Raw genomic sequence first — 223,252 nt, forward strand, 5'->3', positions numbered from 1 at the left:
GGGTCGCGAAGGACCTGACGCGTCGCGCCGTGAAGGCCATCGAGGCGTTCGGCGACCTGAAGGGCGAGGAGGGCGGGTGCATGGTGCCCGCCGACTACCTGCTGTCGGTCGGGTTCAAGACCGTCCGGCCGCATCACCGGTATCCGCGGCTGCGGCTGGAGTTGAAGTCGGCGCTGTCGTGGCGTGAGGACGTCGAGGTGGCACTGGAGCGGCTCCTGGGCTCCATGACCCCGGAAGGGGCGCTGCGGCCCGTCTGAGGCGCTCTGAACGGCGCGTGGCCCGTACTCCGGGTCGAAGTACGGGCCACGCTTTCGCGCTCGCCGCGGGAGACGGGAGGCGGTCCGTGAAGGCTCAGATGAACTCGGCGAGATCCCTCAGCAGGGCGGCCTTCGGCTTGGCGCCCATGATCTGCTTGACGACCTCTCCGCCCTTGTAGACGTTCATCGTCGGGATCTGCATGACGCCGTACCGCTGCGGGACCTGCGGGTTCTCGTCGATGTTCAGCTTGACGATCTGGAGCTTGCCGCCGTGCTCCTTGGAGATCTCCTCCAGGATCGGCGCCACCATCCGGCAGGGGCCGCACCATTCCGCCCAGAAGTCGACGAGAACGGGCTTGTCGCTCTCCAGGACCTCGGACGCGAAGTCGGCGTCGGTCACGGCTTTCATCGGTCTCCTTCGGTTCTCGCGTGGGGCGGGACGCTCCCCCGCCCGGTGCGGCCATCGCGATGCCACCGGCCCGGCGTCCGCGCCGGGCCGGCGTCGCGTGGCCGGTCAGGCCTGCGGGACGGTCTCGGCGGCGTCGCGGTCCTGCAGCCAGCGCTCGGCGTCGATGGCGGCCGAGCAGCCGCTGCCCGCGGCGGTGATGGCCTGCCGGTAGATGTGGTCGACCACGTCGCCGCAGGCGAACACGCCGGGGATCTTCGTCCGCGTGGTGGGGGCGTCGACCAGCAGGTAGCCGTCGGTGTCGGTCTCCAGCTGGCCGGCGAACAGGTCGCTGCGCGGGTCGTGGCCGATCGCGATGAACAGTCCGGTGATCTCCAGGGCGGACTCCTCGCCGGTCCTGGTGTTGCGGACGGTCACGCCGGTCACCCGGTCGTCGCCGTGGATCGCGGCGACCTCGCTGTCCCACAGGAACTTGATCTTCTCGTTGGCGAACGCCCGGTCCTGCATGATCTTGGACGCGCGCAGCTCGTCGCGCCGGTGGACCACGGTCACCGAGCGGGCGAACTTGGTCAGGAAGATCGCTTCCTCCATCGCGGTGTCGCCGCCGCCGACGACCGCGATGTCCTGCTCGCGGAAGAAGAAGCCGTCGCAGGTGGCGCACCAGGAGACGCCGCGGCCGGACAGCCGCTTCTCGTCCGGCAGGCCCAGCTCGCGGTACCCGGAGCCGGTCGCGACGATCACGGTCTTGGCGAGGTAGGTCTCGTCGCCGACCTTGACGACCTTCGGGTCGGCGGTCAGGTCGACCTCGGTGACGTCGTCGGTGATGAGCTCGGCGCCGAAGCGCTCGGCCTGCTTGCGCAGGTTGTCCATCAGGTCGGGGCCCATGATCCCGTCGGGGAAGCCGGGGAAGTTCTCCACGTCGGTGGTGTTCATCAGCGCACCGCCGGCCGTCACCGAACCCTCGAACACCAGGGGCTTCAGGTCGCCGCGGGCCGCGTAGACGGCGGCCGTGTAACCCGCGGGGCCGGAGCCGATGATGATGACGTTACGGACGTCGCTCACAGTTCTTGCCTCTCCTCGTTGGCCGTCGGGGCCGCACGACCCGGCCCGACAGTCGCGTCAACCGATCCTAGGGCCCGATGATTCCCCGGCATGCGGCGCCGGGCCGTCCACCAGCGGCCCGGCGCCGCTCTAGGCTGTGGCCCATGGCACGCATTCTCCTCCTCCACTCGATGTACGGGCTGCGGCCCGCGGTGCACCAGGCGGCCGACCGGCTCCGCGCCGCCGGGCACGAGGTGCACACCCCCGACCTCTACGACGGGCGCGTCGTCGACGAGGCCGAGGCCGGACTCGAGATCAAGGACGAGATCGGGCGGGACGAGCTGCTGCGCCGCGCCGTCGTGGCGGCCGCGCCGCTGACCGGGGAGGGCGGGCTCGTCTACGCGGGTTTCTCGCTCGGCGGCTCCATCGCCCAGAACCTCGCGTTCGCCGACGACAAGGCGGGCGGGCTGCTGCTGATGCACGGCACGTCCGACATCGCGGAGGACGCGTCCACCGACATCCCGGTGCAGCTGCACGTCGCCGACCCCGACACCTGGGAGCCCGTCGACTGGCTCAACGCCTGGTATCTGCAGATGCGCAAGGCGGGCGCCGACGTGGAGGTGTTCCGCTACCGCGGCGCGGGCCACCTGTTCACCGACCCCGACCTCCCCGACTACGACGCCGAAGCCGCCGAGCGCGCCTGGGCGACGGCCCTCGACTTCCTCGCCTCCCTGTAACACCGCCCCAACGGACACGACCTGTCGGACGCGGCACGGCGGGCGGGATACGGCGGACGCGGCTAACGAACTCGCCCAACGGACACCCTGACGCCGCGACACGGCTGCCGCGACCTGGCATGGCGGACGTTGGATGAGGGTCGGGCACAGCGGTCGTGCCCAACGAACGCGACATGGCGTCGCGACATGGCGGACGTGGTGTGGCGGCTTGGGGTTCGGTGTGGATCCTGCCGTGCTGGTGTGGAGGCCGGGACTGCCGCTGCCGCGCCGCGAACTTCGTCGAAGAAGTGGGCGTCACATAGAGGACAGGGCGTCTCGGGGAGGTCATGGCGTCATGTGAGAGGCCATGGACGGGGTCGGCCGCCCATGGCCTTCAGATGTGCGGGTGCCCAGGTCAGGGCGTGGCGGGTCAGGCGTTCTTCAGCTGCTTCAGCAGGTGGTGGGCCTGAGGGGAGCAGTCAGGTCCGACGACCCAGATGTTGCGCTTGCCGGGCTGGTCGCCGTTCACCGCGATGATGATCGCGGGCTGTCCCTCGTATTTCGCCTGGTCGACGAGCAGGAGCGACTGCTCGCCCGCGACGCCGGCGACGCAGCCGCGGAGCCGGGCGTCGGGTGCGGCGCCCTCGGCGCGCATCTCCTGCCCGCCCGTCACGACGCCGCCGACCTGGTCGCCCAGCGTGCCCGACCGGTAGTCGGTGCCGCTCCGGGCGACCTTGAACGCGGGGGCCGGTTCTCCGGGGGCCGCCTTCGGCACCCCCGAGCCCGAACCGGGATCGGTCAGTGAGCGGTGCGGGGCCGGATGCCGCGCCGCGCTGTCGCTGCTGCTCGCGCCGTCCATCGCGATCTTGCTGACCGTCGCTCCGCCGCCGAGCACGACCACCGTCGCCGCGGCCGCCGACAGTATCCGCCAATGCCGCCTTCCGCGCCGTTGCTCCAGGCTCGCCACGGTGGCGGTGTGCATCGATTCCGCCGCGATGGCGGTGTCGATGCGCTCGGCCAGTTCGGCGGGCATGGACGGCACCGGGGCCTCCGCCAGGATCCGGGAGACGTCCGCGAGGTCGGCGGACAGGTCACGGCAATCGGCGCAGGTTTCGAGGTGTGCGTTGACGGAGGCGGCTTCGTCGTCTTCGAGAAGTCCCTCGGCCAGGTCGGCCAAGACGTCGTAGTCAAGGTGCGCGGGGTTCACTTGGGCATGCCACCTCCTTCCACACCTCCGACGTTCCTGGACTCCCGTCGGTTCCGGTGGTGGATGAGAAGGGGCGCGAGCCGGGCGCGGCCACGCGCGCACCGGCTCTTGATCGTTCCAGGCGGGACTTCCATGACCTGCGCGGCGTCGTCGACGGAGTAGCCCATCATGTCGACGAGGACGAGGGCCGCCCGCTGCTCGTACGGCAGCTGCTCCAGGGCGGTGCGGACGTCGAGGGAGACGCCGTGCGCGTCGGTCGGGTCGGGCATCTTGGGCGCGACGGCGTCGAACGTCGCGTCGTCGCCCATCGGTGTGGCGGGGCGGACGGACTTGCGCCGGACGCGGTCGAGGCAGGCGTTCACCACGATGCGGTGCAGCCACGTGGTGACGGCGGCGTCGCCGCGGAACCGTCCGGCGGCGCGGAACGCCGAGAGGCACGCGTCCTGCAGCGCGTCCGCCGCCTCCTCCGGGTCGCCGAGCGTGCGCAGCGCGACCGCCCACATGCGGTCGCGGTGGCGGTGCACGAGTTCGGCGAAGGCGTGGGGATCCCCCTGGGCGTGCCGGGCGAGGAGCTCCTTGTCGGGCACTTCGCCTACGCGACTCATGCTCACCGACGTCATGAGCGACCGCTTTCTCGTTCGGGACGCCCGGTTGGCGCCGGGCATCCGCGACCGGCTGCTGAGGTAGGCACCACGTGATCCTGGGGGCGAGGGGACAAACTGCTCACAGGCACGATACAGACATGCGCCGCTCCACGTCACAGCTCACATCGGCCCCCTGCCGGAACGTGATCAGCCGGCCGCCCCGTAGACGGCGACCTCGCCGAGCCGCCCCTTGAAGGGCCCACCGGGCAGTTTGGTGAACCAGACGAGCACGTACCGGCCGCTGACCTGCGGATTCGCGGCGACGGTGACCTCGCCGCCGTTCGGGGTCTGCTCCCCGACGCGCTTCAGGTCGGTCGGGGACTTCGAGTCGCCGACGCGGACCTGCAGCACCCCGCCGCTCACCGGGGCGTAGATCTTCACGTTGGCGACCTTGACGGGCTTGCCCATGTCGAGCAGGACGCCGAGGCCCTTCGACAACCGGCCGAAGTCGGCGTCGTAGTAGCTCTGGGTCTCCCAGTCGCCGCTGGGCCTGCCGTCGATGACGGACGGCAGGTTCTTGCCGATCGTGCCGTCGCCGTGGCCCGGGCCGGCGGGGCGTTCGGCCTGGAAGATGCCCTGCGGGGTGAGCTTGGCGACCGTCGGTTTGGGCGGCGCGCTCGTCTGCGCGTTGTCGGTGGCGCCGCCGCCCTTGGGCTTGTCGTCGCCGCCGGGGCCGGACAGCGCCCAGGCGCCGAGCCCCACGATGACGGTCAGCGCGGCCGCGGCGACGCCGATCAGGGCGCGGTTGGCCGGACGCTTGGGGCCGCCGTGGCTGTGCGCGGGTGTCGTCCGGGTGGAGGTGGACGGCGGCGGGGGCGGGGCGGCGTGCTGCTGGGCCCGGGTACGCGGCGGCGGGACGTGCGAGGCCGCGGCGGGTTCGGGCGCGGGCCGGCGGTGCTGCTGCTGCGTCGCCGCTTGCGGCGGCGGCGCGGGGCGCCTCGGCGGCGTCTGGCGCGGGTTCGCCGGCGGGGCGTTGCCGAGCCCGGCGAACAGCGGCAGCGGGGTGCGCGGGACGCCGCGCAACGCCTTGGCCAGGTCGGCCGGGGACGCGAGCGGTTCGCCCGAGCCGATGCCGAGGCAGCGGCAGACGATCGCGTCGATCGCATGCGAGATGCCGGCCTGGACCTGGCGGGGCGCGTGCGGGACGCCGTCGGACGCCGGTGCGGCGGGCAGGGCGGAGCCCTCCTCGTCGCCGGGCCAGTGGGCGGTGAGCGCCGCGTACAGCATCCGGCCGAGGCCGCGGACGTCCTCGGCGGCGGCGTCGTCGGACTCGCGGTCGCACAGGACGGCGTCGGTGGCGACACCGAGGATCTTGACGGTGCCGCCGGTCGTCCAGACCAGGTCGCGGGGGGTGAGGCAGAGATGCGAGAGCCCGGCGGCGTGCGCGGCGGAGATCGCCTCGGACGCCTCGTACAGCAGCGTCGCGGCGCGGCCCGGCTCCAGCGGGGCCTTGGCGAGCATGCCCTCCAGGGGCTCGCCGGCGACCCATTCGCTGACGATGTAGGCGCTCTCCCCCGAGTCGTCGGCGTCGAACACCTGGGTCAGCCGGGGGTCGTTCAGCCGGCTGGCGGACCGCGCCGACGTGACCGCCTCGGCGATCCGGGGGAACTCGGGGTCGAAGGTGCGGACGGCGACCGCCCGCGCGAGGATCTCGTCGATGGCCTTCCAGAGCGACGAGCCGCCCGAGTCGCTGATGCGCTCCTCGAGCCGGTAGCGGCCGGCGAGACGGGTGCCGGGCTCGATGACTGACGTGCTCACGGCAACGTCCTGCACAGGTGGTCAGATCCCATGTTCGTGGCGTGGCAGCTTACGCCTCCGACCCTCCTCTTTGCGTTCCCCAGGGTGTCGCCCCGCAAGCCGTAGTCCCCCACATGGTAGTGGTTACTCGCGCGAGTGGCCGCCTTATCGCCGCGCGTCCTTTTTTACTTTGCGCGCCCCGGCAGCCGGCGGGCGAACGTGGCGATGGTCGTCTGGATCTCCTCCACGCGCATCAGCTTGGCGAACAGCACGTACAGCAGACCGCCGCCGACGGACCCGGCCACCAGGGTCGCCAGCGCGGGCAGCATCGTGTCGGTGCCGCCCAGCGCGTCCGCGACGGTGTGCGCGGCGTAGGCGAACCCGATCAGGGGCCAGATCGCGACGAGGAGCTTGAGGTGGCCGCCGACGATGCGGCGGCCGTCGATGCCGCCGAGCTTGCGGCGCAGCACCAGCCAGCAAGTGATCGTCCCGACCAGGTTGGTGATCGCGAACCCGCCCGCGATGCCGACCACGATCCACTTGACGTCGAGGACGTTGTAGGCGGTGAACGCCATCATGATGTTGCAGGTGGTGACGACCAGGCCGACCAGGGCGGGCGTCCGGGTGTCGCCGTGGGCGTAGAAGACCCGCAGCATCAGCTGGTAGACCGAGAACGGGACGAGCGCGATGGCGAACATCTGCATGACCCGCGCGATCACCAGGGCGTCGTCGGCCGTGGCGTTGCCATGCGCGAACAGCACGGTGGTGATCTCCGGTCCGAGCACCAGCATCAGCGCCGCCGCCGGCATGATGATCACCGAGGAGAGCCGCAGCCCGCTGGAGAAGGCGGCGCGCACGTCGGCGGTCTTGCCCTCGGCGGCGAACCGGCTCATCCGCGGCAGCAGCGCGGTGATCACCGACACCCCGACGATCGCGTAGGGGAGCTGGAAGAGCTGGTAGGCGTTGAAGTACGGGGTGTACCCGTAGCCCTCGCCGAGCCCCTGGTCGAAGGCGGTCTTCCCCGCCCGGTTCGTCAGCGCGGTGACGACGGCGAGGGCGACCTGGGTGGCGACGACGTACAGCAGCGTCCAGCCGGCCATCCGCCCGACCTCGCCGAGCTCGCCGCGGCGGAAGTCGAGCCGGGGCCGCCACCGGAACCCGACGCGCCGCAGCGACGGCCACAGCGCCACCGTCTGCAGGACGATGCCGCCGGTCGTGCCGACGGACAGCAGCATGAGCTGCTGGTCGGAGATGGTGGACGGGTCGACCTTCCCGGTGGTGATCGCGAGGAACGCGCCGCCGACCGCGATCACGACGATGTTGTTCAGGACGGGCGCCCACATCGGCGCGCCGAAGCTGCCGCGCGAGTTGAGGACGGCCCCGGCGAACGCGCCGACGCCGTAGAAGAACAGCTGCGGCAGGAAGAACCGCGCGAACAGGACGGCGACGGCACGCTGGTCGCCTGTGTAGCTGCCCGCGAGGACGTCGATGAACAGCGGCGCGAGCAGCACCGCCACGACGGTGAGGACGCCGAGCCCGATCACCGCGAGGGTGAACACGCGCTGCTCGTACTGCTCCCCCGCGACCCGGTCGCGCTGCTTGGCCCGCACCAGCAGCGGGACGATGACGCTGGTGAGGATGCCGCCGAGCAGCAGGTCGTAGATCTGGTTGGGGATGGTGTTGGCGGTGTTGTAGGCGTTGGCGACCAGCCCGGTGCCGAGCGCGGCGACGATGACCGCGGTGCGCAGGAACCCGGTGACGCGGGACGCGAGGGTGCCGATCGCCATGATCGCGCCGGACTTCAGGATCCCGGACGAGCCCTTGCCCTCCTGGGGCGGGGGCGTGTCCACGACCGTGCTGTCGGCGTCAGGCGCGCTTCCGCCGGGGAGGGGGATGTCAACCACCGTCTCGGCGGCGAGGTTCGCCGCGCCCGGCGGCCGGCCCGTCGGCGCCGGGGCCGGGTACTGCGGCGGGGTCCTCGGGCCGGGTGCCTGCGGGCGCGGGCCCTGGGGCGGGGGCCACTGAGGCGGGGGAGCCTGGGGCGGCGGGCCCGGCGGGTATCCCTGTGCCGGGTAGCCCTGTCCCGGGCGCCCCGGAGTATTCGGCGGAGGGTATGCCGGGCCCTGGGAACCCGGGCCCGGGGAGCCCGCCCCCTGGTTCCCCTGTCCCTGCCGATCCCATTCCGGTCGACCCGTCACCGGCTGCCTCCGCTTTCCGGCGGCGCCTCGCTCTGATGGCCCGCACTCCGACGCCCACGAAGAGTACGGCAAGTCCGCCGCCCGTGATGAGCAGGGCGAGACGCCCGTACCCGGTCGTGGTGACCGTGATGGTCTCGCCGTCACCGTACGTCCGGCCGCTCGTACCGGGAATCTGCAGATCGAGGCGGACGCCGAAGTTGCCGTTACCGGCCGCCTGCGCCGGGATCCACCGCTGGGCCCGCTCCCCGGGGCCGAGCTCGATCACCGCGTCGTCGGGCTCCAGCCCTCCGAGCTTGAGCTTGGCGGAGTTCTCCGAGGTCACCACGAGCCGGACCTTCACCGACTGGCCGCTCAGCCTGTTCTCGACCAGGACGGGAAGCTTGCCGGAGCTGCCCCCCATCAGCACGCGCCTGTTCTTCGGGAGAACGACGCGGACCCGGTTCATGTCGTCCTTGAGCTCGTCATCGAGCTCCTCGCGGGCCCGCTTGGCGCGGCTCGGCGACGTCCGCCAGCCGACCGACTCCAGCCGCAGCACGGCGCGCTCGTAGGAGATCTTCGCCGGGCCCGTCATCACGGCCTGGAACGTCGCCGCGCGCTTCGCGATGGCCCGGGTCTGGTCCAGGTGGACGTCGCCCAGCTCGTACTTCTCGTAGTCGTCGGAGTAGCCGTGGAAGGCGCGGTCCTGCGGCTGGGCCGACTCGATCGAGCGCAGCGGCGTCTCGCGCATCCAGGACGCGGCCTTGGTGTAGGTGAGCAGGTTCTTGGCGAGCCCCCCGGAGGGGCTCCACAGCCGGTCGGGCGCGACGACGACGGTGCGCTGGACGCTCGGCGCCTCCGCCGCGATCATCGCGGTCTCGGCGAGGAAGCGCTGCTCGCTCATCAGCGCCCGGGAGGCGGACCGCGACCCCTCGTCGAGTATCTGGGTGACCGTCTGGTCGTAGAGGAGGGCCTTCTTGGCGCCCAGGTGCGTCTGGAGCGCGGTGGTCGCGTTCGGCTGCGCGCCCGTCGCGGGGTTCTCGAACTGCGAGCTGCTCATCAGGAACGAACCGCCGCCCTTCAGGGCGTACCTGGCGAGCTGTTCGAGCGTGCCGGGCCCGCCGACGCCGGACGCCGGCCAGGCGACGTGCGCGTCGGGCTGGCGGCCGAAGATCTGCGACACGAAGCCGGTGTTGCGCGCGTCGAAGGCGACGCCGATGTCGCGGGTCGTCTTGCGCCGGACCAGGGCCGTGACGTCGGGGTCGCCATAGGGGAGGACGAAGTAGGGGTCGCCCTTCGTGGCGGTCTTGAGCGACGCCAGCCACGTCGCAGCGACCTTGCTCTTCTCCTTCCGGACGCCCTTGCGGGCTCCGGGCGGCTTGACGTAGTAGTCGCCCGAGGCCATCTGCTGCACGTCGTCCAGCAGCGCCGGGTCGACCGCCCACGTGACGGGCGTGCTCGTGGTGGCGGCGGCCTCCACGAGCCGGTGGAGGCGCCCGCCGGGCGACAGCTCCTTGGTGAGGTCGTCGTCGATGAACGTGCGGTCGTTGGCCCGGTGCATCCGGTCGATCAGCGGCAGGACCCAGCCGACCGCCACCGGCTTGAAGCTCCGCTGCTTCGGCATCAGGGTCAGGAAGGTCGTCATGCCGCCGACGACCTGCTGCGCGGAGTTCAGCACCTCGACGCGCATCGGGTACACGCCGGGGGTGGCGGCGGGGGCGCGCAGGCCCAGTTGCTGGGCGGTGGTCCGGAAGCTCCAGCCCTGGGTCACGCCCGGCCTGGTCGCCTGCGCGAGCGACTGCTGCTGCGGGGCGACGTTGGGCAGCGCGGTCTGCTGCCCGGACGCGAGCTGGTCGACCTGGCTCCGGCTGGTCAAGGGCTGGGCGCTGTAGCGCAGCCGCAGGGTGAGGCCGGGGAGCGCGTGGCCGGTGCGGTTCCGCGCCGCCCCGGAGATCTCGATCCTGGACTTCGCGGTGAGGGTCTTCGGCGTGACCTTGGTGAGCGCGAGCGCCACCTGTGCCCGCGCCTGGGCCGCCGCAGGGGCGCCGGCAGGAGCCTGCGCGGGGGTCCGCGCCCGGGCCCCGGCGGGGGACGCCAAGGCCGGGGAGGCCGCCATCGCGAGACAGGGCAGCAGCGCGGCCAGCGCCAACGCGCGTCCGACCGCTTTCACGCCGCGTCCGCCCTCACGCCGTGCCCGTCCAGAACCCGTCCGGCGGCGCGAGGACAGGCCGAGGACGGCGGGCGTCGTTTTCCCGCACCACGGCCCCGATGGTAGTCCGTCGGTGTTCATGGCGTTGCCTGGTGCCACCCTCCTGCCGGGCCGCGCCGGGCCGCGCAGGGCGGGCGGCTCAGGTCGTCACGTGGTCCCGTCCGGGGGTGGACGCGGCGCTGAGCGGGGCCAGCAGATCGACGGGTTTCGGACGGCAGAGGGAGTACAGGGCGCTGGCCTTGATCCCGAGCGCCGTGGACGCCTCGCCGGTCGCGGTGTAGACGACGCCGTGGGCGTGGAGCCCGTCCACGAGGCCGCGGTCGATCAGCAGGGGCATCGACTCCGGCAGGAGCAGCGGGCAGACCAGGCCCGCGGCGTACTCGGTGACGGCGTTGACCACGTCCGCGTGGGCGGGCCGGACGCCGCGGGCGCCCACGCCGAGCCGCACCGCCTCGGTGGACGGCCGCCGCCCCGCGGGGACGATCGCCCCGGCCAGGAAGGGGCGGCCGCGGTGGGCGCCCTCGCAGGAGTAGACGCGCGTCACCAGGCACCGCTCGGGCGGAAGGCCGAGCGCCCTGGGCAGTTCGTCCGCCCGGGTCATCGCCAGGGGCAGCCGCACGATCTCGTGTGGCGTCTCCCAGCCGAGGAGCGCGCGGTGGATGGTGAGAGCGTCCTTCATGTTCGGCTCCATCCCGCGGGGGGCGGCCCCCGCTCACCCCCGGATCTGGTTTCCCTACGGCCCCGTGCGTCGCACGCCGCGGGGGGAAGACCCCCACATACCCGGAACGGCAGGTCTCATCCCTGCCGCGCGGCACGCGAACCCTCGAACGCGCCTCAACCGCACGTGCGGCGGACCGTGGCCCTTTTGGATCCCGCTACCGTTGTCGTACGGGAGGCTCACCGGGTCGCGCAGGTCGTCGTCGGGGTGCCCGAAACGTAACCCGGGGATCGCGGCATGTGAAGGGCCCCGTCCTTCTTCGGCCCCGAAAAGACTCCCGTGCAGACCCCGGCGCTCGCCAGAAAGTCCTTTGTCAGCCCGTCAACCAAGGAAATACGCTCGATGGCCGTGCCTGACCAGAACGTGACCCCAGAGTCCTCGCGGCGTACCGCGATCGCCGAGCTGCTGCGCGGGATCGCGCCCGTCGCCGACGACCTCGGCGCCCGGTTCGCGGCGGCCGGTCACGAGCTGGCGCTGGTGGGCGGGCCCGTCCGGGACGCGCTGCTGCGCCGTCCCACCAAGGACGTGGACCTGACCACCGACGCCCCGCCCCAGCGCACCCTGGAGATCATCCGCGGCTGGGCGGACGCGCACTGGACGATCGGCATCGAGTTCGGCACGGTCGGCCTGCGCAAGGACGGCGTCGAGCTGGAGATCACCACCTACCGCAGCGAGTCCTACGACCCGAAGTCCCGCAAGCCGGAGGTGTCCTACGGGACGTCCCTGGTGGAGGACCTGCGCCGCCGCGACTTCGCCGTCAACGCGATGGCGGCGCGGCTGCCCGGGCACGACTTCGTCGACCCGTTCGGCGGCCTCACCGACCTGCAGCGCAAGGTGCTGCGGACGCCCGGCCGGCCGGAGGACTCCTTCAGCGACGACCCGCTGCGGATGATGCGCGCCGCCCGGTTCGCCTCCCAGCTCGGCTTCACCGTCGCGCCCGACGTCGTCCGCGCGATGAAGGACATGGCGGACCGCATCGAGATCGTGTCGGCCGAACGGGTCCGGGACGAGCTGTCCAAGCTGATCTGCGGCCGGTACCCGCGCGAGGGCCTGGCGCTGCTGGTCGAGACCGGCCTCGCCGCGCACGTCCTGCCCGAACTGCCGAAGCTGCGGCTGGAGATCGACGAGCACCACCGGCACAAGGACGTCTACGAGCACTCGCTGATCGTCCTGGAGCAGGCGATCGCGCAGGAGGAGGACGGCCCCGACCTCGTCCTGCGGCTCGCGGCGCTGCTGCACGACATCGGCAAGCCCAAGACCAGGCGGTTCGAGACGGGCGGCCGGGTCTCCTTCCACCACCACGAGGTCGTCGGCGCGAAGATGACCCGCAAGCGGCTGACCGCGCTGCGCTACCCGAAGGACGTCATCTCCGACGTGTCCCGCCTCGTGGAGCTGCACCTGCGCTTCCACGGCTACGGCACCGGCGAGTGGACCGACTCGGCCGTCCGCCGGTACGTCCGCGACGCCGGGCCGCTCCTCACCCGCCTGCACAAGCTGACCCGAGCCGACTGCACCACCCGCAACAAGCGCAAGGCCGACCGGCTGCGCCGCACCTACGACGACCTGGAGGTGCGGATCGAGCGGCTGGCGGAGGAGGAGGAGCTCGCCTCCATCCGCCCGGAGATCGACGGCAACGAGATCCAGGAGATCCTCGGCATCGCCCCCGGCCCCCTCGTCGGGCGCGCCTACAAGTTCCTCCTCGAACTCCGCCTGGACCGCGGCATGATCGGCAAGGAGGCCGCGGCCGGGGAACTGCGCCGCTGGGCCGCCGCCGAGGGCGTCGGCGCCCCCTCCGACGAGGGGAAGGGCGAATGATCCCCCTGCAGCTGGGGCGGATGAGCCCCCGCGAGACCGAGCGGATGCTGGAGTTCGACCGGGAGCACATCTGGCACCCCTACGCGCCGATGCCCGCGACGGCGCCCGCACTGCCGGTCGTGTCGGCGGACGGGGTGCGGCTGACCCTCGCTGACGGCACCGAACTGATCGACGGCATGTCCTCCTGGTGGGCGGCCGTGCACGGCTACAACCACCCGAAGCTGAACGCGGCCGTCACCGGGCAGCTCGGCAAGATGGCGCACGTCATGTTCGGGGGGCTCACGCATCCGCCCGCCGTCCGGCTCGCCGAGCGGCTCGTCGAGATCACCCCGGAACCGCTGACCAAGGTGTTCTTCGCCGACTCCGGGTCCGTCGGGGTCGAGGTCGCGATCAAGATGGCGCTGCAGTTCTGGCGCTCGCAGGGGCGCCCGGAACGGCGCCGGCTCCTCGCCGTCCGCGGCGGCTACCACGGCGACACGTTCGGCGACATGGCGGTCTGCGACCCGGTGAACGGGATGCACCACATGTTCTCCGACGTCCTCGCCCAGCACGTCTTCGCGTCCCCGCCCCCGCTCGGCTACGGCGCCGAACCCGACGAAACGTACCTGGACGAACTCGCCGGCCTGGCCGCGAAGCACGCGGGCGAGCTCGCCGGGATCATCGCGGAACCGATCGTCCAGGGCGCCGGCGGCATGCGCTTCTACGCCCCCGAGTACCTGCGCGCCCTCCGTGACATCGCCGACGAGCACGGCCTCCTGCTGATCCTGGACGAGATCGCCACCGGGTTCGGCCGGACGGGCGAGCTGTGGGGCTGCGACCACGCCGAGGTCGTCCCCGACATCATGTGCCTCGGCAAGGCGCTGACCGGCGGCTACATGACGATGGCCGCGACGCTGTGCACCGACCGCGTCGCCCACGGCATCACCTCCGGCGAGGCGGGCGTCCTCATGCACGGACCCACCTACATGGCGAACCCGCTGGCCGCCGCGGTCGCGTCCGCGTCCATCGACCTGCTGCTCTCCCGCGAATGGCGGGACGAGGTCGACACCATCGAGGCCGTCCTGACCAGCGAACTCGACGGCGCCGCGGAGTTCCCCGGGGTCGCCGACGTCCGCGTCCTCGGCGCGATCGGCGTGGTGGAGGCGCGCGAGCCGGTGGACGTCCCGTCCGTCCAGGAGATCGCCATGGCGCACGGCGTCTGGCTGCGCCCCTTCGGCAAGCTCGTCTATACGATGCCGCCCTACGTGTGCACGGAAGACGAGGTGCACCACATCGCCGCCGCCCTGCACGCCATAGCGGAGTCGCTCTAACGCAGGGCGGGCGCGGGCCGCCGCATGCGGGAGGCGGCCGTCCGGTAGGCGACGGCGCCCGCCGCGTAGGCCACGACCACCGCGAGGAGCGTGAGATCGGCGCGCCCGTCCGCGGGCAGCCACGTCGCGGCAGCGGCGGCGGCAGCGGCGAACGTCGCGTTGAACAGCATGTCGTAGACGGCGAAGACCCGCCCCCGGTAGGCGTCGTCGATCGTCTCCTGCAACGTCGTGTCGACGCACAGCTTCACGCCCTGCGACACCACGCCGAGCAGGAAGGCGCCGACCGCCCAGGGACGCTCCGCGAACGGCATGCCGAGGACCAGCAGCCCCAGCGCCGCCCCGCCGAGCTGCCACGCCACCCACGCCTGCTTGCTGATCCGCCGCACCACCGCCGGCGTGATCAGCGCCGCCGCGAAGTACCCGGCGCCGGACACCCCCAGCATCAGCGCGAACGTCTCCAGCCCCCGGTCGGGATCGCCGGCGAAGTGGTTCCGGCACAGCAGCAGCGTCATGATCAGGACGACGCCGTACAGGAACCGGTGAAACGAGATCGCACCGAGCGCCAGCGCCGCCTGCGGCCGCCGCGCGATATGCCGCCCCCCGTCCACGAGCCCGCCCAGAACCCCCCGGATCACCTCGACGACCCGAGGCGCCGCCCCCGCCTCAGGCGCGACGTCCTCCGCCGCCCGGTGAGGACCCAGCAGCCCCTTCGGCAGCGTCGTCGCGATCAGCCCCGCCAGCAGGAACAGCGCCGCCGCGGCCGTGAGGATCAGCGCCGTCCCGTCCTGCCCGGCCCCGAACACCCGCCGGAGCCCGTAGCCGGCGCCCGCGCCGGCGAACGCGATGACCGTCCCGGACGTGACGCTGAACGCGTTCGCCGTGACCAGCTGATCGCGCCGCACCACATGCGGAAGCGCCGCCGACAGCGCCGCCAGGAAGAACCGGTTCACGCCCAGCACGACGAGCACGCCGAGGAAGAAACCGAGCCCGTCCTGCCCGGCCACCACGAGCCCGGCGACGAGCAGCACGAGCAGCGCGCGCAGCACCGGCGTCCACACGAGGATCTGCCGCCGCCGCCACCGGTCGATGAACACCCCGGCGAACGGCCCGAGCGCCGAATACGGCAACAACGTCACCGCGAACGCCGCCGCCGCCTTGGCCGCCGTCGCCTGCCGCTCAGGCGAGAAGAACACGTACCCGGCCAGCGCCACCTGGAACACGCCGTCCGTCAACTGCGAAGCAAGCCGAGTCCCATAAAGCCGCCGAAAATCCCGCCCCCCCAAGATCCCCCGCAACTCACCCGCTCGCATCAGATCAGCGTATGTCGTGCTTACTGCATTTCTCTCCTCCTTCGGCCCGGGGGCCTCCATCGTCGAGAAACGCGGGCGATCGCTGGCATCGCTCCGACTCGCCTTGCGGCTCGCTGCGCGATCAGGTTCTCGCAGGCTCGAACCTGCCTTCGGACGCGATCGCACCAGTGAGCTTGTCGCGGGGTTGCGGAGGTGGCTGAGGTGGTCGCACACAAAGGATCATGATGCGGTCCCGGAACAAGGCGGGTGTGGAGCGCCAGGTGGGCGGCACGGTACAGCTCACCCACCGACCGTCACCCGCTACTGCGGAGACCTCAGCCGGTACCGCAACCACCCAACGACCTGAAGGGCCGGCGATCGCGTCCGAAGGCAGATTCGAGCGAAGCGAGAATCTGATCGCGCAGCGAGCCGCCAGGCGAGTCGAAGCGATGCCAGCGATCGCCGCGGTGCTCGACGATGGAGGGCCGCTAGGCCCGAAGGAGGAGGGCACTGCAATAAACACAGCAGCGATCGCCCGCGTGGTTGTGGGGGTGGGTCGCTCTAGCGCCCCACCCCCCACAACTACGCAATAAAAACTCTACTTAGGTCGTAGGCGGCGGTGGTGGGGAGGAAGAAGGTGCCGTGGAGGCGGGAGGAGTGGTAGGTGGTCTGGGCGCGGTTCAGGAGGGGGACGATGGCGGCGTCCTCCATGATCTTCTGGTCGGCCTGCTGCCAGTAGCCGGCGGCGCGCTGGGCGTCGGGGGCGGTGAGGGCGGCGTCGATGAGGGCGTTGACCTGGGGGTTGTCGTAGCCGCCGTAGTTGGTGGAGTTGGGGCCGTAGGCGCGGCCGTCGAAGAGCGGCTGGATGATCGAGCGGCCGTTGTTGCCGTACCAGTCGGGGACCCAGCCGGGGGCGGCGATGTCCCATGTGCCTTCGCGGGCGCGTGCGGGGGTGGAGAGGGTGCTGGAGTAGAAGGAGCCTCCGGGGTCGGGGGTCAGTTCCGTCTTGACTCCGCAGGCGTCGAGATTCTGGGCGATGGACTGGGCGATCAGCTTGTGGACGCTGTTCGTCCGGAACGGGAACTTCAGGGTGATGCCGGTGCGGCCCGTCCTGGCGAGCAGGTCGCGGCATTTGGCGGGGTCGCCGGACTCGCCGGGCGTGGGGTAGTGGTTGACGGCCGCGTAGCCGGAGTTGCCGGGCGGGATCACGGTGTGCAGGGGGCCGGCGACCGACGGGCCGCCGACGATCTTGATGAGGGCGCTGCGGTCGACGGCGTACTCCAGCGCCTGGCGGACCGCCCGGTCGCCGAGCGCGCCGCGGTTGCGGGGGCTGCGGGTGTTGAAGACCAGGTACGGGCTGTTGTTCGGGGTCTCCCTGATCGCGAAGCGCGGGTCGTCGCGCAGCCGCGGGATCGCGGACGTCGGGACGGGCTGGTCCCAGGCGAGGTCGGCGGTGCCCTGCTCGATCTGCTGCTGGACGGTCTCCGGCGAGTCCTGCCCCAGCGTGATCTGGATCTTCGCGACGTGCCGCTCGCGGAGCGGGTCCGAGCCCGCCTGCCATGCCGGGTTGTGGGTGAGCAGGTAGGAGATGCCCGGCTTGTAGTCGGTGATCTGGTACGGGCCGTCGGAGACGGTGTGCTGCCGGAACTCGGCACTGTCCGGGACGTACCGGTCGTACTCCTGCGGCGCGGCCGCGGTGACCGGCAGCGCCAGCAGGTTGAGGAAGTCGCTGGCGGGGCGCTTCAGCTTGAACACCAGCGTCCGAGCGTCCTTGGCGCGGACGCCCTCGAAGCCGTGGTCGCGCTGGTAGGCGGCGATCGCCCGGGCGTCCTTGGCGTTCACGGAGCCGTAGCCGCGGCAGAACGCGTCCATGCCCTTGAGGGTGGAGAGGAAGTAGCCCTTGGCGGCGGAGGGCGAGGCCGGGTTGCACAGCCGTTCGAAGCCGCGGACGAAGTCCTGGGCGGTGACCGGGCGCGGCGGGTTGGTGTTCCACCGGACGCCGTCGCGCAGCCGGACCGTGTAGGTGCGGCGGTCCTTGCCGATGTCGCCGTTCTCGCGCGTCGGGATCCGCTCGGCGACGTCGGGCCGGACGGGGACCGTCTCCTGGAAGTCGTTGGACGCCCGGTTCCCGAACAGGGTCCGGGCGAACGTGCGGGCGAGCCCGTACGCGCCGACGCTGGCCACGGACGCGGGGTCGAGGTGCTCGACGTCGGACGAGCCGACGACCCGCAGGGTGCCGCCCTGGCGGGACGCGCCCTCCGCGGAGGCCCCGTCACCCCCTCCGGCGCATCCGGCGAGCCCCACCACGAGGCCCGCCAGCCCCGCCGCCACCTTGATCATTTCGCGTGCCGCCACGGTGTCACCTCACTGACTCAGAGCCTGGCGCGCTAGTCACCGGCGGTGTCACAGTAGGGCCAGAGCGTGACAAAGGGCCGGTACATCACCGTTTCTCTACAGAAGTAAGGACGCCCTGACAGTGGGATGTCCACTGACAGGGCGTCCTTTGGGAACTTTGTGATCAGGCTCTCAGCGCTCGATGTCGCCGCGGATGAACTGCTCCACCGCGTCGTGCGCCTGGTCGTCGTTGTACTGCTCCGGGGGCGACTTCATGAAGTAGGAGCTGGCCGACAGGATCGGGCCGCCGATGCCGCGGTCCTTGGCGATCTTGGCGGCGCGGACGGCGTCGATGATGACGCCGGCGGAGTTCGGGGAGTCCCAGACCTCCAGCTTGTACTCCAGGTTGAGGGGGGTGTCGCCGAAGGAGCGGCCCTCGAGCCGGACGTAGGCCCACTTGCGGTCGTCCAGCCACGGCACGTGGTCGGACGGGCCGATGTGCACGTCCGCCTTCGCCATCTCGTGCGGGATCTGCGAGGTGACCGACTGCGTCTTGGAGATCTTCTTGGACTGGAGCCGCTTGCGCTCCAGCATGTTCATGAAGTCCATGTTGCCGCCGAAGTTGAGCTGGTACGTGCGCAGCAGCTCGACGCCGCGGTCCTCGAAGAGGCGGGCCATGACGCGGTGCGTGATGGTCGCGCCGACCTGCGACTTGATGTCGTCGCCGACGATCGGCACGCCCGCGTCGGTGAACTTCTGCGCCCACTCGGGGTCGCTGGCGATGAACACCGGCAGCGCGTTCACGAAGGCGACCTTGGCGTCGATCGCGCACTGGGCGTAGAAGCGGTCGGCCTCTTCGGAGCCCACCGGCAGGTACGACACCAGGACGTCGACCTCGGCGTCCTTCAGGGCCTGCACGACGTCGACCGGCTCGGCGTCGGACTCCTCGACCATGTCCAGGTAGTACTCGCCAAGGCCGTCGAAGGTGTGCCCGCGCTGGACGGTCACGCCCGTGGGGGGCACGTCGGCGAACTTGATGGTGTTGTTCTCGCTGGCGTGGATGGCCTCGGACAGGTCCATCCCGACCTTCTTGGCGTCCACGTCGAACGCCGCCACGAACTCGACGTCGCCCACGTGGTACTCGCCGAACTGGACGTGCATCAGGCCGGGGACTCGCGTGTCGGGGGTCGCGTCCTTGTAGAACTCGACGCCCTGGACGAGTGAAGAGGCGCAGTTGCCCACACCGACGATGGCTACGCGCACCGAACCCATCCGGTAGCTCCTTCTCTGTTGCGGAACATGTGGTGGAGTCTCACCCGCCCCCGAAGGCGCCGGGCCACCGCTCAGCGGCCCTCGTCCCGAGGCATGTCCTGGTCAATTCGCTTAGCTGACTGTGCTTGCTGTTCCTGCTCGGCCCGCTCGCGTCCGATGAGCTCGTTGAGCCACCGGACTTCGCGCTCGACGGACTCCAGCCCGTGGTTCTGCAGTTCCAGGGTGTAGGAGTCGACTCGCTCGCGGGTTCGCGCCAAGGCGGCGCGAACGCTCTCCAGGCGCTCCTCCAGCCGGCTGCGCCGGCCTTCGAGGATCCGCAGCCGGACGTCGGCGCGGGTGTGCGAGAAGAAGGCGAAGTGCACGCCGAACCCCTCGTCCTCCCACGAAGCCGGGCCGGCCTCGGTGAGGAGCAGTTGCAGGCGCTCCTTGCCGTCGGCGGTGAGCTTGTAAACGATCTTCGATCGGCGGCTCTGCAGCGCCAGCGGCGCGTTCGGCTCCTCCGGCCGGTCCTCCATGATCAGCCCGTTGGCCAGGAGCTGCTTGAGGCACGGGTAGAGCGAGCCGTACGAGAACGCGCGGAACATGCCCAGCAGGGTGTTGAGCCGCTTGCGCAGCTCGTACCCGTGCATCGGGGACTCGTGCAGCAGCCCGAGCACGGCGAGCTCCAGCACGCCCGCGCCCTTCTTGGCCGCCATCCCGGTCCCTCTTCCGCAGAAGCCGATGTCTCGATCCGATGTATCGAGTGAATGTATCGACTCGATACATCGACAAGATACGTAGCCCGGCTCGTCCTGGCAAGTGGGGATCTAGCTGGGACGCCCCGGACGCCCCATCGGGCCGTATCGCGAATGTGGCGATTTAAGGGTGTATGTGGTGGATCTGTGTCAAAGTTGCGTCCTGGAACCACCTGGCCGCGTCGCACGACCCCGATCCCGGAACAGCCCGGAACGGAAGCCGAGTGAGGAGGAGCCACCGACCCCTCGGGGCGCGGACCGGCCGGGGCGTCCTTCGCCGAGCACACGCTCCCCCCGCTCACCAGCCCGCACAGTACTCTTCGGACGGCGCACGAGCCGCAACAAGGGCCGGGAGCCACCCGGCCCTCGGCAACAACCGTTGTCCCCTGTTGATGAGGTCGCGTGAGTAATCCAAGCCAGCCCCGACCGGAACCCGGGTCGCAGAGGCCGGGCGGGCACCAGAACCCCCGTCCCGGTGACTCCGGCGACCCCGGTGAGCCCGCCGGAACGCATCCCGCGGGCTCTCCTGGCGCGCCCCAGAACCCCGCCCCGCCGGGCACGGCGGAAGGCCCCGGTTTCATGGGCGCCTCCGGCGCGAGCCCCGGTCCCTTCGGAGGTCCCGCGCCGGCCGCGCCCGCCCCTGCGGGCCCGCCGAGCCCCGTCCCGCCGCCCACCGGTCGCCACGCCGCTCCTAGCGCGCCGGGCGGACCGGGTAACGCACTCGTACCGAGCGGCCAGGGCGGACCAGGCGGAGCACCCGGCCAGGGCGGCTTCAACGGCAACGGTGGGTTCGGCCCTAACGGCGGCCCTGGCGGGACGTCCGGTCCAGGCGGATTCGGTGGGCCTGGAGGCAACGGTGGTCCCGGTGGATTCCAGCCGCCGGGTGGGCCTGGCATGGGCAACGCGCACGGCAACGTGCCCCCGGTCGGCCACGGCATGCAAGGCGGGCCCGGAGTGGGTCGTCCAGGGATGGGCGGTCCCCCCGGTGGTCCCGGGGCGCCAGGAATGGGAGCGCCGGGACGTCCCGGCTTCCCCAACGCGCCCGGCATGGGTCCCGCGCAGGGAATCCCCGGTGCGCCCGGTGCGGGGGGCATGGGCCCGCCCGTGGGGTTCGGGACGCCGGGGATGCCCGGCGCGGCCCCGAAGCCGGGCGTGCGCGAGAAGCTCGGTGAGCTCGGAAAGGCCGGGCAGGGCCTCGGCGCGAAGGTGACCGCGAAGTTCCGCGGCGGCGGCGTGCGCGCGGCCAACCGCACGGGCGGCCCGGGAGGCCCCGCCGGCCCCGGCGGCCCTGGGGGCCCCGGCGGGCCCGGCGGTCCGGGAGGTCCCGGCGGGCCTGGACGGCACGTTCCGCCCGGCAAGAAGGGGTTCCTCGGCCACCTGCGGTCCCGCGAGACCGGATGGCGGCGCTTCATCCCGTCCTGGAAGGTGGTGGGCGGTGTCTGCGGGCTCGGACTCGCGGCGTTCGTCACGCTGATCTGGGTCGCCTACGCCAACACCCCGACGCCGAAGGAGCCCACGGTCGCGGGCGTCGAGGACCAGGCGTCGATCTTCTACTACACCGACGGCACCGAGATCGGCCGGATCGGCAAGAAGCGGCAGAGCGTCGAGCTGGCCAAGATCCCGCCGAACGTCCAGAACGCGGTGCTGGCGGCGGAGAACCGCAGCTTCCGCACCGACCCGGGGTTCTCGGTCAAGGGGACGACGCGGGCGGTGTGGGACAACCTGACCGGCGGGTCGGGCGGCGGCTCCACGATCACCCAGCAGCTCGCGAAGAACTACTACTCCGACCCGAACAACCGGACGGTCAGCCGGAAGTTCCAGGAGCTGTTCATCTCGCTGAAGCTGGAGGACGAGCACTCCAAGGACGAGATCCTCAAGCTCTACCTGAACACGATCTACTTCGGCCGCGACACCTACGGCATCCAGGCGGCGTCCCGCGAGTACTTCGGGACGGACGTGTGGAAGCTGCGGCCCGACCAGGCGGCCCTCCTCGGCGGCATCATCCAGAACCCGAACCGGGACCCGGGCGACAAGGCCAGCCAGGCGTGGGCGACCGGCAGGTACCAGTACACGCTCAACGGCATGGTCTCGATGGGCAAGCTCAGCCGGGCCGAGGCCGACAAGTACATCAAGCAGGGCCCGCCCAAGATCCGGAAGGCGGGCACCAGCGACCAGCTCTACGGCGGCCAGCGCGGGTACATGCTGATGCGCGCCAAGCTGGAGCTGAGCCGCCTGGGCGTCGACACCAAGGAGCTGACGACCCAGGGCCTGCGGGTGTACACGACGTTCGACCGCAAGAAGATGGCGATGGCCAAGCGGGCGGCCGAGCAGACCGTCCCGCAGGTGAACCCGAAGAAGCTCGCGAAGAAGAAGATCCGGGTCGGCCTGGTGTCGGTGAACTCCGCGAACGGCGAGGTCGTCGCCTTCTACGGCGGTCCCGACTACCTGGACCAGTCGTTCGACAACGTGTGGCAGGGCTCGGCGCAGGCGGGGTCGGCGATGAAGCCGTACGTCCTCGCGACGGCGCTGAAGCAGAACTACAGCCTGAAGAGCCTCGTCGAGGGCCGGTCGAAGACGCCGATCGGCCCGGACGGCAGCGTGGTGTCCAAGGACGACCCGAACGCCGTGATCGTCCCGAACAGCCATGACGTGGGCCCGGCGATCAACCTGATCACCGCGACGAAGGACTCGGTCAACACCGCGTTCCTCCAGCTGATGGGCAAGGTCGGGATCGAGGAGGCGATCAAGACCGAGACCGACGCCGGCATCGCGTCCGACCTCCTGGAACCGCACAAGTGCTGCCTGAACCTCGCGCTGGGCGTCAACAACATCCGGCCGATCGAGCAGGCGGCGGGGTACGCCGTGTTCGCCAACGGCGGGATGTACCACCAGCCGCACGTGATCCGCGTGGTCAAGAAGTCGGACGCCAAGACGGTGCGGCTGCGGCCGAACTACGAGAAGCGCCGCGTCTTCAGCCCGAAGGTCGCCGCGGACGCGACGTACGCGATGCAGCAGGTCATCAGGGGCGGTACCGCGACGGCGGCGGCGCTGCCGGACGGACGCCAGGCCGCGGGCAAGACCGGTACGACGGACCGCAACGTCTCGTCGTGGTTCGTCGGGTATGTCCCACAGGTCTCGACGGCGGTGACGATCTACAACGACGCGGTGGGTCCGGACGGCAAGAAGAAGTCGGTGATCCTGCCCCAGATCGGTGAGGTGGAGGGCGGTACGATCCCGGCCCGCATCTGGCGCTCCTACATGGCGAACGCGGTGCAGGGCATGGACCCGCAGGCGTTCCCGCCGCCCGCGTGGGGCGGGATCGTGCAGAAGTGGGCGAAGCCGCCGGAGAAAAAGAAGAAGGACGACGAGGGCAAGCCGCCGTGGTGCAACACCCCGGTCGGCAAGTTCGACCCGCGCTGCCAGGACGGCGGCGACGGGGGCGACGGCCAGCAGCCGTGCCAGTCCCCGTTCCAGAACGGCAACTGCGACCCGAACAAGCCGCCGAGCAACCCGCCGCCGCGCTGGTGGTGCCAGATGCACCAGGGCGACCCCGCCTGCCGGAAGCGCAGGGGCGGCCGCGGCGCCCAGATCGAGACCGAGAGCCTGCGACCGCTGCTGCCGTTTGCGAGGCCGCCCGAATGAACCGGCCGGCTTTCGCGAACCGAACCGTTCACTGGAGATGGGGGTGTGACATGGAGCATCCTTGCGAATTGCCGCACGCCGGCGCCTTTGACCGCATGCGCCCGTCCGTTCCGATGAAGGTGAGCCTTGCCTCAGCGGCCCCCTGCGCGCCGGGGGCACAGTACGCTCGGACGACGCAAAGCCGTACCCCAGTTGATGAGGCCGCGTGAGTAACCCAAGCCGATTTGGACCGGATTTCGGAGAGGGCTCTGGCCGGAGGGGCTCCCCCCGTCCCGGCTCTTCCGGCATGCCCTCGGGCGGGCAGCGCGGCGCGCCGGGCGGCTCGCCGGGCGGTTCGCCGACGCCGGGCAGGGCCCCGCGCCCCGGAGGCAGGCCGGGCGGACGGACGGGCGGGCCGTCGCGGTCCGGCTCGTCCGGCGGCACGCGGCGCCGTGGCGCGCCCGCGCCCATGCGTTCGGGCGGCGCCGGCCGTCCCATGCGAGGCGGCCCCGGAGGCCCTCCGAGCGGACCGGGTGGCCCCGGTGGACCTGGCGGACCGGGCGGCCGTGGTGGCGGCTCCGGAGGCGGCGGCGACGACGGCTTCTGGGGTGACGAGGGGCGCAGCGGCGGCCGCGGCCGCGGCCGCGGCGGTGGCCGCCGCCGCGAGCGCAAGCCCGCGGACGAGACGAACAAGAAGACGGGCTGGCGGCGCTACGTCCCGAACTGGAAGATCACCGTCGCGGTCGTCAGCGTGGCGATCCTCGGCCTGGCGACGCTCGTCATCGTCGCCTACGCCAACACCCCGATCCCGACGGAGAAGCAGCAGGACGCGCTCCGCCAGGAATCGGTGATCACCTACGCGGACGGATCGACACTGGCCCGCATCGGCACGCACCGCGAGGACGTCGCGCTGAGCAAGGTGCCCAAGCACGTCCAGAACGCCGTCCTCGCCGCGGAGGACCGCAACTTCTGGCACGAGCCCGGCATCTCGCCGACCGGCATCGTGGGCGCGCTGTACCGGGCGGGGACGGGCGGCGGCGCCGCCGGCGCCTCGACGATCACCCAGCAGCTGGCCCGCAACTACTTCGCGAACCTCAGCCGGGACCGCACGGCCAGCCGCAAGCTCAAGGAAATCCTCATCTCCATCCGGATGGGCAAGGAGATGGACAAGTCGCGGGTCCTGGAGCTGTACCTGAACACCGTCCCGTTCGGGCGGCACGCCTACGGCATCCAGGCGGCGTCCCGCGCCTACTTCCACAAGCCCGTCACCGAGATCAACGAGTCGCAGGCCGCGATGCTCGCGGCCCTGATCCAGCGGCCGGGGTACTTCGCCACCTACGGCCCGGCGTCCAACCCGGCCAAGCAGGCGCTGATCAGCCGCTGGAACTACGTCCTCGACGGCATGGTCGAGGAGAAGTGGCTCGACTCGGGCAAGCGCGCCCAGGCGAAGTTCCCCCAGACGCAGAAGAACTGGAGCGACGTCCCGGACGACCCGAACTCCGGCTACCTCCAGGACCGCGTCATCAACGAGCTGAAGAACACGCTCGGCATCGACGAGCAGATGCTGGAGACCGGCGGACTGAAGATCACCACCACGTTCCGCAAGGACCTGCAGGACTACACCAACAAGGCCGTCTCGCAGATCCGCAAGCAGAACGGGCTGAAGAACGACATCCAGTTCGGTCTCGCGGCGATCGACCCGAAGACGGGCGGCGTCGTGGCCGCGTACGGCGGTCCCGACTACCGCAAGCAGCAGTTCGACAACTCCTTCCAGGGCAAGGTGCAGCCCGGTTCGTCGTTCAAGCCGATCGTGCTCGCCACGGCGCTCGACCAGGGCATCAGCCTGCGGACGACGATGGACGGCACCTACAAGCGCACGATCAACGGCGCGTCCTTCACCAACGACAGCCGCTCGGAGAACGGCGTCTACAACCTCAAGCAGATGACGGCGATGTCGATCAACACGGCGTACGTCGACCTGGGGCAGAAGGTCCAGCTGGCCAACGTCGTCGACATGGCCAAGAAGATGGGCATCCCGAAGGACACCCCGAACCTCTCGAACACCATCACCTCGCTCCCGCTGGGCGTCATCGACGCGAGCCCGGTGACGATGGCGTCGGTGTACTCGACGTTCGCGGCCGGCGGCAAGCACCGGGACGCCCACGTGATCGCCAAGGTCACCGACAACCGGGGCCGGGCGATCATGAACAACGACCACAAGCTGCTGGAGAAGCTGCCCTGGCAGAAGCCCACGACGGCCTTCGACGAGGGCGTCGCGGCGGACGCCACGAACGCGATGCAGGCGGTCGTCACCAGCGGTACCGGTAAGCGCGCGAGCCTCGGAGCCCGTCCGGTCGCCGGCAAGACCGGTACCACCGACGAGAACAAGTCGGCCTGGTTCGTCGGCTACACGCCGGAGCTGGTGACGTCGGCGGCGATGTGGCGGCAGGACAAGAACGGCAACCGCAAGTCGCTGATCGGCGTGGGCAGCTACAGCCAGGTCTACGGTGGTACGGTCCCGGCCGACCTGTTCAAGACCTTCATGCTGAAGGCACTGGAAGGCAAGGACATCACGCAGTTCCCGCCGCCGGTCAACGGCGGTCAGGTCGCTCCGTGGGCGAAGGCCAAGCCGACTCCCACTCCGACCTCGACGCCGACGCCGACCAACACGCCGACCTGCCAGCCGGGCCAGGGGCAGCCGGGTCAGGGGCAGCCGGGGCAGAGGCCGCAGAACGGCTGCAAGTCGGAGACGCCGAAGCCGACGGAGACGCCGACCATCACGCCGCCGTCGGGCGACGTGCCGTGCAACCAGTACAACATGCCGCTCGGCTGCAACCCTGACATTCCACCCACCGGCGACAAGACCTGGTGGTGTGCGAAACCCGAGCACAAGAACGACCCGGCCTGCCGGAAGGACGGCGACCCGACCGCGAACAACTAGCGGCACGTCCGCGACGGAACGGCCCGGAGCCCCACGGCTCCGGGCCGTTCCCGTTCTTGATCGCCCGCCCCCCGGGGCGAATAGGCTGCTGTCCATGTCGTCGTCCACGGAGAGGCTCACGATGTCCGCCGACAGCGACCGGGCGGACGCCCCCGGACGGCTGAAGCGGCTCGCGCCGGTGCTGGCCGGGCTCACCGCCCTGACGTGCCTTCTCGGCTGGCTGCAGAAGCAGCCCTGCGCGTCGGTGCGGTTCGACTTCCTCAAGACGACGGCGAACGCCTGCTACACCGACGTCTACCCCCTCTACTACGTGCGCGGGCTCAGCGACGGCAAGCTCCCGTACTTCGACACGTTCACCGGTTCCGACATCCGCTACGTCGAGTACCCGGTGCTGAGCGGCGGCTTCATGCAACTGGTCGCGTGGCTGGTGAAGCCGTTCGGGGTGGACGGGCGCGGCCTCGCGTTCTACAACGTCACCGTCCTGCTCCTCGCCGTCCTCGCGGTCGTCGCCGTCCTCGCCACCGCCTACGTCGCCGGGCGCCGCTCGCTGCGCACCGGCCTGATGGTGGCGCTGTCCCCCGCGCTGCTCCTCACCGCCTACATCAACTGGGACCTGCTGGCGGTGGCGCTGTCGGCGCTGGCGCTGGCGGCCTGGTCGGCGCGCCGCCCGGCCCTGGCGGGCGCCCTCCTCGGCCTCGCGATCGCGGCGAAGTTCTATCCGCTGCTGTTCCTCGGACCGCTCGTCCTGCTGTGCGTCCGGGCGGGGCAGTGGCGGCCGATGGGCCGGATGCTCGCCGGGACCGCCGCCGGGTGGCTGGTGGTGAACCTGCCCGTGATGCTCTTCGCGTGGGACGGGTGGAAGGAGTTCTACACCTTCAGCCAGAAGCGCGGCATCGACTGGGGCTCGATCTTCTTCGTGCTGCAGGACCACGGGCTGGACAAGCCCGCGTCCGACACCGAGCTTCTCAACCTGATCGGCACGGGAACGTTCCTCGTCCTCGCCGCCGGGATCGCCGTCCTCGCTCTGGCGGCCCCGCGCCGCCCGCGCCTGCCGCAGCTGATGTTCCTCGTGCTGGTGGCGTTCATGCTGCCGAACAAGGTCTGGTCGCCGCAGTACGTCCTGTGGCTGCTGCCGCTGGCGGTGCTGGCGCGGCCGAAGCTGCCGGCGTTCGTGGCCTGGCAGCTCGGCGAGATCGCCTACTTCCTCGGCATCTGGTGGTTCCTGCTGTCGGTGTCCGCCCAGACGCAGGGCGCCGACCTGTCCGGGACGCTGTCGGCGGTGCTGAGCCTGGACGCCCCGGACGGCGGGATCAGCAAGGACGTCTACACCCTGGCGCTGCTCGCCCGGTTCGTGACCGTTCTCGTCCTGGCGGCGCTGGTGGTGCGGGACGTCCTGGTTCCGTCCGGCGACATCGTCCGGTCGGACGGGGACGACGACCCGGCGGGCGGCGTCCTCGACGGCGCACCCGACGTGGTGGCGCTGGCACGCCGGCGCGGCGACCACCACGCCGGCGTGCCCCTGCCTACCTGAGCAAGCCGCCTTCCCGGATCAGGCGCGGGCGCGCAGTGCGTCGATGAACCACTGGAAGAGCGGCGTCAGCGTCGGCGGGACGGGCCAGCCGTTGATGAGGGCGAGCAACTGCCAGTACCGCTCGGTGCGCGGGTCGGTGCCGATCTCCAGCCGGCGCAGGAGGTCGCGCCGGAAAGCGGCGTCGTCGGTGGCGTCCCACGCGTCGGCGTAGGCGCGGACCAGTTCGTCGACGACGGGACGGGCCGCGTCCGATGCGGGCTCGATCCCGTCCGCGACGGCCTGCTCCGCCTTCTCCCGGGTCAGCTCGGCGAGGGCGGCGAAGTCGTCGGGGACGGTTCCCTGCGCGACCTCGGCCGCCTGGAACTCGGCCATGCGGCGTACCGAGGCCCGGAAGCCGGGGTCGCCGACCAGTTCGGCCAGCTCGACCCAGGCGTCGACCTGCTCGGGTTCGGGGTCGTCGGGCAGGTCGGGCAGCGCGGCGCGCATCTTCTCCGCGAAGCCGGGGTGCAGGTCGAGTCCGGCGAAGGACTCGTCGATGAAGTCGGTGATGATCCGGCGCCGCTCTTCGTCGGACAGCCGGGCGAGCCTGTGCATGAGTTCGATCTCCTCTGGGGTGGATCCGCGTTTGGCGACCGCCCGCAGTACGGCCCGGCGCAGCCTGAGCGTGCGTATCTGCACGTCCAGAGCGTCCGCGTGCGCCGCCGCGACCTGCCCGGCGTCGACCTCCCGGTCCAGCAGGCGCCGGACGGTGGCGAGGTCGACGCCGAGGTCCCGCAGCGTCCGCACCAGGTCGAGGCGCGCGGCGGCGTCCGCGTCGTACAGCCGGTAACCGGCCTCGGTACGGCGGGTGGGCGGGACGACACCTGCGTCGGAGTAGAACCGGATCGTTCGCACCGGCAGCCCGGTGCGGCGCGCCAGCTCGCCGATCGTGTACGTGGTGTCGCCGTCCATGCCCCTCACCCTGCGGCCTCCACCCGCTGGAGACTCAACCCGGAATCGCACGCTCTCACATCGGGCATGGAAGGGCCCGTCCGGGCGGGTTCGCCAGGACGGGCCCTTGGAGGTCCTCGGAACCGGTTCAGCCCTCGTAGGCCGGGTCGGCGACGGTGGGGGTGGCGCCCTCGCGGCGGGCGCGACGGACGTCCTGGACGAACTCGCGGGAGAGCATCGCCGACAGGGTGGCGACGCCGCCGCGGTGGACGCGGATCTCCCCGTGCCGGACCTCGCCGGTGACGCGGATCGCGCGGCCGTCGCCGTTCTCGCCGGTCCAGTCCTTGACGCGGCCGCGGCCCGTGTAGCGCAGGTCCCAGTGGTCGATCCGGGCGTCCTGCGGGACGAGCAGCTTCACCATCGAGTGGTCGAGGTCGACCTCGATCTCGATGTCGCCGTCCGGGATCCGCGGCGAGCGCAGGTCCAGCACGGCCATGCCGCGTCGGGCGCGGACCTCGAAGCGGCGGCCGGTCGTCCAGTGGCCGAGCTTCTTGACGTTCTCGTAGTGGGCCTGGACGCGGGTCGGCGTGCCGTCGGTGGTGGGCGTGCCGGCGGTGGGCGTGCTGGTGGTGGGCGTGGTGTCCATCTCTGTGTTCCTCTCGGAATCGGGCAACTACCTCGCTCCAAGAGTTGCTCGCACAATGAGCATCTCTCTAATCGAGAGAATAGGAATCAGCGAGACGCATGTCAAGGGACGTGGGGGCGCGACGGCCTCGCTCGCCGCCAGGGAAGGGAACCTCGGGCGGAGGTGGGCGCGAGGTGGCCGGAATCTACCGATATAGGGGGTTTTGTGGCGAGTGCGGGGGAACGGAACGCGGCGTGCGGGCCCCGAGGCCCCGGACCCCGCGGACCCGCGGGGGAGCGGCGACTGCCGGGAGATGACGTGAACGCGGACCGAGCACTGACCGAGCTGCTCGCCGGGCGGCTGAGGCCGGGCGTCTACCAGTGGCGGGCGGCCCCCGTGCGGGGAGCCGTCGGCGACACCAGCTGGATGGAGCGCGCCGACGAGGCCGGCTGGCGCGGCTTCTACCTCGACGGCCGCCGCGCCAGGGACCGGGAGTCGTTCCTGCGGCTGTGCGGCGGCGTGTTCGAGCTGCCCGAAGGCGCGGGCGCCGACTGGGACGATCTCGGCGAGTGCCTGAAGGACCTGTCATGGACGCCCGCGAAGCACGGCTACCTGGTGCTCTACGAGTCGTGGGCGGAACTGGCCGACGCCGACCCGGCGTCGCTGCGCGCCGTCCTCGACGTGTTCGGGCGCGCGGTGAGGACCTGGCGGGACACCCCCACCCCCATGACGGTGCTGATGTCGAGCGTCGGCGTGGAAGTGGCGGGCGTCCCCCGGCTCGCCTGAGGCGGGCCGGGATCAGTAGGTGCTGGTGGAACCGCTGCTCGCCGCGAACATCGCGATGCCGAGGATGTAGAAGAGCAGGATGAGGAGCCAGCCCGCGGAGATCAGGTAGCCGAGGATCAGGCCGGTGACGGCCATGCCGTGCCCGCCCTCGCCCGTCCGCTTGATCTGGCCGAGCGAGACATGTCCGAAGATCACCGCGAGGATGGACGTCACGCCGCAGGCGAAGAAGCCGATCAGACCGCACACCAGCGATGCGGTCGCCATCCCGTTGGTCGGCCGCATGGCCGGCATCGGCTGCCCGTAGTAGTGGTGCTGTTGCACGGCCGGGGGCTGCGAGTAGGACTGGGCGTAGGGGTCCTGGGCTCCGTAGCCGTAGGGGTCGTAGGGGGGCTGTGCCATGTGCTTCCCGTCGGTCTGCGCGCCCGCCGCCGGAGAGCACGCGTGCGCTGAGGGCTGGTTCCGGATTATGCCAGTGTGACGTGACCTTCGAGTTTTGTCGTCAGGCTGGGTCTACGCGCATTTAGATGCCGCATTCGCCACCGCGGTTCCCGGACACCGGCGACGATCCCGACTCTGCTTCCTCAGAGCTTCGAACGCAACCACGAGATGTCGTCGGCCTGGCCGTCCGCGGGCGTCTCCACCACGACCGGTGCGCCCGCCGCCCGGACCACGCCGAGGATGAGCTCCGGGTCGATGCTCCCGTTGCCCAGGTTGGCGTGCCGGTCGGCCCCCGAGCCGAACGAGTCCCGGCTGTCGTTGCAGTGCACCAGGTCGATGCGGCCGGTTATGGCCTTGATCCGGTCGACGGCGTCGACGAGCTCCTCCCCCGCCGCGTGCGCGTGGCAGGTGTCGAGGCAGAAACCGAGCTTGGACTCCAGGCCCGGCACCCCGGAGAGCACCTCCCACAGCCGCGAGATCCGGTCGAACCTGCGCGCCATCGCGTTGCCGCCGCCCGCGGTGTTCTCGATGTACACCGGGATCGGGCATTCGACCCGCTCGAACACCTTGCGCCAGTTCTCGAAGCCGGTCTCCGGGTCGTCGTCCTTCAGCACGTGCCCACCGTGCACGATCAGCGCCTTCGCGCCGATCGACGCGGCCGCCTCCAGCTGCTGGGTGAGGTTCTTGCGGCTCGGGATCCGGATCCGGTTGTTGGACGTCGCCACGTTGATCGTGTACGGGGCGTGCACGTACACGTCCACGCCGGAGCCCTCCAGCGCCTCCACGCCCTCGGGCAGGACCGGCTTCTTCCACCCCTGCGGATCGCCGAGGAAGAACTGGACGACGTCGGCGCCGACCGCGCGGGCGTTGTCGAGCGGGTTGTTCTGGTCGACGTGGGCTCCGATGCGCATGCCCACGAGACTAGCCGCGCCCTGTGACAGGCTGCGAGGTCACGCCGGCCTCACCGTCAGATCGAGAAGCCTCCGTGGCTCAGCGCGAAGCCGGCGCCGACGAACGAGGCGATCATTCCGACCACGTTCAGCCACCGCTCGTTCGTCGTCGCGGAGACCATCTGGGAGTACAGGGCGACCGGCAGGCCGATCACGCCGAGCAGCGCCCCGGGGAAGTGGGTCGCGGGGATCCAGCCGAGGATCAGCGCCGCGATCCCGATCGTCACCGCGGTCACCGCCAGGACGTCCTTGCGCCGATGGGGCTCGGCTTCGCTCTGGGCGCGGACGGCGCTCTCACGTGCGCCGGCGCCGGTCGCCTGCTGGGACATCGGGACCCTCCTCCAGCTCGGACTCCCGCGCCTGGGCCACAGGGCGGGCGCGGGACCGCACGGACCATGCGGGTAAAGCAATTCCCAGCGAAGACGAAGATCAACCGGTGGGCGGCGCGGAATGTCGGCGGCACCCGGTACGGTCGAACACGGATTCGAGAACACCGGGTCGGGTCCGCCCCCGAGGGGAAGCGGGGGAAGAGCAGGAGGTGCACACCGTGACGAAAGCTGAGCTGGGGCTCATCGGTGACGCGGAGCTCGTCGAGGAGCTGTCGATGCTGACCACGCAGGCCGCCCGCATGCGCGCCCGCATGGCGGACATCATGGCCGAACTGGACCGCCGCCGTTGTCCCCGCCCCACCCAACCCCACGCAAGGCGCTAGGCAGTGCCTCGAAGTCCCGGCCCACTTCGCTCGCCTGGCGGCTCGCTGTGCTTTCACAGTCCCGGCCCACTTCGCTCGCCTGGCGGCTCGCTACGTGACCGGTACTGGGCGAACGCGGCATCGCTTCGCGATCTGCCCGGTTCCGCTCGCCTCCGGCCTCGCTCCACCGGGCAGGTCACGCGTTCGCGTGCGTGGCCGAGGCGGCTTCGAGACGGGCGCTGGGCCCCGCCCATGGCCCATGCCCGGACCGTCCCCTCCGCTCCGCTGCGAGAACGGGCGCCCGACTCTCGCGGGAGGCGACCGCCGCACCCCCGAGTGTTGGTAGCCTGTATCGGTCTCGCGGCAGGTCCGCCCGGCGATCCGGGTCCGGCGCCGCCGCGACGGACGCAAGAGCCCTCCTGTCACGGAGAGACCGTGACCGCATCAGTCCAGAGGAGGTAGGGACACAGCATGCGTCGTTACGAACTCATGACCATTCTCGACCCCGCCATCGACGAGCGCACCGCGGGTGCGGCGCTCGACCCGTTCCTGAAGGTCGTCAAGGACGGCGGCGGCAGCGTGGAGAAGGTCGACGTCTGGGGCCGCCGGCGCCTGGCGTACGACATCCAGAAGAAGTCCGAAGGCATCTACGCGGTGGTCGACCTGTCGGCTGAGCCTGCCACGGTCAAGGAGCTCGACCGGCAGCTCAACCTGAGCGAGTCGATCCTTCGTACCAAGGTCATCCGCCCCGAGGTCCACTGAGCCGGGCTCAGCCCTCTAAGCAGCCGGAGCGAGCCCCATGGCAGGCGACACCGTAATCACGATCGTCGGGAACCTCGTCGAGGACCCGAATCTGCGCTTCACCCCGAGCGGCCAGGCGGTCGCCTCCTTCCGCATGGCCTCGACCCCGCGGTTCTTCGACCGCCAGGCGGGCGACTGGAAGGACGGCGAGGCGCTCTTCCTGACCTGCAACGTCTGGCGGCAGGCCGCCGAGAACGTGGCCGAGACCCTGCAGCGCGGCATGCGGGTGATCGTGCAGGGACGCCTCAAGCAGCGCTCCTACGAGACCCGCGAGGGTGAGAAGCGCACCGTCTTCGAGGTCGAGGTCGACGAGGTCGGCCCGTCGCTGCGCAACGCCACTGCCAAGGTCAACAAGACCCAGCGGCAGGGTGGCGGCGGTGGCGGCGGCTTCGGCGGCGGTGGCGGCCAGGGCGGCGGCTTCGGCGGCGGCGGTCAGGGCGGTCAGGGCGGCGGCGGTTTCGGCGGCGGTGGCCAGCAGGGCGGCGGCTTCGGCGGCGGCCAGCAGGGCGGCGCCCCGGCCGACGACCCCTGGGCCACCGGCGGCGGTGGCGGCGGCGGATTCTCCGACGACCCGCCCTTCTAGGTCCGCCGCTCCGGCACGACCACGAGACAACGAGTACACGTCCATTCCCGCGTGAGCGGGGCTCTCCCAAAGGAGCACCACGATGGCGAAGCCACCTCCCCGCAAGCCGAAGAAGAAGGTTTGCGTTTTCTGTCAGGAGAAGATCTCCTACGTCGACTACAAGGACACGGGCCTGCTGCGGAAGTTCATCTCCGACCGCGGCAAGATCCGTGCCCGGCGGGTGACCGGCAACTGCACCCAGCACCAGCGGGACGTCGCCACGGCGATCAAGAACGCCCGCGAGATGGCGCTGCTGCCGTACACCAGCACCGCGCGCTGAGGCAGGGGGTAAAGAACATGAAGCTCATCCTGACCCAGCAGGTCTCCGGGCTCGGCGAGCCCGGTGACGTCATCGACGTCCGCGACGGCTACGGCCGCAACTACCTCGTCCCCCGCGGGTTCGCGATCAAGTGGACCCGGGGCGCCGAGAAGCAGGTCGACTCGATCAAGAAGGCGCGTTCGGCCCGCGAGATCGCGACCGTCGAGCACGCCCGCGAGGTCGCCGACCGGCTCGGCGGGCTGCGCGTGACGCTGCGCACCCGCACCGGCAGCAACGGCCGCCTGTTCGGCGCCGTCACGGCCGCCGACATCGCCGAGGCGGTCCGCGCCGCCAACGGCCCCGACCTGGACCGCCGCCGCATCGAGATCGGGAACCCGATCAAGACCGTCGGCACCCACCGGGTCAGCGTGCGTCTGCACAGCGACGTCAACGCCACGATCGACGTCAACGTCGTCGAGGCCTGACGCCCGACCACCCGACGACCCCCGGACCCGCAAAGGGCCGGGGGTCGTCGGCGTCTTCCCCGAAAACCGAAACCCGGCTTCGTACCTGGCCGCAGAGGTCACGGATGCGGGGTCTGCCGGCGTTTGCCGGGGTCGCGGATATTCGGGTTTCCCGTGATACGCCCGTGAATCGCCGAGTGTTTGAGTGATCAGCTTTGCGGTGATTACGTTCCGTGATCACAGTGTCGCGGGACGAAGGGGGGCGGTGGTGATCGCGCATTCGGGGGAGGGCGCGGACGACCGGCAGCGCACGGGCAGGGCGGTGACACGCAGGGCCGTCATCGGCGGCGTCATGGGCGCCGGCCTGCTGGAGATGCTGCCGCTGGGCACGTACCGCCAGAATGAGGCCATGGCGGAAGATCTCGCGGCAGGGCCGTACCGGGGGGACGACGGCCGCGTGCTGTTCACGGCGGACGCCCCGCAGGTCTACACGCGGGCGCAGTGGAACGCGAGGGCGCCCAGGCGCGCGGCCGAGGTGGTCGACCGGCCGCCGGACCACATCATCGTGCACCACACGGCGACGGCGAACGCGCGGGACCGCTCGCTCGCCCACGCGTTCGCGCTGTCACGTTCCATCCAGAACATCCACATGAACAAGAACGGCTGGGACGACGCGGGCCAGCAGCTCACGATCAGCCGCGGCGGCATCGTGATGGAGGGCCGCAACCGGAGCCTCAAGGCCATCCGGTCGGGCGACCTCGCCATCGGCGCGCAGGTCCTGCACCACAACCAGCACACGATCGGTATCGAGAACGAGGGCACCTACATGTCCGCGGCGGTGCCGGGTGCCCTGTGGAAATCTCTGATGGAGGTGTGCGTCTGGCTCTGCCAGAAATACGACCTCGACCCGTCCGAGGCCATCGTCGGGCACCGCGACTACAACAACACCTCGTGCCCCGGGGACGTCCTCTACGCGAGGCTGCCGCAGCTCCGGCGATCGGTGGCCGAGCGCCTGGAGGGCACGTCGGGTCAGAGTTCCACGAGCCAGGGCGGCTCGGACGGCGGGTCGATCCTGTCGCCGCTCCTACCGTCCCTCGACGATCTGGGATGAGCGGCTAGGGCCTGTCTCGAAGTCGCCTCGCCACGCCCGCGAACGCGTGACCTGCCCGGTGGAGCGAAGCCGGAGGCGAGCGGAGCCGGGCAGATCGCGAAGCGATGCCGCGTTCGCCCAGGCACGGTCACGTAGCGAGCCGCCAGGCGAGCGCAGTGGGCCGGGACTGTGAAAACACAGCCGCCAGGCGAGCGAAGTGGGCCGGGACTGAGAGAACACCGCCTAGGTGTCGGGCGTTGTGTAGCGGGTGCGGCGGCGGGCGATCTCGGGGTCGATGCCCTCGACGAGCGACCAGATGCCCGCCACCCGTTCGACCAGGGCCTCGGGGGGCAGGCCGGCGAGGCCCTCCGCCGCCAGGTCGTCGATCGCCTGAGTCAGCCGGGCCATCCGCTCGCCGTGTGTGGAACACATGTTCGAATAGTAGCGGGAGTGACTGGCGGTGCGGTGGCGATCCGGGAATCGGGTGCCGCCGGTCGCGCGGGTCCCGATCACGTTCACGCCGGGCAGGCGGGACACGGTGTGCGGGAGGGAGCGCCGCCGGACCGGCCCGTGATGAGCGAGCCCTGACTTCCGGTCGGGTTCACAAGCGAACTGTTACTTGGCCACATCTTGATGTGGAGGCTTACACTGTGGAGTATGACGCAAGATACATCCTTCTGGGGGAGGCTCGGAAAGCCCGAGCAGACCGCCCTGCTGGAGTACACGACCCGCGACGTCCTCCCCCCCGGTGACAGGCTGATCCGCCAGCGGGGGAGGTCCCGCTCGGTGATGATCATCCTGCGCGGGTGGGCGGCCGTCGTCTCCGAGCCCGACCCCAGGCCGGGCGATCCCACCGGCCCCGGGGCCAACGGCCGGCTGCTGGCCTTCCGCGGAGAGGGCGACATCGTCGGGGACATGGCGGGCCTGCTCAACAAGCCGCGGTCGGCCTCCCTGCGGGCGCTGGACGAGGTCGAGGTGCTGGAGCTGGAGGACACCCAGTTCAAGGACTTCCTCTGGAACCACAAGGAGGCGTGGTGGACCTACACGGAGATCCTCGCCGAGCGGGTCGACGAGCAGACCGCCAACATCCACTTCCAGAAGCACAAGACCTCCATGCAGATCCCGGAGATCCTGGTAAGCCTGGTCGACAAGGTGGGCCGGAGCAACCGGGACGGCATCTGGCTTCCCTATCCGCGCACCCAGACCGAGCTTGGCAGCCTGATCGGCATCTCGCGCGAGTCCGTGTCCAGCACCTGGTCCAGGCTCCGTGACGACGGCCTGGTCGCGACCCGCAACGGCCGGATGCTCATCCTCGATCTCGAAGGCCTCCGCAAGATCTACTCCACAGATGAGTAAGTGCTTCCACACCCATAAGTGTGGAAGCCTTCACAAATGAATGCTTATGCTTTACCTTCAGGGTGTGGCGACCCTGAAGGAAGGTAGGCACCATGTCGCTGGACGTCGTTGGAGCGGTATGCATCGCCGTCGGTCTCGTCGGGGGAGGTCTGCAGATCGGGGGACTTCTCAACGTCCCCACACTGTCGAAGGTCAAGGTCATCGCCCTGGTGATCATCGGAGTCGTGTTCATCGCGACGAGTGTGGCCCAGCACCTGATCGCTCCTGCCGAGAGCAAGAGAGCCTCCCAGGTGCGGGCGGAGTAGGAGGAGATGTGAGCACCAGGCCCGGAGAGGCTGATCTCGAGGCGCCGGAGTTCGAAGCGGCCTTCCTGTTGGTGGACATCCGGGGCTTCAGCCGGATCGTGTACGAACTGGGTCCTCACAACCCCAGGCGCGCCGGAGTCCTGGCCCGCAGCTTCTGGTCGAAGGTGGAGCCGATCGCCAAGTCCCTCGGTGGTGACATCTACGCCTGGCAGGGCGACTGCCTCCTGGTCGCCTACCGGGGGACTCCCCGCGAACGGGCTCTCCGTGCCCTCAAGACAGCGCAGGAGGCGCACGCGGTGGCGTGGCAGGACCTCGTGCCCCAGTGCTGGGAACTGCTCACGGAAGCCGCGCACGAAGTGCAGTACGCCGGCACGGGGCAGCCTCCCAGCCGGGCCACCCAGTTCGCCGTGTCCAGCGCGATCTCCGACGGTTCCGTCGCCGTCGTCCCCCGCTCGGACGGGAGGCGGTACACCGAGGAGCTGACCGGCGACACCGTCAATCTGGTCTTCTCCATCACCAAGGCGGTCCCTCCCTGGCATATCGGCGTGACGAAGCCGGTGTACGAGCAACTGAAGGGCGACGAGTCCACCAAGGCCCTGGTGGACCAGTGGACGGAGCGCTCTCTCCTCCTGTGCGGCGCCCTCAGGGAGATCGCTTCGGTCAAGCTGCCGATGCTCGACAGTCCCGTACCGGACATCAAGGGATCGACGCCCTCCACCTCCCGGCCGAACATCTCCTCGGTGCCCGCCTGACCCCGCCGTCCGGTATCAGCGGACGGCGCCGGTGACCAACCAGCGGTCGCCGCGGGCGCGCAGGCTCAGCGTGATCATCCGGGTGAGCATCCACAGGCCGATCGCGCCCCAGAGCCCGGCGAGGCCCGCGCCCGTCCGGGGGACGAGAAGGGCGGCGGGCAGGAAGACGGCCGTGGCGACCAGCGTCGTCACGGCGAGGTAGGCGCCGTCGCCCGCCCCGATCAGGATGCCGTCCAGGACGAACACCACCCCGGCGATCGGTTGCAGCACCGCCACGAGGAGCAGCGAGCCGAGCAGGAGGTTCCGGACGTCGCCGTCGGAGGTGAACAGGGCGGGCAGCCACGGCCGGACCACGAGGACGGCCAGGCCGAACACGACTCCGCAGCCGACGCCCCACCAGACCATCCGGCGGGTGACGGCCCGCGTCGCGGTGATGTCGGACGCGCCCAGATAGCGGCCGGTGATGGCCTGGCCGGCGATCGCGATGGCGTCGAGCGCGAACGCCAGCAGCGTCCACACCTGGAACCCGACCTGGTACGCGGCGATCTCCGGGTCCCCCATGCGCGCCGCGATCGACGTCCCGACGATGAGGACGACGCGCAGCGCCGCCGTCCGTACCAGCAGCCCGAAACCAGCGGTGGCGGACGTCCGCAACCCGTCCCAGTCGGGACGGACCAAGGCGCCGTGCCGCCGGGCCGCGCGCAGGACCACGGCGACGTACACGGCGGCGCTGCCGGTCTGCGCGAGGACGGTCCCCCACGCGGATCCGGCGATCCCCCACCCCATCCCGATGACGAACACCACGTTGAGTAGAAGGTTCAGCGAGAAGCCGCCGATCGACACGAGCAGGGGCGTGCGCGTGTCCTGGAGGCCGCGCAGAACGCCCGTCCCTGCAAGGACGACCAGCATCGACGGGATTCCGAACAGGCTCACCCGCAGGTACGTCTCGGCATAGGGCGCCACACCTGGGGACGCTCCGAACGCGTCCACGATCCAGGGGATCAGCGGCCAGCCCGCCGCGATCAGCACGGCGCCGATGGCGATCGCGAGCCACATGCCGTCGATGCCCTGCCTGATCGCCCCTCGCAGGTCCCCCGCGCCGACTTGGCGGGCCACCCCCGCGGTCGTCCCGTAGGCGAGGAAGACGCAGAGGTAGACGAGCGTGTTCAGGGCCTGCCCGGCGACCCCGAGCCCGCCCAGCTGCGCGGTGCCGAGATGCCCGACGATGGCCGAGTCCGACAGCAGGAAGAGGGGTTCGGCGACGAGCGCGCCGAAGGCCGGCACGGCGAGGCGCAGGATCTCGCGGTCGTGCGCGGTCGCGAGCCGCCGGGGGGTCGTCATCGCGCCGAGGCTACCAGCGTGTAACTCACTAATGAAATAGAAGCCTTACATGGCACCGGAGGGCGCACTTTCTTTCCCGCACACCCGGTGGACGAGGTTATCGCAGCTCAGTGCGCTGCCTTCGGTGCCGTCCACGAGAAATCCACAGAGTTGTCCACAGGTCGTGCACAACCTGGACCGCGTGTCTGCACAGGTCGTCCACAGGTTTGTCCACAGCTCGCTTTGCCCGCGGCAGCGTGCCCTCGCGAGAATGTCGGACGCGACAGATAGACGTGGGGTGAACGGTCGGCGATGGGCGGACGGGGCCGCCGGCCGGCCGCGATGAAGGGGGTGTGGCAATGAGCGTTGCGGATATCGGGCCGCAGGAGCACGAGTTCGAGCGCACCCCTCCGCACGACATCTCGGCGGAGCAGGGCGTCCTCGGCGGCATGCTGCTCTCCCCGGACGCCATCGCCGAGGTCGTGGAGATGCTGCGCACCCCCGACTTCTACCGTCCCGCCCACCAGATCATCTACGACGTCATCCTCGATCTCTACGGTCGCGGCGACCCCGCCGACGCGGTCACCGTAGCCGGCGAGCTCACCAAGAACGGCGAGATCGGCCGCATCGGCGGCGCCCCCTACCTGCACACGCTGATCTCCCTGGTGCCCACCGCGGCCAACGCCGGGTACTACGCCAAGATCGTCCACGAGCGCTCGATCCTCCGCCGCCTGGTCGAGACCGGCACCCGCATCGTCCAGATGGGCTATGCCGCCGACGGCGCCGACGCCGACGACATCCTCGACCGCGCCCAGGCCGAGGTCTTCGCCATCGCCGAGAAGCGCGCCGGCGAGGACTATGTCGCGCTGAGCGAGATCATGCCCGGCGCCCTCGACGAGATCGAGGCGATCGGCAGCCGCGGCGGCCAGATGGTCGGCTGCCCCACCGGCTTCGCCGACCTGGACGCCCTCACCAACGGCCTGCACCCCGGCCAGATGGTAGTGGTCGCTGCCCGCCCCGCGATGGGCAAGGCGACTAGTCTGGCTACGCCTCTTCCGACCCCATTTGGCTGGACCACGATGGGGGAAGTGTCCGTTGGTGATTATCTGATCGGAGCCGATGGAAGGCCTACTCGTGTCGTGGCCGCAACCGACGTCATGCACGGCCGCCCGTGCTACGAGATCGAGTTCTCCGACGGCGAAGTGATCGTCGCGGACGCCCAGCATCAGTGGCGGACGACGACCCGTGCTGCCCGCCGCCAGAAGAGCGAGAACAGCACGGCCTACTACTGGCCGCGAGAGGCCGTCAACCGCGTCCGCTGGGCGACGGCGGACGCTAACGAGGGGCCTCGTCAACTCGTCACCCATGGTGAAGCGGTGGCCAAGGTCGGCGCCGAGTTCAAGCATGCGCTCTACGCGGTCACGCGTGAGCTGGGGCATCGCGGCGAGGCCGACGTGAGCCTCTCCAAGCGCCAGCCCCGCTACGAGTGCACGAGCCTCTACCGAGGGCTGCTCGGCCGCGCGGTGCGCCCGAAGAATGCCACGACAACGGCGCAGCACCGTCCCATCAAGACCACCGAAGAGATCGCCGCGACGCTGCGCTGCGACGGTGACAGCCGCCCCAACCACGCGGTCGAGGTCGCCGCACCGTTCCAACTCCCGAATGTGGACCTACCCGTAGCCCCGTATGTCCTGGGCGCGTGGCTCGGTGACGGAGACAGCCGGAGTGGCTCTCTCACCTGTTTCGACGAGGAGATCCTCACGGAGATCGAAGCGGCAGGGCAGCCGGTCGTGCGACGCAAGACGTCTGGGCGGTTCGGTCTGCCCGGCGTCACCACAAAGATCAAGGCCCTCGGTCTCTGGCGGAACAAGCACATTCCTGCGCCTTACCTGCGGGCTTCGGAGGCGCAACGGCGGGCGCTGCTCGCGGGGATGCTCGACACGGACGGCTATGTCTCGGAGATCGGGCAGGTTCAACTCGGCTTCGTGAACAAGCGGCTCGCCGATGACGCGCACGAGCTGATCCTCAGCCTCGGCTACCGCGCGACGATGCGGACCAAACGTGTGAAGGGGCGGTCCGAGGAGACATCGACGTTCTACCGGATCAACTTCACACCTGCGGAGACGGTGTTCCGGTTGCCGCGCAAGGCGGCTCGGCAGCGGGAGTCCGTCCATCCGAAGGCGCAGGTGCGGTACATCGTCGACGTGCGGCCCGTCGAGAGCGTGCCGGTGCGGTGCGTCCAGGTCGACAACGACGACCACATGTACCTGGCGGGGCGTTCCTGCGTTCCGACGCACAACTCGACGCTCGCCCTCGACTTCGCCCGCGCCGCGTCCATCAAGCACGGGCTGACCTCGGCGTTCTTCAGCCTGGAGATGGGCCGCAACGAGATCACGATGCGCCTGCTGTCCGCGGAGGCGCGGGTGGCGCTGCACGCGATGCGGTCCGGCACCATGCAGGACGAGGACTGGACGCGCCTCGCCCGGCGCATGAGCGAGGTCGCCGAGGCGCCGCTGTTCATCGACGACTCACCGAACATGTCGATGATGGAGATCCGCGCGAAGTGCCGCCGCCTCAAGCAGCAGCACGACCTGCGCCTGGTGATCATCGACTACCTGCAACTGATGACGTCGGGCAAGCGCGTCGAGAGCCGCCAGGTCGAGGTCTCGGAGTTCTCCCGCTCGCTGAAGCTCCTCGCCAAGGAACTGGGCGTCCCGGTCATCGCGCTCTCCCAGCTCAACCGAGGCCCCGAACAGCGAACCGACAAGAAGCCCATGGTCTCCGACCTACGCGAATCGGGCTGCGTCACGGCCTCGACGCGAATCATGCGTGCGGACACCAACGAAGAGGTCACGATGGGGGAACTCGTGGCGAGCGGCGCGCGCGACGTCCCCGTGTGGGCGCTGGACGAGCGCTTGAAGTACGTCCCGCGGACCATGACGCATGCCTTCTCCAGCGGACGCAAGGAGGTGTTCCGCGTCAGGTTGGCGTCCGGCAAGGAGGTCGAGGCGACCGCCAACCATCCGTTCCTCACGTACGGTGGCTGGAAGCCGCTCGGCGAACTGTCCCCCGGCTCACGGGTGGCCGCCGCCAGGCATGTGCCGCCGCCGATGGAGCCTGTCGCCTGGCCTGAGGCGCGCGTGATCCTTCTTGCGCACCTCATCGGTGACGGGTCCTTCGTCAAGCGCCAGCCGATCCGATACGCCAGCAAGGACGAGACATGCCTCGAAGCGGTCGCCCTCGCGGCCGAGCATTTCGGTGTCAAGGCTGTGTGGGACGAATACGAGACCTCCCGAGTCACCACGCTGCGTCTGCCGGCCCCTTATCGCCTAACGCACGGCCGCCGCAATCCGATCGCCGAGTGGCTTGACGATTTGGGGCTGTTCGGGAGGCGTTCGCACGAGAAGTTCGTGCCTTCACCGGTGTTCGGCTTGCGTAAAGAGCAGGTGGCGCTTTTTCTCAGGCATCTGTGGGCAACCGACGGCTGTGTGCACTGGGACGCCGAGCGCCGGCGGTCCACCGTCTACTACGCATCGACGAGTAGGCGACTGGTGGACGACGTGTCCAGGCTGCTGCTGCGGTTCGGCATCATCTCGCGCGTGAAGCGCGTCACCAAGGGCGCCTACCGGCCTGGATACCAGCTCCATTTGTACGGCGCGGAGAACCAACTCGCATTCTTCGGAGCCATACGTGTGCACGGCGCCCGTGGCACAATCGCCTCGCAAGCGGCCGAGCAACTTCGGAACATCCGGTCGAACACCAACCGCGACACCATTCCGCGTGAGGTTTGGGACGATGTTCGTAAGCTCATCGCGGAGCAGCGGATGACCCACCGAGAGTTCTCCGCGGCGATCGGCACGCAGTTCTCCGGCAGTGCCCTCTGGAAGCGTGCCCCCAGCCGTGAGCGCCTCAGCCGTGTGGCGACCGTGCTCGACAGCGCCGAGCTGGATTTGCTCTGCACCAACGACGTGTTCTGGGACGAGATCGTCGAGATCGAGAGCATCGGGGAGCAAGAGGTCTATGACGCCACCGTCATGGGTCTCCACAACTTCATCGCGAACGGCATGGCCCTCCACAACAGCATTGAGCAGGATGCGGACATGGTGATCCTGCTGCACCGGGAGGACGCCTACGAGAAGGAGTCGCCGCGCGCCGGTGAGGCCGACCTGATCGTCGCCAAGCACCGCAACGGCCCCACCGCCACCGTCACGGTCGCCTTCCAGGGCCACTACAGCCGCTTCGTCGACATGGCCCAGTAACGCCACGGGCCTGGCTCGCCGGAGAACCGGACGTCCGAGGTGCTCGCTACGGTCTCGGCATGATCACCAGTCCCACTGACAGCTGGCGGCAGCTCGGCACCTTCCCCGACGTGTTCCTGGAGCGAGTCGAGCAGGCGCTGCGCGCTTTCGAAGCCGAGGTGACCGCTCTGGGCGCACCCACCGACCAGGCCGTCATGGCCGCTGTCGAACACGTGGTCGTCGCGCTGAACCAGATCGACGGCACCGGCGGCCACGACTTCGACACCGTCGACCGCGAAGAACTCTGCGAATACATCGAGGACGCCCTCACCCGGACCGGAATCGACATCGAGGCGCTGGCGCGCCGACAGGGCATCGACCCGGCCGCGCTCACAGACGAGTGGCGAGACTGGTGAAACCAGCGTTCAGGCCGATCCGACTGGTCGGCTCCACCGGCCCGAACGCCTGGGCCCTGGTGTCGGCGCCCCCGCGAAAAGCCCAGGCTGAGCCGGATAAGCCCGGCCGGGGCACCCCTTCTCTCATGTCTGCGCCCCGGCGTCGGCTCTTCGCGGGTATACCCCTGAGGACAAGAGACTCGTGAGCGCGGTGTGTTCTGGCACCGCCAGATCTCCGTTTCGTGGATGGGGTGCCGAATGATCAGCGGTGTGGCGCGGCCCGAACCGTTCGGAGTGGCGGCGATCATCACCGACCGTCTCGGGCGGGTGTTGATGCATCTGCGAGACGACCACCCCGGAATCGCATGGCCGGGGTACTGGTCGTTGCCGAGCGGTCTCGCCGAGCCGGGAGAGACCGCCGCCGAGGCGATGTCCAGGGAGCTTCACGAGGAGACGGGGCTCAGCATCGCCTTGACACAGCGACTGGAGCATCCCAAGGACGCCGAAGGGGACCGTGTTGTGTTCTTCACCGGGTCCTGGGATGGGGATCCCGCGACGATCCCGCTGACCGAGGGCGTGAAGCTGGAGTTCTATCCGCTGCCCGGCCTGGCCGATCTGCGGGTTCCGCCGTTTGTCGCTCTGGCGCTGCGGCAACTCCAAGGCAGGGGGCTGCTTGGAGGTGGGGTGGGGGTGGTTGGTTCCTGAGGGGCCGGGTGGGTCTGGCAGCCCGGGGCCGGGTGCCCGGGCTGCACTGTGGGTGGTGGGCGGTTCGCGCTTTGCCGGGCGGTCAGGGCTCAGGGGTGTCGCGGTCGTTGATCTTCTTGTGCGTGGGGGTGCGGAACTCGTCAATGAGGACGGGGTACTGCTCCGCTCCGTGTCCGGCGGCGATCGAGCGGTCGGCCATCGCCTTGATCAGCTTCGGCAGCCCGGTGTCGACGCCGGCCGCCTCGCTCTCCTCGACCAGGTGCGCCATCGCCCGCGCGTCGGTCTCCAGGGCCGACACCTCCGCCGGGTAGGCGCCGCGGTCGATCTGCTCGGCGTAGCCCGGGAGCCATCCGGCCACCACGGTGGCGATCTGCTGCGCGAACGGCGCATATGTCGCGGCGTCGACGCCGGCCGTCCCGAGGAGGGCGGTGCCGTGGAGCCAGGCGTTCAGCACGTTCCACATCATGGCCAGGCCGGCCACGTCGTACAGGGACGCGAGCCCGGGGTCCCCGCCGAGGTGGACGACGGTACCGAGCGCGCCGAGCGCCGGCTCGTGCGCGTCGAAGACCGGTCGCGGCCCGCTGTGCAGGATCACCGCTTCGGCGGTCCCGATCGCCGGTGGGACGGCCATGATGGCGCCGTCCAGGTAGCGGGCGCCGCGCCGCTCGGCCCATCGGGCGGCTTCGCGGGCCTGGGCCGAACTGCCCGAGGTGAGGTTGACCAGCGTCGTGCCGTCCACCTCGGTGGCGTCGAGTACCTCCTGCACGGCCTGGTGGTCGGTGAGGCAGATGATCGTCAGGGAGCCGGCCTGGAGCGCGTCGCCGGCCGTCGGCGCCAGTCGTGCGCCTTCGGCCACCAGCCGCTCGGCCTTGGAGGTCGTGCGATTCCATACGGTCGTGGGATGTCCGGCCTTGAGGAACGCGCCGGCCAGTGCCTGACCCATCAGGCCGAGGCCGATGACCGTCACGGGGATGTCGGTGTCGTTGTCCATGGCAGCATCGTTAACGTTGATACCGGTCTGAAGGTCAAGTGAGGATGCGATGCGGATCGGAGAGCTGAGCCGCCGGACGGGCGTCAGGGCCCATCAGTTGCGGTACTACGAGGCGCAGGGCCTGCTGGAGGCGGATCGCGGCACGAACGGGTACCGCGAGTACGACGACGCGGCCGTGGTGCGGGTGAAGCAGATCCGGCACCTGCTCGGTGCCGGACTGTCCTCCGAGGACATCGCGTATCTGCTGCCCTGCGCGGTCGGCGAGGCGCCGGAGCTGCTCGGGTGCCCCGAACTGCTGGACGCGATGCGGACGCGGATGCGGCGACTCGACGATCAGATGGAGAGGCTCGCTCGATCCCGCGACGCTCTCGCCGGCTACATCGACGCCGCCGAGCGAACGGACGGCGAGGCGCCTCCCCTCTTCGCGTGCGTCGAGCCCCTTTCCGCCTGAGACGCCGTGCGGCTAGCGGTAGCCGCGTCTGAGCAGGTGGTCGGCCCCCGCCTCGAAGCCTTCGGGGGTGAGCAGTGCGAAGCCGAAGGCGTCGGCGAGGCGGTCGGTGACGTTGAAGGCGGCGCAGACCGCGAGCGCGTCCTCGATCTGCCTGGGTGAGGCGCCTGCGGCCAGCACTTCCCGCATGTCCTCCGCGCCGATCGTTCCTTCACGCGTCAGTTTGCCGAGCATCCGCAGGGTGGCCCGGAGCGGCTCCTCGATGGGGGCGGATTCCAGGTCGGCCAGCACGGCCGCCACGCGTGGTCCGTCCTGGTACGCGCGGCTTGCGGTCGCGGTGTGGGCGCGGACGCAGAACGCGGTCTCGTTCACCTGGGAGACGAAGGCCGCCATCAGCTCCCGGTCGCCCACCGACCAGTCGGAGGGCCCGCGCATCGCCTCATGGGTGAACGCCTTGGCCCGGGCGCCGTAGAAGTCGGGACGGTAGAAGACCAGCTTGGCGGCGTCGGGCACCGGGTGCCTGGAGATCAGTCGGATGAGCGCGAACAGCAGCTTGGTCTTGGGGCTGTAGCCGTGGTCGAGGATGTCAAGCCGCATGCTCGGGCCTCCCCTTGCCGGTCGCTTCGGCCAGGGCCGCCAGGCCGGCCTCGTACAGCCGGGCCGAGTGGCCGACCGCGGCGCAGACCACCAGCTCGAACACCTGGTCCTCGGTGAGGCCCGATGCCTTCGCCGCCGCCAGGTCCGCCTCGGTGACCTGCGCGGGGCTGCCGACGACCTTGCCGATCAGTGCGTCCAGCGCCGGGGGGAGGCCCTCATTGCCGAAGGCACGCGCCCGCTGCTGCGTGGATGCCCTCCCCTTGCCGCTCAGTAGGCGATCCACCAGGGCTCGGTGCGCTGCGCGCTTCCGGTCCTCGTTCGCCATGGCCCCTCCCTCGCATTCGTCCGTCCTCATGAACAAGACGATCGGCAGCCTGCCGAACAAGACATCCGGCCGGACACAGTCGAGTCATTTCCGGGCACCGGCACGCCACACAGACACTCCGGTGGCCGGTGCTGCCGGTACCGGTCAGCTCTTGAGGGTGCTGGTGCGGCGGTCGAGGATGGTCAGGGTCTCCTCGCACCAGCGGAGGTTCTCGCGCTCGAACGCCAGGCCGCGCATGAGGGTGAGGTAGGGGCCGATGCGGTCGGCGGTGGCCAGGTAGTCCTCTTCGGTGCGGCCGTTCAGGAAGCGGGCCTGGAGCCGCTCGAAGCGGGCGATCTTGGATTCTGCCCAGGACCGGCGCTCCCGCAGAGCGGCCATGACGGCCTCGGCGTCCCCCGCGTCCACCGCCTGGACCTGCACCATCAGCTCCTCGCGCATCGCGCCGGGGCGCGGGGGCCTGGCGGTGAACTCGTGCAGGGCGCGGCGGCCGGCCTCGGTGAGGGAGAACAGGCGCTTGTTGGGACGGCGTTCCTGCTGGACGACCCGCGCCTGGATCAGTCCGTCGGCGGCCATCTTGTCGAGCTCCCGGTAGAGCTGCTGGGGGGTGGCCATCCAGAAGTTGGCCACGCCGGCGTCGAAGCTCTTGGACAGGTCGTACCCGGACGCCTCACCTTCCAGAAGCGTGGCGAGGACCGCGTTCCGCAACGACATGGTTCCGAGCGTATCGGCCCGTGATCGCCGCCACGCCGCCGCCCGGTGGACGGCCTCCCGCGACGCGGCTAGTGTAATTTGCACCTATTCAACAAGTTGGATACCTCGGGGGTGTCGCATGCATCCGTTCAGGCGAGCGGTGGAGGCCGGGGACACGGCGGCGATCGCGGGCCTGCTGGCCGACGACGCCGTGTTCACCAGCCCCGTCGTGTTCCGGCCGTACCACGGCAAGGCCATCACGGCGGCGATCGTGCGAGCCGCGGCGCGGGTGTTCGAGGACATCCGCTACGTGCGGGAGATCGTCGGCGCGGACGGCCGCGACCACGCGCTCCTGTTCCAGGCGACCGTGAACGGCCGCGAGGTGCACGGGTGCGACTTCCTCCACCTGGACGAGGACGGCCTGATCGACGAGCTGACGGTGATGGTGCGCCCGCTGTCGGGGGCCACCGCGCTGGCCGAGGCGATGGGCGCGCAGTTCGAGCAGATCGAGCGCGAGGTCCTCAGCTCCTGAACCGCCCCCGCGCGCCGGCGCCGGGGTACGCTGCGCGGCATGCGGGGAGACGACCGTCCTGCTCGGGTCGAGGACGTGCACGAGCTGGCACAGGGAATGCCGCACGTCACGGTGGAGTACGGCAAGAGCGGGAACGCCGTCTACCAAGTGGGACGCAAGTCGTTCGTGTTCTTCCGCACCCCTCGTCCCGACGCGGGCGACCCCGCCACGGGCGAGCGCTACCCGGACGTGATCGTCTTCTGGGTGCCTTCCGAGTCCGACAAGGAAGCCCTGGTGCAGGACCGGGCGTCGCCGTTCTTCACGACCCCGCATTTCAACGGCCACCGCTCGGTGCTCGTGCGGGCGTGCCGCCTCGGCGAGCTCACGCTGCGGGAACTCACCGAGGTCGTCCAGGACGCGTGGCTCTCGCAGGCGTCGCGCAGGCGCGGGGAGGCCTGGCTCCGCGACCATCCGGCCGCTGATCCTCAGGTGCCGCCCCACCGGTCCTGAAAAGATCTGAGAATTCTCCGCCGCGGACGTCGAGAACGCGGGACCGGCTCCGTCCCAGGGTACGAGCAGCCGAGAACGGCCCGCTCGACGACACCGGCACAGGAGCGACGACCATGGAGCAGAACGAGATCGACGAGATCCTCGACCGCCCGTACAGCAGGGAGCTGCTGGCCCGCGACCTGACCCGGCTGGCCTACGTCGCCAAGGACGGCACGCCCCGCAACGTGCCGATCGGGTTCACCTGGAACGGCTCGGAGATCGTCATGTGCACCGCGACGAACGCCCCGAAGCTGCGCGCCCTGCGGCATCGCCCCGAGGTCGCGCTGACCATCGACACCGAGGTCCACCCGCCGAAGATCCTGCTCATCCGGGGGCGCGCCGAACTCGACGTCGTCGACGGCATCCCGGAGGAGTACCTCCAGATGAACGGCAGCTACGAGATGACGGCCGAGCAGCGTGTCGAGTGGGAGGCCGGGGTCCGCTCGCTCTACGACGGCATGGTCCGGATCGTCGTCACCCCGACCTGGGTGAAGCTCATCGACTTCGAGACGACCCTGCCCACCGCGGTGGAGGAACTGGTCCGGCGACAGGCCGAACGCCAGAACGCCTGAACGCCTGAAGGAGAAGACGATGGCCAAATACCTGCTGCTCAAGCACTACCGGGGTGCGCCCGCGGCGGTCAACGACGTGCAGATGGACCAGTGGACCACGGAGGAGCTCACGGCCCACGTCCAGTACATGGAGGATTTCGTCGCGCGGCTGGAGGCCACCGGCGAGTACGTCGAGAACCAGGCGCTCTCCCCGCAGGGCACGTTCGTCCGCTCGGACGGCGAGGGCCGCCCGCCCGTCACCGACGGCCCGTTCGCGGAGACCAAGGACCTGATCGCCGGCTGGATGGTGATCGACGTCGAGAGCTACGAGCGCGCGCTCGAGGTGGCCGCCGAACTGTCCGCGGCGCCCGGCGCGGGCGGGAGGCCGGTCCAGGAGTGGCTCGAGCTGCGGCCGTTCTACACCGCGATGTGCACCGTGACCGAGTGAACCCGTCGCTCGTGCGCGAGCTCGTGCCCGCGGTGATCGGAGTGCTGGTCCGCCGCGGCGCCGACTTCGCGTCCGCCGAGGACGCCGTGCAGGAAGCCCTGATCCGCGCGCTGGAGACCTGGCCGGACGATCCGCCGCGCGATGCGAAGGCCTGGCTCGTCGCCGCCGCGTGGCGCAAGTTCCTCGACGCCGCCCGCGCCGAGAAGTCGCGGCGGGGAAGGGAACAGACCGTGAAGGTCGAGCCGCCGGCAGGACCGGTGCCGGGCACGGACGACTCGCTGTGGCTCTACTTCCTGTGCGCGCACCCGTCCCTGTCCCCAGGTTCGGCCGCCGCGCTGACGCTGCGCGCGGTCGGCGGCCTGACGACGCGGCAGATCGCGGCGGCCTACCTCGTCCCCGAGGCGACCATGGCGCAGCGGATCAGCCGGGCCAAGCGGAGCATCGCGGGGCTGCCGCTCGACCGGCCCGGCGACCTGGCGACGGTGCTGCGGGTCCTGTACCTCGTCTTCAACGAGGGATACGGCGGGGACGTCGATCTGGTGGCCGAGGCGATCCGCCTGACCCGCCAGCTCGCCGCCTCCACCGACGAGCCCGAGGTCGCGGGCCTGCTGGCGCTGATGCTGCTGCACCATGCGCGGCGCGCGTCCCGCCTCGGCCCGGGCGGACGCCTGGTGCCGCTCGGTGAGCAGGACCGGTCCCGTTGGGACACCGGCCTCATCGCCGAGGGCGTGACGATCCTCCAGGCGGCGCTCGCCCGCGACCGGCTGGGCGAATACCAGGCGCAGGCCGCGATCGCCGCCCTGCACGCGGATGCCCCGGCCGCCGCCGAGACGGACTGGGTGCAGATCGTGGAGTGGTACGACGAACTGCTGCACCTCACCGGCAGCCCGGTGGTGCGCCTCAACCGCGCGGTCGCGGTCGGCGAGGCCGACGGCCCGCAGGCGGGCCTGGCGGAGCTGAGCAAGGTGGATCCGGGCCTGCCCCGCTTCACCGCCGTACGCGCCTACCTCCTCGAACGCGCGGGCGATCTTGCGCGGGCCGCCGAGCTGTACGCCGAGGCTTCCCGCGCGGCCACCAGCTTGCCGGAGCGAGACCACCTGACCCGCGAGGCGGCGCGGGTGCGGCAGGCACTGCGCTCCTAGCCGGTCACCAGTTCTCAGCCGTCAGCCCGCTTCGTGTAGATGATGTCGAAGTCGTGCTCCCAGGTCTCGTTGTCCAGGGACTTCTCCCAGGCCGCCTGGATGCCGCGGCCGTCGGCACTGAGCGTTCCGGTGAAGCGCTGATCGAACCCGGGGGCTTCCCGCCACATCTTCCAGACGCCGCCGTCGAAGGACATCCGGTAGACGCGGGACACGCCCCGCGAGTCGTAGTACAGGACGGTGTAGAGGCCGGACGAGTCGTCGAGGCCGACGAGCTGGGTGGCGGTGGGTGCGGGCGGCGGGGGCTGCGACCTGATGCGCAGGAAGGCGCCGCCCTCCAGCCGGTCGATGGTCACCCGGCCCCGCGCGTCGCCGAACTGCGGGACCTCGGCCGTCCACTCGCCGAGCAGGACGTCCAGCGCTTCCAACGCCGGATTCGGTGGCATCGTCGCCATCGCCTCTCCTCCGGTTGCCGTGATCGGCCGGAACGCATCGGACAGGACCGGCCGCCTCGGGTCTCGCTCGTATTCTTTCCCGCCACCGGACGACCGGGAAGGACCCGCGCGTGAGGCGACGGACCCGACCGTGGCCGAGACCGCCGCCCTGGTCGGCCCCCTCAGGAACGGAGAGAGCCTTGGTCGGAGTGCTCGAACGGCCTGCGCGCCGAGGCCGTTCCCTGGCGCGGTGCCCCGGTCCACCGGCCGATCAAGGCGGCCAGCCGTGGCATGACCAGGTTCACCATGACCGTGACGAGCACCCCGCTGATGACCGCCGCGCGGGCCGCCATCGGCAGCGCGGCGAGCAGGTCGCCGAAGAGCGCGAGCAGCACCATCACCACGGCGAACGCCACCAGCCACGCCGCGAGGGTCATCGCGAGCCGGGCCCGCACCGCGGCGTTCACCGCCGGCCGCCCTTCCGCACGGCCGCGGTCACGCCCTCGAAGGTCATGAACTCCGGCACCGTCAGCACGTCCATTGGTCGTCCTCCCTGCGTTCCGATTGCCTCGGTTCGACGCTAGGACGGCGACGGGTGATAAGTCCAAGACAGGCTTGCGCTGGCTGTAATAGCGTCTGCTTATGGAACTTCGGCAGCTCGGGTACTTCGTCGCCGTCGCCGAGGAACGCCACTTCACCCGCGCGGCCGAGCGCGTCCAGGTGGCCCAGCCGGCGGTCAGCCAGCAGATCCGCCGCCTGGAGGCCGAGGTGGGCGAGCCGCTGTTCCGGCGCGACCGGCGCTCCGTCGCGCTGACCGCCGCCGGGGAGGCGCTGCTCCCGCACGCCCGCGCCATGCTCGCCGAGGCCGCCAACGCCAAGGAGTCGATCGCCGCGCTGTCCGGGCTGCTCACCGGCAGCCTCGCGGTCGGGCTGGTCCAGCCGCTGCCCGACCAGCGGGTGCTCGCCCTGCTGGGCGCCTTCCACCGCCGCCATCCGCGGATCCGCCTCACCCTCCGCGAGGACGAGACCGACGGCCTGATCGCCGCCTTGACCACCGGCGAGCTCGACGCGGCCATCGTCGGCCAGGGCCCCGCCGACCCCCCGCTCGCCGCCGAGATGACCCCGCACGTGATCGCCCGGGAGGACGTCGTGGTCGCCCTGCACCCCGACCACCCCCTCGCGGCCCGGGACTCCCTCACCCTCCACGATTTGCGGGAGGAGCCGCTGGTGACGGCGCCCCGCACCAGCAAGCTCCGCACCAACATCGAGGCCGCCTGCGGCCGGTTCGGCTTCGTCCCGAACGTGGTCGCCGAGACCCGTGACCTGACCCTCGTGCGCCAGCTCGTCCTGCAGCGGATCGGCCTTGCCGTCCTCCCCGAATCCGCGCTCCAAGGCCCACCCGTGCTCGCCCGTGTCCCGCTCGCCCGTCCGTCGCTGGAGCGCCGGATCGTCCTCGCCGCCCGTCCCCACCACGCCAGCCCCGCCGGCCGAGCCTTCCTCGCCATGGCGCACCGCCGCCTCCTGCCCGACCAGCCCGGCACGGTGACGTGACGAAACGCTGAGTGGGCGTTCCGCGCCGGAACCGTTCCTCAACCAGCGGCGGCCTGCGCACCCGGGTACGGCGCCAGACCCGCCTCACCCCGTCCGCCTGCCGCGCACGCTTCGCCGCGTCGAGACCCGGGTTCTGAGCGGCAACGTCCTGCCGCATTGATCGGCCGTTCCTGCCAACCATCCATGCTCCCTGCGGCGTTCAATGGGCGTGAGTGAACCGACGCAGGAAGCCGCGTACATCTCGTTCGCGGCCGCAGCGTGGAAACGCCACTACGGCTTGGCCACGTTGCTGACCGGCGACGCCCACCGCGCCGAAGAGCTCCTCCAGGACTGCCTGGTGAAGCTGTACGTGCGCTGGCGCCGGGTGGCCGACGGCGATCCGGACGCCTACCTGAAACGGATGCTGGTCAACGGCAACGTCAGCTGGTGGCGGCGCAGACGGCGCGAGGTGCTGACCGAGGCCCCCGAACGCCTCGACGTGCGCTCGAACTCCCCGCGGGAACCGGACGACGAGCTGCGCCGGGCGCTGCTCGCCCTGCCCCGCCAGCAGCGCGCCGTCGTCGTGCTGCGCCATTACGCCGACATGACGGAGGCGGCGGCCGCCGAACTTCTCGGGTGCTCCGTCGGCACCGTCAAGAGCCAGCACTCCCGGGCGATGAAACGGCTCCGTTCGACGCTCGCCCTTCCGCAGACCGAGGAGATCACACGATGAGCGAGGAACAGCTGAGCCGGATGCTGCGGTCGGCGACCGACGGGCACCCGGTCCCCGACGCGCCGATCGAGACCGTGACGCACCGCGGCCGGCGCGCCAGGCGCAGGCGCCGCGCGGCCGCCGGCGCGCTCGGCGCCGGTGCGGCCGCGCTGGTCGTGGCCGCCGCCACCGTCGGCGCGAACCTCGCCTCCGGCGACGACGGCCAAGTGATCACACCCGGACGCGGCGGCGATGTCACCCTGGCCGGGGCGACCGAGGCCACAGCGGGCACGACGTTCCACGTGAAACTCACCTGGACGCTGAGCGCGCGCGGACGGCGCGAAACGGTGGAGACCTATCAGGGCGCGTTCGACGCCCCCAAACGGCGCGGCTACCTGCGCGGTCCCGGATCGGCGCCGATAGAGCAGCGCTTCATCGGCGACGACCGCTACGTGCGGCGCGGCAGCGCCTGGCGCAAGATCGACCATGGGCTGAACGGCTTGACGCGCGGCACCACCGGCCCGCTGGAGCTGACCGCCGATCCCGGCCGGATGCTGCGGATGCTGACCACGTTCGGAACGGTGACGCCCCAGGGCCGGTCGGGGAGCGGGGCGGCGGCGGTGCAGACCTACGCCTTCTCCCACGCGGCGCGTCCCTCAGAGGGTTCGCCGGCCGGGACGCGGATCACGGGGACGGTGACGATCGGGAACGCGACGCACAAGATCCAGAAGATCGTGCAGACGACCGTCATCGCCGGTGCGGATCCCGAGATCGCCGACCGGGACCCCGTCCGCTTCACCTCCGTCACCGAGTTCTCCGACTACGGGACGCCGGTGCGGGTCACGCGTCCGCCCCTGTAGGCCGACCGCGAGCCGGGCCGGGGCCGCCGGGACGCGGTCAACCGGCGCGGGAGGTCACCGTGAGCTCGGGGGAGGACGCCAGGGTCTGCAGGACGACGCAGTACCGCTCGGTCAGCCGCAGCAGGGTGGCCATGTCCTCCTCCGAGGCGTCGGTGTCGAGCTCGAACCGCAGCCGGATGGAACGGAAGCCGACGGGGGTCTCCCTGTCCACGGCGAGCGTCCCCCGGAAGTCCAGGTCGCCTTCGGCGCTCACCGTCCCGCCGCGAACGTCCAGCTCAAGGGCCGTCGCGACCGAGCGCAACGTCACACCGGCGCAGGCGACGAGCGCCTCCAGCAGCATGTCGCCGGAGCACAGCAGGGTGCCGTCGCCTCCGGCCGCCGGGTGCAGCCCGGCCAACGCCAGCGCGCGCCCCGTCTGCACCGAGCAGGTGACGCCGTCCTCCAGCGTCCCGGAGGCGTTCAAGGTCACCACGGCGGATCCGGGGTCCTCCCGGTAGCGCTCCTTGAGCGGCCTCTGCAACTCCCGCAGCTCTCGGCTCTCCATCAGGCCCCCATCCGATCGCGGAACGTCTCCCCCGGTGCCCGTCCCAGCGAGCCTAACTCCGCGAGGCGCGGCCTTCACCACCCGTCTTGAGGCCGTGGCGCGTCGACCGCCGCCACCGTTCGCCGACTGTTCACGCCGCCGCCTTGATCGACGGACGCCGGCCTCACCTCGACCTGGTGCTCTGTGCCTGCTCGTCACTTATATGGCCAGGAGGTCAGCTTGAAGGTTCCGGCTGGGAAGATGCGGCGGACGGCCGCGGTCGTGCTCACCACCGGTGCGGTGGCCGCCGCGCTCTCGGGGTTGGCCGACGCGTCCGGCGGCGATCGGACCCGCGAGGTCCGGGGGGCGCTGCAGGGCGGCAAGGCGCGCAACGTCATCCTGCTGATCGGCGACGGCATGGGCGACTCGGAGATCACGATCGCCCGCAACTACACCAGGGGCGCCGCCGGGCGGCTCGCCCTGGACACGCTGCCGCTGACCGGTGCGTACACCACGTACTCGGTCAACAAGGACGACCCGCGCCAGATCGATTACGTGACCGACTCGGCGGCCAGCGGGACCGGCTGGGCGACGGGGCACAAGACCTACAACGGCGCCATCTCGGTCACGCCGGACGGCAAGCCCGTTCCGACCATCCTGGAACTGGCCAGGCGCGCCGGTCTGCGCACCGGGGACGTGACCACGGCCGAACTCGGCGACGCCACCCCCGCGGTGCTGGCCGCGCACGTGGCGGACCGCGGCTGCCAGGGACCGGCCGACATGGCCAAGTGCCCGGTGCAGGACAAGGCCAACGGCGGGCCCGGCTCGATCTCCGAGCAGCAGGTGCAGACGGGCGCCGACCTCTACCTGGGCGGCGGGAGGGCCCGCTTCGCGCAGACGGTGAAGGGAGGCCCCTTCGCCGGCAAGACCGTGATCGACCAGGCGAAGGCCGCCGGATACACCGTCGTCACCGACGAGGGCGGGCTGAACGCGGCGAGGCCCGGGGGCAAGCTGCTGGGGCTGTTCGCCGACGGCAACATGCCGCAGGAGTGGACCGGTCCGGCGGCCAAGGTCGGGGGCACCGCCCCGGCCAGGTGCACGCCGAACGCCTCCTTCGGCGGCCCGCACCTGTCGTCGATGGCGTCCAAGGCCATCGGCCTGCTGGACGCGCAGACCCGGCACAGCCGCAAGGGCTTCTTCCTGCAGATCGAAGGCGCCTCCATCGACAAGCGCGACCACTCCGCCGACCCCTGCGGCCAGATCGGTGAGACGGCCGAGTTCGACAGGGCGGTGCGGGCCTCGCTCGACTACGCGCGCCGGAACCCCGACACCCTGGTGGTCGTGACCGCCGACCACGGCCACACCAGCCAGATCATCCCGCTGGAGGCCCAGAGCCCCGGCCAGACCGCCACACTGGTCACCGCCGACGGCGCCTCCATGAAGATCAACTACGCGACCAACGCGCCGGGCCAGTCCCAGGAGCACACCGGCACCCAGGTCCGCATCGCCGCCAAGGGCCCGCAGGCGGCCGGCGTCCTCGGCGTGACCGACCAGACCGACCTGTTCCGCACCGTCACCCGCGCCCTCGACGTCCGCTGACCCCCTCTCGGACGCGCCGCGTCCGGGCCGGTCGCGCGTGCGCCCGCCGTCTCCGATGAGACGGCCGGCGCCGCCGACCGGCCCGCCGCCATCAGCCCGCGCCTCCCAGGTAGGCCTCGACCACGCGCGGATCACCCGCGAGTTCGGACGCGGGTCGCTCCAGGGCGCAGCGGCCGATCTCCCCTTCCCGGACGGCGAGCGACAGGCCGTCCCGCGCGATCGCCACGATCAACGAACGGCCACACCGGCGTCGGAAGGTCTAGCCCCGTGCTCCGGTGCGCGGCTTGCTCGGTCGTGCGTGCCGCGTGGTGAACAGGGCGAGAGTGAGGCATGCAGCGGCCAGCAGGATGACGCACGCGACCGTCAGCGCGGTGGTGTAGCCGTGCACCACGGCCGCGTCCGGACGCGAGTGCGGGCGAGAGGCCAGGTATGTCGCGGTCGCACTGGCGGCGAGGGTGTTCAGCAGCGCGGTGCCCAGAGCCGCACCGAGTTGCTGGGCGGCGTTGTAGGCGGCTGACGCGGCCCCGATGTCGTGGCCGCGCATGCCCTCGGTGGCCAGGCCGGCGGTCGGGGGCATCACGCAGCCCAGGCCGAGCCCGGTGAGCACGAGCGCGGGAAGCAGGGCGACGGCGAACACGTCCGTGCCCGCCGCGGACAGGCGGGTCAGGACCAGCATCCCGGCGGCCGCGGTGAGCAGGCCCGGCACGATCACCGCCGCGGGCCGGACGCGGCCGTGGAGCCTCCCGGCGATGAGCATGGACCCCGCCAGCGTGGCCAGCGCGTTGATGATCAGGGTCAGGCCCGCCCGGACCGGCGAGTAGCCCAGCACCGTCTGTGTGTAGTAGCTCATGAACAGGTAGAAGCCGAACATCGCCACGAACATCAGGGTGATGGCGCAGAACGCGGCGGCGCGGGCGCGGTGCAGCAGGACCCGCATCGGCAGCAGCGGCTGGGCGGCGCGGATCTCCACGACGACGAAAGCGGCCAGCAGTGCCGTCCCGCCGACAAGGAGCGCCTGTACCTGGGCCGAGCCCCACCCCAGCGGTTCGGCCCGGGTGAACCCGTACACGACCGCGGCGAATCCGGCGAGGCTCAGCAGCGCACCGGCGACGTCCAGCCGCCCCCGGCCGGCGATCGGCCGGTCCGCTGGTACCAGCGTGATGCCGAGCGCGGCGAGCAGCGCGACCGGCACGTTGATGTACAGGCACCAGCGCCAGCCGGCGTACTCGGTCAGCAGGCCTCCGGCGATCAGGCCGATCGCCGAGCCTCCCGCACCGACCGCGGCGAAGACCCCGAACGCGCGGCCGCGTTCGTGTGCCTGGGTGAAGGTGGTCGTCAGCAGCGACAGCCCCGCGGGCGCGAGCGCGGCGGCGAAGCCACCCTGAAGTGCCCGCGCCCCGAACAGCATGAGGGGGTTCACCGCCGCGCCGCCCAGAGCGGACGACGCGGCGAAGCCGGCCAGCCCGATCAGGAACGTGCGCCGGTGGCCGACCGCGCCGCTGACCCTGCCGCCGATGAGCAGCAGTCCGCCGAACGCCAGCGCGTAGGCGGTGATCGCCCAGTGCCGGTCACCGTCCGACATCCCGAGCGCGTGCTGCGCCGACGGCAGCGCGATGTTCACGATCGTCCCGTCCAGGACCACCAGCAGCTGCGCGGCACTCACCACCGCCAGCGTCCACCACCGCCGCCTTGGCGCGCCCCCTTGCCTGTCACCGGGCGCCTCACCGGCACTCGCCGTCACCTGCGTCGTGTTGTCTCCGACATCCATGACTTCCAGCGTTCCGTTGAAGTCGTCCCGGAGACTTCTCACCGCTGCCGGCTGCTTCATCAGGCCTGAGCACCAACAACCCTCAACCCGCCGTTCAACCCACCCGACCAGGCACCGACGCCGCCCAACAGGCACAGCGCGACCGCCCCACGCGCGGACGCGCGGGTGTCGATCAGTGCGGGGTGTTCGTGGGGGGCAATGCGCGTCTACATACGATCTGTCTGCGAACCTCAAATGATGTGGGTACTGTCAACGCGTAGCCGAGTGCCCAGCACGCCGTCGTAGTTGCGGAACATGTGCTCGGTGAGGTGGGGCTCGTCGAGTACCTGATCTGGGACGGACTGCTCGTCGTGATCGCGGTCGACATTGTCTGGGGCGGCTGACCCGGCTTCAGCGGGCGGGGCGGTCGTAGATGAGTTCTTGGCCGTCTTCTTCGTCCCATTGTTCGCCTACGTGGGTGAAGCCCTGGCCCGCGATGGTGGCCAGGGAAGCTTTGTTGTCGGGGCTGATCGTGGCGCGGACCGTGGTGACGGACGGGTCGGCGGCGGCGCGTTCGAGGAGGGCGGCGAGCATCGCGCGGGCGTAGCCCTTGCGGCGGTGGGCCGGGTCGACGGAGTAGGCGATTACCACGGTCCCGTTCTCGTCCGGGGCGCCGTGGAAGCCGGCGTGGCCGACGACCACGCCTTCGGGTTCGGCGACGGCGGCCCGCACGATCCAGGGGGCGTGGGACGGGTCGCGGTCGAGCTGGGCGAGGCGGAAGCGCCACAGGAACTTCGCGTCGTCGGTGGTGAAGTAGTCGGTGAGGGGGACCCCGGCGACCGCGCCGGCGCCCTCCAGGTCGTCCTCCAGCAGGGCTTTCATCGCGGCGGGCGGCAGTTCGGCGAAGCGGATGGCAGGCGGCACGGGCGGCTCCTCGGGGCGGGGGCGATCACTCTATGTTGGGATCACCAACGATCGCCAATGGTTATCCGGGCCGGCGGTTCTCCGCGTGGTGGTCGACGACGCGGACCAGCAGTTCGGTGAGCCGCGTGCGCTCGCCCGGTGACAGGGGGGCGAGCAGGTCGTCCTGGATACGGGTGAGGACCTTGTCCAGCTCCGCCAGGTGGAGGGAGCCCTCGGGGGTGATCGTGATGACGTTGCGGCGCCGGTCGGACGGGTCGGGGGAGCGGTCGACCAGGTTCTTGGCGGCCAGTTCGTTCAGGGCGGCGACCACGTCGCTGCGGTCGATGCCCGAGCGGCGGCCGAGGTCGGCCTGGCTGGCCGGGCCGTACTCCTCCAGGGCGGCGAGCAGCCGGTAGTGGTAGCCGCGGGCGCCGGCCGCGGTGAAGCCCTCGGCGAGCAGGCGGTGGCTGTGCGCCGAGGCCAGGTTGATCAGCCAGCTCGGGGTGTGCCGGAGCCGCGTGGGCGTCCGGTCGTCGGACGTCGTCATGCGGACCAGTGTAGGGGCTTGTTGGTAGAGCCAACGATCGTTTACTGTTGGCATCACCAATGTTGGCACATCCAATGAAATGAGGATGTCGTGGACGACCGTGCTGAACTCTCCGCACTCGTGAGCCGGCTGGGGCTGTGGCTGGACGACAAGAGCCCCGGTGACGGGCGGGCCGTCTTCACCGAGGACGCCGAGGCGCGCACCGTGGGCGGGGTCGCGAAGGGGCGTGACGCCCTCGTCGCGCAGGCGCGCCGGAACCACACGGTGCCGACGCAGCACTTCATCACCAACCCGCTCATCGACGTGGACGGCGACCAGGCCGCGATCGGCGCGAACCTCCTGGTGGTCTTCGCCCAGGAGGACGGCTTGCGGCTGCTCGGCGAGCGCTACGAGCTGCGCGCCGTCCGGACGGATGAAGGATGGCGCATCAGGAGGGTCGAGGTCCGTCCGATCTGGGAGGCCGCGAAAGTCTGAGACCGTGCCGGTTCAGGGGGATGTGAGTTCCTCCGAGAGGGACTTCAACCGGGCGCGGGCGTCGGGGTCGTAGGCCTGAGCGTCCGCCCGCGCCTCCTTGAGCCCGTCGAAGAAGCGGCCGGACACGTCGTCCAGGGCGGGGTCGGTGACGAGGCGGTGCGTCGCGCGCACTCCCTCTTCCAGGGTGCTGATCGGCGAGGACACCATCTTGGTGGGCATGTAGGTGGCCGGGTGCAGGGCGTTCGCGGTGACGCCCGTCCCGGACAGCTCGGCGGCGAGGTCGATCGTGAACAGGATCTGGGCGAGCTTGCTCTGGCAGTACGCCCGCGTCCCGGTGTACCCGCGGGTGATCATCACGTCGTCGAAGTCGATGGCCTGCTGGCCGAGGCTGCTGACGTTGACGATCCGCGCGGGCGCGGAGGCGATCAGGGTGGGGAGCAGGAGCCGGGTGAGCAGGTAGCCGGACAGGTAGTTCACCTGGAACGTCAGCTCGTGGCCGTCCGCGCTCTCCTGCCGCGGGCCGCCGGTGCCGATGCCCGCGTTGTTGACGAGGACGTCCAGGCGCGGGTGGTCGGCGCGGACGGCCTCGGCGAGCGCGCGGGTCTCGGCGAGCGAGGACAGGTCGGCGCGGTACCAGGAGGCCTTGCCGCCGATCTCCTGGAGGGTCGCCTCGCCGCGCCGGTCGTCCCGTCCGTGGACGAGAACCGTGGCGCCTTCGGCGGCCAGCTCGGCGGCCAGGGCGCGACCGAGCCCGTCGGTCGCGCCCGTGATGAGGATGGTCTGCTGATCGATGGGACGCATGCCTCCATGGTGCCCGGTGCGGCGTCAGGGGCGGTCGAGGAAGTCCCGGACGAGCTTGACGAACTCGTCGGGGCGCTCTGCCATCGCCACGTGGCCGGTGTCGAGTTCGGCGTACTCGCTGCCGCGGATTCCCGCGAACAGCTCACGGTGGTTCTCGACGGGGATCGTCTGGTCGCGGGTCGCGCCGATGACCAGGGCGGGCGCCGCGATCCGGGGCAGCAGCGGGCGGATGTCGAGCCGCTTGACGAGGTCGATCTGCCGCAGCCTGTCGTCGGGCCGGCCCATGAACGCGTGCTGTTGTTCGACCGCGTCATGCCCGATCCGGTTGAGGAACGCGCGGCTGAACGCGGTGAGCGTCGCGAACCGTCCGAAGCTCTCGGGGCTGCCCGCGAGGCTTGACCAGGCGGTCATGTACTGCTGGACGTACTCGTCGCCCGCGTGGGACAGTCCCGCGACGGGCACCAGCCGCCGGACGAGGTCCGGGCGCAGCGCCGCGGCGGCCGCGGCGGTCGGGGCGCCGAGCGAGAACCCGACCACGTCCGCGGGGCCCGCGCCGAAGTTCTCGATCACGGCGTTGACCTGCCCGGCGAGCGTCTCGATGGTGAGCGGGGATCCGTCGTCCTCGGCGGGGTCGCCGCCGGAGAGGTCGGGCAGGAGGACGGTGCGGTGGTCGGTGAACGCGTCGAGCATCAGGTCCCACATCGAGGAGCCGGGGCCGACCCCGTGCACGAGGACGAGCGCGGGCCCCGATCCCACGACGCGGTAGGGGACGGTGGCGTTTCCAACGGTGAGCTTCGGCATGATGGGCCGTCCTTGGTGGTGTCGTTCCTGGACGCCGCCGACGCTGCCAGCGCCGTGCCGCGATGAGGAGCGGACGGCTTTGGCTAGGACAACCGGTCCCAGGCTCGGCCCTACGGACATCCAGGACGGAGCGGAATCATGGGGGCATGGAGATGGACCGCAAGGAGCTCGCCGACTTCCTCCGCCGCTCCCGCGAGCGGCTCCGCCCGCAGGAGGTCGGGCTGACGGCGGGCCCCCGGCGCCGCACGCCGGGGCTGCGCCGGGAGGAGGTGTCGCAGCTCGCCGGCATGTCGGCGGACTACTACATGCGCCTTGAGCAGGCCCGCAGCCCGCAGCCGTCCGCCCAGCTACTCGGTGCGCTGGCCCGGGCGCTGCGGCTGACGATCGACGAGCGCGACCACCTGTACGTCCTCGCCGGGCACCGGCCGCCCGCCGGGCCGTTCGCGGGCGAGTACGTCCGGCCGAGCATGCTGTACCTGCTGGACCGGCTGCACGAGACGCCGGCGCAGATCATCGGCGACCTCGGTGACCTGCTGGCGCAGAACGCGCTGGCCGAGGCCCTTTTCGGATGCGTCTGCACGGTGGAGGAGCCCGATCGGAACATCGTGTGGCGGTGGTTCACCGATCCGTTCGTCCGGGAGGCGTATCCGGAGGAGGAGCACGAACCGCACGGACGCCGGCACGTCGCCCAGCTGCGGGCCGCCGTCGCGCGCCGGGGCAGCGACGCGGCCGCGTCCGCCCTGGTCGAACGGCTGCACGCCGCCAGCGGCGAGTTCACCCGGATCTGGGACCGGCACGAGGTGGCCGTCGAGCGCACCGGCCGGATGAAGGTGGTGCATCCGGAGGTCGGCCCGATCGAGTTCGACACCGAGGCGCTGCTGACCCCGGCCGAGGACCAGCGGCTCGTCGTCTTCACGCCGCCGCCCGGCACGGGCAGCATCGAGTCCCTCGACCTGCTGCGCGTCATCGGCCCCGAGACGGCGCACCGCAGCCACCGCTGACCGGCGTCACCCGGCGGTGAGCCGCCACAGGGACGTGGTCTCGGCGGCGCGGGCCGCGTGGAGGGGGTCGTCGGGGTCGGCTGCGCGCGGGTGGCGCGGCGCGGTGTCGAGCCTGCCCGCGACCCGCAGGCCGGACGAGGCGATCATCTCCAGGAGTTCGTCCCGCGTGCGCAGGCCCAGGTGTTCGGCCAGGTCGGAGAGGATCAGCCAGCCCTCCCCGCCCGGTTCGAGGTGGTCGGCGAGACCGGACAGGAAACCGCGCAGCATACGGCTGCCCGGATCGTAAACGGCGTGCTCCAAGGGCGTGCTCGGCTTGGCCGGAACCCAGGGCGGGTTGCAGACGGCCAGACCGGCGCGTCCATCGGGGAAAAGGTCGGCTGGGACGACCTCGACGTGCACGCCCAGCCGGTCGACGTTCTCTTGGGCGCAGGCCAGCGCACGCGGGTCCTGGTCAGTGGCGACGACGTGCTCGATGCCCCGGCGAGCCAGTACCGCTGCCAAGACGCCCGTACCGGTTCCTACGTCGAACGCCGTTTTCGTGGGTGGCAACGGCGCCTCGCCCACCAGGTCGACATACTCGCCCCTGATGGGCGAGAAGACGCCGTAGTGCGGGTGGACGCGGTCGCCCCCCAGCGCGGGGATCGGAACGCCCTTCTCGCGCCATTCGTGTGCGCCGATCAGGCCGAGCAGTTCGCGCAGTGAGGTGATGTAAGGCTGGTCGTCCGTCCCGTAGGCCTCCGTACAGGCGTCCTGGACGTCCGGTGCTCGCCGTAGCGGAATCACGTGGCCGGGGTCGAACGGTATGAGCAGCATGCCGAGCGTCCGTGCGCGCTGGGCGCGTGCCTGCCGGTACAGGTGGAACGCCTGTGCGCGGTCTGGTTCGGGCTTGTTCCTGCGCCGCCGTGGGGGACGGTCGATCCGGCGCGCCATGGCCTTGAGGAGTTGCCGCGCGTTCTGGAAGTCGCCGCGCCACAGCAGCGCGGTGCCCTCGCATGCCAGGCGGTAGGCGTCGTCCGCGCGCGTCTCGTCGTCGGCGACCACGACGCGGCGGGGCGGGGGCGCGCCGCTCTCCGACCGCCAGCGGACGCGATGGTCCCGGCCGTCCTCCTGCCAGGAGATCTCGTCCACAGGGGTACCGTATCGGCGTGCGTCTACCTGGGCCATTGCATGCCCTTAACGAAGGCCTCGCCTTCCTGCTGGAACTCGTCGCCATCGCCGCGCTCGCCTGGTGGGGCTTCACCGCGAGCGGGAACGTGCTGGTCAACATCGTCCTCGGGCTCGGTGCCCCCGCCGCCGCGATCGTCCTGTGGGGGATGTTCGCCGCCCCACGGGCTCGCTTCACCGTCGCGCTGCCGCTCGTCCTGCTGGTGAAGGCCGTGGTGTTCGGCGCGGGCGCGCTCGCCTTCTACGGCGTCGGCCACGCCACGGCGGCCATCGCCTTCGCGGTGATCGCCTTGCTCAACACCGCTCTGGCGACCGCCGACCGCGACGCCCACTTCCGCACGGCCGCCAAGTGAGCCAGTACTTCCAGAATGGCGAGGAGGTGCTCTGGAATCCCGCGACCAGGGTCGCCGGGCTCTTCCTGGACATGGCGGAAGCCCATTCCCGCCTGCTCGGCGTCCCGTCCGGTCTCGGGCCGATGGAGGAGGACGAGTGCCAGGTGGACGTTCAGGCGTTCGCCCTGTTCACCGACGCGCTCGTCCGATACCACGCGAACTCCTCCCACATGATCCTCAGGTCGCTGATGGAGGGCTTCACCGCGATGGCGCTCGCGATCGCGGACAGCGCCGGAAGGCCCGTCGCGGCCGCCCGGGAAATGGCGGACGATCCCGCCGTCCGCCGCCTTGTCGACCTCGCTCACGAGAACGCGACCACCATGGCGCGCTAGGAGTCACTGGGCGAGATCGTCACTGGAAAGGTGTCCGGAAGTCTCGGCGAGTTCGTGCAGGGCCGCTTCTGAGGGGGACCCCGGTTCGGCCGCGTAGAGCATGAGGCGGCTGAGGTCGGGGTCGCCGGGCAGGTGCAGCGTCTCGAACGGCAGGACGAGCCGTCCCACCTCGGGATGGTCGATGCGGGCCTCGCCGTGCGTCAGGTCCGTGACGTGGTGCGCCGACCAGAGGCGGCCGAACTCCGGGCTCCGCTCCCGCAGGCAGTCGATGACCGCGTGCAGGTGCGGGTCGTCCGGGTCCTGGCCGGAACGGAACCGCAGGTAGGCGGCGTTCCGGCGGGCCACCGTCGGCCAGTTGCCGCCGAGCCGGGCCTTGTAGTCGGCGTTCAGGTGGATCTGGTGGGACCAGGTCCGCTCGTCCGGCGGGACGTTCGCGAGGTCCACGAACACGGCGGCGGTGAGCCGGTTCCACGCGACCACGTTCGTGTAGTGCCCGACGACGTACGCGGGGGCGTGCGTGAACGAGTCGAGCAGGTGCTGGAGCGGGGCCCGCAGGCGCGGAGGCGCGGTGACGGGCGCGCGGCGCGGCGGGTGGGCGAGCCGGTGGAGGTGGGCGTGCTCGTCGCCGTCCAGCCGCAGGGCCCGCGAGATCGCGTCCAGGACCTCGGTGGACACGCCGTCGGCCGTCCCCTGCTCCAGCCTGATGTAGTACGCGACGCTGACCCCGGCGAGCTGCGCCAGCTCCTCGCGGCGCAGCCCGGGGACGCGCCGCCGCGTCCCGTAGGAGGGCAGGCCGGCGTCGTCGGGACGCAGCCGCGCCCGCCGCGACTTGAGGAACTCGCCGAGTTGGCCGTTACGCGCCATGCTGCCGAGGCTATCCGGGGCCTCCGCGCGCATTACCGTTGTCCCCACTTGTCCTGGCATGTGGCGGGGGGCCGGATGTACCCACGACGGTTCGGGCCGTACGAGTTGCTGTGCGAACTGGGTGAGGGCGGCATGGGGGCCGTCCACCTGGGACGGGCGCCGGACGGGCGGATCGTCGCGGTGAAGACGATGAAGGGGCTCGTCGACCAGAGCGAGGAGGGGCGCCGCAGGTTCGAGCGGGAGATCACCGCGCTGCGCAAGGTCGACGCCCCCAACGTCGCCGCGTTCGTTGACGCCGACATCACGGCCCCGACCCCCTACCTGGTCACCGAGTACGTCCAGGGGCGTTCCCTGGACGCGGTCATGGCGGACGGACCGCTCGGGACGGAGGACCTCGGCCGGCTGGGGCTCGGGCTGGCCCGCGCTCTCGACGCCGTCCACGGGGCCGGGCTGGTCCACCGGGACGTCAAACCGGCCAACATCGTCATCGCGGGCGGTGAGCCGGTGCTCATCGACCTCGGCGTCGCCCACCACGTCGACATCACCCGCATCACCACCAGGCCGGTCGGCACGCCGCGCTACATCGCGCCCGAGGTCCTGAAGAACGTGAAGCCGACCTGGGAGGCGGACGTCTTCGGCTGGGGCGCCGTCATGGCCTACGCGGCGACCGGCCGGCCCTGCTTCCCGGGCGACTCGACGCCGGCGATCTTCTACCAGATCTTCCATGAGGAGCCCGACCTGGCGGGCGTCCCCGGCTGGCTGCGCGACATCGTCCACCGGGCGCTCGCCAAGGACCCGGCGGACCGGCCCTCCGTCCGGTCGCTCCGCGAGGCCGTGACCCGCCGGCCGCAGGTGGAGCAGCTCCAGGCCGCCTACGCGGAGGCCCGCGCCGCGCACGAGCACGCCCGTGCGGAGGGCATCGCGTTCGGCCTGCACGCGATCGCCGCCGCGGCGGGGGACCGCGTGCTGGCGGCGAGCAGCCTGCTGGACCAGGCGCACGCCGCCCGGGGCTCGGGCAGGCTCGACCGCGCGGAGCCTCTGTTCGAGGAGGCGCGGGACGCGTCCGCTGCCGTCGGGGCCCGGCAGGACGAGGGCTGGGCGCTGGACGGCATCGGTGTCTGCCTGCGTCACCGTGACGAGGACGGTCCTGCCGGCGAGGCCTTCGCCGCGGCGCTCGCCGTCGCCGAGGAGGTCGGCGACACCGTGCTGCGGGCATGGAACCTGTGCAACCTCGGCGACCTCGCTCTGCGGCGCGGTGACCGCAGGGCCGCCGCCGCCCGTTACGACGAGGCCCTGACCGCGTCCCTCGACCACCCTGAGATCCAGGTCGAAGCCTTGGTGGGACGGGCGCGCACCGCGTTGAAGCTGAAGGAGCACGAGACGGCGGAGTCACTGTTCGAACGCGCCGCTCGTGCCGCGGAGGGGATCGACCACCTTCGCCAGGCAGGTTGGGCCTGGTACGACCGCGGCGAGTCCGCCCGTGGGCGCGGTAAGCACGACCGGGCCAAGGATGCCCTGGAGGCCGCGCTTGCTATCGCCACCCGGATCGAGGACCGGCTGATGGAGGGCTGGACACTGTGCAAGCTCGCCGGGTGCCTCCGCGACACCGGCGCTAGGAGCGAGGCCATCGCCAGGTACGAGCAGGCTCGTGACGTCGCCGATTCCTTGGGCGACGCGAAGATGCGGCAGTACGCCGTCACCCGCCTGAACGCGCTGGCCTGAGGGCGGCGGGTCAGGCGGCCTTGGTCGTGATGTCGCCGTTGCTGGTGCTGACGTCGAGCCGGAACTGGGCGGACGGGTCGTTCGGGATGCCGAGCCGCCGGTCGCCGTCGCCGGTGTGCGTGCTCACGCGGTAGCGTCCCGCGGGCATGGTGACCGTGACCTCGCCGTTTTCGGTCTTCGCGCGGACGTTCTGCGGCGAACCGGGGGTCAGGGTGACGTCGCCGTTGTCCGTCTCGGCGTCGACGCCGCCCTTGAGGCCCCTCCCCCGGATCTCGCCGTTGTCCGTCCTGACCTTGATCGGCCCTGTGGCCCCGTCCAGGCGGATGGAGCCCGAATCCGTGGACACGTCCACCTTGCCCACCTTGGACAGGGTGATGGAGCCGTTCGATGTGCCGCCGGACACGGGGAGGCCGGCCGGGAGGTCGACCGTGTAGCTCACCGAGCAGCGGGAGCCGCAGCCGCTCAGTGTCAGGACACCGTTCTCGATCCGGTACGTGGGGCCCTCCGGCTTGTCACCACGGTGCTTGACCTTGCGGTGCAGGGACGCCTTGGACGAACCACCGTGCAGTGTCACACTGCCGGATCCGATGTGGTCCAGTCGCACAGCGGTGATTTTGCCCTTCAGCGCGGCGTCGTCCTCGTAGGTGGAAGCGAATGCCACGTCGCATGCGCTGAGTGCGGTCACGCTGACCGCGGCTAGGGCGAGGGCAGAAAGCATGCCACGCACAGCGATCCTCCTGGTCGATATGGATGAACGCTGCTGAGCCTAAGGAGACGGGCACCGGAAGGCCGTCACGCCAAGGAGCCAGGTTCGTCCTACCTCCCAGGTCGCTGAGCCTGCTACCGGGAGTGGTACGAACGGGCGGGGACTGGGTAGGCGCGTCCCGCGCAGCGAGGGTCTCTGTCATGACCGCACTCACCACCGCCGTGGCCGCTCCCCCAGAGCGGATGTCGTCACGGCACAAGCTGGTTCTTACTCTCTTGCTCGGCGCGCAGTTCATGCTCGCCATCGACTTCTCCATCCTGAACGTGGCGCTGCCCGTCGTCGGCAGAGGACTGGGCTTCGGACTGGACGAACTCCAGTGGATCGCTACGGCGTTCGCCCTCCCCGCCGCCGGATTCACGTTGCTGTTCGGTCGCGTGGCCGATCTGGCCGGACGGCGCCGGATGCTGCTCGCGGGCATGGCGCTGCTGGCCGGAGGTTCGCTGGTCGGCGGACTGGCCACGTCACCGGCGATGCTGCTCGTCGGGCGCGTCCTGCAGGGCCTGGCCACGGCGATCGCCACACCGGCCGCCCTGTCGCTGCTCACCACGTCCTTCCCGGAGGGGCCGCTGCGGACGCGGGCGCTCGGGCTCAGCGGCGCGCTGATGTCGGCCGGGTTCACCGTCGGCGCGATCCTCGGCGGGGTGCTGACCGACCTGCTGAGCTGGCGCTGGGCGTTCCTGGTCAACGTTCCGGTGGCGGTGCTGATCTTCGCGGTGACGCCCGCCGTGGTCGCGGAGAGCCGGTCCCGGGACGGGGCGAGGCTGGACGTTCCCGGCGCGGTGACCGTGACCGGCGGGCTCCTCGCCCTAGTCTACGGGATCACGTCCGCCGGGTCGGCCGGGTGGGGCTCCCCGGCCGCGCTCGGCGCACTGGTCGCCGCGGCGGTCCTGCTCACCGCGTTCATCCTGGTCGAGCGGCGGTCGCCGGCCCCGCTCGCGCCGCTGAACGTCCTCACCCGGCGCACCGTCACCTGGGGCAACGTGGGCGGGTTCGTCGCGTTCGCCACGGAGACGTCGCTGGTGTTCCTGATGACGCTCTACCTCCAGAAGGTCCTGGGCTTCTCGCCGCTGGCGACCGGGCTGGCGCTCGGCGTCCTCGGCGCCGGGACGTTCGCCGGAGGCGTCGCCGCGCCCCGCATCATGGGACGGTTCGGCGGCCGCGCGACGCTCGTGTCCGGGCTCGTGCTGCAGGCCGCCGCCACCGCCGCGCTTCTGGGCCTCGGGGACTCGCGCGGCGCCCTCGGCCTGCTGCTCGCCGCCACCGCGATCGGGGGATTCGGGAACCTCGTCGCGATCGTCGCCTTCATGGGGATCGCGACGTCCGGGCTGCCGGACGGCGAGCAGGGCCTCGCGACCGGGCTCGCCACGATGACGCAGCAGGTCGCGATCACCCTCGGCATCCCGGTGATGAGCGCGGTGGCCACGGCGAACGCGTCCGTCCTCGGCGGCGTCCACACGGCGACCGCCGTGAACGTCGCGATCGTCCTCGCCGGCGCGGCCCTCGCCGGGTCGTTCCTGCGCCGCTCGTAGGAGACGGCCATGAACCTCGAACTCGAAGGCAGGGTCTACATCGTGACCGGCGCGTCCGCCGGGATCGGCGAGGCGACCGCCGCCCTCCTGGCCCGCGAGGGCGCCCGGGTCGTCCGGGTGGCGCGCTCCCCCGTCGACGTGCCCGCCGACCTCACCCGGCCCGACGCCGCGCAGCACGTCGTGGACGTCGCGCTGGAACGGCACGGCCGCCTGGACGGCCTCGTCAACAACGCGGGGGCCCTCGAATCCCGGATCGGGTTCCTCGACGTCACCGACGCCCAATGGCACGCGACGTTCGAGCTGAACCTGCACGCGGCAGTGCGCATGGCCCGCGCCGCACTGCCCGCACTCATCGATCAGGGGGCCGGAAGCATCGTGCACGTCTCCAGCGAGGCCGCACGTTTCCCCGATACGCCGCTGGTCGACTATGCAGCGTCCAAGACGGCGCTGCTGTCGGTGTCCAAGACGCTGGCGGGGGAGTTCGGCCGCTGCGGAATCCGCTCCAACGTCGTCGCGCCTGGCCCGACCCGTACGCGCCTGTGGGACGAGCCCGGAGGGTTCGCCGACCAGTTGGCCGACCAGTACGGACTGCCTGTGGAGGAGGCGATCCGACGATTCGTCCAGGACGAACGGCGGCTCCCCACCGGACGCCTTGGCACGCCCCAGGACGTCGCACGGGTCATCACTTTCCTGCTGTCACCGCTGGCCGCCCAAGTCACGGGCGCCGAATGGGCCGTGGACGGGGGAGCGCTGCGGCAACTGTGAACGGTGCGTGCCGGACGTCACGGGCGTCCGGCACGCCGCCCCCTGGCGATACAGACCGGCGCGGGCCGGGTCAGGCCGGCACCTTGTCGAGGAACCCGGTCACCCGGTCGAACCTGCCGTCGTCGTCGAAGGTCGCCACGTCGAACCCGACCACGATCGCCTCGCCGCCCTCCGGGCCGAGTTCCCAGGTGAAGCGGGCCACGTTGTGGTGGGCGTCCACCGTCCCCGCGGCGCGGAACACCAGGCCGGGGAACTGCTGCTGCGCGGCGCCGACGAACGCGTCGATCGCCTCGCGCCCCTCGGCCACACCGAGCGGGTCGACGTAGACCGGGCTCTCCGTCCACAGTGCGTCGATCGCGGCGCGGCGCGCGGCCGGGTCGGTCTCGTTCCACACGGCCAGGTAGCGCTCGACCCGCTGCTGCACATCGCTCATGTCATGACTCCTGTCTGATCGTTCGGGTTCGTCGCCCCGATGACCTCTACGGTGCCGGGCCGGCGACGGAAGATCGATTACCTGGGAGGTCATGCCCGCGCGTCCGGTGGCCCGGCCGCGACGATGATGTCGGATTCCTGCCAGTGAAAACCCCTGACCATCGGTGATGCTGGAGGCATGCACGAGGACGTGGAAAGGTGCGTGCGGGCCGTCCAGTCGAAGGACGCCCGCTTCGACGGATGGTTCTTCACCGGGGTCGTGACCACCGGGATCTACTGCCGTCCGAGCTGCCCCGTGGTTCCGCCCAAGCCGGAGAACATGCGCTTCTACCCGAGCGCTGCCGCCGCCCAGCAGGCCGGGTTCCGGGCCTGTAAACGGTGCCGTCCCGACACTTCCCCAGGCTCACCCGAATGGAATCACCGCGCGGACGTCGTGGCCAGGGCCATGCGCCTCATCGCCGACGGCGTCGTCGACCGTGGGGGCGTTCCCGGCCTCGCAGCAAGGCTCGGCTACAGCACGCGGCAGATCGAGCGCCAGCTCAACGCCGAACTGGGCGCGGGCCCGCTCGCCTTGGCACGGGCCCAGCGCGCGCAGACGGCGCGGCTCCTCATCGAGACGACGCCCCTCCCCATGGGCGACGTGGCGTTCGCGGCGGGATTCGCCAGCATCCGCGCCTTCAACGACACCGTCCGCGAAGTGTTCGCGCTCACCCCGTCCGCCCTGCGCGACCGCGTCGCCAAGGGACATCCGCCCGCCGGGCCCGGTTCGCTGTCGCTGCGGCTGCCGTTCCGTGCACCGCTGTGTCCGGACAACCTGTTCGGGCATCTCGCCGCCACCGCCGTGCCCGGCGTCGAGGAGTGGCGGGACGGCGCTTTCCGCCGTGCCCTGCGGCTGCCCCACGGGCACGGCATCGCCACGTTGCGGCCCCAGCCGGACCACGTCGCCTGCACGCTCAGCCTCAGCGACCTGCGCGACCTCCCCATCGCGATCAGCCGCTGCCGCTGGATGCTCGACCTGGACGCCGATCCCGTCGCCGTGGACGACCTCCTCCGCACCGACCCCGTCCTCGCGCCGCTCGTGGACAAGGCCCCTGGGCGCCGAGTGCCCCGCACCGTGGACGCCCCCGAATTCGCCGTCCGCGCCGTGCTGGGCCAGCAGGTGTCGACGGCTGCGGCCCGGACCCACGCGGCGCGTCTGGTCACGGCCTACGGCGACCCCATAGACGACCCAGGCGGCGGGCTGACGCACCTCTTCCCGACCCCCGCCGCCCTTGCCGAACTCGACCCGGAGTCGCTCGCTTTCCCCAAGACCCGCCGCACCACCCTGATGACCCTTGTCGAAGCCCTCGCCAAGGAGGAGATCGACCTCGGCGTAGGGAGCGACTGGGACGAGGCCCGCGCGCGCTTGTCCGCCCTACCCGGCTTCGGCCCCTGGACAGTCGAGACCATCGCGATGCGGGCCCTTGGCGACCCGGATGCGTTCATCCCCGGCGACCTGGGCATCAGGGCGGCCGCCGCAACGCTCGATCTTCCCGTCACCCCTGCGGCCCTCACCCGACGCGCCGCACAATGGCGGCCATGGCGCGCCTACTCCGTCCAGTACTTGTGGGCCACCCTCGACCACGCCATCAACCTGCTTCCCGCGAACTGAAGGAACCGCTGTGGAAACAACGCACGTCGTCATAGAGAGCGTCGTAGGACCGCTCACCTTGGTCGCCACGGACGGCGGACTGTCCGGGCTCTACATGGAGATGCAGCGGCACCGCCCGTCCCAGGAGACGTTCGGCGCCCCAGGCGACCCTGAAGACGAGCCCTTCGCGACCGTCGCTGAACAGCTCAACGCGTACTTCGCAGGCGACCTGACCGAGTTCGACCTGCCGCTCCGCCTCCACGGGACGCCCTTCCAGGAGCGCGTCTGGGCCGCCCTGCAGGAGATCCCCTATGGCCAGACCATCACGTACGGCGAACTCGCCGTCGAGATCGGCAGCCCCACCGCGTCCCGCGCGGTCGGCCTCGCCAACGGGCGCAACCCGGTCGGCGTCATCGTCCCCTGCCACCGCGTCGTCGGCTCCACCGGCTCCCTCACCGGCTACGGGGGCGGCCTCGACCGCAAGCGGTACCTCCTCGACTTCGAGCGCAAGGTCCGGGCCACCGAGAACGCGCTGTTCTGACCCTCGCGAAGGAATGTCGGAGCCCCGGGTTACCGTGCTCGTGATGGCCGTCCAACCTGAGAAGGGCTGATCGAGGTGGAGTTCCGAGTCGAGCGCCAGACGTTCGCCGACGCAGTTGCGTGGGCCGCGCGGACGCTGCCGTCGCGTCCCGCGCTCCCCGTCCTCGCGGGCATGCTCATCGAGGTCACCGAGCAGGGCGAGCTCACCCTCGGCGCGTTCGACTACGAGGTGTCCGCCCACGCCACCGACGAGGCCGCCGTGGCGGAGCCGGGCCGCGCCCTCGTCCCCGGGCGGCTGCTGTCCGACATCGTGCGCAACCTCCCGAACCAGCCCGTGGACGTCCTCACCAAGGGCTCCGAGGTCGTCGTCCGCTGCGGCCCCCGCCGAGTTCGGCCTCCTGACGCTGCCCGTCGAGGACTACCCCACCCTCCCCGAGCCGCCCGCCCGCGCCGGCACCGTCCCCGGCGACCTGTTCGCCGCCGCCGTCGCGCAGGTCACCCCCGCCGCCGGACGCGACGACACCCTGCCCATGCTCACCGGCGTCCGGATCGACATCGAGGGCGACACGATGTGGCTCGCCTGCACCGACCGGTACCGCATCGCCGCCCGCGAGCTGACCTGGTCCCCGGAGGAGCCCGGCTTCACCGCCGGGGTCGTCGTCCCCGCCCGCACCCTCGCCGACACCGCCAAGGCGATCAGGCGCGGCGCGGAGGTCTCCATCGGCCTCGGCGGCACCGCCGACACCCTCATCGGCATCTCCGGCGGCGGACGCAGCATGACCAGCCGCCTCCTCGACGACCAGTACATCAACTACCGGTCCCGGCTCACCGGCACCTGGACGTCGGTCGCCGAGATCCGGGTGGCCCCCTTCGTCGAGGCGATCAAGCGCGCCGCCCTCGTCACCGAGCGCGGCACCCCGATCCGGCTGGCCTTCACCGCCGACGAGGTCCGCATCCGCGCCGCCACCGGCGACTCGGCCCGCGCCAACGAGAGCGTCGGCGCCCAGCTCGACGGCGACGACATCGACATCGCGTTCGCCCCCCAGTACCTGCTCGACGGCCTCGCGGGCATCGACACCGAGTACGCCCGCCTCGAATGCACCGGCCCCACCAAGGCCGCCCTCCTCACCGCCATCCCCGACAAGAAGGACGACGAGCCCGACCCCGAGAACACCGACACCGGCTACCGCTACCTGGCCATGCCCGTCCGCCTGACCGGCTAGCTGTGTTTCCGAGTCCCGGCCCACTTCGCTCGCCTGGCGGCTCGCTACGTGACCGGTCCCCGGCGAAGGGGGATCGCTTCGCGATCAGCCTGGCTCCTCGGCGTTCTGCCCATGCGTGTGACGGCCGACCGTGTCCTCGTGCAGGGAGGCGTGGCGGTCAGAGGTCGAGGACGGCCAGGACGAAGCGGACTTCCACGTCCTCCGCGTTGCCGTAGGAGTGGGGGCGGTCACCTACGAAGACGGCGGCCGTGCCGGCCTCGACGAGGTCCGTCCGGCCGTCCACGACCAGGGTGAGCGTGCCCTCCTGGACGTACACGATCTCCTTGGTGCCCGGTACGTGCGCGTCGCTCTCGCGCGTCTCGCCGGGTTGGAGCACCCAGTTCCACAGCTCCAGCGACGGCCGCGGGTCGCTGCCGGCCAGCAGCGTTCCCGTCCCGCCGTGTTCGCCCTGCCACAGCACGACGTGCCGCTCCGGCCGGAACATCCGCACCGGGGGCTCCTCCTCGACCTGCACGAGCCGGGTCAGCGGCACCCCGAGCGCGTCGGAGATCCGGATGAGCGTCCCCAGGTTCGGGTTGCCGCGCCCCTGCTCCAGCCCGACCAGCACGCCCTTGCTCACCCCGGCGCGCCCGGCGAGCTCGTCCAGGCTCCACCCGTGCCCGGCCCGCAGCGCCCGCACCGTTCGCGCGACGGCCTCGCCGATCGCCTCCGGCCCGCCCGACCCGGTCTCCTGCCCGCTCAACCCCGGCCTCCCGCCCGCACGGCCGCGCACGGGCCGTGATCCGACGTCCCCCACGATCCCACCATCGCCGGTTGAGGCGTGCGCCGTCTCCGAGCTCACGACTGAATGCTCACCACGGACCGGTACCGGTTCGCGTGGTCACGCGAGGTGGGGGACCGTGCCGGCGGCCAGGCCGTGGACCCAGTCGAAGATCACCTCGTGGGCCTGCTGGAGGGCGCCGTTCTGGCAGTGCAGGTGCCCGCCGCCGGCCTCGGCGAAGGTGTGCACCCGTGCCGAGCGGGCGCCGGTGAGCCGGGCGGCGAAGTCGTGGCCGAGCGCGGGGTCGTAGAAGTGCTCGCGCTCGGCCAGCAGGACGAGGCAGTCCGCGGTGATCTCGCCGGCCCAGTGACGGTCGTCGAAGGGGCGCATCGCGTCGATCAGGCCGGGCAGCGTCGCGGCGCCGAACGTCCATAGCGCGTTGCCGATCCCCCAGCGAACCTGGGCGTCGAACCTGCCGTACAGGGGGACGGCGCGCCGCATCCACCACGGCATGCGCTGGAACGCGCCGCGCACCGGCCGGGGCACGTTGTGCAGGAACGCGCGGTGAGCATGCCGGGGAAGTAGTCGTACAGGACGACACCGTCGTAGCGCGGTTCGAACGCGGCGGCCCGGGCGAGGAGGTGGCCGCCGAAGCTGATGCCGACGCCGACCAGGAGCCGGGGCTCGACGAGGCCGCCCAGCCAGTCGAGCACGGCCCGGGTGGGGCGCTCCCATTCGGCGGTGAACGGCATGCCGTGCTCGCGCAGCGCCGACCCCTGTCCCGGGCCGGTGAACATCAGGACGCGGTGGCCGCGCCGCACCGCCGCGGCGCCGATCATGAAGTACAGCTCCTCAAGGGTGGAGTCGAAACCCCCCTGCACGACCAGCACCGTGCGGGTGTCCGGGCCGGCGGGGCGCATGAACAGGGCCTCCAGGTCGGCGCCGTCGTAGGGGATGCGGGCGCGGGTGACGTCCATGCCTAGGGCGTCCATCCCGGCGTCGAACAGGTCGGCGCCGGCCGTGGCGGCCGCGGCGCGGCGCGGGTCCGCCGCATCCAGGAAGAACTCGGCCTGCCTCAGGTAGTTGGCGGCCCGGAGCAGCGCGGTGCCCCGGGAGACGGGCTCGCCGTATGTCCGTCCTCGCGCCGCGACGCGGTCCGCCATCGCCGACCATTCGCGGTACCACGACTCGAAGTCGCCTCGGCGGACCCGTGCCATGACGGCGGCGACCTCGCCGAACTCGCCGCCGTCGTAGGCCGCGGCCCACAGCCCGCGCAGCGCCTCGAAGTCGAACGCGGGCGTCCGGGAGAACCTGATCCTGCGCATCCCGACCCATTTCCATGTCATGACACATATTCGGCGGGCGACCAGCCTATGCATGTCATGACACATAAAGCAATAGACTCCCCCCGTGGAGCCCGTACTCGAACTGCTCATGGCCCTGAAGACCGCGCAGCGGGAGGTCGAGCGGCGGTTCAACCACCTGCTGCGCCCCTTCGGCGTCACCGCCGTCCAGGCCGAGGCGCTGCTGATCATCGCCGACGGGCAGCCGGTCTCCATCGCCGACCTCGGCGCCCGGATGGCCGCCGACCCCGGCCACCCCAGCCGGCTCACCGACCGGCTCGCCGCCGCCGGGTGGATCGAGCGCCGCCCCTCGCCGGCCGACGGGCGCCGGACCGACCTCACCCTCACCCCGGACGGCCGCGACCTCGTCCAGCGCGTCGTCGCCGCCCGGAAGCCCTACTTCGACCGGGCGGCCGCCGCGCTCGTCGAGGCCGGCCTCGTCGACGTCCTGCCGGACGTCCGGCGCCTGCTCGACCTGGTCCGCGCGCTCCCCGAACCCGAGTGAGCGCCCAGGAGAACAACCGGCCGCGTCCGCGTGTTGGAGAGGAGGCCTCCCAGGAACGCCCGTTCGGTCGGTATGATGAACTATTGAGTTCACTCAAATGACCGTCCGGAGGGGAGTAACGGGATGCTGGAGCGGATCGTGGTCGACGAGGCCGTGCGGGAACTGCGTCCCGACTTCGCCGTGCTCGTCATGACCGCCGAAGGGCTGGAGAACGGCCCGAGCGACGAGGCCGGCGAGGGATGGCTGGCCGAGGCGGCGCGGGCGGCGGACGCCGACGACCCGCACGTCGAGGCGTGGCGCGCGGCCTACCGGGCGTTCGGGGCCAAGCCGCAGCGGACCCGGCCCTCGGTGGACGCGCTGCTGCGCCGCGCCGACGCGCTCCCGTCCATCAACAGGGTCGTGGACGCCTACAACGCGGTGAGCGTCGAGTACGCGCTCCCCATCGGCGGCGAGGACCTGGACGCCTACCGGGGCCCTGCGCTGCTGGTCAGGGCCACCGGCGACGAGCCGTTCGACGTGATCGCGGGCGGCGAGCCCGCGGTCGAGCACCCGAACCCCGGCGAGGTCGTCTGGCGGGACGACCAGGGCGTCACCTGCCGGCGCTGGAACTGGCGCCAGTGCGTCCGGACGCGGTTGACGGAGACCACGAAGAACGGCCTGTTCCTCCTCGAACGCCTTGAGCCGTACCCCCTCGACCGGCTGGCCGAGGCGGGCGACCGGCTCGCGGAGCGGCTGCGGACGATCTCGCCCGGGGCACGGATCGAGACCAGGCTGATCGGCGGGCGGTGATGGTCACGGTTCTCGCCCTGGCCGCCGCCCTCGCCTACGGGGTCGCCGACTTCCTCGGCGGCACCGTGACCCGCGGATCGACCGCGATCAGAGCCCTGACCTGGTGCGTTCCGATCGGGCTGGCGGTCGTGCTGGTGGCGGCGCTGCTCACCGGCGGGGACGTGAGCCCCGGGCCGATGGCCTGGGGCTTCGTGGCCGGCCTCTGCGGCGGCGGCGGACTGATCGCGTTCTACCGTGCCCTCGCGCGGGGCCCGATGAGCGTGGTGGCGCCGGTGTCGGCGCTGGCCGCGGCCGTGATCCCGGTCGCCGTGGGCGTCGCCCAGGGCGAGCGGCTGGACGCGTCCGTCCTGCTCGGCGTCCTGCTCTGCCTCGTCGCGATCGGCCTGGTCAGCATGGAGGCCGGCGGCGTGGGGGAGCCCGCGGCGGGCGCGGCGAAACGGCGGCGGCTCCTCGACTCGGGCCCGGTGATGGCCGGCCTGTCCGGTAGCTGCTTCGGCGTCTTCTTCGTCCTGCTGAAGGAGGCGGGGGACGGCACCGGGCTCTGGCCGATCGTCGGCGCCCGCCTCGGCAACCTCGCGATCGTGGCGGTCGCGCTGCTGTTCCTGGCGGCCCGCGGCGGCAACGCGGGCCCGAAGCTGTCCGGCCGGACGCTGATCGTCCTGGCGCTCCTGTCCGGCAGCCTGGACGCGGGGGCGAACGTGCTGTACTTCCTCGCGGTCCACAACGGCATGCTCAGTCTCGCGGCCGTCCTGACGTCCCTCTACCCGGCGATCACCGTCCTGCTGGCGAGAGTCGCCTACAGCGAGCGCCTGCGAGCCGTCCAACGCGTCGGCATGGCCGTCGCCGTAGCCGGCGTGGCCCTCGTCACGGTCGGGTGACGGCTGCTCAGGATCGCCGAGCCGCTCCCAGGAGCTGCGACATCGCAGTTCCTGCCGAACCGGCATCAGCCTGCGGCCGGAGACCAAAGAGTGGAGGCCCGGCAGATCTGCCGGGCCCCGGGCTGGGCGACAGCCGGCGCCTTCGCGCCGACTACCGCTGCTCCTCGACGACGGTCGTGTCCGTCGTGCGCCGGGCGGCATCCGAGCCGGTGCGCCCGTCGCGGTCACCGGTCGAGACGCGGCTGCGGCCGCTGGCTTCGGTCTCGATCCCGTAGACGGTGGGGTTGGCGGGGTCGTCGAAGCGCTCGACGTTCGAGATCCCGAAAACGAGTCCGCTCATGGCAGTTTCACCTTTGTCTCTGGTCTGGTCGCCTCGTCCGGTCGATGTCCGGACGAGCCAGCCGTGGGGTTCGGCTGTAGATGACTGTGCGGCCACGGCGGAAGAACGCACGCACGGACGGCCGCCGGCGGCCGGGAAAGTGCGAAGGCCGCCGTCCTGGGATCGGGCGGCGGCGGGTCTCGAAGCGCGCCAGGCGCGAAAGCGAGGCGTGTCCATCCCCGGCTCATGCGCAGGCAGAGCACGGCGCGGGCCATTGCCGACCGGCCTCGCTCCCTGAGGAGTGGCGTGTTCCGGGACGCTATTCATGAACTCGTTAGCGTGCATCTCGTCACCGGCCGCAACGGCTGGAAGCCGGGTATCGATGTCGGTGCGGACGACTGGTCGGCAGAGGAATCCGCGGCCGCGGTCTTCCCACCTGCATAGGCCGTCGCGCAGCCCGGTGCCGCCGTTATGAGGACGCCGGAGTCCGTCGAATCCTTGAGGGACGCGGCGGTCCGGATGATCTCTGGAAAAGGGGGCGTCCGGCGGTGTATGCATGATCTGACATTCGCGGACCGTCAGGGGAGGTGCAGTGCGTGCCGGGCTGAGACTGGCGGACAGGTACCGGCTCGACTCCCTGCTGGGGCGCGGCGGGATGGGCGAGGTGTGGCGCGGCCTGGACGAGCGGCTCGGCCGCCCGGTCGCGGTCAAGATCCTCACGGCGCCGGCGGGGGCGGACGCCCGGCTGATCAGCCGGTTCCGCCGGGAGGCGGAGATCATGGCCCGGCTCCGCCATCCGGGCATCGTCGTCGTCCATGACGCCGGCGAGGACGAGCAGCTGCTGTTCCTGGTGATGGAGCTCCTCGACGGCGAGGATCTGTCCGCGGTGCTGAAGCGCCACCCGCAGGGGCTGCCGGTCGACCGGGCGAGGCGGCTGACGGCGGGGATCGCCGACGCGCTGCACGCGGCTCACCAGCAGGGGGTGGTGCACCGCGACGTCAAGCCCGCCAACGTGATGGTCCGCCCCGGTGACCGGGTGACCGTCATGGACTTCGGAATCGCCCGATACGCCGACCAGGTCACGGAGCTGACCGGCAGCGCGATCCTCGGGACGCCCGCGTACATGGCGCCCGAGCAGTTCGAGAAGGCGCACGAGCCGACGCGGCAGACGGATCTGTACGCGCTGGGCGGGTTGCTGTTCGCGCTGCTCACCGGCCGGACGCCGTTCGACGGGGACAGCCTGCGCGCACTGATCCGTGAGATCGTTCTCAGCGATCCGCCGCGGCCGCGTGAGGTGCGTCCGGACGTTCCGGGAGATCTCGACGAACTCGCGCACGCACTGCTGGCCAAGGATCCGCGGGACCGGCCGCCGGACGCCCGCGCCGTCGCCGAGCGGCTCCGTGCCGTTCCCGCACCCCCGTCAGTGCCGGGGCAGGCCGCGCCTCCGGGGCAGGCGTCGGTCCCGGAGCAGGTGCTGCCCCCGCCTTCGCCTCCGCCCCCCGGCCTGAGGACGAAGCCGATCGTGGAGGCTCCCACAGCGTCGGCGTCCGCGACGGTTGCCGGGAATCGGGATTCGCCGATCTCCCGGTGGGTCGGGCTCCTTGCGGCGGCCGGGATTCTCGCCGTGATCACGGGTGGCGGGTTCCTGCTGCGGAACCCCATGGGGCTCTGGGTGGACGACGGGAAGTTCTCCACCGTCCCCGCGTGCGGCCGTCTCCCGACGCCGAGCATCCCCGACGCGAAGGTCTCGCTGACGAAGAGTCCGCAGGGCACCAAGGATTCGGCGGAGTGCACGTGGTCGGTCTTGCCCAAGGACTTCGCCGACAGGGGGAGCATTTCCCTCAAGTTCAAGCGGTACGGCAAGAAGAAATGGGAGTCGGGAGCCGACAACGCGCACGCGGCGTTCATCAGCGCGAGTCGGTGGGGCGCAACCCTCTCGGGGATAGGGGACGAGGGGAACTACATATCTCCACCGTCCAGCTTCGATGAGCCGCAGGTGATGTTCCGCGTTGACAATCTCACGGCCGATATCAGCATCGTCGACCACGAACAGCAGAACGTCACTGAGAAGAACGAAACCGCCTATGCTGAACAGCTCGCAGCGGCGCTTCTCAACGAACCCGCGCGCTGACCAGGGCGAGAGGCCCGAGCGCGACAGACGCCGTTACTCCCTCGGAGCTCGGCGACCGTGTCGCGGGGCTCCTCCGGGGACTCGCCGGGGATCACGACGACCCCGAAGGCGGTCTAGAAAGCGTTGAGGGCGGGACCGTGGGTCCCGCCCTCTGTGCGTCTGGCCAGATGGACGGCCATCTGGGTGGCGGTGGTGGTGGGATTCGAACCCACGGAAGCTTGCACTTCACACGCTTTCGAGGCGTGCGCCCTCGTCCACTAGGCGACACCACCGCGGGAGAGCCTACCCGACTCTGCGGTGCGCGAAGAACTCGATAAGCGGGGCGGCGCACTCGTCGGCCATCACTTCGGCGATCACCTCGGGGCGGTGGTTGAGGCGCCGGTCGCGGACGACGTCCCACAGCGACCCGACCGCGCCCGCCTTCGGGTCGACCGCGCCGTAGACCACGCGGTCCAGCCGGGCCTGGACGCACGCCCCCGCGCACATCGTGCAGGGCTCCAGCGTCACGACGAGCGTGCAGCCGGTCAGCCGCCACCCGCCGAGGACCGCCGCCGCCCGCCGCATCGCGACGATCTCCGCGTGTCCGGTCGGGTCGGTGGTCCGCTCGCGCTCGTTGCGGCCCGCTCCGATGATCTCGCCGGACGCGTCCAGGACGACGGCGCCGACCGGGATCTCGCCGTCCGCGGCCGCCTCGCGGGCCTCGTCGAGGGCCCTGAGCATCGCCGGCCGGAACGTCCCGGCGACCGGATCGCGCGCGTCAGTCACGGAGGCGGTCGAACTCCTCGCCGAATCCGGCCTGCTCGGCGACGGCGAGGAGCGCGTCGCCGGGCAGGGCGCGCTCGCCGAGCTCGCCGAGCCGCCTGGCGCCGACCCCGAGGTCTTCCAGCAGGGCCGCGTCGCCCGCGGCGTCGCCTTCGGGCACCTCGCCGACGAGCTGCTGGAACAGCGAGCCGAGCCCGTCCTCGCGGACGGCGGAGATGTAGGGGCGCGGCTCGTCGTCGCGGTCGAGCCGGACGACCGCGAACCAGTCGTCGTCCTGCTCGACCAGCAGCACGACGGGGTCGCCGTAGGACTCGACGGCGGCCTCCCGCATCAGGTCGGTGACGTCGTCGACGCTCTCCGCCTCGTCGAGCACGGCCTCGGTCCCGACCCAGCCCTGGGGGGTCTGCGCGAACACGGCGGCGAAGTAGGACACGTGCTCATTGTGACCCAAGCGGTCTGCCCGCTCACACCCCCGGTGCGCGGGAATCGGCGGCCGGGTGCCCGGAACCGGTTGTGAATAAACTTCGCGTTCTGTCCGGTGACGGACGCCCGGCGTCCTTCCCCCGCTTCACGCGAGTCCGCATACTGCTCAGCGATCGCCATCCCGGGAGGAGTGCCATGGGTGCGGACGAACTGACCAGGCGCGGGTTTCTGGCGGGGACGGCGGGCACCGCGGCGATCATCGCGGCGGGCGCCGCCGGCGGGTCGTCCGCCCAGGCCCACGCGGCGGAGACGGCCGCCGCCAGGCGCGCCCCGGTCGCCGAGCTGCCCGATCCGGAGGAGTCCGGCATCGACCACATCGTCGTGGTGATGATGGAGAACCGGTCCTTCGACCACTACATGGGATGGCTGCCCGGTGCCGACGGCCGCCAGGCCGGGCTCACCTTCACCGACGCCGACGGCAACGCGCACGACACCCATCACCTGAAGGTGCCGTGGGGGTGCGGCTTCAACGACCCCGACCACTCCTACCAAGGCGGGCGGACGGAGTACAACGGCGGCAAGTGCGACGGATGGCTGCGCGCCGGCGACAACGACGTGTTCTCCATCGGCTACTACGAGGGCCCCGACCTCGGCTTCCACGGCCGCGCCGCCCTCGACTGGACGGTCTGCGACCGCTACTTCCCGGCGATCATGTCGTCCACGTTCCCCAACCGGATCTTCCAGCACGCCGGGCAGACCGACCGGACCTCCAACTCGCTGACGATCTCCGAGACCACCACGATCTGGGACCGGCTCAAGGCCAGGGGCATCTCCTGCCGGTACTACTTCAGCGACGTGCCCTTCACCGCGCTGTGGGGGCTGCGGCACCTCGACATCAGCCGGAGCATCACCGAGTTCCGCGCCGACGCCCGCGCCGGCCGGCTGCCCGCGGTCAGCTTCGTCGAGCCCGGCTTCCTCGGCGAGCTGTTCCTGCCCGGCATGTCCGAGGACGAGCATCCGCTCGCCGACATCCGCTTCGGCCAGGCGTTCCTGAACGAGGTCTACACCGCGCTCGTCACCTCGCCGAACTGGCCCGGCACCCTGTTCGTCATCAACTACGACGAGTGGGGCGGGTTCTTCGACCACGTCCCGCCGCCGGAGGGCCCCGACCCGCGGCCCGACCTCGGCACCGGGCTGCGCGGCTTCCGCGTCCCCTGCCTGCTGATCTCCCCGCGGGCGCGGCGCGGCGCCGTCGCCCACGAGGTGTACGACCACACGTCCGTCCTGAAGGCGATCGAGTGGCGCTGGGGCCTGGAGCCGCTGACCGTGCGGGACGCCGCGGCCCGCAACATCGCCGAGGTCCTGAACTTCGACGACCCGCCCGACCCGCACGCGCCCCGCTACGACGCGAAGCGCCCGATCAGCCTCGGCTGCCTCGACCCGCAGCACAGCCACACCGGCGACGACTGGGCGGGCCTGAGCGACTACGCCCGGCGCAACGGCTTCCCCCGCTGACCGCCGGGCACGGCGGTGGGCAGGACGGCGAGCCGGGTGGCGGGCGGGTCAGGGGACGGTGTCGAGGGCGCGCTCGAAGGCGGGGGCGAAACCGATGCGGCCCGCGATGCTGAGGAGCATCTCGTCCGGGTAGAGCTCCAGGTCGCCGGAGATCGCGCCGAGCTCCATCTCGTCCAGCCCGAGGTCGGCGAAGATCGACATGTCGCCGACCGGGAGGACCTGGTCGAGCTCCTCCTCGTCCGGGATCGGGATGTCCAGGTAGTCCAGCACCTGGCCGGCGAGCGGCCAGTCGACCGAGGCGGTGACGTCCGACAGGAACACCATGACCTCGTCGCCGAGCAGGCGGATCGCGACGAAGAAGTCGTCGCCGACCGAGACCAGCCCGACCGTGCCGCCGAGGCTCGGCTGCTGGCGCAGGGCATGGATCAGCCCCGCGAGGTCCTCGGTCAACGCCACCGGAAGGATCTCGGCCTCCCAGCGTTCGTCTTCCCGATACACCACAACGGCGAAGTCCGTCGCGTCCACATCCGTCATTTCCACCCCACCGGCGCGTCTCCTGCCAGGGCATGGTCGCAGATGCGGCGCGCACTCGCGTGCCCCACCACCAAACTCGCCGCCGCACCCGGAGGTGAGGTCGGGAGTCAGTGGTGCCCGGCGGCATGAACCTAACCGATCCGGATCAATTGATGCGGAACGTGCGGCGGCGAAGCGCCGCGTGGATCCGCGCACGGCGGGACCTGTGCGGCGTCACACGGCGGCGCAGCTCGCGGGCCTCGGCGAGTTCGCGCAGGAAGACCGCCCTGCGGCGCAGGTGCTCGCGCACCTCCTCGGGGGAGATGTCGCCCTGGGGGCCGGGACGCGGTGCGGCGTCCTCGCCTGTGACTTCGGTCACCGTCGTGTCGGGAGCCGGGGGTTCGGTACCGGGAGCCGAGGCGGGAGCGGGCGGATCGGGCGCGGATTCCCGGGCCCGCGAGCGGCCGCTCGGCTGCTGATCGCTCTCGCTGTTCATAGTGCCATCCTGCCCAGCTCAGCGGCGTCCTATCCTGGCGCCCCGGACCGCCCCGCGTGGTGGGCTACGGTGAGCGCATGCAGACCCTCGCCGTCGATCACCCCCTCGTCGCGCACAAGCTGACCACGCTGCGGGACGTCCGCACCGACTCCCCCACGTTCCGTCGCCTGGCCGACGAGCTGGTCACCCTGCTCGCCTACGAGGCGACGCGTGACGTCAGGGTCGCCGAGGCCACGGTGCAGACGCCCCTCGTCCCGGCGCGGGGCGTCCAGCTCGCGAGCCCGAAGCCGCTCGTCGTGCCGATCCTGCGCGCGGGCCTCGGGATGCTGGACGGGATGACGCGGCTGCTGCCCACCGCCGAGGTCGGCTTTCTCGGGATGATCCGGGACGAGGGCACCCTGCAGGCCCAGACCTACGCGACCCGGCTGCCGGACGACCTTTCCGGGCGGCAGTGCTACGTCCTCGACCCGATGCTGGCGACCGGCGGGACGCTCGCCGCCGCCATCCGGCTGCTGGTCGAGCGCGGCGCCGACGACGTCACGGCGCTCTGCCTCCTCGCCGCGCCCGAGGGGCTGAAGTACCTGGAGCAGGCGTTCTCCGACATCTCGGCTCCCATCAAGGTGGTCACGGCCGCGATCGACTCCCACCTCAACGAGCAGGGCTTCATCATGCCCGGCCTCGGCGACGCGGGCGACCGGCTCTACGGCGTCGTCTAACCCGCCGGCAGGACTCCGTTTCCCCGACGTGACCTGCGATGTTCGTTCCCGACGGCAGGGGGTACCACCACCCTTACGGAACGCGAGCGCGCGTTCCCCTCCGCCGTCCCGGCACAGGGGACCGTCACGGACCGGGCGGCGCGAGCGAGCATCGGGGACACATGATGGCTCACCCAGGGGACGGCGACCTGCCGCGCTACACCGAGATCGGGGAACGGCTCACCGAGGAGTTCCACGAGGTCCACAGCGCGGACACGGTGGAGCGGTGCGTCTCCGCCGCGCGCTACGGCGCGGAGGAGGTCACCGGATCGGCTCCGCCCGACCTCGTGGAGCGGATCGCGCGCCGGCATCTGGAGGTGCTGGCGACGGTCGCGGCCGAGAAGCGCCGCAAGGCCCGGCGATCCTCGCTGGACAACGCGCCCTGACCTGCCGGAAGGCGCCGCGCGCCGTCGCGCTGCTTTGCCGCCCGGGTGGGCTGTGCGAAACTGAAACCGGGGTCCGTGGGTCAACGCTCCGGGAGGCAGCTGTGCCGGCCAAGAAGTACCTCACGTGGGCCGCCGTGGCTTTCGTGGCGTTCTACGTCATCACGCAACCGGACGGGGCGACCGAATCGGTGGAGCACGCGGCGATGGGCATCTCCTCGGCCGCCGACTCCCTCGCCACCTTCGTCAACTCGCTCGCCTGAGGCAGGCATGAGACTCGTCACCCCCGGCGACTCCGCGCCGGCGTCCGTCAACAAGTACCTGCTCCCCCACGAGAACCAGGTGATAACGGTACGGCGCCACCCGGCCGTGCTGATGGTCCCGGTCGGCCTCCTGCTCGGCGGCCTCATCCTCGCGGGCCTGCTGAGCCAGACGCTCGCCGAGAACGGCGGCTCGGTCTTCAGCTGGGTCTGGTGGGGCTGGCTGATCCTCCTCGCCTGGTTCGTGTGGCGGGTCGCCGAGTGGTCCGTCGACTACTTCGTCATCACCAACCAGCGGATGCTGCTCACCACGGGCCTCATCACCCGCAAGGTCGCGATGATGCCGCTGGCCAAGGTCACCGACATGAGCTTCAAGCGGACGATCGCGGGCCGCATGCTCGGCTACGGGGAGTTCGTCCTGGAGTCCGCTGGCCAGGACCAGGCCCTCACGAACGTGCCCTTCCTGCCCTACCCCGAGCAGCTCTACCTCGAAGTCTGCGAGATGATCTTCCCGAACAAGAACCCGGCCCCGGAGGAGGCGCTCCCCCCGCCCCCGCCGCCGCGCCGGCCCCGTCCGGCGGAGGACGCCGACGCGCAGGACGCTCCCACCGCCACGCTGCCCAAGGGCGACGACCCCGACGCGGAGATCTAGCTCCGCGACGTTCCTGACGTGGGAGAGCCGGGCACGACGGTGCCCGGCTCTTCCGTTGCCGCAGGGGGGCCGAAGGGGTACGCGCGGCCATCTGAGAGCATGCAGGGCGGCCAGGCGTCATCGGACGCGACGCGGCCGCACCCCCGGAGACCGGACGCGGCGATCAGCGGGCGGCACCGGCCCCTTGCGGGCTGGGAGCGGTCCCAAGCCCGCGCGGGAGAGCGCCGGACGTCCGGTACTGGCCGGAAAACGTAGCGGGCCGCCCAATATCGGCGGTCTCTGCGATCTTGCCGGGACGGTCGGATACCGTCGGCGAATGACAGAACGTCGCGATCGACGGGAGGGGCCGCCGGCGCGAACCGGCGAACCTCGCCGCGGCGCCGTGCACGCGGGCCTCCCGGCCGTTCGCTTCTCCTGTCGCTTCCTTGCTCTCGATGTGTGATAACCCGCAATGTGCAATCATGTCGGCACCCCAGCCGCCTGTTTACTTCCGCTAAGTGAGTCCACATGCCGGGTCCAGGCAACGTCGGCGAACGTGTCCGCAACCTGCGGCTGACCAGACGCTTGTCGCAGGCACAGCTCGCCGGTCACGACCTTTCCGACAGCTACATCTCTTTGATCGAGTCGGGCAAGCGCACACCGACGCCGACCGTCCTGCGCATGCTGGCCGAGCGTCTCGGCTGCACTCCCGAGTACCTCGCCGAGGGCGTCGAGCCGGAGCAGCGCGCCCATCTCGAGGTGCGGGAACGCCATGCCCATCTGGCGCTGCTGCGCGGCGACCCCGCCACGGCCGAGGCCGGCTTCGACGAGGTGATCGCCCGCAGCGACGACCCCGACCTCACGGCCCGCGCCCGTCTGGGCCGCGCCCGCGCCCTCGAGGAGCTGGGCCGCACCGACCGCGCGATCGCGCTGTTCGAGGAGCTGCGCGAGCAGGCCGAGCGCGACCCGGGCCGGGCGAGCTGGCTGCCCCCGGTGATCGCGCTGGCCCGGGCGTACCACACGGTCGGCGACCTGGGGCAGGCCATCGCGCTGGGCGAGCGCGCCCTCGAACGGCTGGAGTGGCTCGGCCTCCACGCCGGCCACGAGTACACCGAGGCCGGGCGCATCCTGCTGCTCGCCTACGTGGATCGCTCCGATCCCGTCCGGGCCCACGAACTCGGGCGCCGCCTCCTGCACCCCGAGGGGGCCGAGGACGCCGAGCCGCTGAGCGTCCACTACCAGCGCGCGAGCCTCCGCGCGCTGGAAGAGGGCGCTGTCGGCGACTCCCTGTACTTCGCTGACCAGGCCCTTGCAGCGCGCACGGACACGACGCCCATGCAGGCCCACGCACGCCTCGCCCTCGCCGGAGCAAAGGCGCTGCTCAGGGGCGTCGAGCCGTTCTCCGCAGCCGCGCAGCCCGACACGCGGCCGTCCGGTGAGTACGGGTTCGAGCGCCCGCGCCAGGAAGGGACGCGTGAGGCGGCCCAGGAGGCGCTCACTCTCCTCCAGGACGCGACCGGCCTGGACGACGCCGAGTCCACCGAATGCACCATCGCCAAGGCCCGCGCACTCGTCCTCGTCGGCGATCTGGACGAGGCGATCGCCGCGCTCGAACAGTTCCTCGACACCGGCATGGCGCTCTCCGCCCCCACGAGCGGACACTCCATGGCGCCGCAGCCCGCCGACGAGCTGGGCGTCCGCACCCAGAAGACCGTTCTGGCCCGCTTGGTCCTGGCGCGCGCACGGGTGGCCCAGGGCAACACCTCGGCCGCCCGAGTCGTGCTCCGCGCCGCCTCGGAACAGCTGGCGACCCTTTCCGAGGGACGTCCCGCAGCGCACCTCTACAGGGAACTCGGCGAACTCTACGAACTGATCGAGTCGCCTGACGACGCTGCCACCGCTTACCGCCAGGCCTTGGAGGCGGCGGGTCTGTCGGTCTTCAACCGCGTCGCCCTGAGCGCCCGGCACTAGTCCGCTCGCCCGCGGGGAGGACGGGGCAGCCGCGGTAACGCGTGCCGCCTCGTCTCGCCGTCGGGTTCGTCGTCCCGTTCGTGCGCCCGCCCGGTCTGGATCGGCACTGCCCGGACGCTTCCGCGAGCCGCGTGCCGACTGGGGCGGAATAAAACACGGGTCGGGGATGTCGTATCATCGAAACATGGGATGACTGGTTGACTGGAGGTTCGAGTGACTCTGCGAACGGCACGGCGGTCGTCGCTGGTCGACCAGGTGATCGACCAGCTCAGGGATGAGATCACCGGGGGCGGCTGGCCGGTGGGCGGAAAGATCCCGCCGGAGCCCGTGCTGTCGGAGACGCTCGGGGTCGGGCGTAACACCGTCCGGGAGGCGGTGCGGGCGCTGACCCACGCGGGTCTCCTGGAGAGCCGCCAGGGCGACGGGACGTACGTGCGCGCGACGAGCGAGCTGTCCGGGGCCGTCCGGCGGCGGCTGGAGACCGCGGAACTCGTCGAGATCCTGGAGGTCCGGCGGGGGTTCGAGGTGGAGGCGGCCCGGCTCGCCGCCACCCGGCGCACGGACGCCGACATCGCCGCCATCGCGGTCGCGCTCGCACGCAGGGACGCGGCGTGGGCGGCGGGCGAGCACTCGGCGTTCGTCGAAGCGGACCTCGAATTCCACACCGCCGTGGTCGAGGCCACCCACAACCGCGTCCTGACGGACCTGTACCGCGACTTCAGCGCGGCGCTCCGGGCCAGCATCGGCGCGGCCGGGAGCCTGCTCGAACACGCCGACGTCCCGCACGGCCCCATCGCCGCGGCCATCGAGGCGGGCGACGCCGACGCCGCCACCCAGGCGACCCACGCGTGTCTCGACCAGATCCTCGCCTCGACCGTCCCCCTGTCCGGGACGGCTCCGCAGGAGACCTAGCACGCCAAGCGCAAGCCCGCACCGTGACGGGGGCGTGACCCGCTCACCTCACGAGGCGGCCGTCGTGGTGCCCGGCGACGCACATGGGCACCGGAACGCAGCAGAACCAGCTCGACGCAGAAGAACCTGCGCTCGACGCGACCGAGCAACGAAGGTGACATGAACAGCTCTACGACTCCAGGTTCCCGGGCCGCGGCCGTGTGGTCGCTCGTCGGCCTGGTGCTGCTGACGATCAACCTGCGTGCCGCGATCACGGGGATCTCGCCGGTGCTCGGCGACCTGCGGGACGCGTTCGGGCTGTCGGGGGCGGAGGCCGGCGTCCTCACCACGCTCCCGGTGCTGTGCCTGGGCGTGTTCGCGGCCGTCGCCCCGGCCGTCGCGCGGCGGTTCGGCACCGAGACGGCGATCGCCGGCTCCCTCGTCATGATCACGACGGGGATCGTGCTGCGGGTGGCGCAGTCCCCGGTCTCGCTGTTCGTGGGAACGGTCCTGGCCGGGGCGGGGATCGCGATGGGCAACGTCCTCATGCCGGCCATGATCAAGCGCGCGTTCCCGTCCCGGCTGGGCTCGCTGACCGGGCTCGCGATGATGCTGATGGCGGCCAGCGGCGCGATCGCGGCCGGGCTCGCGGTGCCGCTGGAGGAGGCGGGCGGCTGGCGTCTCGCGCTCGCGGTCTGGGCCGTCCCTTCGCTGGTCGCCGCGCTCGTGTGGGGTCCGCTCGCCGTGCGGGGCCGCCGCGCCCCGACGGCGCCGGTCACCGCCCCGCGCGCCGGGGGATCGCTGCTGCGCTCGCCGACGGCCTGGTTCGTCACCGCGTTCATGGGCCTGGCGTCGCTGATGTTCTACGTGCTGATGTCGTGGCTGCCGGAGGTCATGCGCGACGCCGGCTATCCGGCCGCCACGGCCGGGATGATGGTCTCCGCCATGATGATCGCCGGGATCCCGCTGGGCTTCCTGGTGCCGGTGTTCGCCGCCCGCCTGCGCGACCAGCGCCCCCTCGTCGTCGCCGTCGCGGCCACGATGGTCGTCGGCCTGGTCGGGCTGCTGCTCGCCCCGTCCGCCGGGTGGACGTGGGTCGTCATCCTCGGCATCGGCACCGGCAGCGCCTTCCCGCTGGCGTTCACGCTGCTCAGCCTCCGTTCGCCGACCCCGTCCGCGGCCGCGAGCCTGTCGGGTATGGCGCAGACGGGCGGCTACCTCCTCGCCGGGACCGGTCCGCTCGCGGTCGGCGTCCTGCACGAGGCCACGGGCGGCTGGAACGTGCCAGTGGCCCTGCTGCTCGTCCTGGTGGTCCCGGAGGTCGTGGTCGGGCTGCTGGCCGCGCGCCCCGGGTTCGTCCGCCCGGCCGGGCCGGCGACGCCGCTGGTCGAGCCGAAGGCCCTCCGGGCGCCCGAGCCCGCGCGCACCCGCTGATCAGGAGAAGTCGACGGCGTCCAGGTCGAGGACGCGCGCGTGCAGGACGAGCCGCTGGTGCAGCGCCGCCCGGAGCGCCCGGTGCAGGCCGTCCTCCAGGTAGAGCTCGCCGTGCCACTGGACCACATGGGGGAACAGGTCGCCGTAGAAGGTGGAGTCCTTCGACAGCAGCGACTGGAGATCCATCTCTCGCTTGGTGCTGACGAGCTGGTCGAGGCGGACCTGGCGAGGGGGGATCTTGGCCCAGTCCCGGGACGAGAGACCGTGCTCTGGATAGGGCCTTCCTTCACCCACCGCCTTAAAGATCACCCTTCGAGTCTACGGGCTCCCCAGGGCGCGGAGAAGGCTCGCAACAACATGCGTCACTCCGCTTTCCGCGTTCGGTAAACCAGTTACCGCCCAGCTCAGCCCGTCCGTGACTTAGTGCCGGGCCTGTCCGGAGCGGCCGTTCACGACTGGTGGTCAGACCAGATGTAGGCGCCGGGAAGCAGCTCCGCCACGGGCACGGCCCGCAGAACGCCGTCCGTGTCGACGATGACGCGGATCGCTGGAAAGTAGTCGAGAAGGACCTGCCGGCAGCGCCCGCAAGGAGGCATCACCCCGCGGTCGCCGCCCCCGACCGCGACGACGGCGTCCAGCTGGTGCGCGCCCTGCGCGGCGGCCGTGCCGATCACGGCCAGCTCCGCGCACGGCCCGCCGGTGAAGTGGTGGACGTTCATCGCGGTGACGATGCGTCCGTCCCGGGCCCGGGCGGCGGCCGCCACCGTGTGCTCGTCCCCCCGGCTGCACTCGGCGGCTACACGCCCCGCTACCTCGACGAGTTCGTAGTCGACCATCATGTCCTTTCCCAGCGTTCAGAAGATCCCGCGAGCGGTGCCGCGCACCGGCCACTGCGCGCCGACCAGGCGGCGATGGTGTTCGAGCATCGCCGGCCACAACGGTCGCAGCGCGCCGAGGTCCTCCGGCGTTCCCGTCGCGATGCCGATGTCCATGATCGCAGCCTAATCGCCGCGATCTTCGTGAGACGGACGCGGCCGACAGGGCCGACCTCGGCGATGCCCAGACGTTTTCCGGCCGCGTCAGGCGGTGGCCGGCAGGACGACGACCTTGCCCGGGAGAGTGCCCGCGGCCGCCCGGGCGTGGACCGACGCCAGGTCTGCCAGTGCGACGCGCTCGGCGACGTCGACGGTCAGCGCGCCGCGGTCCACCCGAGCCACGAGCTCGGACAGTTGCCCGGCGTCGCTGCGGACGAAGAGGTCGATGCCCCGCACGCCGCGCTCCTCGTCGGCCGGGGCGGGCATCCACACGGTCGTGCTGACCACGACGCCGCCGTCGCGGACCAGACCGGCCAGCGCGGTGAACTCGGCGGGGTCGATCGGCGCGAGGTTGAGCAGGACGTCGACCGGTTCGGTGACCGCGGTGGTCACCGCGGTCGTGGTGTGGTCGATGACCTCATCGGCGCCCGCCGCCTTGACGTGCTCGATGCTGCGAGGGCTGCCGGTGGCGATGACGTCGGCACCTGCCGCCTTGGCCAGCTGCACCGCGTAGCCGCCCACGGCTCCGCCCGCGCCACTGATCAGGATCCGCTGCCCGGCCTTCAGTTCGGCGTGGTCGAAGAGCGCCTGCCACGCGGTGAGACCGACCAGGGGCAGCGCGGCCGCGTCGGCGAGCGGGATGCTCGTCGGAGCCGGCGCCAGGATCTCCGCGGGCGCCAGGACGTACTCCGCCGCGGCGCCATCGTCGACGAACGGCAGGAAGCCGACGATCCGGTCACCGATCTCAAGGCCGCCGACGCCCTCGCCGAGTGCGTCGACCGTCCCCGCGACGTCCAGGCCGGGGATGTGCGGCAAGGCCAGGGGCATCGGGTCCTGCATGAACCCCGCACGGATGTTGCCGTCGACGCCGTTGAACGTCGTCGCGGCGACGCGGACCCGGACCTGACCGGCGCCCGGCACCGGAAGGTCGACGTCCTCGTAGCGGAGGACCTCGGGATCGCCGTACTCGTGGAATCGAACCGCCTTCATTTGTGGTGCCTCATTTCCGAGCGAACGAGTGCTTCGAATCCGAAGCACATGCGTCACCGTAACAGTGCTTCGAAGTTGAAGCAAGTGCTTCGAAAACGAAGTAGCTGGTAGGGTGCCGCCATGCCTGACACGCCGCCGTCCCCGGACGCCGTCCAACTGGGCGCTTACTTCGCCCTCATGGAGGTGGCGGGCCTGCTGCGGCACGCGGTCGAGCAGCAGCTGCGCGAGGCAGGCGATCTCAGTTACGTGCAGTTCCAGCTCCTGGCGCGCCTCGGCCTCGACTCGCCGAGCGGCAGTGAGCGCATGACCGACCTGGCCGACGGCGTCGTGTACAGCCGTAGCGGACTGACCTACCAGGCCGGCCTGCTCGAGAAGGCGGGCCTGGTCACGCGCACGCGCTCCGCGGACGACGACCGGGGCGTCACCGTCACGATCACCGATGCCGGGCGGGCGCTGCTCGCCAAGGTGCTCCCCGGCCACACCGAGGTCCTCGACCGGCAGCTCTTCCAGCCGCTGTCGCACGAGGACGCCCAAGCCCTGGCCGACCTGCTGTCGCCGGTGCGCGACCACATGCGCTCGGCGCCGCCCCGTTCGGCGGCGCCCCGCCGCCGGCGGTGACGCGCCCGGATGCGCCCGATGAGGGTGCCGTCCGGCACGTAGCAGTGCACGCCGCCCTCCAGGGCCCCTCGGCCCAGCGGCCGTCCGACTGCAGGCGTTCGAGGTGCTGGTCGCCATGGCAGCAATGTCCGGCGCGGAAGCGCTCGTCCAGAACCTCGTATATCCCGTCGGCCGCTTCCTTGGGCATCGTTTCCCCTCACCGCGCCGTGACTGAATATTCTTCAGAACAACTTCGGGATGATCGTACGCGATACAGTCATCTTGTGAGGAACGTGGATGACATCGATCGTCAGCTGCTGGAACTCCTCCAGCAGGACGCCACCCGGTCCTACGCGGCGCTCGGCACGGCGGTCGGCCTGTCGGCCGGGGCCGTCCACGAGCGGGTCCGGAAGATGCGCGAGCGCGGCGTCATCCGGCGGACCAGCGTGGACGTGGAGCCGGCCGCGCTCGGGCAGGGCGTGCTGGCCTTCGCCCTGATCGACTCCTCGGTCTGGATGGGCGACCGCGCCGCCGAGTTCGCCGCCATACCGGAGGTGCAGGAGGCCCACGTCGTCGCGGGCAGTGCGTCCGTGCTCGTCAAGGTGCGGACGTCGACGACCGCGCGGCTCCAGGACGTCCTGCGGCGGCTGTACGACATCCAGGGCGTCAGCGGCACGAAGGCGACGGTGGTCCTGGAGACGTTCTTCGAACGCCCCATCTCCCCGATCGGTCAGTGACGCCGTTCCATCGCCGCCAGTTCGCAGGTGCGGCGGGAGTCCCGGAACCGGTTTGATCATCTTCTCGTCGGAACCGGTATGACCGATATCGATCCGTTGGGCGTTCCGGATTCCCCCGACGCCTGGCGCGCTCTCGCCGCCGACTGGGCCAACACCTCAGGCGTCCGCTCGCGGCGGTACACGGACCTCATGCAGGGGACGGTCGCCCACCTGGGAGCCGCCCCGCAGGGCCCGCACGCCCTGGCGTGGGCGCTGGGCGTCCTGACGCTGACGGCCCGTCTGGAGGGAATGGCTCTGCCCGATGCGGCGCCTGTCGTGGCGGCCCTGACCGCGGCGGCCGAGCGGCTGGACGGCGAACCCTGCGACCACGCCGACCACCCGTACCTGACGGACTTCGACGCCGAAGGTCTCAACTGGAGGTTCCGTCCGGAGGAGATGGCCCTGCGGGCCGTGGGCGCCGGACCGCCCCTGGACGATCCCGGCCGGTGGGGGTGTCCGCGCAACGTCGCCGGGTTCGCGCGGGCGGCGGCCGAAGCGGCGTCCCCCGGCACCTTCGACGACGTCCCGGTCCGGGCCCCCGCGAGTATCGGGCGGGGCCTGGAGTACCTCTCCGACGTGATCTATGACCACCCGCACGGCGACCCCTACGAGACCCTCGTCGACGAAGCCCGTGCCCTGCTGCAGGCCGCGCGCGAGGACACGCCCGAACTGCCGGGCCTGGTGGTCGCCAACTGCGCGCTGCTCCCGTACGCCGTCTCCGAGCGGGTCGAATCCGCCGAGGTCCTGGACGAGATCATCAACGCCCTGGAAGCCGCCGCGCGGCGCTGCGACGAGACCCCGGCGTGCGACCACGCCGCCCATCCGGACCTCGACGACTTCGAGAGCTACCGCAGAGACGCCGAACTGATGCTCACCCCCGGAGGACGGCGCGCCTACCGATGGCGGCACCGAACGCTCGGCGGCCTCCCGCTGGAAGCCTGGACCTGCCGCCACCACTTCGGGATCGAAGCCGAGATCGCGCTTGACGAGGTCCGCGAAGCCCGCGCGGAGCTGACCGCCGAAGAGGGGTAGGAGCTCCTGCTGAAGGGTCGGGACACGCGAAAGGCCGGTGCCCGCGTCGGGCACCGGCCTCGGTGTGGCGGAGGATGCGAGATTCGAACTCGCGAGCGCTTGCACGCAACACGCTTTCCAAGCGTGCGCCCTAGGCCACTAGGCGAATCCTCCACGGGGAAGCCTACCGGTTCTCGGGCAGTGACCTGACATCAATTACCACGTCGACCGGGATCGGTCCGTAGACGTGGGGGAACAGTTCGTCCCCAGCGGGCTCATAGCGGACGGGCGCGTCGAGTCGGGACACGTCGATGAGCAGCAGAACCAGCGCTTCGCGGGGGACGTCGCCGTAGAAGCGGTCCAGGACGCCCTCCACCTGGGCGATGTCGGACGAGCAGTGGATGAAGCCCTCCTCGTCCAGGGTCCGGCCCAGGGTGGACATGGTGTACGCCACGCCCGTGCTCCGGGCGGATTCCCAGTGGGTTCGTTCGGCGATGTGCAGGAGCGTGTCCTGGGGAGAGGCGGGCATGAGCGGAGACTACGCTGGAATGCGTGGCCATCCTGGGCTCGGGATGCCATAGACTCTGGGCAGACCCCTCGCACGGCGTCACCCTGTGAACCTCCCCAGGGCCGGAAGGCAGCAAGGATAAGCAGGCTCTGGCGGGTGTGCGGGGGGTCCCTTGGTTTGACGGCGATCGGTCCGCGACGACCGGTCCACGGCGACACGGCGCTTCTGACGCTCTGCTTCTCGAGGGAGGGCGGACCCCCGATGAGTCTGGCTCTGTACCGCAAGTACCGGCCAGCGACGTTCGCCGAGCTGAAGGGGCAGGAACACGTCGCCGAGCCCCTCCAGCAGGCGCTGCGCAACGGCCGGATCAACCACGCGTACCTGTTCAGCGGTCCGCGCGGCTGCGGCAAGACGTCCAGCGCCCGGATCCTCGCCCGCTCGCTGAACTGCGAGCAGGGGCCGACCCCCGACCCGTGCGGCAAGTGCGACTCGTGCGTCGCGCTCGGACCGTCCGGGACCGGGCACATCGATGTGATCGAGATCGACGCCGCGTCCCACGGCGGTGTCGACGATGCCCGCGACCTGCGGGAACGGGCCTTCTTCGCCCCGGTGGCGTCGCGCTTCAAGGTGTACATCATCGACGAGGCGCACATGGTCACCCGCGAGGGCTTCAACGCGCTGCTGAAGCTCGTCGAGGAGCCGCCGCCGCACCTGAAGTTCGTGTTCGCGACCACCGAGCCGGAGAAGGTCATCGGGACGATCCGGTCCCGGACCCACCACTACCCGTTCCGGCTGATCCCGCCTGGCGTCCTCCAGGACCTCGTAGAGGAGATCCTGGAGAGCGAGGACGTCCCGTACGAGGCGTCCGCCCTGCCGCTGGCCGTCCGGGCCGGGGCCGGTTCAGCGCGCGACACGCTGTCGATCCTCGACCAGCTCCTCGCCGGGTCGGACGAGAAGGGCATCACGTACGCGCGGGCCGTGTCGCTGCTCGGCTACACCGACTCCGCGCTGCTGGACGAGGTCGTCGCGGCCTTCGCCTCCCGTGACGGCGCCGCCGTGTTCGCCGCGATCGACCGCGTGATCGAGAGCGGTCAGGACCCGCGCCGGTTCACCGCCGACCTGCTGGAACGCCTCCGCGACCTGGTGATCCTCTCGAACGTCCCGGAGGCCGGGGGGACGGGGCTGCTGAACTTCCCGCCGGACGAACTGGAGCAGATGCGGCGCCAGGCGTCCTCGATGGGGCCCGGTGAGCTGACGCGCGCCGCCGACCTGCTGCACACCGGGCTCACCGAGATGCGGGGCGCGACGTCCCCGCGGCTGCTGCTGGAACTGATCTGCGCCCGGATCCTGCTGCCGGCGGCGTACGAGGACGAGGCGTCCATGTTCGCCCGCCTCGACCGTCTGGAGCGCCAGGCCGGCCAGGGCGGCTTCGGCGGTGGCCAGGCCGGATTCGGCGGCGGGCAGGGCGGCGACCCTCTGGCGCAGGCCTTCGCGTCCGCGGCGCCGGCCCCCGTCCAGGAGGCTCCCGCCCAAGGCGGCCCCGTCCAGGGCGGCGCCGCGCAGGGCGGTCCCGTGCAGGGCGGTCCCGTGCAGGGCGGTCCCGTGCAGGGGGCGCCGACGCAGGGGGCTCCCGCCCAGGGGGCGCCGACGCAAGGCGCGACAGGACAGGGAGCGACGACGCAGCCAGGGGCGACCGCGTCCCGCGACGGGGGTTCTCAAACGCCCGGAACCCAGTCCCCTCCCTCCCGGGGGGCCGACCCCACTTCCAGTGTCAACCCCCACCCTGGGACAGCACCCGCAGAATCCGATTCTGTGGATAACCGCGCGGCAGACCCCGCCACCAGGCCCCCGGCCAGCGACTCCCCAGCCACCCGGCCCCCGGCAACCGACTCTCCGACCAGTCGGCCCCCGGCCCCCGAGTCCCCGGCCTACCGCTCCCCGGCCACCGAGTCTCCGGCCACGGCCACGGCCGCGGCCAACCGGTCCCCGGCCGCGCCGAACAACGCACGCAGCGCACCCCCCGCACCCTCCGGCGCACCGCCGGCCCCCGCCGCGTCCGGCGGAGGAGGCGGAGGGGTGGACTTCTCCACCATCCAGCGGCTGTGGCCGGACGTCGTCGAGGCCGTCAAGCAGAAGAGCCGCGCCACCTGGATGGTCATCATGGCCGGGGTGCAGCCGGTCTCGCTCGACGGCAAGGTCCTCACGCTCGGCTTCGACGCGGAGGGGCGCCGCCTCGGCTTCGTCAACGGCGGCCGCGACGCCGTCCTGCGCGAGGTCTTCAAGGAGCGGATGGGCGTCGACTGGCGGATAGAGACCGTCGTGGGCGGAGCGCCCAGCGGATCCCCACCGGGGGGAAGGCCGGGCCCTAGCGCGGGGTTCGGTGGGGCGGCCACACCGAACCCGGCACCGCAGCCGCGGCCGCCCTTCCAGCCGTCCGCGCCACCGTCCGCGCAGCCGTCCGCGCAGCCGTCCGCGCGGGGTGCCGAGCGTGCCCCGGAGCCGCCGCCTCCGCCGCCGGACGAGCCGCCTCCGCCGCCCGAACCGTCTCCCGTGGACGAGAGCGACGAGGTCGACCCGGAGGGCGACGCCGACGCCGACGGCACCGAGGCCGAGATGAGCGGAATGGCCCTCATCCAGCGCGAACTCGGCGGCCAGATCATCCGCGAGATCGACAACTCGGCTTCCTGACCCGGCCGCGGAGGGGGCCGGCGGGCGGCCGAATCCCGGATGTGCTTCCGAAATGACGCGCTGGGGTCCTCGCGTACCGAAACGGCGTGGGAGCCCGTAGTCTCGTGGGACGGACGTCCGGTGGCTGGCGGAGCGCCAGAGAGAAGGCCCTCGGGGGCCGGAAGAGGGAGTGCACCGTGGAACCCGGTGGTCAGCTGAACATGCAGGAACTCCTCCAGCAGGCGCAGGCCATGCAGGAGCAGCTCTTCAACGCCCAGCGCGAGCTCGCGGAGACCGAGGTGACGGGGACCGCCGGCGGCGGGCTCGTGACCGCGAAGGTCAACGGGCAGGGCGAGGTCACGGGGCTGACGATCGACCCGAGGGCGATCGACGCCGACGACCCGGCCGACACGGCGGAGACGGTCGCCGACCTGGTGCTGGCCGCGATCCGCGACGCGGCCCGCGAGGCGCAGGAGCTCCAGCAGGAGAAGATGGGCCCGCTCGCCCAGGGGCTCGGCGGCGGCGGGGGCATCCCCGGCGGCTTCCCCGGCCTCGGCGGCGCCTGAACCGAGACACGCTAAGAAAGGAGGGGTCCGTTGTACGAAGGGGTGGTTCAGAACCTCATCGACGAGCTGGGCAGGCTGCCCGGTGTCGGCCCCAAGAGCGCGCAGCGGATCGCCTTCCATCTCCTCGCCGCCGACCCGGCCGACGTCGAGCGTCTCGGCAAGGCGCTCAAAGAGGTCAAGGACAAGGTCCGCTTCTGCAAAACCTGCGGGAACGTTGCAGAGGAAGAGGAGTGCCGGATCTGCCGTGACGCGCGCCGCGACCCCCACATCATCTGCGTGGTGGAGGAGTCCAAGGACGTCGTCGCGATCGAGAAGACCCGCGAGTTCCGCGGCCGCTACCACGTGCTCGGCGGCGCGATCAGCCCGATCGAGGGCGTCGGCCCGGACGATCTGCGCATCCGCGAGCTGATGCAGCGGCTCGCGGACGGGGCGGTGACCGAGCTGATCCTCGCCACCGACCCCAACCTGGAAGGCGAGGCGACCGCGACGTACCTCGCCCGGCTGGTCAAGCCCATGGACATCACCGTCACCCGACTGGCCAGCGGCCTTCCGGTGGGTGGCGACCTCGAGTACGCCGACGAGGTCACGCTGGGCCGCGCATTCGAAGGACGGAGGCTGCTCGATGTCTGACACCAACAGCCCGCAGGACTGGGACGCCCTCGCCGAACGCGTGGCGTGCCACGTCGACAACTACCTGGACGGCCTGGAGGCGGTCGCCCGCGGCGACGGCGGGACGCACACGATCCCGCTTCTCCTGCTGGAGGTGTCGCAGGTCATCCTGGCCGGCGCGCAGCTCGGCGCCAGCGCCGACGTGATCCTTCCTGACAACTGGGAGCCCGAGGTGGGCGACGACCCCGACCTCGACTCGATCCGGCAGGGCCTGGCCGAGCGCCTCCAGGCCATGGACGAGTACGTCGAGGTCTTCGACCCCTACAAGGACACCGAGCCGACCTCCTACCGCCTGTCGGACGACCTTGTGGACGTCGCCAGCGACCTCGTCCACGGGCTCCGCCACTACAACCAGGACCGTCCTCTGGAGGCCCTCTGGTGGTGGCAGTACTCCTACTTCAACCACTGGGGCAACCACGCCGGCGCCGCCCTGCGGGCCCTGCACGCCTACGTCTCCAACGCCCGCCTGAGCGTCGCCACGGAGGCGGCCACGGAAGCCGCCCCTGCCTGACCCGGCCGCGCCTCGCCTAGCCGGACGCGGCGGGGCCGGTCCGCGCGCCCAGCGCCCACGCGATCAGTTCGGCCGCCTTCTCGACGTCCGAGCCGATCTGACCGCTTCCCCCGGAGTGCCACGCGAACTGTCCGAGATCGTCGTCCCAGGCGACCCGGGCCTCCTGGCCCCGGTACGAGACGTGCAGCAGACCGCCGCCCCCGTCCGGTCGTCCCGTCGCCACCTGCGGAGCCCTCCGCCGCAGCGCCGCGTACAGGGACGGCAGCGGTCCCCGGCGAACCCTCGGCAACTCGTCGAACTGGCCCATCAGCTCTCCCATCAGCTCCCTCACCACCGCACCCGCCCCTCACCGGGTCATGGCACGGACGCGGCGGATCCCCGGTGGACGAGATGAACCGCGGCACACCGCCAACGCCTGCCTTTACATAGACGCCTGACCCCCCGTCCGGGTGGTCCGCAAAAACGATCTGGGCGGCGCCCGGAGAGCCTCATACCGCTCACCCCACAGCAACCCTCACGTCACCAGCGCCTCAGCGACCTCATCCCGTTTCCGACGCTGGAGGCGATCTGTGCTGCGACTCGGCATATCTTCGCGGTCGGCCAGGTTGGTGGGCTCGACGAGTTCTGATCCCTGGTCGGGTGTGCCGGTTCAGGTGCGGGGGTTGTGGAGGGGGACCCTGGCGGCCTGGGCGGCCATGGCGGCGATCTCTTGGACGTCCATGGAGGCCAGGGGTTCGATGCCCAGCAGGTAGCGGCAGTAGGCGATGCCGAGCGTCTGGCTCAGCAGGAGGGCGGCGCGCTCGCGGACGGCGGGGTCGTCCGGCAGGGCCTTCTCCAGGGCCGGGACGATCTCCTTGTCGAAGATGGCCTGGACGCGGGCCGCGGCGTCGGGGTGGGTGGGGGCCGTGCGCAGCAGGACGGCCTCGGCGGTGTTCTCGCCGGTCTCCCAGCGGGCCAGGAACGCCTGGATGTAGGCGGCCGCCGCGTCGTCGGCGCCTCCGAGGTCGGGGACGGCGAGGTCGATGACCGAGGCGGCGGCGTAGAGCTCGGCCTTGCTGCCGAAGTAACGGATGACCATGGACGGGTCGATGTCGGCGTCCGCGGCGATCGCGCGGATCGTCGCGCGCTCGTAGCCGTCCTCGGCGAACCGGCGCTGGGCCGCGTCCAGGATCGCCGTCCGGGTCGCCGCCGAACGCTCGGTGAAAGCCATGCCGCCAACCTATGCCATCAAGCGTTGGCAAACACGAGGACAACGGTCTAGAGTCCATCACAAGTTGGCCATCAAGCGTTGGCAAACAACTATTGGCAACTGGAGTGATCATGAACGCTCTTCCGGAGTCGACCGGCGTGCTCGTGGTCGGCGCGGGGCCCGCCGGGCTGTCCCTCGCCGCGTCGCTGCGGCAGAAGGGGGTGGACGCCGTCCTGCTGGACCGGGCGGCGGAGGGCGCGAACACCTCCCGGGCGGCCGTGGTCCATGCCCGCACCCTGGAGACGCTGCGCGAGGTCGGGGCGACCGGCGAGCTGGTCGAGCGCGGCATCATCGTGCCGCGCTTCACCGTCCGGGAGCGGGACCGCGTGCTGCTCACCGTCGAGTTCGGCGACCTGCCGACCGACTTCCCCTACACGCTGCTCGTCCCGCAGAACGTCACCGAGGAGATCCTGCTCGGACGGCTGCACGCGGCGGGCGGCGTCGTGCACCGGCCCTTCGAGGTGACCGGGCTTGAGCAGGACGAAGACGGGGTGACGGCCACCCTGGCCGATGGAGGGCAGATCCGCGCGGCCTACGCGGTCGGGACGGACGGGATGCACAGCACCGTCCGCGAACACGCCGGGATCGCCTTCGAGGGTGACGCCTACCCGCAGTCGTTCGTCCTCGCCGACGTGCACCTGGACTGGGCCGGCGGCAGCGAGGAGGTCATGCTGTTCTTCTCCGCGGAGGGTGTCACGGTCGTCGCGCCGCTGCCCGGCGGGCGGCACCGCATCGTCGCGACCGTCGACGAGGCGCCCCGGGAACCGACCGCCGCCGACGTCCAGGCGCTCATGGACGCGCGCGGCCCCAGGCGCCACCCCGCGCTGATCAAGGACGTCGTGTGGAGCTCCCGCTTCCGCGTCCACCACAGGCTGGCGGCGCACTACCGCGCGGGCCGCGCCTTCCTCGCCGGTGACGCCGCCCACGTCCACAGCCCGGCGGGCGGGCAGGGCATGAACACCGGCATCCAGGACGCGCTCAACCTCGCCGGCAAGCTCGCCGCCGTGCTGGGCGACGGCGCGCCCGACACCGTCCTGGACGAGTACGAGGCCGAGCGCCGTCCCGTGGCCGAGCAGGTCGTCTCCTTCACCGACAAGATGACCAACGTCGCGACCGTCGGCAGCCCGGTGCTGCGCGGCATGCGCAACACCCTGCTGCGCACCCTCGACTGGATCCCCGCCGTCCACCGCACGATGGCGATGAACCTCTCCGAACTGTCCACCGACCCCACCCGCCACTAAACCCATTGCCGCAGGCGGGGGTGGCGGCGCAGCATGCGGGGGTGCGCTGGCCGAGCGCCTGGACGAGGGGCTCGGCCTGCTCGAACGCTACTGGTCCGGCGAGCCGGTCACCCACCACGGGCGGCACTACCGGGTCGAGGACGTGGCGCTGCTTCCGGCCACGGCGCAGCGGCCGCGACCGCCGGTGTGGATCGCCGGGTTCTGGCCGAACCGGCGGCCGATGCGGCGGGCCGCCCGCTGGGACGGCGCCGTCCCGCTGTTCGGCCCCGGCTCCCACGGCCGCGCGCCCGACGTCGAGGACGTCCGCGACCTGGCCGCCTACGTCCGGCGGCACCCGTCCTGCGCCGCATCGAACAGGGCCCGCCGGCGCTCTGACGTCACCGTCCCGTCAGGTTTCCCGTGAAACCGGCCGGGTGAACCGCGAGGTCAGCGACCGCGGGCCAGCACGTCGCGGGCCACGGCGTCGCGTTCGGCGGCCTCCTGCTCGGCCACGCGCCGCTCGGCTTCGGCGCGGGCGTCGTAGGCGGTCCGGGCGGCGGCGATCGCGCTCTGGTGCTCCTCGGTCCACACGACGAGCGACCGGATCGTCTCGTGCAGGGTCGCGCCCATCGGCGTGAGCGCGTAGTCGACGCGCGGCGGGACGGTCGGGTGGACGGTGCGGCTGACGAGCCCGTCGCGTTCGAGGTGCCGGAGCGTCCGCGCGAGCATCCGCTGGCTGATGCCGTCGATCCGGCGGCGGAGTTCGGTGAAGCGCAGGGTGCGCTGGTCGAGCAGCGCGATGACGAGCAGGGACCACTTGTCGGCGATGCGGTCGAGGATCTGCCGGACCTCGCAGTCGTTGCGGGTGTGCCACTGCAGAACGTCCTCGTCGGCGGCGGTGACCCCGCAGTAACCGGGGGACGCGAAAGTTCCGTCTTCCATGCTTCCCGATGGTGTCGGACGATGCTGCCGGTAACAAGAGGGAACCGGCACCCATCGGGGGAACCGGTGCCTCGGAGGAGAGGAGCCGGGTCATGTCCACATCCGCGTCCCGCATGGACGGCCGCGCCTGGGCGTCGCTGCTGGTCCTGTGCGGTGCGGTCTTCCTGGAGGGGATCGACGTGGCGATGCTCAACGTCGCGCTCCCGTCGATCCGGGCGGACCTGGGGCTTTCGACCGGGATGCTGAGCGGCGTCATCAGCGCCTACGTCCTCGGTTACGGCGGGTTCATGCTGCTCGGCGGGCGCGCCGCCGATCTGCTCGGCCGGCGGCGGGTGTTCCTGTTCTGGCTGGCGGTCTTCCTGGTCTTCTCCGGCCTCGGCGGCCTGGCCACCGAGGGCTGGATGCTGCTGGTCGCGCGGTTCGTCACCGGGGTCGCGTCGGCGTTCATGGCACCGGCGGGGCTCGCCCTCGTCACCGCGGCGTTCCCGGCCGGGCCTGCCCGGACCCGGGCGCTCGGCGTCTACGCGGGGACGGCGGCGGGCGGCTTCTCGCTCGGCCTCGTCGCGGGCGGCCTGCTGACGTCGCTCGGCTGGCGCTGGGTGTTCTTCGCGCCGGTCATCCTGTCGGCGCTGCTGCTGGCGGCGGCCGTCCCGCTGGTCGCCGACCCGGACGCCGCCGGGCCGAGGAGGGGCGCGCGCGGATTCGACCTGCCGGGCGCGTTCGCCATCACGGGCGCCATGCTGCTCCTCGCCTACGGGGTCGTCCGGCTGGAACGCCCCGGCGACGGCGCCGCGCTCACCGCGGCCGTCTTCGCGGGAGGACTGCTCCTCCTCGCCGTGTTCACCGTGATCGAGCGCCGGTCGCCGAGCCCGCTCGTCCGCCTCGGCGCCCTGCGGTCGGCCGCCCTCGTCCGGACGGACGCGAGCGCGCTGCTGTTCATCGGCGCCTTCGCGGGCTTCCAGTTCCTGATGACCCTGTACCTCCAGGAACTCCGGGGGTGGACGACGTGGCAGACCGGCCTCGGCATGCTCGTCATCGGCCTCGACACCGTGCTCGCCCCGACCTTGACCCCGCGCCTGGTGAACCGCTTCGGCAACCCGCGGGTTCTGCTGGGCGGCATCGTCCTCGCGGCCGTCGCCTACGGACTGTTCCTGCCGGTCGGGCTCGACTGGGCCTACACCGCCATGTTCCCGATCATGGCGCTGCTCGGTCTGGCGTTCGCCCTGGCCTACGGCCCGCTGACGATGGCCGCCACGGACGGCGTCGACGAGCGCGAGCACGGTCTGGCGGGCGGCCTGCTCTACACGGCGATCCAGTTCGGCGCGGCCCTCGGCCTTTCCGCCGTGACGGCCGTCCAGGTCGCGGCGCTCGGCGGTGACGAGTCTCCGGAGGCCCGCCTCGACGCGCTCCGGGCGGCCCTGGCCGTCCCTTTCGCCGCGGCCGTCGCCGCCGCCCTGATCACGGCGTTCGGCCTCCGCGCTCGTCCCGCGAAGGCCGCCGAACCGGCACAGGAATCCGTCAAGACCGCCGCCTAGGGCAGCCGAGGACAAGCGACGGGCGGGCGTGCCATGGACCGGCACGCCCGCCCGGTGGCGGCGCGGAGGGCGCTACGTGATCGGTGCCTTCCAGGTCGCCTCCCAGGTCTGCGGTCCGACGATGCCGTCGACGTTCAGCCCCTTCTCCCTCTGGAAGGCCACGCAGACCTCCTCCGAGTGGGTGCCGTAGATGCCGTCGACCACGAGGCTCGTCCAGCCGCGCTTGAGCATCTTGTCCTGCCAGGTGCGGACGTCGTCGCCCTTCATCAGGGCGAGGAACCGGCCCGGCCAGGGCGGAGCCTGTACCGCTTCTTGCACGCTTTGATCGGTCATGCCGATCACCTCCTCATGGATGGGTGGAGGGTTCATTTGTCCGCGTTCGCGGGCCGCCGTTCACCGTCGCGGCTCGGAACCGGCACGGACGCCGGGGGCGGTGCCGGCACCGCGGCCGTGGCCGTCGCCTCCGAGACGGAGGTCTCCCGCGGCGTCTTCGGGTCGGCGGTCCCGTGCACGCCTTCCAGGATCTGGCGGCCCTGCTTGTCCACGAAGTTGGTGAACAGCTCCTGCGAATAGCCGAGCAGGACCGCCCAGGCGATGATCTGGCCGGACGAGTCGAGGGCGCTCAGCCCCGGCACGACCTCGCCGCGCAGGAGCATGATCCCGAGCACGGCCACGAGCGCCCCGGTGGGGAGCTTCAGCAAGGCCAGCGCCACGGGAATGCCGTAGGCGTTCGAGCTGCCCCGGACCTTCCGCAGGGCGGCGGCCGCCGCGATACAGGCCGCCGTCAGCCCGGCGATCTCGACGATGGCGTAATCGCCCGGCGAGGCCACCGAGCCGGGAGCGCTCGCAGGCGGCACATCGACGGTCCGGCTGGGGCAGGCGATCTTGTTGGCAGGCGTGAAGCACAGGGGCACGGCCGACTTCCAGAAGGCCCCGGCCACGGCGAGAGCGCACGCGAGACAGAACAAGCCGAACGCCGTCATCCAGACGATTCGCGCAAAATTCACGGCGCGCAGCCTCTCGCGCAGGGAGGCCTCACGCGCGGCATCGACCGCGTCCAGCACGGTCGACAACTGCGGAATCGACGGCGTGGAATGGTCGGCACCGCGCGTCGCCGTCCACCAGTGGTGTCGCCCCGCCGCGGCGTGGGCGTTCTGGCTCGCGGCGCACGCCTGCTGCAGTTCCCACGCGGCCTTCTCGGCGGCGATCCGGCGGGTGTCGTCCGGGGGGAGATGCTGCTTGATGATGGCGAAAAGGTCCGGAAGGTGGGGTACGAGGTCCTCTGAAGGAAGCGTGCGCAGCCACATGGTCCGAGCGGAATTGACATGCATCTGAGCCGCGGCCAGGTGTGACGAGGTCCGGGCTCGGGTGTGCTTGTCGAGATCGAGGACCCGGCAGGCATTGTCCAGGGCGAGTGAGGCATTGGAGACGAGTTGCGCGTGCTCGGCGGACTGCGGGCGCGTGCCCTTGGAGGCCAACTGGGCCTCCAATTCCCGGACGTTCGCGTGCACTCCCTCGCAGAGGACCCATGAGGCCCGCTCACGGTTCCATTCGTATATCCGCGAGATCGGTGTTCGCGACAGCCAGTGCCACATCGGCACCCCCTCGGTACGGCACTCGTCCGTGCACCGCCCTCGGCCTCAGATTATTCGCGCGTACCGGCCGTCAAGAATCCATGGCGCGTACATTCTGCGCCACGGTCGTGCATGCCGCGCGGGGGTCCGGAGGGGGTGGGACGCGGGGGTCGGTCCTGGTCACGGAGTTACCTGGTCGTGACCCACCGGCGCGGGCTCTGTAGACTCGACGACCGAAACGCCTGACCCCGATCCGAGGAGCGCCCACTCGTGGCTCTTGTCGTGCAGAAGTACGGTGGCTCCTCCGTCGCCGACGCCGAAGGCGTCAAGCGGGTCGCCCAGCGCATCGTCGCAACGAAGAAGGCGGGCAACGACGTGGTCGTCGTTGTGTCCGCCATGGGCGACACGACGGATGACCTCATCGACATGGCCAAGCAGGTCAGCCCCCTGCCGCCCGGCCGTGAGCTGGACATGCTGCTCACCGCCGGCGAGCGGATCTCGATGGCGCTGCTGGCCATGGCCATCGCGAACCTGGGCCACGAGGCCCGCTCGTTCACCGGCTCCCAGGCCGGTGTGATCACTGACGGCTCGCACGGCAAAGCCAAAATCATCGATGTGACGCCGGGACGGATCCGGACCGCGCTGGACGGCGGCTCGATCTGCATCGTGGCGGGGTTCCAGGGCGTCTCGCAGGGAACCAAGGACATCACGACGCTCGGCCGCGGCGGGTCCGACACCACGGCGGTCGCGCTGGCGGCGGCCCTGGACGCCGACGTCTGCGAGATCTACTCCGACGTCGACGGCGTCTTCACCGCCGACCCGCGCATCGTGCCCGCCGCCCGCAAGATCCCGAAGATCTCCTACGAGGAGATGCTGGAGATGGCGGCCAGCGGGGCGAAGATCCTGCATCTGCGCTGCGTGGAGTACGCGCGCCGCTACAACATCCCGATCCACGTGCGGTCCTCGTTCAGCCAGAAGGTGGGCACGTGGGTCGTCGACAGCAGCGAGATCGAAGGACAGGACATGGAGCAGGCGATCATCTCCGGCGTCGCGCACGACCGGAGCGAGGCCAAGATCACCGTGGTGGGGGTGCCCGACAAGGTCGGTGAGGCCGCCACGATCTTCACGGTGCTGTCCGAGGCCGAGATCAACATCGACATGATCGTGCAGAACGTGTCGGCGGCGTCCACCGGGCGCACCGACATCTCGTTCACGCTGCCGTCCACCGACGGGCAGAGCGCCCTCACCGCGCTGAACAAGCTGAAGGAGAAGATCGGCTTCGAGTCGCTGCGCTACGACGACCGCATCGGCAAGGTGTCGCTGATCGGCGCCGGGATGCGGTCGCACCCGGGCGTCACCGCCTCGCTGTTCGGCGCGATCGCCGAGGCCGGGGTGAACATCGAGATGATCTCCACCTCGGAGATCCGGATCTCGGTCGTCGTGGCCCAGGACGACATCGACACGGCGGTCGCCGCCGCGCACCACGCGTTCGACCTCGACGCCGAGCAGGTCGAGGCCGTCGTCTACGGCGGCACCGGCCGCTGACCGCACGTCCGAGCGGGCCGCACGGATTTCCGTGCGGCCCGCTTTGTCGTGCTCGTCCTGTGACGCGTGACGCTGACGCCGTCCGCCCGCGGTGGGAGGGTCGTCGAGGGAACCGGCCGCACGCGGCGGGAGTTGGACGTGCGGACGACTCGACGGCGAGAGGGTGACGCGACCATGGCCCTGAATGCCCGGCCGGCCGGCGCGAGGACCAGGGGGACGGGCGGGCCGACGCTCGCCGTCGTCGGAGCCACGGGGGCCGTCGGGGCCGTGCTGATCGACCTGCTGTCCACCCGCCGCGACGTGTACGGGGAGATCCGGCTGGTCGCCTCGCCCCGGTCGGCGGGGCGGACGCTGGCGCTGCGCGGCGCGGACGTCGAGGTCGCGCCGCTGGCGCCCGAGGTGTTCGACGGCGTCGACATCGCGGTGTTCGGCGTGCCGGACGCGGTGGCCGCGCGGTGGGTGCCGGTCGCGACGGGGCGCGGCGCAGTGGCCGTCGACAACTCCGGAGCGTTCCGGATGGCGCCGGACGTGCCGCTCGTCGTCCCGGAGGTGAACCCGGAGCGGGTGCGCCGGCGCCCGCGCGGGATCGTCGCGAGCCCCAGCTGCACCACGCTGTCGATGATCATGGTGATCGGGGCGCTGCACCGCCGGTACGGGCTGCGCGAGCTCGTCGTGTCGTCCTACCAGGCCGCGTCGGGCGTCGGCCTGGAGGGCGTCGACACCCTGTACGAGCAGATGGAGAAGGTCGGCGGCGACCGCGCGCTCGGCAACCGCGCGGGCGACCTGCGCTGCGCGGTCGGCGAGTTCGGGCCGTTCCCGGCGCCGCTCGCGATGAACGTGGTGCCGTGGGCGGGCGAGGTGCGCGACGGCGGCTGGAGCTCGGAGGAGCTCAAGATCCGGGAGGAGTCGAGGAAGGTGCTCGGCCTGCGCGACCTGCGGGTGACGGCGACGTGCGTCCGCGTCCCGGTGGTGACGGCGCACTCCCTGTCGGTCCACGCGGTGTTCGAGGACCGGGTCGACCAGCGGGAGGCGCAGGCAGTCCTCGCCGGATCGCCGGGCGTCGTCCTGTGCGACAACCCGGAGACGCAGGAGTTCCCCACGCCCGCGGACGTCGTCGGCACCGATCCCGCGTGGGTGGGGCGGGTGCGGCGCTCGCTGGACGACCCGAAGGCGCTCGACCTCTTCCTGTGCGGCGACAACCTCCGCAACGGCGCGGCGCTCAACACCGCCCAGATCGCCGAGCTGGTCGCCGCCGAGCTCACCCCCTGAGGGCCGCGAGGACGGCGGAGGTGTCCAGGTAGAACGGGCGGAACTCGCTGACCAGGCCGTCCCGGACCGTGATCCATTGCAGGACGGACGTGTCCACCTCCCGCCCGGTCGCGCGGGCCCGGAAGACGCAGTCGTTGCGGACCGTGACCGTCTCGCCGTCCACCGCGTAGTGCTGCTCGCGGAACGTCAGCTCCGACCACAGCTCGCTCATCACGGCCATGAACCGCTCCATGCCGTCGTGGCCGCGCCACGTCCCGCCGTAGGGGAGGCTGGGCGCCTGGTACATCACGACGTCCGGGGCGAGGTGCGCCGCCATCACGGAGAAGTCCCCCTTCCCGGGGCCGCCGGCGGCCAGGTAGTCCGCTTCGGCGGCGTAGAAACGTTCGAGGGCTTCCAGGGCATCGGTCATGCGCGGTGAACACCGCGGCGGGACGACGGGTTGCACCGCGCGGCGGATGGCGGCACGAGCGGGAGGCCGTACTCGGGCTTAGGGTGGCATGCGTGACCGAGACGAAGGCCGTGAAGTCCGAGCAGACGCGCGCCCTGATCGTCGAGACGGCGCTGCGCCTGTTCCGGGAGCGCGGATACGAGCAGACGACGATGCGGGCGATCGCCAAGGAGGCGGGTGTCTCGGTCGGCAACGCCTACTACTACTTCGGGTCCAAGGAAGAGCTGATCCAGGCGTACTACGACGAGCTGCAGGACGAGCACGTCGCCGCCTGCCGGGGCCGTCCTGGACGCCGAGCGCGAGTTCGCGCCCCGGCTGCTGGGCGTCCTGAAGGCCCGGGTCGACACGATGATCCCGTACCACGAGTTCGCCGGGAAGTTCTTCAAGTTCGCCGCCGAGCCGACCAGCCCGCTCAACCCGTTCAGCGCCGAGTCGGGCCCGGCCCGCGACTCGGCGGTGGCGATCTACCGCGAGGTCGTCGAGGGCTCCGACCTGAAGATCGACAAGGAGTTCCGCGCGGAGCTGCCCGAGCTGCTGTGGATCTACTCGATGGGCATCGTGCTGTACTGGGTGCACGACAGCTCGCCCGGCTGCCGCAAGACCTACCTCCTCGTCGAGCGGACGGTTCCGCTGGTCAACCGCATGGTCGCGATGTCGCGCATCCCGGGCTTCAAGTCGGTGACCCGCGAGCTGGTCGGCATCATCCGCGAGGTCCGCGCCTGATCGTGATGTCCCAGTGGTCCTTCTCGCGGGCGAACACGACGCCCTCGGGAGACCGGTGGAGCCGCGCGCCGTCCCCCCGCACGCCGATGGACGGGTAGCGCCGCACCGCCTCGTCGACGCAGGTCCCCGTCGCGATGTCGATCTTGTAGCCGTTCGCGTGGCTGTAGGTGCCGCCCGCGTGGCCGTGCTCGGTGCCGCCGGTGACGGTGACCTCGCAGCCGCTCGACTCCGCGAAATCGATCAGGCTTCGGAGGGTTCCCCAGCGGATGCCCTCGAAGGAGGTGCAGGTCCGCACCGTCCGGTCGGAGCAGCGGCCGGTGGAGCGCCAGCCGATGCCGCTCGCCCGCAGCGCGTACTCGGCGAGCTGCTGGTCCAGGCGCTGCGAGCTCGGCAGGTCCGGCAGGACGTCCCGTGGCGGGACGGTCCGCTTCCGCGCGGCCGGCGATGCCGCCTCGGGGCGCGACGCGGTCTCGGGACGTGGCGCCGCCCCGGGAAGGCCCGCGGTCTCGGGACGTGGCGCCGCCCCGGGAAGGCCCGCGGTCTCGGGACGGGACGCCGCCTCGGGTGGGGACGCGGTCTCGGGACGCGACGCGGCCTCCGGAGGGGACTCAGCCTCGAGGCGGGACGCGGACGCCGGGGCGAGCAGGCGTCCCGCCGGGAACGGTGGTTCGGCGCCCGCCGCGGTCCGCGGGCCGGGAGACGGCCGCGTCGCGGCGGACGCGCGGGGAGGGGCGAGCGCGAGCAGGGTGGCGGCGATGGCGAGGGCGGTCGCCGCGGCGGCCGGGCGGAAGGCCGGATGGTGGGCGATGCCGGGCGCCCGGCCGCACTCGGACGGCATGACGCAGTGGATGCTGCACGGCCGTGGCATGTGCGATCCCCCCGATCGGTGATGTCCGGGGGGCGAGAGCCGGTCCTGCCTGGACCGGTGGTGCGTGCGGCCGATCGGAGGGATGCCCGAAGGGTCGATCTTGTAAACCCGGGACGGGCGAGGCGGCCCGCCCGTCCCGGAGAAAGATCACGACATGCCGAGATGTTTCCGGGCGAAGCCGATCTCGGCGGCCATCTGGGTGATGCGCTCCTCGACGACGAGGGAGCCGTGGCCCGCGTCGTACCGGTACATCTCGTGCGGGTGCCCCAGCTCGGCGAGCCGCGCCAGATAGTTGTCGATCTGCCGGATGGGGCAGCGCGGGTCGTTCTCCCCCGCCAGGACCAGCACCGGCGCCGTGACCTGCGCGACGTAGGTGATGGGGGACGACTCGCGGTACCGCTCGGGGACCTCGTCCGGCGAACCGCCGAACAGGGACCGGTCGAACGCCTGCAGGCCCTCCATCTCGTCCTCGTACGCGGCGACGTAGTCGGCCACGGGGACGGCCGCGACCGCGACGCTCCAGTCGTCCGGCTGCGTGCCGATGCCGAGCAGGGTGAGGAAACCACCCCATGACCCACCGGTCAGCACGAGCCGCGCCGGGTCGGCGAGACCCGACTCGACCGCCCAGTCGCGGACGGCCTTGATGTCCTCCAGCTCGGTGATGCCGACGCGCCCCTCGATGGCGTCGCGCCACTCGGAGCCGTATCCGGTCGAGCCCCGGTAGTTGACGCGGACGACCGCGAATCCGTGGTCGACCCACGCGGCGACGGCGGGGGCGAACGAGTCGTCGTCCTGCGCGGTCGGCCCGCCGTGGATGTCGAAGACGGTCGGGTGCGGGCGGTCGCCTTCGGGCTTGCTGACCAGGGCGTGGATGCGTCCGGCGGGGCCGTCCACCCACACGTCCTCGACCGGGACGGACGGCGGCGCCGCGGGCCCGGGCGGGGTCAGCACGACCGCGCCGGACGTGGAGCGGATCACCGGCGGCTCGGCGGCGGACGACCAGGAGAACTCGACCGTCCCGTCCGGCCGGACGTCGGCCCCGCCGAGGACACCGCGCGGCGTGTCGATCCTGGTCAGCGCCCCGTCGGTCAGGTCGTAGCGGTAGAGCTCGTCGCGCGCCTCGTGCGAGTGGGAGATCAGCAGCGCCGCCCCGTCCGGGTACCAGCCGGCGCCGATCTCGCCGGGCAGGTCGAGGACGATCTCCTGCTCGGTGCCCGCGACCGGGTCCCAGATGAGCATCTCCTCCCGGCCGCGCCGCTCGTGGTTGACCAGGAGCCGCGCGTCGCCGTCGACCGGCGCGAAGCCGGCGCCGTAGACGCCCTTGCCCGGCCCGTCCCACAGGTCGGCGACCGACGAGCCGTCCTGCCGCACGACGCGCAGCGCCATGTGGCGGCTGTCGCCGTGCTCGCTGTGCCCGATCGCGATCAGGGACTCGTCCCGCGAGACGCCGGCGACGTGGGCGTCCTCCGCGTGGTGGTAGAGCACCTCCGGCGCGGCGCCCGCCCGGCACAGGTGGACGGTGTTGCCGTCCTCGGTCGTCCGCCCGACCACGGCGAGGCCACTGCGGCCGAGGGCGAGCCCCGCCGGGTACGAAGGCTCCAGCTCCGGAACGGCCGGAACGCTCTCGGTCTCCCCGAAGGGGACGCGCTTCCACACGCCGAACTCGTCGCCGTCCGTGTCGGCGAACCACCACACCCATTCGCCGGACGGATCGACGGTTCCGTACCACGTCCCGTTGGGACGGTCGGTCACCTGGCGCTGCTCACCCGTCTCGCGGTCCCACGTGTAGACCTCCCAAGTCCCGCTCGCGTTGGAGCGGTAGATGCTGCGGCTCGGGGCGTCACGCGCCCACCGGGGCAGGCTGATCCTCGCGGCCCGGAAACGCGCCTTCCAGCGCTCGTCGTCGACCATCCCCCCAGTATCGCCGAGCCCTGGGAGATCAGGTCGGGCGCTTGGCGGGGCCGAGGATGAAGGTCGTCCCCTTGCCTCCGGGGGTCTTCACCACGAGTCCCGTCTCCGCGAGGGCCGCGGCGATCTCCTCGCGGTCGCCCGCCCAGCCGAGGAACAGCTCGCCGGCCAGGTCGCCTCTGGTGTCGAAGGCGTCGTCATGGCTCTGCGTGTTCCAGAAGACGGCCTTGGGCGACTCCGCGTCCTGGGTCCGCTCGGCGACGCGCTGCCAGCAGCCCGACGTGGTGGGCCAGAGGGCGGGCTCGGCGACGTACCCCTTCCCGGTCAGGTCTTCGAACGCCCGCATGATCCGGCACAGATCGGAGGTCTCCGCGGGAACCGGGCAGGTCACCGTGCCCTCGTCCGGTCCCTCGGTGTCGTTGACCGCCGCCATGAGCCGTTCCATCGCGGCCTCGTAGTCGTCGTCGACCTCCGGCTCGTCCTCGGGGACGTGAATCACGAGCCCCTCCAGGGCGAAGACCGACTGGATCTCCGACGGGAGGCCGCCGCGCCAGCGGACGTCGACGTCCCGGAGCAGGGCGCCCTCGGTCGAGAACGCGTCCGAGAAGTCCTCCGGCAGGGTCAGCAGTCCGTACTCGCCGGTCGCGGACGCGAACTCCTTGCCCGTGACGTGCCGCCACCCCCTCTCCTCCAGCCGGTCGAGGGCCCGGTCGAAGGACTCGCTGTGCGACTCGGCGGGCGCGTGGGCCCTCTCCCGCCGCGCTGCCTCCCGGCGGAGGCGGGCGACCGCCATCGCCCACCAGCAGTGCGGGTGGTCGAACGCCTCGGGGTCGAGTTCCTCCAGGCCCGCGGCGATCTCCGCGAGGCGGGCCTTGTCGTCCGCGGGCCGCTCCGACCAGGGCGAGTACACGTACGCGCCCAGCCGGCCCACGAACTCGGCGAAGGACCGCAGCGTGCTGTTCACGATCTCGAACTGGGGCTCCTCGTCGTCGTCCCCCGGGGAGAACAGCACGACGAATCCCTGCCGCACGTCGAGGAAGTACAGCATGTCGCCGTCGGGGCCGGTTCCGCCGAGGATCAGGGCCCGGTTGTCCTCGTTCAGCGGGAGGACGGTGAACAGCCCGAGCGGCCCGTCGGGGATGTCCGCGCAGAAGTAGCCGCCCGCGTCCTTGAGCAGCCCGGTCTCGGTGAGAAGCGTGAGGTCGGCCTCGGACAGCCCGAGTTCGCTCCCCGTCGCGACGTCCAGCGTGACGACGTCATCCCCGCCTGCGGCCACGGCGTTCCCTTCGCAGAAATGGGTTTCCGGTCAGAAAGGGACCGTAGTGACCCGTTCCCGCGTTGTCTCCGGATCGCCGACATTGATGATCATGCGGCCTCCGCCCGTCAGGGCGCGGGGACGCCGGCCACGAAGGTGCGTTCCTGGGGGGACGCCACGAGTTCCACCGTGGTGCCGGGGCGCAGGTCCTCGCCGAGGACGGCGGTGATCGCGTCGGTGAGGGCGGCGGCCAGGTTCGCGGTGATCTCGGCGGCGTCGGGACGGTCGAAGGCGGCGGCCCGCACGCCCATGATCAGCGAGATGTTCGTGTCCACGGCCCTGCCGCCCTGAGCGAGGCGGCCGGCGGGGACGCCGGACAGGTGGATGCTCGCCAGCTCGCGGGCCCATTCGCCGTAGACACCGACGATCGCCTCGGTCAGCGCGGTGATGAGCTCGGATTCGCGGCCCGCCAGCTTGTCTTCTGGAAGGTGGGCGGTCAGATGCGGCACAGTGGTCCCCGTTCTCTTTGGCCTCAAAGGCTTTGACTTCAAAGGTACTTGTGGAGGGTGCCGATGTCCACCGAACCGGGCGGCCCGGCCGTCGACGAGGCCGTCCGCACCCTGCTGCTGCTCATGCCGCGGCTCGTCGGCCGTGCCAAGCGCCTCCCCATCCCCCCGGCCCTGCGGGGCCTCGACCTGGCGCCTCGCCATCTCGCGCTGCTGGCCCATCTGGAGTACGACGGTCCGGCGAGCGTCAACGAACTCGCCGCCCGGCTGGAGGTCGCCCCGACGACCGTCAGCCTCATGGTGAGCGACCTGTCGCGGCCGGGCGTCCTGGAGCGCACCGCCGACCCCGCGGACCGCCGCCGCCGCATCGTCGCCATCGCCCCCGCCTTCGCCGCGCCGATCGCCGAATGGCTCTCCGGCAGCGCCTCCGCCTGGGAGCGCGTCATGCGCGATCTCGCCCCCACCGAACGCGCCACGGTCATCACCGCGCTACGCGCCTATGAGGCCGCCTTGGAACAGGGCCCCGGCGAGCGCCGGGACGCGGGGCCGCGGCCTCCCGCGTAGGCGCCGGTCAGGTGAGAGAGCCTTTCCGGGGTCGGCCGAGCGACTTCGGGAGCTTCGTCCTGGCCAGCTCGCGGTGGACGGTGCGGGCCACGCGTTCGATGGTGTCGATCCCGTAGGCCATGGACGGGGTGTCCCGCGTGAGGACCACGATCATGTAGTTCTCGCCGTGCCCGTGATCGCCGTGCCCGTCGAAACCGCCGATGCTGTGGACGCGCCAGTGCCTTCCCGGGCGCGGCAGCCAGCCGTTCTTCACGTGCCAGACGACGCCGGCGGGACGTCCGGCGGGGGTCCCCCACCGCTGCGCCGGGACGACCTCGTGCATCAGCTTCAACGCGTACGCGCGGGACCTGGCGGGCAGGAGCGCGCTCGGCGAGGTGAGCCGGTCCAGCAGCTCGATCTCGTCGTGCGCGGTGATCTGGGTCAGCCCCCAGCGGCCGCCGGGGTCCAGTTCGGTGTGGGTCATCCCCGCCAGGTCGAGGAAGTTCGCGATGCGGGCGCGTCCCACCGAACGCCACAGAGCGGAGGTCGCGCGGTTGTCCGAGCGGGTGATCATCCGGCGGGCCCGGATCCTCTCGGTGCCGGTCAGCGGGCGGTCCTCGTCGGCCGCCTGGCGCAGCAGCGCCCCCAGGACCGTGACCTTGACGACGCTCGCCGAGTCGTAGTGCCGCCCGGCGGCGAGCGCGCAGCGGATGCCGCGCTCGCGGTCGTACACGGCGACCGACTCGGTCCCGGCGCGCCCGCGCAGCGCCTGCCTGATCCGCGCGCCGAGCCGGTCGGCGGCCTTCGGGTGCCGGGACGACGAGCAGGGGCCGTCCGGGGCCGCGGCCCGGGCGGGCGCGGCGGCCGGCAGCAGCGCGGCCGCGAGCGCGAGCGCGGCGAGGGATCGTGCCATCCGGCCAAGCTAATGATCATGAAAGCCCGGGCGGGGCATCCGCCGGCCGTGCTTCGGTAAAGGACGGCTCAGGGAGTGGCCAGGCGGCCGAGCAGCTCGTCGATCGCGGCGCGGATCTGCCGGTCCATCGCCCGCGCGAACCCGGCCTCGACCGTGACCTGGGCGCCCGGGCGCAGCCGGGCGACGGTCTCGGTGAGGGACCCGAGACTCCGGTCGTCGACCGCCTCGTCCAGGGGCCCGACGACATGCGTCGTGATCAACCGGACGAACATCGCGGCGAGGTCGTCCATGCTGCGCTGGAGCTCCTGGCCGGCCGCGAGCACGGCGTCCAGCGGCACCCCGGCCCGCACCAGCGTCACCGTCGCGTCGAGCTGGCGCCGGCTCCAGTGGGTGACGCGGTCGCCGTCCACCTCGATGTGGCCGAGCGCGACGGCCCGCTCGACGGCCCGCGGGCCGACCTCGCCGGGGAACAGAGCGGCGAGCTCGTCCAGCGTCATCGTCACCGGGACCTCGTTCGACCACGGGGTCGTGACCGCCTTCTCGACGCCGAGGACGGTGCCGATGTCGCGGCCCTGCTCCCAGGCGGCCAGCAGCTCGCGGATGCCCTCCAGGGTGTGCCCGCGGTCCAGCAGGCTCCCGATCATGCGGAGGCGGGCCAGGTGGTCCTCGGAGTACAGGCCGATGCGCCCCTCGCGGCGGGGCGGCGGCAGCAGCTTGCGCTCCTGGTAGTACCGCAGGGTCCGCACCGGGACCCCCGCGGCCTTGGCGAGTTCGCCGATGCGGTACTCGCGGGCGTCGGCGCCGGTACGGCCGCCCTGTTCCTCCGTCGGCTCTTCGCTCACGGCGGCCAGCATAGTTCGCGGCCGGTCCCGGCCACGTCCCGTATCGTGCGGCGGCGGAACGCGGGCGCGGCCGCGCACGTCAGATCCCCCGTCGACGCCGACGCCCCCTGCCCCAGAGAAAGGCGAAAGATGCTGAAGACCCGTTCCGCGGCCCTCGCGCTCGTCGGTCTGGTCGCCGCGTTCGGGCTGACCGCCTGCGGTCAGGACCGGTGGTGCGAGCACGACGCGACCGACACGAAGGTCAGCGACCGCTTCTGCAAGAACAACACCCCGGGTACGAGTGGGAGTCGGACGGCGGAGGCCACAAGAAGAAGTCCTCGAAGCACAAGACGGTCAAGAAGACCAAGTCACGCCACTGACCTTCGCGCGGGCCGTGCACCGAGACGACGACCCGGCGGACGAGGCCGCCCCGGCCGGGTGAACCGGCCGGGGCGGCCGTGCCGCTCGTGGAGCGCCGGATGCCTCAGCCGGGGCAGTGGAGCCGCGTCTCCTCGCTCTTCTCCTGGTGCATCTCCCAGCTTTGAAGGACGTGGTCGACGGCTTCGGTCCGGTAGGTCTCCCAGCCGGGGGCCTGCTTGCAGGGGATCGACACCTTGAGCTGGAAGTACGTCCCCCACTTCTTGGTGACGTACGAACTCTGCGTCTTGTTGCGCGTGCACGACCAGGCGCCGAGCGCCTTGTGCTTGCAGAGCATCACTTCGAAGGTGGTGTATCCGGGCTTGTCGCAGTCGATGCTGCCGTAGCCGACGACCTTGGCGTTCGCGCCATTCCCGGAAATGGCCGGGCGCCAGGTGCGCATGGTGCATTTCCGCTTCGCGGTCGTGGTCCGGGAGGACGTTCCGTTCTGGGCCTGCGTCCCTGACTCGCCCGTGATCGTGGTCTCGGAGGAGCGCCTCACCGCCTGCTCCTGCCCATCGGAGCCGGCCGTGTACATCAGCCCGGCCGTCACGGCACCGCATACCGCACCGCTCGCCGCGATGGCCACAACTCGTCGCCTCATGAAACCCGCCCTTCCGCTTGTTTTCCCAGGTGAGAAAACGCTAGAAGAATGCGGGTCCCGCTTTTCAGGGCCCTAGGGCCCCGTCCCGCTCGGCCCCGGCCCCATCACGGGGACGAGGTGACGCGGCGGACGGTCATGGGGCGGGGCCGCCGGCGCCGGGGCGCCTCGTCGCCGGTGCGGGGCGTCTCGGCGGCGAGCAGGTCGGCGAGCGAGCGGGGGAGGATGTCCTCGCGGCGGTCGGCGAACGGTGAACGCATGATCCCTCCCGGATCAGGCGGCGGTGGTCAGGTCGGGGTAGGCCGCGTGCACGGTGGTGAGCGCCCAGCGCATCCGCGCCAGGAAGGTCTCCGGGTGGTCGCCGGCCTCCTGGGCGACGGCGGCGGCGCACGCGGCGCTGTCCCCGCCGCAGGCCCCGAACCGGACGTGGATCGCGGCGCGGACCTGCTCGGCGGAGGGACGGTCGGATTCCTGCAGCGGGGAGGTGAACAGGATCTCGGCGAGGTCGGAAGCGTTCATCGAGGTGAAGCTCGGCGTGGTCGACATCGGACTGCCTTCTTCCTGCGGGAGACTTCCTCGTCACCCTTCTGCTGAATACGACTCTGCCTCTCGCCCTGATTCATCGCCATAGGGGAAAACCCCGATTCACGGTGGAGTTTCCCCCCCGGGCCGCCCCTGATCCGGCCCTAGGAGCGGTGCGCGAAGGCGTCTGCGAGGGCTTCGCGGAAGGCGTGGACGGCCGGGTGGGAGCCGCCTCCCCGGCGGGACGCCGTGAACAGGCGCCGCGTGCGGTGCCCCTCCGGCAGAGCGACGACCGGGACGGCGGGCGGGCCGTCCTGCCACACCAGGCCCGGCAGCAGCGCGGCGGCATGGCCGCGCTCGACCAGCCGCAGATGCAGCAGCAGGTCGGTCGACTCGAACCGCACGTCCGGCTCGAACCCGGCCTCCCGGCACAGCCGCGTCGCCCACCGCCGCGACGCCGTCCCCTCCGGCTCCATCACCCACGGGCTCTCCGCAAGGTCGCGCAGGGCCGCGCCCGGCGACCGCGGCGGGAGCGCGAGGCGGATCTCGTCCGTGCCGAGCTCCGCGTGGTCGACGCCCGCCGGCCGGGGGCTCGGGTCGCCCGGGTACTCCTCGGTGATCACAAGGTCGAAGTCGCGCGCGAGCAGGGCGGGCAGGGCGCTCTCCGGCTCCCGCTGCGTGACCTCGATCCGGAGCCGCGGATGGGCGTCGCGCAGGGCGCTGAGCGCGTCCGGGACGAGCGCGAGCGCGGCCGTCTGGAACGCGGCGACCCGCAGCACGCCCGTGATGCCGTGCAGGGACGCGGCGAGGTCGGCCTCCGCCTGTTCGAGGCGCTCCAGCACGGCTTCGGTGTGCGCGACGAGGATCTCGGCCTGCGCGGTCAGCCGGACGCGGCGCCCCACCGGCTCCAGCAGCGGTACCCCGGCCTCCTTCTCCAGGACGGACAGCTGCTGCGAGATCGAGGACGGGCTGTAGGAGAGTGCCTCGGCGACGGCGGCGAGCGTCCCCCGGTGCTTCAGCTCGCGCAGGAGCCGGAGCCGGTGCAGGTCCAGCATGGCCGCTCCATTCATCGGTTCGCCTGACGATTATCGCTCGGAAACATGTGCTGGTCCGATTGGACGCGGATGCGGGACGGTGTTCGCCATGGTCACGGCCTCCGCCTCGCTCGCCCGTTCGTCCTGGTTCGCCCGTCCGGCCGCGCGTGACTGGACGTGCCCGCCCGCGCCGCGCGATGTCGCCGCCTTCCATCGGACGCTCCCCGGCCACGCGCCGACGCCGCTCGTGGAACTGCCGTCCCTGGCGGCCGAACTGGGGGTCCGGCGGCTCTTCGCCAAGGACGAGTCGGCGCGCCTCGGGCTGCCCGCCTTCAAGGTCCTCGGTGCCTCGTGGGGCGTCCACCGGGCGCTCTGCGACCGTCTGGGCCTCGCGCCCGCCGCGACGTCCCTCGCGGGGCTGCGGTCCCTGCGGCCGGACGCCCGGCTCGTCACGGCGACGGACGGCAACCACGGGCGCGCGGTCGCGGCGATGGCGCGGCTTCTGGGGCTGCCGGCGGACGTCTACGTCCCGTACGGCGTCCATGCCGAGGCCGTGGCCGCGATCAAAGGGGAGGGCGCGGCCGTGACCGAGATACCGGCGCCCTACGACGAGGCGGTGCGGGCCGCTTCCGAGGCCGCGGCGTCCGATCCGTCGGCGCTGCTCGTCCAGGACACGGCGTGGTCCGGCTACGAACGGGTGCCGCAATGGATAGTCGAGGGTTACTCCACCCTCTTCACCGAGCTGGACGGACAACTCGCGGCGATGGGGGCGGCTCTCCCGGGCCTTGTGGCGATTCCAGTCGGAGTGGGGTCGCTGGCCCAGGCGGCTGTGACTCACTACCGATCCGGACGGTCCGCGCCCACGTTGCTGTCCGTCGAACCCGATGCGGCGCCCTGTGTCTTGGCCAGCCTCCACCGGGACGTGCCGCTGACCGTGGAGACAGGGCCGACCACCATGGCCGGACTGAACTGCGCGACCCCGTCGTCCCTGGCATGGCCAGTCCTACGAGCCGGCCTGGACGCCGCCGTAGCGGTCACCGACGCGTCCGCGGCTCGCGCAGCGCGTGACCTGGACGCCCTCGGCGTTCCGGCGGGGCCGTGCGGCGCCGCCTCCCTCGCCGGGGTCCGCGCCGCGCTGACGCCGGACCGCCGTCCGCTGCTCGCGCCGGGGCACGGGGAGACGGTCGTCCTTCTGGTCACGGAGGGCCGGGCCGCCAACCCCGCTTAACGACATTTCGGAAAAGGGGGCAGCGCAGCTGACCTACGCGCCGGTAACATAAGGGCACCGCATCCGCCCGGATCGGTGTGCTCTCGGCCGACGCTCCCGGTTTCCGCCCGGGAACGAGCAACGAGAGGGGACGCGCCATGCAGCCCACTCTGGACCAGTTCCTCACCGACCGCCTCGACGAGATCACCGCCGAGGTCGCGGGTGAGATCGCCGAGCGCGTCCCCGCCTACACGCACCTGAGTCCGCGCGAGATCCTCGCCCTCGTCCGGGACGCCCTCGCCGCCTACACCGGCGCCCGCGAGACCGGCACCGTGCTCGACGCGTTCCGCGCACTCGGCGCCAGCGAGGCCCGCGCGGGGCAGGACGTCCGCCACTTCGAGTCGGCGCTGCGCACCGGCGCCCGCGTCCTCATCCGCAGGACCGCCGGCGCCGCCGCCCGCCTCTACCCGCCCACGGCCGAGTACATCACGGTCATGGAGCAGGCGTTCAGCGCCGAGGGCCGCATCGTCCAGGCCGCCGTCGAGGGCCATCACCGGGCCGGGCGGCGCGACGGGACGCGCCGCCTCCCCACCCTCGTCTCGGAGAACTAGCGCCGCCGGACGGCCCTCTCGTTCGGCACGCAGTGCGTCATCTTCAGGCCGTCGACGTCCCGCGAACCGTTCTGGCCGAGGTTCTTCAGCCGCTGCTGGTCCTCGTCGGTGAGGTCCTGCCCGGGCAGCGGCCCGAGATGCCTGACGTCGTCGGCGGAGATGCCGAGCCCCCGGCCGACGCGCAGCCCGAGATCGTCCTCCACGAGCAGGAAGTGCCACACCATGCGCTCCTGGACGGGCCGCGCGCACTCCGAGATCAGCTCGACGAAGTTGTGCACCAGGTCGTCGCGCTCCCACTCCTCCATGAGCAGGTAGCGCTGGCCCGCCTGCTCGTAGTCGTTCGCGCGGGCGATGCGCTTGCGGGTGAGCCGCCCCGTGATCTCCGGGCCCTGCTCGTCGTGTGTCGGGTACTCGCCCTCGCGCAGGCCCCCGGTGATGGACGGCTCGTAGTTCACGTGGGGGTTCGAGCCCCCGGCGTCCACCTGGTACGTCATCTGCCCGTCGCGCTGGTTCGTCCGCACATGGGCGCCCTTGGCCCGGTTCACGGGCAGCTGGAGGTAGTTGGGGCCGACCCGGTGGCGCTGGGTGTCGCTGTAGGAGAACGTCCGCCCGACGAGCATCTTGTCGTCGGAGAAGTCCAGACCGTCGACCAGGACGCCGGTACCGAACGAGATCTGCTCGTTCTCGGCGAAGTTGTCCTCGACGTTCCGGTCGAGGACGATCCGCCCGACCGGCTTCGGCGGGAAGTCGTTCTCCGGCCACACCTTCGTGTCGTCGAGGGGATCGAAGCCCAACTCCGGATGCTCGTGGTCGTCCATCACCTGGACGACCAGCTCCCATTCCGGGAACTCCCCCCGGTCGATGGCCTCGTGCAGGTCCCTCGTCGCGTGCCCGAGGTCGTCGGCCTGCACCGCCGCAGCGTCGTCCGCCGTCATGCTGCGCACGCCCTGCTTCGGCATCCAGTGGTACTTCACGAGCTTGGTCTCGCCCGTCTGGTTCACCCACTTGTAGGTGTTCACGCCGAAGCCCTGCATGTGCCGGTAGTCGGCCGGGATGCCGCGCGGGCTGAACAGGTTGACGAGCATGTGCATCGACTCAGGCGTCTGCGACATGAAGTCGAAGATGCGCGCGGGCTCCTGCCGGAACGTCACCGGATCGGGCTTGAGCGCGTGGATGACGTCGGGGAACTTGATGGCGTCCCGGATGAAGAAGACCGCCAGGTTGTTGCCGACGAGGTCCCAGTTGCCGTCCTCGGTGTAGAACTTGATGGCGAACCCGCGCGGGTCCCGTGCCGTCTCCGCAGAGTCTCGCCCGCCGATGACCGTGGAGAACCGCAGCGCGATGGGCGTGCGCCTGCCCTCCCCCTGGAACAGCTTGGCGCGGGTGTACGCCGTGATCGGCTCGTCGACCCATTTGCCGTACGCCTCGAAGAAACCGTACGCCGTCACGCCCCGCGCGTGGACGACCCGCTCCGGGATGCGCTCCCGGTCGAAATGGCTGATTTTCTCAAGGAACTGGTAGTTCTCCAGTGTAGCCGGCCCACGGGAGCCGACCGTCCGCTGGTTCTGGTTGTCGTACACCGGGTGGCCCTGCCGGTTGGTCAGTACCGGACGCTCGTCCCCCGGCTGTGGCCCCATGCTCGCAACGTCCGTCACGACGCCTGTCTCCTCTCACCCGCTCTCGCTGGCGCCCTACCCGGCGGGGGACAGGGGAAGGTCTGCGCCAGGTAAACCCCTGCTGGCGACGCCCAGAGACCATCAGCCTCCGGGTCTCGCCCGCCCTTAGCGGAGCCGTGGGAAGAGCGGTTCCGGCGGAGGGAGCGGCTGGCCCGCGCACTGCCGCCGCACCCGGGCGGCCGCGTCCGGCAGGAACGGCTCCAGCAGCTCACCGGCCGTCCGGCATGCGGCCACCAGCCCGGCGAGGACGGCGTCCAGGCGCGGATCGCCCTCCTTCGCCAGGTCCCACGGGCGGACGCGGTTGACGTAGCGGTTGGCCTCGTCGACGACCCGCCAGACCGCTCCGGTGGCCCGGCGGAAGTCGAAGCCGGCCAGCGCCGCGTCGACCGCCGCCGGCGCCTCCCGGCACACCGCGTCGAGTTCGCGGGCCCCGCCGTCCGGGACCACGCCGCCCCGGTACCGGTGCACCATGGACACGACCCGCTGCACGAGGTTCCCGAGGCCGTTCGCCAGCTCGTCGTCGGCCCTCGCGACGAGGCGGTCGGCGGTGAAGTCGGCGTCGCCCGATCTCGGGACCTCCCGCAGCAGCCACCACCGCACCGCGTCCACGCCGAACTCCCGGACGAGGTCCACGGGGTCGACGACGGTGCCGCCGGACTTGCTGATCTTCCGCCCGCCGACCGTGAGGTACCCGTGCACGAGCACCTCGTCCGGCAGCGGCAGCCCGGCGGACAGCAGCATCGCCGGCCAGTACACGGCATGGAACCTCACGACGCCCTTCCCCACGAGGTGGACGCGGCGCGCGTCACCGCCCCACCATCGCCGGTAGTCCTCGCCGTCGTGCCCGTAGCCGAGGGCCGTGACGTAGTTGCCCAGCGCGTCCCACCACACGTAGACGACCTGGCCGGGATCGCCGGGCACCGGAATCCCCCAGCCTCGGGCACGCTCGACGGACCGCGAGACGGAGAAGTCCTCCAGCCCGCCCGCGATGAAGGAGAGGACCTCGTTGCGGCGCTCGGTGGGCTCGATCCGGAGCTCTCCCGAGGAGATGAGGTCGTGCAGCCGGTCCGCGTATCGCGACAACCGGAAGAACCAGTTCTCCTCGGAAACCCGCTGCGGGACCGTCCGATGGTCGGGACAGCGGCCGTCGACCAGTTCGGCCTCCCCGTAGAACTGTTCACAGCCGACGCAGTACAGGCCCTCGTAATGGCGCCGGTACAGATCCCCGGACTCGGCGCAGGCACGCCACAGTCGCTCGACCCCCGCCCGGTGGCGCGGGTCCCGGCTGGTGCGGATGAAGTCGTCGATCGACAGGGACAGCGGCCCGGAGAGGCCGGCGAACTCCTCGGCCAGGCCGTCCACGAACTCCTGTGGGCCGACGCCCGCCGCCTCCGCGGCGAGGACGCTGTTCAGCGAGTTGTCGTCCGTGCCCGCCTGGAATCTGACGTCCCCGCTCCGCCGGAAGTGCCGCGCGAGGACGTCCGCCTGGACGAGCTCCAAGGCGAACCCCAGGTGCGGGCGGGCGTTGACGTACGGAATGGTCGTGGTGAGGTAAACGTCCATGGGAGCCTCCGAAAGGGAACGGAGCCCCAAAAGAAAAGAGGCCCCGCGTACAGGGCCTCGGAAAACGTCCAGCGTCAGCGACCCCGCGAGCGGGGCATCATCACCTGTTCACTGGAAGTCGTCATGCGCACAGCCTAACCGAGGAACCGCCGGAAGGCCCGCCGATATCCGCGCCCCGGTCATGCGGTGAGGGCGCTGGCGAGATCGTCCAGATGGCGGGAGACCGGGCCCAGCGTGAGCAGGCCGCTCTGTGCGCCGGCGAGCTCGCCCGCGGCAGGGACGAGTTCGTCATGCGCGCGCCGCATCGCCGCTTGGTCGCCCACGGCGATGGCGGCCTGCGCGGTGAGGCACCACAGGGCTTCGAACAGCAGGTCCCGCGGCGGTTCCGGGACGTCCCGCAGCGCTGCGGCGGCCTCGCCCGGCGCACACCCGCGCGCCAGGAGCACCAGGGGACGAGCCCAGGGCAGGTACGGCCCCCAATCGGCCGGCTCGGTCTGAGCGGGGCGCCGGTGCTGGACGCGCAGGCAGAGGAGGGCGAGCGGCAGCAAGCCGCTTTCCAGACCGGGCATGCCGCAGCCCTGCATGCGCGCCGCGGCGTCCTGGTAGGCCTTTTCCGCCTCCTCGAACGATGCCGTGCCGGACGCGGCGACCCGCAGAGCCCGGTACCAGGTCGTGAAGACGCCGACCAGAGGACGCTCGTGCCGCTCGGCCAGGCCATCGGCGGCGGCCGCATGCCGGTCGGCCCCGTCGAAGTCGCCGAGCGCACTGCGGGCCTGGAGCCGGATGAGGTGTCCGAGCACCTCGTAGCTCGACAGGTCGCCCCGCACCGCCAGGTCCACCAGCTCCGCGCCGATCCCGTCCCGCCGCGGGGCCAGCCCCGCCCGGTCGAACGCCTGCATGAACGCGCCGTTCAGCGCGAACGCCAGGAGAGCCGGATCGTCCAGCTCGCGGGCCGTCCGGACCGCGTCCCGCGCCGCCTCGCGCCCGCGGTCGCCGCGCGTGCCGCGCGACTCCAGCGCGACCGTGGCCAGCAGACGGGCCCGCGCGGCGCCGTGCCCGTGCGGCAGCCGGGCGAGGGCGCGCTCGGCCGCCGCCACCACCCCGGCCGCCTGGCGCGGATCGTCCGACCGGGTCCAGATCGCCGGGACGTCGAACGCGCCGATCACCCGGGCGGTCAGCTCCGCGTCGCCCAGCTCCTCGGCCGCCGTGATCACCGCCAGGCGCTGCTCGCGGGCCGCCTCCAGGCCCCCGGCGCCGGTCAGCGCAAGGCTCCGCAGGAGCCCGACCGTCGACTCCAGCCGGACCCGAGCTCCGGACGCCACGGTGCGGTCGTACGCCTCGGCCGCCTGCGCCCACACACGCGAAGCCGCGTCCCGCGCGGGTTCCAGGTGATCGGCCTGGCGGAGGATGTCCTCCTCCAGGCGGCGCATAGCCGGACTCGGGTCCAGCCCCAGTTCCTCGACCAGAAGCTTGCGCGCCCTCTGGAGGACCGCCAGCGCGTCCCCCTGACGCCCGGTCCGGTACAGGGCGAGGGCCAGCAGGCGCCAAGCGTCCTCCCGCCAGGGATGGTCGGTGACATGCGCGTCCAGGTCCGGAATCGCCTCGGCGGCCAGACCCTGCGCCAGCCGCGCCTCGGCCTTCCGCTCGACGGCGCGCAGCCGCAGCTCGGCCAGCCGGGAGTGCTCCGCCCGCGCCCACGGCTCGTCGGTGAACTCGGCATAGGCGGGCCCGCGCCACCAGCCCAGCGCCTCGTCCAGCGCGGCGGCCAGCTCGGCCGGCGGGCCGTCCGACGCCACGGCCCGCTCGAAACGCCAGGCGTCCACGGCGTCGGGCCCGGCGCGCAGCGCGTAGCCCGGACCCTCGGTGACCAGCAGCCGGGGCGGCGTCCGCGGCGCACGGTCCGGTTCGAGGACGCGCCGCAGGGCCGCCACGAAGGTGCGGACGGCCCCGACCGCGTCCGACGGCGGATCGGCCCACAGATCGTCCACGATCCGGGACACCGGCACCACCCGCCCGCGCGCGACGACCAGGCGGGCGAGGACGGCACGGTGCCGCGGCCCCTTCAGGGCGATCGCGTTCCCGGACCCGTCCCAGGCGGTCACCGGCCCCAGCACCCCGAACAGGACCTCCACGCCACCACGGTATAGCGCGCTCATCGGATGCTCATCCGCGCCCGGCAGCCTGGACGCATGCCAACGATCAGCGATTTCGACTACCAGCGCGTCCCCGTCGCCGAGGGCGTGACCCTCAACGCGGCGGTCGGCGGATCGGGCTCCCCGATCGTCCTGCTGCACGGCTTCCCGCAGACCCACCTGATGTGGCGGCACGTCGCCCGCGACCTCGCCGCCGACCACACGGTCATCGTCCCGGACCTGCGCGGATACGGCGAGAGCGACAAACCGTCCGACGGCTACTCCAAGCGGACCATGGCCGCCGACACCGTCGCCCTCGCCCGCGCCCTCGGCCACGACCGCTTCGCCCTCGCCGGCCACGACCGCGGCGCGCTCGTCGCGTTCCGCGCCGGCCTCGACCATCCCGGCACGATCACCCACCTGGCCTGCCTGGACGTCCTGCCGACCCTGGACATGTGGGACGTCATGCACGGCGCGTCGGCCGCCGTCGGCTTCCACCTGTACCTGATGGCGCAGCCGCCCGGCCTCCCCGAGCAGCTGATCGCCGGGGCCTCGGACGCCTTCTTCGGCCACTTCCTCGACGCGTGGACGAACGACCCGTCCGCGATCCCGCCCGACGTCCGCGCCGCCTACCTGGAGGCGTGCCGTGCCGCCGTCCCGTCGATCGTCGCGGACTACCGCGCGTCCGCCGGCGTCGACGTCGACCACGACAAGGCCGACCGCGCCGCGGGCAACCGCCTGCGCATGCCCGTCACCGTCCTGCAGCAGGACTGGGGCGCGGCCCTCGGCTATGACGCCGTCGCGCTGTGGGGTTCCTGGGCGGCCGACCTCCAGCATGAGACCGTCACGTGCGGCCACTTCATGGCGGAGGAGGCACCAGCGGAGGTGGCGAAATCCCTCAGGGCGCTCCTGGACCGCTAGGGGACGCGGGGGCGGCCCCCTGCGGCTACCAGAAGGGAGGGCCGCCCTGCGTCGCCGCCCACACCCACACGTAGATGATGAAACCGGTCGCGACCAGCCCCACCAGGAGTTCCCAGTTGGGCGGCGACGCGCTCCGTCCACGCCTGCGGTTCATGGCGATCGTCCGTTCGTCCGGTGTGCCTCGTTGTGACTGACCTAGCCGGAGGCGTCCCGGACAATCCCAGCAACGGGCAAACTCAGCGAAGGTAGTTCTCGAAGCCCTCCGCCAGGGACTCGGCCATCAGCTGCCTGAACGCGGCACTGGACATCCTGGCCGCGTCACCCGCGTTCTTCATGTTCCCGCATTCGATGAACACGGCCGGCACCGTGGACATGTTCAGCCCACCGAGGTCGTCCCGCCGGTCGAGGCCGTCCTTGCCGAGGTAGCCGGCGTAGGGCATGCCGGTCCCCGACCGGTAGGCGTCACGGATCGCCTCTCCCAGCCGGGCGGAGGGTGCGACGATCCCCCTGTTCCTGCCCACCGGCAGGGGCAGGATGACGTGGAACCCGTGCTTGGACGCCGCCGCCCCGTCGCCGTGGATCGACAGAGCCGCGTCGGCGTGCGCGCGGTTCCCGATCGCCGCCCGCTCCGTGACGCACGGCCCCACGCCGGAGTCGCCGCCGCGCGTCAACGTCACCTCGGCGCCCCTGGCCCGCAGCATCTTCGCCAGCCGGTTCGAGACGTCCCAGGTGAAGGCGTGCTCGGCGTAGCCGTCCGCGGTGGCGGTGCCGGCCGTGTTGCAGGCCTTGCGGCCGTTCCCGACCCAGACCGGCTTGTTGATCACTTCCGGATGGGCCGCGTTCCCGCCGTTGTGCCCGGGATCGATCACGATCACCTTGCCGCTGAGCCGTCCTGCCCCGGCGGAACCGACGCTTCGCGCGGCCGGTGGCTCGCTGCCCGCGGCCGACGCATGGCAGGCGACCAGCCCCAGGCAGGCCAGACCAGCGATCACGGGCTTCCTGGCGAGCTTTGCTCTCCCTCGGCTTCGGCCTTCCACCCCGGATTTGTGCGCCGGCCTCCGCGCAGCTAAACGGAACGGGCGGGAGGTCGTCCCTCCCGCCCGTTTTGCCCAGCGTCGGATCAGCTCTTCGTGAACTGGGCGATCGCGCCGAGGACCACCGTGTCGGCCAGGTAGCCGATGTGGGTCTGGCACACGACGTTGTGGTTGCTCGCGCCGTCCAGCCGCGTGCTGGTGTAAGGGATGATGATGCCGTCGCACGCCGAGTACCAGGTGGCGTACTGCGTGCTGCCGGGCGTCTCGTCCCCCGCGCTGATCTGCTGGATGAACGTCGACCCGGGCAGCATCTGCCGGCACGTCTCGTAGATCGTGCAGGCGGTGGCGTAGGTCGTCCCATGGTTGGCGCCCGCGATCGACGCCAGGTGCGCGACGTTCGGGTTCCCGTTCAGCACCTTCAGGTAGTACTGGCTGACCAGGCCGCCCATGGAGTGGTTGACGATGTCGACCTGCGAGGCGCCGGTCCGCGACTTCACCTGGTTCACGTACGACGCGAGCCCCGCCGCGTTCTGCTTGTTGTCGCCGTAGGAGTTGTACTCGTAGGCGAACAACTGGTCGCTGCTGTAGCCCGCGGCACGGAACACCGCCATGGCGGTGACCCAGTTGGACGCGTTGCCGGTGTACCCGTGCACGAACACCACGGGCCGCGGCCCTGCCGCCTGCGCCGGCGCGAGGCCGACTCCGAACGCCGCCAGCGCCGCGAACAACGCGACGAGGGAACCGAGAACCCTTCTCATGGAACCTCCAGGGGTGGGACAGCCAACGCCCCGGAGTCTGACCCGCGCCGTCCAGGCGGGCATCGGCGAAATCACCGGCCTTCGTCCGCACGACACCGATCACCGTCGCGGGACCTCGCCGTCCCGCCGTCAGCGCTTGCCGGTGCCTTCCCCGGGGAACCCCTGTGACCAGGCCAGGGTCGACCACTGACCCCCTCCAGGGCTCGTCCGTCGACAGTGGACGTGAAACCGGAGGGAGGCCCGTCCGGGCAGGCACACGGCGCCCGGAAGCCCTGGCAATCGCGGCCCTCAAGACCATCCCGTACACGCACGAAAGGCAGTCGCATGAAGATCGTCGTCATCGGCGGCACCGGCCTGATCGGGTCGAAGCTGATCGCGAACCTCACCGCGCAGGGCCACGAGGCCGTCGCCGCGGCCCCGAACACCGGCGTCAACACCCTCACCGGCGAGGGCCTCGCCGACGTCCTCGCGGGCGCGTCGGTCGTGGTCGACGTGTCGAACTCCCCGTCCTTCGAGGACGAGGCCGTCCTGAACTTCTTCGAGACCTCGACCGGCAACCTGCTAGCCGCCGAGGAGAAGGCGGGCGTCGGCCACCACGTCGCCCTGTCGATCGTGGGCGCCGAGCGCCCGCCGGAGCGCGGCTACTTCCGCGCGAAGATCGCCCAGGAGACCCTGATCGAGAAGTCGCCGATCCCGTACTCGATCGTCCACGCGACGCAGTTCTTCGAGTTCACGAAGGCCATCGCCGACGAGGCGACCACCGACGGCAAGGTCCACATGGCCCCGGTCTTCTACCAGCCCATGGCGGCCGACGACGTGGCGGAGCAGGTCGCGAGGGTCGCGACCGCCTCCCCGCTGAACGGCCGGGCCGAGATCGCGGGCCCGGACCGCTACCGCATGGACGAGTTCTTCCGCGAGGCCCTGGCCATCCGGAACGACCCGCGCGAAGTCGTCGCCGACCCGGACGCCCACTACTTCGGCGCTCCCCTGGAGGAGCACAGCCTCGTCCCCCTGGGCGACGCCACGCTCGGCAAGGTGCACTACAACACCTGGCCCGGACGCCTCTGAAACACACGCCGCCACAAGAGACTCCCGATGTCCGAACGGCCCTTCGACCCGGTAGACGATTGCCCTCCGCAACCTCCTGGGCGCCCTCGAAGCGCTGGAAGAGACTTCGGCTCCGGAGACTTCAGACCCGCCTGACCGCTTGCCGCGATCCCGGGCTGCGCCGACTGGGGCTCCCTCGCAAAGGGCGCCGCCCGCCTCATGGGGTGAGACGGGCGGCGAAGGACGTCACGGCTACGGACGCAGGATCAGAAGGGGGAGCGGCTGCGAGCGCGCCGTCCGGCCTCCCCGCTGCGGCCGACGGCACGCGAGGAGCTGCGGAACGGCTTGCTCAGCAGCCGCCCGAGCCCGCCCGGAGCCGAAGAACCCGCCCGGGACCCCACCCCCAGCGCGCGCTGCGTACCCCGCTGCGGATGCCGCGACAACCTCGGCAGCAGGAACGCCAGAACCAGCAGAACCGCACAGACTCCAACGATCGCGACAATAACCATGAAACCCGCCCTTTCAGCCGTTTACGGTCAAAGCCGCTCTACCCGCACTTGCCCGAGGCATGCAGCCCGTCCCTCCGGAGTCTCCGCGGCACGACCCTCGACGGCCTGCCCCCGCCGGCCGCGCACGTGGAGCGCCGAAGCACCGAGCTCAGCGAAACCATCCGACGTCCCGAGAAGTCTCATGCGGCCCGGGCAGGGGAGCGGAACACCTCACGGGAGTGCCACGCGATGTGCTGGTCTTCCACATCAGGGAAGGCCCTCTGCGGCGTGCTGATCGGGCGTCCAGCCAAAGCGTGAACCTGATGGCGGGCGGCCGGACCGCGCCCAACGAAGTGCACCGACACGGTGACCCTCCGGTCGTCGTTTATGCCGAGCGCGCCCTTGTCGAAAAGCTTGTGATGCAGCGCGCACAGGCAGATGCCGTTGGTGACATCGTCGGGCCCGTCGAAAGCCCACCACCGGACATGCGCGGCGTCCAGCCCGACCGCGGTCCCGCTCAACCACCCGTCATAGCCGCAGAACGCGCACTGGTACTCATAGGCGACCATGACTTGCTCGCGGAAGGCACGGTCACGCCGCCGCGGGACCACCACCCCCGCGACCTCGCCCGACTCCAGGTCGATCCCGGCAGCCGCGCAAATGTCGTCGTGCAGCGAGGGTTCGAAGTTGACGTCCAGGATGGCGCGGCACAGTTGCGGGAGCAGCCGCGGGTCCTGACGCAACGCAGCCGCCAACTCACCACTCAGCTGCCCGCGTGCAGCCTGAGAACGCAGGACACCGACATGGGGCCCAGGACTGGAACCGCCGTCAGCGGTCCGCACCTCCCACAAACCGTCGCTGGTCAGATAATGGAAGGGATAGGCGGGACTGGTCTTCCGGGGCGGCCCGAACTCCCGCAACAGCCCGGCGAGATGCTCCTCAACCTCGCTGTAGAACATCGGCGCCTCGCCGCACCTCTGAAAGTGCCCAAGCGCATACAGCAACAGCAGCGGCTTATGCGGCGCCCGCTCCCCGCCCCGCGACCACCGGCGGACCCCCGTAACCCGCTCAACCCAATCCACCCCGGCACCCTACGGGCCCTGGACGCCCACCCCGGCCTGTCATGAACAGCCGGCGCTGGATGCCAGAACACGCAAGATGCTGCGGAGGCTCACCAAGGACGATTCATCGCCCGAGGTACCCAGCACGGCCACGGCCTGGCACGACCACCCAGCCATTGGCTGACAGCGTTGCCATGGAGCGAAATGGCTGTACCGATGTTCTCTGCGGCGGCGTCAGGCAAGGAAGAAACGCGCGGCGGCCTCAGCGGGCGTGATCGCTTGGCGACGTCCAGGAACATCGTAAACGTTCATTGCACCTTCGGACCGGAGCTGGTCGGCACTGGCGTCCCGGGCCATGACGGCGGCGTAGGCACGCACCTCCGCAGCGGTGAGATCCGTACGGCCTCGTTCCGTGTACTGCTGAAGTAGACCGGTCACGTCCGGGTCGAATCGCAGCATGGTCACCGGGACGTTGAAGCGCCTGGCAATGGCGATGAGTCGCGCCCGTGCCTGTGGTGTGACGTTAGTCGACTCGGCGACCACGGTGCGTCCCGCGGAGAGCCTGGCAACGATCCTGCGGTCACGTGTCTCGAAGATCAGTGCGTCCGCCGCATCTGATTCAGCCTCCATCGGTGAGGTCCCGAAAAGCTCTGCGCGGATCGCATCGCTGGACACCACGGCTTCGGCATCGATCTGCCGACGCTCGATCAGTGCCCGGACGAAGCTGGTCTTGTCCGAGGCAGGTGGACCAACGAGGACAACGAGTCCTGCCGGCACCCGGATGACCGGCGCCAGAGCACTGAGGTAAAGGTCGCCTGCGCAGTCCAGAGCTTCTTCCGGGGACCCAACGGGCAGGCCGCCGGGCAGGATTTGATCACGATAGACCTCGCTGCCGGCCAGGTACAGAGCGAAGCCCCAGGTGTGCAGACCGCCGTCATATCGCAGCCGGCATAGCGGCAGCCTCTTTCTGCCGGGCAACTCGGCTGCCACATAAGCGAATCCCCGGCGGATCTGGACCGTGATGGCGTCCACGTGAGGCCAGCGCTCAAGCGCATGGCGGTTCAGGCGCTGGCGCAGGCGGAACTGCATCGATTCCGGCGGATTCTTTGGCACGGCCCCATCCTGCCGGTGCCCCGACACCCGCCGTGATCGTGGCCACGAGGATGAACGAGCGACGGGAAGCCCGAGGCGCGCCCAGCGACCGCGCCCACAGCAGCCAACCTGCGACCCCCTCCTGAAGTGTCCAGCGTCCGCCCCGCCGGCCCAACACTCTTCAACCGAAACAGGAAGATGCGCGCGGGAGACGCTAGTAAACACAGGACGAGGCAAGGTCACACTGCCCACACCACACGCACACAAACGAAGAATGCGTGCAGCCCGCATCACCTCACACCCGCTGCCTGGGCGTCCGACCTCAGCTGAGATCCTCGGCGAGCAGATCCATGAGTAGGCCGTCCTGCCACAGACCCGTACGGTGGTCCAGCCAGTACGCTCGCATGACCCCCACGGGCTGGAACCCGACCTTGCGGTAACTGCGAATCGCAGCCGCGTTGGCCGCAGCGGGATCAATGACCAGCCGGTGATGCCCGCGCTCGCGCACCAGCCACCGGGCCAGCGTGCGCACAGCGTCGGTACCGAGTCCCTTCCCGTGAAGCCGCGCCGTCAAGAAGATGTCGATCCCAGCGTGGCGGTACTCCGTCTTGGTCTCCTCGTGGAACTGGATCGCTCCAACGACTTCCCCCTCGACGACAACGGCGAGCATGCGCTCGTAACTCTCCGGAGGCGACCACCACGCCGCGACTTCCGGCTCCCGAACGATCCTGTCGAGAACCTCACCATCACCGCGTGCCACGGGCCGCAACAAGACCTTGTCCCCGCGTAGCTCCATGATCCTCATCATCTCAGGACCGCGGAGCACTGAGGTTAGCCAACATAGGCCGATAAGAAGGACCGGACACCTCTGCCCCTTCTCTCACTCTCAAAGCGGGGACCGAAGGACGCGCGCCCAACTTTAGCGGTACGGCTGAATGGAGCGGTCGACCTGACGCCAACGCCGACACGAACCTCGCCATAATGCAGGCCCAACATCGTCCAACCTCAAACTAGCGAGCCGTGGACGATGCAATATCTGACGGCCTAGAAACTCTCCCGGGTAAATCGAATCTGAACCCGCGGCCTCTTCGTCCCGAACTCCAAATCATGGCCATTTGGGGGTCATGCAGGTAAAGCGGATTCGCGTTAAACTCCCAGGTGGACGGCGGGTTCCGGTGCCAGGCGCTCACGGACGAGGATGACCGGTTCGCCACCGTCCACGGACAAATCACGGACGGATGATCATGGGGAGATCGCCTCGTGGGATACGCGAAGAAGCGCAAAGGCAACAACGGAAAGTACCGCTACACGGCCTGCTACGTCGACATCAAGGGCCGCCTGCGGTCAGCCGGGACATACTCCAACAAAAGAGAAGCCGACAAGGCATGGCAGCGAGCCGAGGTGGAGGTCTCCAGAGGCCGAACCGGCGATCCAGGCCGCGGAAAGCAGCGGTTCAAGGATTACGTCGAGCAGGTCTGGCTCCCGAACCACGAGGTCGAGGCCACCACCCGTGAGGGCTACACGTACGCGATCTACAAGCACATCATGCCGACGTTCGGCTCGATGCGGATGATCGACATCCTCCCCGAGCACGTCCGCGCGTGGATCACGGCCCTGAAGAACCAGGGCATGAAGCCCGTGACCATCCGCTACAACAAGATCATCCTCAGCGCCATCTTCACCACGGCGATGGACGACCAGGTCACCTTCCTCCACCCCTGCCGCGGCGTCCGCACGCCCCCAGTCGTCCGCAAGCCCCTCGAGATCATCACGCCCGAGCAGTTCAACGACGTCTACAACGCCCTCCCCGAAGGCACCTTCCGCCTCCTCGCCGAAACCGAGGTCGAGAGCGGCCTCCGCTGGGGCGAACTCAGCGAGCTGCGCGTGAAGGACATCAACCTCAGAACCCGCATCCTCACGGTCAGCCGCACCGTCGTCGAGCTGAACCCGCAGTTCCACCCGGAAGGCCGCCACTTCCTCGTCAAGGACTACCCGAAGGACAAGGAGTACCGCCGCTTCAAGCTCAGCGTCCAGATCACCGAGAAGCTCGAGGACCACATCCGAACCGCCAACCTGACCCGGGACGACCTCCTCTTCCAGATGCCGCCCCAGGACAAGCCCCGAGCCCGCATCACCGAGATCCCAGACCCGAAGACACTCGGCCGCACCGAACCCAACGAGAAGGGCCGCACCTACAATCACGGAACCCTCAGCGGCTACACCGCCGGCCGCTGCCGCTGCGACTACTGCCGAGGCGCCTTCTCCCTCTACCGAGCCGCCCGCCGCGCGAAAGGCAAGGACAACCCGCGCCCCCGCCGCGTCCGAGAGACCGACGGCCACATCCCCAACGACTGGTTCCGCCGCAACATCTGGAACCCCGCCCTGGCCGCCGCTGGCCTCAACTTCAAACCCACCATGCGCGACCTACGCCACGCCCACGCCTCCTGGCTCCTGAACGGCGGCGCCGACCTCCAGGTGGTAAAGGAACGCCTAGGCCACGCCTCCATCGCCACAACCGAGCGCTACCTACACACCCTCCCTGACGCCGACGAAACCGCCCTGGAGGCCCTCGCTAGGACCCGGCGTCGGGCCGACAATCGATAGCACCAACAGGCGCAACCTCTGCAGAAGGGCCGGAGACCCCGGCCCTTCTCTATCGACAGACCTGAACGCAGCTATCTATCGATCCCCGTGGCGCGCGCTGGTGCTGGTGACGGCGCCGACGTTCAGGACCCACCAGGAGACGCTCAGCACTCGATCGCTGGGCTGCATCGGCATGACCCTCTGCACTGTCAGTGCCCGGCGCTGTCAGTCGGGAGACGGTGGCGGGTGATGGCCATCATGTCGCCCAGGACGGTCGAGTTGGTCCAGCCGCGGTCGCGGGCGTAGGTGCGGGCGTCGGCGCGTTTACGGGTGGCCACGTCCGGGGAGTCGTGAGGACCAGCCAGCGCAGCTTTGGTAGTGGCGCGCAGAGCGCGGCCGTCGTCGCGGGTGCGACGCATCTCCGGGCGGTGCCGGATCCAGGTCTGCAGGGAGTCCTGGAACACCACCGCCAGACCGATGGGCAGCGCGAGCGCGGCGACCAAAAAGGCGATCTTGAATGCCAGTCCCACATTGTCGGTCTGTTGCCAGACGGCCAGGGCGGCGCCGGTAGGGGAGGCCGCGAGCCCCAGCAGCAGGGTCGTCAATGGCCACGCCTGCACCCGCGTCCCAGAGGCAGTGATGCTGGCCTGATCGGCTGCGCTGGCCGACCTCCGTCCGCTGGCCCCGGAGCGTGAGGTGGGCGCGGCGACGGTGTCCGGCTGTGGCCGGGGCCGGCGTCGGGTGGTGCGGGGCGGACGAGTAGTGGCCATGATGGGCGTCTCCAACTGTGTGCGTGGCTCGGCGGCTGTCGTGATGCCGATGTGTGAGCGGTGCCGTACGCCGATGGCTGTAGATCGCTGTGGGATGGGATTGCCTCACATCAAAGGCGTTCCATGCCGAGTTGGTCTGGGCGGAGAAAAAGTCGAGAACGAGTGAGGCAAACCGGCCGCGGCGTCATCTACATCGCTGACAGGTACGGCCATCCGGGCCAGACCCCCGCTGGAGGACCTTGATGGGGCGAGCCGAGGAGGCTGGGGAGCCGCCACGGCCCGACTCGCCCCCGATACAACACGGCGAGCGTCCGGATCAGGCCACCCCGGCCAGCACCTCACCACAACCCCCTCTTCAGCACGCCGTTACCGGCACAGACGCCGATGCTGAGGACGAGTTCGAAAAAGTGCAAGCTGGAGTTGACGGTGGGCTGGCAGTCACCGAGCGGCAGCTGCGTGCCTTGGAGGCCGAGGTCGCCGCGGTGGAGTTCGAGGACCAGGACTTCTTCGACCCGGAGACTAAGGCGCTGACCGAACGCGCTCAGCACCGCGCGGAGCAACAGCGACTGGTAATGGACATGCGGACCGAGGGTTTTAGAGGACCGATCACCACCACCTGGAAGGCCGAGACGGTCGCCTACGCGCTGGCGGTGATGATGAGCTGGACCCGCACTGGGCAGATCGTCAAGGAATGCAATGCCAGGGGGCGACCGATCCGCCTGGCGGAGTACGGGCCTGGCCGTTGGAGCCGCGAGGATCGGTTGGAGTTGGTCGGTGAGACCGTCACCCGTGCGCTGCAGTACTTCATGACAAAAGTGCTGGCGGCTGGCCGCTGGGATCCGAATAAGGGCGCCAGCTTGAACACCTTCTTCATTGGCGCTTGCCTGTTCCAGTTCCCTAATGTCTACGACCGTTGGGCCCGCGAGCAGCACAGCTGGGACCGTATCGGCCGGTCCGAGCGTTCTCCCGAAGAGGCCGAGGTCGCCCTAACCACGAGCGCGACGTGGTGGGAAGACCCCACCAGCGAATCGGCGCTGAAACGCGACCACCGTCGGCAGATCCTGGAGAAGATCGCTAATCCGCAGACTCGCGCCGCTGCGCAGATGATCCTGGACGACAAGACGATCAAGGAGACTGCCGCCGCTCTGGAGATGAACGAGAAGACACTGCGGACTCGGCTTGGCCGATTGAGAACCACAGTGAGCCGGGACGACGCGGTACAGGAGGGTGATCGATGATGACCGGCGCCAGCGACCACGCCAGCACCCACAACCTCCACAGCGGCAGTCACATCGGTACCGGGCAGAGCGTTGTCTCCGCAAGGGGGGACAATACGGTTCAGACGAGCTCATTGATCCGTTCGCCCCAGGCTGCCCTGCAACGGCAAGCCGTGGAGCTGTGGCAAATGCTGCGCAACCGTGCACCCGCCGATACGCCTACCTCGCTTGACGTACTGATCGCCGAAGCGACCGCAGGCGCCGCGGTACTCCATCTCGACACCATCAACCGACGGCTGCAGCAGGTGGCCGACGCCGGCCAGGAGCTGCCCCCATGGCGCGAGATCGTCAATCAACCGTCAACGCGCCAGACCCTGGCAGGAGTACTGCGAGCCCTTAGTCTGCTCGAACACACCGACCTGGGGTCCTCCGGCGCTCGCCGACTGCGTGACCAGCCCGACGATGAACTGATCGCCGAAATTCTGGACACCGCCCAAGCGCTCCAGCGGCCACGTTCCCCGCTGGACCTTAAACCTGCCTTGATCATGGCCGTCACCATCACTGGGTTCAGCCGTCCTGACCGCGCTGACCACCACCGGGTGGCCCTGCGGGACGCCATGTATCACGTCCTGCAGCGGGCAGTTGATAAAAGCATCGAGGGAGGATGGAACGACGTTTACACCGAAGATCGGGGCGACGGGCTACTGATGGTGTTTCCCCCACCCCCCCGAACGGCCGACTTCCTTCGGCTCATTGACGAGATGAGCCTCCAGGTACGCAAGCACAATCAGGTGCGTACCGCCGAAGCTGCGTTGCGCCTCCGCATAGCCGCTCACACCGGTCTCGTCCGCGCTGACGAGCACGGAGTCCTCGGCCAAGCCATTAATCTGACCTACCGACTCCTGGATGCCCCGGTCGCCAAACGAGCGATGGCCGAGGCCGGTGCTGGCCTTACCATGATGCTCACGAACGCGCTGTACACCGACTGCCTGTCGCACACTGTTCCTGATCGATCGAGATCCTCTGACCTCGCAGCGAAGTTCCGATCTGTAGGCGTCAGAGTAAAAGAGACAAGCGCACGTGGATGGCTGCTGGTCGATGTCGACAACCAGAGCCTGCGAGCAACTCCTGAGCAACCGACCGTTGTTGAGCCTCAAGGGGGCAGCGCGGCTCCAGTTCATCCCACCACGATCCCGTCGGAAACGCCTACCATGGTCGGCCCAGCGTCTAGCGCTTTCACCACCCTCGCGCAACGTCGGGTTGTTGAGGATCAACTTCTAAGTGAAGAGGAGATTCGGCTGCTGGCTCAGATCGCCTCTGGCGTCACCGCCGATATTGCCGCCCGCAAGCTGGAGTTGTCTGCCCGTACCCTGCGCCGCCGCCTGCGTACGATTTGCGACAAACTTGAGGTGAACAGCCCGATCGAGGCGGTTGTGTGGGCTGCCCGCCGCCAACTGATCTGATCCCGTGCTTCTCTCCGCGCGAGCACCTGCGTGACGACACCAACGCCGATTCCCAAAAGTGGCCTCACCCAGGTCGACTACCGGGCTGTGGAGGAGTGGCTAGCTCAGGTGTGCTCGCCATGTTCTAGATAGCGGGTGCTGCCGTCGCAGTGGGCTGCATGGGCATGGACGAGACGGCGGTCCAGGCGGGGGATGGTCAGGGCATGGATCTGAGCGATGTCATAGAAGTCGCAGCCGACCAATTCGCCTGGATCCAGACGGATGACGGTGAGCTGGTCGGTGGTCAGGGCGCCACCCTCGAAGAGGAAGAGGACCTTGTCGCCTTCGGCTTCGTTAGGGGCCCAGTCGGTGACCAGGAGCCGCCCAATCTCCGGGTGGATACCGAGTTCTTCAGCAACTTCACGTTCCGCAGCCTGGCGGGGGTTTCGCCGTGCTCGACGTAGCCGCCGGGGATGTCACGGTGGTCCTTGTAGGAGGGGTCGACCAGCATGATGTGGTCGTGTTCGTTGAAGAACAGGACACCTGCCGCGGCGCGAGCGCGGGTGAAGGTTGCCGTCGGGTCATCGGTCATGGGCGTTCAGCGGTAGGACCATGCATGGCCGGTTCCGCGGTAGTCCTCGACAGGGATCGGGTGGACGCCCTCGCGCATCCGGTCGGTGTAGAGATGCCCGTACAGGTGGTCGATTTCGTGCCCGGTCAAGCGAGCGAGTGCAGCGTTCAGGACGACGACCACCGACCGCCCGTCCAGACGAGTATGAGCGACTTCCAGCCGGAGCGGACGGGGCACCAGGCCGCGCACATCGAAGAAGCTGAGGCAACCCTCGTATTGCTCGTCGGTCTCGGAAGACGCGTTGATCACACGGGGGTTGAGCAGCACGAGCGGCTCGGCGTCGGGATCCGGTGGGGCGATGACGGCGGCGGCGCGCTCGATGCCTATCTGTGGGGCGGCCAGCCCCATGCCCTTGCCGAACACGTGATGCTCACGGACTCGCTGCATCGCGGCGAACAACCGGTCGATGACATCCCTGGCCTCAGCGGCTTCGGCGGGCAGCTCGAACGGGCGGGCGGTCGCGGCCAGGATCGGTTCGCCATGCTGGACGATGCCAGCCGCTTTCATACGATCGCTTGCGGTGCGTAGTTCGAGACGTGGCTGGTCGGCATCGTCGTCGCGGGCGCGGAACCGCCATTCCAACCGGTAGCGAGCGCCCATCGGCGGGTCCTGGGTGGCCCACGAGAACATCAGCCGATCCCCGTCCACGGTGCGGGTGATGGGGGTGCGCAGGGGGACGGCTTCGGCGGTGGTGGAGGTCTCGGTGCCCCATACCACCGGGTCCAGTTCGGCGGGGAACACTAGCTCGACCGACAGGCGACGTGTAGGTAGGCGGACGGCGCGCTGGAACCAGGGGCCCCATCGCCCGTCGTCGACCTGGTAGCCATACTCGATGGTCGAGTGCTGACCGGGGTAGAGCGGGAAGCGCCCGCGGTCGTTGTCCAGGCACAGCCACGCCTCTTTGAACGAGTCGCGATCTTGCTTGGGGCGCCATTTCATGGGTTCGCCATCGCAGGACGCGCTCAGTGCGAGTTCATCCCAGGTGAGCGGCCGGGCCCGATACAAGGCATTGGACTGGTCGGGACGGCCGGGGTAGCGGTCGACGCTAATGCGGATCAGGTAGCGGGTAACAGGTTCAGCACCGCCGTTGAACAGCCGACGCCGCTGCATCGGCCGGTACGTCGTCCCGTCGTATTCCAACCGGGCATGGTCCTCCTCCACGACCAGGCCCTCGACGTTGCTTGCGCCAGCGCTGGTGCTGGCGGCTCGGGTCGGCCCGTCGGCTCGCCACGCCTGCCACAAGGAACCATCCGCGCTGAGCACGCCATCGGCCTTACGGGCGAAGTCCTCACTGGCTGGATGGCGTCCAGCCTCAACATGGCTGACGTAGGACGGGTCGAAGCCCATCGCCGCCGCCAATTTCTTCTTCGACATCGCGCGGTGTTCGCGCCACCAGGTCAAAGCCTCGCCGAACGGAGGCGTCCCCTCGGCGGAGGCGGTCGCTGGATCATCGGCGGAGTGCTGAACGCCCATGTCCTAATCATCTCTTCAATCCAGGCTGAGCGAATGAATGAACCGTGAATGAGGTCCCGTCAGCGTGGCCTCACAGACCGTATCGAGGGTTACCTCCCTGGTGACGACAACCTCGAGGAGGCTCTCGATGACTCGCTTGGCTCCCCCCGACTCGCCAGTCGCCGATCAGGGTTGGCGGCTCCTGATCGTCGGCGCCGGTCAGCGCACCGTTGATGTGCTGCTGCCGGCGCTGCACCGGGCCATGCCGACCGCGCGGGTCACAGCTATCTGTGATCCCGATCCCGCCGTCGCCGTCCGGATCGCGGGGCTGACACAAGCAGGGCGGCTGGTCGATGACGTCTCGGTGTTCGCCGAGCTGGACCGAGCTCTGGCCGCAGGCCCGTACCAGGTCGCGATCCTGGCCTGTCCGCACGACCTGCACCAAGAGGCGACGCTACGGCTGACCGACGCGCACATCGCGGTGTGGAAGGAGAAGCCCTACGCCCTCACGCTTCAGCAGGCCGCTCAGCTGGCACCCCGCAATGTGCGAGTGCTGGCGCATCGTCCACACTTGCAGCTGCTGCAGATCGCTACCGACCGGATGGCGGCCTGGGGACGGCTGCTGTCGTACCGAATCCGGATCACCCGTCCTACCGGCGACTACACCGGTACTTGGCGCGCCTCGGCTGAACGCGCGGGCGGTGGCGCCATCTGCGACCTGGGCTACCACGCCTTCGACCTGATCAGCCGCCTCACCGGAGGGCCCTCCGCGCGACCGGCCACCGTATACGCGGTCACCACCGGCTCCCCGGTGCATCGGCCCGCCGTTGAGGTGGAGGAGAGCGCCCACCTGACCATCACTCACGTCGACGGATGCGCAGGCACCGTGCACCTGTCGCGCTGCGAAGAGCGCGCCGACGAGATCGACCTGGTCACTGAGCAAGGACGCATCACGATCTCGGGCGACCAGTCGGTGCTTCGCATCACCACTCCGGCCGGACGAACCCACCATGCCGAGGTAACAGCCGCCGACGACGATCCGTGGGCGGCGATGCTGTGCCACCACGCCCAGACCCTCGGCGACACAGCGGTCACCGCTGCCGAGGCCCGCATCGGCATCGCTGCGACCGCACTGATGGAGGCGGCCTACACCTCGGTGCGGCTGGGTCGTCCCGCCCATGTGGCCTCCTGCGCCGGCGCTGCTCCGGTGACCGTCCCCACCCTGGAAGGGCGCGCATCATGACATCCACGTGGCCACCCATCGACGCCGAGGTCTCCGCCGCGGTCACCCGGCAACTGCACACGACCGTTTCCATCTACGACCGGTCAGGGATCATCGCCCGGTTCGAGGACGCGTTCGCCACCCGCCACAACGCCTCGCATGCGTTGCTGACCTCATCAGGCACCGCCGCGCTGCATTCGGCCTACTACGCGCTCGGCCTTGGCCCGGGCGACGAGGCGATCGTGCAGGACTACACCTTCTTCGCCACCGCAACCCCACTGCTCCAACTGGGTGCCGTGCCGGTCCTGGCCGACGTCGACATCCACGGCGAACTCGACCTTGGACGCGCGGCCGAACTGCTCACGGACCGCACCAAAGCCGTGGTCATCACGCACATGTGGGGCAACCCACAGAACGCCCGCCGGCTGCGGGACTGGTGCGATGCGCGCGGGCTGGCGCTGGTGGAGGACTGCTCCCACGCCCACGGCGCCACCCGCGACGGCGTCAGCGTCGGCGAACTCGCTGACGCCGCCTGCTGGAGCCTTCAGGGCCGCAAGACCATCACCGCAGGCGAGGGCGGCATCCTGACTACCCCGCACCGCGAGGTCTACGAAAAGGCGACACTCCTTGGACACTTCAACAAACGTGCCCTGGCCGAGGTGAGGACCGAGTCGCCGCTGTACCGGTTCGCCGAGACCGGACTCGGACTCAAATACCGGGCGCATCCCCTCGGGCTGGCGATGGCGGAGGTCTACCTGCGACGCCTGGACGACTGGCTACTCGCTCGCCAAAGCCACGCCGCCCGTCTGGAGAATTTCCTGGCCGGACGAGTTGGCATCAGCGTGCTCACCCCGACAGGCCCCGACCGAACCGCTACCTTCTACGCCTTCGTGTTCACCATCGACCCACACGCTGCCGGGTTCTCCCGCGAGGATCTTCTCCGCGCTCTCCGGCAGTGCGGATACGGCGAGATCAGCACCTGCGACGCGATGCGGCCGCTGCACACCTACCCCGTCTTCGCCGCGCCCAGATCACCGGTCACCGTCTACAAGACGTCATGTCTCCGCTGCGAACCGCACGTCGCCGAACGCCTGGCCGCCACCTCGTTACGGATCAACGTTCCCGCCGACGACGGACCGGCCGGACACGCCTTCATCGACACCGCGATCAACATCCTCGACCGAGCCCTCAACGCCCTCGCCGCGCCGCCTGGCCGGACTACCCTGCCAGCGTGACCACCGCATCCGGGCTCGACATCCAGCGACTCCACGCCGACGCCGACCACGACGGCATCACCAAACTCGTGGTCGGCGCCATCGTTCATGCCGATGACCAGGTGCTCATCCTGCGCCGCTCCGCTGAGGACACGTTCATGGCCGGCATCGAAGAACTTCCTTCAGGCGGCGTCGAGTCAGGCGAGAACCTGCTCACCGCACTGGAGCGCGAACTCGCTGAGGAAATTGGCTGGACCGGACAACTCGTCCTCGATCCCGGCTTCGTTACTCACTTCGACTACACCTCTGGATCCGGTCGCAAAGCTCGCCAGTACACGTTCGGCGTGCCCCACCACGGCCAGTCCATCGTTCTGAGCACCGAGCACACCGCCTATCGATGGCTCCGCCCCGCCGACCTGAACGACTCCGACGTCACTGAAGAGACCGCTCGAGCAATCCTAGAGTGGACCGCCTCATGCCCCTGGCAGCAAAGCAGCACGAAAGTCCGGCGAGATTGAGCGCGAGCAGGGCGCACCTATGCGTTCCTCGCCGTCGACGGCGCCGAGGACACCTCCACGGTTGAGGACCGACGGGTCTACGCCGACAACATCGCCTCGCTGCACCGACACCCGGGGCGGTGCTCGTGTCCGCAGTGCCCGTCTAACGGCGCTACTAATTAGGAACGTCCCTGCCCAGCCGAATGACGAGACCCGGTGGGCGGGGTCATCGCACTGACCGTCGGCGTGGCGGATATCTGCGGTGTGGGCCCAGGCTCCAGAACGGCCATGCCCGTTTGTGCGATTGCTGAGCTCGGAGGCGTCAGGCCGACATCTGCAGGAAGAGCGTCACACCTCACTGCCTAGAGGTGACGCTACGAGGCCCTCAGCGGAGGAGTGCACGTGCTTGCGGTGCAGCCGGGCCGGCTCCTGAACCAGGTCATCCCCGGTCGAGAGCGCCGGCCTTGATCTGGCGACTTAGCCTCCGCCAGGCCCCGCCCGTCAGTACGAGCCTGGAACCTTCCGGATCTTTGGAGTCGCGTACGGCCGCGTAGCCACTGACACCCGCTAGTTCGACGCACTGATCCGTCGTCTGCTGGCTGCGTGTGCTCTTGATCCAAGAAGCTTCGCCGAAATCCGGAATCATGCTTACTTGTCTACCTGGTCTGGTGACGACCGGCTATGGCTTTGATCAGGTCGACAGATGCCGCAGGGCTGAGGGCGGTCGCGCTGAGGTGCTGGAATGCACTGGTCGTGGCGTGGACGTCGGCGGCACGTTCCAGAAAGAGGGTGCCCGAGACGCTGTCGACATAAGCGACGTCGGGGTCCGAGCCGGGAAAGCTGAAGACTCCGATCATGCCGCTCAGTGAGGCGTGTGGACCTGCGCTGAACGGCATGACTTGGATGTCGACTCCTGGACGATGCGCCATCTCGACCAAGTGCATGAGTTGCTCGTGCATGACCTCGGGTCCACCGATCTCGCGGTAGAGGGCGGCCTCGTCCAGTACTGCCCAGAGCCGAAGGGTGCCCGCCTCGGTGATGACGGCTTGTCTCTTCATCCGGAGGCTGACGCGGCGTCCGATCTCGTCCTCCCCAAGCGTCAGCGGTCCGGCACGGGTGATGATCGCTCGCGCGTAGTCGGAAGTCTGCAGGAGGCCCGGGACGGAGGATGGCTGGTACGTCCGGAGCGACTCCGCCGCTGACTCCAGACCGATGTAGGTTCGGGCGTTCTTGCTCAGCATGTCGCTGTAGGGCTGCCACCACTCTCTTTGCCGCGCCGCCTTGGCCAACTGGACGAGCGCCTCACGAGTGGCGGGATCGTCTACCTCGTAGAGATCAAGGAGATCCATGACGTCCGACCAAGGGACGGAGATCCGTCCCTTCTCGATCCGCGAGACCTTCGCTCCGTACCAGCCCAGGCGCTCGGTGACCTGGTCACCTGTGAGCCCTGCCGCCTCGCGCAACTGACGGAGTTCCATGCCGAGTTGTCGGCGTCGGACCGTCGGGGAGGTCACCGCGCGCCCCACCTCTTCCATCTCAGGAGAAATTTCACGAGAGCAGTTGCACATGAGTATGCCACCCAGCACACTGACTGTGTGCGACGAGTCACAGTGTGTGGCGAAAGTTGCCTCTACAGAGATTGATCTTTGTCGATGCAGAGGCTGTCGTCGCTGATCAGATACCGCCGCGCGGCCGGGCTATGGATTGGAGCCCTCGCCCGGCCGCGCGGCCTCACTCCTCAAGGGAGGTATGGATGAGGATAGCTTCGAGGGCCCTGGCGGCGCCCGATCTCCAGAGTCCCGAGAGATCTACCATGACACTCGGGACCTCGTGTGACGACACCGTTTCCGTCGTGCCGGACCTGGACGGCGCATTGATCGCCTCAAGGGCACCGACGCCGCGCCAGGCCACCGCCGACGGAACGAACACCGAAGCTCACAGGGACGGTCACTTCTGGCACGTTGACGTCCCAGGCGTGACTGACGCCGTGCCCCTGCTGCGTCGTTGGGTCCACCTGCTGCTGGCCGACGACGCGGAACTGACCGAGGCATTCGAACTGATCGTCAGCGAGTACGGCACCAACGCGCTGTGGCACTCGGCTAGTGGAGCGCCCGGCGGTCGGATCAGGGTCGAACTCTGCATTAATCGCCGGCAGACGCGCCTCACAGTCTTGGACGACGGTCCCATCCCCGCTCGGACCGGCGAGGACACAGACCCGGCTGAGCACGGACGCGGACTGATCCTGGCAGATGCCTACGCTGACGAGACCGGTCAGTACGACTGTGTCGACGGCCACGCCGCCTGGGCCCTGATCAACCGCTGAGACTGGGACGCGCGCCGCACCCCCACGGTGCGCATCCTTAGCCGGCCATCCCCCGGCCGGCCCGTCGTGCGGTCGGTGGCTGTTCCCCCCCGGAATCCACCGGCCGCACGACGCCTCATGAGCCACCCAATCACCTGACGAGCGCGTGTCTCGCGTTCGCTCTGGAGGTGACGTTGTGACCTTCCGCGAGTACGCCGTTTGCCCCGGCGACTCCCTCGAGGCGGCTACCGCTGTATGGAGCCGCGGCGGCCTGGCAGGAGAACTCGATCTCGACCAGGCTGTGGAAGTCTTACGGCGGCGCTACCCCAGCCTGTGTATCTATTGGGGCGAGTACACCGGCTCCCTCTGGGCCTTGCTGCCTGATCAGCTGGTCGAGGCGAAGAACGCTTTTGACCTCGCTCGACGCATCGATGCGATGCTTGAGCATCCCCGTGTCCGTCCTGTCAGAGACCGCCGTGACCAGCGCGAGGTACCGGCTTCTCGGGCAGCGGACGGCACCCGGGCCATGCCGGAGAGGAAGGCGCCTTTCGCGCCTGTCAATCCCGCCCCGCTGACTTGGCAAGATGCCGTCGGCGAAGCAGCGTCCTCCGACGCGCCCTGGTCGGTTGCCGTCGCGCCCTGAGGGGGCAATCGACAGTGCCAACTCCCGCATGTTGAAGCGCCGCCACGGGACGACCACTTCTCGCCCGCTCGGAGCCGTAACCAGACGACGGCTAGCCACGCTGTGACGAGCAAGAGGATCGGGACCATGGGGAACGGGCATGACGGCCAATGGGAAACCTGGGTTCCTTGAGGGTCTGCATGACTTGAACGTCCTCGGCTTGTGGCCGAGGCATCGCAGGTAGCGTCCTCCAGTCGTGCTGGCGGCCATCGGGAACAGAACCCGCACTACTCGGCGTCTTCCTCGACCATCCTGCCGAGGAGTTCTGCCGCATCCCGAGCCTGGGGTTGCATCGTATGCGTGCTGTTCGTCTGAGAACAAGCGTCGGCGAGTTGGGTGGCGCTTTTATATTTGAGACGAGCTAACCTGTTCACGGCCTCTAGAAGAGCTGAACCATCCAGCACTTCGCGGCACGCCCCAACCCGCCCCCGCAGCATAAGGGATTGCAAGTCACACGCTGGCAACATTTGGCCGCCGCACTGCTTGAAGGCTGCAAGGTAGGAGCGTGTCGCGACACGTTGCGGATTCATAAGAATCCGCCGCGCACACTCCCGTGATGCGGAACCGGGCGCGGTTCTGGAAGAGTCGATCGGAGGTGGAACGACGAGCGACGAGCAGGCAAGCCAGCCCCGCAAGCTGCAACGACGTTCGCAGCTTGGCGGAGGACGCCGACGGGACCGTGAGATGAGGTTCCGAGTCAGCGACCAGGAGTACATGGAAATCTGCGCGGCGGCCCAGCAAGCGGGAGCCGCCTATGGAACGTTCATCGTCCACACACTACAGGCAGCCACTCGCCAGCGCGGATTGGGGCAGCAACCGACTGCAGAACTCTGCGAAGAATTGCGTGGCATCGCACGACAGTTAAACCGCATCGGTGTGAACCTCAATCAACTGGCGCGCATAGCGAACGCGACAGGGCAGTTGCCTTGTGAACTGCCGGCCGCTCTGTCGTATCTGGAGAACGTGCTCCGCAGAGTGGACGCCTCGTCCGTTGAGATCGGTCGGCTCCTGCGGTGATCGGCAAAGTCACCCGCGGCCAAGGACTGCCGAGGCTGCTGTCCTACCTCTACGGCCCCGGCCGCCGTAACGAGCACGTAGATCCTCACATGGTCGCGGGGTTTCGTCTCCCCATGGCCCTCGAGCCTGGCCTCGATGCCAGAGGCGATCGAGACTTCCGCCACTTGGTCGGTGTCCTGAACTCCCCGTTCGACACGCTCCGACACACGCCGCTGCCCCTGCCGATCTGGCAGTGCTCGATTCGGGCGGCCCCTACAGACCGAACCCTGTCAGACGATGAATGGGCCGACATCGCCGAAGAGGTGATGCACCAGACCGGATTTGCGCGCCGTGGCGACGACCAGGCATGCCGCTGGATCGCAGTACGGCACGCCGACGACCACATCCACCTCGCTGTCGTCCTGGCCCGCGAGGACGGACGCAACCCTAACGTCCACCGCGACTACTACAAGGTTGCCGACGCCTGCCGCATCGTCGAGGAACGCTACGGCCTCATCCGAACCGCGCCTGCCGACCGAACAGCCGCACCTCGACCGACCCGAGCCGAGACAGAACTCGCCCATCGCAAGAACTGGCTGGAGCCACCTCGCACCACCCTCCGCCGGCACGTAGCCACCGCAGCCGCCGGAGCCGAAACCGAAGACGACTTCTTTGCCGCCCTCGAAGATGCTGGAGTGCTGGTCAAGACCCGTGAGAGCACCCGCACTCCTGGAGAGGTCACCGGTTACGCAGTCGCACTTCCACACCACGCCAACCAAGAAGGCCAACCAGTCTGGTTCTCCGGAGGAAGACTCGCCGCCAACCTCACCCTCCCCAAGCTTCGCCACCGCTGGTCGTCCCAACACGGAGGTAACTCCTTCGAGCGGCGCTTCAACAGAGGGGAGTTGACTGCGCAAGAACGGACGGCGGTCTACCAGGACGCTGCCCGAGCCGCCGCCACAGCCACGTGGCAGATGCGCCACATCCAAGACCCGGTTGTCCGCGCCGATATCGCGGCTGCAGCCGCCGACGTCCTCCACGTATCTGCGGCCATCACCGGTAACCGAGGACTCACGGCGGCTGCCGACTTCTACGACCGTGCTGCTCGCGAACCCTATGGCCGCCAGCCACTCGTCACTCCCTACGGTGCGAACCTTCGCACGGTTGCGCGAGCACTGGCCCTCTCCGAGATCCAAAGACGACGCGGTCACCGCCCGAACTTCACCGGCAACCTGTTCCATCTCATCCTGCACCTGGCAGCCTTGATCGAAGCCATCGCAGAATTCCGGCAGCTACAGCGACGTGCCGCTCAGGCAGCCGCCGCTCGAAAGGCTGCCGCTCAGCTCACGAGCCTCAGCCGGCCAACACCCCAGCCCCGGCTCGCGACGTTGTCAAGGACGCAGCCGGACCTCATGGCAGAGCAGGACGTTGCGCGTCTCGCCGCTCTCGGCTTCCCGGCACCTCTCAGCAGCCATCAGATGAATGCCCATCAGTACCAATCCGTCCGACCCGAGAAGCTGCACGACTCGCACCGCCGTCGTCCATCGCGGTAGCTCGACCACAAGACCTGACGACGCGCCGAGCGCAGTTGTGGCGTAATGCTTAACGTTGCTTCATGCTAACGGAACGTAACGAAGCGCAAGCAGCACACAGGCGTAGCGACCAAGGTCGCAAACCTGGGTCACTTCATCCCCACTCATGAGAAAGGTGACGCCATGACCAACCACAGCCCGCACCTGGGGCCCATATCCACAAGGACAAACCCACATGACCGCCCACAGGCTGGGTCTCGCCGCTGCTAGTAACGACGACGAGACAGCCCAACTCGCGTCCAAACTGTACGAGCACGTCCGCCAGCTCAACTACGCCACAGCCGGCCCGCCGAGCCTCACTCTGCCTTCCACCGCTTACGCCATCCTCGGCAACCTCAGCGCAGCCACCTACGGTCTCGATCAGCTCCTCGACCAGATCAACCGCTTCTTCCTGCGCGAGCTCCCGGCTGGCCGACTCGGCCACGACCACGGCGAAGACCTCACCGACGTCCTGAGCCATCACGGCCAAGCTCTGGCCGAAGCCAGGCACCACACCAGGGCTCTCTGCACCGCTCTGAACGAGGCCCAATCCGCTATCAACGCCGTCCACTCCCGTCCCACCCCAGGACGCATAGCCAACCTCACAACTCAGGGCATGGCAGGCGAGCAGGACGCCGGAGTAGCAGCAGCGGCCAACGACTTCCCGCGGCCGATCAGCGATCCAACGCTCCTCGAACCTCCTTTCCTCAGCGACCGGCACAACCCGGTCCGCACTCGCCGTCTGAAGAGCCCGGAGTCCTGAGCATGGAGCCGATGAGCCATGAGGAACTCGCAGCCCTCCCGACCACAACCACTATCGAAACCGCCGCCCGTGCCCTCGGCCTTGGCCGCACCCGCGCCTACCAGCTAGCCCGCGAGAATCGCTTCCCCTGCAAGGTCATCCGCATAGGGACCACATACCGTGTCATCACGGCTGACCTGCAGCGCAGGTTGGCTACAGACACCAACACCTAAACATGGGTCGGTTCGGGCCCCGCTGGGCGTTCGCCGAGCGGGGCCTCGGGGAGCGCGGTATGACTGGAGAGGCGGTCGGGGAACCAACGGGAGCGTCCATGCCGGACTTGTACTGGGAGAGTGATCGTCGCCTCACTGCGATCGGGCGCACCACGCTGTCGGTGGCAGCTCGCCAAGCCGTCGTCGACGGCGAAGTGAACGCGGCCACAAGCGTCCTCGACTACGGCAGCGGGCGCGGCGACGATGTCCGTGGGCTGCGGGAGATGCGGTTTCAGGCTCATGGATGGGATCCCTTCTACGCTCCGAATGAGGCACCCCGAGCCGCGGACGTCGTGCTGTTGACCTACGTTCTCAACGTCATTGAGGACCCTGCTGAGCGACGTCATGCGCTGCGAAGGGCGTGGGAGCTCACTGAGCGCCTGCTTGTGGTCACGACCAGGCTCACTTGGGATCGATCGAAGGTCCGCGGGCAACAGTACGAGGACGGCGTGCTGACGAGCAGACGAACCTTTCAACACCTGTTCAGCCCGGCCGAGCTTCGTACCTATGTCGAGCAGGGGACTGGAATCCGCTGCGTCTCGGCTGCCCCTGGCATCGTCTATGCCTACAAGAGTGATGACGCTCGGCTTCGCTACCTAGCCCGAAAGGTCGTTCCGCACGCCGATTGGTTGGCCTCGGAAGACACCGGTTCGGCCATCGCCGCAGTGGTGGACTACACCGAGCGACGTGGTCGCCTACCCAGGCTAGAAGAGATGCCAGCGGAGATGGCCAAGCTCCTGGCCCACGTTCAGCCAAACGAGCTGCACCGCATTGTGAGGAAGTCGGCAGCCCCGCAGAAGGTCGATGCCGGCGCCAGAACATCTACCCTGTCTACGCTGCTGTTCCTCGCGGTCGAGCTGTTCAATGGACGCGGACCTTACGGCAGTCTGCCCATCTCGCTGCAACTGGACGTCAAAGCCTTCTTCTCGTCCTACAAGGAGGCGTGCAGACGGGCGGACCGGCTGCTGCTGAAGCTTCGCGACGACTCCTACGTCAGAGGGGCGATGCAGGCTTCAAAGGTCGGCAAGCTCACACCCACAGCGCTTTACGTGCATCGGCGTGCAGCTGACCAGATGCCGACAGTGCTGCGCCTCTACGAGCACTGTGCCTCAATCGCAGCAGGGAGGCCACCGTCTTGGACGGTGGCCAAGCTACGCCATCAGGGTCGTGCGGTGAGCTGGTTGGACTATCCAAAGTTCGACACCGACCCGCATCCGAAGCTCCACTCGTCATACGTGGTGGATCTCACCACCCTGAAGACCTCGTACAAGTCATACGAGGAGGCTCTCAACCGGCCGCTCCTTCACCGCAAGCATGAGTTTCTAGCCCCGGATGACCCGGATGCCCCTAAGTACCGACGACTGACACAGTCCGAGGTACGGGCTGGCCTCTACCGTCACCCCCACCTCATTGGCACAGAGGACGGGTGGAAGGGTGAACTGCTCCGCTCCGGCAGGGCACTACGCGGACATCGCCTGGTCCGTCGCAAGGAAGTCAATCAAGCGAAGTAGGACGCTTCTTCCTGGAACGCCCAGATCTCGTTCACTAGCTCGTCCATGTCCAAGCCCTGCACCTGGTCGGGGAACCAAGACAGCCGCAGACCGTTGCTGGCGACATCCTCTGGCAGCCCCATACTGCGCAGAACGTGACTCGGAGTGTAGGACGCGCTTGTGCAGGCCGAGCCTGTAGCGATAGCGACGAGCTCCTTGAGCCGCACGATCAGGGCCTCGGCATCCACTCCCTCGAAAGAGAGATTGAGGATGTGCGGGACCACATGGTCCTGGTCGCCGTGGAAACGCACCTGCGTCTTGCCCAAGGCCTCAACCAGGCGGGCACGGAATGTCGCCGCTTGGTCCCACCACTGCTGATGTTCCTTCTCGAAGATCTCAGCGGCTTTGGCAAGCCCGGCTATGAGCGGCACCGGGAGTGTCCCTGGTCGGAGCTTGCGCTCCTGGCCGCCGCCGTACATCAAGGGCGTCAGGGGAACAGTGTCACGACCGCGTCGCCGGATGAGGAGAGTTCCGATTCCCTTGGGGCCGCCAACCTTGTGGCCGCTGATGCTGATCATATCGATCGGTGCCTTGAGGTCCTGAGTGAGCTTGCCGAACCCCTGGGCGGCGTCAACGTGGAGGTAGGTGGGGGTTTCGCGCAGCAGCTCGGCTAGCTCCGCGACAGGTTGGATCACTCCTGTCTCGTTGTTGACGTGCATCAGGGAGACCAGCAGAGTGTCATCGCGCAAGCGCTCCCGTACGGCTTCCACGCTCACTCGGCCAGAGGGGCCCGGTGAGATCAGGTCAACTTCGAACCCACGAGAAGCAAGGTGCTCCAAGGGCTCGAGGACGGCCTTGTGTTCGATCGTGGAGCTGATGATGTGCCGGCGGGCGTGGTTCTCGCCGTGTGGAGCCAGACCAAGCAGGGCAATGTTGTTGCTCTCGGTCGCGCCTGACGTGAAGATCAGCTCAGAGGCAGTGGCGTTCAGCTGCCCGGCGAGCTGCTCTCGGGCTTGCTGGACGCATCGCTTGGCCCTGGTCCCCCAGTCGTGGGTGCGGCTCCCGGCGTTGCCGAACTCCGAGGTCATCCAGTGGAGGACTACCTCAGCCACACGAGGATCGACCCGTGTGGTGGCTGCTGAGTCCAAGTACACGGTCATGCTTCCTGCACCCCTCCGGCCGCTCGACTCTCACGTATGCACGTGAAAAACTAAACGTACATCCGGTAGCGTGAAGCCAGTGGGGTCACTCTTGTCTTCGCCATCGGCGAGTAGAACAACAGCAGGGTTCGAGTACGTCTTCCCTGCGATCCGAGGGATCCAGGCACAGCGAGAGTTCTATGTCTCGATGTGTCCGCTCCGCCTGATCCCAAAGATCTTCCTGTTCGACGAGGAGGAGCTGGCGCCCGAGGTGCGGGCACAGCGAGTGCTCAACAAGGCACGCATCCCTGCTCTCGCCTCCTACATCGTCAGCAACCCGACCGACTACGTGTTCTCGGCGCTGACTGCATCGGTGGACGGGGAGATGCGTTTTGTCGGTATTGCCGACGAGGGGCCCGGCATGCGCATCGGGCAGCTCCACATCCCTATGGCTGCCCGCTTCCTCATCAACGATGGCCAGCACCGGCGAGCGGCGATCGAGGCAGCGCTCACTGGGAACCCTGAACTGGGCGATGAGACCATCGCAGTCGTCTTCTTCCATGACGCGGGCCTGTCTCGTAGCCAGCAGATGTTCGCCGACCTCAACCGGCATGCAGTCCGTCCAGCCCGATCTATCGGTGTGCTCTATGACCACCGTGACGAACGCGCCAAAGCAGCCAGGCTGTTGGCACTGAAGTCGCCGATCTTCCGCAACTTCGTGGAGATGGAGAGCAGCACACTGTCAGCTAGATCCCGCAAGTTGTTCACACTCAGTGCCCTCTACTATGCGTCCAGTTCGCTACTGCAAGGGCTTGAGCTGAGTGACGCCGACGAGGCGGCCAGCCTTGCGGACGAGTACTGGACGGCCGTCGATGCGCTCATCCCCGAGTGGGACCTCGTCCGGACGCGGAAGATGACGGCAGCGGAGGTTCGGAAGCAGTACCTGCACAGTCACGGGATCGCGCTGCATGCCCTCGGCCGGCTCGGCAACACTCTTCTGCAGATATCCACAGAACCAGATTCGTGGAGACCCCGGTTGAAGCCATTGGCCAAAATCGACTGGTCCCGAACCAACCACGACTGGGAGGGCCGAGCAATCGTCGGTGGCCGCGTCTCCAAGAACCACTCTAACGTCGTGCTCACAGTCAACTACTTGCGCCAGAAAATCGGCATGGAGCTTGGCCCCGAAGAGGCCAGCGTTGAAGCAACACACTTGCGAGGAGAGCGATGAGCGTCCCTTTGGGCATCCCAGCCCGCCGGGCTATTCCGTTCAAGGAACGGGGAGGGCTTGGCGCTGTCGTCAAGGGGCTGATTGAGGAGATCCAGGAGCTCTACCTAGCCGACAAGGTCCCTTGGGTAGTCGGTTACAGCGGCGGCAAGGACTCTACTGCTGTGCTTCAGCTGGTATGGCTCTCACTTCAGGAGCTACCGGAGGACAAGCGGACCAAACCGGTACACGTGATCTCTACCGACACTCTGGTAGAGAATCCGATTGTCGCCAGCTGGGTCACACAATCCCTAGCTACCATGGAGAAGGCGGCGGAGGAGCGTCATCTTCCGATCAAACCGCACCGTCTCACCCCCGAGGTCAAGGACAGTTTCTGGGTCGGCCTGATCGGGAAGGGATACCCAGCACCGCGCCCGAAGTTCCGTTGGTGCACCGAACGACTCAAGATTCGCCCCTCTAACTCGTTCATTCGCAACGTAGTCCGCGAGCACGGTGAGACGATCCTTGTCCTCGGCATTCGCAAGGCAGAAAGCCAGGCTCGGGCGAGAGCCATGACACGCCATGAGAAGCACCGAGTCCGTGACCGGCTGTCTCCCAACGGGAACCTTCCCAACTCCCTCGTCTACAGTCCAATCGAAGAGTGGACCAACGATGAGGTCTGGACGTTCCTGATGCAGCGTCCCAACCCTTGGGGGCACAACAACAAGGATCTCCTGACCATGTATCAGGGCGCCTCTAGTGATGGAGAGTGTCCGCTAGTGGTGGACAACACCACTCCCTCGTGTGGTGACAGCCGGTTCGGATGCTGGACTTGCACCCTCGTCGACCAGGACAAGTCCATGGCAGCGATGATTCAGAACGACGAGGAGAAGGAGTGGATGCAGCCGCTCCTTGACCTGCGCAACAAGCTAGACGTCCGTAACGAGGAGGGGCGTCGTGACGACAAGCATCTCCGCGACTGGCGGAAGATGAACGGCTCCATCCAGCTGTTCAACGACCAGGTCGTCCACGGCCCTTACACACAGGAATCACGTGCTAACTGGCTACGAGATCTTCTCAACGCCCAGACTTGGGTCCGGCAGAACGGTCCCCGCAGTGTCCGGGATATCGAACTGATCACCATGGGCGAGCTTCATGAGATCCGCCGCATCTGGGTCTTCGAGAAGCACGAGGTGGAAGACCTGCTTCCCAAGATCTATGAGAAGGAGACCGGAGATAAGTTCCCAGGAGGTCCGCTAGACGAGCAGCTCGCTCTTGCAGGCGACGAGATGGAACTGCTTCGCGAAGTCTGTGGTGACGACGAGCTGCACTTTTCTACCGCACGTGAGCTGTTGGCGGTGGAGCGCAAGTTCCGTACGATGACTCGCAGGGCAGGCCTTTTTGAGGAACTAGAGAAGACGATCCGGCGCGGCTACTACGAGAACAAAGAAGACGCCGAACAGAGCGCACTGCGGATCCAGCGCGAGAAGACAGCCCCTGAGTTGCCGTTGTTCAACGAAGAGATCACCAATGCTTCTGCTTAACGTCACCCTTGAGAACTACGGCGCCTATAAAGGCAAGCAGTCTCTTGATCTGACGACTCGTCCTGGCCGACCCGTCATCTTGATCGGCGGACTCAACGGTTGCGGAAAGACCACTCTGCTGGACGCAATTCAGCTGGCACTCTACGGTGCACGGGCCCGCACAAGCGGACGCGGTACCCGCACCTATGATGACTACCTCCGCGAGAGCATTAACCGTCAAGCCAGCCCTAAACATGCCAGAGTGGTCGTCGAGTTCTCCACAACGGTAGAAGGACGCGAGCGAATCTATAAGGTCGTGCGTTCTTGGGAGGTCAAGGGCAAGTCCGTCCGCGAATTTCTCAACGTGCTCATCGACGGCGAACTCGATCTAGTTGTGAGTGAGCAGTGGGCTGACTACGTGGAGGACCTCCTACCCCTCGAGGCATCGTCGCTCTTTTTCTTTGACGGCGAGAAGATCGAATCCCTTGCGAATCCAGACCGGGCAGCGTCAGTAATCGCATCAGCCGTGCAGTCATTGTTCGGGCTCAGCTCGGTTGAGCGGCTGCGGAACGACCTGCTCGCCGTGCAGCGTCGCCAGAAGATCCCAAGGGAAGATCGTGAGGCTCTGGACAAGATTCACCAGTTCGAGAACCAAATTAGGGAATGCGACCAGCTGCGTGACCAGATAAACCAACGCGTCGCTTCGATGACCTCCGGGCTTGAAGTGGCAGAGCGGCGCTTCGCTACCATCGATGAGGCTTTTGCTAAGGAAGGTGGCGACCTCTACTCTCGGCGCGCCGAACTGGAATCCGAGCGCTCTCAGACCGCCTCCCAGCTCAAGAGCATCAACGAGGTACTCGCCAGCACTATTGCGACTGGCCCTCTCCCTCTCCTGCTGCTTGCGCCGCAGCTCTCCGCTGTTCGTGAGCAGGTTGAGAGGGAGCGGCATGCGAGCGAAGCGTCGCAAGTCATCGAGGTGCTAAGCGAGCGGGATTCTAAGCTGCTGAGCCTTCTTCGGGATCTCCTCCCCCCGAATGATCTCGCAGTCGCTGAGAAGCACCTAAGCGCTGACCGTCAAGAGCGAGTTTCTGTCATCAACAAGACCCCGCAGGTGCTCAACTTTCCATCCGAGTCACTTTCACAGCTCATGTCCCTGGATGAGATCCTTCGCCAGGAGGCGACACGGGCGAGCGAACTCATTGAACAAGCACAGCTTCACCAGGAACGTCTAAGCGTCCTCGATCGCCAGCTCGCGGGCGTACCCGACCACGACGTGATTGCTGTCCTTCTGCGGGAGCGAGACTCTCAGCGCGACGATGTTACTCGGCTCAGAATGGAGCTCGGTAAACTCAAAGAAGAGCTGGATGCTACGCGACGCCGACGCGAGCAGCTCATACTTGACCGTGAGCGTGCCTACAAGGGACGAGCCGCAAAGCTTGCCAAGGTAGAGGACGCGGAGCGTATTGTTGCATATGCGGACAAGGTGAGGGGCACCATGGAGAAATTTGGTGCCGCACTCCTGCAACGCCATATCAACAAGCTGGAGGTTGCCGTCCTGAAGAGCTTCCAGTACCTCATGCGTAAATCCGCTCTCGTCCGCGATCTCCGCATCGATACCGAGAAATTCACACTCACCTTGGTCGGGCCCGATGACCGGGAGCTGGATCCTTCGCGCCTCAGCGCCGGCGAGCGTCAGCTCCTGGCTGTTTCGCTACTCTGGGGGCTCGCGAAGGTCGCTGGCAATCGTCTGCCCACTGTGATCGACACTCCTCTTGGTCGGCTCGACAGCCGCCATCGCGAACACCTGGTGGACCGCTATTTCCCGCAGGCCAGTCACCAGGTGCTGCTGCTTTCCACAGATGAGGAAATCGACGAATACCTGCTGAGCAAGCTAGGGCCGTCGATCGCTCACACCTACACGCTCATCCACGATGATAAGACGTTCACTACGTCGGTCGAAAAGGGATACTGGTGGAGCGGAGGTACGGTGCATGTCGCTTGATAACGTTCGGCTCTCCCAGCCCGCAAAAGACCAGCTGATCAGACTCAAGCGGATAACCGGTATTAAGAACTGGAACACTCTGTGTCGTTGGGCGCTTGCGCTCTCCCTCCGGGACCCATCCCCACCGCTAGTTCGCGACATCAATACCGACTCCAGTGTGGAAATGACCTGGAAGACCTTCGCTGGCTCCTACGGGGACATCTACCTGGCCCTTCTTAAACACCAATGCCTTGCCGACGGCCGTGAGCCCACCGAGGAGAACCTCTCCCATATCCTGACCGTTCATGTCCACCGCGGCATCGGCCATCTAGCAGGTCGCCGAGACCTCAAATCTGTTGCTGACCTGATATCTCTCGCGGCACTTTGATCAATGACTTTGGTCAATGTCGGCGTACCCGTGAGCGCACGCGGCGTCGGTCCTGGTGCGGGCGCCGCCGAGCACGACAGGGTGGTCGCAGGAAACCGCGACCACGTAGTTCACCCCGCGACCGTCGCCGCGCGGTGCTGTCACCGGTCACCGGTCACCCACAAGCAGCAGGGGGTGTCGCAGGCGCGTCGATCACGTGCCAGGCCGGCTCCGGCTTGGTTTCGAACTGTGCCCCGCCGGGACGCCCGCGTCGACGAGCCCGCTGGGATCGGCGAACGAGGACTCGGGCACATACAGCTTTCGGTTGATGAGAACCCGCTGCTGGTCGGGGTTGAGATACGAGGTGAACACTCCGATCTGGCAATCGGTGATCTCGCCTGTGGTGCCGGTGTACTAGGGCTGTACTCCCGCGCTGCGGCGGCCCTTCCTCTCAGACCCGGTGTCGTCGACCACCAGGACCCGTCGGCGGCGCCGAGCCGCTCGGCGCCCAGGTGGCCCAGGTGGCCGAGCCGCTCGGCCACCTGGGCCGGCAGCGCGTCTCCGGCGAACTCCGCCAGCGTCCAGCCGTTCTTGCGTTCCAGTCCGCTCGGCAGACCCAGCAGATCCCGCCGGCCCGCACCCTGGGCTCCCGCTGGCCAAAGGGTGGGCCACCACCTGCGCGAACAGCTCATTGAACCCATAGCCCACCCGGCGGGGTCGAGATCTTCTACAGTACGCGGGACGCAACCGCCACCCCGCCGATCGTTTGGTACTAACACACCCACACGACCACAGCGGTGGCCGTCTCATCTCCCGGCCTTGATCAGACTGAGATCTCCAAGACCGGCTGAAGTATCAGGTGTGGTCTCTAAACCAGTTCAGGATCCCTCGGGCGTCTTTGATCATGTTTGTGGACGTCCCGCTCTGCCCGTCGTCGTCCTTGTACTCGTAGTCCTGGCGGATGCCGACGTCGTTGGTGAAGGTGTCGGTGAACGTCTCGCGACGTGTGTACTTCCCGTCGGAGCTCCAACCGACATGCCTGGTGGTGCGGGTCTCTGTGCGCCCCCTGTAGGTCTCGTCGTACGCGTCGAGGAAGTCCCTCAGGAACCTTGCCTCGTCGTCTGTCAAGCGCGTGCTGGAGACGTCCAGATGCTCGCCGATGTAGTCGCGGAGCCGCTTCTTCTCGTGTCGATCCACGTGTCCCTCCCTGTCCTCCTCCGGTGACCCGGAGGGCTATCCAGACCGAGTCGATCACGCTCGGACTCCAGGTCCGGGCAGAGCTCGAGCCGGGTGACATTCCCCGAGATCTTGAGGAAGACCGTCAGCTGTCCGCAGTAACGAATGCTAAAGATATCTGCGCGTTGCGGCAGATAATGCATCTTGCCCCGTGTCGCATCGCCCGCATGCTTGGTGATCGGCCAGCGGGTCCGCGCGGGCGCTGCTGGTCGCTGATTAACGCTCGTACATACATCCGTCCATGCATCTGGGCTCTACCTGTGGAGCAGCCGACCCATCGAGCCCATCAGCTAGATCGTTGATGGGGGTTTGCTGAACCGGCGGCGGGCATGACGAAGGGCGCCCATGATCAGTGTGTGAAGACAAACCTGGACGCCCTTCTGACCGCACTCTATGTCCATCTGGACGATCACGTCCTGCGGTCAGCCGACCGGCCGCGGCGACGCGGTCCCGAACGGGTTCTCAACGACGCTGAGCTGGTGTGTGTCGCCGTGGCCCAGGTCCTGCTCGGCTGCGATTCCGAGCGGCGGTGGCTGCGGACCGCGCCGCGCAGGATCGGGCACCTGTTCCCGCGGCTGCCCGGCCAGTCCGAGTACAACCGGCACCTGCGCGATGCCGCGCCGCCCTGTTCGCCGCGTCGATGTGGCTGGTCCGCCAGACGCCTTCCTGGCAGGAGCGGCTGCGTTTGATGGACGGCACCCCGGTGCGGTGCGGCGCCTCGCGCACCACCGTGCACCGCTCGGGCCTGGGCGAGATCGCCGGCTACGGCATGGACAAGTCCCACCACGCCTTCTACTGGGGCGCCAAACTGATGCTGATCACCACCGCCGAGGGAGCGGTGTGCTCCTTCAGCCTGGCCCACCCCAAGGAACTGGACGAGCGGCTGCAGGCGATCCACCTGCTGCACGTCCAGCCGCCCGCGCCCGGGCAGTGCCCGATCGTGTGCGACAAGGGGTTCGCCGGGGCCGGAGTGCACAAGGCCGCCGCTGATCTGGGCCATGTGCTGATCCGGCCACCACGCGCCGACGAGCCCGATCCGCCGGTGGCAGTGTTCCCCGGCTGGCTGCGCCAGCGCATCGAAGCGGTCATCTGGACACTGAAGAACCAACTCGGCCTCGAACGCCACGCCGCCCGCACCACCCAAGGACTCTGGACACGCCTGTGCCAGCGGATCTGCGCCCTCAACGCCGCCATCTGGCACAACTGGCTGACCGACGCCCCGGTCAAACGATTACTGATCGCCTACGACCACTGACCACAGCTCCCCGAAACTCCCATCAACGATCTAGTCGTGATGACACGAACTACCTCGCCCATGCGGAACGACAGCGGCTGCCGGGTGAGACTCTCTGTACGTAGCGACCAGGAGATCACCGAAGGTCGTTGACCCACGTCGCAGTCGGCTGCTCACCGCCTGGGCCATGTTCGAGACGGGCTGTACTAGACCAGTGCCGTTTCGCCTGTCCCAAACCGGCCATAGTGACGAATGGGGCCAAAGGGTATGAACCCAGCATCTAGCCGGAGATCCTGAGGTAGCATGTCGACCCTTACAGCGAAGGGAGCCACGGTTGGGGGACGTGTGGTAGCTGGGCTAGCTCACCTTTCCCTGTCCAGGAGATACCGAACCGGACGCAACGACTTGCTCCATGATTTCTACATGCCTTGTCTTGGGCAAGCTACTTCCTATGACCGTGCGGTCGGTTTCTTCACGGCGGGATCGATCGCTCTAGCAGCCCAAGGTTTCGGCAGTCTAATCGAGCGACGGGGCAAGGTGCGCCTGATTGCGTGCCCACGCTTGGACCCTAGCGATCTAGAGGCAATCGAACGTGGCTACCGATTGCGAAGTGACCAAATTGCGAAGCGCCTGCTGGCAGAGCTTGAACCAGAATCGATAACCGCTCTAAATGAGTGTGCGCGCAGTCGGTTCGAATTGGTGACGTGGCTTGTCGCTCAAAACCATCTCGACTTCAAAATAGCAAACGTTACTCACTCGGCGAATCAGGGTATCTATCATGAAAAGATTGGCCTTTTTAGAGACGATTGGAGAAATGAAGTCGCATTCTCGGGGTCGAGCAATGAGTCGATCTCAGGAATCTCTCTCAATTTTGAATCCTTCAACGTCTTCAGGTCCTGGGTCTCCAAGGACATTGAACGTCTACAGGAGCATCGAGAAGATTTTGAAGATCTCTGGTCAGATCGAACACCGGGGCTGGAGGTAATTGAGCTTCCTGAAGCAGTTAAAAAGCGTCTTATCGAGCTTGCTCCCGATGAACTGCCCCGCGAAATTATTCCACATCGTAGACTGCCGCCTCATCCGGGCACAGAAGTCACGATTGGGGATGAACTTTACGGATTCCCCGTTCGCCCTTCGTCGGTGGTGCTTTACGAGCACCAGCGCGAAGCCTTGAGGGCGTGGATTGATGCTGGTTCCCAAGGCGTTCTTTCAATGGCAACAGGTACCGGAAAGACCCTGACGGCGCTCTCTGGGATGTCGGCCATGGCAGCTGCACTCAGGCAAGCGGATCGCCCGCTTTTTGTATTGATTGTTGCCCCTTATAAGATACTAGTTCGCCAATGGGCTACCCAAGCAGGAAACTTTGGCGCCGATTCTTTGTTGTGCTACGACTCCGCGTCGAAGTGGGTTGAACAGCTATCCGAGAGACTGCGTGCCATTCGACAAGGTTTCGCACCTTTTGCGCTCGCTATCACAACCACTGCCACGTTCAGCGGACCCTGGATGAAAGAGGCAATGCAGCAGGCACCTAAAGACTTTTTGGTCATCGCCGATGAGGTCCATAATCTTGGGAGCGATACTGCGCTCAAGGCCCTCCCAGATAATGCGTCAATGCGCATTGGCTTGAGTGCGACCCCGGACAGACATCTCGATCCCCAAGGCACTAAAGGAATAAAAGAATACTTCGGTGAAACGGTCTTTAATTTCTCTCTTAAGAACGCACTTTCCGGTGGCTTTCTGAGTAAATACTACTATCGTCCAGTGCTTGTCAATTTCACTCTAGAAGAAGCTGAGAAGTACGTGCTCGTATGTAGAAAGATCGCGAGGCTTCTCGGCACTAACGACCCAACCCTTGAAAATTTGCCAAACGGTCCACTTAAAACCCTCCTATTTGAACGAGCTCGTCTCATCGGGGGAGCGCAGAACAAGATCAGCGCACTCCGTACCGCTATCGCGCCCTATCGGAAGGATGCCAATAGCCTTATATATTGTAGTGATGCGAGCCTAGGTATAGATGGCTCAGCCCCTCAGCGGCAGCTCGATGCAGTCGTGCGGATGCTTGGGGGCGAGCTAGGCATGCACGTGCACTCGTATACGAGTGACGAAGATGAATCAACTCGAATTACACTCGAACAGAGATTCAAGAATAGAGATCTCCAGGCGTTGGTCGCCATCCGATGCTTGGATGAGGGAGTAGATCTGCCATCCGTCCGACGGGCCTTCATACTCGCCAGCAGTACAAATCCACGCCAGTTTATCCAGCGCAGAGGCCGAGTCCTGCGGAATGCTCCTGGTAAAGAATACGCTGAAATTTTTGATTTTGCCGTAGTCCCGCCGGAAGATTCCGATCCTTCGCTTTTTTCTCTCGAGCGTCGACTTTTTAAGCGCGAGCTGCAGAGAATGAGTGAGTTTGCTGAGCACGCGATGAATGGCCAACAAGCCTTTAGTAGTTTGCTCGATCTCCAGAAGCGTTATCACCTACTCGATATATAACCAAAGGAAGGCCGCGTGTCTGGGAACAACGAGGAAGATGACCGGGCGCTGAGCGTCGGGGAGCGTTTGAGGAATCTCGACCCGGTTACGATGGCTGCCCTGGATGAAGTCCTCCGTCTCGAGCGGAGCAAGCTTCATTTGCTCAGGCCACATGGGATTAAGCAAGACATCATTGACGTAGTTAAGAGGCTAGTAACATGAAGCTACGGAAGCTAGAACTCAAGAATTTTCGGCAGTTCCAAGGAACGACTGAGCTTGAGTTTGCGAGCGACGAGACCCATAATGTGACGCTGGTTTTCGGCGCCAACGGATCTGGTAAGACAACTTTGCTCAACTCGCTGACTTGGGTCCTTTATGGTGAGCTCAGTCGCGATTTCCTGTTCCACGACCGGCTCATTAACGAACAGACATGGGCCGAAGCCCGAGTTGGGGAGACCGTAGCTGCGGAAGTTCGACTCGTGTTCGAGCACGAAGATGCTGAATACACACTAGTACGCGGCGTCACTGCACAAAAATCAACGCTCGAAAGCAAGCAGACCTCTCCTGCCACGTCTGTCCACCTGAACGTTATCGACAGTTCGGGGAGAAGCCGAGAGATCAAAGCTCCTGACGACTTTGTCAATAGCCTACTTCCTAAGAAACTCCATCACTTCTTTTTCCTAAATGGAGAGCGCTTCGAGCACCTTCATAGCGATAACGCTTACGAGGACATTGAATCTGCGATAAAGACACTTCTCGGAATCGAGATCATTGAGCGCGCGATTCGCCATCTTCCTGAGGTGGAACGCACTCTTCGTGAAGAGCATTCGGCTATAGGTGGAGCCGATGTGCAAGCCCTCAACAGCGACATTTTCCAAGCGGAAGCTACGATCGAATCGGCCCTCAAAGCGATTGAAGGTATTGAAAAGGAGCAGGAAGCGCGCGACGAACGTATCGAGGCCATCGACGGCCGCCTTCGCGAACTGGACGCGACCAAGGAGCTTCAAAGGCGACGCGATTCCGCCGAAGTGGCTCGGAAGAAGGCCGTTTCTGATATCGAGCGCGCGAGGGACCACCTAGCGTCCGAGATTGCTGACCTGGGTTTTATGGCCTTCATTCGGCCTCTTGTTTCACGAACGCTTGGTGTTTATGAGGATCTACGGGTTAAGGGAGAGGTTCCTCGAAGGATCAAGTCGCAGTTTATCGATGACCTTCTAGATGCCGGCAAGTGTATATGTGGTACTGATCTATCCACAGACGGACCCTGCAGGGAGTCGGTACTTCAATGGAAGGATCGTGCAGGGCTACCTGGAGTCGATGAAAGCTGGTTGGATCTCTGCGCGCGAGTGAAGGCAATGCCAGGAGACATTGAACGGCTAGCTGGACGGCTCGATAGTCTTGACGAATTGATCATACGCGCGCGCGTGGCAAGGGATCAGGCGGACGAGGAGCTGTCCGCTGTCTCCGCCAAACTGGAGAGCGTTGGCGAGGAGGACATCGCTGAGCTGGAAAGTAAGCGGCGTAAGTTGGTGCACGAGAAGAAGCAGTGGGACGAGCAGATTGGAGTTCACCGCAAGGAGATCTCTGCTTCTGAGGAGACCATTGCGGCCCGCAAGAAGGCTCTCGAAAAAGCGGCTGCAGATAACAAGAAGGCGGCTGTCGCGAAGCGGCGCGTTGATGTGGTCGAGGCGGTGCTAGAACTTCTGGTGGATTTGAGAACCCTGCGGGTAGAGGAAGTACGTAGGGAACTCGACGCTAGGATCAGAGATACCTTCGAGGGTATCATCTATCAAGATTACACAACGACACTTACGGAACATTTTAAACTTGTCCTACAGAAGACTGTTGACGGCCGACGTATTCCCGTCGCCCGGAGCACCGGACAAGGTCAGATTCTCGTTCTCGCCTTTGTTGGGGCGCTTGCCGCAATGGCCCGTGAGCGGGCTGTAACCAAACCAAAATCGCCCACACAGATGCTCAACCTTCCCTCTGGAGGGATCTTTCCATTCGTTAGTGATGCCGTTTTTGGAACTCTGGAGGATACCTACCGAAAGGAAATCGCTTCAGTACTTCCGCGCCTCGCCCCTCAAGTCGTCATATTCGTTAGCAAGGCTCAAGGGCTCGGGGTCGTCGAGAATGAGCTGCGTCCGAGGGTTGGGCACGAGTATATTATTCAAACACAGACTCCTAAGCAGTCTGCGAAGCCAGAAAGAATTGATCTCGGAGGACGGTCTTTCTCTTTCGTGGACGTGCGGCCGGGTGAATCCGAACTTTCCAAGCTTGTTGCTGTGAGGGGTGACGACGATGAGTGATGAATCTGGCTATGCGGTTAAAGCTGGCGTCCGCGATGTCCGAGCACCAGCTGAGCGGCTTGAGCTAATAGAACGTCTGACTGAGCACGACCGACCCTTTCCATCAATGAGGGATGTGCTGGTCTTTGCTGCAGCTGTGGGATGGTCTCAGGGTCGAAGTGAATCATTCGAGAAAAGCATAAGAGACAGAATCCGTTGGAGTACAATGACGAATCGGACCGGTACAGAGGACCTGATTAACATGATCGCCGTGGCGGAGACGAGTGATGCCAATATTCTGTCTCCAGATCGTTTCGGCGAACGTATACGGATCTTTGAAGAGTATGCCAACGGCGGGCTTATCTTTATTGAGAATTTGATTGCCAGCCAGCCTCATCGTGATCTCATAACTCTACTTGCAGAGCTGGTCAGAACTGGGCTCGATGAGGGCTCAGAGGATGACCTCGATTCGTACCTTCCGGATGAGGTTTCCCGTTTGGCGAAAGAACTCCTTTAGTGATTTCGGTCAACGCGGTTCCCCCGGTGATTAGCTGTCACGCTGACAGCAGCTGACTCAAATGCGTACGGGCAGTCCGCTCCAACTTGAATGTGCAGCCCACAGGCTGGTTGTGATCGACAAGTGCGGGCTGTGAATGAATGGTGATCCTGCTAGATGAGGCTGCCAATCAATCCCAGCCTTGTCCGCACACGAGCTTCACGTGCTGTTTCCTGTGCCGGCCTCGATCTGCCGCGTCCGATCCTGACGTTCGAAACGAGGGTTGGTGCGCGATCATCAAGACGGATCGGCCCGCGGGTGCGGGTGCTGAGCCTCAAGGTCAAACGTCGTAGCGCTGGTGCACCTGGCCCGCAAGAGCACCTTCGCGATCCTGGCGGCCGTGTTCGGGATTGTTGCGGTGACCGGTCAGCGTTACGTCACCGAGGTTATCTTGCTGTTGGCGGACCGGAATCGTAGAAGCGATATGGATTCCCAGCGCGAACGCCTTTGTGATCCTCCAGGGCAGCTCCGCACCGGACGGGACGCTGCGGTGGGTGTCGGGACTGCTGGGCGGCTCGTCCACGACCTGACCACAGTCCGGATCCGGGGCGTCATCCGGGCACTGGCGGCCACGGGGCTGCTCATGCTGGCCGATAAGGACCACCAGGGGCCGAGGCGCAGGCGGGCGAGACTTTCAGTCACGTCGCCAAGCTGCTTGTAGCGGGCTCGACCATCTGCACCCGCACACGATCCACTCGGCGCAGGACTACTTCAGCGGGGCGTTTAAGCGTCGCAGTGCGTCGCCCTGCATGAAGACTCCCGGCGTAAGGCCTTCTCCGTGCCGTACTTTGCCGCTGACACTCCGCTCCACTAGGTCGGCCCGGTCGTGACTTGTACCGATAGATCGGACTGCTGCTCGGTCGACCGGACAGGATGGAGGTGGTTCGGCCCTCGCGAGCCAGTCTCCGCAAGTCTCTTTATGAACGCGGCGGTGATAGTCGGCAACGCTGGAACGGAACAGGCCGCAGCGTAAACCGGCTCGTTCGACCTCGCGCGCGGTGACAGGCAGGATCTCCCTCATCGCGATGTAGAGACCGCCGGGCGTTCTGTCTGTACCCTGACTTAGCATGGGAATGTGGGTGCGGCTAGCACCCGTTCCCGGAGGAGACCGGCCCGCAGTCAAGTACAGACCGGCCCCCTCCAGCGCGTCCAGCGGTGGGACCCCTCGAGGTAAGCGGCCCCGGGGGGATCCTTCCGACGGGCGGGCCGTTAGACCCAGATCGCCAAGACGATCATCACCAGAATCGTGAGGAACTGGAGGGCCACCCCGGCCACCTGGAGGGCGGTGGGGCTGGGACTCCAGCCACGCCATTGCCAGCGATGCCGCCTAGGACGACGCCACATCGGGACGCGGCGCTCGTGTTCTGGCGCGCCGTTGTCACCGCCGGAGCCCTCGGGTGACGTTTCCGACATCCGACCGACTCCTTCAACGGACCTTGACGATGGTCGGGGGTCGACCATGGCCCGCCTCGATCGACCCCCGCGGGAGATCGACCGATCATTGACTCAACGCACCAGGCACTCGCGTTCTCTAAGAGTAGAGGTCGCCACGGACAACTTTGTGGACTTCGTCGGCCTGGTCCTCCGCGATGACTTCCTGCCCAGTTCAACACGCTCTGGGACAGGCCCCACATCGGTAGGAATCTGAGACGGCGTTGACTAAAACCGACAGTGGATCGTCCCAGTCAGTGAGGGGCTGTCGGCTCCTGCGTTCAGGAGTCGCCGCCTGAGTTTCGGGCAGGCCAATGAGGATCTCCTTGGCCTGTTGGGCGACAGACCTCGTGGTACAGCGTAGGTTCAGGGCTAGCTTGTTGTCTTCGGTCAGCTGGGCGCCACCGCGCTTCGGCGCAGCTCGGCCAACAGGGCCCGGATCGAGGTCCCCGGTGACCAGCCAATCGGAGTGCCGCCGCCTCAAGAAATCGACCACCGTCGGGCAGACGACGGCGCGCACAGCCCACTGGCAGGGGACTTCACCGGTGCATCCACTTCAGCAAACGCTGGCCTTCTGTTGGAGGCTCTGGACGGACCCTTGCTGAGGCTGTTACATCTGCCGAGCCGGTGTTGGGCAGCTCGCTTTCAGCGTTTCGCGTGTGCGGCGGAGGCTCGGATTTTGAACGATGTAGGGACGAGGCGACTGTCTGTCGGTCCTGGTGGGGGACGGACGGTGTCCGTGGGTGGTGGTGGAGTTCGCGGACGAATGACGGACAAAAGATCTTGAGGCCGGTCTCCTATGGGGAGAACCGGCCTCTGACCTGCACCTTTGTGTCGGGGTGGCGGGATTTGAACCCACGACCTCTTCGTCCCGAACGAAGCGCGCTGCCAAGCTGCGCTACACCCCGGTGGTGGCTGCCCGGGAGTCGTACGTGCCTCCCGGCGCCTAGACCACTTTAGCGGATGCTGGGGAGTGGTGCGTCCCTGATTTTCGGGCTGTGAAGGCGGTCACTGCGCCGGAGGCGGTGAGGGTGATGTTCGTCAGGGGGGCCGTCTCCAGCCAGGTTCGGAGGTCGGTTCTGGTGCCTGGGTTGCCGAAGGCGCCCTGGCGGCGGAACAGGTTGATCAAGGGGTCTCGGCCGGCGGCCCTGACGAGGGTTGTGCCTTGGAGGGTGCCGCCTGGGCGTAGGACTCGGGTCAGTTCGTGGAGGGCTGACGGTGGGTCTTCCAGGCAGTGCAGGCCGTTGTAGGTGAGGCAGGCGTCGAAGGTGTCGGTGGGGAAGGGGAGGTTGTAGATATCCGCCTGGACGAGGGTTGTCGTCTTGCGGCGGGCCCTCTTGAGCATGGTTCGGGAGAGGTCGGCTGCTACGTGGCGGGGGTTGTCACGTATGGCCAGGCCGCCGCCGCAGGGGATGTCCAGGGTTAGGGCCGCGGGGTCCTGGGCGGCGATGAGTTCGTGCAGGTGGGTGATGTCGTAGTGCCAGAGGACGCGGGCTCCCAGGCGGGAGAGGGCGCGGTTCTGGACGGCGAAGTCGTACAGGGTGGCTAGGAGCGGGGGCGGTCTTCCAGCTCACTGTCGGGGGACAAGGGTGAGCAGGGAGGCCTCGGGCGGGCAGCAGAAGCGCATGGGGGCCTTCGGGGACGTGCCCAGGCCCGCGGAGACGTGGAGCCAGGAGCCGCGGTGCTTGTGGAGGCCCTTCACGCGGGGGCGGTCGAGGCCGCAGTTGGTGGCGAGGGCGCCGTAGAAGGGGACGCAGACCTGGCCGCCGTGGGTGTGGCCGGCGAGGAGGAGGTCGTAGCCGTCGGCGGTGAAGCGGTCGAGGTTGCGGGGTTCCGGGGAGTGCATGATGCCGAGGTGGACGTCGGCCTGCGGGTCGACGGGGCCGGCGATCTTGTCGTAGCGGTCTCGGTTGATGTGGGAGTCGTCGATGCCGCCGAACTCGACGTCCAGTTCGCCGACCTTGAGGCGGCCGATGCGGTTGTTGAGGTCGAGCCAGCCGGCGGCCTGGAGGGACGAGCCGAGCTCGCGGTAGGGGAGATCGGGCTCGCGGCGGCGGCGGCCGTAGTCGGACTTGCTCGTGCGCCAGATGTAGCGGAGCGGGTTCTTCAGGACCGGGGAGTACAGGTCGTTGGAGCCGTAGACGAAGACGCCGGGGCGGTCGAGGAGGGGGCCGAGGGCGTCGAGGAAGGGGCCGATCGCGTCGCGGTGGGAGAGGGAGTCGCCGGTGTTGACGACGAGGTCCGGTTCCAGGGCGTCGAGCGAGCGCACCCAGTGGATCAGGCGTGACCGGCCGGGCGTGAGGTGCGCGTCGGAGATGTGCAGGATCTTCACCGGGGGGCGGCCGGGCGGCAGCACGGGTACGTCGAAGCGGCGGAGGCGGAACCAGTTCCGCTCGATCAACGAGGCGTACCCGAAGGTCGCGGCGCCAGCGCCCAGCACTCCCAGCGGCACGGCGTGGATCTTTCGCACGGCTCTCCCTTCTCAGGGTTCCATGCTTTCAGACATGGGCGCCGCTCGGTAATCCTGATGAGGCGGAAGGTCGCGGACGGGCATGATGTTGGGCATGACCCTGAAGGAGAAGCTGGAGACCGATCTGTCGTCCGCGATGAAGGCGCGCGACGAGTTGCGGACGCGCACGCTGCGCATGGCGCTCACGGCGGTGAAGAACGAGGAGGTCGCCGGCAAGCAGTCGCGGACGCTTTCCGACGACGACGTCGTGAAGGTGCTCACGCGGGAGGCGAAGAAGCGGCGGGAGGCCGCGACGGCGTTCGGTGACGCGGGGCGCGAGGAGCAGGCGAAGGCGGAGCGGGACGAGGGCGAGGTGCTGGAGGGGTACCTGCCCGCGCAGCTGTCCGACGAGGAGCTGACGGCGCTGGTGGCGGACGCGATCGCCGAGACGGGCGCGTCGGGGCCCCGCGCGATGGGGCAGGTCATGAAGTCGGTGAATCCGAAGGTGGCCGGGCGCGCGGAGGGCGGGCGCGTCGCGGCGGAGGTGAAGCGGCAGCTCGCGGAATGAGAAAGGGCCCGGCGCGTGCCGGGCCCTTTCGCGTCAGTCGCCGGGGGGCGGCCCGCCGTGCTTCTTGCCGCCGCTCACGTAGAGGATGATCGTCGTGCCGGGCGGGACGGAGGTGCCCGCGTCGGGTGAGGCCGACACGACCGTGCCCTTCGGCTGGTCGGAGTCGACGGAGCCGGACGCGACCTGGACCTTCAGGTCGGCGCCCTTGAGCTTGGCGGTGGCGGCGGCGACCGTGAGGCCCTTCACCTGCGGGACGTTCGTGGTGTCGCCGAAGTCGCGGGTCGGGGTCTGGAAGCCGGGCGCGGGCTTGCCCGCCAGGGCGCTGCGCATGGACTGCTGCCACATGCCGCCGGGGATGTCCGCGCCGTAGACGCCGTAGACCTTGTACTGCCAGGGGCCGCGGAAGTCCCAGTAGGCGGTGGCGGCGGCGAGGTTCGGGGTGAACCCGGCGAACACGGCGCAGGTGAACTCTTCACAGGTTCCGGTCTTGCCGGCGGCGGGACGTCCGATGCTGCGTCCGGCCGCGGTGCCCTTGGTGAGGACGCCCTGCAGGATCGAGTTCACCTTGTCGGCGACGTCCTGGTCGAGGGCCTGGTGGCAGTCCTGCTTGGGGAGCTTGAGCTTCTTGCCCTCGGGGTCGACGACCTCGGTGACCGAGAGGGGGGCGCAGTACTTGCCGCGGGCGGCGAAGCCGGCGTAGGCGGCGGCGAGGTGCACCATGTCGATGTCGTTGACGCCGAGGACCTGCGAGGCGATCGGCATCAGGGGGTCGCCGGTGGCCTGCTTCATCCCGAACTTCTCGGCCATCTTGACGGCGTTGCAGACGCCGACGCGCTTCTCCAGGACGGCGTAGAAGGTGTTGACCGAGTGCCAGGTGCCGGTCTTCAGGTTGAAGTTGCCCTTCTCGCTGTCACCCGCGTTCGACAGCGTCCAGGGGCCGCCGCCGACCATGGCGTTCTTCACCTTCTTGCCGTCGAACGTCCCGGTGTAGCGGCACGGCTGGAACCCGCTGACCGTGGTGGTCTGCGGCGAGTTGATGGTCGTGCTGACCGGGATGCCCTGGTCGATGGCGGCGGCGAGGGTGAAGACCTTGAAGGTGGAGCCCGCCGAGACGCCGCTTCCGCCGCCGTGCGCGGAGTCGGCCGGGAGGTTGATGGTCGTGCGGCCCTTGCCGGCGCCGTACCGCTTGCTCAGTCCGATGGCCCGGACCTTGCCGGTGCCGGGCTCGACCATCGCCTCGGCGCCGACGCGGTTGCCGCCGGGGGCGACGGTTCCGCGCAGGGCCCTGTCGACGGCGCGCTGGTCGTCCATGTCGAGGGTGGTGCGGATGGTGTAGCCGCCGCGGTTCAGCTTGTTGACGACGGTCTGCTGCTGCTTCGGCTTGAGCTGCCAGTACTTGCCGTCCGACAGGATGTTGAGCATGTCGTACTTCACGTACTCGCAGAAGTACGGCGCCTTGCTGGTCTCGCAGCCGCCGACCGGGTCGGTGCGGTTCAGCTGGATCGGCTTGGCGGCCTCCGCGTCGGCCTGCGCCTTGGTGATGTGGCGGAGCTGCGCCATCCGGTAGAGGACGACGTCGCGGCGCTTGCGGGCGTCCTTGGGGTTGCGGATGGGGTCGAAGGCGGTGGGGTTCTGGGTGATGCCGGCGAGGAGGGCGGCCTGGCCGAGCTCCAGTTTGGACGCGGGGATGCTGAAGTACCGCTTGGACGCGGCCTGGACGCCGTAGGCGCCGGCGCTGAAGTAGGCGACGTTCATGTAGCCCTCAAGGATCTGGTCCTTGGTGAGGCGCTGCTCGACGTCGAGCGCGTAGCGGAGCTCGCGCAGCTTGCGCCCGACCGTGGGCGCGGTGACCTCGCGGTACTCCTCCTCGGACTTGGCGCTGTCGACCAGGAGGTTCTTGACGTACTGCTGGGTGAGGGTCGAGCCGCCCTGCGTCTGCTCGGACTCGACGTTGGACGCCATCGCGCGGATGGTGCCCTTGAGGTCGAGCGCGCCGTGCTCGTAGAAGCGCGAGTCCTCGATGTCGATCATCGCCTGCCGCATGATGGGGGCGACCTGGTCGAGCCGGACGGACTCGCGGTACTTGTCGAAGAACGTGGCGACCTGCTTGCCGTTGCCGTCGTACATCACCGTCTTCTCGGACGGCGGTGTCGTCTTGAGCTGGCTGTCCATGTCCTCGAAGTTGTTGGCGGCGTCGCGGGCGGTGAGCCCGGCGCTGCCTACGGCGGGCAACGCGATGAGCGCGACGATGAGGCCCGCCACCACCCCGGCACCTAGCAACCTGAACAGCGTGGACGCGGCCTGGGCCCGATCGTTCTTCGCAACGCGCACGGGGTCTAGGGTACGCGGGACGAGCAGTGCATTAGGGACAGGTCCCCCAGGGTTCGTGCTTTCCGGACCGGCTGATCAGGATCTTCGTCCGTTATGCCCTCATCGTGACAACCTGCGCGGTGTCTGGCGCGTCAACTACAGGTAACTAGTCCGTTCCGGCGGTATGGCCCCGGTGGGCTATATCGAGAATGGGCCCAACGGGGGCTGTTGAAACGTCCCTCGCTTCCGTAAGTTCTTCCCCACGGCTTTCGTTTGGCGGCCTGACGTCCGCGCCCGTCCGGCCAAGGAGCGCAAATCGACACAGACCCTAGGGGAGTGGGGCCAAGATGTGGATCACGGATTGGACCGCCCGCGCCGCCTGCCGTAACGCGGATCCGGACGCTCTGTTCGTGCAGGGTGCGGCGCAGAACCGAGCCAAGCTCATCTGCCGCGGCTGCCCGGTGCGCACGGAGTGTCTCGCCGACGCTCTCGACAACCGGATCGAGTTCGGTGTGTGGGGCGGGATGACCGAGCGGGAGCGCCGAGCCCTGCTGCGGCGGCGGCCGGATGTGCGCTCGTGGCGCGACCTTCTGGAGACCGCGAAGGAAGAGTACGAGCGGTCGGCGGAGGTCGACGAGGAAGAACTCGTCGCCAGCTAGTTCGACGGGCCCCCGGGGCCCGTCCGGCAGCGGTCCAAGGACCGGCACGGTCCAAATAAAGCGTGGCCGGTAGGCCCGTACCACCTTTTGGGTACGGGCCTATCGCCACGCCATAAATGTCTGTTCTCGCTGATCAGAGTGCGGAACGGCCGGACGCCCGGCCGGGCGTCAGGCGGCGGTGGGGGACGCGGCGGGCGCGGCCAGGTCCTCGCCCACCTGGCGCAGGCCGTCGAGGTCGTGGACGTCCTCCGCCTGCGCCGGGACGGCCGTGACCGGCACGGTCGGGTGCGTCGACGCGAAGTGGTCGCGGAGGCGCTCCTCGCGGGCGGCCAGTTGCAGGCGGTCGGTGTGCAGGCGCAGCAGGGCCGCGGTCAGCGTGTGCTCGCCGCGCTCCTCCAGCGTCTCGGCGGCGGCCTGGCTGCGGGCCGCCGACAGCGTGTCCGCGGCCGACTCGTGGACGCGGTTGACCACGAGTCCGGCGAGCGGCATCCGCTCCTCGGCGAGGCGCTCGACGAAGTAGGACGCCTCGCGCAGGGCGTCGGGCTCGGGCGCGGCGACGACGAGGAACGCGGTGCCCGGGGTCTGCAGGAGCTTGAACGTCTTCTCGGCGCGCTCCCGGAACCCGCCGAACATCGTGTCGAAGGCGGCGACGAACGTCTGCACGTCGCGCAGCAGCTGGACGCCGAGGACCTTGTTGATGACGCCGGTGAACACGCCGAACCCGGCGCTGATCACCTTGACGCCGAAGCGGCCGCCGGTCTTGGCCGGGGCGGCGAGGAGCTTCATGAAGCGGCCGTCGAGGAAGCGGCCCATCCGCTCGGGGGCGTCGAGGAAGTCCAGCGCGTTCCGGGACGGCGGGGTGTCGACGATGATCAGGTCCCAGGCGCCGGAGCGGTGCAGCTGCCCGAGCTTCTCCATCGCCATGTACTCCTGCGTCCCCGACAGGCTGGACGACAGCGACTGGTAGAAGGGGTTGGCGAGGATCTGCTTGGCCCGGTCGGGGTCGGCGTGCGCCTCGACGATCTCGTCGAAGGTCCGCTTCATGTCGAGCATCATGGCGTGCAGCTCGCCGTCGCCGTCGATCTCGATCCGGCGCGGGTTGTTGTCGAGCTCCGACAGGCCCATCGACTGCGCGAGGCGGCGCGCCGGGTCGACGGTGAGGACGACGACGTCGCGTCCCCGCTCGGCGGCGCGGACGCCGAGCGCGGCGGCCGTGGTGGTCTTGCCGACGCCGCCCGACCCGCAGCACACGATGATCTTCGTGCGGGGGTCGTCGAGCAGCCCGTCGACGTCGAGCACCGGTGGGGTCTTGCTGGTCTGGCTCATCGGTTCACCTCTGCCGGTCGGTCCTCGCCCGCACGGGGGGTCAGCCTCACCCAGGAGACGCCGCGGTGGGGGGTGGGGGCGGGCGCGGTCATGCCGCGCCCTGGTCGCGGAGGGCGGCGGCCAGGTCGTAGAGGCCCGCCAGGTCCATGCCGTCGGAGAGCAGGGGGAGGGTGTAGCGGGGCCGGTCGACGGAGTCCAGGCGCTCCTTCTCGCGGCGCTGGAGGGCGGTGCGGCGGGCGTGGTCGGCGGCCTCCTCGGCGAGGACGGCGGCGATCGACTCGGCGTCGTGCTCCAGGCCGGCGGCCTTCACGCCGCGGACGATCTCGTCGGTGTCCAGGGACCCGGCGGCGGCCACGGCGAGGTCGTCCTCGGAGAGGACGGGCTGGTGCTCCATGTTGACGATCACGCCGCCGACGGGGAGCCCGGCAGCGGTGAGGTCGCGGATGCCGTCCATCGTCTCCTGGACGGGCATCTCCTCCAGGAGCGTGACGAAGTGCACGGCGGTCTCGGGGCTGCGGACGACCTTCATCACGGTGTCGGCGTGGTTGCGGACGGGGCCGACCTTGGCGAGGCCGGAGACCTCGTCGTTGACGTTCAGGAACTTCGTGATGCGGCCGGTGGGCGGGGCGTCCATCACGACGGCGTCGTAGATGAACGAGCCGTCCTTCTTCTTGCGGCGCACCGACTCGGACGTCTTGCCGGTGAGGATGACGTCGCGCAGGCCGGGGGCGATGGTGGTGACGAAGTCGACGATGCCGAGCTTGGTCATCGCCTTTCCGGCGCGCTTGAGGTTGTAGAACATCTCGAGGTACTCGATGAGCGCCTCTTCGGTGTCGATGGCGAGCGCGTGGACGTCCCCGCCGTCCGGGGCGACGGCGACGCGGCGCTCCTCGTAGGGCAGCGGCGGGCAGTCGAAGAGCTGGGCGATGCCCTGGCGTCCCTCGACCTCGACGAGCAGGACCTTGCGGCCGCCGGCGGCCAGGGCAAGGGCGAGGGCGGCGGCGACGGTCGTCTTGCCCGTGCCGCCCTTGCCGGTGACCACATGGAGGCGTACGCCGTCCCAGTCGGTGTCTCTCGCGCTCACCCGATCGACCATATCGTTCACTCGTCAAACACTTGAGGGGGCGGTCGCCCTCATGCAAGTGATCCCTGACACGGTTCCCCCGCCCGGACGCTGTCATTCGGCCTGCCCGCGCGGTTAGCTTGAAAACGTGAGCCGTGCTATGGACGGTTCCGTCCGGGCCCTGAGCGGTCCGGACGCCCGCCGGAGCTCCGGGGGCGCCTCCCGGGGCCCGGGCCCTCATGCGAAAGAGGTGCCGTGATGGAAGCGGTGGCCCTGATCATCCTGCTCGTCATCGTGGTCGTCGGCCTGATCGTCCTGTCGTCGTCGATCCGGGTCGTGCAGCAGTTCGAGCACGGGATCGTGTTCCGGTTCGGGCAGGTACAGCGGAACGGGCAGCTGCGGCCCGGCGCGGTGCGAGCGCCGGGCCTGACGGTGATCGTCCCGATCGCCGAGCGCATGCAGAAGGTCAGCCGGCAGACGATCACGATGGGGGTGCCCGGCCAGGACGGGATCACCCAGGACAACGTGAGCGTCCGTGTCGACGCCGTCGTCTACTTCCGGGTGATCGACCCGGTGAAGGCGATCGTGAACGTGCACAACTACGGGTACGCGGTCTCGCAGGTGGCGCAGACGTCGCTGCGGTCGGTGATCGGGCAGGCCGACATGCAGGAGCTGCTCGGCGAGCGCGAGAAGATCAACATGCGGCTGCGGGCGATCATCGACGAGATCACCGAGGGGCCGTGGGGCATCCTGATCGAGCGTGTCGAGATCAAGGACGTCTCGCTGCCGGAGGGCATGAAGCGGTCGATGGCCCGGCAGGCGGAGGCGGAGCGGGAGCGCCGCGCCCGCATCATCACCGCGGACGGCGAGTTCCAGGCGTCCAAGCGCCTCGCCGCCGCCGCGGAGATCATGTCGCAGGACCCGGCGGCCCTCCAGCTGCGCCTGCTGCAGACGGTCGTGGAGGTCTCGGCCGAGAAGAACAGCACGCTGGTCATGCCGCTGCCGGTGGAGATCCTGCGCTTCTTCGAGCGCGCCGCGGGCGGTGCGGCCGGACGGTCCGAGGACGGCGGCGAGAGCAAGCCCGACCTCGGCGAGCGGCTCGCCAAGGCGGAGGAGGAGCTGGCCAAGGCGGCCGAGCAGTCGTCGTCGCTGGAGTCGGCCGAGGAGGTCCCGCCGGTCATCGGGCTGGACGAACCCAAGCGCCGCGGGTCCGAGGTGTCCGCTCCGCGGGAGGAGCAGCGGCGCGGCATCGGTGGCGGCGCGCAGGAGACCCCGGAGGAGCAGCCGCCCCGCTGACCCGGGGCCTCACCCGGCCTGCGGCTGAGGTGAGGCGGTCGCGGCGTCCGGCGCGGCTTCGGGCATGGTCAGGCGCCGGACGCCCGGCACCGCCGCCGTGCCCAGGCAGGCGGCACCGACGAGGACGGCCGCCGTCCACAGCGGGACGGAGGGGCCCCATACCGAGGCGGCCCACGGCGCGAGCGCGTAGCCGAGGGGCGCCGCGGCCAGCGACAGCAGCCAGTCGTAGGACGTCACCCGGGCCAGCGCCTGCGGCGGGATGGTCAGCTGCACGACGGTCTCCCAGGTGGGGTTGAGGATGCCGAGGCCGGTGAGCGCCAGCCCGTACGCCGCGACGAGCAGCGGCGCGGGCGCGGCGACCGCGAACAGGGCGAGGGGCAGCGCCAGCGCGGCCAGGCCCGCGTTCGCGACGAGGACGGGACGGCGCGGCCGGACGCGGGCGGCCAGCAGCGCCCCCGCGACGAGCCCGGCCGCGCCCACCTGGACGGTCGCGATCCAGACGCCCTCGCCGCCGAGCCGCTCGACCGCGAGGGCGGGGCCGAGGGTGAGCAGGACGGCGGAGGCGCCGTTCCAGACGCCGTGCGCGATGAGGCTCGTCCAGTACCAGTCGCGCGAACGGACCTCCGACCAGCCTTCCGCCAGGTCGGCCCGCAGTGAGCGCCTCGGGATCGGGACGTGCCGGACGCGTACCAGGGCGAGGAGCGCCGCGCTCGCGGCGAACGACGCCGAGTCCAGCAGGAACGTCCAGCCGGGGCCGGCGGTCAGCACGAAGGTGCCGGCGAGGGCGGGCCCGGCGAGGCGGGTGGCGCCGTTGGCGAGGCCCATCAGGGAGTTGGCCTTCTGGAGCCCGGACGGCTCGACGGTCCCGGCGATCAGGGGCGAGATGGTCGGCGCCTGGAAGGCCGAGGCCGCGCCGCCGATCACCTGGGCGGCGGCGAGGTGCCCCAGCCGCGGCTCGCCGCCCAGCAGCTCCAGCGCCGCGAACAGCTGCGCGGCCGCGGCGGCGAGGTCGGTCGTGAGGGCGACTCCGCGCGCGTCGAGGCGGTCGGCGAGCACGCCTCCGAGGGGCAGCAGGAGCAGGCGCGGCACCATGGCGCAGCCGAGCACGAGGGCGAGCGCCGACGTGGAACCCGTCGCCCGCAGGACGGCGAGCGCCAGCGCGGCGGGGACGGCGGCGTCGCCGGTCAGGGACAGGACGCGGGCGGCGGCCAGCAGCCGGAAGTCCCGGCCGCGCAGGGGGTGGGTCATGGTCGGACAATGTAGTTCGGTAGCGAACTAATCGCTAACGAATTATTCGCCGATGAATCACCGGGAGGGCTACGATTCCGGCATGGGCGCGAGGGACCGGGTCGACGAGCATGTGGAGCGGTGGGCGCCGATCGTGCCCGACCTCGACCCCGACACCGAGGGCGCCGTGACCCGGATGATCTTCTTCGTCAAGCACATCCGGCGGATGAAGGAGGAGCTCCTCGCCGCCTCCGGCCTGCAGCGGCACGAGTTCGACACGCTGCACGCGCTCGCCGGCCGGCACGGCACCGCCGCCCCCTCCCGGCTCGCCGCCGACCTCGCCATGCCGCCGAACTCGATCACCGGGCGGCTGGACGCGCTGGAGCGCCGCGGCTTCGTCCGCCGGTCCCCCTCGGCCACCGACCGCCGCCGCGTCGTCGTCGAGCTCACCCCCGCCGGTCGCTCCGCCTGGCGCGACGCGATGGACGGCCTCGGCGTCGAGGAGGCCCGCCTGCTCGGCGCCCTCGACCCCGCCGAGCGCCGCACCCTCTCCGACCTGCTCCGCCGCATCATGCTCCGCGCCGAGCAGCCCCCTAGTCCGCCAGAGGGCCCTACGGGGTGAGGGTCAGGCGGCCGCGTAGGCCGCCTGTTTCTAGGCGCTTGTGGGCTTTGGTCGCCTCGGCCAGGGGGTGGGTGTCGGCGACGCGGGGGGTGAGGTGGCCTTCGTCCGTGAGCGCGGTGAGCATGGCCAGCTGGGCGGCGTCCGCGCGTATCCACACGTTGTGGACGGCGATCCTGCGCAGCGGAAGTGGGGTGGCCGGGCCGCCGTTCACCGCCGCGAACGCCCCGCCGCTGCGGACGGCGTCGAGGGCCGCGACCGAGAGGAGGGCGGCGTCGAGGGCACCGTCCACACCACCAGGGACGATCGCCCTGACGGCGTCTCCCAGGTGCGCGCCGCGCGGAACGAACATCTCCGCGCCGAATCCGCGCACCAGGGCCTCGTCGGACGCGGAGGCCGTCGCGACGACGCGCAGGCCGCGGTGGGCGGCCAGTTCCACGGCGTAGCCGCCGACGGCGCCCGCCGCTCCCGTGACGAGCAACGTGGCTCCCGAGGGCAGATCGAGGAGGTCGAGGGCCTGCAAGGCGGTCAGCCCGTTCAGCGGGATCGTCGCCGCCCCGGTCGCCGGGACGGACCGCGGCGCGGGCGCGACGGCGTCCGCGTCCAGGACGATCGCGTCCGCGTAGGCGCCCAGCGGCACGTCGAGCCGGTCCTTCAGGCCGATGACCTCGTCGCCGGCGGCGATGCGGGTCACGCCCTCCCCGACCGCGTCGACGGTGCCGGCGACGTCCCAGCCGATGCCGACCGCGGGCCGCGAGCCGAACGGCGGCATCAGCCCCGCATCGGCCAGCGCCCCAGAACGGGTCGCGGCGTCGACCGGGTTGACCGCCGCGGCCGCCACCCGGATCCGCACCTGGCCGGGCCCTGGGACGGGCACCGGGACATCGGTGAGCTCCAGCGCGTCGGGCCCGCCGGGTGTCCTCACGATGATCGCGCGCATGGCAGAGAACTCCCTGGAAGAAGTGGGTTCAGGTGCGGGACGACCCCCGCACCGGACACTTTCGCCGGAACAGCCGCGGGCCGGAAGAAGTTACTTCGAGGTGCGTTCGGTACCCGGAGGTGATCCCGCGGCATGGCCACGATGACGGCGGCGGAGCGTCGCGAGCAGGACAAGGCGGCGTTCGACGCCTATATGGACGGATGCCCCACCCATCAGCTGATGGGGATCATCGGCAACAAGTGGAGCATGCTGCTCCTCTCGGACCTGGCGCACGGCACACGCAGGTACGCCGAGATCGGCAGGGCGCTCCCAGGCGTCAGCGCGAAGATGCTCACGCAGACGCTTCGCTCCCTGGAGCGGGACGGTTTCGTGGCGCGAAGCGTGACACCGTCCGTCCCCGTCCAGGTCGAGTACACCCTGACGCTGCTGGGCGAACGGATCGTGCCGCTGCTCACCTCCATCCAGGAATGGGCGGGCCGCCACATCGAGGAGATCCACGCGGCGCGCGAGCGGTACGGCGAGGGGGCCGGTCAGGAGGTCGGGGCGGACTGCCGATCGCTAGGGTGAGGGCCATGAAGAAGTGGGAGTACGCGACCGTTCCGCTGCTGGTGCACGCGACCAAGCAGATCCTCGACAACTGGGGCCAGGACGGGTGGGAGCTCGTCACCGTCCTGCCGGGGCCGAACCCCGAGAACCTCGTCGCCTACTTCAAGCGCGAAGTCGAGTAGCGGCGACCGCCGGAACAGCCCCGTCGTAACGGACCTCAACGAGGAGGAATGGGCTTTGAGCACGCCTGAAGAGCGGATCCGCGAGCTCGGCATCGAGCTGCCGGAGGTCGTCCCGCCGGTCGCGTCCTACGTGCCGACGGCGCGGACGGGGTCGCTCGTCTACACCGCCGGCCAGATCCCCCTGGTCAAGGGAGAGCTGGGCGCCACCGGGAAGGTGGGCGCGGAGGTCAGCGCCGAGGAGGCGGCCCGGCAGGCGCGGATCTGCGCGCTGAACGCGATCGCGGCGCTGAAGGCGGAGGTCGGCGAGCTGTCGCGGATCGTGCGGATCGTGAAGGTCGTCGGTTTCGTCGCCAGCGCTCCGGACTTCCACGGCCAGCCCCAGGTGATCAACGGGGCGAGCGACCTGCTGGCCGAGGTGTTCGGGGACGCGGGAAGGCACGCGCGCAGCGCCGTCGGCGTCGCCGTCCTGCCCCGGGACGTCCCGGTCGAGGTGGAGCTGATCGCCGAGGTGGCGTGAGGCGCCGGGCTTGACGGAACGCCATTCGGTATGTCCGAATGGCTCGCCATGGGGAACACCAACGGACTCAAGCTGCCCGAATCGTTCCGGGGGCAGGTCGAGGACATCCTGGAAGGCCGGACCGAGCCGGTGGCCGCCAAGCACGCGGCGACGGTGGTCGTGCTGCGCGACCACGACGAGCACGGGTTGCAGGCGTTCATGCTGCGCCGCGTCCGGTCGATGGCGTTCGCGCCCGGCGCCTACGTGTTCCCCGGCGGCTCGGTCGACCCGCGCGACGGGGAGGCGGCGCTGGCGTGGTCCGGGCCGTCCCCCGCCGAGTGGGGCAAGGCGTTCGGCGCCGACGAGACGCTGGCCCGCGAGCTGGTCTGCGCGGCGGTCCGGGAGACGTTCGAGGAGACGCTCGTGCTGCTCGCCGGCCCGACCGGGGAGACGGTCGTGGACGACACGCGCGGCGACGACTGGGAGGCCGACCGGCAGGCGCTGCTGGACCGCTCCCAGTCGTTCGGGGGGTTCCTCGACCGGCGCGGTCTCGTGCTGCGCTCGGACCTGCTGCGCCCGTGGGCGCACTGGATCACCCCCAAGATCGAACGTAAGCGCTACGACACCCGGTTCTTCGTCGCCGCGATGCCGGCGGGGCAGCGGGCCAGGGACGTCAGCACCGAGGCCGACCAGGTGGCCTGGGTGAGCCCGGCGGAGGCGGCCGAGCGGGCCGCGCGCGGCGAGTGGATGATGCTGCCGCCGACGATCGCGACGCTCGCCGAGCTCGCCGAGTTCGCGACGGTGGCCGACGTGCTGGCCGCGCGGCGCGAGATCGTCGTGCACGAGCCGGTCGCGGAGATCATCGACGGCGACGCCTACCTCGTCCTGCCCGAGGGCGTCGCGCGGCACTACCCGCAGGGCTGACGGACGTGCGCCGCCGGGTGCCGCTCAGCCAGGCCGTCCTGTGGCGGCTGGCGGGCACCTCCGCGCTCCGGCGGCTGGAGCGTCTCGGCTGGAACCCCGCCCGTCACCCCGATCGCGCCTCGGGCAGGATAGGGGACATGACGGAGATCGACGGGATGGGTACCGAGCGGGCGACCTGTGTGCTCGCCCCGAACCCGTCCGCCATGACCCTGGACGGCACCAACACCTGGATCATCGCCGAGCCCGGTGCCGCCGAGGCCGTCGTCGTCGACCCCGGGCCGAAGGACGGCGAGCACCTGCGGCGCGTCCTGGAGACGGTGGAGGCGCAGGGGCGGCGGGTCGGTCTCGTCCTGCTCACGCACGGGCACCCGGACCACTCCGCGGGCGCCGGGAAGTTCGCGAGGATGGCGGGCGGCGGGGTCGCGGTGCGGGCGCTGGACCCCCGGCACCGGCTCGGCGCCGAGGGCCTCGCGGAGGGCGACGTCGTCACCACGGGCGGCCTGGAGCTGCGGATCATGGAGACGCCGGGGCACAGCGACGACTCGCTGACGTTCTGGCTTCCGGCCGACGGCGCCGTCCTCACCGGCGACACCGTCCTCGGGTACGGGACGACCGTGCTGGAGGGGAGGCTCGGCGACTACCTCGGCTCGCTCGACCGGCTCCGCCGGTTCTCCGCCGACCGGGGCGCCGCGACGATCCTCCCCGGTCACGGGCCCAAGCTGGACGACCCCATCGCCGTCCTCGACCACTACATCGACCACCGCCGCGAGCGCCTCGCCCAGGTCGAGGCCGCGGTCGCCGCGGGCGCCCGCACCGCCCGGGAGGTCGTCGAGCGCGTCTACGCCGACGTGGACAAGGCCCTGTGGCCCGCGGCCGAGTGGTCGGTCCAGTCCCAGCTCGACTACCTCGCCGAGCGCGGGACCGGCTGACTCCCCCTACTTCGAGCGCTTGCGGAGCCGCTCGATGTCGAGGATCACCACGGCGCGGGCCTCGATGCGCAGCCAGTTGCGCTGGGCGAAGTCGGCGAGGGCCTTGTTGACCGTCTCGCGGGACGCGCCGACGAGCTGCGCCAGCTCCTCCTGGGTGAGGTCGTGGTGGACGTGCAGGCCCGCCTCCGACGGCTGGCCGAAGCGCTCCGCGAGGTCGAGCAGCGCCTTGGCGACGCGTCCGGGCACGTCGGTGAAGACCAGGTCGGCCATCACGTCGTTGGTCTTGCGGAGCCGCTGCGCGAGGGCGCGGAGCAGCTGCACGGCGACCTCGGGGTGGCCGGTGAGCCAGGGCCGCAGGTCGTCGTGGCCGAGCCCGGCGAGGCGGCACTCGGTGACCGCGATGGCGCTGGCGGTGCGGGGGCGCGGGTCGAACAGCGACAGCTCGCCGAACATCTCGCTCGGGCCGAGCACGCTCAGCAGGTTCTCGCGCCCGTCCGGCGCCGTGCGGGTCAGCTTGATCTTTCCTTCGAGGACGACGTAGAGCCGGTCCCCGGTCTCGCCCTCGTTGAACAGCGTCTGTCCGCGGGCGAGACGCACCTCGGTCACGTTGGCGCGCAGCGCCTTGGCACCCTGCTCGTCGAGAGCCTCGAAGAGCGGGGCTCTGCTCAGAACGTCCACGTCGCGATCGGTCACGCTATTCCTCCTCGAACACCTACTTGCCTAGTGTGACGTACGTCCCACCGCGTACGTGAAGGCAGGGTCACGGCGCGCCGAAACGCGGGACCAGGGGTGATCCGTCCCGGGGGGCGGCCGCGGTCCCGTTCGCCCAGTGTACGGACCGCCGGGTGAATGCCGTCACACCGGTCTCATCGCCCGTTACGGGATGGCCCGGGCAGGGTAGCGCCCGTGCCCTAACCTGAGCGGATGCAGAGGTCCGAGCCCGAGCCCACCCCGCGCCGCCTCCCCAGGGGGCGCCACGCGCTGTCGCGCGCGGAGGTCGAGCGGGTGCACCGCGACCGCCTGTGCGGCGCCATGGCCCAGGCGATGGCGGAGAAGGGGTTCGTCGGGACGTCGGTGGAGGACGTCCTGAAACGGGCCAGGGTGTCACGGCAGAGCTTCTACGCGCTGTTCACGTCCAAGCTCGACTGCTTCATGGCCGCCTTCGACCAGGCGGGCCTGCTGCTGTACCTCCAGCTGGAGGAGGCGATGCAGGGCGAGGGCGACGCCCCCGGGCAGGGGCCGGCGCAGGGCGAGGGCGACGCGGGCGAACGGTTCGAGCGCGTCATGACCGCCTACCTGGAGGCGCTGGCGGCCGAACCGGCGTACGCGCGGCTGTTCCTGGTGGAGGTGTTCGCGGCGGGCCCGGAGGCGGTCCGGCGGCGGACGCGCGTCCAGCGCGATCTCGCGGCGAGCCTCGCCGACCTCATGGGCGTGACGGGCGACGCCGGCCGGTTCGCGTGCGAGGTGATCGTGGCGGCGGTGAGCTCGATGGTGACTCCGGCCATCGCGGCGGGCGACATGGAGGCGCTGCGCGCGATCAGGGCCCCGGTCATCGAGCACGTGCGGCTCCTGCTGCGCTCGGGGGTCATGGACGGCTGATCGTGACCAGCGTGGTCGTGGTGCCGCGTGCGGGCGGCATTGTGAAGGTGAGCCGCCCGGACGGGCCGGCGGCGGTTCTGAAGGCCGTGCGCGTCCTCCCGCGCGTTACAGCGATGACGACGCGTGTGCCGGGACGGTAGGACGCGGGGGTCGTGACGGTGGCGGTACCGGCGGCGCGCAGGGCGAACCCGGTGGCGGAGGCGTCCGTCAGCGCGCTGAACCGCCGCGCCTTCGACGGCTTGAGCGAGACCGTCCAGCCCCACTGCGTCCAGGCCGGGTCGGCCGACAGGTAGGAGACCTTCGCGGGCGGGCGCGGCGGGGCGGCGAAGGTCCGCATCAGCGGGCCGATGTGCCGCCGCAGGTCGCGGGCCCAGTACGGGAACGTGTGGGTGCCGAGCACGTAGTCGTCGTAGTGGCTGGGGATCTCCAGCGCGTCCAGCCGCCGGTGGAAGCTGACGGTGGAGGCGTGCGTGAGGGCCTCGATGCCCATCGCGGCCGGGTCGGGGACGGGCGGGTCGAGCGGGCCCGGGACGCCGGTGGCGGTGTGGAGCGCGAGCCGCATCCCGCGCAGGTTGGGCGCGAGGGTCGCCGGGTCGTGGCCGCGCCAGTTGATCGCGTTCCCGAGCCGGGAACCGAAGATCGCGTCGGGGTGCACGCCGTCGCCGGCGGCCGCGACGTAGGACACGACGCCGGTCGCGCCGACGGAGACGATCGGGTCGTGAGCGATGTCGGGCGCGCCTGAGAACGAGGCGGCGGACACGAAGAGCTCGGGATGGCGGGCGGCGTAGCTCATCGCCCCGAAGCCGCCCTGCGACAGACCCGCGATGGCCCGGCCCTCCCGCCCTGGAACGGTGCGCAGGTTCCGGTCGATCCAGGGGATGAGCTGGTTGACGTGGAAGGTCTCCCACCTGGAGGGCCCGAGCCGGGTGCGCGGGTCGGCCCAGTCGGTGTACCAGCCGCCGCCGTTGCCGTCGAAGCCCCCGTCCGGCATGACGGTGATCAGCGGCCGTCCGGCGGTGGTCCGCTCGGCGTCGCCGCGGTCGACCCAGTCGGAGGCGCGCCCGGACGTCCCGTGGAACAGGTACAGGACGGGGAACCGGGCGCGGGGACCGCGGTCGTAGCCGGTCGGCAGCAGGACGCGCACGTCGACGGCCCGCCCCAGTGCGGCCGTGCTGACGCGCAGCGCGTACTGGCGGTCGTCGACGCGCCGCACGTTCACGACGTGGACGCCGCCGGCGTCGGTGAAGCGGACCGCCCGTCCGGCCGGCCCGCCGGCCGCGTGGGCCGGGGCGGCGAGTCCCGCGGAGGTCGTGGCGAGGGTCAGGGTGATCGCGAGGGCTCGGGTGCGCATGGGGGACTCCTCGGACGTGCCGGTCAGCGGCCTCCGGCGGGGCGGCGGGGCCGGTCGGGCTGGACGCGCAGCGTCGTGATCACGGTCGCGAGCATCGCGTAGTGGGCGGCGAGCATGGTCAGCTCGACGCACTCGGCCTCGGTGAGGTGGGTGCGCAGCCGCGTCCAGGTCTCGTCGTCCAGGTCCTGCTCGGCGTGGAGGCGGTCGGCGGCGGTGAGGATCGCGCGCTCGCGCGGCGTCCACCCGCCGGCGTCCGGGCCGGCCTTGAGGCGTTCCACGTCCGGCTCGCGCACGCCCGCGCGGCGCGCGAGCCGGACGTGGTGGCCGAACTCGTAGCGGCAGTCGCGCAGGTGGGCGACGCGCAGGATCACCAGTTCGGTGTCGCGGCGCGGCAGGGTGCCGCCGGGCATGAGGTGTCCGGCGAACCACAGCCAGCCGCGGAACAGCCCGCGGCGCCGCGCCAGGGTCAGGAACAGGTTCGGCGGCCCGGTCCCGGCGGCCCGGCCCGCGGCGCGGCAGGCGAGCCAGTTGACCACCCCCACCTCGCGGATCCCGCCGGGAGTGGCGCGGGGCGCCGTCACCGCTCGGGATCCGGCTGCGGCGTGGTCAGTTCGACCGGCTCGTTCCTGGCGACCTCCAGGATGTCGCGCAGCCCGCGCTGGACGGCGCGGTCGGCGACCGGCTGCACGGCCATCCGGGCCGGCAGGACGGCGCCCACCCACCAGGGGGCGACGATCCGCCGGGACCGGCGGGCGATCCCGCGTTCGAGCGCGCCGATCCCCACCTCCAGCGGCGTGACGCCGAAGATCATGCTGCTCCGGGGGGTCGCCTCCATCATGGCGGACGCGGCCTCGGTGCCGAATCCGCGGCGCGTCATGTCGGTGTCGAGCTCGGCGAAGTACGCGACGCCGGCCTTGGCGCCCCACGGGCGCAGTTCGGCCCGCAGCGTGTTGCCCAGCGCCTCCACCGCGGCCTTGGACGCGCTGTAGGCGCCCAGGAGGGGCGCGTTGACGGCCGCGGCCAGGGAGGACACGGCCAGAGCGTAACCGCGCTCATGGCTGACGTGGGGCCCGGCAGCGCGAAGCGTGTTGTAGACGCCCAGCACGTTGACCCGCAGGCTCTGCTCCATGACGGACGGGTCGCCGCCAAGGACCGGCATCTGCGCGGCCACGCCGGCGTTGGCGACGACCACGTCCAGGCCGCCCAGCTCCTGGACGGCGCTGCCGACGACGTCCTCGACCGTGCCGCGGTCGGTGACGTCGCACGTCCACCAGGGCGCCGTTCCGCAGGCGGCGGCGACGTCCGAGAGGAGTTCGGGCTCCAGCCCGGCGAGCGCCACGCGCGCGCCGCGTTCGTGCAGCCGGGCGGCGAGCGCCGCACCGATGCCCCGAGCGGCGCCGGTGATCAGCACGCGCCGTCCGGCGAGGGTCGCCGTCCACCGGGAGGAGTCCAGTTTCATGCGGTGACCCTAACATTGGGGAACAGGCTTGTCTTTTTAAGATTGCCCACAAATCCCCGTAATCCGGACGCGGGTGCGGTGTCTACTCCTTCGGTGAGCAAGCGACCTCCGAAGGTTGTGGTGAGATGCGGGCCTTGGGTTGGATGGCGTGGTGGTAGCGGGCGTGGGGACGCGGCCGGACGCCGACCTTCTGGCGGCCGCCGCGGAGGGCGACGAGGAGGCCTCGGACGAGCTGTTCCGGCGGCACCACACGGCGGTCCTGCGGTACGCACGCGGGCTGGTCCGCGACCAGCACCTCGCCGAGGACCTGACGAGCGAGGCGTTCACCCGCACGTTCGCGGCGATGCGCCAGGGCGGCGGACCCCGCGACGCCTGCCGGCCCTACCTGTACACGGTCGTGCGCAACACGGCCACCGACTGGGCGCGCGGCGCCCGCCGCACCGTCGTGACCGACGAGGTCGCCGAGTGGGCGTCGGACTCCGAGGACGAGCCACCGGACGTCGACGAACTGGACGCGCTCGTCCGCGCCTTCCGGTCGCTGCCCGAACGGTGGCAGACCGTCCTCTGGTACACGGTCATCGAGGACGAGCCCGTCGGGCAGGTCGCGGAGCTGCTCGGCATGGAGAAGGGCGCGGTCTCCCAGCTCGCGTTCCGCGCGCGGGAGGGGCTGCGGCAGGCGTTCCTCGTCGCCGGCTCGGGGGGACGTCCGGAATGCGCGGAGTTCACCGCCCAGCTCGCCGCGAGCGTCCGCCGTCCCGGCCGCCGGCGCAGCCGTGCCCTGCGACAGCACCTTGAGTCCTGCGAGGAGTGCCGACGGGCCGCCAGGGAGATGGCCGATCTCAACGGGCGGCTGCGGCGCGCCCTGCCGATCGGCGCCGTCCTGCTGGGGGCGCCGTCGGCATCGCTCGGCTCGCTCGGGCCCCTCGCCCCGGCGGCGTCCCTGCCCGGCTGGGCCCTCCCTGCCGCGGTGGCCGGCGGCGTCGCCACCGGCATCGCGATCATCCTGTTCACCACGGTCGGCGGCGGCCCGGGCGAGGACCCGCGCGCCGCACCGCCTCCCGCGACCCCCACCCCGGCGAGCTCGGCTCCGGCGGACGTCGCCCAGCCCGACTACACCGTCGGCACGCGCACCCCCGGAAGCGCCAGCAGGGGCCCAGGACGCGGCGGTGCCGCGTCCGGCGCAGGCCCGTTCCGCGTGCGGAACACGACGCTGCAATCGTGCCTGGCGCCCAACGGCACGTCGGTCGTTCAGCGCTCCTGCGCCGACAAGGCGACTGGTTGGAAGCGCAAGAACACCGGCGGCGGATTCACCCTGGCGAGCAGCTCCACCGGACGCTGCCTGAGCCGGGGTGCGCCCGCCGCGGGCGTCCCATGGGAGGGCGGCAGCGAATACTCGGTGGTCATGGCGCCCTGCGGCGGCTCGAACCAGATCTGGAGGCTGGTGCGGTTCGCCCCGTCGGTGTACCGGCTCGCCAACGGCGACGGCTACTACCTTCAGGCGAGCTGGTCGGGCCTGAAGCCGGTGACGCTGAAACCGTCCTCCTACGCGGGCATGGCCGCCCAGGGCTGGGCCGTCGAAGCCTCCGGATGACCCCACCGGAGGTCACCCGTAGCTCAGGCCGCCGCGCGCGGCGGCCGGCTCGGCGACGGGCTCGGCGGCGGGCTCGGCGTTGAGGGCGAGCCACGCGCGCAGCGCCATGTGCAGCTCCAGCCGGTCCGACGCCGCGTGCACGGCGTCCCCGAACAGGTCGTCGAGCTGCCGCAGCCGGTACCGGACGGTCTGCGGGTGCAGGTGAAGGTGGCCGGACACCTCCGTGGCGTTGAAACCATGCTCCAGGCAGGCCAGCAGCGTCTCGGCGAGCCGGTAGCGCGTCGCCGGACGCGCGCTCAGCAGCGGCGCGAGCCGGCGGGCGATCACCTTCTCGACCAGGGCCCGCTCCCGCATCATCACCAGGATCGGCATGTGCCGCTCGGCCGGGATGGGCGCCGCGCCGCCGATCAGGCCCTGGCAGGCCAGCGCCAGGGTCTCCCGCGCCAGCCGCAGCGACGTCCCGACGTCGCCGGTCCCGACCGCCGGGCCGATCGCGGCCGTCCAGCCGTGCAGCTGCCGCTCCAGCATCCGGGCGCGGCCGGGGCCCTCCGGATCCGGGACGATCAGGCAGGGCTCCCCCAGGTGCAGGCCCGGCAGGACGTCCGGGGGCAGCGCCGGGTGCCGCGCGTCGGGGCCGTGCTCGCGCATCGCGACCACCGCTAACGTGCGGGGCAGCGGCCAGTCCGCCTCGCGCGCGGCCTCCTTCAGCTCCGCCGGGGAGGCGCCGTTCAGCAGCAGGTCGAGCAGGTGCCGCCGGTGGTCCCGCAGAGCGCCCGCGGCCCGCGCGGCGGCGTCGGCGTGGCCCTCGGCGACGATCGCCGCCAGCTGGTTCAGGTAGTCGAGCGCCGCGTTGGCGATGGCCGCGACGTCCGCCGGGCTCGTCCGGTACCCCATCCGCTCGGCGCGGTCGGTGAGCCGCTCGACCGCCAGCCCCGTCCCGATCCGCGTCGCCGCCTGCCAGGAGTCGAGCGTCCGCCCCTCGCTGGCCTCGCCGACCCCGATCTGCCGCCAGAACTCCACGACGTCCGCCGACGGGGCGGCGGGGTCGGCCATCAGCTCCAGGAAGTGCCCGATGGCGCACTCCACGCCCAGCTGCACCGCCCTGGCGTAGCGGGGATCGTGCGGCCGGACGAACTCCGGCAGCCGCCCCTCGATCCGGCGCACCGCCTCCGCGGCGATGCCGGGAACGTGCTCGCGAAGATCACCCGCGATCCGGCGGGCGCCCTCGAACGACAGGTCGAGCTCGATCCGCCGCACCGGAAGCCGGACCACCTGGCTGAGGTCGGACATGAGATCTCCTTCGGGGAACGTCGTGCCCGGAGAGACGGCCCGCCCCCGCCCCGATTACGCGGGTCGGCGCGACTTTCTCGTCCGGCCGGACGAGGCCGCGAGGCTCTAGGCTGGCCGGTATGGCGACGGAGGCGTCCGCGACGGCGCGGGCTCGTAAGTGGAAGGACGAGACGCGGCTGGGGCTGGTGCGGCGGGCGCGCCGGATGAACCGGATCCTGGCCGAGACCTACCCGGACGCGCACTGCGAGCTGAACTTCGGCACCCCGTTCCAGCTCCTGGTCGCGACCGTCCTGTCGGCGCAGACCACCGACATGCGGGTGAACCTGACCACGCCCGCGCTGTTCGCCAAGTACCCCACCCCTGAAGACCTGGCCGCCGCCGACCCCGAGGACGTCGAGGCGATCCTGAAGCCCACCGGGTTCTTCCGCGCCAAGACCAAGTCGGTCATGGGCCTGTCGGCCGCGCTGCGCGACCAGTTCGACGGCGAGGTCCCCGGGCGTCTCGATGACCTCGTCAAGCTCCCCGGTGTCGGACGCAAGACGGCCAACGTCGTCCTGGGCAACGCGTTCGACGTCCCGGGCATCACCGTCGACACCCACTTCGGCCGCCTGGCCAGGCGCTTCCGGTGGACGGCCGAAGACGACCCCGTGAAGGTGGAAGAGGAGATCGGCTCCCTCGTCCCGCGCAAGGACTGGACGATGCTGTCCCACAGGCTGATCTGGCACGGCCGCCGGATCTGCCACGCGCGCCGTCCCGCCTGCGGGGCGTGCCCCCTGGCGCGGCTGTGCCCGTCCTTCGGCGAGGGACCGGTGGACGAGGAGACGGCGCGCAAGCTCGTCAAGCCCGGACCGTTCTCGTGAGCGGTTCCCCCGGCCGTCCCGGGAAGGAACGCGGCCGTTCCGGAGTTGGGACCCACGTGACCGACGCCGCCCTCGACTGCCCCGCCTGGCTCGACCGCTTCCGCACGGAGGCGCCGAGGCTCCCCGTGCCGCCCGTGTTCCGGCCCGCCCCCGCCGCCCGCGCCGCCGCCGTCCTGATCCTGTTCGGGGACGGGCCGGGCGGCCCGGACGTCCTGCTCACCGAGCGCGCCGCCACCCTCAACAAGCACGCCGGGCAGCCCGCCTTCCCCGGCGGCCGCATCGACCCCGAGGACGCCGGCCCGGTCGCGGCGGCCCTGCGCGAGGCGTGGGAGGAGGCCGGCGTCGAGCCGTCCGGCGTGGACGTGCTGTGCACGCTGCCGGAGCTGTACCTGTCGCACAGCGAGCACCGGGTCACGCCCGTCGCGGGCTGGTGGCGCGAGCCGTCGGAGGTCGCGCCCGGCCACCCCGGGGAGGTCGCGACGGTCGCGCGGGTCCCGATCAGCGAGCTGGTCGACCCGGGGAACCGGGTGATGGTCAAGCACCCGTCCGGGATCAGGGTCGGCCCCGCGTTCCACGTCCGGGACATGCTCGTCTGGGGGTTCACGGCGGCGCTGCTGACCCAGGTGCTGAGCGCGGGCGGCTGGGACCGGCCGTGGGACACCTCCCGCGTCGAGGACCTGCCCGAGGACGTCGTGAACCTCGCCGCGCGCGACCGGGGAGTGGACGTCGCCACGCGCGACTGAGCGGGTGAACCTCGCCGCACGCGGCTGAGGCGTGTCGTTGTTTCCCACGAAATCGCCCTGCTCGTCCGGCGGTGCCCGTGCGCAGGTCAGACGGCCGTTCGCGGTGCGTGCGGCCGCCGTCACGATCGCGCGTCACTCCTCGCGGCTATCCGGCGCGTCTCAAACTGGTCCATCGAGGGGACGTGAAGCAGCGGCGCGGACCTATACGGTGAAGCGGTGCTGCACGACCACATTCTCGATCTGATCCTGCTCGTGCTCGTCGTGCTGTTCGGAGTCTCGGGCTACCGGCAGGGCTTCATCGTGAGCCTGCTGAGCTTCGTCGGCTTCGTCGGCGGCGGCGTCATCGGGGTCCTGATCGCGCCGCCGATCGCCGAGGCCGCGGTGGACGGCGCCGCGCAGCAGGCGCTGCTCGCCATCGTGGTCGCGTTCCTGTCCGCCACCCTCGGGCAGCTCGTCGCCTCGTCCGTCGGCGCCGTCCTGCGCAACCGGGTGACCGGGATGAACGCCCGCACCGCCGACGCGGTCGGCGGCACGTTCGTCAGCGCGCTGTCGCTGCTGGTCGTCGCCTGGTTCTTCGGCAGCCTGGTCGCCAACTCCGAGTTCAAGCCCGTGCGCACGCAGGTCAAGGGCTCCTCGATCATCAACGGCATCAACGACGTGATGCCCTCGCAGGCGCAGACGTGGTTCGCCTCGTTCCAGGGGTTCGTCAAGAGCAGCGAGTTCCCGCAGGTCTTCAACGGCCTCGGCGGCGAGTCGGTGGTGCAGGTGCCGCCGCCGGACGAGTCCGTCCTGAACACCCGGGGCCTGAAGGCCGCCAAGAACAGCATCGTGAAGGTGGTCAGCACGGCGCCGCAGTGCTCGCGCCGCATCGAGGGCACCGGCTTCGTGTTCGCGCCGCAGCACATCATGACCAACGCGCACGTCGTCGCCGGCGCGCGCGGCTCCTCGGTGGTGGCGACGCTCAACGGCGACACCAACCGCGGGCGGGTCGTGCTGTACGACCCGAAGCGCGACGTCGCCGTCCTCTACGTGCCGGGGCTGAAGGCGCCGGCGCTGGAGTTCGCCAAGGAGGCCCGCGTCCGCGACAACGCGATCATCGCCGGGTTCCCGAAGCAGCAGCCGTTCACGCCCGGGGCGGCCCGGATCCGCGCCCGGCAGACCGCGCGCGGGCCCGACATCTACCACTCCGGCCAGGTCAGCCGCGAGATCTACGCCATCCGCGGCAAGGTCGAGCCGGGCAACTCCGGCGGCCCGCTGCTGTCCACCGACGGCCGCGTCTACGGCGTCATCTTCGCCGCGGCCCTGGACACGCCGTCCACCGGCTACGCGCTCACCGCGGAGGAGGTCGCGCCTGACGCGCGCGCGGGCGCCAACGCCACGAAGCCGGTGACGACGCAGAACTGCTCTGATTAACCGGCGGTGAGGCGGAGCGGGATGGGGCCGTCCTGAGGCTCCTTGGCCAGAGTTCGTGCCCGCTGCACGATTCCCTGGACGTCGATGCCATACGGAGGGGCGTCCTGGTACGGAACCATCCGGTCGGCTGCGCGGCTGAGAAGAGCCTCGGCGCCGCGGGCGTTTCCACGGCGAAGGTGGGTTATCCCTACGGCGACCTGTGCGAGGCCCCGCCAGAGCTCCCGTTCGGGCTCCGGGGCGGCCTTCCAGACCGCTTCCAGTACCTCGTGGGCGTGGAACGGGCGGTCGGCGTCCAGGAGGTTCTGCGCCTCGGCCAGGGCTTCCGCCGGTGGCATGTCGAGGTCGTCGGGCATCGTGGGTATGCCGGTCGTGCCGTGCGGCAGTGGACGTCCGTAGGCGTCCCGTGGGCGTGCGTTGCGTGGGCGTCCCGACTCGTCCCGATCCCGCATGCCTCCACGGTACGCGGGTTCAGCGGCCGGGCCCCGGGTCGGTCAGCCAGTCGAGGAGCTGGGCGTCGAACTCTTGCGGACGCTCCTGGTGGGGGAAATGCCCTGCGCCCTCTATGAGCGCCCAACGGTACGGGGCTTTCACGTAGCGTCCGGAGCCCTGCGCACTGGCCGGAAGGGTGCACGTGTCGAGCGCGCCGTGCACTTGGAGCGTGGCGGCGTGAATGGGGGTGCGCATGCGGTGCGCGTAGCGAATGCCATCTGGGCGGGCCTGGGAGCGGATGAGCCAGCGGTGGTACTCCAACGCGCTGTGGGCGACCCCCGGGATCTGCACGGCCTTCCGTACGAGCCGCTCAGTGCGCTCGTCCGGCCAGTCCGGCCCCGACCAGTCGTGCAGGAGCTTCCCGACCAGCGCCGCGTCGTCGCGGACCAGTCGCCGTTCGGGCCACAGCGGGACCTGGAAGCCGAACGTGTGGCGCGCCGCCCAGCCCTGCCCGCGCGGGTCGCCGGCGACGGACTGCCTCAGCCGCAGCGGATGCGGGGCGCCGACCACCGCCAGCCGCTGGACGATCTTCGGGTGGTAGACGGCCATCGTCCAGGCGAGCAGCCCGCCCCAGTCGTGCCCGACGACGGTCGCGTTCGCCTCGCCGAGCGCGCGGACGAGCCCGGCGGCGTCCCCGGCCAGCGTGACCAGGTCGTATCCGCGCGGCGGCTTGTCGCTGCCGCCGTAGCCGCGCAGGTCGACGGCCGCCGCCCGGTAGCCCGCGGCCGGCAGCGAGACGAGCTGGTGGTGCCACGACCACCAGAACTCGGGGAACCCGTGCAGCAGCAGGACGAGCGGCCCCTCGCCGGCCTCGGCGACGTGGAAGCGCGTCCCGCCGGCGCTGACCTGCCGGTGCGTCCACGGCCCGTCGACCTCGATCAGCGACGCGTCGTGCCCGGACACGGGCCGGTCAGCCCGTCAGCTCGGGCTTGCCGGAGTCGCCGCGGTGGCGCAGCGCGGTGAAGTCGTCCTTCAGCGTCCTGCGGGTCCGCTTCGCTCCCTCGATCTTGCGGATGCGGAAGTACCCGATGGCGAGCAGGACCAGGGCGAGGAGCAGGTACACCCCGGCCACGATGAGGAACGCCGCCCAGTGCCAGATGCCGGCGGCCACCAGCCCGTAGGCGAACGCGATCGACAGCAGGATGACGATCAGCCCGCCGATCAGCGCGGCGATCGTGAACATCACGCTGCCCAGCGCGGCCTTCTTGGCGTCCGCCTTCAGCTCCAGCTTGGCCAGGTCCATCTCGGCCCTGATCAGGTCGGAGACGCTGCTCGACGCCAGGGCGACCAGCTCGCCGAGGGACTTGTCCTCGACGCGCTCGCCCGGTTGTGCCTCGGACATATGGCTTTTCTCCTTAGTCCGGGCGCGCGCGCAGACGCACCCTTCTCCGGAAGACGACGGCCGCGGCCGCCGAGGCGAGAACGCTCGCGATCAGGACCGCAGTCGTCACTCTCTCGAATTGTGACGGGTCGGTATAGGCCAAACCGCCGATCAGCAGCGAAACGGTGAAACCCACCCCGGCCAGGAGCGCGACTCCCGCGATCTCGTGCCAGTGCAGATCCTCCCCGAGGGTGGCAAGACCGAGCCGCACGGCCGTCCACGCCCCGCCGAGGACTCCCACGAACTTACCGATCACGAGTCCGGCGATCACGCCGAGGGCCACCCGGTCGGTGAACACCGCGCCGAGCTGCGCCGCGCCGAGGCCCACGCCGGCCGACACGAAGGCGAACACCGGCACGGCCACACCCGCCGAGAAGGGCCGCAGCGCGTGGTCGGCGCGCTCGGCGTTCGTCGGCCGCCCGTCCGGCGTCTCCTTCGGGCTGGTGAGCATCCCCAGCGCGACACCGGCGACGGTCGCGTGGATCCCGCTGCGCTGCAGGCAGTACCAGGCCAGGACGGCGACGGGCACGTACACCCATGGCGAACGCACGCCCCGGTGCTGGAGCAGCCCGTACACCGCGATCAGCGCCACGCTGACCAGCAGTGGCACCCAGTGCAGGGTGCTCGTGTAGAAGAGCGCGATGATGGTGATGGCTATCAGGTCGTCCACCACTGCCAGAGTCAGCAGGAACGCGCGCAGGGACGCCGGGCATGAGGTGAACGTCACGGCGAGCACCGCCAGCGCGAACGCGATGTCCGTCGCCGTCGGGACCGCCCACCCGACGGACGCGCCCGGCGCGCCCGCGCTCACCGCCAGGAAGATCAGCGCGGGCACCGCCACGCCGGCCGCGGCGGCGATCACCGGCAGCGCCGCGTCCCGCGGATTGCGCAGCTCGCCGTGCGCCAGTTCCTCGCGCAGCTCCAGCCCCGCGATGAAGAAGAACACGGCGAGCAGCCCGCTGGACGCCCAGTGCTGCACGTCCATGTGCCCGAGGTGCAGCCAGTGCGGGCTGATCTCGAACGTCTGGAGGCTCTTGTAGGCGCCTTCCCACGGCGTGTTGGCCCACACCAGCGCCGCGACCGCCGCGAGCAGCATCACCACGCCGCCGATCGTCTCGGTGCGGAGCGCACTGGCGACCTGGGTGCTGTAGCGGACGGTGGGACGGAACGGCCACGTCGCTGCAACGCGACGTTTCATGGGCGGGCGCGCCATAGAGAGAACCCCTGGGAAAGCGGCGGACGTCTGGACAAGGCCACGGCCCGCACAGTCACTACGGGACGTCCCCTTGCCGACCAGACTTCCCGGCGCACCTGATGACATTTTACCTGGTTGGCTCGGTGGGGCGGCCCGGCGCCCCCGGCCCGGGCACGGAAACGGCCCGCGCCCGGCGGTGTGCCGGGCGCGGGCCGTCGCGACCCCTGGGGTGCTCGCCGGGTCAGTCGTCCGACTTGGCGCTGGGCAGCTTCTCGGAGATGAGGTCCATCACCGTGCTGTCCGCCAGGGTCGTGACGTCGCCGATGCTGCGGTTCTCCGCGACGTCCCGCAGCAGCCGTCGCATGATCTTGCCGGAGCGGGTCTTCGGCAGCTCCGGAACGATCATGATCTGGCGGGGCTTGGCGATCGGGCCGAGGGTCTTGGCGACGTGGTCGCGCAGCTCCCGCAGGAAGTCCTCGCCCTCGACGCCCTCGCCGGCGTCGCCGCGCGGGATCACGAACGCCACGATGGCCTGCCCGGTGACCGGGTCCGTCGCGCCCACCACCGCAGACTCGGCGACCTTCGGGTGCGAGACCAGCGCCGACTCCACCTCCGTCGTGGAGATGTTGTGCCCGGACACGAGCATGACGTCGTCCACGCGGCCGAGCAGCCACATGTCGCCGTCCGCGTCCTTCTTGGCGCCGTCACCGGCGAAGTACAGGCCCTCGAAACGCGACCAGTACGTCTTCACGTACCGCTCGTCGTCGCCCCAGATCGTGCGGAGCATGCTCGGCCACGGCTCCCGGACCACCATGAACCCGCCGCCGCCGTCCGGCACCGAGCGGCCCTGGTCGTCCACGACGTCCGCGGCGATGCCGGGCAGCGGGCGCATCGCCGCGCCCGGCTTGCCCTCCGTGACCCCCGGCAGCGGGCTGATCATGATGGCGCCGGTCTCGGTCTGCCACCACGTGTCGACCACGGGGGTCCGGTCGGCGCCGATGTTCTTGCGGTACCAGACGTAGGCCTCGGGGTTGATCGGCTCGCCGACCGACCCCAGCACGCGCAGGGACGACAGGTCGTACTGGGCCGGGATGTCGTCGCCCCACTTCATGAACGTGCGGATCGCCGTGGGCGCGGTGTAGAAGATGGACACCTTGTACTTCTGGATGATGTCCCACCAGCGGCCCTTGTTCGGGGTGTCGGGCGTCCCCTCGTAGATGACGCTGGTCGACCCGTTGGCGAGCGGCCCGTACACGATGTAGGAGTGGCCCGTCACCCACCCGATGTCGGCCGAGCACCAGTAGACGTCCGTCTCCGGCTTCAGGTCGAACACCGCCCAGTGCGTGTAGGCGCACTGGGTCAGATATCCACCGCTGGTGTGCAGGATGCCCTTCGGCTTACCCGTCGTACCCGACGTGTACAGGATGTACAGCGGGTGCTCGGAGTCCATGGGCTCGGCGGTGTGCTCGTCGCTCTGCCGCTCGACGACGTCGTGCCACCACAGGTCGCGCTCGTTCTCGGCGACCTGCTCACCGGTGCGGCGCACCACGAGCACGTGCTCGATCGTCGGCGTCTGCGCGACGGCCTCGTCCACGATGCCCTTGAGGTCGGACGGCTTGCCGCGCCGGAAACCGCCGTCCGCGGTGATGACGACCTTGGCCTGCGCGTCGTCGATGCGCGTCCGGAGGGCCTCCGCGGAGAAGCCGCCGAACACCACCGAATGGGTCGCGCCGATGCGGGCGCAGGCCAGCATCGAGATCGGCAGCTCGGGGATCATCGGCAGGTAGATCGCGACCCGGTCGCCCTTGCGGACGCCCAGTTCGAGCAGAGCGTTGGCGGCCCTGTTCACCTCGCCCTGGAGGTCGGCATAGGTGAGGGTGCGGGAATCGCCCGGCTCGCCCTCCCAGTGGAACGCCACCGTGTCGCCGCGTCCGGCCTCCACATGGCGGTCGACGCAGTTGTAGGCGACGTTCAGCTCGCCGCCTACGAACCACTTCGCGAACGGCGGATTGCTCCAGTCAAGGACGTCGTCCCAGCGCTTCGTCCAGGCGAGCCGGTCCGCCTGCTCCGCCCAGAAGCCCAGGCGGTCCTCGGCGGCGCGCTCGTAGGCGTCGGCCTTGACGTTCGCCGAAGCGGCGAGGTCCGCGGGCGGGGGGAAACGGCGCGTCTCCTGCAGAAGGTTCGACAGTGTTTCTTGGCTCTGGCTCAACGCGAACTCCTTGCTAGCTGAAGCGGGGGTCGCCCGGTATCCCCACTTCACCAGGTAGGTCCCGGTCCCCACAAGGCCGCGATCCCGGTGTCAGGGGGACGGACGCGATCGGCGCTCACGGCTCCGGATCCTGCTTTGTGATGCCCGACACAACGGGCCTTCCCACGTCCGGCCCCGGGGAACCGTTTCCGTTCCACGGCCTGGTGGCCCGCTGCGTGAGCGCTCTGGACGACGGCATAAAGTCAGGCCGTGACCGATGCTCTAGCTGATGTTGCGAACCTTCCCGGCGTCGCCGACTCCGTCGACGAGGCGCGCAAGGCCGTGGACCGGCTGCTCGGCCACCGCGTCCTGCGGCGGCGCAGCGCCGAGGTGTCCACGGAGTCGGCGCTGCGAGGCGCCCGGGCCTCCGCCGTCCTCGACGGCGCCTCGGTCACGCTGGACGAGCTGCGCACCACCGACCATCCGTCCGACCCCCTCGTGCAGGGGGCGCTACGTGTGTCGGCCGAGCTCGGGACGCTGACAGAGGTCTGGCGCAAGGCGCCGCGGCAGGCATTGGCGCGCCTGCACGTCCTCGCTGCGGCGGACGCGGTCGACAGCGCCGATCTCGGACGTCCCCGCTCTGGCGACAGTGTCGTGAAGGACGTTCTCGGATTGGGGGAGCCGCCTTCGCCGTCCGAGGTGGCGGCGCGCCTGGACGTGCTCAGCGGGCTGCTGACCGAACCCACCAAGGCGCCGGCACTCGTGGTCTCGTCGATCGTGCACGGCGAACTTCTGGCCCTGCGTCCGTTCGGCTGGGGAGACGGGATCGTCGCCCGTGCCGCACAGCGGCTCACCCTCGTCGCCCGCGGGCTCGACCCCAAATCCCTGGTCGCGCCTGAGGTCGGCCACCTCGAACTCGCCGACGAGTACGCCGAGGCCCTCCGCGCCTACACGTCCGGTACGTCGGAGGGCGTCGCGCGGTGGATCGTCCACTGCTCCTCGGCCATCGCTGCCGCCGCACGGGATTCGCAGGCGATCTGCGAAGCGTTCATGCGCGGCTGAGAAGGTCACCTGGTGGGGCCATGCTGGTCTCATGGCGGATCGCATGCACGGACGCCCTGCTGCGCCGACGGAGACCACGATCTCGTCGGCGGACTGGGATTCGCGTGACCTGACCGGGGAGCGGCACGACAGCGTCCTCTTCGTGGACGTGGACATGACCGAGGCCAGTGGCACCGGCGCCTTCTTCACCGACTGCACGTTCCGGGGTGTGCGGTTCAACGCGTCCAGCCACACCGACGGGGCCTTCCTGAACTGCACGTTCGTCCGGTGCGGTTTCTTCGACGCCGCCTTCACGGGCTGCAAGTTCGTGGGCAGCCTGTTCGACGGCTGCACCTACGACCTGATGAAGGTCAAGGGCGGCGACTGGTCGTTCACCGGCCTGCCCGGCGCCGACCTGCGACGCGCCACGTTCGCGGACGTGCGCATGCGCGAAGCGGACCTCACCGGTGCCCGCTGCGCCGGAAGTGAGCTGCGCGGGGTCGACCTCTCGGGGGCGTCCCTGCACAAGGCCGACTTCTCCGGCTGCGACCTGCGCGGCAGCGACCTGTCGTCGCTGGACCCGTTCACCGTCGAACTGAGGCGCGCGGTGATCGATCCGTACCAGGCGGTCGTCCTCGCTACGGCGCTGGGGCTGGACGTTCGCGAATAGGCCTGCGGTGGCCTAACGGGGGTGCCGTACAACGCGAACGGCGTCCCTGGGCGGGACGCCGCCGCTGGACACGTCACACCGGGTTACCAAGCGTGCACCTCATATCCGTTGGATCGGGTCAAGCCCGTCTCGACGCGCCTCCCGCGGCTGGTCGCGCGTGGGTACCCGGCTGCCGTGCCCGGACACTCGGTCCGTATGACCTGTCTACGCCCTCTTTGTCCAGATGACAAGCCCCATTCGGAAACGGCCCAGGGCCCGCCGGGCCGGCGCACAAGGGGGACTACGGTGGCCGCCGGCGCCGGGGGAGGCGTATTCCGGACTTCCGCAAAACGGTGTTCGGATCGCGAAATTGATCACTCAGGGTGACCATTTCCCTTTGGTCGCCGATCACGCGAAGGCACAGGAAAGATCTTTAGTTCTCCGGTACGCTCCCACTCCCGTCCCGTTGCACTTCGCGTGCTCCGGAACGGGGGCCCAGTCGAGGCCGGGCGGCGCCCTGCGCCGGCCGCTCCGGCGGATCGTTGTCGCCAGGTGCGAAAAATCGCCACGTGCCGGGCGAGTTTGCGGCTCGACGGAACTCTCGACGATCGGGCAGCATATGTTGTATCCGCCTAGACTCGAGCCCGTGAGTTTGCTTCTTCCATAGAGCGGACTTACACGCGGCTTAGCCCGAACTCCCTGAGACCTTTCTGGGAAAGCGGGCCGGCTCTACCCCCCCGGAGCCGGACCGCCCGGCGACCCCCGCTCTCCCCCCCCGGCGGGGGTCGCCCTGTCGTGAGGCGGCCGGGCGGTGGCCCCGGGGATCCATCCCGCGCCACCGCCCGCCCGCCGCACGGGCGAAGTTATCCACAGTTCGCGGAACCCTCTCGCCGCCTCCCGCGCCCGCCGCAAGGTGGATGTCTCCGAACGTCGAAGGAGCATCCGATGAACCTCGCGGCACTGATCGTCACCGGCGACCCCGCGCTCGCCGACGGCCTCCTGCGCCTCGCCGCCGCCGCGGACGCCCACGCCGAGGTCGCCTACGGCGCCGATGAGGCGAGACCCGCCTGGACCTGGCCCTCCCTCATCCTCGTGGGCGCCGACATCGCCGAGGACGTCGCCGCCGCCGGCCTCCAGCGCCGCCCCGGCGTCGTCCTCGTCACCGGCGGCCCCGCCCCCGACGCCTACCGCCTGGCCGTGGAGGCCGGCGCCCAGGACGTCGTCGCCCTCCCCGACCACGAGGACTGGCTGATCGACGCCTTCGCCGCCGCCTGCGAACCCGAGGGCGGCTGGGCCACCGCCCTCTGCGTCGTCGGCGCCCGCGGCGGCGCCGGGGCCAGCGTCCTCGCGACCGCGCTCGGCCTCGGCGCGGCGGGCCAGGGCCTGCGCACCCTCCTGGTCGACGCCGACCCGTTCGGCGGCGGCGTCGACCTCCTCCTCGGGCTGGAGGCGCACGAGGGCGTCCGCTGGCACGACCTCGCCGAGCGCCGCGGCCGCCTCAGCACAGCGACCCTCCGCGAAACGCTGCCCGGCACGGGCGACCTGTCCGTCCTCTCCTGGCGGCGCGGCGAACCCGTCCCCGTCTCCGAGGAGGCCGTCCGCTCCTTGCTCGACGCCGCCGCCCGCGGCTTCGACCTGGTCGTCGTGGACGTCCCCCGCCATCCCGGCGACATCGGCCGCGAGGCCCTGCGCGCCGCCGCCGTCACGTTCCTGCTCGTCCCGGCCGAGGTCCGCGCCACCGTGGCGGCCGACGGCCTCGCCACCGCCCTCCGCCGCGACACCGCCGACCTGCGCCTCGTCGTCCAGGGCCCCGCCCCGGGCGGCATCACCCCCGACGCGGTGGCGGGCGTCCTCGGCCTTCCGCTCGCCGGCTCCTTCGACCGCGACCGCCGCCTCCCCACCGCCATCGACTCCGGCGACCTCGAACGCGCCTGCCGCCGCGGCCCCCTGGCCGACTTCTGCGCCACCGTCCTGGCCGACCTCGCCCTCCAGCCCTACGCCTACCGGGAGGCGGCGTGACCGGCCTCTCCAGCGCCGTCCGCGACCGGCTTGCCAACACGGGCGGCGAAGCCACCACCGGCCGTGTCGCCGCCGCGCTCCGCGCCGAGGAACGCCTGCTGGGCGACCGCGAAGTCCTCGCGCTGGCCGACGAGTTACGCGCCGAGTTCGTCGGCGCCGGCCCCCTGGAGCCGCTGCTGCGCTCGCCCGACGTCACCGACGTCCTGGTGAACGGCCCCGACGAGGTCTGGATCGACACCGGCTCCGGCCTGGTCCGCACCGCGGTGCGCTTCCCCGACGAGGCGACCCTCCGCCGCCTGGCCCAGCGCCTCACCGCCGCCGCCGGCCGCCGCCTCGACGACGCCTCCCCCTACGCCGACGCCCGCCTCCCCGGCGGCGTCCGCCTGCACGCCGTCCTCCCACCCGTCGCCGCGACCGGCACCTGCCTGTCCCTGCGCCTGCCCCGCCGCCGCGCCTTCACGCTCGACGAGCTGGTCACGGCCCACACCGTCCCGCCCGAGGGCGCCGACCTGCTGGCCGCCCTGATCGAGTCCCGGGCGGCCTTCCTGATCAGCGGCGGCACCGGCACGGGAAAGACGACCTTGCTGAGCAGCCTGCTGTCATTGGCGAACCCGTCCGAGCGCCTCCTCCTGGTAGAAGACTCGGCCGAACTGAAGCCCACCCACCCCCACGTCGTGAGGCTGGAGGCCCGTCCGCCCAACACCGAGGGCGCCGGGGGCGTGACCCTGAACGACCTGGTCCGCCAGGCCCTCCGCATGCGCCCCGACCGCCTGGTGGTGGGCGAGGTGCGGGGCCGCGAGGTAGTGGTTCTCCTGCAAGCGTTGAACACGGGCCACGAGGGAGGCTGCGGCACCCTCCACGCCAACACCGCAGCCGACGTCCCCGCCCGCCTCGAAGCCTTGGCCTGCGCGGCGGGCCTCACCCGAGAGGCCGTCCACAGCCAGCTGGCGGCCGCACTGGACGTCATCGTCCACCTGGTCCGCGACCCGGGCGGAGGCCGCCGCCGAGTAGCCGAGATCTGCCTCCTCCAGCGAGCCCCGAACGGCCTGGTCGGCGTGGTCCCCGCCGTCTCCTTCACCGCCACCGGCGAGACCATCCCCGCCGAGGGCGCGAACGTCCTGACCACTCGCCTGAAAGCCACCCAGCAATGACCGCCCTAACCACTCTCCGCCAAGGGCCACCTGGACCCGCCTGACACCGGCCCCAGAAACCCAGCGCGTAGCCCGCCCAGGAGGCCCTCATGTCGAACGCCGCCGCCATCCACTGCATAGCGGTTGCCATATGGATCCATCCGACAGTCGCGCTCGCGCCCCTCCGCAGAGGTGCCCGGTGTTGATCCTCTTAGCCGTCCTCTGCGCGGCCGCCGCCGTGTGGACCTACTTGGCGCCCACCCCGGCAGCCCACCGCCTCGACCGCTTGAGCGCCCCTCCACCAGGCGACCCGCTGCGTCCGCTACGCACCCGACTGGCCACTTTCAGAGAACGCCGGACGCGGCCGCAGCGGCGCCGCAGCTCGATCATCGAACTCTGCGACGCCATGGCCGCCGAACTGTCCGCCGGCCGGACCCCCGACGAAGCCTTCACAGCAGCCGCCGCCGTCCTCGACCCGCACGTCTCCGAAGAACTGCTCAGCCTGCCCCGCCCGCCCCCCGACCACCTGGACGACCTGGCCACGCAGCCGGGCGCCGAAGGTCTCCGCCTCCTGACAGCCTGCTGGCGCGTCGGCTCCGAACGGGGCGGCACCCTGGCCACCGTCCTGGACGGCCTGGCAAGCGCCCTCCGCGACGAGGAAGCTCAACGGCAGGACGTATCCGTCCAACTCGCGGGCCCCCGCGCCACCGCCCGCCTACTAGCCGCCCTCCCCCTCCTAGGTCTGGCCATGGCCGCCGCCCTGGGCGCTCACCCCATCCCGTTCCTCTGCACGACGATCCCCGGCCTCGCCTGCCTGATCACAGGCACAGCCCTCAACATCACCGGCCTCTACTGGACCCGCCACCTAGCCAAATCCGCCGAATCCCCCCACTAGCCATCCGCGGCATGAAGGACAGATCGACCTAGTCCAGGCAGAAAACGCGATGCCGCCCGTCGTGCAGGACACCGCCAGAGTCCAGGCGCGGGTGGTGGGTCCTGCTGTGGCGGTGAGCGGCAGGTCGGCTTGGTCCGTGTCGGGACCGCGATGGCGGGCGTGCAGGACGCCGCCAAGGACCGGGCCCAGGTGGGGGCTTCGCTTTGGCGTTGAGCAGCAGGTCGGTCTGGTCGGTGTCGGAGCGCTTGGTACCGGTGTGCAGGGGCTCGCCAGAGCCCAAGCCTGGGTGTGGGGCCCTGCTGTGGCGGTGAGCGGCAGGTCGGCTTGGCCCATGGCGGGGGACGCGGTGTCGGGTGTGCAGGGCGCCGCCAGAGAGCGGGCCTGGGCGGGGGCTTCGCTTTGGCGGTGAGGATGGGGCGGCCTGGCCCATGGCGCGGAGGCAGGGGCTTGCGCTGGCGGGGAGGGCAGCGCGCTTTCGGGGCCGGGCGTGTGTGGGCGCGGTCGTCGGCGCGACGAGAAAGGGGTGAAGTGATGATGACGCTCATGGCCGTGCTGTGCGCGGCGGTATCGGGGTTTCTCCTGCCCCGGGAGATCGACGCCTCTACGCGGCGGCTGATCGGCCGATTCGGAGGGCCTCCACCGAAGCACGCGGCGACCAGGCGGCGATTCGCATGGGCGGCAGGTCGCGCCCGCCCACAGGGGAGATCCGTCCAGGCCGCGGGGATGAAGGCTTTGGACGGGTCTTCCAAGGCGTCGGGGCATCGCGACGTCATCCTTCGGCGGGTGACCGCGGGCGTGGCGGGTGCGTTGTGCGTGGTGATGCTGGGCGGCCTGGCCGGCGGAGTGACCGGCCTCCTGGTCGCCCCCGCCGTCTGGCTGTCCTTCAGCCGCGTCGGCAGCGGGGAGCGCCGGCGCAGACGGGCGCGACTCATCGCTGACCTCCCCGTCGCGGTCGATCTTCTCGCGGCCTGCCTGCGAGGCGGCGCGCCCTGGCATGAGGCTGTCGAAGCGGTCGCGAGCGCGGTGGGAGGCCCGCTCGGCGAGGAGTTGCGGGCGGTGTCCGTCCAGATCCGGCTAGGAGCCGACCCGGAGGACGCTTGGCTGGCCTTGGCGGAGGAGCCGATGCTCGCCCCCTTGGCGCGCGCTGCCGTGCGGGGGGCGTCGACAGGCGCGGCGCTCGCCCCGTCCCTCAGCCGCCTCGCCCGCGACCAGCGCCGCGTGGCCCGTTCGGCCGCCGCCGCCAGGGCACGAGCGGCGGGCATCCGGGCGCTCGCCCCGCTCGGTCTGTGCTTCCTCCCCGCCTTCGTCCTCCTCGGCGTCGTCCCGGCCATCGCCGGGATCGCCTCGACGATCCTCCTGCCCTGGTGAGCGGGTTATCCACAGAACGCGGTTCGCCCGCCACCTGGCCTCCCGGCACAGCAGCCTGGATACGACCACGAGCGAAAGGAGCCCTGATGAGGGCATGGAAGACGGTGGTGCGGCGATGGTCCGGAGCGTGCAAGGACCGCGGGATGTCCACGGCCGAATACGCGGTCGGCACCATCGCCGCGGCGGCCTTCGCCGGCCTCCTGTTCAAGATCGTGACCAGCCCGCAGGTGAAGACGATGCTCTTACGGATCATCGAGAAGGCCCTCAATCTGGCCGGTTGAGGGATCGCGGGATGGCCACGGCGGAGATCGCCGTGGCCCTCCCCTCCCTGGTGCTGATCACCGCGATCGCCCTGTGGGGCGTGAGGGCGGCGTCCGTGCAGCTCGCCTGTACGGACGCCGCCCGGAGCGGCGCCCGGGCGGCGGCCAGAGGCGAGTCGCTCACCGCGGTTCGCGAACTGGTGGAGAGGGGTGTTCCGAAGGGGGCGGCCGTACAGGTTCATCGCGACGGGGCAGTTGTCCGCGTCGACGTCTCGGCCCCCGTGGCCCCCGCCGCCGCGATCGGCTTGCCCGCCATCACCGTCCACGCCCACACGGCCGCCGAGACAGAACCCGGCGTCCCACCCACCACCACCCCGTGACCCATACCGCCCACCACCTCGTAACCCCACCCCCGCAAGCCATCCCGCGGCCCCCAGCCCGTCCCCCCGGGTGGCCTCGGACGGCCCCTGGTGGTCGCTGGTGGTGCCGCCTGGCGGGTCCCGGTGCCGCCAGGCGGTCCCGGTGGCCCTGGCGGTCCGGTGATCCCCGGGTGGCCCCGGTGGCGCGCCAGCCGTGGCGGGCGCCCGCCCGCCCAGCGTGACGATCCGTCGGTGTTTTGCGTAGCAGGGGTGGGCGGCGAGCCGCGGCGCTCTTGGGGCGGGGGGCGGGGGGCGAGGGGGGCGGTGTTTTGGTGAGTGGGAGTCCCAGGGGCGGAGTTTGGGGGAGCGGATGAGGTTCTGGGCGGGGTGTGGTGCGGGCTTGGGGCGTCGGGGGAGGGGGTTGGGCGGGGATCGGGGGGCGGGGACGGTTTTTGTGGTGGGCTTCGCGGTTGTTGTCTGGGTGGTGGGGGTCTCGGCGGTCCTGGTCGGCGGGGTTCGGGGGGCGCGGCATCGGGGGGAGGCGGCGGCGGACATGGCGGCGCTGGCGGGGGCGGCGCGGGTGGCCGATGGTCGTGGGGTCGCCTGTGCGAGGGCCAGGGAGATCGCGGTCGGGTCGGGTGCGCGGATGGTGCGATGCCGGGTGCGGGGTGAGGTCGTCGACGTCTCGGTGGCCGTCGACGTCACGATGCCGATGGGGCTGAAGGGGCGGCGGATCGTTTCTCGGGCGAGGGCTGGCCCCGCGGGGCAGGACGGCGTACCCTGACGCCACATGTCTCGTTGCACTGAGTGTCAATAGAGACGGGGAGGGGTGCAGGGAATGACACGCGTTCCTCTTTGTCATCCCTCTGTGACTTTTTGCTACCCGGTGGTACGTTACGCTGCCGTAAGCCCGTAGTTATCGCCAGGCGCGGTGCGTCCGGCGGAAGACCGGCGCGAGCTGTCGAAGGGATTGAGGCCGTGACCATCATTCGCAGGATCGGTGCGATCGCGCTCGCGGCACCCCTTGCGATGAGCTTCCCGGTACTCGCCGCCCTGCCCGCGCAGGCGGCCTCGACCAGCGTCATCGCCCCGGCGAACGGCGCTGTGATCAGCAGCGGGTCCCAGGTGACGGCGAAGGCGCACTTCGACTTCGCGATCACGATGCAGCTACGGGTGGACGGTCCCGGGATCGGCGACACGTTCCTCCAGGAGAAGGGTCTCTCCGGCGATATGTCCGGAACCTTCTCGATCAGTCGGAATGGTCGCTACAAGGTCTACCTGCTCGGCAAGCAGACGAACCACGTCTACGACTCCAACACCTTCACGGTGCGCATCGCGCCGGCGGCCCCCACCGGCGTGTCCGCCAGGGCCTCCGGCGGGAAGCTCGCCGTGAAGTGGAACCGCGGCCTCGAAGACGACCTCACCGGCTACACGCTCGCCGGTTCGGGCGTGAAGTCCAGGTCCGGCTCGCTGAACTCCCTCTGCTCCGGGACGAGTTGCTCCACCACCCTGCCGCTGACACGGTCCAGCGGCGCCGCCTCCGTGGGCATCAAGGCGGTCCGGTCCACCGGCACGGGTGGATCGATCTACTCGGGCATCGCTTCGGCGACCACCTCGCTCGGAGGCGGGACCGGTTCCACGCCCGGCGGCTCGGTGCCCTCCCTGCCGTCCGGCGGCTCCGGAGTCCCCAGTGCCGGGACGCCGCTGACGCCGTTCAACAACGAGTCGCCGGTCACCCTCCCGTCCGTCCAGCCGGACGGCGCGACGCCCGGGCTCACCTACCCCGCGCCGCAGATCGCCACGGACTCGCCGAAGGCCCAGAACGTCGCGGCGACCGACCGGCTCCAGTGGGGCAAGAGCGTCGGCATCGCGCTGGTCCTGCTGATCGTCGCCGCGCACCTCGGGACCTGGACGCGCCGCCTGCGCGTCGCCGGGGCGGGCACGAGCAGCAACGGGATGGCGGCGCGTATCGCGCGCGGCGGCACCGGCCGCAAGCGGGTGAGCAGGTCGCGCCAGCAGATCGCGCGCGCCGAGGCCCTCGCCAAGACCGCCCCCGTAGCGGCCGCCAGGGCGAAGGGTCGCTCGCCCAAGCGCGCGAGCGGCACGGCCGTCCTCGACTCGAAGCCGAAGGCCGGGCGCCGTCCCGCGACCCTCGGCAAGCCCTCCGGCGGAGTGAACGTCCGCCTCGCCGGCGACGGCGCGAAGCCGAAGCCCAAGCGCGGCCGCCGCCGCAAGTGATCCCCTGACCCACCCACGGCCGGGCGACTGTTTCCGGTCTGTGCGTCGCGATGGGGTGCTGGCGTGCAGAGGCTCGTTACATGCCGTTGGGCCAGGTCAGGGCTGTGGCGGGTGGTGTTGGGGCGACGTACCGTGGGGATTATGCGTGAGCGGGGGCGCCGCCACATCTCAGGGCGGTCGGTGCTGCCAGGGGTGACATCTGGGTGCCTCCGGGCGCCGCCGGGGGCGGGCTGAGGGATGGCCGGTCTGCGGGCTCGGTTGCTCGGGGGCGTGGAGTTGCGGCTCGACGGTGAGCCGCTCCCGCCGCTGGAGTCCGCGAGAGTGGAGTCGCTGCTCGCCTATCTGCTGCTCCACCGGGACGCGCCGCAGTTGCGGCAGCGGCTGGCGTTCCTGCTGTGGCCGGACTCCACGGACGCCCAGGCGCGCACCAATCTGCGCAAAGTCCTGCACAATCTGCGCCGGTGCCTCCCGGAGACCGATCGCTTCATCGATATCGGCGCTCGCACACTGCGGTGGCGCGAGGACGCGCCGTTGTGGCTGGACGTCGAGCAGTTCGAGCAGGCGCTCGCCGACGGACGGCTTGAGGACGCGGTGCGCGTCTACGGCGGTGAGCTACTAGAGGGCGACTACGACGAGTGGATCGCGGACGAGCGCGAGCGCCTCGCGGAACTGCACATGGAGGCGCTCGGGGAACTGGCGCGCAGGCATGAGCGGGACCGGAACTGGCCCGCGGCCATCCGCTGCGCCGAGCGGCTGGTCGGGTGCGATCCGCTGCGGGAGGAAGGTCATCGCCTGCTGATCCGGCTTTCCGGTGAGGGCGGCGACCGGGTCCGGGCGCTGCGCACCTACCACGTGTGCGCCGCGACGCTGGAGCGGGAGCTCGGTGTCGAGCCGTCCCCGGAGACGCGGGCGATGTACGAGGAGCTCCTGGCGGAGACGGCCCCTGTCTGGGGCGGCCGGCATGCGACGTCGCCGTTCGTCGGGCGCGAGGAGGAAGGCGACCGGCTGGCGGGCGCGTGGCGGGCGGCGGCACGTGGAGGCGCCCGATTCGTGCTGGTCAGCGGGGAGGCGGGTGCCGGCAAGACCCGGTTGGTGGACGAGCTGCGCGTGCGCGTGAACGCGGTAGCCGTCGAGGCGCGGGCCTACCCGGCTGAGGGGACGATCGCCTACGGGGTGGTGGCGGCGTGGCTGCGTTCGCGTCCGGTGTCCGCGCGGTTGCCGAGGCTGAACCGCGCGGAGCTGACCGAGCTCTCCAGGCTGCTGCCCGAGCTGGGAGGCGGCGCGGCGCCGCCCGAGCCGGTCTCCGAGGCGGAGCTGCGGCGGCGGCTGCCGCGCGCCATCGGCCGTGCGCTGCTCAACGCCGGCGCGCCCCTGCTGCTGGTCGTGGACGACGCGCAGTGGGCGGACGCGCAGTCCCTGCGACTGATCCACTACCTGGTCCGGGCGGCGCCGTCCGCGCGGCTGCTCGTCGCCGCCACCGCCCGCCGCGAGGACCTCGACGCCGGCCATCCCCTCGGCGCGCTGATCGGGTCGCTCCAGGAGCTCGGCCGCTTCACCGAGATCGGGCTCGGCCGGCTCGGCCCGGCGGAGACGGCGCGGCTGGCCGAGCGCGTCGCGGGAGGCCCGCTCGACGCCGGAGACCTCGACCGCCTCTACGGCTACAGCGAGGGCAACCCGCTGTTCGTGGTGGAGGCGATGCGGGCGGACGCGCCGGCGGACACCGCGAAGGTGCAGGCGTTGATCGCTGGACGGCTGGAGCGGTTGTCGCCGCCGGCCGCGGAGCTGGCGGGCGTCGCCGCGGCGGTGGGCCGCGCCTTTCCCGCGGACGTCCCGGCCCGGGTGAGCGGCTTCGACGAGCGGACGTTCGTCGCCGCGCTGGACGAGTTGTGGCGCCGCGGGATCGTCCGCGCGCACGGCCCCGGCGCCTACGACTTCAGCCACGGCCGGATCCGGGACGCCGCCTACGCCGCGCTGGGCCCGCCCCGCCAGCGCCGGGTCCACCTCGCGGTCGCGCGCGTGCTGGAGGAGTGCGGCGGTGAGGCGGCGGCGCTCGCCTCGCACTACGAGAAGGCCGGCGCGCTCGCGGACGCCGTCCGATGGCATGAGCGGGCGGCCGGGGAAGCGCAGTGGCTCCACGCGCACGCCGACGCGGCCAGGGAGTTGGAGCGGGCGCTGGCCCTGTCGGAGGGACTGCCGCAGGGGCCCGGCACTGCCAGGACGCAGTTGCGGTTGCTGACGGCGTTGCCTGCGCCGCTCGTGGCGTGCGAGGGGTACGGGTCGGCGCGGATGGCGCGGGTGCACGCGCGGGCGCTGCGGCTCGCCGACCGGCTCGGCGCCGAGCCGGAGCCGCCTCTGGTGTGGTCGCTCGCGCTGGCGGCCCTCACGCGCGGCGAATGGGCGGCGGCGAACGACTTCGGCGCACGGCTGCGGGACCGCGCCGAGCGCGACGGTGATCAGGTTCTGCGGGCCGAGGCCGACTTCGTCCGCGGGATCGCGGCCTCCTGGTCGGGCGACCTGGAGCGGGCCCGCCGCCACTTCACGGCGGCGGTGCGGCGGTTCGGGTCCGCGCCACGCGGCGCGCACGTGCTGCGCTTCGGGCAGGACACGGAGCTGATCGTCCGGCTGCGGCTGGCGCACGCGCTGTGGCTGCTCGGCCGCGGCGCCGAGGCCGACCGCGAGCGCGACGCGGCGCTGGCGGTCGCGCAGGGGTCCACCCACGCCTACAGCCGGGCGGTCACCTGGCTGTGGGCGGCGGTCGACGCCGTGGACCGCGGGGACGACGCGCAGTTCCGCCGCCACGTGCGCGGCCTGGAGGCGGACCTGGTCGAGGACGCTCCGCGCCAGGTCCGCGTCCCCATGGAGCTGTTCGGCGGCTACCTCGACCTCCTCGCCGGACGGACGGGGCCGGGACTGGCGCGCCTGCGGCACTGCCGCGACCAAGTCGTCCACGGGGAGGCGCCCGCGCCGGGCCTGCCGGGCGTCGCGACGCGGTTGCTGCTGGAGGGGTACTCGCTGGCGGCGGAGCCGGCGGCCGGGCTGGCCCTCGCGGACGAGGCGCTCGGCATGGGACGCGGCGCGCGGCTGTGGGAGGCCGAGATCCGGCGGCTGCGCGCGACGTTCCTCGCCGCGCTCGGCGCACCGGACGGGGAGGTGGACGCGGAGCTGCGGCGGGCCCTCGCGGCGGCGCGCCGCCAGGGGCAGCGGGCGTTCGAGGAGCGGGTGCGCGGAACGCTCGCGGAACGCGGCCTTCGCCAGGATCGTGCCATCTGACGTCCGGAGGAGGAGTGATGGCCACGATCGACCCGGTGGGCGCGCTGCGCGGCGCGTTCTCCGGCACGGTTCTGCTGCCCGGCGAGCCCGGTTACGACGAGGGGCGCCGCGTCTTCAACGCGATGATCGACCGCCGGCCGGCGGCGATCGCCCGGTGCGCCGACGCGGCCGACGTCGCGGCGGCCGTCGGCGCCGCCCGCGAGAACGATCTCATCGTGGCGGTCCGCTGCGGCGGCCACAGCATCGCGGGGCTCGGCACCTGCGACGACGGCATGCTGATCGACCTGAGCGGGCTCAGGACGACCAGCGTGGACCTCGCGGCACGGACGGCGACGGCGGGCGGCGGCGTCCTGTGGGGCGAGTACGACGCGGCCACCCAGGAGTTCGGGATGCACAGCCCCGGCGGGCGCGTGACCACCACCGGCATCGGCGGTTTCACGACCGGCGGCGGCTACGGCTGGACGTCGTCCAAGTACGGGCTGGCCTGCGACAGCCTCGTCTCGGCCGAGGTGGTGCTCGCCGACGGGAGCATCGTGCGGGCCAGCGAGCGGGAGAACCCTGAGCTGTTCTGGGGGATCCGGGGCGGCGGCGGCAACTTCGGCGTCGTCACCGAGTTCGAGTTCCGGCTCGACGCCCTGGGCCCGACCGTCTTCGCCGGGCTGACCCTCTTCCCGATGGAGCGCGCCCTGGAGACCATGCGGGGTTGGCGCGACTGGGCGGACACCGTGCCCGACGAGGTGTCCACCGCGTGCGCCGTCATGACCGCGCCGCCGGAACCGTTCGTCCCGCCGGACCTGCAGGGCAAGCCGGTGTTCGGCGTGCTCGCGATGTACGTCGGCGCCCCTGAGCTCGGCGAGGAGGCGATGCGCCCGCTCCGCGACCTCCGGCCGGTCGTCGACCTCCTCGCGCCGATGCCCTACCTCGACTTCCAGGCCATCATCGACCCGATCGCCCCGCCCGGCTTCCGGGGCTACTGGCGCGGCGAGTACATGCGCGAACTGGGTGACGACGCCGTCGACACGTTCCTCTCCCACGCCGGCGGGATGGCCGGACGCGGCGCCCCGATGTCCCAGATGGTCGTCTTCCGCATCGGCCAGGGCGTCGCGAAGGTGCCGGACGAGGCGACGGCGTTCTCCCACCGCGACGCCCGCTACCTGTTCCACCCGATCTCGGTGTGGTCGGACCCGTCCGACGACGAAACGAGGATCGCCGAGACCCGCGCGTTCGCGTCGGCCATGCGGCCGTTCGGCACGGGAGCGTCCTACCTCAACTTCACGGCGGAGGGGAACCGCGTCAGGGACGCCTACGGAGAGGAGAAGTACGCGCGGCTGGTCGCGCTCAAGGACTCCTACGACCCGACCAACCTGTTCCGCCTCAACCAGAACATCCGTCCGACGCACCCGGCTGAACCCGCGCTCGCGTGACGCGGGCCGCCTCGTTCACCGGGTCTCCTGAGGGACGGGTGAGGTCGGAGGGGCTGGCGAGCGCTCTGGGCACGGTCTAGGCTGCCTTGCCAGTCGGATCGTCCGGCTTGTCCGGCAATGCGGTCCGTCGTCCGAGACCTCGGCCCCGCCGCACAGGGGGCCCGATGGAGAGGAGACCCTCCGCATGATCTTCCTGGGACTGCTGGTCGCGCTCGCCGCCGGCGCGGTCGGCGTCGCCGTCGTGCTGGACAACCCGGGCGCGGCACGGTTGACCCTGTTCGGCGACGAGGTCCCCGGAGTCACCTCGCAGTGGCAGGTCTTCATGGCCGGCGCCGTGGTCGCCATCCTGTTCATGGCGGGGATGATGGTCGCGTCCCTGGGGTTCCGGCGCGCGATGAACATGCGGCGCGAGTTGCGGGACCTGCGGGACGAGCACGAGGAGTCCCTGCAGACGCTGGAGATGGAACGGCGCAAGCTCCAGCAGGCGCTGGCCCAGGCCCGGCGCGGGATGGACGACCCGGCCTCCGTCCCCGCACAGCGCGTCGCGCCCAACTGACCGCGCTACTCCGGAGCCTCCTGCAGAAGGACGGCCAGAAGGTCAAGTGCGCCGCGCTTGTCCAAGGGGTCGTTGCCGTTACCGCACTTGGGTGACTGGATGCAGGACGGGCAGCCCGAATCGCACTCGCAGGACGCGATGGCGTCGCGGGTAGCGCGTAGCCAGGACGCGGCGTCGCCGTAGCCGCGTTCGGCGAATCCCGCGCCGCCTTCATGGCCGTCGTAGACGAAGACCGTGAGCAGCCCGGTATCGGGATGGACGGCCGTAGAGACGCCGCCGATGTCCCAGCGGTCGCACGTGGCGAACAAGGGGAGCAGGCCGATCGAGGCATGTTCGGCGGCGTGGGCGGCGCCTGCCAGGTCGAGGTCGTCCAAACGCGCGATTTGGGCTTCGGAGAGCGTCCAATACACAGCGCGCGTACGGAGAGTCCGTGGCGGCAGGTCCAGAGGCTTCTCGCCGAGCATCTCCCCTGTCTGCAAGCGGCGCATCTGGTACGCGACGACTTGTCGGGTGACTTCGACGGTTCCGAAGCTGAGCGTGGCCTCGCCCCAGGAGACCGAGCGGAGCCGCTCCACGATGCTGATGTCGGTGACGTCGCGGGCGGTGGTCGAGTAGTCGGGGTCCGCCGCCTCGACGAGCGCGACGGAGTCGTCCAGGTCGAGGGTCTGGACGATGAACGACTCGCCCTGGTGGATGTAGACGGCCCCCTCGTGGACGGTGGTGTGCGCGGACGGCTCGTCCACTGTGCCGAGGAGCCGTCCGGTGGACGCCTCGACGACCTGGACGGGGGCGCCGCCCGCGCCCCGGATGTCGGCCAGGTCGCAGGCCCTGTCGCGGCGCGTCCAGTACCAGCCGGCGGGTCGGCGGCGCAGGAAACCGCGCCGCACCAGGTCCGGCAGCAGGTCGGCGGTCGCGGGCCCGAAGAGCGGCAGGTCGTCCTCGGTGAGCGGCATCTCGGACGCCGCCGCGCACAGGTGCGGTTCGAGGACGTACGGGTTGTCGGGGTCGAGCACGGTGGCCTCGACCGGCGTCCCGAAGATCGCCTCGGGGTGGTGGACGAGGAACGTGTCGAGCGGGTCGTCGCGGGCCACCAGGACGGACAGGGCCGCCTGCCCGGAACGTCCGGCACGTCCGGCCTGCTGCCAGAGGGACGCGCGGGTGCCCGGCCATCCGCAGACCAGGACGGCGTCGAGCCCGGAGACGTCCACACCGAGCTCCAGAGCGTTCGTGCTCGCCAAGCCGACGATCGAGCGCGAACGCAGGGCGGCCTCCAGAGCGCGCCGTTCCTCAGGCAGATAACCGGCACGGTAGGCGGCGACCTGCTCGGCCAAGCCGGGAGCCACCTCGTGCAGAGCGCGCTTGGCGCTGAGCGCCACCGACTCTGCGCCGCGCCTGGACCGGACGAAGGCAAGCGTCTGAACGCCCTCGACGACAAGGTCTGCCAAGAGGTCGCCGGCTTCGGCGGTCGCCGTACGTCGAACGGGTGCGCCCTGCTCGCCGCGCAGGTCCGTCAGTGGCGGCTCCCAGAGGGCGAACGTGGCGGGACCGCGCGGAGAGGCATCGTCGTCCACGGCCACCACATCAAGGCCGGTAAGACGGGACGCCGCCGCGGCGGGCTCCGACGCGGTGGCCGAAGCGAGGATGAACGTGGGGGACGCGTGGTACCGCTCGCACACCCGGCGCAGGCGCCGCAGAACCTGCGCGACATGCGACCCGAATACGCCGCGATAACCGTGGGCCTCGTCGATGACGACATAGCGGAGGCGCCGCAGAAAGGACGACCACCGGGCATGCCCGGGAAGGAGCGACCTGTGCAGCATGTCCGGGTTGGTCAGCACGTAGTTGGCGTGCTGCCGGACCCACGTCCGCTCGTCCTGCGGCGTGTCCCCGTCGTAGGTCGCTGCGCGCACCCGCGTGAGGCGCAGAGAGCGCAGCGCGCGGAGCTGGTCGGCGGCCAGAGCCTTGGTCGGGGAGAGATAGAGGACCGTCCCCTCCTGGCGAGGGTTCTCCTCGCCCGCGTAGATCGCCTCCACGCAGGGCAGCAGGTAGGCCAGCGACTTGCCGGACGCCGTCCCTGTGGCGATGATCACAGAGCGTCCGGCGCGGGCATGCTCCGCCGCCGCGGACTGGTGCTCCCACGGGGAGGGGATGCCGGCGGCGGCCAGCCGCTCCACCAGCAGCGGAGTCGACCAGGAAGGCCACGCCGCCCGGCGTCCCTCACGTGCCGGAACGCTTTCCACATGGGTGATGCGCTCGCGCCGTGCCGGGTCGGCGAGCAGCCGGTCCAGGGGAGTTGAGGATCTTTGGGCGCCCATCAGGTTTTCAGTGTGCCAGCCGGGGCAAAACTACGGGAACGCCCCGGCGCCGGAGGGCCTGTTCCCCCTGCTCTGACCCTGAGATCAGCAGGTCAGACGGGATGGCGCGAACTTTCGCCCGTGTGGGCGATTACGTGCGTACACGGCGCCGGAGCGTGGTTGAATCACGGCGAAGTCCCGGCGGTCGGCGCCCTGCCCAAGGGGCTCGGACGCCGGCATCGGATAGTGCTGCACGGCGCGTGGAGGATCTGTGGATCTGAAGGTTAACGACTACACCACCGACGATGGCCTCACCGTCATCAACGTGGAGGGCGAGATCGACGTCTACACGGCGCCGAAGCTTCGCGAGAAGCTCATCGACCTGGTCAACAAGGGCAAGTTCCACCTGCTCGTGGACATGGAGAAGGTGGAGTTCCTCGACTCGACCGGCCTCGGCGTCCTCGTCGGCGGACTGAAGCGGGTGCGCGCCCACGACGGCTCGCTGGAACTCGTGTGCACCCAGGAGCGCATCCTCAAGATCTTCCGGATCACGGGGTTGACCAAGGTCTTCGGCATCCACGACTCGATCGCCGAGGCCGAGGAGAAGCGCAAGGGCGCCAAGTAGGCGGCCCGCGGCTGAAATGTCGACCGTTGAACTGTCCTTCAGCGCGCTGCCCGTCCACGTCCGGACCGCCCGGCTGATCGTGACCGCCGTCGCCCGCCGCAGCGGCGTCGCCGAACCCCTGCTGGACGAGGTCCGGCTCGCGGTCGCCGAAGCATGCTCCCGGGCCGTGGAAGCGCACCGCCGGCACTGCCCGGACGAACCCGTCCGCCTCGAACTGCGCGGCGAGAAAGGCCGCTTCGAGGTGATCGTCAGCGACACCGTCCCCGGCGACCTCTCCCCGGAGGGGCTCCCGGCAACCGCCGCGGACGATGAAGACGACGAGTACGGCCTCGGCGAGGGCACCGCCGAACTCGGCCTGGCCGTCATCGCCGGGCTCGCCGACGACGTGGAGATCGCCAACACGCCCAAGGGGGTCCAGATACGGATGAGCTGGCCGGCAGAAGCCGAAGCGAGCATCTAGTAGCGGTGCCTTGCTGCTTCGGGCTCTAGAGGCTCGAAGGAGCAAGGCACTGTGTTTGTTGCAGTGCTCTCCTCCTTCGGGCCTGGGGGCCCTCCATCGTCGAGTACTGCGGGCGATCGCTGGCATCGCTCCGTCTCGCCTTGCGGCTCGCTGCGCGATCAGGTTCTTGCTTCGCTCGAACCTGCCTTCGGACGCGATCGCGACCATTGAGGTTGTCGCGTGGTTGCTGTGTCGGCTGAGGTCGGCGCAGTAGACGGTTTCCGTCGTCGTGTCCAGTACTTCCTTCTCCGGGCGCTGCGCGCCCGCCCTCCCCATCGGTCCGGTGCGGCCATCGGTCCGGGGCGCTCGTCGGTTTGCGTCCGGGGGGCCGGTGCGGCCGTCGAGACGGTGTGCCTGTGGGGACGGTGGGGTTGTTGGTCCGGTTGCTTATCGGTTCGGTGTTGGGCGAGTGTCGGCATCGACCCGGCTCGGGTGACGGTTTGTCGCATGCGCACGTTGCTCTTTCACCTGGATCTGCCTCCGACCGTTCTGCCGACTGGATGGCAGGCTCATGAGCGTGTCCCTCTAGAGGTGTGGCCCGGTGGCCGGTCGCCGGGACTTTCGATCGGCACCCTGCCGTCCGGTGGGGTCGGGCGGTGGGTCAGCTCGACAGGTCTGGGCGCCGCGTGGTTGTTCGGGGGGAACGCGCCGGGTTTGTCCGGTCGGCCGTGGCGACCGGTTTCTGGGCGCGGTGCGCGAGCCGTGTGGGGCAGGACGCCGTTCCGGTTGGTCGCGGGCCTGGGCTTGTAGCGGGAGCACGGTTGCCCCCTTGTGCGCCTCATCGGGCGCCTCGTGTGCCCGTCCGGCAGGTCCGCGGCGGAGCGCCTCCTGGCTTGGTCTGGGCTTGCTGAGCGCGCCGGTGGGCTGTCGGGCGTGTGTGCCCCTTGGTGCCTCTGCTGCGGCTTCGTTGGGCTGATGACGGTCAGGCTGGGGGCGTGGTGACCGTGTGTGAGCACGGGTGGGGGCGCCGTGGGGCTCGTGGGGCCGGTGGTGCCTGTGGGTGTGAGATTCTCTTGTGATCATCGGGGATTCGACCCGATTTGGGTCTAGACATATTCCGTGTTAATGCCTAGCTTGAATGCGGACGCCGGTGGTCGTGCCGATGTGCCGGTCATGCCCTGTGCTCGTCAAGGTATCGGCGGGGTAATGAAAGCCTGGCCCGGCCTGACCTGGGACGATGCCGTCCGATCAGGCCAATGGGTCAATTTCTGGCGTATCGCGTGTTTCATTTCGGCGACATCTTCATGAAGGGCGTCGCGGCCTTAACATTCGACTTACGCGTGCGTAGACTCCCGGCACCCGCGTTGCCGTGCGAGGCGTTCGAAATCGTGACTCGTGGGGTACGCGGTAAAGATCGCTTTTATGTCGGTCGCGATCGCAACGCCCCTGTCGAGGAGGACGGATGCCCGGGTTTTCCCTGTCAGACCCGGCCAGCGCTGAAGTGGATCTCGGCGGCGGCGACCTTTCCCTGGTCGTCGTCGTCGCCGTGGTCGCACTGCTCGCACTGGCCGTCGCCGCGGGTCTCGTACGCGACGTCCTGGCCGCCGGCCAGGGCACCGCCAAGATGCAAGAGATCGCGCGCGCCGTTCAGGTGGGCGCGGGCGCCTACCTGAAACGCCAGTTCCGCACGGTCGCGATCTTCGTGGTCCTGATCCCGCTCCTCCTGCTGCTCCTGCCCGCCGACTCCACCGGCGAGCGGATCGGCCGGTCCGTCTTCTTCGTCATCGGCGCGATCTTCTCCGCGGTCACCGGGTTCACCGGCATGTGGCTGGCCGTCCGGGGCAACGTCCGGGTCGCCGCGGCCGCCCGCGAGGAGGGCGGCGAGAAGACCGCGATGCGGATCGCCTTCCGCACCGGCGGCGTCGCCGGCATGTTCACCGTCGGCCTCGGCCTGTTCGGCGCCGCCGTCGTGGTCCTGGCCTACCAGGGCGACGCGCCGAAGGTGCTGGAGGGCTTCGGCTTCGGCGCCGCGCTGCTCGCCATGTTCATGCGGGTCGGCGGCGGCATCTTCACCAAGGCCGCCGACGTCGGCGCCGACCTGGTCGGCAAGGTCGAGCAGGGCATCCCCGAGGACGACCCGCGCAACGCGGCGACGATCGCCGACAACGTGGGCGACAACGTCGGCGACTGCGCCGGCATGGCCGCCGACCTGTTCGAGTCGTACGCGGTCATGCTCGTCGCGGCGCTGATCCTCGGCACCGCGGCGTTCGGCAACCAGGGCCTGGTGTTCCCGCTGATCGTGCCGATGATCGGCGTGATCACCGCGGTGATCGGCATCTTCGCGGTGGCGCCCCGGGCCGGGGACCGCTCCGGGATGACCGCGATCAACCGGGGCTTCTTCATCTCCGCGGCGATCTCGGCCGTCCTCGTGGCGGTCGCCGCGTTCGTGTACCTGCCCTCGTCCTTCGCGGAGCTGGACGGCGTCCGCGACAAGGCCATCGCCGGCCTGGACGCCGACCCGCGCTGGGTGGCGCTCGGCTCCGTCCTGATCGGCATCGTGCTCGCCAGCGCGATCCAGCTGCTCACCGGTTACTTCACCGAGACCAACCGCAAGCCGGTCAAGGAGGTCACCGACAGCGCCCGGACGGGGCCCGCCACCGTCATCCTGTCGGGCATCTCGCTCGGCCTGGAGTCCGCCGTCTACACCGCGCTGGTGATCGGCGCCGCCGTGTACGGGGCGTTCCTGCTCGGCTTCGGCAACACCACCGTTGCGCTGTTCGCGGTGGCGATGGCCGGCACCGGGCTGCTCACCACCGTCGGCGTGATCGTCTCGATGGACACCTTCGGGCCCGTCTCCGACAACGCCCAGGGCATCGCCGAGATGTCCGGGGACGTCCAGGGCGAGGCCGCCTCGGTGCTCGAGCGGCTGGACGCGGTCGGCAACACCACCAAGGCCATCACCAAGGGCATCGCGATCGCGACGGCGGTGCTCGCGGCGACGGCGCTGTTCGGCTCGTTCCGCACGACGGTGATCGAGGCGCTCGCCGGCGCCTCGAAGGGCGCCAAGGACGCGATCGGCGCCGACTTCCTGAACTTCAACCTGTCGATCGCGAGCCCGAACGTGCTGATCGGGCTCATCGTCGGCGCGGCCGTGGTGTTCATGTTCTCCGGTCTGGCGATCATGGCGGTGGGCCGCGCGGCCGGCCGGGTCGTGGTCGAGGTGCGCGAGCAGTTCCGCACCAAGCCCGGGATCATGGACTACACCGAGAAGCCCGACTACGACCGGGTCGTGGACATCTGCACCCGGGACGCGCAGCGCGAACTCGCCACCCCGGGCCTGCTGGCCATCATGACGCCGATCGCGGTCGGCTTCGCGCTCGGGTACGCGCCCCTCGGGGCCTTCCTCGGCGGCGCCATCGCGGCGGGCGTGCTGATGGCGGTGTTCCTCGCGAACGCCGGCGGCGCCTGGGACAACGCCAAGAAGGTCGTCGAGGAGGGCTACCTCGGCGGCAAGGGCAGCGAGGCGCACGAGGCCACGATCATCGGCGACACGGTCGGCGACCCCTTCAAGGACACCGCCGGCCCCGCGATCAACCCGCTGATCAAGGTGATGAACCTGGTCGCGCTGCTGATCGCGGACGCGGTGGTGACCTACGCGGGCAACACCCCGCTGCGCGTCGGCGTCACGGTGCTGTCGGTCGGGGTCGTCGTCGCGGCGATCGTGATCTCCAAGCGGCGCGCCGACCCGATCGGGGACTCGTCCGCCGATCCCGCCGTCGAGGGCGGCAGGCCGGGGCCGGACGCCGCCAAGAGCGGCGAGGCCGCTGGCGCGCTCGACGGAGGTGCTCCGAAAGAGGCCGCGGTAGGCGCCGAAGGCGCGGGGGGTCGTCCCTCCTCCAACAGCGCCGTGGAGGCCGAGGCCGAGCCGGACGCCGAGGAGTCGTCCGCGGGCAAGTCCTGACCGGCTGAACGGGAGGGGCCGGTGGCGACGCGCCACCGGCCCCTTCCGCGTCCCCGGGGGGCCCGTCCGACCATCCCGGGCCCGGTCGTACGCTGTACGGGAGGGCGGGACGTCCCGCCCCCGACCCAGCGGATCGATCTCGGGAGGCGGCCGTGGCGAGCGGCGGCGGCAAGCGGACGATGTCGGGGCCCAAGGGCTTCGCGATCGTGATCGGCGGAATGTTCGGCATCATGGCCGTGCTGTGGACCCTGGCGGCCCTCGCGGCCCCCTAATGTGACGGCCATGCCCACGCTCATCGTTCTCCGCCACGCCAAGGCCGAAGCCGGCCTCGGCATACCCGACATCGATCGCAAGCTCACCGATCGCGGGCGCCGCGACGCGGCCGCGGCCGGGGACTGGCTGCGCGCGAACGGTCTCGTCCCCGAGCGGGTCCTGTGCTCGCCCGCCGCGCGGACCCGGGAGACCCTCGCCCGCCTGGCGCTGGACGCGGAGACCGCCTTCGAGCCCGGCATCTACGACAACGACCCCGACGGGCTCCGCACCCTCGTCTCCGAGACGCCGGGCGCCGGCACCCTCCTGCTGGTCGGGCACAACCCGTCCGTGCACCACCTCGTGCACGACCTGACGGGCCAGGCCCCCGACTCCTTCCCGACCTGCGGCCTCGCCGTGATCGACTTCCCGCCGGGTGACTGGGCGGACGTCCGGACCGGCCTCGGGACGCTGCGCACCGTCCACACGCCCAAGGACTGACGGCTCACGGGCGCGGCTCGGCGGCCTCCAGGGACGACGCGATGACCTGGTTCACGTCGCGGCGCAGCTCCCCGATCGTGTGGCGGGTCCCGGAGACCTGCAGCAGGGCGTGCCGGAGCGGGGTGAGCTCGTCGGGGCCGATGCCCTCCTTGATCTCGGCGCGGCGCCGCCGGGTCAGCGTGGACAGGTAGGAGTCGAGCTCGGCGAGCTCCTCGGCGAGCTCCTCCACGGGCGTGCCGGCCTCCGGGTCGCGCTCCCCCGGCTCCTCCAGCAGGTCGCCCGCCTCCTCCAGCTGGTCGGCGAGGCGGTCGAGGATCTCGGGGATCGGCCCGGTGTCCACGGCCCGCTCCCGGGACATCTTCGCGACCGCGATGAGGTGGTCGCGGGCGCGGTGCGCGGCGGCCACGGCCCTGCGCAGCCGGTCGATCAGGTCGAGGTCGGGCACCCGCTCGTGGCCGAGCCTGGTCCGGGTCTCGGCGACCGCCTCCGCCGCCCGCTCCGCCGTCACGATCGTGTCGTGCGGGAGCCGGGTCCGCTCCCCGGCGAGGACGTCCGCCGTCGTCCGGA

The 223,252-nt window shown here is 70.2% G+C and carries 219 protein-coding genes, 3 tRNA genes, 1 other RNA gene and 3 pseudogenes (2 of these 226 only partly in view); 122 read left to right on the plus strand and 104 right to left on the minus strand.

Translation table 11 applies throughout. The features are described 5' to 3' along the window. Positions 1-257, plus strand: the end of a protein-coding gene (locus tag BJY14_RS21255; RefSeq protein ID WP_179845236.1) for a GNAT family N-acetyltransferase. The gene continues 361 nt to the left of window position 1, outside the view; only the last 257 of its 618 coding nucleotides appear in the window; its start codon lies off the left edge, out of view; its stop codon occupies positions 255-257. 94 nt (positions 258-351) lie between these two features. On the opposite strand, the gene trxA is transcribed toward BJY14_RS21255, so the two are convergent. Both trxA and trxB read right to left on the minus strand, forming a co-directional pair. Further along, positions 352-666 carry a thioredoxin gene (trxA, locus tag BJY14_RS21260; RefSeq protein ID WP_179845237.1) on the minus strand — a complete coding sequence of 105 codons (315 nt, stop codon included), beginning with the start codon at positions 664-666 and terminating at the stop codon, positions 352-354. 105 nt (positions 667-771) lie between these two features. Continuing rightward, positions 772-1,725 carry a thioredoxin-disulfide reductase gene (gene trxB / locus BJY14_RS21265; protein ID WP_179845238.1) on the minus strand — a complete coding sequence of 318 codons (954 nt, stop codon included), beginning with the start codon at positions 1,723-1,725 and terminating at the stop codon, positions 772-774. A 143-nt stretch (positions 1,726-1,868) separates the two neighbouring features. Between trxB and BJY14_RS21270 the strand changes: the two genes are divergently transcribed. Next, the gene (locus tag BJY14_RS21270) at positions 1,869-2,441 is read left to right on the plus strand and encodes a dienelactone hydrolase family protein (RefSeq protein WP_179845239.1); all 573 of its coding nucleotides are present in this window, start codon (positions 1,869-1,871) and stop codon (positions 2,439-2,441) included. A 409-nt stretch (positions 2,442-2,850) separates the two neighbouring features. On the opposite strand, the gene BJY14_RS21275 is transcribed toward BJY14_RS21270, so the two are convergent. The 6 genes from BJY14_RS21275 to BJY14_RS21300 all read right to left on the minus strand — a co-directional run bounded on the left by BJY14_RS21275 (position 2,851) and on the right by BJY14_RS21300 (position 11,070). Next, on the minus strand, positions 2,851-3,627 hold the full coding sequence (locus tag BJY14_RS21275) for an anti-sigma factor family protein (protein WP_179845240.1): 777 nt from the start codon (positions 3,625-3,627) through the stop codon (positions 2,851-2,853). After that, a complete protein-coding gene (gene sigM, locus BJY14_RS21280; protein WP_179845241.1) occupies positions 3,624-4,247 on the minus strand; it encodes an RNA polymerase sigma factor SigM in 624 nt (207 codons plus the stop codon). The genes BJY14_RS21275 and sigM overlap by 4 nt, the downstream gene beginning before the upstream one ends. Positions 4,248-4,418: 171 nt before the next feature. Continuing rightward, a complete protein-coding gene (locus BJY14_RS21285) occupies positions 4,419-6,029 on the minus strand; it encodes a protein kinase family protein (RefSeq protein WP_179845242.1) in 1,611 nt (536 codons plus the stop codon). Positions 6,030-6,193: 164 nt separating this feature from the next. After that, the gene (gene murJ / locus BJY14_RS21290; protein WP_258940351.1) at positions 6,194-7,858 is read right to left on the minus strand and encodes a murein biosynthesis integral membrane protein MurJ; all 1,665 of its coding nucleotides are present in this window, start codon (positions 7,856-7,858) and stop codon (positions 6,194-6,196) included. 46 nt (positions 7,859-7,904) lie between these two features. Next, positions 7,905-10,352: a DUF6049 family protein gene (locus tag BJY14_RS45410; protein WP_179845244.1), complete on the minus strand. Its 2,448-nt coding sequence runs from the start codon at positions 10,350-10,352 to the stop codon at positions 7,905-7,907. Between the two features lie 178 nt (positions 10,353-10,530). After that, positions 10,531-11,070 carry an aminoacyl-tRNA deacylase gene (locus BJY14_RS21300; protein WP_179845245.1) on the minus strand — a complete coding sequence of 180 codons (540 nt, stop codon included), beginning with the start codon at positions 11,068-11,070 and terminating at the stop codon, positions 10,531-10,533. A gap of 381 nt (positions 11,071-11,451) precedes the next feature. On the opposite strand from BJY14_RS21300, the gene BJY14_RS21305 reads away from it, so the two are divergent. Together BJY14_RS21305 and BJY14_RS21310 are read left to right on the plus strand one after the other, a co-directional pair. Continuing rightward, entirely contained in the window at positions 11,452-12,924 is a 1,473-nt protein-coding gene (locus tag BJY14_RS21305) for a CCA tRNA nucleotidyltransferase (RefSeq protein WP_179845246.1), read from the plus strand. After that, complete coding sequence (locus tag BJY14_RS21310; protein ID WP_179845247.1) at positions 12,921-14,234, plus strand: adenosylmethionine--8-amino-7-oxononanoate transaminase; 1,314 nt, start codon at positions 12,921-12,923, stop codon at positions 14,232-14,234. The genes BJY14_RS21305 and BJY14_RS21310 overlap by 4 nt, the downstream gene beginning before the upstream one ends. Here BJY14_RS21310 and BJY14_RS21315 read toward each other — a convergent pair. The 4 genes from BJY14_RS21315 to BJY14_RS21330 all read right to left on the minus strand — a co-directional run bounded on the left by BJY14_RS21315 (position 14,231) and on the right by BJY14_RS21330 (position 19,824). Continuing rightward, positions 14,231-15,466 carry an MFS transporter gene (locus BJY14_RS21315; RefSeq protein WP_312879341.1) on the minus strand — a complete coding sequence of 412 codons (1,236 nt, stop codon included), beginning with the start codon at positions 15,464-15,466 and terminating at the stop codon, positions 14,231-14,233. The genes BJY14_RS21310 and BJY14_RS21315 overlap by 4 nt on opposite strands. A gap of 639 nt (positions 15,467-16,105) precedes the next feature. Beyond that, on the minus strand, positions 16,106-17,878 hold the full coding sequence (locus tag BJY14_RS21320; protein WP_312879342.1) for an ABC transporter substrate-binding protein: 1,773 nt from the start codon (positions 17,876-17,878) through the stop codon (positions 16,106-16,108). A gap of 171 nt (positions 17,879-18,049) precedes the next feature. Beyond that, a complete protein-coding gene (locus tag BJY14_RS21325) occupies positions 18,050-19,129 on the minus strand; it encodes an inositol-3-phosphate synthase (protein WP_179845249.1) in 1,080 nt (359 codons plus the stop codon). 71 nt (positions 19,130-19,200) lie between these two features. Then, positions 19,201-19,824: a PadR family transcriptional regulator gene (locus tag BJY14_RS21330; protein WP_179831420.1), complete on the minus strand. Its 624-nt coding sequence runs from the start codon at positions 19,822-19,824 to the stop codon at positions 19,201-19,203. Positions 19,825-20,955: 1,131 nt separating this feature from the next. Between BJY14_RS21330 and BJY14_RS21335 the strand changes: the two genes are divergently transcribed. The 3 genes from BJY14_RS21335 (at position 20,956) to BJY14_RS21345 (ending at position 27,956) form a co-directional block, all read left to right on the plus strand. Further along, a complete protein-coding gene (locus BJY14_RS21335; RefSeq protein ID WP_179845250.1) occupies positions 20,956-23,505 on the plus strand; it encodes a transglycosylase domain-containing protein in 2,550 nt (849 codons plus the stop codon). 475 nt (positions 23,506-23,980) lie between these two features. Next, on the plus strand, positions 23,981-26,425 hold the full coding sequence (locus BJY14_RS21340) for a transglycosylase domain-containing protein (RefSeq protein ID WP_246396013.1): 2,445 nt from the start codon (positions 23,981-23,983) through the stop codon (positions 26,423-26,425). Positions 26,426-26,519: 94 nt separating this feature from the next. Beyond that, a complete protein-coding gene (locus BJY14_RS21345) occupies positions 26,520-27,956 on the plus strand; it encodes a glycosyltransferase family 87 protein (RefSeq protein WP_246396015.1) in 1,437 nt (478 codons plus the stop codon). Positions 27,957-27,974: 18 nt separating this feature from the next. On the opposite strand, the gene BJY14_RS21350 is transcribed toward BJY14_RS21345, so the two are convergent. Further along, entirely contained in the window at positions 27,975-28,907 is a 933-nt protein-coding gene (locus tag BJY14_RS21350; RefSeq protein WP_179845251.1) for a MerR family transcriptional regulator, read from the minus strand. Positions 28,908-29,034: 127 nt separating this feature from the next. Further along, positions 29,035-29,532, minus strand: coding sequence for a hypothetical protein (locus tag BJY14_RS21355; RefSeq protein ID WP_179845252.1), 498 nt, complete (start codon positions 29,530-29,532; stop codon positions 29,035-29,037). A gap of 297 nt (positions 29,533-29,829) precedes the next feature. On the opposite strand from BJY14_RS21355, the gene BJY14_RS21360 reads away from it, so the two are divergent. Continuing rightward, positions 29,830-30,297: a barstar family protein gene (locus BJY14_RS21360; RefSeq protein ID WP_179845253.1), complete on the plus strand. Its 468-nt coding sequence runs from the start codon at positions 29,830-29,832 to the stop codon at positions 30,295-30,297. Positions 30,298-30,309: 12 nt separating this feature from the next. Here the strand turns inward: BJY14_RS21360 and BJY14_RS21365 are convergent, their stop codons facing one another. The 3 genes from BJY14_RS21365 to BJY14_RS21375 form a co-directional block, all read right to left on the minus strand. Further along, positions 30,310-30,696 (minus strand): DUF4190 domain-containing protein, encoded by a 387-nt coding sequence (locus tag BJY14_RS21365; RefSeq protein WP_179845254.1) that lies wholly within the window; start codon positions 30,694-30,696, stop codon positions 30,310-30,312. Between the two features lie 182 nt (positions 30,697-30,878). Beyond that, on the minus strand, positions 30,879-31,646 hold the full coding sequence (locus BJY14_RS21370) for a deoxyribonuclease IV (protein ID WP_179845255.1): 768 nt from the start codon (positions 31,644-31,646) through the stop codon (positions 30,879-30,881). 56 nt (positions 31,647-31,702) lie between these two features. Continuing rightward, positions 31,703-32,014: a hypothetical protein gene (locus tag BJY14_RS21375; RefSeq protein ID WP_179845256.1), complete on the minus strand. Its 312-nt coding sequence runs from the start codon at positions 32,012-32,014 to the stop codon at positions 31,703-31,705. A gap of 218 nt (positions 32,015-32,232) precedes the next feature. Between BJY14_RS21375 and BJY14_RS21380 the strand changes: the two genes are divergently transcribed. The 6 genes from BJY14_RS21380 (at position 32,233) to BJY14_RS21405 (ending at position 35,633) form a co-directional block, all read left to right on the plus strand. Continuing rightward, the gene (locus tag BJY14_RS21380; RefSeq protein ID WP_179845257.1) at positions 32,233-32,397 is read left to right on the plus strand and encodes a hypothetical protein; all 165 of its coding nucleotides are present in this window, start codon (positions 32,233-32,235) and stop codon (positions 32,395-32,397) included. Between the two features lie 450 nt (positions 32,398-32,847). Further along, positions 32,848-33,138, plus strand: coding sequence for a 30S ribosomal protein S6 (gene rpsF / locus BJY14_RS21385; protein ID WP_131877633.1), 291 nt, complete (start codon positions 32,848-32,850; stop codon positions 33,136-33,138). A 37-nt stretch (positions 33,139-33,175) separates the two neighbouring features. Next, entirely contained in the window at positions 33,176-33,760 is a 585-nt protein-coding gene (locus BJY14_RS21390; protein ID WP_179845258.1) for a single-stranded DNA-binding protein, read from the plus strand. A gap of 82 nt (positions 33,761-33,842) precedes the next feature. Continuing rightward, positions 33,843-34,079 (plus strand): 30S ribosomal protein S18, encoded by a 237-nt coding sequence (gene rpsR, locus BJY14_RS21395; protein ID WP_019631633.1) that lies wholly within the window; start codon positions 33,843-33,845, stop codon positions 34,077-34,079. 17 nt (positions 34,080-34,096) lie between these two features. Then, entirely contained in the window at positions 34,097-34,543 is a 447-nt protein-coding gene (rplI, locus tag BJY14_RS21400; protein ID WP_179845259.1) for a 50S ribosomal protein L9, read from the plus strand. 247 nt (positions 34,544-34,790) lie between these two features. Beyond that, entirely contained in the window at positions 34,791-35,633 is an 843-nt protein-coding gene (locus BJY14_RS21405) for a peptidoglycan recognition protein family protein (RefSeq protein ID WP_376770011.1), read from the plus strand. Between the two features lie 222 nt (positions 35,634-35,855). Here the strand turns inward: BJY14_RS21405 and BJY14_RS21410 are convergent, their stop codons facing one another. Further along, complete coding sequence (locus BJY14_RS21410) at positions 35,856-36,044, minus strand: hypothetical protein (RefSeq protein WP_179845260.1); 189 nt, start codon at positions 36,042-36,044, stop codon at positions 35,856-35,858. 225 nt (positions 36,045-36,269) lie between these two features. Here BJY14_RS21410 and BJY14_RS21415 point away from each other — a divergent pair, with 225 nt between their 5' ends. The 3 genes from BJY14_RS21415 (at position 36,270) to BJY14_RS21425 (ending at position 38,025) form a co-directional block, all read left to right on the plus strand. Continuing rightward, positions 36,270-36,968 carry a Crp/Fnr family transcriptional regulator gene (locus tag BJY14_RS21415; RefSeq protein ID WP_179845261.1) on the plus strand — a complete coding sequence of 233 codons (699 nt, stop codon included), beginning with the start codon at positions 36,270-36,272 and terminating at the stop codon, positions 36,966-36,968. Between the two features lie 92 nt (positions 36,969-37,060). Then, a complete protein-coding gene (locus BJY14_RS21420) occupies positions 37,061-37,273 on the plus strand; it encodes a hypothetical protein (protein WP_179845262.1) in 213 nt (70 codons plus the stop codon). A gap of 8 nt (positions 37,274-37,281) precedes the next feature. Continuing rightward, positions 37,282-38,025, plus strand: coding sequence for a hypothetical protein (locus BJY14_RS21425; protein WP_179845263.1), 744 nt, complete (start codon positions 37,282-37,284; stop codon positions 38,023-38,025). Between the two features lie 15 nt (positions 38,026-38,040). On the opposite strand, the gene BJY14_RS21430 is transcribed toward BJY14_RS21425, so the two are convergent. After that, positions 38,041-39,366 (minus strand): MATE family efflux transporter, encoded by a 1,326-nt coding sequence (locus tag BJY14_RS21430; RefSeq protein ID WP_179845264.1) that lies wholly within the window; start codon positions 39,364-39,366, stop codon positions 38,041-38,043. A gap of 338 nt (positions 39,367-39,704) precedes the next feature. Here BJY14_RS21430 and BJY14_RS21435 point away from each other — a divergent pair, with 338 nt between their 5' ends. The 3 genes from BJY14_RS21435 (at position 39,705) to BJY14_RS21445 (ending at position 44,683) form a co-directional block, all read left to right on the plus strand. Then, entirely contained in the window at positions 39,705-43,604 is a 3,900-nt protein-coding gene (locus BJY14_RS21435) for a replicative DNA helicase (protein ID WP_179845265.1), read from the plus strand. Between the two features lie 59 nt (positions 43,605-43,663). Beyond that, positions 43,664-43,999 (plus strand): hypothetical protein, encoded by a 336-nt coding sequence (locus BJY14_RS21440; RefSeq protein ID WP_179845266.1) that lies wholly within the window; start codon positions 43,664-43,666, stop codon positions 43,997-43,999. A 237-nt stretch (positions 44,000-44,236) separates the two neighbouring features. Continuing rightward, a complete protein-coding gene (locus BJY14_RS21445; protein ID WP_218905536.1) occupies positions 44,237-44,683 on the plus strand; it encodes an NUDIX domain-containing protein in 447 nt (148 codons plus the stop codon). Positions 44,684-44,765: 82 nt separating this feature from the next. Here BJY14_RS21445 and BJY14_RS21450 read toward each other — a convergent pair whose 3' ends face one another. Further along, positions 44,766-45,674, minus strand: coding sequence for an NAD(P)-dependent oxidoreductase (locus tag BJY14_RS21450; protein WP_179845267.1), 909 nt, complete (start codon positions 45,672-45,674; stop codon positions 44,766-44,768). A gap of 49 nt (positions 45,675-45,723) precedes the next feature. On the opposite strand from BJY14_RS21450, the gene BJY14_RS21455 reads away from it, so the two are divergent. Next, positions 45,724-46,125, plus strand: a complete 402-nt coding sequence (locus BJY14_RS21455; RefSeq protein WP_179845268.1) for a MerR family transcriptional regulator — start codon at positions 45,724-45,726, stop codon at positions 46,123-46,125. Between the two features lie 12 nt (positions 46,126-46,137). Here BJY14_RS21455 and BJY14_RS21460 read toward each other — a convergent pair whose 3' ends face one another. From BJY14_RS21460 to BJY14_RS21470, 3 genes are all read right to left on the minus strand, one after another. Then, positions 46,138-46,719, minus strand: coding sequence for a carboxymuconolactone decarboxylase family protein (locus tag BJY14_RS21460; protein WP_179845269.1), 582 nt, complete (start codon positions 46,717-46,719; stop codon positions 46,138-46,140). Beyond that, a complete protein-coding gene (locus tag BJY14_RS21465) occupies positions 46,709-47,044 on the minus strand; it encodes a hypothetical protein (protein ID WP_179845270.1) in 336 nt (111 codons plus the stop codon). The genes BJY14_RS21460 and BJY14_RS21465 overlap by 11 nt, the downstream gene beginning before the upstream one ends. A gap of 144 nt (positions 47,045-47,188) precedes the next feature. Then, positions 47,189-47,755: a PadR family transcriptional regulator gene (locus BJY14_RS21470; RefSeq protein ID WP_179845271.1), complete on the minus strand. Its 567-nt coding sequence runs from the start codon at positions 47,753-47,755 to the stop codon at positions 47,189-47,191. Between the two features lie 118 nt (positions 47,756-47,873). Between BJY14_RS21470 and BJY14_RS21475 the strand changes: the two genes are divergently transcribed. The 5 genes from BJY14_RS21475 (at position 47,874) to BJY14_RS21495 (ending at position 50,935) form a co-directional block, all read left to right on the plus strand. Then, the gene (locus tag BJY14_RS21475) at positions 47,874-48,266 is read left to right on the plus strand and encodes a nuclear transport factor 2 family protein (RefSeq protein WP_179845272.1); all 393 of its coding nucleotides are present in this window, start codon (positions 47,874-47,876) and stop codon (positions 48,264-48,266) included. A 39-nt stretch (positions 48,267-48,305) separates the two neighbouring features. Beyond that, positions 48,306-48,755, plus strand: a complete 450-nt coding sequence (locus BJY14_RS21480; RefSeq protein ID WP_179845273.1) for an MmcQ/YjbR family DNA-binding protein — start codon at positions 48,306-48,308, stop codon at positions 48,753-48,755. A gap of 113 nt (positions 48,756-48,868) precedes the next feature. After that, positions 48,869-49,366 carry a pyridoxamine 5'-phosphate oxidase family protein gene (locus BJY14_RS21485; protein ID WP_179845274.1) on the plus strand — a complete coding sequence of 166 codons (498 nt, stop codon included), beginning with the start codon at positions 48,869-48,871 and terminating at the stop codon, positions 49,364-49,366. A 19-nt stretch (positions 49,367-49,385) separates the two neighbouring features. Beyond that, the gene (locus tag BJY14_RS21490) at positions 49,386-49,793 is read left to right on the plus strand and encodes a YciI family protein (protein ID WP_179845275.1); all 408 of its coding nucleotides are present in this window, start codon (positions 49,386-49,388) and stop codon (positions 49,791-49,793) included. Next, on the plus strand, positions 49,790-50,935 hold the full coding sequence (locus BJY14_RS21495; RefSeq protein ID WP_179845276.1) for an RNA polymerase sigma factor: 1,146 nt from the start codon (positions 49,790-49,792) through the stop codon (positions 50,933-50,935). Before BJY14_RS21490 ends, BJY14_RS21495 begins: the two co-directional genes overlap by 4 nt. A 14-nt stretch (positions 50,936-50,949) precedes the next feature. On the opposite strand, the gene BJY14_RS21500 is transcribed toward BJY14_RS21495, so the two are convergent. Next, positions 50,950-51,387, minus strand: a complete 438-nt coding sequence (locus BJY14_RS21500) for a hypothetical protein (RefSeq protein ID WP_179845277.1) — start codon at positions 51,385-51,387, stop codon at positions 50,950-50,952. Between the two features lie 161 nt (positions 51,388-51,548). Next, the gene (locus BJY14_RS21505) at positions 51,549-51,833 is read right to left on the minus strand and encodes a putative antibiotic biosynthesis monooxygenase (protein ID WP_179845278.1); all 285 of its coding nucleotides are present in this window, start codon (positions 51,831-51,833) and stop codon (positions 51,549-51,551) included. Between the two features lie 175 nt (positions 51,834-52,008). On the opposite strand from BJY14_RS21505, the gene BJY14_RS21510 reads away from it, so the two are divergent. The 3 genes from BJY14_RS21510 to BJY14_RS21520 all read left to right on the plus strand — a co-directional run bounded on the left by BJY14_RS21510 (position 52,009) and on the right by BJY14_RS21520 (position 54,468). Continuing rightward, on the plus strand, positions 52,009-52,917 hold the full coding sequence (locus tag BJY14_RS21510) for a LysR family transcriptional regulator (protein WP_179845279.1): 909 nt from the start codon (positions 52,009-52,011) through the stop codon (positions 52,915-52,917). 208 nt (positions 52,918-53,125) lie between these two features. Beyond that, on the plus strand, positions 53,126-53,629 hold the full coding sequence (locus BJY14_RS21515; RefSeq protein WP_312879344.1) for a SigE family RNA polymerase sigma factor: 504 nt from the start codon (positions 53,126-53,128) through the stop codon (positions 53,627-53,629). Further along, positions 53,626-54,468 (plus strand): hypothetical protein, encoded by an 843-nt coding sequence (locus BJY14_RS21520; RefSeq protein ID WP_179845281.1) that lies wholly within the window; start codon positions 53,626-53,628, stop codon positions 54,466-54,468. Before BJY14_RS21515 ends, BJY14_RS21520 begins: the two co-directional genes overlap by 4 nt. A 37-nt stretch (positions 54,469-54,505) precedes the next feature. On the opposite strand, the gene BJY14_RS21525 is transcribed toward BJY14_RS21520, so the two are convergent. Further along, complete coding sequence (locus BJY14_RS21525) at positions 54,506-55,012, minus strand: OsmC family protein (RefSeq protein ID WP_179845282.1); 507 nt, start codon at positions 55,010-55,012, stop codon at positions 54,506-54,508. A 219-nt stretch (positions 55,013-55,231) separates the two neighbouring features. Here BJY14_RS21525 and phoA point away from each other — a divergent pair, with 219 nt between their 5' ends. Then, positions 55,232-56,590: an alkaline phosphatase gene (gene phoA, locus BJY14_RS21530; protein WP_246396017.1), complete on the plus strand. Its 1,359-nt coding sequence runs from the start codon at positions 55,232-55,234 to the stop codon at positions 56,588-56,590. Between the two features lie 91 nt (positions 56,591-56,681). Here the strand turns inward: phoA and BJY14_RS44500 are convergent, their stop codons facing one another. From BJY14_RS44500 to BJY14_RS21550, 4 genes are all read right to left on the minus strand, one after another. Continuing rightward, positions 56,682-56,822: a hypothetical protein gene (locus tag BJY14_RS44500; protein ID WP_218905538.1), complete on the minus strand. Its 141-nt coding sequence runs from the start codon at positions 56,820-56,822 to the stop codon at positions 56,682-56,684. A gap of 27 nt (positions 56,823-56,849) precedes the next feature. Continuing rightward, complete coding sequence (locus BJY14_RS21540; protein ID WP_218905539.1) at positions 56,850-58,253, minus strand: MFS transporter; 1,404 nt, start codon at positions 58,251-58,253, stop codon at positions 56,850-56,852. Positions 58,254-58,748: 495 nt separating this feature from the next. Further along, complete coding sequence (locus BJY14_RS21545; protein ID WP_312879346.1) at positions 58,749-59,261, minus strand: GNAT family N-acetyltransferase; 513 nt, start codon at positions 59,259-59,261, stop codon at positions 58,749-58,751. A 61-nt stretch (positions 59,262-59,322) separates the two neighbouring features. Beyond that, positions 59,323-59,787: a MarR family winged helix-turn-helix transcriptional regulator gene (locus BJY14_RS21550; protein WP_179845284.1), complete on the minus strand. Its 465-nt coding sequence runs from the start codon at positions 59,785-59,787 to the stop codon at positions 59,323-59,325. A 90-nt stretch (positions 59,788-59,877) separates the two neighbouring features. Between BJY14_RS21550 and BJY14_RS21555 the strand changes: the two genes are divergently transcribed. Continuing rightward, the gene (locus BJY14_RS21555; protein WP_179845285.1) at positions 59,878-60,261 is read left to right on the plus strand and encodes a nuclear transport factor 2 family protein; all 384 of its coding nucleotides are present in this window, start codon (positions 59,878-59,880) and stop codon (positions 60,259-60,261) included. 12 nt (positions 60,262-60,273) lie between these two features. On the opposite strand, the gene BJY14_RS21560 is transcribed toward BJY14_RS21555, so the two are convergent. Both BJY14_RS21560 and BJY14_RS21565 read right to left on the minus strand, forming a co-directional pair. Beyond that, entirely contained in the window at positions 60,274-61,062 is a 789-nt protein-coding gene (locus tag BJY14_RS21560) for an SDR family NAD(P)-dependent oxidoreductase (RefSeq protein ID WP_179845286.1), read from the minus strand. 24 nt (positions 61,063-61,086) lie between these two features. Beyond that, entirely contained in the window at positions 61,087-61,863 is a 777-nt protein-coding gene (locus tag BJY14_RS21565; protein ID WP_179845287.1) for an alpha/beta fold hydrolase, read from the minus strand. A 146-nt stretch (positions 61,864-62,009) separates the two neighbouring features. Here BJY14_RS21565 and BJY14_RS21570 point away from each other — a divergent pair, with 146 nt between their 5' ends. After that, positions 62,010-62,864: a helix-turn-helix transcriptional regulator gene (locus BJY14_RS21570; RefSeq protein WP_179845288.1), complete on the plus strand. Its 855-nt coding sequence runs from the start codon at positions 62,010-62,012 to the stop codon at positions 62,862-62,864. A gap of 6 nt (positions 62,865-62,870) precedes the next feature. Here BJY14_RS21570 and BJY14_RS21575 read toward each other — a convergent pair whose 3' ends face one another. Further along, the gene (locus tag BJY14_RS21575; protein WP_312879347.1) at positions 62,871-63,992 is read right to left on the minus strand and encodes a methyltransferase; all 1,122 of its coding nucleotides are present in this window, start codon (positions 63,990-63,992) and stop codon (positions 62,871-62,873) included. Positions 63,993-64,027: 35 nt separating this feature from the next. Between BJY14_RS21575 and BJY14_RS21580 the strand changes: the two genes are divergently transcribed. Both BJY14_RS21580 and BJY14_RS21585 read left to right on the plus strand, forming a co-directional pair. Continuing rightward, complete coding sequence (locus BJY14_RS21580; RefSeq protein WP_179845290.1) at positions 64,028-64,381, plus strand: YrdB family protein; 354 nt, start codon at positions 64,028-64,030, stop codon at positions 64,379-64,381. Beyond that, on the plus strand, positions 64,378-64,752 hold the full coding sequence (locus tag BJY14_RS21585) for a DUF6086 family protein (protein WP_179845291.1): 375 nt from the start codon (positions 64,378-64,380) through the stop codon (positions 64,750-64,752). The genes BJY14_RS21580 and BJY14_RS21585 overlap by 4 nt, the downstream gene beginning before the upstream one ends. 3 nt (positions 64,753-64,755) lie before the next feature. Here the strand turns inward: BJY14_RS21585 and BJY14_RS21590 are convergent, their stop codons facing one another. Continuing rightward, positions 64,756-65,616: a helix-turn-helix transcriptional regulator gene (locus BJY14_RS21590; RefSeq protein ID WP_246396019.1), complete on the minus strand. Its 861-nt coding sequence runs from the start codon at positions 65,614-65,616 to the stop codon at positions 64,756-64,758. Between the two features lie 75 nt (positions 65,617-65,691). On the opposite strand from BJY14_RS21590, the gene BJY14_RS21595 reads away from it, so the two are divergent. Then, a complete protein-coding gene (locus BJY14_RS21595) occupies positions 65,692-67,338 on the plus strand; it encodes a serine/threonine-protein kinase (protein ID WP_179845293.1) in 1,647 nt (548 codons plus the stop codon). A gap of 10 nt (positions 67,339-67,348) precedes the next feature. Here BJY14_RS21595 and BJY14_RS21600 read toward each other — a convergent pair whose 3' ends face one another. Beyond that, complete coding sequence (locus BJY14_RS21600) at positions 67,349-67,999, minus strand: DUF4097 family beta strand repeat-containing protein (RefSeq protein ID WP_218905540.1); 651 nt, start codon at positions 67,997-67,999, stop codon at positions 67,349-67,351. Between the two features lie 245 nt (positions 68,000-68,244). Between BJY14_RS21600 and BJY14_RS21605 the strand changes: the two genes are divergently transcribed. Beyond that, positions 68,245-69,633 carry an MFS transporter gene (locus BJY14_RS21605; protein ID WP_179845295.1) on the plus strand — a complete coding sequence of 463 codons (1,389 nt, stop codon included), beginning with the start codon at positions 68,245-68,247 and terminating at the stop codon, positions 69,631-69,633. 9 nt (positions 69,634-69,642) lie between these two features. Further along, positions 69,643-70,398 (plus strand): SDR family NAD(P)-dependent oxidoreductase, encoded by a 756-nt coding sequence (locus tag BJY14_RS21610; protein WP_179845296.1) that lies wholly within the window; start codon positions 69,643-69,645, stop codon positions 70,396-70,398. Between the two features lie 70 nt (positions 70,399-70,468). Here BJY14_RS21610 and BJY14_RS21615 read toward each other — a convergent pair whose 3' ends face one another. Next, positions 70,469-70,831, minus strand: coding sequence for a nuclear transport factor 2 family protein (locus BJY14_RS21615; RefSeq protein WP_179845297.1), 363 nt, complete (start codon positions 70,829-70,831; stop codon positions 70,469-70,471). A gap of 177 nt (positions 70,832-71,008) precedes the next feature. On the opposite strand from BJY14_RS21615, the gene BJY14_RS21620 reads away from it, so the two are divergent. The 3 genes and pseudogenes from BJY14_RS21620 to dnaN all read left to right on the plus strand — a co-directional run bounded on the left by BJY14_RS21620 (position 71,009) and on the right by dnaN (position 74,223). Next, positions 71,009-72,481 (plus strand): AlkA N-terminal domain-containing protein, encoded by a 1,473-nt coding sequence (locus BJY14_RS21620; RefSeq protein WP_179845298.1) that lies wholly within the window; start codon positions 71,009-71,011, stop codon positions 72,479-72,481. Between the two features lie 10 nt (positions 72,482-72,491). Then, on the plus strand, positions 72,492-73,001 hold the full coding sequence (locus BJY14_RS21625; protein WP_179841658.1) for a methylated-DNA--[protein]-cysteine S-methyltransferase: 510 nt from the start codon (positions 72,492-72,494) through the stop codon (positions 72,999-73,001). 75 nt (positions 73,002-73,076) lie between these two features. Further along, a pseudogene (gene dnaN, locus BJY14_RS21630) lies at positions 73,077-74,223 on the plus strand (DNA polymerase III subunit beta). Between the two features lie 157 nt (positions 74,224-74,380). Here dnaN and BJY14_RS21635 read toward each other — a convergent pair. Together BJY14_RS21635 and BJY14_RS21640 are read right to left on the minus strand one after the other, a co-directional pair. Continuing rightward, positions 74,381-74,965, minus strand: coding sequence for a helix-turn-helix domain-containing protein (locus BJY14_RS21635; RefSeq protein ID WP_179845299.1), 585 nt, complete (start codon positions 74,963-74,965; stop codon positions 74,381-74,383). 416 nt (positions 74,966-75,381) lie between these two features. After that, the gene (locus tag BJY14_RS21640; protein WP_179845300.1) at positions 75,382-76,308 is read right to left on the minus strand and encodes an alpha/beta hydrolase; all 927 of its coding nucleotides are present in this window, start codon (positions 76,306-76,308) and stop codon (positions 75,382-75,384) included. Between the two features lie 85 nt (positions 76,309-76,393). On the opposite strand from BJY14_RS21640, the gene BJY14_RS21645 reads away from it, so the two are divergent. From BJY14_RS21645 to BJY14_RS21655, 3 genes are all read left to right on the plus strand, one after another. After that, a complete protein-coding gene (locus tag BJY14_RS21645) occupies positions 76,394-76,831 on the plus strand; it encodes a MarR family winged helix-turn-helix transcriptional regulator (protein ID WP_179845301.1) in 438 nt (145 codons plus the stop codon). A gap of 123 nt (positions 76,832-76,954) precedes the next feature. Next, positions 76,955-77,620: a B3/B4 domain-containing protein gene (locus BJY14_RS21650; RefSeq protein ID WP_179845302.1), complete on the plus strand. Its 666-nt coding sequence runs from the start codon at positions 76,955-76,957 to the stop codon at positions 77,618-77,620. Next, positions 77,620-78,498, plus strand: a complete 879-nt coding sequence (locus tag BJY14_RS21655; protein WP_179845303.1) for an EamA family transporter — start codon at positions 77,620-77,622, stop codon at positions 78,496-78,498. The genes BJY14_RS21650 and BJY14_RS21655 overlap by 1 nt, the downstream gene beginning before the upstream one ends. Positions 78,499-78,649: 151 nt before the next feature. Here BJY14_RS21655 and BJY14_RS21660 read toward each other — a convergent pair whose 3' ends face one another. Then, positions 78,650-78,838, minus strand: coding sequence for a hypothetical protein (locus BJY14_RS21660; RefSeq protein ID WP_179845304.1), 189 nt, complete (start codon positions 78,836-78,838; stop codon positions 78,650-78,652). A 571-nt stretch (positions 78,839-79,409) separates the two neighbouring features. On the opposite strand from BJY14_RS21660, the gene BJY14_RS21665 reads away from it, so the two are divergent. Next, positions 79,410-80,948 carry a serine/threonine-protein kinase gene (locus BJY14_RS21665; protein ID WP_179845305.1) on the plus strand — a complete coding sequence of 513 codons (1,539 nt, stop codon included), beginning with the start codon at positions 79,410-79,412 and terminating at the stop codon, positions 80,946-80,948. A 184-nt stretch (positions 80,949-81,132) separates the two neighbouring features. On the opposite strand, the gene BJY14_RS21670 is transcribed toward BJY14_RS21665, so the two are convergent. The 3 genes from BJY14_RS21670 to BJY14_RS21680 all read right to left on the minus strand — a co-directional run bounded on the left by BJY14_RS21670 (position 81,133) and on the right by BJY14_RS21680 (position 82,143). Further along, positions 81,133-81,220 (minus strand) — tRNA-Ser (locus tag BJY14_RS21670). A 10-nt stretch (positions 81,221-81,230) separates the two neighbouring features. Further along, positions 81,231-81,668 carry a tRNA adenosine(34) deaminase TadA gene (gene tadA / locus BJY14_RS21675; protein ID WP_179849534.1) on the minus strand — a complete coding sequence of 146 codons (438 nt, stop codon included), beginning with the start codon at positions 81,666-81,668 and terminating at the stop codon, positions 81,231-81,233. 37 nt (positions 81,669-81,705) lie between these two features. Next, on the minus strand, positions 81,706-82,143 hold the full coding sequence (locus BJY14_RS21680) for a tRNA adenosine deaminase-associated protein (protein ID WP_179845306.1): 438 nt from the start codon (positions 82,141-82,143) through the stop codon (positions 81,706-81,708). Between the two features lie 185 nt (positions 82,144-82,328). Here BJY14_RS21680 and BJY14_RS21685 point away from each other — a divergent pair, with 185 nt between their 5' ends. After that, positions 82,329-83,648 (plus strand): alkaline phosphatase family protein, encoded by a 1,320-nt coding sequence (locus BJY14_RS21685; protein ID WP_179845307.1) that lies wholly within the window; start codon positions 82,329-82,331, stop codon positions 83,646-83,648. A 48-nt stretch (positions 83,649-83,696) separates the two neighbouring features. Here BJY14_RS21685 and BJY14_RS21690 read toward each other — a convergent pair whose 3' ends face one another. Beyond that, positions 83,697-84,182, minus strand: a complete 486-nt coding sequence (locus BJY14_RS21690; protein WP_179845308.1) for a tRNA adenosine deaminase-associated protein — start codon at positions 84,180-84,182, stop codon at positions 83,697-83,699. Positions 84,183-84,327: 145 nt separating this feature from the next. Beyond that, entirely contained in the window at positions 84,328-84,540 is a 213-nt protein-coding gene (locus BJY14_RS21695; protein ID WP_179841659.1) for a hypothetical protein, read from the minus strand. Positions 84,541-84,734: 194 nt separating this feature from the next. Between BJY14_RS21695 and upp the strand changes: the two genes are divergently transcribed. From upp to BJY14_RS21730, 7 genes and pseudogenes are all read left to right on the plus strand, one after another. Further along, a complete protein-coding gene (upp, locus tag BJY14_RS21700; RefSeq protein WP_179845309.1) occupies positions 84,735-85,373 on the plus strand; it encodes a uracil phosphoribosyltransferase in 639 nt (212 codons plus the stop codon). A gap of 164 nt (positions 85,374-85,537) precedes the next feature. Then, the gene (locus BJY14_RS21705) at positions 85,538-85,798 is read left to right on the plus strand and encodes a hypothetical protein (protein WP_179831375.1); all 261 of its coding nucleotides are present in this window, start codon (positions 85,538-85,540) and stop codon (positions 85,796-85,798) included. A 101-nt stretch (positions 85,799-85,899) separates the two neighbouring features. Continuing rightward, the gene (locus BJY14_RS21710; protein ID WP_179845310.1) at positions 85,900-86,058 is read left to right on the plus strand and encodes a hypothetical protein; all 159 of its coding nucleotides are present in this window, start codon (positions 85,900-85,902) and stop codon (positions 86,056-86,058) included. 7 nt (positions 86,059-86,065) lie between these two features. Then, positions 86,066-86,575, plus strand: a pseudogene (locus BJY14_RS21715) (PH domain-containing protein); the annotation flags it as partial. A gap of 639 nt (positions 86,576-87,214) precedes the next feature. Further along, positions 87,215-88,657 carry a helix-turn-helix domain-containing protein gene (locus tag BJY14_RS21720; protein ID WP_179845312.1) on the plus strand — a complete coding sequence of 481 codons (1,443 nt, stop codon included), beginning with the start codon at positions 87,215-87,217 and terminating at the stop codon, positions 88,655-88,657. A 213-nt stretch (positions 88,658-88,870) separates the two neighbouring features. After that, the gene (locus tag BJY14_RS21725) at positions 88,871-89,569 is read left to right on the plus strand and encodes a FadR/GntR family transcriptional regulator (protein ID WP_179845313.1); all 699 of its coding nucleotides are present in this window, start codon (positions 88,871-88,873) and stop codon (positions 89,567-89,569) included. Between the two features lie 159 nt (positions 89,570-89,728). Further along, positions 89,729-90,982, plus strand: a complete 1,254-nt coding sequence (locus BJY14_RS21730; RefSeq protein WP_179845314.1) for a CynX/NimT family MFS transporter — start codon at positions 89,729-89,731, stop codon at positions 90,980-90,982. On the opposite strand, the gene BJY14_RS21735 is transcribed toward BJY14_RS21730, so the two are convergent. The 4 genes from BJY14_RS21735 to BJY14_RS21750 form a co-directional block, all read right to left on the minus strand. Next, positions 90,983-91,291 carry a type II toxin-antitoxin system VapB family antitoxin gene (locus tag BJY14_RS21735; RefSeq protein WP_179845315.1) on the minus strand — a complete coding sequence of 103 codons (309 nt, stop codon included), beginning with the start codon at positions 91,289-91,291 and terminating at the stop codon, positions 90,983-90,985. It abuts the gene before it with no gap. Between the two features lie 140 nt (positions 91,292-91,431). Beyond that, a complete protein-coding gene (locus BJY14_RS21740; protein ID WP_179845316.1) occupies positions 91,432-91,821 on the minus strand; it encodes a cytidine deaminase family protein in 390 nt (129 codons plus the stop codon). Between the two features lie 15 nt (positions 91,822-91,836). Further along, entirely contained in the window at positions 91,837-91,974 is a 138-nt protein-coding gene (locus BJY14_RS21745; RefSeq protein ID WP_179845317.1) for a hypothetical protein, read from the minus strand. Between the two features lie 87 nt (positions 91,975-92,061). Continuing rightward, on the minus strand, positions 92,062-93,006 hold the full coding sequence (locus tag BJY14_RS21750) for an NADP-dependent oxidoreductase (RefSeq protein ID WP_179845318.1): 945 nt from the start codon (positions 93,004-93,006) through the stop codon (positions 92,062-92,064). Between the two features lie 120 nt (positions 93,007-93,126). Between BJY14_RS21750 and BJY14_RS21755 the strand changes: the two genes are divergently transcribed. The 3 genes from BJY14_RS21755 (at position 93,127) to BJY14_RS21765 (ending at position 95,411) form a co-directional block, all read left to right on the plus strand. Further along, positions 93,127-93,624, plus strand: a complete 498-nt coding sequence (locus BJY14_RS21755; protein WP_179845319.1) for a MarR family winged helix-turn-helix transcriptional regulator — start codon at positions 93,127-93,129, stop codon at positions 93,622-93,624. Between the two features lie 263 nt (positions 93,625-93,887). Continuing rightward, on the plus strand, positions 93,888-94,340 hold the full coding sequence (locus BJY14_RS21760) for an Lrp/AsnC family transcriptional regulator (RefSeq protein WP_258945124.1): 453 nt from the start codon (positions 93,888-93,890) through the stop codon (positions 94,338-94,340). Between the two features lie 78 nt (positions 94,341-94,418). Next, positions 94,419-95,411, plus strand: a complete 993-nt coding sequence (locus BJY14_RS21765; protein ID WP_179845320.1) for a hypothetical protein — start codon at positions 94,419-94,421, stop codon at positions 95,409-95,411. 65 nt (positions 95,412-95,476) lie between these two features. Here BJY14_RS21765 and BJY14_RS21770 read toward each other — a convergent pair. Together BJY14_RS21770 and BJY14_RS21775 are read right to left on the minus strand one after the other, a co-directional pair. Beyond that, positions 95,477-95,564: transfer RNA gene (locus BJY14_RS21770), tRNA-Ser, on the minus strand. A gap of 10 nt (positions 95,565-95,574) precedes the next feature. Continuing rightward, on the minus strand, positions 95,575-95,919 hold the full coding sequence (locus BJY14_RS21775) for a DUF952 domain-containing protein (protein ID WP_179845321.1): 345 nt from the start codon (positions 95,917-95,919) through the stop codon (positions 95,575-95,577). A 59-nt stretch (positions 95,920-95,978) separates the two neighbouring features. On the opposite strand from BJY14_RS21775, the gene ffs reads away from it, so the two are divergent. The 5 genes from ffs (at position 95,979) to BJY14_RS21800 (ending at position 100,311) form a co-directional block, all read left to right on the plus strand. Next, an RNA gene (gene ffs, locus BJY14_RS21780) (signal recognition particle sRNA small type) lies at positions 95,979-96,074 on the plus strand. An 85-nt stretch (positions 96,075-96,159) separates the two neighbouring features. Next, entirely contained in the window at positions 96,160-98,586 is a 2,427-nt protein-coding gene (locus tag BJY14_RS21785) for a DNA polymerase III subunit gamma and tau (protein ID WP_179845322.1), read from the plus strand. Positions 98,587-98,762: 176 nt separating this feature from the next. Continuing rightward, a complete protein-coding gene (locus tag BJY14_RS21790; protein ID WP_179845323.1) occupies positions 98,763-99,131 on the plus strand; it encodes a YbaB/EbfC family nucleoid-associated protein in 369 nt (122 codons plus the stop codon). Between the two features lie 30 nt (positions 99,132-99,161). After that, positions 99,162-99,761 carry a recombination mediator RecR gene (gene recR / locus BJY14_RS21795; RefSeq protein WP_089310736.1) on the plus strand — a complete coding sequence of 200 codons (600 nt, stop codon included), beginning with the start codon at positions 99,162-99,164 and terminating at the stop codon, positions 99,759-99,761. Continuing rightward, on the plus strand, positions 99,754-100,311 hold the full coding sequence (locus tag BJY14_RS21800) for a DUF5063 domain-containing protein (protein ID WP_179845324.1): 558 nt from the start codon (positions 99,754-99,756) through the stop codon (positions 100,309-100,311). Before recR ends, BJY14_RS21800 begins: the two co-directional genes overlap by 8 nt. A gap of 16 nt (positions 100,312-100,327) precedes the next feature. Here BJY14_RS21800 and BJY14_RS21805 read toward each other — a convergent pair whose 3' ends face one another. Beyond that, positions 100,328-100,630, minus strand: a complete 303-nt coding sequence (locus BJY14_RS21805; protein WP_179845325.1) for a hypothetical protein — start codon at positions 100,628-100,630, stop codon at positions 100,328-100,330. A gap of 330 nt (positions 100,631-100,960) precedes the next feature. Continuing rightward, positions 100,961-101,521: a TetR/AcrR family transcriptional regulator gene (locus BJY14_RS21810; RefSeq protein WP_179845326.1), complete on the minus strand. Its 561-nt coding sequence runs from the start codon at positions 101,519-101,521 to the stop codon at positions 100,961-100,963. A 110-nt stretch (positions 101,522-101,631) separates the two neighbouring features. On the opposite strand from BJY14_RS21810, the gene BJY14_RS21815 reads away from it, so the two are divergent. Together BJY14_RS21815 and BJY14_RS21820 are read left to right on the plus strand one after the other, a co-directional pair. Beyond that, positions 101,632-102,801 (plus strand): FAD-dependent oxidoreductase, encoded by a 1,170-nt coding sequence (locus tag BJY14_RS21815; RefSeq protein ID WP_179845327.1) that lies wholly within the window; start codon positions 101,632-101,634, stop codon positions 102,799-102,801. Positions 102,802-102,859: 58 nt separating this feature from the next. After that, a complete protein-coding gene (locus BJY14_RS21820) occupies positions 102,860-103,204 on the plus strand; it encodes an LLM class flavin-dependent oxidoreductase (RefSeq protein WP_281382337.1) in 345 nt (114 codons plus the stop codon). Positions 103,205-103,227: 23 nt separating this feature from the next. On the opposite strand, the gene BJY14_RS21825 is transcribed toward BJY14_RS21820, so the two are convergent. Next, positions 103,228-103,722: a winged helix-turn-helix transcriptional regulator gene (locus BJY14_RS21825; protein WP_179845328.1), complete on the minus strand. Its 495-nt coding sequence runs from the start codon at positions 103,720-103,722 to the stop codon at positions 103,228-103,230. A gap of 92 nt (positions 103,723-103,814) precedes the next feature. On the opposite strand from BJY14_RS21825, the gene BJY14_RS21830 reads away from it, so the two are divergent. Further along, positions 103,815-105,257: an MFS transporter gene (locus BJY14_RS21830; protein WP_218905543.1), complete on the plus strand. Its 1,443-nt coding sequence runs from the start codon at positions 103,815-103,817 to the stop codon at positions 105,255-105,257. A 72-nt stretch (positions 105,258-105,329) separates the two neighbouring features. Here the strand turns inward: BJY14_RS21830 and BJY14_RS21835 are convergent, their stop codons facing one another. Together BJY14_RS21835 and BJY14_RS21840 are read right to left on the minus strand one after the other, a co-directional pair. Beyond that, positions 105,330-105,590 (minus strand): peptidoglycan-binding domain-containing protein, encoded by a 261-nt coding sequence (locus BJY14_RS21835; protein ID WP_246396021.1) that lies wholly within the window; start codon positions 105,588-105,590, stop codon positions 105,330-105,332. Positions 105,591-105,622: 32 nt separating this feature from the next. Then, complete coding sequence (locus BJY14_RS21840) at positions 105,623-106,852, minus strand: hypothetical protein (protein ID WP_179845330.1); 1,230 nt, start codon at positions 106,850-106,852, stop codon at positions 105,623-105,625. A 249-nt stretch (positions 106,853-107,101) separates the two neighbouring features. On the opposite strand from BJY14_RS21840, the gene BJY14_RS21845 reads away from it, so the two are divergent. Both BJY14_RS21845 and BJY14_RS21850 read left to right on the plus strand, forming a co-directional pair. Further along, positions 107,102-108,376: an aspartate kinase gene (locus tag BJY14_RS21845; RefSeq protein WP_179845331.1), complete on the plus strand. Its 1,275-nt coding sequence runs from the start codon at positions 107,102-107,104 to the stop codon at positions 108,374-108,376. A gap of 174 nt (positions 108,377-108,550) precedes the next feature. Continuing rightward, complete coding sequence (locus BJY14_RS21850; protein WP_179845332.1) at positions 108,551-109,645, plus strand: aspartate-semialdehyde dehydrogenase; 1,095 nt, start codon at positions 108,551-108,553, stop codon at positions 109,643-109,645. On the opposite strand, the gene BJY14_RS21855 is transcribed toward BJY14_RS21850, so the two are convergent. Continuing rightward, the gene (locus BJY14_RS21855; RefSeq protein WP_179845333.1) at positions 109,635-110,054 is read right to left on the minus strand and encodes a nuclear transport factor 2 family protein; all 420 of its coding nucleotides are present in this window, start codon (positions 110,052-110,054) and stop codon (positions 109,635-109,637) included. The genes BJY14_RS21850 and BJY14_RS21855 overlap by 11 nt on opposite strands. A 387-nt stretch (positions 110,055-110,441) precedes the next feature. Here BJY14_RS21855 and BJY14_RS45425 point away from each other — a divergent pair, with 387 nt between their 5' ends. Then, complete coding sequence (locus BJY14_RS45425; RefSeq protein ID WP_246396022.1) at positions 110,442-110,816, plus strand: TetR family transcriptional regulator C-terminal domain-containing protein; 375 nt, start codon at positions 110,442-110,444, stop codon at positions 110,814-110,816. Here BJY14_RS45425 and BJY14_RS44505 read toward each other — a convergent pair. From BJY14_RS44505 to BJY14_RS21880, 4 genes are all read right to left on the minus strand, one after another. Next, the gene (locus BJY14_RS44505) at positions 110,794-111,684 is read right to left on the minus strand and encodes a hypothetical protein (protein WP_218905544.1); all 891 of its coding nucleotides are present in this window, start codon (positions 111,682-111,684) and stop codon (positions 110,794-110,796) included. The two genes, BJY14_RS45425 and BJY14_RS44505, sit on opposite strands and share 23 nt — an antisense overlap. Positions 111,685-111,831: 147 nt before the next feature. Further along, positions 111,832-113,595, minus strand: a complete 1,764-nt coding sequence (locus BJY14_RS21870; RefSeq protein ID WP_179845334.1) for a S9 family peptidase — start codon at positions 113,593-113,595, stop codon at positions 111,832-111,834. A gap of 28 nt (positions 113,596-113,623) precedes the next feature. Further along, a complete protein-coding gene (locus tag BJY14_RS21875) occupies positions 113,624-114,868 on the minus strand; it encodes an SUKH-4 family immunity protein (protein ID WP_179845335.1) in 1,245 nt (414 codons plus the stop codon). Positions 114,869-114,975: 107 nt separating this feature from the next. Next, complete coding sequence (locus BJY14_RS21880; protein WP_179845336.1) at positions 114,976-115,356, minus strand: hypothetical protein; 381 nt, start codon at positions 115,354-115,356, stop codon at positions 114,976-114,978. Between the two features lie 63 nt (positions 115,357-115,419). On the opposite strand from BJY14_RS21880, the gene BJY14_RS21885 reads away from it, so the two are divergent. Beyond that, entirely contained in the window at positions 115,420-115,917 is a 498-nt protein-coding gene (locus tag BJY14_RS21885; RefSeq protein ID WP_179845337.1) for a MarR family winged helix-turn-helix transcriptional regulator, read from the plus strand. Positions 115,918-115,924: 7 nt separating this feature from the next. Here the strand turns inward: BJY14_RS21885 and BJY14_RS21890 are convergent, their stop codons facing one another. The 6 genes from BJY14_RS21890 to BJY14_RS21915 form a co-directional block, all read right to left on the minus strand. Then, positions 115,925-116,809: a serine hydrolase gene (locus BJY14_RS21890; RefSeq protein ID WP_179845338.1), complete on the minus strand. Its 885-nt coding sequence runs from the start codon at positions 116,807-116,809 to the stop codon at positions 115,925-115,927. Between the two features lie 68 nt (positions 116,810-116,877). Continuing rightward, the gene (locus BJY14_RS21895) at positions 116,878-117,651 is read right to left on the minus strand and encodes a MerR family transcriptional regulator (RefSeq protein ID WP_258942005.1); all 774 of its coding nucleotides are present in this window, start codon (positions 117,649-117,651) and stop codon (positions 116,878-116,880) included. A 463-nt stretch (positions 117,652-118,114) separates the two neighbouring features. Then, on the minus strand, positions 118,115-118,651 hold the full coding sequence (locus BJY14_RS21900; protein WP_179845340.1) for a hypothetical protein: 537 nt from the start codon (positions 118,649-118,651) through the stop codon (positions 118,115-118,117). A gap of 104 nt (positions 118,652-118,755) precedes the next feature. Continuing rightward, positions 118,756-118,908 (minus strand): hypothetical protein, encoded by a 153-nt coding sequence (locus tag BJY14_RS21905; protein ID WP_179845341.1) that lies wholly within the window; start codon positions 118,906-118,908, stop codon positions 118,756-118,758. A gap of 13 nt (positions 118,909-118,921) precedes the next feature. Further along, positions 118,922-119,194: a hypothetical protein gene (locus tag BJY14_RS21910; protein WP_218905545.1), complete on the minus strand. Its 273-nt coding sequence runs from the start codon at positions 119,192-119,194 to the stop codon at positions 118,922-118,924. Between the two features lie 140 nt (positions 119,195-119,334). Then, positions 119,335-120,240, minus strand: a complete 906-nt coding sequence (locus BJY14_RS21915) for a LysR family transcriptional regulator (protein ID WP_246396024.1) — start codon at positions 120,238-120,240, stop codon at positions 119,335-119,337. 73 nt (positions 120,241-120,313) lie between these two features. On the opposite strand from BJY14_RS21915, the gene BJY14_RS21920 reads away from it, so the two are divergent. Together BJY14_RS21920 and BJY14_RS21925 are read left to right on the plus strand one after the other, a co-directional pair. Further along, positions 120,314-121,432, plus strand: a complete 1,119-nt coding sequence (locus BJY14_RS21920) for a pyridoxal-phosphate dependent enzyme (protein ID WP_179845343.1) — start codon at positions 120,314-120,316, stop codon at positions 121,430-121,432. A gap of 137 nt (positions 121,433-121,569) precedes the next feature. Beyond that, entirely contained in the window at positions 121,570-122,022 is a 453-nt protein-coding gene (locus tag BJY14_RS21925) for an RsbRD N-terminal domain-containing protein (protein ID WP_179845344.1), read from the plus strand. Here BJY14_RS21925 and BJY14_RS21930 read toward each other — a convergent pair. From BJY14_RS21930 to BJY14_RS21940, 3 genes are all read right to left on the minus strand, one after another. Continuing rightward, a complete protein-coding gene (locus BJY14_RS21930; protein ID WP_179845345.1) occupies positions 122,019-123,677 on the minus strand; it encodes a catalase in 1,659 nt (552 codons plus the stop codon). The two genes, BJY14_RS21925 and BJY14_RS21930, sit on opposite strands and share 4 nt — an antisense overlap. A gap of 126 nt (positions 123,678-123,803) precedes the next feature. Continuing rightward, complete coding sequence (gene metG / locus BJY14_RS21935) at positions 123,804-125,261, minus strand: methionine--tRNA ligase (protein ID WP_179845346.1); 1,458 nt, start codon at positions 125,259-125,261, stop codon at positions 123,804-123,806. Between the two features lie 179 nt (positions 125,262-125,440). Next, on the minus strand, positions 125,441-127,417 hold the full coding sequence (locus BJY14_RS21940) for an AfsR/SARP family transcriptional regulator (protein ID WP_218905546.1): 1,977 nt from the start codon (positions 127,415-127,417) through the stop codon (positions 125,441-125,443). Positions 127,418-127,450: 33 nt separating this feature from the next. Here BJY14_RS21940 and BJY14_RS21945 point away from each other — a divergent pair, with 33 nt between their 5' ends. After that, entirely contained in the window at positions 127,451-128,314 is an 864-nt protein-coding gene (locus BJY14_RS21945) for an alpha/beta fold hydrolase (protein WP_179845347.1), read from the plus strand. 25 nt (positions 128,315-128,339) lie between these two features. Here BJY14_RS21945 and BJY14_RS46625 read toward each other — a convergent pair whose 3' ends face one another. From BJY14_RS46625 to BJY14_RS21955, 3 genes are all read right to left on the minus strand, one after another. Further along, entirely contained in the window at positions 128,340-128,468 is a 129-nt protein-coding gene (locus BJY14_RS46625; RefSeq protein WP_258941995.1) for a hypothetical protein, read from the minus strand. Between the two features lie 82 nt (positions 128,469-128,550). Then, on the minus strand, positions 128,551-129,306 hold the full coding sequence (locus tag BJY14_RS21950) for an N-acetylmuramoyl-L-alanine amidase (protein WP_179845348.1): 756 nt from the start codon (positions 129,304-129,306) through the stop codon (positions 128,551-128,553). Between the two features lie 128 nt (positions 129,307-129,434). Continuing rightward, positions 129,435-130,106 (minus strand): esterase/lipase family protein, encoded by a 672-nt coding sequence (locus BJY14_RS21955; RefSeq protein WP_179845349.1) that lies wholly within the window; start codon positions 130,104-130,106, stop codon positions 129,435-129,437. Between the two features lie 324 nt (positions 130,107-130,430). Between BJY14_RS21955 and BJY14_RS21960 the strand changes: the two genes are divergently transcribed. Beyond that, positions 130,431-131,174 (plus strand): SDR family oxidoreductase, encoded by a 744-nt coding sequence (locus BJY14_RS21960; protein ID WP_179845350.1) that lies wholly within the window; start codon positions 130,431-130,433, stop codon positions 131,172-131,174. A gap of 245 nt (positions 131,175-131,419) precedes the next feature. On the opposite strand, the gene BJY14_RS47770 is transcribed toward BJY14_RS21960, so the two are convergent. The 4 genes from BJY14_RS47770 to aac(6') all read right to left on the minus strand — a co-directional run bounded on the left by BJY14_RS47770 (position 131,420) and on the right by aac(6') (position 134,590). Further along, complete coding sequence (locus BJY14_RS47770) at positions 131,420-131,662, minus strand: DUF6411 family protein (RefSeq protein WP_149262908.1); 243 nt, start codon at positions 131,660-131,662, stop codon at positions 131,420-131,422. Between the two features lie 179 nt (positions 131,663-131,841). Continuing rightward, positions 131,842-132,723, minus strand: a complete 882-nt coding sequence (locus tag BJY14_RS21965) for a phosphorothioated DNA-binding restriction endonuclease (RefSeq protein ID WP_179845351.1) — start codon at positions 132,721-132,723, stop codon at positions 131,842-131,844. A 213-nt stretch (positions 132,724-132,936) separates the two neighbouring features. Further along, complete coding sequence (locus tag BJY14_RS21970) at positions 132,937-133,815, minus strand: ATP-binding protein (protein ID WP_218905547.1); 879 nt, start codon at positions 133,813-133,815, stop codon at positions 132,937-132,939. 301 nt (positions 133,816-134,116) lie between these two features. Beyond that, positions 134,117-134,590, minus strand: a complete 474-nt coding sequence (gene aac(6'), locus BJY14_RS21975; protein WP_179845352.1) for an aminoglycoside 6'-N-acetyltransferase — start codon at positions 134,588-134,590, stop codon at positions 134,117-134,119. 464 nt (positions 134,591-135,054) lie between these two features. On the opposite strand from aac(6'), the gene BJY14_RS21980 reads away from it, so the two are divergent. Continuing rightward, entirely contained in the window at positions 135,055-136,398 is a 1,344-nt protein-coding gene (locus BJY14_RS21980; protein ID WP_179845353.1) for a tyrosine-type recombinase/integrase, read from the plus strand. A gap of 188 nt (positions 136,399-136,586) precedes the next feature. On the opposite strand, the gene BJY14_RS21985 is transcribed toward BJY14_RS21980, so the two are convergent. Next, on the minus strand, positions 136,587-136,982 hold the full coding sequence (locus BJY14_RS21985) for a hypothetical protein (RefSeq protein WP_179845354.1): 396 nt from the start codon (positions 136,980-136,982) through the stop codon (positions 136,587-136,589). A 407-nt stretch (positions 136,983-137,389) separates the two neighbouring features. Between BJY14_RS21985 and BJY14_RS21990 the strand changes: the two genes are divergently transcribed. Continuing rightward, positions 137,390-138,385 carry an RNA polymerase sigma factor gene (locus BJY14_RS21990; protein WP_179845355.1) on the plus strand — a complete coding sequence of 332 codons (996 nt, stop codon included), beginning with the start codon at positions 137,390-137,392 and terminating at the stop codon, positions 138,383-138,385. A 1,190-nt stretch (positions 138,386-139,575) separates the two neighbouring features. After that, the gene (locus BJY14_RS21995; RefSeq protein WP_376770050.1) at positions 139,576-139,827 is read left to right on the plus strand and encodes a LuxR C-terminal-related transcriptional regulator; all 252 of its coding nucleotides are present in this window, start codon (positions 139,576-139,578) and stop codon (positions 139,825-139,827) included. A gap of 104 nt (positions 139,828-139,931) precedes the next feature. Here the strand turns inward: BJY14_RS21995 and BJY14_RS48015 are convergent, their stop codons facing one another. Together BJY14_RS48015 and BJY14_RS22005 are read right to left on the minus strand one after the other, a co-directional pair. Continuing rightward, entirely contained in the window at positions 139,932-140,207 is a 276-nt protein-coding gene (locus tag BJY14_RS48015) for a hypothetical protein (protein ID WP_312879794.1), read from the minus strand. A gap of 197 nt (positions 140,208-140,404) precedes the next feature. Then, positions 140,405-141,910, minus strand: coding sequence for a peptide deformylase (locus BJY14_RS22005; protein WP_179845356.1), 1,506 nt, complete (start codon positions 141,908-141,910; stop codon positions 140,405-140,407). A gap of 127 nt (positions 141,911-142,037) precedes the next feature. Between BJY14_RS22005 and BJY14_RS22010 the strand changes: the two genes are divergently transcribed. From BJY14_RS22010 to BJY14_RS45435, 3 genes are read left to right on the plus strand one after another with little or no spacing between them, the layout of a single operon-like run. Then, positions 142,038-143,132 carry a Gfo/Idh/MocA family protein gene (locus BJY14_RS22010; RefSeq protein ID WP_179845357.1) on the plus strand — a complete coding sequence of 365 codons (1,095 nt, stop codon included), beginning with the start codon at positions 142,038-142,040 and terminating at the stop codon, positions 143,130-143,132. Further along, positions 143,129-144,346: a DegT/DnrJ/EryC1/StrS family aminotransferase gene (locus BJY14_RS45430; protein ID WP_246396028.1), complete on the plus strand. Its 1,218-nt coding sequence runs from the start codon at positions 143,129-143,131 to the stop codon at positions 144,344-144,346. The genes BJY14_RS22010 and BJY14_RS45430 overlap by 4 nt, the downstream gene beginning before the upstream one ends. Further along, positions 144,343-144,843, plus strand: a complete 501-nt coding sequence (locus tag BJY14_RS45435) for an NUDIX domain-containing protein (protein ID WP_312879350.1) — start codon at positions 144,343-144,345, stop codon at positions 144,841-144,843. The genes BJY14_RS45430 and BJY14_RS45435 overlap by 4 nt, the downstream gene beginning before the upstream one ends. 418 nt (positions 144,844-145,261) lie before the next feature. On the opposite strand, the gene BJY14_RS22020 is transcribed toward BJY14_RS45435, so the two are convergent. Both BJY14_RS22020 and BJY14_RS22025 read right to left on the minus strand, forming a co-directional pair. Further along, a complete protein-coding gene (locus BJY14_RS22020; RefSeq protein ID WP_141579831.1) occupies positions 145,262-145,468 on the minus strand; it encodes a DUF397 domain-containing protein in 207 nt (68 codons plus the stop codon). Positions 145,469-145,478: 10 nt separating this feature from the next. After that, positions 145,479-146,390, minus strand: coding sequence for a helix-turn-helix domain-containing protein (locus tag BJY14_RS22025; RefSeq protein WP_218905548.1), 912 nt, complete (start codon positions 146,388-146,390; stop codon positions 145,479-145,481). A gap of 284 nt (positions 146,391-146,674) precedes the next feature. On the opposite strand from BJY14_RS22025, the gene BJY14_RS22030 reads away from it, so the two are divergent. The 6 genes from BJY14_RS22030 to BJY14_RS22055 all read left to right on the plus strand — a co-directional run bounded on the left by BJY14_RS22030 (position 146,675) and on the right by BJY14_RS22055 (position 152,898). Then, the gene (locus tag BJY14_RS22030; RefSeq protein WP_179845360.1) at positions 146,675-147,145 is read left to right on the plus strand and encodes an ATP-binding protein; all 471 of its coding nucleotides are present in this window, start codon (positions 146,675-146,677) and stop codon (positions 147,143-147,145) included. A 175-nt stretch (positions 147,146-147,320) separates the two neighbouring features. Then, positions 147,321-147,767, plus strand: a complete 447-nt coding sequence (locus BJY14_RS22035; protein WP_179845361.1) for a hypothetical protein — start codon at positions 147,321-147,323, stop codon at positions 147,765-147,767. A 675-nt stretch (positions 147,768-148,442) separates the two neighbouring features. After that, entirely contained in the window at positions 148,443-148,823 is a 381-nt protein-coding gene (locus tag BJY14_RS22040) for a plasmid mobilization protein (RefSeq protein ID WP_376770051.1), read from the plus strand. Then, the gene (locus BJY14_RS22045) at positions 148,820-150,355 is read left to right on the plus strand and encodes a relaxase/mobilization nuclease domain-containing protein (protein WP_179845363.1); all 1,536 of its coding nucleotides are present in this window, start codon (positions 148,820-148,822) and stop codon (positions 150,353-150,355) included. Before BJY14_RS22040 ends, BJY14_RS22045 begins: the two co-directional genes overlap by 4 nt. Positions 150,356-150,569: 214 nt before the next feature. Next, entirely contained in the window at positions 150,570-151,136 is a 567-nt protein-coding gene (locus BJY14_RS22050) for a hypothetical protein (protein WP_179845364.1), read from the plus strand. A 310-nt stretch (positions 151,137-151,446) separates the two neighbouring features. After that, positions 151,447-152,898 (plus strand): DNA phosphorothioation-associated putative methyltransferase, encoded by a 1,452-nt coding sequence (locus BJY14_RS22055; protein ID WP_179845365.1) that lies wholly within the window; start codon positions 151,447-151,449, stop codon positions 152,896-152,898. Here the strand turns inward: BJY14_RS22055 and dndA are convergent. Next, complete coding sequence (gene dndA / locus BJY14_RS22060; RefSeq protein WP_179845366.1) at positions 152,886-154,037, minus strand: cysteine desulfurase DndA; 1,152 nt, start codon at positions 154,035-154,037, stop codon at positions 152,886-152,888. The two genes, BJY14_RS22055 and dndA, sit on opposite strands and share 13 nt — an antisense overlap. A 79-nt stretch (positions 154,038-154,116) precedes the next feature. On the opposite strand from dndA, the gene dndB reads away from it, so the two are divergent. Genes dndB through dndE form a run of 4 tightly spaced genes read left to right on the plus strand, consistent with a single transcriptional unit; the run spans position 154,117 to position 159,115 of the window. Then, the gene (gene dndB / locus BJY14_RS22065; RefSeq protein WP_312879351.1) at positions 154,117-155,247 is read left to right on the plus strand and encodes a DNA sulfur modification protein DndB; all 1,131 of its coding nucleotides are present in this window, start codon (positions 154,117-154,119) and stop codon (positions 155,245-155,247) included. After that, the gene (dndC, locus tag BJY14_RS22070; RefSeq protein WP_179845367.1) at positions 155,244-156,767 is read left to right on the plus strand and encodes a DNA phosphorothioation system sulfurtransferase DndC; all 1,524 of its coding nucleotides are present in this window, start codon (positions 155,244-155,246) and stop codon (positions 156,765-156,767) included. The genes dndB and dndC overlap by 4 nt, the downstream gene beginning before the upstream one ends. Then, on the plus strand, positions 156,754-158,748 hold the full coding sequence (gene dndD / locus BJY14_RS22075; RefSeq protein ID WP_179845368.1) for a DNA sulfur modification protein DndD: 1,995 nt from the start codon (positions 156,754-156,756) through the stop codon (positions 158,746-158,748). The genes dndC and dndD overlap by 14 nt, the downstream gene beginning before the upstream one ends. Then, positions 158,738-159,115 carry a DNA sulfur modification protein DndE gene (dndE, locus tag BJY14_RS22080; protein ID WP_179845369.1) on the plus strand — a complete coding sequence of 126 codons (378 nt, stop codon included), beginning with the start codon at positions 158,738-158,740 and terminating at the stop codon, positions 159,113-159,115. The genes dndD and dndE overlap by 11 nt, the downstream gene beginning before the upstream one ends. Positions 159,116-159,949: 834 nt before the next feature. Here dndE and BJY14_RS22085 read toward each other — a convergent pair. Then, positions 159,950-160,291: a hypothetical protein gene (locus BJY14_RS22085; RefSeq protein WP_179845370.1), complete on the minus strand. Its 342-nt coding sequence runs from the start codon at positions 160,289-160,291 to the stop codon at positions 159,950-159,952. A gap of 395 nt (positions 160,292-160,686) precedes the next feature. On the opposite strand from BJY14_RS22085, the pseudogene BJY14_RS47965 reads away from it, so the two are divergent. The 4 genes and pseudogenes from BJY14_RS47965 to BJY14_RS22110 all read left to right on the plus strand — a co-directional run bounded on the left by BJY14_RS47965 (position 160,687) and on the right by BJY14_RS22110 (position 166,844). Beyond that, positions 160,687-161,585 (plus strand): annotated as a pseudogene (locus BJY14_RS47965) (transposase family protein). Between the two features lie 540 nt (positions 161,586-162,125). Continuing rightward, positions 162,126-164,057, plus strand: a complete 1,932-nt coding sequence (locus BJY14_RS22095; RefSeq protein ID WP_218905549.1) for a DEAD/DEAH box helicase family protein — start codon at positions 162,126-162,128, stop codon at positions 164,055-164,057. 197 nt (positions 164,058-164,254) lie between these two features. Then, positions 164,255-166,348, plus strand: coding sequence for an AAA family ATPase (locus BJY14_RS22105; RefSeq protein ID WP_179845373.1), 2,094 nt, complete (start codon positions 164,255-164,257; stop codon positions 166,346-166,348). Continuing rightward, positions 166,341-166,844 carry a DNA phosphorothioation-associated protein 4 gene (locus BJY14_RS22110; RefSeq protein ID WP_179845374.1) on the plus strand — a complete coding sequence of 168 codons (504 nt, stop codon included), beginning with the start codon at positions 166,341-166,343 and terminating at the stop codon, positions 166,842-166,844. The genes BJY14_RS22105 and BJY14_RS22110 overlap by 8 nt, the downstream gene beginning before the upstream one ends. Positions 166,845-167,163: 319 nt before the next feature. On the opposite strand, the gene BJY14_RS22115 is transcribed toward BJY14_RS22110, so the two are convergent. From BJY14_RS22115 to BJY14_RS22130, 4 genes are all read right to left on the minus strand, one after another. Continuing rightward, positions 167,164-167,406 carry a hypothetical protein gene (locus tag BJY14_RS22115; RefSeq protein ID WP_179845375.1) on the minus strand — a complete coding sequence of 81 codons (243 nt, stop codon included), beginning with the start codon at positions 167,404-167,406 and terminating at the stop codon, positions 167,164-167,166. A gap of 1,742 nt (positions 167,407-169,148) precedes the next feature. Continuing rightward, positions 169,149-169,222, minus strand: a tRNA-Pro gene (locus BJY14_RS22120). A gap of 38 nt (positions 169,223-169,260) precedes the next feature. Next, a complete protein-coding gene (locus BJY14_RS47780; protein ID WP_179849544.1) occupies positions 169,261-169,854 on the minus strand; it encodes a class I SAM-dependent methyltransferase in 594 nt (197 codons plus the stop codon). Between the two features lie 30 nt (positions 169,855-169,884). Next, on the minus strand, positions 169,885-170,784 hold the full coding sequence (locus BJY14_RS22130) for a metallophosphoesterase (RefSeq protein ID WP_179845376.1): 900 nt from the start codon (positions 170,782-170,784) through the stop codon (positions 169,885-169,887). Positions 170,785-170,878: 94 nt separating this feature from the next. Here BJY14_RS22130 and BJY14_RS22135 point away from each other — a divergent pair, with 94 nt between their 5' ends. Further along, a complete protein-coding gene (locus BJY14_RS22135) occupies positions 170,879-171,331 on the plus strand; it encodes a GatB/YqeY domain-containing protein (protein WP_179845377.1) in 453 nt (150 codons plus the stop codon). Between the two features lie 33 nt (positions 171,332-171,364). Here the strand turns inward: BJY14_RS22135 and BJY14_RS22140 are convergent, their stop codons facing one another. Then, positions 171,365-173,662: a penicillin-binding protein gene (locus BJY14_RS22140; protein WP_179845378.1), complete on the minus strand. Its 2,298-nt coding sequence runs from the start codon at positions 173,660-173,662 to the stop codon at positions 171,365-171,367. A gap of 326 nt (positions 173,663-173,988) precedes the next feature. Between BJY14_RS22140 and BJY14_RS22145 the strand changes: the two genes are divergently transcribed. Beyond that, the gene (locus BJY14_RS22145) at positions 173,989-174,300 is read left to right on the plus strand and encodes a WhiB family transcriptional regulator (protein ID WP_141579858.1); all 312 of its coding nucleotides are present in this window, start codon (positions 173,989-173,991) and stop codon (positions 174,298-174,300) included. A gap of 168 nt (positions 174,301-174,468) precedes the next feature. On the opposite strand, the gene bagB is transcribed toward BJY14_RS22145, so the two are convergent. Both bagB and bagA read right to left on the minus strand, forming a co-directional pair. After that, entirely contained in the window at positions 174,469-175,626 is a 1,158-nt protein-coding gene (bagB, locus tag BJY14_RS22150; protein ID WP_179845379.1) for an ATPase BagB, read from the minus strand. 88 nt (positions 175,627-175,714) lie between these two features. After that, positions 175,715-176,710, minus strand: coding sequence for an ATPase BagA (gene bagA / locus BJY14_RS22155; RefSeq protein ID WP_258941956.1), 996 nt, complete (start codon positions 176,708-176,710; stop codon positions 175,715-175,717). Positions 176,711-176,947: 237 nt separating this feature from the next. On the opposite strand from bagA, the gene BJY14_RS22160 reads away from it, so the two are divergent. Then, entirely contained in the window at positions 176,948-177,985 is a 1,038-nt protein-coding gene (locus BJY14_RS22160; protein ID WP_179845380.1) for a slipin family protein, read from the plus strand. A gap of 9 nt (positions 177,986-177,994) precedes the next feature. Here BJY14_RS22160 and BJY14_RS22165 read toward each other — a convergent pair whose 3' ends face one another. Beyond that, on the minus strand, positions 177,995-179,233 hold the full coding sequence (locus BJY14_RS22165; RefSeq protein ID WP_179845381.1) for an MFS transporter: 1,239 nt from the start codon (positions 179,231-179,233) through the stop codon (positions 177,995-177,997). An 82-nt stretch (positions 179,234-179,315) separates the two neighbouring features. Between BJY14_RS22165 and BJY14_RS22170 the strand changes: the two genes are divergently transcribed. Further along, a complete protein-coding gene (locus tag BJY14_RS22170) occupies positions 179,316-179,834 on the plus strand; it encodes a MarR family winged helix-turn-helix transcriptional regulator (protein ID WP_179845382.1) in 519 nt (172 codons plus the stop codon). Here BJY14_RS22170 and BJY14_RS22175 read toward each other — a convergent pair. Continuing rightward, a complete protein-coding gene (locus BJY14_RS22175; RefSeq protein WP_179845383.1) occupies positions 179,824-180,771 on the minus strand; it encodes an NADP-dependent oxidoreductase in 948 nt (315 codons plus the stop codon). The genes BJY14_RS22170 and BJY14_RS22175 overlap by 11 nt on opposite strands. Positions 180,772-180,903: 132 nt before the next feature. Here BJY14_RS22175 and BJY14_RS22180 point away from each other — a divergent pair, with 132 nt between their 5' ends. The 5 genes from BJY14_RS22180 to BJY14_RS22200 all read left to right on the plus strand — a co-directional run bounded on the left by BJY14_RS22180 (position 180,904) and on the right by BJY14_RS22200 (position 183,848). After that, entirely contained in the window at positions 180,904-181,338 is a 435-nt protein-coding gene (locus BJY14_RS22180; protein ID WP_179845384.1) for a winged helix-turn-helix transcriptional regulator, read from the plus strand. 5 nt (positions 181,339-181,343) lie between these two features. Further along, complete coding sequence (gene sp36, locus BJY14_RS22185) at positions 181,344-181,499, plus strand: Sp36 family protein (protein ID WP_089310660.1); 156 nt, start codon at positions 181,344-181,346, stop codon at positions 181,497-181,499. 55 nt (positions 181,500-181,554) lie between these two features. After that, positions 181,555-182,016 (plus strand): RidA family protein, encoded by a 462-nt coding sequence (locus BJY14_RS22190; protein ID WP_179838204.1) that lies wholly within the window; start codon positions 181,555-181,557, stop codon positions 182,014-182,016. 30 nt (positions 182,017-182,046) lie between these two features. Further along, positions 182,047-182,919, plus strand: a complete 873-nt coding sequence (locus BJY14_RS22195; protein ID WP_376770012.1) for an NUDIX hydrolase — start codon at positions 182,047-182,049, stop codon at positions 182,917-182,919. A 137-nt stretch (positions 182,920-183,056) separates the two neighbouring features. Beyond that, positions 183,057-183,848: an MBL fold metallo-hydrolase gene (locus tag BJY14_RS22200; RefSeq protein WP_179845385.1), complete on the plus strand. Its 792-nt coding sequence runs from the start codon at positions 183,057-183,059 to the stop codon at positions 183,846-183,848. Positions 183,849-183,854: 6 nt separating this feature from the next. Here the strand turns inward: BJY14_RS22200 and BJY14_RS22205 are convergent, their stop codons facing one another. Continuing rightward, on the minus strand, positions 183,855-184,541 hold the full coding sequence (locus tag BJY14_RS22205; protein WP_067483689.1) for a Crp/Fnr family transcriptional regulator: 687 nt from the start codon (positions 184,539-184,541) through the stop codon (positions 183,855-183,857). Positions 184,542-184,772: 231 nt separating this feature from the next. Between BJY14_RS22205 and BJY14_RS22210 the strand changes: the two genes are divergently transcribed. Beyond that, entirely contained in the window at positions 184,773-185,447 is a 675-nt protein-coding gene (locus BJY14_RS22210; protein WP_246396035.1) for a TetR/AcrR family transcriptional regulator, read from the plus strand. Here BJY14_RS22210 and BJY14_RS22215 read toward each other — a convergent pair. From BJY14_RS22215 to BJY14_RS22225, 3 genes are read right to left on the minus strand one after another with little or no spacing between them, the layout of a single operon-like run. Beyond that, positions 185,434-186,798 (minus strand): alpha/beta hydrolase, encoded by a 1,365-nt coding sequence (locus BJY14_RS22215; RefSeq protein ID WP_179845386.1) that lies wholly within the window; start codon positions 186,796-186,798, stop codon positions 185,434-185,436. The genes BJY14_RS22210 and BJY14_RS22215 overlap by 14 nt on opposite strands. A 23-nt stretch (positions 186,799-186,821) precedes the next feature. Then, positions 186,822-187,379 (minus strand): carboxymuconolactone decarboxylase family protein, encoded by a 558-nt coding sequence (locus tag BJY14_RS22220; protein ID WP_179845387.1) that lies wholly within the window; start codon positions 187,377-187,379, stop codon positions 186,822-186,824. Continuing rightward, positions 187,376-188,257 (minus strand): SDR family NAD(P)-dependent oxidoreductase, encoded by an 882-nt coding sequence (locus BJY14_RS22225; protein ID WP_179845388.1) that lies wholly within the window; start codon positions 188,255-188,257, stop codon positions 187,376-187,378. Before BJY14_RS22225 ends, BJY14_RS22220 begins: the two co-directional genes overlap by 4 nt. Positions 188,258-188,408: 151 nt before the next feature. On the opposite strand from BJY14_RS22225, the gene BJY14_RS22230 reads away from it, so the two are divergent. Then, on the plus strand, positions 188,409-189,848 hold the full coding sequence (locus BJY14_RS22230; protein ID WP_218905550.1) for a sigma-70 family RNA polymerase sigma factor: 1,440 nt from the start codon (positions 188,409-188,411) through the stop codon (positions 189,846-189,848). A gap of 12 nt (positions 189,849-189,860) precedes the next feature. Here BJY14_RS22230 and BJY14_RS22235 read toward each other — a convergent pair whose 3' ends face one another. After that, positions 189,861-191,138, minus strand: coding sequence for a PucR family transcriptional regulator (locus BJY14_RS22235; protein ID WP_179845390.1), 1,278 nt, complete (start codon positions 191,136-191,138; stop codon positions 189,861-189,863). Positions 191,139-191,257: 119 nt separating this feature from the next. Here BJY14_RS22235 and nth point away from each other — a divergent pair, with 119 nt between their 5' ends. From nth to BJY14_RS22250, 3 genes are all read left to right on the plus strand, one after another. Further along, positions 191,258-191,998 (plus strand): endonuclease III, encoded by a 741-nt coding sequence (gene nth, locus BJY14_RS22240; protein ID WP_179845391.1) that lies wholly within the window; start codon positions 191,258-191,260, stop codon positions 191,996-191,998. A 56-nt stretch (positions 191,999-192,054) separates the two neighbouring features. Then, positions 192,055-192,741 carry an NUDIX hydrolase gene (locus BJY14_RS46630; RefSeq protein ID WP_179845392.1) on the plus strand — a complete coding sequence of 229 codons (687 nt, stop codon included), beginning with the start codon at positions 192,055-192,057 and terminating at the stop codon, positions 192,739-192,741. Between the two features lie 216 nt (positions 192,742-192,957). Then, positions 192,958-194,154: a MarP family serine protease gene (locus BJY14_RS22250; protein ID WP_179845393.1), complete on the plus strand. Its 1,197-nt coding sequence runs from the start codon at positions 192,958-192,960 to the stop codon at positions 194,152-194,154. On the opposite strand, the gene BJY14_RS22255 is transcribed toward BJY14_RS22250, so the two are convergent. From BJY14_RS22255 to acs, 5 genes are all read right to left on the minus strand, one after another. After that, a complete protein-coding gene (locus BJY14_RS22255; RefSeq protein ID WP_246396039.1) occupies positions 194,151-194,507 on the minus strand; it encodes a DUF309 domain-containing protein in 357 nt (118 codons plus the stop codon). The two genes, BJY14_RS22250 and BJY14_RS22255, sit on opposite strands and share 4 nt — an antisense overlap. A 115-nt stretch (positions 194,508-194,622) precedes the next feature. Next, positions 194,623-195,546, minus strand: a complete 924-nt coding sequence (locus tag BJY14_RS22260) for an alpha/beta fold hydrolase (RefSeq protein WP_179845395.1) — start codon at positions 195,544-195,546, stop codon at positions 194,623-194,625. 7 nt (positions 195,547-195,553) lie between these two features. Beyond that, on the minus strand, positions 195,554-195,985 hold the full coding sequence (locus BJY14_RS22265) for a phage holin family protein (RefSeq protein ID WP_179845396.1): 432 nt from the start codon (positions 195,983-195,985) through the stop codon (positions 195,554-195,556). A 13-nt stretch (positions 195,986-195,998) separates the two neighbouring features. Next, entirely contained in the window at positions 195,999-197,222 is a 1,224-nt protein-coding gene (nhaA, locus tag BJY14_RS22270) for a Na+/H+ antiporter NhaA (RefSeq protein ID WP_179845397.1), read from the minus strand. 238 nt (positions 197,223-197,460) lie between these two features. After that, positions 197,461-199,428 carry an acetate--CoA ligase gene (acs, locus tag BJY14_RS22275; protein ID WP_179845398.1) on the minus strand — a complete coding sequence of 656 codons (1,968 nt, stop codon included), beginning with the start codon at positions 199,426-199,428 and terminating at the stop codon, positions 197,461-197,463. 249 nt (positions 199,429-199,677) lie between these two features. On the opposite strand from acs, the gene BJY14_RS22280 reads away from it, so the two are divergent. The 13 genes from BJY14_RS22280 (at position 199,678) to BJY14_RS22340 (ending at position 214,616) form a co-directional block, all read left to right on the plus strand. Continuing rightward, a complete protein-coding gene (locus BJY14_RS22280; RefSeq protein WP_179845399.1) occupies positions 199,678-200,469 on the plus strand; it encodes a Fic family protein in 792 nt (263 codons plus the stop codon). A 31-nt stretch (positions 200,470-200,500) separates the two neighbouring features. Further along, positions 200,501-201,118: a pentapeptide repeat-containing protein gene (locus BJY14_RS22285; protein WP_179845400.1), complete on the plus strand. Its 618-nt coding sequence runs from the start codon at positions 200,501-200,503 to the stop codon at positions 201,116-201,118. 924 nt (positions 201,119-202,042) lie between these two features. Continuing rightward, complete coding sequence (ssd, locus tag BJY14_RS22290) at positions 202,043-203,116, plus strand: septum site-determining protein Ssd (protein ID WP_179845401.1); 1,074 nt, start codon at positions 202,043-202,045, stop codon at positions 203,114-203,116. Then, a complete protein-coding gene (locus BJY14_RS22295) occupies positions 203,113-204,267 on the plus strand; it encodes a TadA family conjugal transfer-associated ATPase (RefSeq protein ID WP_179845402.1) in 1,155 nt (384 codons plus the stop codon). The genes ssd and BJY14_RS22295 overlap by 4 nt, the downstream gene beginning before the upstream one ends. A gap of 385 nt (positions 204,268-204,652) precedes the next feature. Continuing rightward, positions 204,653-205,141: a type II secretion system F family protein gene (locus BJY14_RS22300; protein WP_246396040.1), complete on the plus strand. Its 489-nt coding sequence runs from the start codon at positions 204,653-204,655 to the stop codon at positions 205,139-205,141. A 783-nt stretch (positions 205,142-205,924) separates the two neighbouring features. Further along, positions 205,925-206,509 (plus strand): type II secretion system F family protein, encoded by a 585-nt coding sequence (locus BJY14_RS22305; RefSeq protein WP_312879352.1) that lies wholly within the window; start codon positions 205,925-205,927, stop codon positions 206,507-206,509. Positions 206,510-206,595: 86 nt separating this feature from the next. Beyond that, on the plus strand, positions 206,596-206,790 hold the full coding sequence (locus tag BJY14_RS22310) for a DUF4244 domain-containing protein (protein WP_179845404.1): 195 nt from the start codon (positions 206,596-206,598) through the stop codon (positions 206,788-206,790). A gap of 11 nt (positions 206,791-206,801) precedes the next feature. Beyond that, positions 206,802-207,149, plus strand: a complete 348-nt coding sequence (locus BJY14_RS22315) for a TadE family type IV pilus minor pilin (protein ID WP_179845405.1) — start codon at positions 206,802-206,804, stop codon at positions 207,147-207,149. A gap of 349 nt (positions 207,150-207,498) precedes the next feature. Next, positions 207,499-207,912 (plus strand): Rv3654c family TadE-like protein, encoded by a 414-nt coding sequence (locus BJY14_RS47785; protein WP_376770013.1) that lies wholly within the window; start codon positions 207,499-207,501, stop codon positions 207,910-207,912. 194 nt (positions 207,913-208,106) lie between these two features. Continuing rightward, positions 208,107-209,366 (plus strand): hypothetical protein, encoded by a 1,260-nt coding sequence (locus tag BJY14_RS22325; protein WP_179845407.1) that lies wholly within the window; start codon positions 208,107-208,109, stop codon positions 209,364-209,366. Positions 209,367-209,636: 270 nt separating this feature from the next. Beyond that, positions 209,637-212,636: an ATP-binding protein gene (locus BJY14_RS22330; RefSeq protein WP_179845408.1), complete on the plus strand. Its 3,000-nt coding sequence runs from the start codon at positions 209,637-209,639 to the stop codon at positions 212,634-212,636. A 17-nt stretch (positions 212,637-212,653) separates the two neighbouring features. Next, entirely contained in the window at positions 212,654-214,060 is a 1,407-nt protein-coding gene (locus BJY14_RS22335; RefSeq protein WP_179845409.1) for an FAD-binding oxidoreductase, read from the plus strand. Between the two features lie 184 nt (positions 214,061-214,244). Then, positions 214,245-214,616 (plus strand): hypothetical protein, encoded by a 372-nt coding sequence (locus BJY14_RS22340; protein ID WP_179845410.1) that lies wholly within the window; start codon positions 214,245-214,247, stop codon positions 214,614-214,616. Between the two features lie 5 nt (positions 214,617-214,621). Here the strand turns inward: BJY14_RS22340 and sftH are convergent, their stop codons facing one another. Next, positions 214,622-216,931, minus strand: coding sequence for a DNA 3'-5' helicase SftH (sftH, locus tag BJY14_RS22345; RefSeq protein ID WP_179845411.1), 2,310 nt, complete (start codon positions 216,929-216,931; stop codon positions 214,622-214,624). A 250-nt stretch (positions 216,932-217,181) separates the two neighbouring features. Here sftH and BJY14_RS22350 point away from each other — a divergent pair, with 250 nt between their 5' ends. From BJY14_RS22350 to BJY14_RS22365, 4 genes are all read left to right on the plus strand, one after another. Beyond that, a complete protein-coding gene (locus tag BJY14_RS22350; protein ID WP_021597910.1) occupies positions 217,182-217,535 on the plus strand; it encodes an STAS domain-containing protein in 354 nt (117 codons plus the stop codon). A gap of 16 nt (positions 217,536-217,551) precedes the next feature. Then, the gene (locus BJY14_RS22355; RefSeq protein WP_179845412.1) at positions 217,552-217,995 is read left to right on the plus strand and encodes an ATP-binding protein; all 444 of its coding nucleotides are present in this window, start codon (positions 217,552-217,554) and stop codon (positions 217,993-217,995) included. A 1,441-nt stretch (positions 217,996-219,436) separates the two neighbouring features. After that, positions 219,437-221,935, plus strand: a complete 2,499-nt coding sequence (locus BJY14_RS22360) for a sodium-translocating pyrophosphatase (protein ID WP_179845413.1) — start codon at positions 219,437-219,439, stop codon at positions 221,933-221,935. A 282-nt stretch (positions 221,936-222,217) separates the two neighbouring features. Continuing rightward, positions 222,218-222,685, plus strand: coding sequence for a SixA phosphatase family protein (locus tag BJY14_RS22365; protein ID WP_179845414.1), 468 nt, complete (start codon positions 222,218-222,220; stop codon positions 222,683-222,685). A gap of 4 nt (positions 222,686-222,689) precedes the next feature. On the opposite strand, the gene BJY14_RS22370 is transcribed toward BJY14_RS22365, so the two are convergent. Beyond that, positions 222,690-223,252, minus strand: partial view of an FUSC family protein gene (locus BJY14_RS22370; protein WP_179845415.1) — the end only. Its footprint extends 1,687 nt past the window's final position; 563 of the gene's 2,250 nt are visible here — the last part of the coding sequence; the start codon falls outside the window, past its right edge; it ends in the stop codon at positions 222,690-222,692.

The organism is Actinomadura luteofluorescens, assembly GCF_013409365.1.
GTDB lineage: Bacteria > Actinomycetota > Actinomycetes > Streptosporangiales > Streptosporangiaceae > Spirillospora > Spirillospora luteofluorescens.

Bases quoted from the DNA above. Each gene is read 5' to 3' on its own strand.
- BJY14_RS22135 (WP_179845377.1), top strand. From the start codon at position 170,879: ATGACCCTGAAGGAGAAGCTGGAGACCGATCTGTCGTCCGCGATGAAG.
- BJY14_RS45425 (WP_246396022.1), top strand. From the start codon at position 110,442: ATGATCCCGTACCACGAGTTCGCCGGGAAGTTCTTCAAGTTCGCCGCC.
- BJY14_RS21870 (WP_179845334.1), bottom strand. From the start codon at position 113,595: ATGGTCGACGACGAGCGCTGGAAGGCGCGTTTCCGGGCCGCGAGGATC.
- BJY14_RS21960 (WP_179845350.1), top strand. From the start codon at position 130,431: ATGAAGATCGTCGTCATCGGCGGCACCGGCCTGATCGGGTCGAAGCTG.
- BJY14_RS21450 (WP_179845267.1), bottom strand. From the start codon at position 45,674: ATGGACAACGACACCGACATCCCCGTGACGGTCATCGGCCTCGGCCTG.
- BJY14_RS21605 (WP_179845295.1), top strand. From the start codon at position 68,245: ATGACCGCACTCACCACCGCCGTGGCCGCTCCCCCAGAGCGGATGTCG.
- BJY14_RS22200 (WP_179845385.1), top strand. From the start codon at position 183,057: ATGACGGAGATCGACGGGATGGGTACCGAGCGGGCGACCTGTGTGCTC.
- BJY14_RS21750 (WP_179845318.1), bottom strand. From the start codon at position 93,006: ATGAAGGCGGTTCGATTCCACGAGTACGGCGATCCCGAGGTCCTCCGC.
- BJY14_RS21910 (WP_218905545.1), bottom strand. From the start codon at position 119,194: ATGTCGACCACGCCGAGCTTCACCTCGATGAACGCTTCCGACCTCGCC.
- BJY14_RS21990 (WP_179845355.1), top strand. From the start codon at position 137,390: ATGGGGCGAGCCGAGGAGGCTGGGGAGCCGCCACGGCCCGACTCGCCC.
- BJY14_RS21310 (WP_179845247.1), top strand. From the start codon at position 12,921: ATGATCCCCCTGCAGCTGGGGCGGATGAGCCCCCGCGAGACCGAGCGG.
- BJY14_RS21835 (WP_246396021.1), bottom strand. From the start codon at position 105,590: ATGACCGATCAAAGCGTGCAAGAAGCGGTACAGGCTCCGCCCTGGCCG.
- BJY14_RS47785 (WP_376770013.1), top strand. From the start codon at position 207,499: ATGAGGTTCTGGGCGGGGTGTGGTGCGGGCTTGGGGCGTCGGGGGAGG.
- BJY14_RS21510 (WP_179845279.1), top strand. From the start codon at position 52,009: ATGGAACTTCGGCAGCTCGGGTACTTCGTCGCCGTCGCCGAGGAACGC.
- rplI (WP_179845259.1), top strand. From the start codon at position 34,097: ATGAAGCTCATCCTGACCCAGCAGGTCTCCGGGCTCGGCGAGCCCGGT.
- BJY14_RS21890 (WP_179845338.1), bottom strand. From the start codon at position 116,809: ATGGCACGATCCCTCGCCGCGCTCGCGCTCGCGGCCGCGCTGCTGCCG.
- BJY14_RS21270 (WP_179845239.1), top strand. From the start codon at position 1,869: ATGGCACGCATTCTCCTCCTCCACTCGATGTACGGGCTGCGGCCCGCG.
- BJY14_RS21730 (WP_179845314.1), top strand. From the start codon at position 89,729: ATGAACAGCTCTACGACTCCAGGTTCCCGGGCCGCGGCCGTGTGGTCG.
- BJY14_RS21485 (WP_179845274.1), top strand. From the start codon at position 48,869: ATGGAGCAGAACGAGATCGACGAGATCCTCGACCGCCCGTACAGCAGG.
- BJY14_RS21805 (WP_179845325.1), bottom strand. From the start codon at position 100,630: ATGGGAGAGCTGATGGGCCAGTTCGACGAGTTGCCGAGGGTTCGCCGG.
- BJY14_RS21340 (WP_246396013.1), top strand. From the start codon at position 23,981: ATGCGAGGCGGCCCCGGAGGCCCTCCGAGCGGACCGGGTGGCCCCGGT.
- BJY14_RS21365 (WP_179845254.1), bottom strand. From the start codon at position 30,696: ATGGCACAGCCCCCCTACGACCCCTACGGCTACGGAGCCCAGGACCCC.
- BJY14_RS21520 (WP_179845281.1), top strand. From the start codon at position 53,626: ATGAGCGAGGAACAGCTGAGCCGGATGCTGCGGTCGGCGACCGACGGG.
- BJY14_RS22300 (WP_246396040.1), top strand. From the start codon at position 204,653: ATGGCCGCCGAACTGTCCGCCGGCCGGACCCCCGACGAAGCCTTCACA.
- BJY14_RS21390 (WP_179845258.1), top strand. From the start codon at position 33,176: ATGGCAGGCGACACCGTAATCACGATCGTCGGGAACCTCGTCGAGGAC.
- BJY14_RS21925 (WP_179845344.1), top strand. From the start codon at position 121,570: ATGCAGCCCACTCTGGACCAGTTCCTCACCGACCGCCTCGACGAGATC.
- BJY14_RS21560 (WP_179845286.1), bottom strand. From the start codon at position 61,062: ATGCGTCCCATCGATCAGCAGACCATCCTCATCACGGGCGCGACCGAC.
- BJY14_RS22105 (WP_179845373.1), top strand. From the start codon at position 164,255: ATGAAGCTACGGAAGCTAGAACTCAAGAATTTTCGGCAGTTCCAAGGA.
- BJY14_RS21305 (WP_179845246.1), top strand. From the start codon at position 11,452: ATGGCCGTGCCTGACCAGAACGTGACCCCAGAGTCCTCGCGGCGTACC.
- BJY14_RS21690 (WP_179845308.1), bottom strand. From the start codon at position 84,182: ATGACGGATGTGGACGCGACGGACTTCGCCGTTGTGGTGTATCGGGAA.
- BJY14_RS21345 (WP_246396015.1), top strand. From the start codon at position 26,520: ATGTCGTCGTCCACGGAGAGGCTCACGATGTCCGCCGACAGCGACCGG.
- BJY14_RS22225 (WP_179845388.1), bottom strand. From the start codon at position 188,257: ATGAAACTGGACTCCTCCCGGTGGACGGCGACCCTCGCCGGACGGCGC.
- BJY14_RS21785 (WP_179845322.1), top strand. From the start codon at position 96,160: ATGAGTCTGGCTCTGTACCGCAAGTACCGGCCAGCGACGTTCGCCGAG.
- sp36 (WP_089310660.1), top strand. From the start codon at position 181,344: ATGAAGAAGTGGGAGTACGCGACCGTTCCGCTGCTGGTGCACGCGACC.
- BJY14_RS21330 (WP_179831420.1), bottom strand. From the start codon at position 19,824: ATGGCGGCCAAGAAGGGCGCGGGCGTGCTGGAGCTCGCCGTGCTCGGG.
- tadA (WP_179849534.1), bottom strand. From the start codon at position 81,668: ATGCTCAGGGCCCTCGACGAGGCCCGCGAGGCGGCCGCGGACGGCGAG.
- BJY14_RS46625 (WP_258941995.1), bottom strand. From the start codon at position 128,468: ATGAACCGCAGGCGTGGACGGAGCGCGTCGCCGCCCAACTGGGAACTC.
- BJY14_RS21640 (WP_179845300.1), bottom strand. From the start codon at position 76,308: ATGCGCAGGATCAGGTTCTCCCGGACGCCCGCGTTCGACTTCGAGGCG.
- BJY14_RS21765 (WP_179845320.1), top strand. From the start codon at position 94,419: ATGACCGATATCGATCCGTTGGGCGTTCCGGATTCCCCCGACGCCTGG.
- BJY14_RS22055 (WP_179845365.1), top strand. From the start codon at position 151,447: ATGCCGGACTTGTACTGGGAGAGTGATCGTCGCCTCACTGCGATCGGG.
- BJY14_RS22315 (WP_179845405.1), top strand. From the start codon at position 206,802: ATGGCCACGGCGGAGATCGCCGTGGCCCTCCCCTCCCTGGTGCTGATC.
- BJY14_RS21430 (WP_179845264.1), bottom strand. From the start codon at position 39,366: ATGACGACCCCCCGGCGGCTCGCGACCGCGCACGACCGCGAGATCCTG.
- rpsF (WP_131877633.1), top strand. From the start codon at position 32,848: ATGCGTCGTTACGAACTCATGACCATTCTCGACCCCGCCATCGACGAG.
- BJY14_RS21460 (WP_179845269.1), bottom strand. From the start codon at position 46,719: ATGCGGCTTGACATCCTCGACCACGGCTACAGCCCCAAGACCAAGCTG.
- BJY14_RS21915 (WP_246396024.1), bottom strand. From the start codon at position 120,240: ATGAATGGAGCGGCCATGCTGGACCTGCACCGGCTCCGGCTCCTGCGC.
- BJY14_RS21455 (WP_179845268.1), top strand. From the start codon at position 45,724: ATGCGGATCGGAGAGCTGAGCCGCCGGACGGGCGTCAGGGCCCATCAG.
- dndE (WP_179845369.1), top strand. From the start codon at position 158,738: ATGTCGCTTGATAACGTTCGGCTCTCCCAGCCCGCAAAAGACCAGCTG.
- BJY14_RS21525 (WP_179845282.1), bottom strand. From the start codon at position 55,012: ATGGAGAGCCGAGAGCTGCGGGAGTTGCAGAGGCCGCTCAAGGAGCGC.
- BJY14_RS47770 (WP_149262908.1), bottom strand. From the start codon at position 131,662: ATGGTTATTGTCGCGATCGTTGGAGTCTGTGCGGTTCTGCTGGTTCTG.
- BJY14_RS22355 (WP_179845412.1), top strand. From the start codon at position 217,552: ATGTCGACCGTTGAACTGTCCTTCAGCGCGCTGCCCGTCCACGTCCGG.
- BJY14_RS21705 (WP_179831375.1), top strand. From the start codon at position 85,538: ATGGCTCACCCAGGGGACGGCGACCTGCCGCGCTACACCGAGATCGGG.
- BJY14_RS21905 (WP_179845341.1), bottom strand. From the start codon at position 118,908: ATGCGTTCACCGTTCGCCGACCGCCGCGAGGACATCCTCCCCCGCTCG.
- BJY14_RS22235 (WP_179845390.1), bottom strand. From the start codon at position 191,138: ATGTCCGACCTCAGCCAGGTGGTCCGGCTTCCGGTGCGGCGGATCGAG.
- BJY14_RS21815 (WP_179845327.1), top strand. From the start codon at position 101,632: ATGAACGCTCTTCCGGAGTCGACCGGCGTGCTCGTGGTCGGCGCGGGG.
- dndC (WP_179845367.1), top strand. From the start codon at position 155,244: ATGAGCGTCCCTTTGGGCATCCCAGCCCGCCGGGCTATTCCGTTCAAG.
- BJY14_RS21940 (WP_218905546.1), bottom strand. From the start codon at position 127,417: ATGAGCGCGCTATACCGTGGTGGCGTGGAGGTCCTGTTCGGGGTGCTG.
- metG (WP_179845346.1), bottom strand. From the start codon at position 125,261: ATGGACGTTTACCTCACCACGACCATTCCGTACGTCAACGCCCGCCCG.
- BJY14_RS21550 (WP_179845284.1), bottom strand. From the start codon at position 59,787: ATGACGACGTCCGACGACCGGACGCCCACGCGGCTCCGGCACACCCCG.
- BJY14_RS21825 (WP_179845328.1), bottom strand. From the start codon at position 103,722: ATGGAAGACGGAACTTTCGCGTCCCCCGGTTACTGCGGGGTCACCGCC.
- BJY14_RS21955 (WP_179845349.1), bottom strand. From the start codon at position 130,106: ATGAGAAGGGTTCTCGGTTCCCTCGTCGCGTTGTTCGCGGCGCTGGCG.
- BJY14_RS21900 (WP_179845340.1), bottom strand. From the start codon at position 118,651: ATGAGGCGACGAGTTGTGGCCATCGCGGCGAGCGGTGCGGTATGCGGT.
- BJY14_RS21615 (WP_179845297.1), bottom strand. From the start codon at position 70,831: ATGAGCGATGTGCAGCAGCGGGTCGAGCGCTACCTGGCCGTGTGGAAC.
- upp (WP_179845309.1), top strand. From the start codon at position 84,735: ATGCAGACCCTCGCCGTCGATCACCCCCTCGTCGCGCACAAGCTGACC.
- BJY14_RS21830 (WP_218905543.1), top strand. From the start codon at position 103,815: ATGTCCACATCCGCGTCCCGCATGGACGGCCGCGCCTGGGCGTCGCTG.
- BJY14_RS22175 (WP_179845383.1), bottom strand. From the start codon at position 180,771: ATGCGCGCGATCATCGTGAGGACACCCGGCGGGCCCGACGCGCTGGAG.
- BJY14_RS22255 (WP_246396039.1), bottom strand. From the start codon at position 194,507: ATGCCCGACGACCTCGACATGCCACCGGCGGAAGCCCTGGCCGAGGCG.
- nhaA (WP_179845397.1), bottom strand. From the start codon at position 197,222: ATGAAACGTCGCGTTGCAGCGACGTGGCCGTTCCGTCCCACCGTCCGC.
- BJY14_RS22360 (WP_179845413.1), top strand. From the start codon at position 219,437: ATGCCCGGGTTTTCCCTGTCAGACCCGGCCAGCGCTGAAGTGGATCTC.
- BJY14_RS21470 (WP_179845271.1), bottom strand. From the start codon at position 47,755: ATGTCGTTGCGGAACGCGGTCCTCGCCACGCTTCTGGAAGGTGAGGCG.
- BJY14_RS21740 (WP_179845316.1), bottom strand. From the start codon at position 91,821: ATGATGGTCGACTACGAACTCGTCGAGGTAGCGGGGCGTGTAGCCGCC.
- BJY14_RS22285 (WP_179845400.1), top strand. From the start codon at position 200,501: ATGGCGGATCGCATGCACGGACGCCCTGCTGCGCCGACGGAGACCACG.
- BJY14_RS21755 (WP_179845319.1), top strand. From the start codon at position 93,127: ATGCCTGACACGCCGCCGTCCCCGGACGCCGTCCAACTGGGCGCTTAC.
- BJY14_RS21920 (WP_179845343.1), top strand. From the start codon at position 120,314: ATGGTCACGGCCTCCGCCTCGCTCGCCCGTTCGTCCTGGTTCGCCCGT.
- BJY14_RS21995 (WP_376770050.1), top strand. From the start codon at position 139,576: ATGGTCGGCCCAGCGTCTAGCGCTTTCACCACCCTCGCGCAACGTCGG.
- dndA (WP_179845366.1), bottom strand. From the start codon at position 154,037: ATGACCGTGTACTTGGACTCAGCAGCCACCACACGGGTCGATCCTCGT.
- BJY14_RS21655 (WP_179845303.1), top strand. From the start codon at position 77,620: ATGGTCACGGTTCTCGCCCTGGCCGCCGCCCTCGCCTACGGGGTCGCC.
- BJY14_RS22180 (WP_179845384.1), top strand. From the start codon at position 180,904: ATGGCCACGATGACGGCGGCGGAGCGTCGCGAGCAGGACAAGGCGGCG.
- BJY14_RS21350 (WP_179845251.1), bottom strand. From the start codon at position 28,907: ATGGACGGCGACACCACGTACACGATCGGCGAGCTGGCGCGCCGCACC.
- BJY14_RS21420 (WP_179845262.1), top strand. From the start codon at position 37,061: ATGTCGCTGGACGTCGTTGGAGCGGTATGCATCGCCGTCGGTCTCGTC.
- BJY14_RS22145 (WP_141579858.1), top strand. From the start codon at position 173,989: ATGTGGATCACGGATTGGACCGCCCGCGCCGCCTGCCGTAACGCGGAT.
- BJY14_RS22110 (WP_179845374.1), top strand. From the start codon at position 166,341: ATGAGTGATGAATCTGGCTATGCGGTTAAAGCTGGCGTCCGCGATGTC.
- BJY14_RS22365 (WP_179845414.1), top strand. From the start codon at position 222,218: ATGCCCACGCTCATCGTTCTCCGCCACGCCAAGGCCGAAGCCGGCCTC.
- BJY14_RS22215 (WP_179845386.1), bottom strand. From the start codon at position 186,798: ATGCGCACCCGAGCCCTCGCGATCACCCTGACCCTCGCCACGACCTCC.
- dndD (WP_179845368.1), top strand. From the start codon at position 156,754: ATGCTTCTGCTTAACGTCACCCTTGAGAACTACGGCGCCTATAAAGGC.
- BJY14_RS21370 (WP_179845255.1), bottom strand. From the start codon at position 31,646: ATGCGCATCGGAGCCCACGTCGACCAGAACAACCCGCTCGACAACGCC.
- BJY14_RS21720 (WP_179845312.1), top strand. From the start codon at position 87,215: ATGCCGGGTCCAGGCAACGTCGGCGAACGTGTCCGCAACCTGCGGCTG.
- BJY14_RS21565 (WP_179845287.1), bottom strand. From the start codon at position 61,863: ATGCCGAAGCTCACCGTTGGAAACGCCACCGTCCCCTACCGCGTCGTG.
- BJY14_RS22025 (WP_218905548.1), bottom strand. From the start codon at position 146,390: ATGTGCAACTGCTCTCGTGAAATTTCTCCTGAGATGGAAGAGGTGGGG.
- BJY14_RS22050 (WP_179845364.1), top strand. From the start codon at position 150,570: ATGACCGCCCACAGGCTGGGTCTCGCCGCTGCTAGTAACGACGACGAG.
- BJY14_RS22340 (WP_179845410.1), top strand. From the start codon at position 214,245: ATGATCTTCCTGGGACTGCTGGTCGCGCTCGCCGCCGGCGCGGTCGGC.
- BJY14_RS21570 (WP_179845288.1), top strand. From the start codon at position 62,010: ATGGAGATGGACCGCAAGGAGCTCGCCGACTTCCTCCGCCGCTCCCGC.
- BJY14_RS21620 (WP_179845298.1), top strand. From the start codon at position 71,009: ATGCACGAGGACGTGGAAAGGTGCGTGCGGGCCGTCCAGTCGAAGGAC.
- BJY14_RS21610 (WP_179845296.1), top strand. From the start codon at position 69,643: ATGAACCTCGAACTCGAAGGCAGGGTCTACATCGTGACCGGCGCGTCC.
- BJY14_RS22265 (WP_179845396.1), bottom strand. From the start codon at position 195,985: ATGTCCGAGGCACAACCGGGCGAGCGCGTCGAGGACAAGTCCCTCGGC.
- sftH (WP_179845411.1), bottom strand. From the start codon at position 216,931: ATGGGCGCCCAAAGATCCTCAACTCCCCTGGACCGGCTGCTCGCCGAC.
- BJY14_RS21500 (WP_179845277.1), bottom strand. From the start codon at position 51,387: ATGGCGACGATGCCACCGAATCCGGCGTTGGAAGCGCTGGACGTCCTG.
- nth (WP_179845391.1), top strand. From the start codon at position 191,258: ATGGCGACGGAGGCGTCCGCGACGGCGCGGGCTCGTAAGTGGAAGGAC.
- BJY14_RS22195 (WP_376770012.1), top strand. From the start codon at position 182,047: ATGTCCGAATGGCTCGCCATGGGGAACACCAACGGACTCAAGCTGCCC.
- bagB (WP_179845379.1), bottom strand. From the start codon at position 175,626: ATGAGCCAGACCAGCAAGACCCCACCGGTGCTCGACGTCGACGGGCTG.
- BJY14_RS21490 (WP_179845275.1), top strand. From the start codon at position 49,386: ATGGCCAAATACCTGCTGCTCAAGCACTACCGGGGTGCGCCCGCGGCG.
- BJY14_RS21440 (WP_179845266.1), top strand. From the start codon at position 43,664: ATGATCACCAGTCCCACTGACAGCTGGCGGCAGCTCGGCACCTTCCCC.
- BJY14_RS21325 (WP_179845249.1), bottom strand. From the start codon at position 19,129: ATGGGTTCGGTGCGCGTAGCCATCGTCGGTGTGGGCAACTGCGCCTCT.
- BJY14_RS21850 (WP_179845332.1), top strand. From the start codon at position 108,551: ATGGCCCTGAATGCCCGGCCGGCCGGCGCGAGGACCAGGGGGACGGGC.
- BJY14_RS22310 (WP_179845404.1), top strand. From the start codon at position 206,596: ATGAGGGCATGGAAGACGGTGGTGCGGCGATGGTCCGGAGCGTGCAAG.
- ssd (WP_179845401.1), top strand. From the start codon at position 202,043: ATGAACCTCGCGGCACTGATCGTCACCGGCGACCCCGCGCTCGCCGAC.
- BJY14_RS21445 (WP_218905536.1), top strand. From the start codon at position 44,237: ATGATCAGCGGTGTGGCGCGGCCCGAACCGTTCGGAGTGGCGGCGATC.
- BJY14_RS21300 (WP_179845245.1), bottom strand. From the start codon at position 11,070: ATGAAGGACGCTCTCACCATCCACCGCGCGCTCCTCGGCTGGGAGACG.
- BJY14_RS21855 (WP_179845333.1), bottom strand. From the start codon at position 110,054: ATGACCGATGCCCTGGAAGCCCTCGAACGTTTCTACGCCGCCGAAGCG.
- BJY14_RS21590 (WP_246396019.1), bottom strand. From the start codon at position 65,616: ATGGCGCGTAACGGCCAACTCGGCGAGTTCCTCAAGTCGCGGCGGGCG.
- BJY14_RS21435 (WP_179845265.1), top strand. From the start codon at position 39,705: ATGAGCGTTGCGGATATCGGGCCGCAGGAGCACGAGTTCGAGCGCACC.
- BJY14_RS22010 (WP_179845357.1), top strand. From the start codon at position 142,038: ATGACTCGCTTGGCTCCCCCCGACTCGCCAGTCGCCGATCAGGGTTGG.
- BJY14_RS21810 (WP_179845326.1), bottom strand. From the start codon at position 101,521: ATGGCTTTCACCGAGCGTTCGGCGGCGACCCGGACGGCGATCCTGGAC.
- BJY14_RS21415 (WP_179845261.1), top strand. From the start codon at position 36,270: ATGACGCAAGATACATCCTTCTGGGGGAGGCTCGGAAAGCCCGAGCAG.
- BJY14_RS21335 (WP_179845250.1), top strand. From the start codon at position 20,956: ATGGGCCCGCCCGTGGGGTTCGGGACGCCGGGGATGCCCGGCGCGGCC.
- BJY14_RS22005 (WP_179845356.1), bottom strand. From the start codon at position 141,910: ATGGGCGTTCAGCACTCCGCCGATGATCCAGCGACCGCCTCCGCCGAG.
- BJY14_RS22020 (WP_141579831.1), bottom strand. From the start codon at position 145,468: ATGATTCCGGATTTCGGCGAAGCTTCTTGGATCAAGAGCACACGCAGC.
- BJY14_RS22210 (WP_246396035.1), top strand. From the start codon at position 184,773: ATGCAGAGGTCCGAGCCCGAGCCCACCCCGCGCCGCCTCCCCAGGGGG.
- rpsR (WP_019631633.1), top strand. From the start codon at position 33,843: ATGGCGAAGCCACCTCCCCGCAAGCCGAAGAAGAAGGTTTGCGTTTTC.
- BJY14_RS21475 (WP_179845272.1), top strand. From the start codon at position 47,874: ATGCATCCGTTCAGGCGAGCGGTGGAGGCCGGGGACACGGCGGCGATC.
- BJY14_RS21595 (WP_179845293.1), top strand. From the start codon at position 65,692: ATGTACCCACGACGGTTCGGGCCGTACGAGTTGCTGTGCGAACTGGGT.
- BJY14_RS21885 (WP_179845337.1), top strand. From the start codon at position 115,420: ATGTCCACCGAACCGGGCGGCCCGGCCGTCGACGAGGCCGTCCGCACC.
- BJY14_RS21945 (WP_179845347.1), top strand. From the start codon at position 127,451: ATGCCAACGATCAGCGATTTCGACTACCAGCGCGTCCCCGTCGCCGAG.
- BJY14_RS21660 (WP_179845304.1), bottom strand. From the start codon at position 78,838: ATGAGCGGACTCGTTTTCGGGATCTCGAACGTCGAGCGCTTCGACGAC.
- BJY14_RS22335 (WP_179845409.1), top strand. From the start codon at position 212,654: ATGGCCACGATCGACCCGGTGGGCGCGCTGCGCGGCGCGTTCTCCGGC.
- BJY14_RS22160 (WP_179845380.1), top strand. From the start codon at position 176,948: ATGGAAGCGGTGGCCCTGATCATCCTGCTCGTCATCGTGGTCGTCGGC.
- BJY14_RS22165 (WP_179845381.1), bottom strand. From the start codon at position 179,233: ATGACCCACCCCCTGCGCGGCCGGGACTTCCGGCTGCTGGCCGCCGCC.
- BJY14_RS21840 (WP_179845330.1), bottom strand. From the start codon at position 106,852: ATGTGGCACTGGCTGTCGCGAACACCGATCTCGCGGATATACGAATGG.
- BJY14_RS21650 (WP_179845302.1), top strand. From the start codon at position 76,955: ATGCTGGAGCGGATCGTGGTCGACGAGGCCGTGCGGGAACTGCGTCCC.
- BJY14_RS21355 (WP_179845252.1), bottom strand. From the start codon at position 29,532: ATGGACACCACGCCCACCACCAGCACGCCCACCGCCGGCACGCCCACC.
- BJY14_RS21410 (WP_179845260.1), bottom strand. From the start codon at position 36,044: ATGTGTTCCACACACGGCGAGCGGATGGCCCGGCTGACTCAGGCGATC.
- BJY14_RS21465 (WP_179845270.1), bottom strand. From the start codon at position 47,044: ATGGCGAACGAGGACCGGAAGCGCGCAGCGCACCGAGCCCTGGTGGAT.
- BJY14_RS22170 (WP_179845382.1), top strand. From the start codon at position 179,316: ATGGGCGCGAGGGACCGGGTCGACGAGCATGTGGAGCGGTGGGCGCCG.
- BJY14_RS21375 (WP_179845256.1), bottom strand. From the start codon at position 32,014: ATGTCCCAGCAGGCGACCGGCGCCGGCGCACGTGAGAGCGCCGTCCGC.
- BJY14_RS21775 (WP_179845321.1), bottom strand. From the start codon at position 95,919: ATGCCCGCCTCTCCCCAGGACACGCTCCTGCACATCGCCGAACGAACC.
- trxA (WP_179845237.1), bottom strand. From the start codon at position 666: ATGAAAGCCGTGACCGACGCCGACTTCGCGTCCGAGGTCCTGGAGAGC.
- BJY14_RS44505 (WP_218905544.1), bottom strand. From the start codon at position 111,684: ATGCCACGGCCGTGCAGCATCCACTGCGTCATGCCGTCCGAGTGCGGC.
- sigM (WP_179845241.1), bottom strand. From the start codon at position 4,247: ATGACGTCGGTGAGCATGAGTCGCGTAGGCGAAGTGCCCGACAAGGAG.
- BJY14_RS21800 (WP_179845324.1), top strand. From the start codon at position 99,754: ATGTCTGACACCAACAGCCCGCAGGACTGGGACGCCCTCGCCGAACGC.
- BJY14_RS45430 (WP_246396028.1), top strand. From the start codon at position 143,129: ATGACATCCACGTGGCCACCCATCGACGCCGAGGTCTCCGCCGCGGTC.
- BJY14_RS21480 (WP_179845273.1), top strand. From the start codon at position 48,306: ATGCGGGGAGACGACCGTCCTGCTCGGGTCGAGGACGTGCACGAGCTG.
- BJY14_RS21745 (WP_179845317.1), bottom strand. From the start codon at position 91,974: ATGGACATCGGCATCGCGACGGGAACGCCGGAGGACCTCGGCGCGCTG.
- BJY14_RS21685 (WP_179845307.1), top strand. From the start codon at position 82,329: ATGGGTGCGGACGAACTGACCAGGCGCGGGTTTCTGGCGGGGACGGCG.